The sequence below is a fragment of the Actinomyces glycerinitolerans genome, assembly GCF_900098745.1.
Taxonomy (GTDB): Bacteria; Actinomycetota; Actinomycetes; order Actinomycetales; family Actinomycetaceae; genus Actinomyces; species Actinomyces glycerinitolerans.
This window is the reverse complement of record NZ_FQTT01000015.1, coordinates 1-222,557: the sequence shown is the minus strand read 5'-3', so window position 1 is coordinate 222,557 and position 222,557 is coordinate 1. Positions and strand designations below refer to the sequence as shown.

At 67.6% G+C, this 222,557-nt stretch carries 185 protein-coding genes, 3 tRNA genes, 2 pseudogenes and 1 CRISPR repeat array; of the genes and pseudogenes, 106 read left to right on the top strand and 84 right to left on the bottom strand.

From position 1 onward, the window contains the following. Positions 1–329 (top strand): histidine kinase (locus ACGLYG10_RS16435; RefSeq protein WP_244542704.1); only part of this gene is annotated, 329 nt, incomplete at its 5' end. Continuing rightward, complete coding sequence (locus tag ACGLYG10_RS16430) at positions 326–994, top strand: response regulator transcription factor (RefSeq protein WP_073333773.1); 669 nt, start codon at positions 326–328, stop codon at positions 992–994. The genes ACGLYG10_RS16435 and ACGLYG10_RS16430, both read left to right, overlap by 4 nt. Before the next feature lie 621 nt (positions 995–1,615). On the opposite strand, the gene ACGLYG10_RS14810 is transcribed toward ACGLYG10_RS16430, so the two are convergent. The 5 genes from ACGLYG10_RS14810 to ACGLYG10_RS14790 all read right to left on the bottom strand — a co-directional run bounded on the left by ACGLYG10_RS14810 (position 1,616) and on the right by ACGLYG10_RS14790 (position 6,776). Beyond that, a complete protein-coding gene (locus tag ACGLYG10_RS14810) occupies positions 1,616–3,352 on the bottom strand; it encodes a hypothetical protein (RefSeq protein ID WP_073333667.1) in 1,737 nt (578 codons plus the stop codon). Between the two features lie 5 nt (positions 3,353–3,357). After that, positions 3,358–4,059, bottom strand: coding sequence for an ABC transporter ATP-binding protein (locus ACGLYG10_RS14805; RefSeq protein WP_073333665.1), 702 nt, complete (start codon positions 4,057–4,059; stop codon positions 3,358–3,360). Positions 4,060–4,830: 771 nt separating this feature from the next. After that, a complete protein-coding gene (locus ACGLYG10_RS16275; protein WP_170866538.1) occupies positions 4,831–4,995 on the bottom strand; it encodes a hypothetical protein in 165 nt (54 codons plus the stop codon). A gap of 48 nt (positions 4,996–5,043) precedes the next feature. Further along, the gene (locus tag ACGLYG10_RS14795) at positions 5,044–5,826 is read right to left on the bottom strand and encodes an ABC transporter permease (RefSeq protein WP_073333660.1); all 783 of its coding nucleotides are present in this window, start codon (positions 5,824–5,826) and stop codon (positions 5,044–5,046) included. A gap of 2 nt (positions 5,827–5,828) precedes the next feature. Next, on the bottom strand, positions 5,829–6,776 hold the full coding sequence (locus ACGLYG10_RS14790; protein WP_073333657.1) for an ABC transporter ATP-binding protein: 948 nt from the start codon (positions 6,774–6,776) through the stop codon (positions 5,829–5,831). Between the two features lie 380 nt (positions 6,777–7,156). Here ACGLYG10_RS14790 and ACGLYG10_RS14785 point away from each other — a divergent pair, with 380 nt between their 5' ends. Further along, complete coding sequence (locus ACGLYG10_RS14785) at positions 7,157–8,317, top strand: Gfo/Idh/MocA family protein (RefSeq protein ID WP_073333655.1); 1,161 nt, start codon at positions 7,157–7,159, stop codon at positions 8,315–8,317. 98 nt (positions 8,318–8,415) lie between these two features. On the opposite strand, the gene ACGLYG10_RS14780 is transcribed toward ACGLYG10_RS14785, so the two are convergent. Both ACGLYG10_RS14780 and ACGLYG10_RS14775 read right to left on the bottom strand, forming a co-directional pair. Further along, positions 8,416–10,440 (bottom strand): FAD-binding protein, encoded by a 2,025-nt coding sequence (locus ACGLYG10_RS14780; RefSeq protein ID WP_073333652.1) that lies wholly within the window; start codon positions 10,438–10,440, stop codon positions 8,416–8,418. A gap of 21 nt (positions 10,441–10,461) precedes the next feature. After that, positions 10,462–11,310 carry a 3-ketoacyl-ACP reductase gene (locus tag ACGLYG10_RS14775; protein WP_073333649.1) on the bottom strand — a complete coding sequence of 283 codons (849 nt, stop codon included), beginning with the start codon at positions 11,308–11,310 and terminating at the stop codon, positions 10,462–10,464. A 158-nt stretch (positions 11,311–11,468) separates the two neighbouring features. On the opposite strand from ACGLYG10_RS14775, the gene ACGLYG10_RS14770 reads away from it, so the two are divergent. After that, a complete protein-coding gene (locus ACGLYG10_RS14770; RefSeq protein WP_073333648.1) occupies positions 11,469–12,368 on the top strand; it encodes a sugar phosphate isomerase/epimerase family protein in 900 nt (299 codons plus the stop codon). A 75-nt stretch (positions 12,369–12,443) separates the two neighbouring features. Here the strand turns inward: ACGLYG10_RS14770 and ACGLYG10_RS14765 are convergent, their stop codons facing one another. After that, positions 12,444–13,046, bottom strand: a complete 603-nt coding sequence (locus ACGLYG10_RS14765; protein ID WP_244542703.1) for a ThuA domain-containing protein — start codon at positions 13,044–13,046, stop codon at positions 12,444–12,446. A 276-nt stretch (positions 13,047–13,322) separates the two neighbouring features. On the opposite strand from ACGLYG10_RS14765, the gene ACGLYG10_RS14760 reads away from it, so the two are divergent. Then, on the top strand, positions 13,323–14,330 hold the full coding sequence (locus ACGLYG10_RS14760; protein WP_073333643.1) for a hydroxyacid dehydrogenase: 1,008 nt from the start codon (positions 13,323–13,325) through the stop codon (positions 14,328–14,330). Positions 14,331–14,358: 28 nt separating this feature from the next. Here ACGLYG10_RS14760 and ACGLYG10_RS14755 read toward each other — a convergent pair whose 3' ends face one another. The 5 genes from ACGLYG10_RS14755 to ACGLYG10_RS14735 form a co-directional block, all read right to left on the bottom strand. Then, positions 14,359–15,129: a hypothetical protein gene (locus ACGLYG10_RS14755; protein ID WP_139241017.1), complete on the bottom strand. Its 771-nt coding sequence runs from the start codon at positions 15,127–15,129 to the stop codon at positions 14,359–14,361. Positions 15,130–15,170: 41 nt separating this feature from the next. Then, a complete protein-coding gene (locus tag ACGLYG10_RS14750) occupies positions 15,171–16,079 on the bottom strand; it encodes a carbohydrate ABC transporter permease (RefSeq protein WP_073333638.1) in 909 nt (302 codons plus the stop codon). Positions 16,080–16,082: 3 nt separating this feature from the next. Next, positions 16,083–17,018, bottom strand: a complete 936-nt coding sequence (locus ACGLYG10_RS14745; protein ID WP_073333635.1) for a carbohydrate ABC transporter permease — start codon at positions 17,016–17,018, stop codon at positions 16,083–16,085. 95 nt (positions 17,019–17,113) lie between these two features. Then, positions 17,114–18,430 carry an ABC transporter substrate-binding protein gene (locus tag ACGLYG10_RS14740; RefSeq protein WP_073333633.1) on the bottom strand — a complete coding sequence of 439 codons (1,317 nt, stop codon included), beginning with the start codon at positions 18,428–18,430 and terminating at the stop codon, positions 17,114–17,116. A gap of 328 nt (positions 18,431–18,758) precedes the next feature. After that, entirely contained in the window at positions 18,759–20,750 is a 1,992-nt protein-coding gene (locus ACGLYG10_RS14735; protein ID WP_211483031.1) for a DUF2264 domain-containing protein, read from the bottom strand. Between the two features lie 157 nt (positions 20,751–20,907). Here ACGLYG10_RS14735 and ACGLYG10_RS14730 point away from each other — a divergent pair, with 157 nt between their 5' ends. From ACGLYG10_RS14730 to ACGLYG10_RS14660, 15 genes are all read left to right on the top strand, one after another. Next, complete coding sequence (locus ACGLYG10_RS14730; protein WP_139241016.1) at positions 20,908–22,920, top strand: heparinase II/III domain-containing protein; 2,013 nt, start codon at positions 20,908–20,910, stop codon at positions 22,918–22,920. Next, entirely contained in the window at positions 22,917–24,005 is a 1,089-nt protein-coding gene (locus tag ACGLYG10_RS14725) for a substrate-binding domain-containing protein (protein ID WP_073333629.1), read from the top strand. The genes ACGLYG10_RS14730 and ACGLYG10_RS14725 overlap by 4 nt, the downstream gene beginning before the upstream one ends. A gap of 1,318 nt (positions 24,006–25,323) precedes the next feature. Then, positions 25,324–28,095 carry a lysylphosphatidylglycerol synthase transmembrane domain-containing protein gene (locus tag ACGLYG10_RS14720; RefSeq protein WP_073333626.1) on the top strand — a complete coding sequence of 924 codons (2,772 nt, stop codon included), beginning with the start codon at positions 25,324–25,326 and terminating at the stop codon, positions 28,093–28,095. Positions 28,096–28,201: 106 nt separating this feature from the next. Beyond that, positions 28,202–28,600, top strand: a complete 399-nt coding sequence (locus ACGLYG10_RS14715; protein ID WP_073333623.1) for a hypothetical protein — start codon at positions 28,202–28,204, stop codon at positions 28,598–28,600. Positions 28,601–28,737: 137 nt separating this feature from the next. Next, a complete protein-coding gene (locus ACGLYG10_RS14710) occupies positions 28,738–28,926 on the top strand; it encodes a hypothetical protein (protein WP_073333621.1) in 189 nt (62 codons plus the stop codon). Positions 28,927–29,113: 187 nt separating this feature from the next. Then, complete coding sequence (locus ACGLYG10_RS14705; RefSeq protein WP_244542702.1) at positions 29,114–30,355, top strand: sensor histidine kinase; 1,242 nt, start codon at positions 29,114–29,116, stop codon at positions 30,353–30,355. Continuing rightward, a complete protein-coding gene (locus tag ACGLYG10_RS14700) occupies positions 30,352–31,053 on the top strand; it encodes a response regulator transcription factor (RefSeq protein WP_073333618.1) in 702 nt (233 codons plus the stop codon). Before ACGLYG10_RS14705 ends, ACGLYG10_RS14700 begins: the two co-directional genes overlap by 4 nt. A gap of 589 nt (positions 31,054–31,642) precedes the next feature. After that, positions 31,643–32,383: a class I SAM-dependent methyltransferase gene (locus ACGLYG10_RS14695; RefSeq protein ID WP_139241015.1), complete on the top strand. Its 741-nt coding sequence runs from the start codon at positions 31,643–31,645 to the stop codon at positions 32,381–32,383. 61 nt (positions 32,384–32,444) lie between these two features. After that, a complete protein-coding gene (locus ACGLYG10_RS14690; protein WP_170866537.1) occupies positions 32,445–33,986 on the top strand; it encodes a DUF2079 domain-containing protein in 1,542 nt (513 codons plus the stop codon). A 150-nt stretch (positions 33,987–34,136) separates the two neighbouring features. Next, positions 34,137–34,673 carry a nodulation protein NfeD gene (locus ACGLYG10_RS14685; RefSeq protein WP_073333613.1) on the top strand — a complete coding sequence of 179 codons (537 nt, stop codon included), beginning with the start codon at positions 34,137–34,139 and terminating at the stop codon, positions 34,671–34,673. A 66-nt stretch (positions 34,674–34,739) separates the two neighbouring features. After that, the gene (locus tag ACGLYG10_RS14680) at positions 34,740–36,125 is read left to right on the top strand and encodes a flotillin family protein (RefSeq protein WP_073333610.1); all 1,386 of its coding nucleotides are present in this window, start codon (positions 34,740–34,742) and stop codon (positions 36,123–36,125) included. Between the two features lie 236 nt (positions 36,126–36,361). Continuing rightward, entirely contained in the window at positions 36,362–37,183 is an 822-nt protein-coding gene (locus ACGLYG10_RS14675) for a DsbA family protein (protein ID WP_083565988.1), read from the top strand. A 220-nt stretch (positions 37,184–37,403) separates the two neighbouring features. Then, complete coding sequence (locus tag ACGLYG10_RS14670; RefSeq protein WP_073333608.1) at positions 37,404–38,348, top strand: ROK family glucokinase; 945 nt, start codon at positions 37,404–37,406, stop codon at positions 38,346–38,348. Positions 38,349–39,461: 1,113 nt separating this feature from the next. Beyond that, positions 39,462–39,695, top strand: a complete 234-nt coding sequence (locus ACGLYG10_RS14665) for an antitoxin VbhA family protein (RefSeq protein WP_073333605.1) — start codon at positions 39,462–39,464, stop codon at positions 39,693–39,695. 11 nt (positions 39,696–39,706) lie between these two features. Continuing rightward, positions 39,707–40,504, top strand: a complete 798-nt coding sequence (locus tag ACGLYG10_RS14660) for a Fic/DOC family protein (protein WP_073333761.1) — start codon at positions 39,707–39,709, stop codon at positions 40,502–40,504. Positions 40,505–40,597: 93 nt separating this feature from the next. On the opposite strand, the gene ACGLYG10_RS14650 is transcribed toward ACGLYG10_RS14660, so the two are convergent. Further along, positions 40,598–41,296: a sugar O-acetyltransferase gene (locus tag ACGLYG10_RS14650; RefSeq protein WP_073333600.1), complete on the bottom strand. Its 699-nt coding sequence runs from the start codon at positions 41,294–41,296 to the stop codon at positions 40,598–40,600. Positions 41,297–42,221: 925 nt separating this feature from the next. Then, positions 42,222–43,793, bottom strand: coding sequence for an IS1634 family transposase (locus ACGLYG10_RS14645; RefSeq protein WP_073333597.1), 1,572 nt, complete (start codon positions 43,791–43,793; stop codon positions 42,222–42,224). Positions 43,794–44,072: 279 nt separating this feature from the next. Here ACGLYG10_RS14645 and ACGLYG10_RS14640 point away from each other — a divergent pair, with 279 nt between their 5' ends. From ACGLYG10_RS14640 to ACGLYG10_RS14595, 10 genes are all read left to right on the top strand, one after another. Further along, positions 44,073–45,140 (top strand): iron-siderophore ABC transporter substrate-binding protein, encoded by a 1,068-nt coding sequence (locus ACGLYG10_RS14640; RefSeq protein WP_073333595.1) that lies wholly within the window; start codon positions 44,073–44,075, stop codon positions 45,138–45,140. 16 nt (positions 45,141–45,156) lie between these two features. Then, the gene (locus ACGLYG10_RS14635; protein WP_244542701.1) at positions 45,157–46,254 is read left to right on the top strand and encodes a FecCD family ABC transporter permease; all 1,098 of its coding nucleotides are present in this window, start codon (positions 45,157–45,159) and stop codon (positions 46,252–46,254) included. Beyond that, positions 46,251–47,300, top strand: a complete 1,050-nt coding sequence (locus ACGLYG10_RS14630; RefSeq protein WP_083565986.1) for a FecCD family ABC transporter permease — start codon at positions 46,251–46,253, stop codon at positions 47,298–47,300. Before ACGLYG10_RS14635 ends, ACGLYG10_RS14630 begins: the two co-directional genes overlap by 4 nt. Beyond that, the gene (locus tag ACGLYG10_RS14625; RefSeq protein ID WP_083565983.1) at positions 47,297–48,232 is read left to right on the top strand and encodes an ABC transporter ATP-binding protein; all 936 of its coding nucleotides are present in this window, start codon (positions 47,297–47,299) and stop codon (positions 48,230–48,232) included. Before ACGLYG10_RS14630 ends, ACGLYG10_RS14625 begins: the two co-directional genes overlap by 4 nt. A gap of 56 nt (positions 48,233–48,288) precedes the next feature. Next, a complete protein-coding gene (locus ACGLYG10_RS14620) occupies positions 48,289–49,233 on the top strand; it encodes a siderophore-interacting protein (RefSeq protein WP_244542700.1) in 945 nt (314 codons plus the stop codon). 213 nt (positions 49,234–49,446) lie between these two features. Further along, positions 49,447–49,917, top strand: a complete 471-nt coding sequence (locus ACGLYG10_RS14615; protein WP_073333590.1) for a hypothetical protein — start codon at positions 49,447–49,449, stop codon at positions 49,915–49,917. Then, the gene (locus ACGLYG10_RS14610) at positions 49,914–51,089 is read left to right on the top strand and encodes a DEAD/DEAH box helicase family protein (RefSeq protein WP_139241014.1); all 1,176 of its coding nucleotides are present in this window, start codon (positions 49,914–49,916) and stop codon (positions 51,087–51,089) included. The genes ACGLYG10_RS14615 and ACGLYG10_RS14610 overlap by 4 nt, the downstream gene beginning before the upstream one ends. 52 nt (positions 51,090–51,141) lie before the next feature. Continuing rightward, the gene (locus tag ACGLYG10_RS14605) at positions 51,142–51,975 is read left to right on the top strand and encodes a GAD-like domain-containing protein (protein ID WP_073333586.1); all 834 of its coding nucleotides are present in this window, start codon (positions 51,142–51,144) and stop codon (positions 51,973–51,975) included. Beyond that, on the top strand, positions 51,972–52,871 hold the full coding sequence (locus ACGLYG10_RS14600) for a polymorphic toxin type 15 domain-containing protein (RefSeq protein ID WP_083565981.1): 900 nt from the start codon (positions 51,972–51,974) through the stop codon (positions 52,869–52,871). The genes ACGLYG10_RS14605 and ACGLYG10_RS14600 overlap by 4 nt, the downstream gene beginning before the upstream one ends. Before the next feature lie 77 nt (positions 52,872–52,948). Beyond that, on the top strand, positions 52,949–53,539 hold the full coding sequence (locus tag ACGLYG10_RS14595) for a hypothetical protein (protein ID WP_073333581.1): 591 nt from the start codon (positions 52,949–52,951) through the stop codon (positions 53,537–53,539). Here the strand turns inward: ACGLYG10_RS14595 and ACGLYG10_RS14590 are convergent. The 9 genes from ACGLYG10_RS14590 to ACGLYG10_RS14550 all read right to left on the bottom strand — a co-directional run bounded on the left by ACGLYG10_RS14590 (position 53,529) and on the right by ACGLYG10_RS14550 (position 63,092). Next, positions 53,529–53,978 (bottom strand): DUF4913 domain-containing protein, encoded by a 450-nt coding sequence (locus tag ACGLYG10_RS14590; RefSeq protein WP_083565979.1) that lies wholly within the window; start codon positions 53,976–53,978, stop codon positions 53,529–53,531. The genes ACGLYG10_RS14595 and ACGLYG10_RS14590 overlap by 11 nt on opposite strands. Beyond that, the gene (locus tag ACGLYG10_RS14585; RefSeq protein ID WP_073333578.1) at positions 53,975–55,774 is read right to left on the bottom strand and encodes a type IV secretory system conjugative DNA transfer family protein; all 1,800 of its coding nucleotides are present in this window, start codon (positions 55,772–55,774) and stop codon (positions 53,975–53,977) included. The genes ACGLYG10_RS14590 and ACGLYG10_RS14585 overlap by 4 nt, the downstream gene beginning before the upstream one ends. After that, the gene (locus ACGLYG10_RS14580; protein ID WP_073333576.1) at positions 55,771–57,360 is read right to left on the bottom strand and encodes a P-loop NTPase family protein; all 1,590 of its coding nucleotides are present in this window, start codon (positions 57,358–57,360) and stop codon (positions 55,771–55,773) included. The genes ACGLYG10_RS14585 and ACGLYG10_RS14580 overlap by 4 nt, the downstream gene beginning before the upstream one ends. Next, positions 57,357–58,865, bottom strand: a complete 1,509-nt coding sequence (locus ACGLYG10_RS14575) for an SCO6880 family protein (protein WP_170866536.1) — start codon at positions 58,863–58,865, stop codon at positions 57,357–57,359. Before ACGLYG10_RS14575 ends, ACGLYG10_RS14580 begins: the two co-directional genes overlap by 4 nt. Next, complete coding sequence (locus ACGLYG10_RS14570; RefSeq protein ID WP_139241013.1) at positions 58,852–60,513, bottom strand: TrbL/VirB6 family protein; 1,662 nt, start codon at positions 60,511–60,513, stop codon at positions 58,852–58,854. Before ACGLYG10_RS14570 ends, ACGLYG10_RS14575 begins: the two co-directional genes overlap by 14 nt. Before the next feature lie 38 nt (positions 60,514–60,551). Continuing rightward, positions 60,552–61,349, bottom strand: a complete 798-nt coding sequence (locus tag ACGLYG10_RS16090; protein WP_139241012.1) for a DUF8175 domain-containg protein — start codon at positions 61,347–61,349, stop codon at positions 60,552–60,554. Positions 61,350–61,443: 94 nt separating this feature from the next. Continuing rightward, positions 61,444–62,142, bottom strand: a complete 699-nt coding sequence (locus tag ACGLYG10_RS14560) for a DUF8175 domain-containg protein (RefSeq protein ID WP_139241011.1) — start codon at positions 62,140–62,142, stop codon at positions 61,444–61,446. Positions 62,143–62,235: 93 nt separating this feature from the next. Further along, on the bottom strand, positions 62,236–62,535 hold the full coding sequence (locus ACGLYG10_RS14555) for a hypothetical protein (RefSeq protein ID WP_073333569.1): 300 nt from the start codon (positions 62,533–62,535) through the stop codon (positions 62,236–62,238). After that, positions 62,535–63,092: a DUF6668 family protein gene (locus tag ACGLYG10_RS14550; protein ID WP_211483030.1), complete on the bottom strand. Its 558-nt coding sequence runs from the start codon at positions 63,090–63,092 to the stop codon at positions 62,535–62,537. The genes ACGLYG10_RS14555 and ACGLYG10_RS14550 overlap by 1 nt, the downstream gene beginning before the upstream one ends. Positions 63,093–63,389: 297 nt before the next feature. On the opposite strand from ACGLYG10_RS14550, the gene ACGLYG10_RS14545 reads away from it, so the two are divergent. From ACGLYG10_RS14545 to ACGLYG10_RS14495, 11 genes are all read left to right on the top strand, one after another. Further along, positions 63,390–63,977, top strand: coding sequence for a hypothetical protein (locus tag ACGLYG10_RS14545; protein ID WP_073333564.1), 588 nt, complete (start codon positions 63,390–63,392; stop codon positions 63,975–63,977). Then, positions 63,977–65,443 carry a VldE C-terminal domain-containing protein gene (locus ACGLYG10_RS16425; protein ID WP_073333561.1) on the top strand — a complete coding sequence of 489 codons (1,467 nt, stop codon included), beginning with the start codon at positions 63,977–63,979 and terminating at the stop codon, positions 65,441–65,443. The genes ACGLYG10_RS14545 and ACGLYG10_RS16425 overlap by 1 nt, the downstream gene beginning before the upstream one ends. A 680-nt stretch (positions 65,444–66,123) precedes the next feature. Further along, positions 66,124–66,951 (top strand): AAA family ATPase, encoded by an 828-nt coding sequence (locus tag ACGLYG10_RS16740; protein ID WP_244542699.1) that lies wholly within the window; start codon positions 66,124–66,126, stop codon positions 66,949–66,951. A 56-nt stretch (positions 66,952–67,007) separates the two neighbouring features. Next, entirely contained in the window at positions 67,008–67,811 is an 804-nt protein-coding gene (locus ACGLYG10_RS14530; protein ID WP_139241010.1) for a GAD-like domain-containing protein, read from the top strand. A 128-nt stretch (positions 67,812–67,939) separates the two neighbouring features. Further along, positions 67,940–68,956: a polymorphic toxin type 15 domain-containing protein gene (locus tag ACGLYG10_RS14525; protein ID WP_170866535.1), complete on the top strand. Its 1,017-nt coding sequence runs from the start codon at positions 67,940–67,942 to the stop codon at positions 68,954–68,956. Between the two features lie 186 nt (positions 68,957–69,142). After that, on the top strand, positions 69,143–70,516 hold the full coding sequence (locus tag ACGLYG10_RS14520) for an MFS transporter (protein WP_211483029.1): 1,374 nt from the start codon (positions 69,143–69,145) through the stop codon (positions 70,514–70,516). 16 nt (positions 70,517–70,532) lie between these two features. After that, on the top strand, positions 70,533–71,681 hold the full coding sequence (locus ACGLYG10_RS14515; RefSeq protein ID WP_073333550.1) for a beta-galactosidase BglB: 1,149 nt from the start codon (positions 70,533–70,535) through the stop codon (positions 71,679–71,681). A gap of 112 nt (positions 71,682–71,793) precedes the next feature. Further along, the gene (gene kduI, locus ACGLYG10_RS14510; RefSeq protein ID WP_073333548.1) at positions 71,794–72,630 is read left to right on the top strand and encodes a 5-dehydro-4-deoxy-D-glucuronate isomerase; all 837 of its coding nucleotides are present in this window, start codon (positions 71,794–71,796) and stop codon (positions 72,628–72,630) included. Positions 72,631–72,668: 38 nt separating this feature from the next. Then, the gene (locus ACGLYG10_RS14505) at positions 72,669–73,466 is read left to right on the top strand and encodes a gluconate 5-dehydrogenase (RefSeq protein ID WP_073333540.1); all 798 of its coding nucleotides are present in this window, start codon (positions 72,669–72,671) and stop codon (positions 73,464–73,466) included. 102 nt (positions 73,467–73,568) lie between these two features. After that, the gene (locus ACGLYG10_RS14500; RefSeq protein ID WP_073333538.1) at positions 73,569–74,372 is read left to right on the top strand and encodes an IclR family transcriptional regulator; all 804 of its coding nucleotides are present in this window, start codon (positions 73,569–73,571) and stop codon (positions 74,370–74,372) included. A 38-nt stretch (positions 74,373–74,410) separates the two neighbouring features. Next, a complete protein-coding gene (locus ACGLYG10_RS14495) occupies positions 74,411–74,992 on the top strand; it encodes a class I SAM-dependent methyltransferase (RefSeq protein ID WP_083565968.1) in 582 nt (193 codons plus the stop codon). A gap of 438 nt (positions 74,993–75,430) precedes the next feature. Here ACGLYG10_RS14495 and ACGLYG10_RS14490 read toward each other — a convergent pair whose 3' ends face one another. The 5 genes from ACGLYG10_RS14490 to ACGLYG10_RS14470 form a co-directional block, all read right to left on the bottom strand. Then, positions 75,431–76,615 (bottom strand): AI-2E family transporter, encoded by a 1,185-nt coding sequence (locus ACGLYG10_RS14490; protein WP_073333533.1) that lies wholly within the window; start codon positions 76,613–76,615, stop codon positions 75,431–75,433. 99 nt (positions 76,616–76,714) lie between these two features. Continuing rightward, complete coding sequence (locus ACGLYG10_RS14485; protein WP_073333530.1) at positions 76,715–77,185, bottom strand: response regulator; 471 nt, start codon at positions 77,183–77,185, stop codon at positions 76,715–76,717. Further along, the gene (locus tag ACGLYG10_RS14480) at positions 77,182–79,380 is read right to left on the bottom strand and encodes a sensor histidine kinase (protein ID WP_073333528.1); all 2,199 of its coding nucleotides are present in this window, start codon (positions 79,378–79,380) and stop codon (positions 77,182–77,184) included. The genes ACGLYG10_RS14485 and ACGLYG10_RS14480 overlap by 4 nt, the downstream gene beginning before the upstream one ends. Continuing rightward, positions 79,377–80,816, bottom strand: coding sequence for an SLC13 family permease (locus tag ACGLYG10_RS14475; protein WP_073333525.1), 1,440 nt, complete (start codon positions 80,814–80,816; stop codon positions 79,377–79,379). Before ACGLYG10_RS14475 ends, ACGLYG10_RS14480 begins: the two co-directional genes overlap by 4 nt. Before the next feature lie 290 nt (positions 80,817–81,106). Next, entirely contained in the window at positions 81,107–82,018 is a 912-nt protein-coding gene (locus ACGLYG10_RS14470) for an alpha/beta fold hydrolase (RefSeq protein ID WP_073333523.1), read from the bottom strand. A gap of 38 nt (positions 82,019–82,056) precedes the next feature. Here ACGLYG10_RS14470 and ACGLYG10_RS14465 point away from each other — a divergent pair, with 38 nt between their 5' ends. The 3 genes from ACGLYG10_RS14465 (at position 82,057) to mtnN (ending at position 84,510) form a co-directional block, all read left to right on the top strand. Beyond that, positions 82,057–82,524, top strand: a complete 468-nt coding sequence (locus ACGLYG10_RS14465; protein ID WP_073333520.1) for an S-ribosylhomocysteine lyase — start codon at positions 82,057–82,059, stop codon at positions 82,522–82,524. A gap of 348 nt (positions 82,525–82,872) precedes the next feature. Beyond that, positions 82,873–83,736: a PDDEXK family nuclease gene (locus ACGLYG10_RS14460; protein ID WP_073333517.1), complete on the top strand. Its 864-nt coding sequence runs from the start codon at positions 82,873–82,875 to the stop codon at positions 83,734–83,736. 9 nt (positions 83,737–83,745) lie between these two features. Further along, positions 83,746–84,510 carry a 5'-methylthioadenosine/S-adenosylhomocysteine nucleosidase gene (gene mtnN / locus ACGLYG10_RS14455; protein ID WP_170866534.1) on the top strand — a complete coding sequence of 255 codons (765 nt, stop codon included), beginning with the start codon at positions 83,746–83,748 and terminating at the stop codon, positions 84,508–84,510. 116 nt (positions 84,511–84,626) lie between these two features. On the opposite strand, the gene ACGLYG10_RS14450 is transcribed toward mtnN, so the two are convergent. Further along, entirely contained in the window at positions 84,627–86,213 is a 1,587-nt protein-coding gene (locus ACGLYG10_RS14450) for an aspartate:alanine exchanger family transporter (protein ID WP_073333515.1), read from the bottom strand. 173 nt (positions 86,214–86,386) lie between these two features. On the opposite strand from ACGLYG10_RS14450, the gene ACGLYG10_RS14445 reads away from it, so the two are divergent. Together ACGLYG10_RS14445 and ACGLYG10_RS14440 are read left to right on the top strand one after the other, a co-directional pair. Continuing rightward, complete coding sequence (locus ACGLYG10_RS14445) at positions 86,387–88,771, top strand: carbon starvation CstA family protein (RefSeq protein WP_073333512.1); 2,385 nt, start codon at positions 86,387–86,389, stop codon at positions 88,769–88,771. A 1-nt stretch (position 88,772) separates the two neighbouring features. After that, positions 88,773–89,048, top strand: a complete 276-nt coding sequence (locus ACGLYG10_RS14440; protein ID WP_083565966.1) for a YbdD/YjiX family protein — start codon at positions 88,773–88,775, stop codon at positions 89,046–89,048. A 10-nt stretch (positions 89,049–89,058) separates the two neighbouring features. On the opposite strand, the gene ACGLYG10_RS14435 is transcribed toward ACGLYG10_RS14440, so the two are convergent. Beyond that, positions 89,059–90,096 (bottom strand): LacI family DNA-binding transcriptional regulator, encoded by a 1,038-nt coding sequence (locus ACGLYG10_RS14435; protein WP_073333510.1) that lies wholly within the window; start codon positions 90,094–90,096, stop codon positions 89,059–89,061. A 176-nt stretch (positions 90,097–90,272) separates the two neighbouring features. Here ACGLYG10_RS14435 and ACGLYG10_RS14430 point away from each other — a divergent pair, with 176 nt between their 5' ends. From ACGLYG10_RS14430 to ACGLYG10_RS14415, 4 genes are all read left to right on the top strand, one after another. Continuing rightward, entirely contained in the window at positions 90,273–92,168 is a 1,896-nt protein-coding gene (locus ACGLYG10_RS14430) for a glycogen debranching N-terminal domain-containing protein (protein WP_211483028.1), read from the top strand. 73 nt (positions 92,169–92,241) lie between these two features. Continuing rightward, positions 92,242–93,483: a sugar ABC transporter substrate-binding protein gene (locus ACGLYG10_RS14425; protein WP_073333505.1), complete on the top strand. Its 1,242-nt coding sequence runs from the start codon at positions 92,242–92,244 to the stop codon at positions 93,481–93,483. Further along, positions 93,480–94,631, top strand: a complete 1,152-nt coding sequence (locus tag ACGLYG10_RS14420; protein ID WP_073333502.1) for a carbohydrate ABC transporter permease — start codon at positions 93,480–93,482, stop codon at positions 94,629–94,631. The genes ACGLYG10_RS14425 and ACGLYG10_RS14420 overlap by 4 nt, the downstream gene beginning before the upstream one ends. Continuing rightward, complete coding sequence (locus tag ACGLYG10_RS14415) at positions 94,628–95,521, top strand: carbohydrate ABC transporter permease (RefSeq protein WP_073333499.1); 894 nt, start codon at positions 94,628–94,630, stop codon at positions 95,519–95,521. Before ACGLYG10_RS14420 ends, ACGLYG10_RS14415 begins: the two co-directional genes overlap by 4 nt. 536 nt (positions 95,522–96,057) lie before the next feature. Further along, a CRISPR array of direct repeats spans positions 96,058–96,533; the repeat unit is 37 nt; unit sequence GTCAGGAAGCACCTCGCACCTCAAGGTGCATTAAGAC. A gap of 1,568 nt (positions 96,534–98,101) precedes the next feature. Here the strand turns inward: ACGLYG10_RS14415 and ACGLYG10_RS14410 are convergent. Both ACGLYG10_RS14410 and ACGLYG10_RS14405 read right to left on the bottom strand, forming a co-directional pair. Further along, the gene (locus ACGLYG10_RS14410) at positions 98,102–98,971 is read right to left on the bottom strand and encodes an alpha/beta hydrolase (RefSeq protein ID WP_073333497.1); all 870 of its coding nucleotides are present in this window, start codon (positions 98,969–98,971) and stop codon (positions 98,102–98,104) included. Between the two features lies 1 nt (position 98,972). Next, on the bottom strand, positions 98,973–100,124 hold the full coding sequence (locus tag ACGLYG10_RS14405; protein ID WP_211483027.1) for an NADH-dependent flavin oxidoreductase: 1,152 nt from the start codon (positions 100,122–100,124) through the stop codon (positions 98,973–98,975). Positions 100,125–100,300: 176 nt separating this feature from the next. On the opposite strand from ACGLYG10_RS14405, the gene ACGLYG10_RS14400 reads away from it, so the two are divergent. Continuing rightward, positions 100,301–100,915 (top strand): phosphoribosyltransferase, encoded by a 615-nt coding sequence (locus ACGLYG10_RS14400; RefSeq protein WP_073333492.1) that lies wholly within the window; start codon positions 100,301–100,303, stop codon positions 100,913–100,915. Positions 100,916–100,926: 11 nt separating this feature from the next. Then, entirely contained in the window at positions 100,927–101,340 is a 414-nt protein-coding gene (locus ACGLYG10_RS14395) for a VanZ family protein (protein WP_073333489.1), read from the top strand. 328 nt (positions 101,341–101,668) lie between these two features. Here ACGLYG10_RS14395 and ACGLYG10_RS14390 read toward each other — a convergent pair. Further along, positions 101,669–101,755 (bottom strand) — tRNA-Leu (locus tag ACGLYG10_RS14390). Between the two features lie 478 nt (positions 101,756–102,233). Between ACGLYG10_RS14390 and ACGLYG10_RS14385 the strand changes: the two genes are divergently transcribed. Genes ACGLYG10_RS14385 through pknB form a run of 7 tightly spaced genes read left to right on the top strand, consistent with a single transcriptional unit; the run spans position 102,234 to position 110,966 of the window. After that, on the top strand, positions 102,234–102,941 hold the full coding sequence (locus ACGLYG10_RS14385) for an FhaA domain-containing protein (protein ID WP_073333487.1): 708 nt from the start codon (positions 102,234–102,236) through the stop codon (positions 102,939–102,941). Beyond that, positions 102,938–103,399 carry an FHA domain-containing protein FhaB/FipA gene (locus tag ACGLYG10_RS14380; RefSeq protein WP_073333484.1) on the top strand — a complete coding sequence of 154 codons (462 nt, stop codon included), beginning with the start codon at positions 102,938–102,940 and terminating at the stop codon, positions 103,397–103,399. The genes ACGLYG10_RS14385 and ACGLYG10_RS14380 overlap by 4 nt, the downstream gene beginning before the upstream one ends. Continuing rightward, positions 103,396–104,844 (top strand): PP2C family protein-serine/threonine phosphatase, encoded by a 1,449-nt coding sequence (locus ACGLYG10_RS14375; protein WP_083565963.1) that lies wholly within the window; start codon positions 103,396–103,398, stop codon positions 104,842–104,844. The genes ACGLYG10_RS14380 and ACGLYG10_RS14375 overlap by 4 nt, the downstream gene beginning before the upstream one ends. Further along, a complete protein-coding gene (locus ACGLYG10_RS14370; RefSeq protein WP_073333482.1) occupies positions 104,841–106,370 on the top strand; it encodes an FtsW/RodA/SpoVE family cell cycle protein in 1,530 nt (509 codons plus the stop codon). Before ACGLYG10_RS14375 ends, ACGLYG10_RS14370 begins: the two co-directional genes overlap by 4 nt. Beyond that, complete coding sequence (locus ACGLYG10_RS14365) at positions 106,367–107,860, top strand: peptidoglycan D,D-transpeptidase FtsI family protein (RefSeq protein WP_073333479.1); 1,494 nt, start codon at positions 106,367–106,369, stop codon at positions 107,858–107,860. Before ACGLYG10_RS14370 ends, ACGLYG10_RS14365 begins: the two co-directional genes overlap by 4 nt. Next, the gene (locus ACGLYG10_RS14360) at positions 107,857–109,143 is read left to right on the top strand and encodes a serine/threonine-protein kinase (RefSeq protein ID WP_073333477.1); all 1,287 of its coding nucleotides are present in this window, start codon (positions 107,857–107,859) and stop codon (positions 109,141–109,143) included. Before ACGLYG10_RS14365 ends, ACGLYG10_RS14360 begins: the two co-directional genes overlap by 4 nt. Further along, positions 109,140–110,966 (top strand): Stk1 family PASTA domain-containing Ser/Thr kinase, encoded by a 1,827-nt coding sequence (pknB, locus tag ACGLYG10_RS14355; RefSeq protein WP_083565961.1) that lies wholly within the window; start codon positions 109,140–109,142, stop codon positions 110,964–110,966. Before ACGLYG10_RS14360 ends, pknB begins: the two co-directional genes overlap by 4 nt. Positions 110,967–111,022: 56 nt before the next feature. Here pknB and ACGLYG10_RS16270 read toward each other — a convergent pair whose 3' ends face one another. The 5 genes from ACGLYG10_RS16270 to ACGLYG10_RS14335 all read right to left on the bottom strand — a co-directional run bounded on the left by ACGLYG10_RS16270 (position 111,023) and on the right by ACGLYG10_RS14335 (position 114,224). Continuing rightward, a complete protein-coding gene (locus tag ACGLYG10_RS16270; RefSeq protein WP_170866533.1) occupies positions 111,023–111,178 on the bottom strand; it encodes a hypothetical protein in 156 nt (51 codons plus the stop codon). Then, the gene (locus ACGLYG10_RS14350; protein WP_073333474.1) at positions 111,178–111,936 is read right to left on the bottom strand and encodes a class E sortase; all 759 of its coding nucleotides are present in this window, start codon (positions 111,934–111,936) and stop codon (positions 111,178–111,180) included. Before ACGLYG10_RS14350 ends, ACGLYG10_RS16270 begins: the two co-directional genes overlap by 1 nt. 9 nt (positions 111,937–111,945) lie before the next feature. Then, complete coding sequence (locus ACGLYG10_RS15655) at positions 111,946–112,404, bottom strand: cell division protein CrgA (protein WP_083565959.1); 459 nt, start codon at positions 112,402–112,404, stop codon at positions 111,946–111,948. A gap of 128 nt (positions 112,405–112,532) precedes the next feature. Further along, on the bottom strand, positions 112,533–113,393 hold the full coding sequence (locus ACGLYG10_RS14340) for an aldo/keto reductase (RefSeq protein ID WP_073333472.1): 861 nt from the start codon (positions 113,391–113,393) through the stop codon (positions 112,533–112,535). A 222-nt stretch (positions 113,394–113,615) separates the two neighbouring features. Then, the gene (locus ACGLYG10_RS14335; RefSeq protein WP_170866532.1) at positions 113,616–114,224 is read right to left on the bottom strand and encodes a hypothetical protein; all 609 of its coding nucleotides are present in this window, start codon (positions 114,222–114,224) and stop codon (positions 113,616–113,618) included. Positions 114,225–114,371: 147 nt separating this feature from the next. Between ACGLYG10_RS14335 and ACGLYG10_RS14330 the strand changes: the two genes are divergently transcribed. After that, positions 114,372–114,905 carry a peptidylprolyl isomerase gene (locus ACGLYG10_RS14330; RefSeq protein WP_170866531.1) on the top strand — a complete coding sequence of 178 codons (534 nt, stop codon included), beginning with the start codon at positions 114,372–114,374 and terminating at the stop codon, positions 114,903–114,905. A 34-nt stretch (positions 114,906–114,939) separates the two neighbouring features. Continuing rightward, entirely contained in the window at positions 114,940–115,776 is an 837-nt protein-coding gene (locus tag ACGLYG10_RS14325; protein WP_073333469.1) for a rhomboid family intramembrane serine protease, read from the top strand. A gap of 468 nt (positions 115,777–116,244) precedes the next feature. Here ACGLYG10_RS14325 and ACGLYG10_RS14320 read toward each other — a convergent pair whose 3' ends face one another. From ACGLYG10_RS14320 to dnaA, 16 genes are all read right to left on the bottom strand, one after another. Further along, the gene (locus tag ACGLYG10_RS14320) at positions 116,245–117,267 is read right to left on the bottom strand and encodes a zinc-dependent alcohol dehydrogenase family protein (protein ID WP_073333467.1); all 1,023 of its coding nucleotides are present in this window, start codon (positions 117,265–117,267) and stop codon (positions 116,245–116,247) included. A gap of 244 nt (positions 117,268–117,511) precedes the next feature. Further along, positions 117,512–118,159 (bottom strand): helix-turn-helix transcriptional regulator, encoded by a 648-nt coding sequence (locus ACGLYG10_RS14315; RefSeq protein WP_073333464.1) that lies wholly within the window; start codon positions 118,157–118,159, stop codon positions 117,512–117,514. A 19-nt stretch (positions 118,160–118,178) separates the two neighbouring features. Continuing rightward, positions 118,179–118,331 carry a hypothetical protein gene (locus tag ACGLYG10_RS16420; protein WP_211483026.1) on the bottom strand — a complete coding sequence of 51 codons (153 nt, stop codon included), beginning with the start codon at positions 118,329–118,331 and terminating at the stop codon, positions 118,179–118,181. A 45-nt stretch (positions 118,332–118,376) separates the two neighbouring features. Continuing rightward, positions 118,377–118,721 carry a HepT-like ribonuclease domain-containing protein gene (locus ACGLYG10_RS14310; protein ID WP_073333461.1) on the bottom strand — a complete coding sequence of 115 codons (345 nt, stop codon included), beginning with the start codon at positions 118,719–118,721 and terminating at the stop codon, positions 118,377–118,379. Then, positions 118,718–119,047: a nucleotidyltransferase family protein gene (locus ACGLYG10_RS14305; RefSeq protein ID WP_073333459.1), complete on the bottom strand. Its 330-nt coding sequence runs from the start codon at positions 119,045–119,047 to the stop codon at positions 118,718–118,720. Before ACGLYG10_RS14305 ends, ACGLYG10_RS14310 begins: the two co-directional genes overlap by 4 nt. 34 nt (positions 119,048–119,081) lie before the next feature. Further along, entirely contained in the window at positions 119,082–119,447 is a 366-nt protein-coding gene (locus ACGLYG10_RS14300) for a DUF4342 domain-containing protein (RefSeq protein ID WP_073333456.1), read from the bottom strand. Between the two features lie 222 nt (positions 119,448–119,669). Beyond that, a tRNA-Ala gene (locus ACGLYG10_RS14295) sits at positions 119,670–119,742 on the bottom strand. A gap of 3 nt (positions 119,743–119,745) precedes the next feature. Further along, positions 119,746–119,880 (bottom strand): DLW-39 family protein, encoded by a 135-nt coding sequence (locus ACGLYG10_RS16415; RefSeq protein ID WP_211483025.1) that lies wholly within the window; start codon positions 119,878–119,880, stop codon positions 119,746–119,748. Between the two features lie 29 nt (positions 119,881–119,909). After that, a tRNA-Ile gene (locus ACGLYG10_RS14290) sits at positions 119,910–119,983 on the bottom strand. A gap of 50 nt (positions 119,984–120,033) precedes the next feature. Next, positions 120,034–120,537: a DUF3566 domain-containing protein gene (locus tag ACGLYG10_RS14285; protein ID WP_073333453.1), complete on the bottom strand. Its 504-nt coding sequence runs from the start codon at positions 120,535–120,537 to the stop codon at positions 120,034–120,036. After that, complete coding sequence (gene gyrA, locus ACGLYG10_RS14280) at positions 120,534–123,173, bottom strand: DNA gyrase subunit A (RefSeq protein ID WP_073333450.1); 2,640 nt, start codon at positions 123,171–123,173, stop codon at positions 120,534–120,536. The genes ACGLYG10_RS14285 and gyrA overlap by 4 nt, the downstream gene beginning before the upstream one ends. A gap of 48 nt (positions 123,174–123,221) precedes the next feature. Further along, a complete protein-coding gene (gene gyrB / locus ACGLYG10_RS14275; protein ID WP_073333728.1) occupies positions 123,222–125,249 on the bottom strand; it encodes a DNA topoisomerase (ATP-hydrolyzing) subunit B in 2,028 nt (675 codons plus the stop codon). A 296-nt stretch (positions 125,250–125,545) separates the two neighbouring features. Further along, positions 125,546–126,184 carry a DciA family protein gene (locus ACGLYG10_RS14270; RefSeq protein WP_244542698.1) on the bottom strand — a complete coding sequence of 213 codons (639 nt, stop codon included), beginning with the start codon at positions 126,182–126,184 and terminating at the stop codon, positions 125,546–125,548. Beyond that, positions 126,181–127,398 carry a DNA replication/repair protein RecF gene (gene recF, locus ACGLYG10_RS14265; protein ID WP_073333448.1) on the bottom strand — a complete coding sequence of 406 codons (1,218 nt, stop codon included), beginning with the start codon at positions 127,396–127,398 and terminating at the stop codon, positions 126,181–126,183. Before recF ends, ACGLYG10_RS14270 begins: the two co-directional genes overlap by 4 nt. Before the next feature lie 123 nt (positions 127,399–127,521). Further along, a complete protein-coding gene (gene dnaN / locus ACGLYG10_RS14260; protein ID WP_073333445.1) occupies positions 127,522–128,655 on the bottom strand; it encodes a DNA polymerase III subunit beta in 1,134 nt (377 codons plus the stop codon). A 574-nt stretch (positions 128,656–129,229) separates the two neighbouring features. Beyond that, complete coding sequence (gene dnaA / locus ACGLYG10_RS14255; protein ID WP_073333443.1) at positions 129,230–130,717, bottom strand: chromosomal replication initiator protein DnaA; 1,488 nt, start codon at positions 130,715–130,717, stop codon at positions 129,230–129,232. A 677-nt stretch (positions 130,718–131,394) separates the two neighbouring features. On the opposite strand from dnaA, the gene rpmH reads away from it, so the two are divergent. From rpmH to ACGLYG10_RS14215, 8 genes and pseudogenes are all read left to right on the top strand, one after another. Further along, entirely contained in the window at positions 131,395–131,532 is a 138-nt protein-coding gene (rpmH, locus tag ACGLYG10_RS14250; RefSeq protein WP_073333441.1) for a 50S ribosomal protein L34, read from the top strand. Positions 131,533–131,554: 22 nt separating this feature from the next. Continuing rightward, on the top strand, positions 131,555–131,947 hold the full coding sequence (gene rnpA, locus ACGLYG10_RS14245) for a ribonuclease P protein component (protein ID WP_234415965.1): 393 nt from the start codon (positions 131,555–131,557) through the stop codon (positions 131,945–131,947). After that, positions 131,944–132,234, top strand: a pseudogene (yidD, locus tag ACGLYG10_RS14240) (membrane protein insertion efficiency factor YidD); the annotation flags it as partial. The gene rnpA and the pseudogene yidD, both read left to right, overlap by 4 nt. 233 nt (positions 132,235–132,467) lie before the next feature. Continuing rightward, a complete protein-coding gene (yidC, locus tag ACGLYG10_RS14235) occupies positions 132,468–133,655 on the top strand; it encodes a membrane protein insertase YidC (RefSeq protein WP_073333436.1) in 1,188 nt (395 codons plus the stop codon). Between the two features lie 51 nt (positions 133,656–133,706). Then, positions 133,707–134,327, top strand: a complete 621-nt coding sequence (locus tag ACGLYG10_RS14230; protein WP_073333433.1) for a Jag family protein — start codon at positions 133,707–133,709, stop codon at positions 134,325–134,327. A 4-nt stretch (positions 134,328–134,331) separates the two neighbouring features. Beyond that, positions 134,332–135,000, top strand: a complete 669-nt coding sequence (gene rsmG / locus ACGLYG10_RS14225) for a 16S rRNA (guanine(527)-N(7))-methyltransferase RsmG (protein WP_073333431.1) — start codon at positions 134,332–134,334, stop codon at positions 134,998–135,000. Positions 135,001–135,076: 76 nt separating this feature from the next. Continuing rightward, positions 135,077–135,988, top strand: a complete 912-nt coding sequence (locus ACGLYG10_RS14220) for a ParA family protein (protein WP_073333428.1) — start codon at positions 135,077–135,079, stop codon at positions 135,986–135,988. A 2-nt stretch (positions 135,989–135,990) separates the two neighbouring features. Further along, positions 135,991–137,286, top strand: coding sequence for a ParB/RepB/Spo0J family partition protein (locus ACGLYG10_RS14215; protein WP_073333425.1), 1,296 nt, complete (start codon positions 135,991–135,993; stop codon positions 137,284–137,286). Between the two features lie 225 nt (positions 137,287–137,511). Here ACGLYG10_RS14215 and ACGLYG10_RS14210 read toward each other — a convergent pair whose 3' ends face one another. The 3 genes from ACGLYG10_RS14210 to thrC all read right to left on the bottom strand — a co-directional run bounded on the left by ACGLYG10_RS14210 (position 137,512) and on the right by thrC (position 141,676). After that, positions 137,512–138,480, bottom strand: coding sequence for a D-alanine--D-alanine ligase family protein (locus tag ACGLYG10_RS14210; protein ID WP_073333423.1), 969 nt, complete (start codon positions 138,478–138,480; stop codon positions 137,512–137,514). A 65-nt stretch (positions 138,481–138,545) separates the two neighbouring features. Next, positions 138,546–139,853, bottom strand: a complete 1,308-nt coding sequence (locus ACGLYG10_RS14205; RefSeq protein ID WP_073333420.1) for an aminotransferase-like domain-containing protein — start codon at positions 139,851–139,853, stop codon at positions 138,546–138,548. A gap of 332 nt (positions 139,854–140,185) precedes the next feature. Then, positions 140,186–141,676, bottom strand: coding sequence for a threonine synthase (gene thrC / locus ACGLYG10_RS14200; protein WP_073333417.1), 1,491 nt, complete (start codon positions 141,674–141,676; stop codon positions 140,186–140,188). Positions 141,677–142,009: 333 nt separating this feature from the next. On the opposite strand from thrC, the gene ACGLYG10_RS14195 reads away from it, so the two are divergent. From ACGLYG10_RS14195 to ACGLYG10_RS14165, 7 genes are all read left to right on the top strand, one after another. Beyond that, positions 142,010–142,321 carry a type VII secretion target gene (locus ACGLYG10_RS14195; RefSeq protein WP_073333415.1) on the top strand — a complete coding sequence of 104 codons (312 nt, stop codon included), beginning with the start codon at positions 142,010–142,012 and terminating at the stop codon, positions 142,319–142,321. A gap of 267 nt (positions 142,322–142,588) precedes the next feature. Beyond that, a complete protein-coding gene (locus ACGLYG10_RS16085) occupies positions 142,589–145,279 on the top strand; it encodes a hypothetical protein (protein ID WP_170866530.1) in 2,691 nt (896 codons plus the stop codon). A gap of 155 nt (positions 145,280–145,434) precedes the next feature. Further along, positions 145,435–146,070 carry a DUF6301 family protein gene (locus tag ACGLYG10_RS14185; protein WP_244542697.1) on the top strand — a complete coding sequence of 212 codons (636 nt, stop codon included), beginning with the start codon at positions 145,435–145,437 and terminating at the stop codon, positions 146,068–146,070. 801 nt (positions 146,071–146,871) lie between these two features. After that, positions 146,872–147,423: a hypothetical protein gene (locus ACGLYG10_RS16080; protein WP_139241008.1), complete on the top strand. Its 552-nt coding sequence runs from the start codon at positions 146,872–146,874 to the stop codon at positions 147,421–147,423. Positions 147,424–147,668: 245 nt separating this feature from the next. Continuing rightward, positions 147,669–148,073 (top strand): hypothetical protein, encoded by a 405-nt coding sequence (locus ACGLYG10_RS16075; protein WP_139241007.1) that lies wholly within the window; start codon positions 147,669–147,671, stop codon positions 148,071–148,073. Positions 148,074–148,540: 467 nt separating this feature from the next. Then, positions 148,541–149,113, top strand: coding sequence for an SMI1/KNR4 family protein (locus tag ACGLYG10_RS14170; protein WP_083565950.1), 573 nt, complete (start codon positions 148,541–148,543; stop codon positions 149,111–149,113). Positions 149,114–149,148: 35 nt separating this feature from the next. Next, entirely contained in the window at positions 149,149–149,802 is a 654-nt protein-coding gene (locus tag ACGLYG10_RS14165) for a DUF6301 family protein (protein WP_244542696.1), read from the top strand. Between the two features lie 597 nt (positions 149,803–150,399). Here the strand turns inward: ACGLYG10_RS14165 and trxA are convergent. The 5 genes from trxA to ACGLYG10_RS14140 form a co-directional block, all read right to left on the bottom strand. Then, positions 150,400–150,726 (bottom strand): thioredoxin, encoded by a 327-nt coding sequence (trxA, locus tag ACGLYG10_RS14160; RefSeq protein ID WP_073333402.1) that lies wholly within the window; start codon positions 150,724–150,726, stop codon positions 150,400–150,402. A gap of 76 nt (positions 150,727–150,802) precedes the next feature. Beyond that, entirely contained in the window at positions 150,803–151,729 is a 927-nt protein-coding gene (gene trxB / locus ACGLYG10_RS14155) for a thioredoxin-disulfide reductase (protein ID WP_073333400.1), read from the bottom strand. A gap of 116 nt (positions 151,730–151,845) precedes the next feature. Then, complete coding sequence (locus ACGLYG10_RS14150; protein ID WP_073333397.1) at positions 151,846–155,562, bottom strand: murein biosynthesis integral membrane protein MurJ; 3,717 nt, start codon at positions 155,560–155,562, stop codon at positions 151,846–151,848. Further along, a complete protein-coding gene (locus ACGLYG10_RS14145) occupies positions 155,559–157,832 on the bottom strand; it encodes a DUF6049 family protein (protein WP_083565948.1) in 2,274 nt (757 codons plus the stop codon). The genes ACGLYG10_RS14150 and ACGLYG10_RS14145 overlap by 4 nt, the downstream gene beginning before the upstream one ends. Beyond that, positions 157,829–158,338 (bottom strand): NUDIX hydrolase, encoded by a 510-nt coding sequence (locus tag ACGLYG10_RS14140; protein ID WP_073333394.1) that lies wholly within the window; start codon positions 158,336–158,338, stop codon positions 157,829–157,831. The genes ACGLYG10_RS14145 and ACGLYG10_RS14140 overlap by 4 nt, the downstream gene beginning before the upstream one ends. Positions 158,339–158,404: 66 nt before the next feature. Between ACGLYG10_RS14140 and ACGLYG10_RS14135 the strand changes: the two genes are divergently transcribed. Together ACGLYG10_RS14135 and ACGLYG10_RS14130 are read left to right on the top strand one after the other, a co-directional pair. Beyond that, positions 158,405–159,931, top strand: coding sequence for a CCA tRNA nucleotidyltransferase (locus ACGLYG10_RS14135; RefSeq protein ID WP_073333392.1), 1,527 nt, complete (start codon positions 158,405–158,407; stop codon positions 159,929–159,931). A 398-nt stretch (positions 159,932–160,329) separates the two neighbouring features. Then, a complete protein-coding gene (locus tag ACGLYG10_RS14130) occupies positions 160,330–161,361 on the top strand; it encodes a hypothetical protein (RefSeq protein WP_083565946.1) in 1,032 nt (343 codons plus the stop codon). A gap of 67 nt (positions 161,362–161,428) precedes the next feature. On the opposite strand, the gene ACGLYG10_RS14125 is transcribed toward ACGLYG10_RS14130, so the two are convergent. Both ACGLYG10_RS14125 and ACGLYG10_RS14120 read right to left on the bottom strand, forming a co-directional pair. After that, entirely contained in the window at positions 161,429–161,719 is a 291-nt protein-coding gene (locus ACGLYG10_RS14125; RefSeq protein WP_073333390.1) for a hypothetical protein, read from the bottom strand. 273 nt (positions 161,720–161,992) lie between these two features. Then, positions 161,993–162,205, bottom strand: a complete 213-nt coding sequence (locus ACGLYG10_RS14120; protein WP_073333387.1) for a hypothetical protein — start codon at positions 162,203–162,205, stop codon at positions 161,993–161,995. A gap of 150 nt (positions 162,206–162,355) precedes the next feature. On the opposite strand from ACGLYG10_RS14120, the gene ACGLYG10_RS16735 reads away from it, so the two are divergent. Then, positions 162,356–162,547 carry a hypothetical protein gene (locus ACGLYG10_RS16735; RefSeq protein WP_244542695.1) on the top strand — a complete coding sequence of 64 codons (192 nt, stop codon included), beginning with the start codon at positions 162,356–162,358 and terminating at the stop codon, positions 162,545–162,547. Between the two features lie 75 nt (positions 162,548–162,622). Further along, a complete protein-coding gene (locus ACGLYG10_RS16730; protein ID WP_244542694.1) occupies positions 162,623–162,997 on the top strand; it encodes a hypothetical protein in 375 nt (124 codons plus the stop codon). Positions 162,998–163,122: 125 nt separating this feature from the next. Here ACGLYG10_RS16730 and ACGLYG10_RS15640 read toward each other — a convergent pair whose 3' ends face one another. Beyond that, positions 163,123–165,018, bottom strand: a complete 1,896-nt coding sequence (locus ACGLYG10_RS15640; protein ID WP_083565945.1) for a DUF726 domain-containing protein — start codon at positions 165,016–165,018, stop codon at positions 163,123–163,125. Positions 165,019–165,361: 343 nt separating this feature from the next. Here ACGLYG10_RS15640 and ACGLYG10_RS14105 point away from each other — a divergent pair, with 343 nt between their 5' ends. After that, a complete protein-coding gene (locus ACGLYG10_RS14105) occupies positions 165,362–170,449 on the top strand; it encodes a DEAD/DEAH box helicase (protein ID WP_244542693.1) in 5,088 nt (1,695 codons plus the stop codon). Positions 170,450–170,494: 45 nt separating this feature from the next. Here the strand turns inward: ACGLYG10_RS14105 and ACGLYG10_RS14100 are convergent, their stop codons facing one another. After that, complete coding sequence (locus ACGLYG10_RS14100; RefSeq protein WP_073333379.1) at positions 170,495–170,836, bottom strand: type II toxin-antitoxin system RelE/ParE family toxin; 342 nt, start codon at positions 170,834–170,836, stop codon at positions 170,495–170,497. Further along, on the bottom strand, positions 170,811–171,083 hold the full coding sequence (locus ACGLYG10_RS14095) for a ribbon-helix-helix domain-containing protein (RefSeq protein WP_073333378.1): 273 nt from the start codon (positions 171,081–171,083) through the stop codon (positions 170,811–170,813). Before ACGLYG10_RS14095 ends, ACGLYG10_RS14100 begins: the two co-directional genes overlap by 26 nt. Positions 171,084–171,451: 368 nt before the next feature. Here ACGLYG10_RS14095 and serC point away from each other — a divergent pair, with 368 nt between their 5' ends. From serC to ACGLYG10_RS14075, 4 genes are all read left to right on the top strand, one after another. Next, positions 171,452–172,534 (top strand): 3-phosphoserine/phosphohydroxythreonine transaminase, encoded by a 1,083-nt coding sequence (gene serC / locus ACGLYG10_RS14090; protein WP_073333375.1) that lies wholly within the window; start codon positions 171,452–171,454, stop codon positions 172,532–172,534. A 45-nt stretch (positions 172,535–172,579) separates the two neighbouring features. Next, on the top strand, positions 172,580–173,767 hold the full coding sequence (locus ACGLYG10_RS14085) for a phosphoglycerate dehydrogenase (RefSeq protein ID WP_073333373.1): 1,188 nt from the start codon (positions 172,580–172,582) through the stop codon (positions 173,765–173,767). Positions 173,768–174,040: 273 nt separating this feature from the next. Beyond that, entirely contained in the window at positions 174,041–176,185 is a 2,145-nt protein-coding gene (locus ACGLYG10_RS14080; RefSeq protein WP_073333370.1) for a beta-galactosidase, read from the top strand. 75 nt (positions 176,186–176,260) lie between these two features. Continuing rightward, positions 176,261–177,712: a glycoside hydrolase family 30 protein gene (locus ACGLYG10_RS14075; RefSeq protein ID WP_073333367.1), complete on the top strand. Its 1,452-nt coding sequence runs from the start codon at positions 176,261–176,263 to the stop codon at positions 177,710–177,712. 4 nt (positions 177,713–177,716) lie between these two features. Here the strand turns inward: ACGLYG10_RS14075 and ACGLYG10_RS14070 are convergent, their stop codons facing one another. After that, on the bottom strand, positions 177,717–178,358 hold the full coding sequence (locus tag ACGLYG10_RS14070; RefSeq protein ID WP_073333365.1) for a TetR/AcrR family transcriptional regulator: 642 nt from the start codon (positions 178,356–178,358) through the stop codon (positions 177,717–177,719). Between the two features lie 206 nt (positions 178,359–178,564). Beyond that, positions 178,565–179,872 (bottom strand): MFS transporter, encoded by a 1,308-nt coding sequence (locus ACGLYG10_RS14065; RefSeq protein ID WP_073333363.1) that lies wholly within the window; start codon positions 179,870–179,872, stop codon positions 178,565–178,567. A 339-nt stretch (positions 179,873–180,211) separates the two neighbouring features. Between ACGLYG10_RS14065 and ACGLYG10_RS14060 the strand changes: the two genes are divergently transcribed. Together ACGLYG10_RS14060 and ACGLYG10_RS14055 are read left to right on the top strand one after the other, a co-directional pair. Next, on the top strand, positions 180,212–181,525 hold the full coding sequence (locus ACGLYG10_RS14060; protein ID WP_073333715.1) for an MFS transporter: 1,314 nt from the start codon (positions 180,212–180,214) through the stop codon (positions 181,523–181,525). A gap of 71 nt (positions 181,526–181,596) precedes the next feature. Continuing rightward, on the top strand, positions 181,597–182,583 hold the full coding sequence (locus ACGLYG10_RS14055) for an NAD-dependent epimerase/dehydratase family protein (RefSeq protein WP_073333360.1): 987 nt from the start codon (positions 181,597–181,599) through the stop codon (positions 182,581–182,583). Between the two features lie 232 nt (positions 182,584–182,815). On the opposite strand, the gene ACGLYG10_RS14050 is transcribed toward ACGLYG10_RS14055, so the two are convergent. After that, a complete protein-coding gene (locus tag ACGLYG10_RS14050) occupies positions 182,816–183,232 on the bottom strand; it encodes a VOC family protein (protein WP_073333358.1) in 417 nt (138 codons plus the stop codon). Positions 183,233–183,359: 127 nt separating this feature from the next. Between ACGLYG10_RS14050 and ACGLYG10_RS14045 the strand changes: the two genes are divergently transcribed. Next, positions 183,360–184,490, top strand: a complete 1,131-nt coding sequence (locus tag ACGLYG10_RS14045) for a helix-turn-helix transcriptional regulator (RefSeq protein ID WP_073333355.1) — start codon at positions 183,360–183,362, stop codon at positions 184,488–184,490. 98 nt (positions 184,491–184,588) lie between these two features. Continuing rightward, complete coding sequence (locus ACGLYG10_RS14040) at positions 184,589–185,017, top strand: nuclear transport factor 2 family protein (RefSeq protein ID WP_073333353.1); 429 nt, start codon at positions 184,589–184,591, stop codon at positions 185,015–185,017. A gap of 32 nt (positions 185,018–185,049) precedes the next feature. Here ACGLYG10_RS14040 and ACGLYG10_RS14035 read toward each other — a convergent pair whose 3' ends face one another. Continuing rightward, complete coding sequence (locus ACGLYG10_RS14035; protein WP_073333350.1) at positions 185,050–187,905, bottom strand: cation-translocating P-type ATPase; 2,856 nt, start codon at positions 187,903–187,905, stop codon at positions 185,050–185,052. Between the two features lie 279 nt (positions 187,906–188,184). On the opposite strand from ACGLYG10_RS14035, the gene ACGLYG10_RS14030 reads away from it, so the two are divergent. The 5 genes from ACGLYG10_RS14030 (at position 188,185) to rplI (ending at position 192,640) form a co-directional block, all read left to right on the top strand. Next, complete coding sequence (locus tag ACGLYG10_RS14030; RefSeq protein WP_083565940.1) at positions 188,185–190,650, top strand: transglycosylase domain-containing protein; 2,466 nt, start codon at positions 188,185–188,187, stop codon at positions 190,648–190,650. Between the two features lie 214 nt (positions 190,651–190,864). Then, positions 190,865–191,152, top strand: coding sequence for a 30S ribosomal protein S6 (rpsF, locus tag ACGLYG10_RS14025; RefSeq protein WP_073333348.1), 288 nt, complete (start codon positions 190,865–190,867; stop codon positions 191,150–191,152). A 25-nt stretch (positions 191,153–191,177) separates the two neighbouring features. Further along, positions 191,178–191,792 carry a single-stranded DNA-binding protein gene (locus ACGLYG10_RS14020; protein ID WP_073333346.1) on the top strand — a complete coding sequence of 205 codons (615 nt, stop codon included), beginning with the start codon at positions 191,178–191,180 and terminating at the stop codon, positions 191,790–191,792. A gap of 139 nt (positions 191,793–191,931) precedes the next feature. Continuing rightward, positions 191,932–192,168: a 30S ribosomal protein S18 gene (gene rpsR / locus ACGLYG10_RS14015; protein WP_073333345.1), complete on the top strand. Its 237-nt coding sequence runs from the start codon at positions 191,932–191,934 to the stop codon at positions 192,166–192,168. Between the two features lie 16 nt (positions 192,169–192,184). Then, positions 192,185–192,640, top strand: a complete 456-nt coding sequence (gene rplI / locus ACGLYG10_RS14010; protein ID WP_073333341.1) for a 50S ribosomal protein L9 — start codon at positions 192,185–192,187, stop codon at positions 192,638–192,640. A 454-nt stretch (positions 192,641–193,094) separates the two neighbouring features. Here rplI and ACGLYG10_RS14005 read toward each other — a convergent pair whose 3' ends face one another. After that, positions 193,095–194,537: an MATE family efflux transporter gene (locus ACGLYG10_RS14005; RefSeq protein WP_244542706.1), complete on the bottom strand. Its 1,443-nt coding sequence runs from the start codon at positions 194,535–194,537 to the stop codon at positions 193,095–193,097. Positions 194,538–195,061: 524 nt separating this feature from the next. Between ACGLYG10_RS14005 and dnaB the strand changes: the two genes are divergently transcribed. After that, complete coding sequence (dnaB, locus tag ACGLYG10_RS14000) at positions 195,062–196,504, top strand: replicative DNA helicase (RefSeq protein ID WP_073333335.1); 1,443 nt, start codon at positions 195,062–195,064, stop codon at positions 196,502–196,504. Positions 196,505–196,649: 145 nt separating this feature from the next. Continuing rightward, positions 196,650–197,906 carry an ATP-binding protein gene (locus tag ACGLYG10_RS13995; protein WP_073333332.1) on the top strand — a complete coding sequence of 419 codons (1,257 nt, stop codon included), beginning with the start codon at positions 196,650–196,652 and terminating at the stop codon, positions 197,904–197,906. 343 nt (positions 197,907–198,249) lie between these two features. On the opposite strand, the gene ACGLYG10_RS13990 is transcribed toward ACGLYG10_RS13995, so the two are convergent. After that, positions 198,250–199,089, bottom strand: a complete 840-nt coding sequence (locus tag ACGLYG10_RS13990) for a hydroxymethylpyrimidine/phosphomethylpyrimidine kinase (protein WP_073333331.1) — start codon at positions 199,087–199,089, stop codon at positions 198,250–198,252. A 134-nt stretch (positions 199,090–199,223) separates the two neighbouring features. Then, complete coding sequence (locus ACGLYG10_RS13985; protein ID WP_073333328.1) at positions 199,224–199,838, bottom strand: NAD(P)-dependent oxidoreductase; 615 nt, start codon at positions 199,836–199,838, stop codon at positions 199,224–199,226. Between the two features lie 161 nt (positions 199,839–199,999). Between ACGLYG10_RS13985 and ACGLYG10_RS13980 the strand changes: the two genes are divergently transcribed. Together ACGLYG10_RS13980 and ACGLYG10_RS13975 are read left to right on the top strand one after the other, a co-directional pair. Beyond that, positions 200,000–200,446, top strand: a complete 447-nt coding sequence (locus ACGLYG10_RS13980) for a winged helix-turn-helix transcriptional regulator (RefSeq protein WP_083565938.1) — start codon at positions 200,000–200,002, stop codon at positions 200,444–200,446. Between the two features lie 281 nt (positions 200,447–200,727). Further along, on the top strand, positions 200,728–202,794 hold the full coding sequence (locus ACGLYG10_RS13975; protein WP_073333326.1) for an alpha-amylase family protein: 2,067 nt from the start codon (positions 200,728–200,730) through the stop codon (positions 202,792–202,794). Between the two features lie 38 nt (positions 202,795–202,832). On the opposite strand, the gene ACGLYG10_RS13970 is transcribed toward ACGLYG10_RS13975, so the two are convergent. The 4 genes from ACGLYG10_RS13970 to ACGLYG10_RS13955 form a co-directional block, all read right to left on the bottom strand. After that, complete coding sequence (locus ACGLYG10_RS13970; RefSeq protein WP_139241004.1) at positions 202,833–203,300, bottom strand: HipA domain-containing protein; 468 nt, start codon at positions 203,298–203,300, stop codon at positions 202,833–202,835. Between the two features lie 144 nt (positions 203,301–203,444). After that, entirely contained in the window at positions 203,445–204,350 is a 906-nt protein-coding gene (locus ACGLYG10_RS13965; RefSeq protein ID WP_073333321.1) for an alpha/beta fold hydrolase, read from the bottom strand. Positions 204,351–204,574: 224 nt separating this feature from the next. Then, positions 204,575–205,237, bottom strand: a complete 663-nt coding sequence (locus ACGLYG10_RS13960; RefSeq protein WP_234415963.1) for a DUF4276 family protein — start codon at positions 205,235–205,237, stop codon at positions 204,575–204,577. Beyond that, positions 205,234–206,424 carry an AAA family ATPase gene (locus ACGLYG10_RS13955; RefSeq protein ID WP_234415962.1) on the bottom strand — a complete coding sequence of 397 codons (1,191 nt, stop codon included), beginning with the start codon at positions 206,422–206,424 and terminating at the stop codon, positions 205,234–205,236. The genes ACGLYG10_RS13960 and ACGLYG10_RS13955 overlap by 4 nt, the downstream gene beginning before the upstream one ends. 284 nt (positions 206,425–206,708) lie before the next feature. On the opposite strand from ACGLYG10_RS13955, the gene ACGLYG10_RS13950 reads away from it, so the two are divergent. Then, positions 206,709–207,671: an alpha/beta hydrolase gene (locus ACGLYG10_RS13950; protein WP_073333318.1), complete on the top strand. Its 963-nt coding sequence runs from the start codon at positions 206,709–206,711 to the stop codon at positions 207,669–207,671. A 173-nt stretch (positions 207,672–207,844) separates the two neighbouring features. Here the strand turns inward: ACGLYG10_RS13950 and ACGLYG10_RS13945 are convergent, their stop codons facing one another. The 3 genes from ACGLYG10_RS13945 to ACGLYG10_RS13935 form a co-directional block, all read right to left on the bottom strand. Then, positions 207,845–209,695: a carbohydrate-binding domain-containing protein gene (locus ACGLYG10_RS13945; protein WP_073333316.1), complete on the bottom strand. Its 1,851-nt coding sequence runs from the start codon at positions 209,693–209,695 to the stop codon at positions 207,845–207,847. A 67-nt stretch (positions 209,696–209,762) separates the two neighbouring features. After that, positions 209,763–210,593 (bottom strand): polyphosphate polymerase domain-containing protein, encoded by an 831-nt coding sequence (locus tag ACGLYG10_RS13940; protein ID WP_073333313.1) that lies wholly within the window; start codon positions 210,591–210,593, stop codon positions 209,763–209,765. 61 nt (positions 210,594–210,654) lie between these two features. Beyond that, the gene (locus ACGLYG10_RS13935) at positions 210,655–211,398 is read right to left on the bottom strand and encodes a DUF4956 domain-containing protein (RefSeq protein WP_083565937.1); all 744 of its coding nucleotides are present in this window, start codon (positions 211,396–211,398) and stop codon (positions 210,655–210,657) included. Between the two features lie 315 nt (positions 211,399–211,713). Here ACGLYG10_RS13935 and ACGLYG10_RS13930 point away from each other — a divergent pair, with 315 nt between their 5' ends. Next, complete coding sequence (locus ACGLYG10_RS13930; RefSeq protein WP_073333310.1) at positions 211,714–213,117, top strand: uracil-xanthine permease family protein; 1,404 nt, start codon at positions 211,714–211,716, stop codon at positions 213,115–213,117. A gap of 234 nt (positions 213,118–213,351) precedes the next feature. Here ACGLYG10_RS13930 and ACGLYG10_RS13925 read toward each other — a convergent pair whose 3' ends face one another. Together ACGLYG10_RS13925 and ACGLYG10_RS13920 are read right to left on the bottom strand one after the other, a co-directional pair. Continuing rightward, the gene (locus ACGLYG10_RS13925) at positions 213,352–213,621 is read right to left on the bottom strand and encodes a helix-turn-helix transcriptional regulator (protein WP_244542691.1); all 270 of its coding nucleotides are present in this window, start codon (positions 213,619–213,621) and stop codon (positions 213,352–213,354) included. Between the two features lie 28 nt (positions 213,622–213,649). Then, positions 213,650–213,832 (bottom strand): type II toxin-antitoxin system YoeB family toxin, encoded by a 183-nt coding sequence (locus tag ACGLYG10_RS13920; protein ID WP_139241003.1) that lies wholly within the window; start codon positions 213,830–213,832, stop codon positions 213,650–213,652. A gap of 113 nt (positions 213,833–213,945) precedes the next feature. On the opposite strand from ACGLYG10_RS13920, the gene cas7g reads away from it, so the two are divergent. The 6 genes and pseudogenes from cas7g to ACGLYG10_RS16410 form a co-directional block, all read left to right on the top strand. Next, positions 213,946–215,139, top strand: a complete 1,194-nt coding sequence (cas7g, locus tag ACGLYG10_RS13915; protein ID WP_073333308.1) for a type I-G CRISPR-associated RAMP protein Csb1/Cas7g — start codon at positions 213,946–213,948, stop codon at positions 215,137–215,139. Continuing rightward, the gene (gene csb2, locus ACGLYG10_RS13910) at positions 215,136–216,725 is read left to right on the top strand and encodes a type I-G CRISPR-associated protein Csb2 (protein ID WP_083565936.1); all 1,590 of its coding nucleotides are present in this window, start codon (positions 215,136–215,138) and stop codon (positions 216,723–216,725) included. The genes cas7g and csb2 overlap by 4 nt, the downstream gene beginning before the upstream one ends. Continuing rightward, positions 216,712–219,435: a type I-G CRISPR-associated helicase/endonuclease Cas3g gene (gene cas3g, locus ACGLYG10_RS13905; protein WP_073333306.1), complete on the top strand. Its 2,724-nt coding sequence runs from the start codon at positions 216,712–216,714 to the stop codon at positions 219,433–219,435. Before csb2 ends, cas3g begins: the two co-directional genes overlap by 14 nt. 5 nt (positions 219,436–219,440) lie before the next feature. Next, complete coding sequence (locus ACGLYG10_RS13900; protein ID WP_139241002.1) at positions 219,441–220,493, top strand: hypothetical protein; 1,053 nt, start codon at positions 219,441–219,443, stop codon at positions 220,491–220,493. 167 nt (positions 220,494–220,660) lie between these two features. Then, on the top strand, positions 220,661–222,277 hold the full coding sequence (locus tag ACGLYG10_RS13895) for a CRISPR-associated endonuclease Cas4/Cas1 (protein ID WP_073333301.1): 1,617 nt from the start codon (positions 220,661–220,663) through the stop codon (positions 222,275–222,277). A 79-nt stretch (positions 222,278–222,356) separates the two neighbouring features. After that, positions 222,357–222,557, top strand: a pseudogene (locus ACGLYG10_RS16410) (hypothetical protein); the annotation flags it as partial.

The window sequence follows — 222,557 nt, the reverse complement described above, 5'->3', positions numbered from 1 at the left end:
GGGCCCGGGCCGCTCACGCCCAAGCCCTGCGCGAGCAGCGCGCCCTCATCGCCCGCGAACTCCACGACACCCTCGCCCGCGCCAACACCCAAATCGTCCTGCGCGCCCAACAAGCACAAGCCCACCTCCACAACCCCAACCACACCGACCAGATCAACACCGCCCTAGACGACATCATCACCACCGGCCACCAATCAGTCCTCGACCTGCGCACCATGCTGCGCCTCCTGAGACAAGACACCAACACCCCACTAGACCCCGCACCCCCCACACCCGACCTAACCACCACCCTCACCCTCACACCGACCAACGAAAAGGGCAAACCGTGAGCCAAAACACCCAGCCCAGTCCGATCCGCGTTGTCATCGTGGATGACGACGCCATCGTGCTCGACTCGCTATCCATGCTCCTCGGTCGGGAAAACGGTATCGAAATAGTGGCCACCGCCACCAACGGCGCCGAGGCGGTTGATCTTGTCCACGACCACATGGTGGACGTCGTACTCATGGACATCCAGATGCCGGTTCTGGATGGCATTGGAGCAACCTCGCGGATCCTCGCCACCGGCGGTCATACCCGGGTACTCCTATTGACCACCTTCGATGACGATACCTTCCTCGATGGCGGAATCGCCGCCGGCGCTTCGGGCTTCCTTCTCAAGACCACGCCTGCCGCCGAGATCGCGGCGGCGATTCGGACCGTCCACGGGGGCGGTAAGGTCCTCTCGCCCGGACCCACCAGCCGCGTCTTGGACCGCTACGTGCGTGGCCAGCGCCCCAGTACCGGTTCCACCGCGGAACTCGATCTATCGGGGCGAGAGCGGGAAGTGCTTCGGCTTCTGTGTCAGGCACGCACCAACCGCCAGATTGCACGCCAGATGAACGTTGCGGAGACCACCGTCAAAACTCACGTTTCCTCGCTTATGCGCAAGATGGGGGTGGGTAGCCGACTGGAGATCGTCACCGAGGCGTACAAGCGGGGCATCGGCGGCTAGTCGTCCCTCCTCGTTACGTCTCGTCGGGTTCTCTCGAAAGGCGGAATCGAGTGGGGACTCAATGATGAACAGACCACGCAGCTGTGTGGAACAAGATGCGGCTACCCCACCGGATCCACAACCGATAGGAAGTCACCGCACATACGTTCCCTTCGCACCCCTCTGCCATCGCCATGTCCGTATCGCTCCCGGGGCTGGCAAGTCCCGCCACAGCAGCACCTGCCGAACCCCCATCTCCCATCCGTGTCACCGCCTCACCGAGCGAGTCATCACTGCCCATTTCGCCTGCATCATTCACATACCCGAAGTGGGGATGCCGCATCGTTTCATATCGCAACTGACCGGTCCTTTTAATTTTGGATAGTTTGGGGCCTGGGAACGGTTTCCATTCCCAGGCCCGGTGCTCTTGCCTCGAACCCCTCTACCTAAGCGCGTTGTACCGCTGCTGGTTGTCAGGCCAGCAGCGATCAAGAACCTGGATCCCTTCCGCATGGGCGCGGGGGGCGGTCTCGCCGCCTGCTGCTGGAGCCAGCCGTGCGGACAGAGGGGTGGCCCTGGCCGGTGAGGCTGTCGCCGGCCAGGGCCACCCTGAAAGGGTGCGCGGATGGTGCTCCGTCCAGGTCAGTTCCCGACGACTCCTGGGCGCCGTCGCTCGACGACGACAGCCGTGGTGACGAGGACGGCAGCAAGCGCGATGAGCCACATGACGGCCGAGGGGGTGCTCAGGGTCTCGTCGGCGAAGGAGCTGGGACTGACGAGGTTGTCAACCAGAGCGCTGATGGTGTGCCTGCCGACTACTCGCTCCAAGACCGGGCTGCTGCTCTGGAGGAGGGGCTCAGCCAGCAGGAGCCAGCCGGCCACGCCCGCCAGGGCGGGGATCGGCCGGCGGATGAGGACGGCGGCTCCGATGACGCTGAGCTGGGCGAGGACGGCGCCCAGCGGGGCGGCGACCAACATCCGGGTAAGACCGGCAGTGGCCAGGACGGCGCTGACGCTGGTGGCAGTGCTCAGGACCGCAAGACCCGCGGCGATGGACACCAGGGTGACCACCGCCGCCTGGAGGCCGGCGTGGACCGCGCAGGCGGTGATGACGGCGCTTCGACGCGGAAGAGCCGTGTAGACCAGGGCCAGCTCGCGGGTTTGGATGAGACGCAGGTAGGTCCACGAGCCGGTCAGGACGGTCAACGGCAGGCAGAGCATGCCCCACCCGCTGCTGACGGCCACGAACGCGGACTCGGCGTCACTGAGGGCACCGGAGGAGGTCAGGGAGATCTCGAAGATGACCACCACGCCGGCAGTGATGGCGGCGTTCGCGACGGCGGTGAACAGGGTCAGGAGCAGCGTGCGCCGCAACGCTCCGTGGGCGCTCATACTGGCCCAAAGCCAGGCCAGGACATCAGCCAACACACCCCTGCGGGACCTGGCCCCGGTAGTGGGGGCAGGCGCTCCCACCAGGTGAGGGCGAGCGGCGTCGCCGTCGGCCGCCTGACGCGTCGGGGTTGCTGCGGCCGTGGCGGTATGCGCGGAGGCGGTCGTCGTCGGGGTGGCGCTCATGACGGGTGCGGCCTCGGCGGTCAGAGCGACGGTGTGCAGGCCCCAGGGCCGTCCGGCCGGGTCGGCGGTACGCATGAGGAGGAAGGCGGCGGCCGCACAGGTGAGGGCGGCCAGGCCCGCCAGCGGCAGGAAGCCCCAGGTGTCAAAGGCAGGCAGGCCCATCTCGCCCCAGCCGCCGTACAACCACATGACAGCGGCGGAATACGGGGCCAGGGCCGCTCCGACGGACGGAGGCACGAGGTTGCCCACGACGGTGAAGAGGAGCTTCTCGATCACCTGGCTCCAGAGGACCAGTCCCGTCGCCACCCACGGCAGTGACCTCAAGTTGGCCAGGACGGCCACGCCAAAACCGAAGCACACTGCCAGCGGCGGCAGCACCAGCAAGCGAGCGGCCATCGGGGCGGCGGCGGCCAGGGCGGTGGCGGCGTCGGGCCAGCCTCCCAGCGGCATGAAGGCCGCGATGAGGACCAGGGACCCCAGGGCGCTGACCTGGGCGGCGACAAGGGAGGAGACGAGCTTGGCGGCCAGGATCGCGCGCGGACGCGGACGGACCAGGACGACACTGGCCAGCATGCCATCACGCGCGTCACCGGCCAAGACCAGGACGGGCAGGGTGAACCACGCCAGGCGGCAGACGAGCTCGTTGAAGCTCAGTGCCGTGCTCACATAGGAGCCGGCGGAGGAGGAGTACGCCAGGGCGAGGTAGATGTCCAGGAGAGCGCAAGCGACCAGTGCCCCGGCCAGCAGCAGAGCGGGCCACCGATAGACGTAGAGCTTGTAGAGCTCGCTGATGAGCAGTCGCATCGCTATCACCGCTCCTTGGGGGCGAGGTGCTTGAAGAAGGCGTCTTCCAGGCTGCCTTCCGCCTCGAAGTCGCTCAGGCTGCCACTGCCGGTGACGCGTCCGTTGGAGATCATGACGACGCGGTCGGCTACGGCGGAGACCTCGGTCAGGATGTGGGAGGACAACAGGATGCCCCGGCCCTGGTCTCGTAGCTGTCGTAGCAGGTCACGGAACCAGCGGATGCCCTCGGGGTCCAGTCCGTTGAGCGGCTCGTCCAGAACGAGGTAGCGCGGGTCGCCCAGCAGCGCTCCGGCCAGGCCCAGGCGCTGGCGCATGCCCAGGGACAGGCGCGAGACACGTCGTTTGGCGGCGTAGGCCAGGTCGACCTGCTCTAGCAGCAGGGGGATGCGGGAGCGGTCCAGGCCCCCGGCGATGGCCAGCCAGTTCAGGTACTGCGTCACCGTCTGGCCCCCAGCGATCCACTGGGCGTCGAGGATGGAGCCGATGGTGCGCATCGGCTGAGCCATCCTCGCGTAAGGGGTCCCCTCAATAAGAGCCGTGCCCCGAGCCGGGCGCTCCAGGCCCAGCAGGATGCGCAACGTGGTGGACTTTCCCGCGCCGTTGGGCCCCAGGAAACCGACGATCTCGCCGGTGGAGACCTCGAAGGACACGTCGCGCAGCTCGAAGCCCGAATAGGCCTGGCACACGCCAGTCAGGACAATGGACATGGTGATACTCCCATGGTTGAGAACGGTTTGGAGTGCTGGGTGTTTTTTGGACAGTCAGTTGTTGCGTGTTTGTCAGGCCGCTTTCGGGGTGACGGCCGACATTGGGCTTACGGGTCATCCCAGATGTATTCCTCCTCGGTGATCTCGTCGAGGAGGTCGCTCCTGGCGGCGGCGGTGGAGGTGAACCTGGCGTCCATTCGGGTGTTGCTTATCGGGTGTGAGTGGTGCGGATGCTGTGAGCTCCGTACCCGTCGTAGTTGCTGACAGGGATAAGTGTGCTGACCGGCCGTGGTGCTGCCATCGTCAGAACGGCCGAGACTTATGAGACTTAAGGAGGAGATACTCCAGGGCCGACCACCGTCTGGCTGGAATGCTGAGCCCGACCCCGTTCCACCGCACGGTGACAGCGCTGAAGGGGCGTGATGCGGACGGCGCGTCCCGTGCGGATGATCCTCGTCGGTCGGTCAGGGTCACAGGAACTTGGGCAGGAGCGCACAGGGATGGCCCCGGATCTTTGGGCTGGGGGGCGGTTTATGGACTTAGGGGATGGTTCTGGGGCTTGGGAATGGCCATTCCCAAGCCCCAAAACACCGTGGCACGCCAGGCATTGGCCACCACGGGCGCACGCCGCACGCCCGCTACAGAAAGTGCTGCTCTAGCCCTGAGGCCCTCTGCCTACGCGCATCGTGCCGCCGCAAAGGTGGGTGTCGACGAGTTCGATGGTCTCGACCTCCAGGACAAACACCTTCTTCTCCCAGTAGGCAATGCACGCTACTTGGGGCCGAGGGGAGCCTGCTCCTCATCCGTGCACGGCGTAAGCCGGGGCTCCTGTGCGCCCACGGCGCCCAGGACGCACATATTGTGCTCGTCGAGGATCGCGGTCACGCGCCTCATAATCGTGCTCACCTCCAAGGATGAGTCGGTATTCCATTCCATAGCGTCATCCCCTCCCATCGGAATCCATCCATTCAACAGATGACCCACTCAGTTCTTCGCGGCCTCCCAGTGGAAGGTCTTCACTGCCAGGGGGACGGCCACAATCGCCACACCGATGAGAACCGCGAAGTCCAGCGTCGTCTCGTACCTCTGCACGCCTCCGGTGACCCAGAACAACAGGTCCCCGAAGTAGGAGGTGGGGAGGAAGTCGAGGACGCGCTTGGCGGAGTCGGACAGCAGCTCCAGAGGGAGCACCACTCCCGAAGTGAACATGAAGAACAAGCCGGTGAATGTGGCGATATTTGTGGCGGCCTGCCCCGAGCCGACGATCGAACCGATGAAGTAGCCCAGGGCTAGGAACAGCACGGAGGAGGGCAGGGCGATGACAAACGCACGCCATACGGCGACGGTCTCGCTGATGCCGAGGAGGACGCCCAGAACTCCGACCAGAACACTGAGCGCGATCGCAAGGAGCACTCTAACGGCCAGGTGGGTCAGGATGAATTGTCCCCGCGACACCGGGGTGGTGCCCAGAATACGCAGGGTGCCGTACTGCCGGTACTCGGCGATCGGGCCGGCGGTCAGGGTCATGCACGTCCCGGTGAGAAGCATGCACAGCGCGATGGGTACCACAAGCGCTGAGAAGTCGGGTCCCGGTCCTCCCATAGTCGAGTGGAGGATCTTGTCCATGCCCAGGAACACTCCGGCCATGAAGAACGGAAGGAGGATAGCGACGCCGAAGTTCGTCCGATTGCGGGACATCTCCCGCCAGTGGGTGATGGTAAGGGGACGGGCACTGCGGAGCGCACCGCCGTCGGTCGTGGTGCTCATGGTCAGTCTTCCTCGGGTGTCGTAGTAGCGGTGAGTTCGGTGCCGGTGGCGGCCAGGTAGGCGTCGCCCAGCGTGGGCTGATGGATGCCGAGGTCGTAGCATCCGGGGGTCTGGGACAGGAGGACGAGCGCCTCATCGGTTCGCGCCGTCTTGAGAGCGGCGAAGCGGTCCGGGTTGACCGTGAGGTCCCCGAGGGACCGCAGCCGGGAGGCGTTCTCCTCTGACAGGTCCCCTGACAGGCGGAAGACGACTGCCGGTCCTCCGGCGAAGGAGGCGATCAGCTCCTCAGGGGTCCCGGAGCTGACGCACCTGCCGCGGTCCACAATGAACACGGAGTCCGCCAATGCGGTGGCCTCCTCCATGGAGTGTGTGGACAGGACGATCGTCGTGCCGCGGTCCCTCCAGCCGCCGAGGACCGACCACAGTCGTTCCCGTGCCCGCGGGTCCAAGCCGGTGGAGGGCTCGTCAAGAATGAGCAGTTCGGGGTCGGAGACCATCGCCAGGGCGACGTTGAGACGTTGGAGCGTGCCCCCCGATAGCTTGGTCACCTGGCGCTCGACGTACTTCGCCAGCTCGAGGGAGTCGAGGATCTCGTCGGCGGGCCGGGGATGGTCGTAGAAGGAGGACCACAGGTCCAGCAGTTCGCCGACGCGCAGGTATTGGAAGACCTTGGCCTCCTGCGGCTGGATGGCGACGCGGCGACTGAGTTCGTCCCGTGCCTTGCGCGGGTCGAGACCCAGGGTGCGCACGGTGCCCGAGTCGGGGGTGCGCAGGCCGACCGTCATCTCCAGGGAGGTGCTCTTCCCGGCGCCGTTGGGACCCAAGAAGGCGTGGATCTTGTGCTGCTCGGCGGTCAGCGTCATACCCGCGAGGGCGTCTATGGTTCCCCCGGGGGTGTTGTAGATCTTGCGAACATCCCGCAGCTCAAGCGCAGGGCTCTGGGCGGTCATGGTGGGTGTCTCCTTAGGTGGTGGGCGATGTTTCACATGGGCCTGAGATTTCGATCATGGCCACTCCTGTGTGACTAGGACGGAGCCGAACGCGGCACCATCCTCAGGTGTTATCGATGACAGGAAGAAGCATCGCGAACGAGCGGGACACCACGGCACCTACTATTTGGTCGTATCGCCTCCTCCTTTCCGAGGACTTCTTGCTCACAATCATGTACGGAGGGAGGAGTGCCGCCATGCAGGCGGCGGCTGAGTGCGCCACAACCGACCACACCGACCTCTGATTGATCCTGTTCGCTTAGTTCGCTATCGTTCACTTTAGGACAGGATCGTTCAGCAGGTGTCCTGCCCGCAACCGTCACCAGGCAGGAGCGACAACGATGTCTCGAACTCTCACCATCGCCATGAACGGCATCACCGGCCGCATGGGATACCGGCAGCATCTGGTCCGGTCGATCCTGCCGATTCGTGCCGATGGGGGACTGCTCCTCGAAGACGGTTCCCGCCTGCAGGTGGAACCGATTCTCGTCGGTCGCAATGCGAACAAGCTCAAGGAGATCGCCGCCCGTCACGGCCTCAGCCGCTGGACCACCGATCAGGACGCGATCATCTCCGACTCGGACGTCGACATCTACTTCGACGCCCAGACCACTTCGCGCCGTTATGCCGCTCTGACCGCCGCAATCGAGGCGGGCAAGCACATCTACACCGAGAAGCCAACCGCCGAGACCCTTGAGCAGGCGGTCGACCTCGCCCACCGCGCCGCCGACACCGGTCTCACCATTGGCGTGGTACACGACAAGCTCTACCTGCCCGGCCTGATCAAGCTGCGGCGCCTGGTGGATGAGGGATTCTTCGGCCGCATCCTGTCTCTGCGCGGAGAATTCGGCTACTGGGTGTTCGAGGGCGACGTCCGTCCCAGTCAGCGTCCCTCCTGGAACTACCGCAAGCAGGACGGCGGCGGAATGATGGTGGACATGTTCTGCCACTGGAACTACGTCCTGGAGGGCATCCTCGGCTCCGTTAAAAGCGTCTACTCCCAGGCGGCGACTCACATCCCCACCCGCTGGGACGAGAACAGCCAGGCATATCCGGCCACCGCCGACGACGCCGCCTACGCGATCTTCGAGGTCGAGGCACCTACCGGCGAGACCGTGATCGCCCAGCTCAACTCCTCCTGGGCCGTGCGCGTGCACCGTCGGGAGCTGGTGGAGTTCCAGGTGGATGGAACCCACGGCTCGGCCGTCGCCGGGCTGTTCCACTGCGAGTCCCAGCAGCGGGCCAACACGCCGCGCGCGAGCTGGGATCCCGACGTCCCCACCGACATCGACTTCCTGAGCCAGTGGGCCGAGGTTCCCGACGACGGCGCTCCGGCGAACGGATTCCGCGCCCAATGGGAGGAGTTCCTGCGGGACGTCGCCGCCGGCAGGCCGCACCGCTACGGGCTCGCCTCGGCGGCACGCGGAGTACAGCTGGCGGCCCTGGGGCAGGAGTCGACCGACACCGGCCGCAAGCTATCGGTCCCGCAGCTCGTCTTCTGAATCGGCCGCCCGGACGCCCCGGCTGCATGGCGACGCCCTGCTGGCGCGCCGCCCCATCGCCGCCGTGTCGGCCTCCGCCGCTGCGGACCGTCGGCCGATCAGCGCACCCCGCCGTCCTCGCGGAAGTCGCGCCAGACGTTCTCGAAGAAATCGCCGCCCGTGTCCGGAAGCGGACGGCGCGGACGCCAGTTGGTTTCCACCGCCGGGACGCCGTCGGCACCGCAGCGCAGCGCGACCTCCTGCACCTGCGCGTCCAGCGCCCCGTCGTCGGGCATGAAGCGCATCGAATCCGGCAGTCCCTCCTCCGGCAGCAGGCCGGCGGCATCGGTGTAGAGCACCGAGCCGCGCGAGTGCCCACCGCGCCGCAAGTAGTCCGCCATGGCCGAGAGGTAGACGAACTGGCTGGTCAGAATGTCCCGCAGCAGGAAAAGCCGCTCCACGCTGCGGCGGGAGGCCGTATCCACCACCGTCCGGTCGGAGAGGCCGACCAGCATCTCGCGCACTTGTCCCAGGGCCCCGCTCACACCCTGTGCCGAGCGGACCAGACCGGCATGTTCGCTCATGAGCACCTGGGCGCGCGTGAGCAGCTCACCGGTGTTGTCGGGCGCTCCGGCCGCCACCCGCGCCCCGGCGTCGGCCAGCAGCCCGCGCGCATGCTCCACGGCCGGGGCTGAAATCGCAGCGAAGGCCGTCATATCCAAGGGCTCACCTCGACGGCGGGCGGCGATCCACTGGGCGGCGCGCGTGGCTCCTACCTGGGTGGAGTTCAGTGCCGCCCCGCCGGGTCGGTACACGCCGTGCGCGCCAGCCGCCTCGCCGACGGGGAAGAATCCGTCCAGCACCGTCGACTGCCACCAGCAGTCGACGGCGAGGCCGCCGTTGTTGTGCTGCACGCACACGTCGATCTCCAGGCGATCCCGCGCCAAATCGATGGCCGGATTCTTCTCCCGGTACAGCTCGTAGGCGGGGCGGTTCATGGCGATCAGCCGCTGGACCGGGGTGCCGAACAGGGCGCCCGCACTACCCAGGTATTCGCGCGCCTCCGGATCCAGCGCATCGGGGTCGAGCCGGAGGCCGCCGGGATTGCGGGTGAAATCGAGGAATACGCGGCGTCCCCGCTCCGCGGTCTCGCGGTACACAAGCAGATCGATGAGCGAGGAACCACCGCGGGCCTTGCGGATGTCGAAGGGCCACTGGTAGCCCTTGAGGAAGGTCAGTGACAACAGACGGCCGTAGTCGGGGATCGCCTCGGGGAGGAACTCGCGCGCATCACCGCCGTCGAGGTCGGTCGATATGAATGTGGGCAGTACCTGCATGTAGCTGCCGGAGACGTTCCAACGCGGCGCGATCGAGGCCAGGCCGTACTGCCACTCGGTGAGGTTCCTGCCGGCGGCACCGGAGCGGAAGGCGGCACCCGCAGCACCCCACTGTCCGTGCGGAAAGACGCTGCGCGCGTACATGCCGGCCGGGCCACCGGTGGCATAGACGATTGAGCGGGCGCGCACCAGCAGGAAGCGGGAGGCGCCCGCGGATGCCTCCGCCTGCGTGACTCGGCGGCGCAGGCACAGCAGTCCGACCGCCTGGCCGTCCGAGACGAGCACGTCGATCACGCGCAGATTCTCGACGACGCGCGTACCGTCGCGACCGACCTTGGCCTCCAGACGCTCGACCATGGTCCGCGAGGTGTACGGGCCCACACTGGTGGCGCGCTGGCGCGGGTCGTGGTCGGTCTTGTAGCCGACGAACTCGCCGTAGCGGTTGCGCGGGAACGCGACGCCCAGATCGACCAGGTGCAAAAAAGCCTGGGAGGAGAGGGCGGCCTCCACCAGCGCATGGTCGCCGTCCATGGCGCCGCCGTCGAAGAGGGTCTGCGCCATCTCGGCAACCGAGTCACCGGCCCCGCCGCCCAAGGTGAGCTTGTAGTAGGTCTGCTTGTCGGAGCCGGCATTGCGGGAGGAGCCGGTGACGATCCGATCAGAGATGATCAGCACGTCCTCCTGCCCGTACTGCACCAGCCGGTCCGCGGCGCAGTAACCGGCGGCCCCGGTGCCGACGACGACCGTATTCGCGGACAGGACGGGCACGTCGACGCCGTCGATGCGGATGGATGATTGAACGGGCATGGTCGCTTCCTAATTGACAACTCACAAGCGCGGGATGTGCATGCCGCCATCGACGTGGATGACGTCGCCGGTGGAATATGGGGCGCTGCCGGATGCGAGCATGGCGACGGTGCGGCCGACGTCGTCGGGACGGCCCCAGCGGGGCATTGGCGCGATACCCGCGGCGAAGAGGGCGTCATAGCGGTCTTTGACGCCGGCGGTCATGTCGGTGGCGATCACGCCGGGACGCACCTCGTAAACAACGATGCCCTCACCGGCGAGACGGGCCGCATACAGAAGGGTGGCCATGTGGACGCCGGCCTTGGATACGCAGTATTCGCCGCGGTTGGTCGAAACCGTATCCGCCGAGATGGACGAGACATTGATGATGGTGGCGGCCGGGCGATCCAGCGCGGGCAGTCCATTGGACAGGTCGATGCCGGCAGACGAGAGGTCTCGGTCGCGCTGTGCGATCATCTCGCGGGCTACCACCTGGGTGAGGAAGTACGGTCCGCGCAGGTTGACGCCCAGGACGCGGTCGAAGGAGGCGGGATCGGCCTGGAGCAGGTCTGCACGCACCTTCGGGGCCACGCCCGCGTTGTTGACCAGCAAGTCGATGCGGCCGAAGGCCTCGAGCGTGGCGGCGAGGTAGCGAGGACCGACGTCGAGGTCGTCGATGCTGCCACGGGTGTAGGCGACTTGACCGGAGCCGTCCGGAAGCGAACGCAACTCCTGCAGAGTTTCGGCGGGCTCCGGGCGTGTGGCCAGAAGCGAGACCGCATAGCCGTGGCGCAGCAGCTCCTCGGTAATGCCTCGACCGATGCCGCGGTTGCCGCCGGTCACCATGGCGACGGGGGTCTGGGGCCGGGGGTAGGCGACGGCATCCTGCATGGGATCTCCTGTGATCGTGCGGATCTTATGAACGCGCAGGCGGTGTAGACCGGTTCCGAGGCACGTTTGGACCTGAGTCCGGAGCAGCCGCCCATATGTTCTAAGAGTTACTATACTGATCGTTAACGATCCTTCCAAGGGGAGATGAGGTTATCGACGTGGCAACTTCAAACAACTTCGATCTTTCCCGGTGCTCCCTCAACACCGCCACCATCAAGCACGCAACCCTCGAGGAGGCTGCGATGGCCGCAGCGGCGGCGGGTTACGGAGCCGTCGGGCTATGGCGGGATCGGGTGCAGGAGGTCGGTGCCGAGAAGGCGGGCCGCATTGTGCGTGCGGCCGGGCTTGAAGTCTCCTCGTTGTGCCGCGGAGGCTTCTTCACCGCGCTCGACGCCGGGCGTGCACGGGTCGCCGTCGACGACAACCGCCGTGCCGTCGATGAGGCCGCCGCGGTTGGCGCCGGGGAGCTCATCCTGGTGGTCGGTGGACTGCCCGCCAACCCGGAGCCGGGCATGGGTGCCTCCCCCGACGCCGGGCGGCCGGAGCGTGATCTCGGCGCCGCTCGGGAGCGCGTCAGCCTGCGCCTCGCCGAGCTCGTCCCCTATGCCCGGGAGGGCGGCGTGCGCCTGGTGTTGGAACCAATGCATCCGCTCTTCTGCGCCGATCGCGGTGTCGTCTCCACGCTCGGGCAGGCGCTGGACATTGCGGCCCCCTTCGCCGCCACGGAGGTGGGCGTGGTCGTGGACACCTACCATGTGTGGTGGGATCCGCAACTCGCCGCGTCGATCGCGCGCGCAGGCGCCGAGGGCCGGCTGGCCGCGTTCCAGGTGTGCGACTGGGTGCTCCCCCTGAAACAGGACACCCTCAACTCCCGGGGCTATGTGGGCGACGGCTACATCGACTTCGCGACCATCACCGGCTGGGTCCGCGACGCCGGCTACACCGGCGCGGTCGAGACGGAGATCTTCAATACCGACATTTGGGCACGTCCCTTCACCGAGGTAGTCGAACACGTAGCCGCCGACTATGCGAAGTACGTGCTGCCGTACCTCGATTGAAGCGGACCCGTATGATCAGCCGCCCACAAACCACGCCATCAAACCGGAATCGTCTGTTCCACGCCCGTTGTGCGATCACTCCTCAAGCAGCCAGCTGATCTCGCGACACATGAGCTCGCGACGATCCGGGTTCAGCATGGATCGCAAGTCATGACCAAGCGAGTCGTAGACGACGCGCATGCCACCCACCGTGTTCACCCATGCGGCCGGTTGGTCTGCCCCGGCCTCGTGCTGCGTTAATATCACTGTTGAGTCGGGCTCCACGTCAAGCAGCGTATAACGCTCATCGTGGACGTGAAGCTCACCAAGCCCGTCAACGATTGGGTGAGAACCCGCCACCGGCGACCAGACACCCTCCGAGTTCTCCGGGTGGTAGGTAGTGCCGCGGATCCACCGTCCGCCGACGACGTAGCGCCAGCGTGGGTTATCCAGAAATGCATTGATACCCTGGTGATGGACGAAGAGCGGACCGCCCGAGCTCGCGTAGGCATTCATGGCCGCATGTACCGGGGCCCATGACTCGTCATCACCATCGAAGTCCGGATCTATCCGACCGGTGCCGCCGTTGACGACCAACAAATCGAAGGCGTCCAGGTCGGAGAACGAATCGCGAAACGTCGACCGAACCTCTGTACGCAAACCCAACTCACCCAACAACACAGCGATCTCATGGCTCATCGCCGCATGATCGTGCCAGGGGTCTTCGTAGCGACCGCGCCCTGCGAGAACGAGCGCCCTGCGCCCACGCAGCACACTTCCGGCCGACGTGTTCCGCACCATGATCTGTTCAAGCTCCTCCGGTGGCGTCCAGCGCCACCCATTCTAGTACGATCGAATTTAAACACAAGCGTACTTAATGGCTCAGAGGCGTCCGTTTCCGGACTATGCTTTAAACAGTGGTCGCCTACCAGCAGCTACGGACTTGAGTACTTCAACACCGCCGGAGGGTTCCCCGTGACAACGCCCAACATCGTGTTATCCGTCGTGGATGAGCACCGCACCAACTTCTTCAATCCGGAGGCCATCGCACGCCTACATTCGCTCGGTAGCCTGAACCTCGATCCCGATCCACGGAATCATGCCACGCCGGAGTCACGTACCACGCTCGCCGACGCAGAAGTTCTCATCACCGGTTGGGAGACCGGAAGGCTAGACGAGCTGCTGCACACCATGCCGGCGCTGAAGCTGCTGGTCCACTCAGGCGGGTCCGTGCGTGACGTCGTCGGGCCGCAACTTTTCGAGCGCGGCGTACGTATGTCGTCGCAGACTCAGCTGAACGCCGAACCGGTCGCAGAGTACACGCTCGCCATGATCATATTGGCGGCCAAGGACATCTTTGCCAGTCGCCGAGCTTATTTGGAGCTTCGGGACAAGCCGGAGGACTTTTGGGACGCGTTCCCCACCATCGGCCTGTATGGCTCCACTGTCGGACTCATTGGCCTATCCCGCATCTCACGGCTTGTTATCAAGTACCTTCGCCCGTTCCACTGCACCATCAAAGTCCAGTCCGGCCACCTGAGTCCCGCCGAAGCCGCATCTCTCGGAGTTGAATGCACAAGTCTGGATGACCTACTGCGAACCAGCGACGTCATCTCGCTTCACTCCGCCTCGACGCCGCGCACCTACCACATGCTCGGAGCCGAACAGTTCGCGACGATCAAGGACGGGGCCACGTTCATCAACACGGCACGCGGCGCCATCTGCGACCAGGAGGCACTAATTACGGAACTCCAGAAGGACCGCATCCGCGCCATAATCGACGTAACCGATCCAGAGGTGAACGCCCCGGACTCACCGCTGTGGACACTACCGAACGTATTTCTCACACCGCATGCCGCGGGGTCCATGGGCAGGGAACTGTACAGGCTCGGTGATGGTGCCGTCGATGACGTCGCCAACTACCTCAATGGAGCTCCTATAGCCGGCGAATTCACCGCCGCGCAGTACTCCACCAGAGCCTGAGTACAACCGTCACACGCCAGCGTCTGTATCAACGGCCGTAGCAAAGACGGCCGACCGCTGGCGAGCGCACTGCGTCGGCTGCCTCAGGGGTGATCGACGGCAAAACCATCCAGCGGGCATTCGCCCACAGCAGGTGGAGCAGAAATCCGTTACCCACCGCCGCCATCAGGAACGGCTGTGCAACCAATCCGAAGAAGATGCCCAGCATCACCAGCAAGTTCAACAGCGAAAAGTACCAACGCCTTACGACGAGCGTCAGCGCAAGACGCAGCACGGCCGCAGTACGCACACCGGGGCGCTCCGTGACGACCACAATCGCGACGGGCCATGCCAAAAGAACCAGCAAAACCGTCGTGGCGAGCGCCGGCGCGACGTATGCACCCGCCCCAGTGCCCGCCAGCCAAACAATGTCGACGCAAAGAACCAGCGCGGCACCGGCAAATGGCGCCGCCGCCAGCAGGGCCCGCCACCACAGCCCGCGTAACGCCCGCACGCATGGCCTTACCATCGCGTAGTCCTCGTCAAGACGCCAGTAAGAGTCCGCCGCGGAGTCCATCGCTGAACCTGCAGGTGCCTGACGACGCAGTAGCGAACGCCCGAACGCGGGAGAATCTCGGAACGCCGCAAACGCGACCGCCAGACCAGGCGACGTCAGCCATAGAACGGCTATAAGAGTCGGAAAACTACGCCACGGAGCGACCACTCCCAGGCACAGTGCGATCAGCGGCGCCATCAGCACCACTAGGACCACATTCAGCCGCAGCGTGCCGAATAGGAAGTCCCCGATGTCGCGCCACACGTTCGTCGACTCCTCCCCGGAGCCAAGACGCGCCCGCATGCTCATCCCTTCATGCCCGTCGTCGCTATGCCTTGCACAAAGTACCGCTGACCGAACACGAACACGATGGCAATCGGCAGAACCGAGAGCACCGAGCCTGTCATGATGGCCGCGTAATCCGCGTTGTACTGACCGATGAACGTCTTCAGCCCCAGCTGGATCGTCCACAAGTCTGGACTGCGCAAGTAGATCAGCGGGCCCATATAGTCGTTCCACGTGTTGGTGAAGGTGATGATCGCGAGTGAGGCAATCGAAGGTACGGACAGCGGCAGCATTATCTTGTAATAGATCTTGTATTCACTCAGGCCGTCGATGCGAGCCGCTTCGCTCAACTCCTCCGGAATGGAGTCGTAGAACTGCTTCATGAGGAACACGCCGAAGGCCCCGAACGCCTGCAGCAGAATGATGGACAGCCTCGTGTCACTCAATCCTACAGAGGACAGCATCTTGAACTGCGGGATCATGTACGCTTGCCAGGGTACCGAAATGGTTCCGATGTACACGATGAATAGGAAGTCCCTCCCGGGGAACCGTATTCGGGAGAATCCGTATGCAGCGAAGGAGCCCGTGAACACCTGAAGGAACGTGACAACGACCGCGAGCAATACCGTGTTTCCCAACCAGGTTGTCATATCCGACTTCGCCCAGATATCGACATAGTTGTGCCACTGCCATTCTTCCGGGAACCAGGTGATCGGGCTTGTGAAGATCTCGTTGTTCTTCTTGAAGGAGGACAACAGCATCCACACGAAGGGCAGTAGCACGAAGGCCGACAATGCAAGCAGGAAAACGTATTGAATACATCTTCCCGCGAAGTGCCTCGCCGAACGTTGAGAACTGCGCGACTTCGCCCTGACCGGAGGGGCTCCGCGTTCCGGTACTCCTGCGCGAACCGTCTGCTCGGTTGACATGACTCAGGCCTCCTGCCGACGGTTGTGAACGAACTGTATTACTGTAACCAGCAGACAGATGAGGAACAGCACGAGCGAAATTGCGGACGCGTACCCGAAGTCGTTGCGTTCGAAGCCCATCCGGTAGATGTATTGCGAAAGGACCAGCGTACTAGTCCCAGGCCCACCGTTCGTCATCACAAGAATCAGGTCCAATACCTTGAACGAACCGATTGTCAGCATGACTGTCACGAAGAATGTCGTCGGCCTAAGGCAGGGCAGCGTCACGTTTGTGAACCGCTGCCACGCATTCGCGCCGTCCACGCGTGCCGCCTCATAGAGTTCTTGGGGCACCGCCTGTAAGCCCGCCAGAAACAACAACATGTAGTAACCCATTTCGCGCCACGTTCCAACGATTATAACCGCCGGCATCGCCCATACGGCGGATGACGTCCATCCTGGCGCATCGCTTATGCCGATGAAATTCAGGAACTGGTTTATCGGACCGTTCTCCGGCGCGAGGAGCATGTTCCACACCTGCGCCACCGCGACAATGGACGTGAAGTAGGGAAAGAACGCGGCCGAGCGGAAGAAGGCCAGCCCCCGGAGCTTCTGGTTGAGCAACATGGCAAGCCCTAGCGACAGCGCCAAGGTGAGCGGAATATGCACGACGGCGTAATACAGCGTGTTCCAGAAGGCCGTCCAGAACGTCGGATCGTTCACAAGTCTTACAAAGTTGTCCAGACCGGTGAACTCAGGACTGCCGAACGCACTCCACTTGGTGAACGCGATGTAGAACAACGCGATCACAGGTATGAGGGTCAACAAGCCGAATCCTAGAAAATTCGGTAGTATGAACGACCAGCCTGCGATCGTGTTGCGTCGGCGTAGCGCCTTGGACGATACGCTGCTTTGCCGGCGGGATGTCGATGGTCGATTCGTAGCTGCGGCACCATTCATTTGCATCTCCTTCCGCCGAGCCATCAAGACTTGCAGAGCGGATCGTCGGCACGACGGTCTGGAGGAGACCCCCACACCGACGACCCCGACTCGGCTCAGGCGGTCAATCCCTGCCCCTTTATGTCCTCACCGGCCTTTGAAAGCGCCTCATCTACTGGGGTGGTCGCGGTCATGATCTCCGAGTGGGTATCGTTGAGAATTGTCTGTATGTCGTTGACAGTCTCAGACACAGGGTTCTCCGGGCGGGTGTCGTGCGTGGAGAATGCGAGCTTCGAGAGGTCGTCCTGCGGCATCCCATCGAGGTCGAAGAATGTCGATTCGATTGTCTCGGAGAAGTATGCCGGCGTAATACCGATGGCGGCCATCGCCCGCGCCCCCTCTTCGCCGGTCGCGAAGGCGACGAAGGCCTTAGCCGCAGACGCCTTGTCCCCCTCAAGCGCGGCGTTGACCGCCAACGAGGTGGGATCACCGAACGTAATCGGGGCATCCTCATGCCCGCTTTCGTACTGAGGAATCGGCGCCAGCCCCCACTCGAACTCGTCTGCATCACCCGTAGACTGCTGCTCGAGCAGAGTTGCGATGAACCATGAGCCCATGGGCATCATCGCGGCTTTCTGGGTACCGAACTGCGCCTGGTATGTCAGCGACTGAGCCTGTGCGGTGGCAAAGGTCTCAACGTCCCCCGAGTCCTGCATCTCCAGCGCCGTCTCATAGAACGGCTTGAGGTAGCTGTAGTCGCCCGATGTCAGATCAGCGTCCGGGTATTGCGCAAGAGCGAAACCTTGCACCACCGACTGCCAGGTGTGGTGGTACGCGCCCTTCATCTCCCCAGCCGCAGTGATCTTGGAAGCCGCCTGCTTGTAGTCCTCCCAGGTCCACGACCCGTCGGGTTCTTCAACGCCGGCCTGCGCGAACGCGTCCTTGTTATAGAACAGGAGCCACGAGTCCTGCCGGTACGGCAAGGCGAAGTACTTTGAGTCGTATTCAAGGTATGTCAGGTCAATGGCTTCGTCTCCGTCGAATCCGGCCGCCATGTCGGACAAGTCCATCAGCTGCCCGTTAGACATGTAGTAGTAATAGCGCAGCAGGTTCTTGATCGGGAATACGTCGGGCGCAGACCCCGCCGACAAGTCTGTAGTGAGCTGGGTGTCGTAGTCTTGCGCCGAGTACTCCTTCACCGTAATGGTTATGTTCGGGTTCGCTGCCGTGAACGCGTCCGCCAACGCCTGGAACTCCGGTGTCGTGTCTAGGCTCCACCCCGCAAAGGTGAGCTCCACTTCAGCGTCGGTCCCGACGGTCGCTTGACTTCCGGAGGAACCATTGGACTTCGAGCTCCCACAGGCGGCTAACGTCGCCAATATGGCCGCGGAGCCGACTCCGAGAGCCGTGCGTCGTGTGATGAGATGGGACATCGGATTCTCCTTATGTATGAACGGCGCCGTGTTGGACGGCAGTAAGGACCCGGACAGTTCTCGCGCACCTCAGCGACCGGACGCGACCGGACGTCCCACGGCCGACCGCGTCCGCGACGCTGTTCGAACGGCGCATGTGCGGCCACTTCGGAACACACGGATGCGCGGGTCCACACCTGACCAATGAGCCCGACGGCGGTCGATTCTCAGCGTCATTGCCCATGTCTTCCTCGTTGAAGGTACGCCACCGACCGGTGACATGAGTAAGTCAAGCCGATCGCGGTTGTTCTGTCAAGACCTTTCCTGCTCAGTCATGATCGATAATGCATCATCCGGCCGTGAGCTGGGGCACAACGACGGGACACCGCGTGACCACCTTCCCCAGACTCGGCCACGTCACAACGGCCACCAAGTCCTCGCCGTCCTCTACCAGGGAGTCGACCACGGGAACTCGTCCGGCGTCCGCCGCGGCCTCTCCCGCAAGGCAGATGGCAAATGCGCGCCATGTACCGGGCACAACGGCAGCGGATATGACAGGCACGGTCGTCACTCCGGGCAGCGGAGAAGCGTCGGTACGCTCGTAGATCATCGGATCGCAGGCAATGCCGTCTGCTGCCACCACCCGGCAGCTCAGTCCCGACAGACTGACGGAGGCCTCACGCGCACTGGCACGGCTCTCGGGACCGTCACCTGTGAGCGCCCAACCCCCCACCCGCATTGCGACTACCCGCTCGGACGGCCGATCTACACGAACCAAACGTAGTTCCCACTCGGCGTGCACGAGTGACACGACAGTCATCATCCCGGCGTAGGTCATACGCCCTACGGCACCGGAGCCGTGTCCCTGCTGATGCGAATCTGGTTTCACCCAGTGGCTTTGCGCGCGAGATGCCGCGTATCCGACGCCGTCAGTGACGCCGATGGCGAGGCGCACCATCCCGGCACGATGGCTCGCGTCCCCCGATGCATCGAGAAGCGCCGCCGACATCTCCAATGGATTCGTTTCCGCCTCCACATCCAGACAGGGAGTTGTCACAGTGGAGTAGCCGATCCGGGCATATAGCGGGGAATCCGCAACCGAGTCGCCCTCACGGGCGTGATCCGTACCGTGGTTGATGACACGAACGATGCCATCGTTACTCGTTGCAGAGACGATCCACCCCGGCGCATCGACAGCGCGCAGCACGTTCCCGACCTCCACAGGCAATGGACACTCTTGTGAGGTCCACACCGGATGATCCCCTGGCAGGGCGAGACCGAGGGCCCCTTTGGACGCCCAATATGGAGAGCCGGCCCCGGAGTACGATTGGCGCATCGGCTCCCAGGGGGCGAACCAGCCGAGCGTCAACAGACCCTGCTCATCTGGCACGCCGTGTCGGCGGAAGTAGTCAACGATCGCACTCGCGCCGTGTCGTAGGAGCCCCATCTCTAGGTTCTCGACGCCGGCAATGGCGCCCACCCACAGCGGCGCCGCAGCGGCGAAGCGATAGATAAGGCTGCGTCCCTGGAACAAGGGCGCGCCGTCGCCGCCGATGAGTGTGACGAAGTCTTCCAAGTAGCGTTCGAGCCGTTTCACGTCGGTCTGTCCTCGTTCCGCAGCAAAGTCGGACGCACCCGACATCCGTGCCCACAGGATCGGGTACAAGTGCATGGCCCAGCCGACGTAGTAGTCAAAACTGCGCTCGGGCCCATCGGAGAACCAACCGTGCCCTCGGTAGTAGGAGTCGTGCTCAGCGAGATCCGCACGAATGTCCGTTTCCGACCACGGCCCGCCGACCGATCGCAAGAAGGTTTCGACGATCACCCGGAACCACAGCCAGTTGCATCGCGGATAGCTGTCATCTCCCACTGCCGGAGCCAGCCAGGCGATTACGTTCCGCTTCTCGGTCGGCGCCAACCGCTCCCAAATGAGCGGGCGGGTCATGTCTAGTATGAGCGCGATCGATGCGGCCTCAACCTTGGCCTGCGCACAATCAGACAATGTGGGCCAAGCTTCCTGCCCACCCGGAGTCGTCCCAGACACCAGGCCGACCCGATACCAGTCCGCCATGGCGTACGGGTCCTGGACATCGACATCTGTGGCTCGGCTCGCCCCGGCCAGGCGAAACCCTGCCAGCAGGAACGTACGTGCGAATCCTTCCAGGCCGTCCGAGTCTGAACCGTATGAGCTTGTTGGGCCGGGGAGCTCGAGGCGGGCGTGCCCGGGGGTGAAGTAGGGCCGCACGGCGAGCAGCAGCGCATCGGCCCATCGTTCCCACTGTCCTCGCGTCATGTCAGCAACATTGCCGTTGCTCGTCGTCGCGCCCATGATCGCCTCCATGCGAATCGCGTACCACCCGCCTGAGTCACCGTGACCCGCGGCACCACCAACCCGACCATACCCGTTCGATCCTGATCATTTTTGATATCTTTGTCCCGTTCATTTGACAAGACTGTGCCCAAACGACCGCGAAGTTGCGAGATTGCAAGGTGACCCCGTGCCCAGGCAGGCTGCCCCACCCAGCGTCGTCGGACCACTACGCGCGGCCTGGGGCTCACGCATCAGTCCCGAGGCACTCAGAACCAGCCTGTTGCCGCCGTCCGAAGCACTCAACCTAGGACTGGATGTCGGCGCACTGAGGACAGAACAGCAACAAGCCCTGTCTGGAATCGCGACCTCGGCTCTCGCTGCAAGCGAGCAGCCATGGCCCTGGCCGCGCCCGAGTGACTATGCGCGTTACTTCATCGACGGCAACCGGACAGCCTATGAGGACGCGGTCGCTGCGCGCCAACGACGCCTATCCCGCGCTGTGCTCGCCCTGCTCGCGCTGTCCTCGGCCCATACTGGTCGCAAGCACGAGACCCCAGGACCAGATACCGCCGCAAAACGGCTCACCGCCGAGGTGGCCAACGGCGTCCTGGCACTGTGCGAGCAGTCAACCTGGTGCTGGGCCGCGCACGACGACACCTACACCCGCCACGGCACGGTCCTGCCGACCGTTACGGAGCCCTTCCTCGACCTCGGAGCGGGAGAGGTCGCCGCGCAACTCGCCTGGATCGACGCACTACTGGGCGAGCACCTTGAACACGTCTACCCCGGACTCGGCGCGCGAGTCCGGCACGAGGTACAGGTTCGCGTCATGAGGCCCTTTCTTGAACGCCGCGATTGGCATTGGCTGGGTCTGGACGGCAACGTACACAACTGGAGCCCCTGGATTCAGGGCAATGTCGTCGTCGCTGCGCTACGCCTCATGGAGGATGCGTATCTACGTGCCGAGGTGATCTCACTTGCCATAGAAGGTCTCGATCGCTATGTCGCGTCGCTTCCAGCCGACGGCGCTATCGACGAAGGTAGCGCATATTGGTGGAACGGGGCGGCGAGGCTCTTGGAAGTGCTCGAAAGACTTCGCATGGCAACCGGAGGCGTGCTGGATCCCAGTCACGTCGAACCACTTGACGCGCTTGTCGACTTCCCCGTAGCGATGAGCTTCAGCTCGGGCTGGAACGTCTCCTTCGCGGATGCGCGCGCCCGTCACGCGGCCGACAAGTCATGGCGAACCTTGTTTCACTGGGGGCACGTCGTCGGAAACTCCAGAGCTGTTGCCCTGGCCGTGGCCCATCGGGATTCTTGTGCCCTGCCCTGTCCCATAGAAGCAGGACTCGGCCGAGTGCTTGTTGCACTCGCCGATGAGGATTGGTGCACGCTTGACTCTGAACCGACAGCCAGCACGGGCACTTCCGATGGCTCCTTCCTCCCCGCACAGGTTTGGCTGCCAAGTATCCAAGTGAGCGTGGACCGTCCCCGTGCGGGCGACCTGCGAGGGCTTGCTCTAGCAGCCAAAGCCGGAACCAACGGCGAACACCATAACCACAACGACGTCGGCTCGTTCCTGGTTGCGCTGGACGGTATCCCCGTGGTCATCGACCTGGGCCAGCCTACCTACACCGCACTGTCATTCTCACCCAGGCGCTACGAAATATGGACAAACCGGTCCGGTTGGCACTCGGTTCCGGTCATCGCAGGCCGTGAGCAGAGCGAGGGGGCAAGGTTCAGGGCACGCGACGTCAAGCGCATCTCCGGCACGGACCAGATCCACCCCGGCGGAGCGCGTGGTCTGGACATGGACCTCGCCGGCGCGTACGCACTTCCCGCGGACGCGGTTTGGCGCCGCAGTTTGCGCCTACAGCCCGACGGCGACGGCGTAGTCACCCTCGAAGATGCATGGGCCCTGCCGACTACTCCCGAGTTCCAGCTACGAAGCCTCGAGCGCCTTCTCGTGGTCGGGGACATCACGCAACGCCCTGACGCGCTGCTGCTGACGCCCTCCGGCGGTGGCAGGCGCGCTTTACTCACGTGGAGTGGCGCTCGAACTCCGCACATCGAGAGACGTGACATCGAAGACCCGCTCTTGCGTGAAGCGTGGGGAGATCACATCAACCGCATATCCTGGACGCTGCCCAAAGCTACCGTGCAAGGGGTGTTCTGCCTATCGATCGGAGTCGCGTCATGAGTCCCAACCGTACCCTCCCTGCTAGCCGACGGGAGTACATCGTTTCAACCGTCAACGCCAAAGGCTCAGTCAGAGTCGCGGAGTTGGCGGCTGGCCTCGGGCTGTCTCCCATCACCATCCGGCGCGACATCGCGCTTTTGGACGAGGAAGGGCTGCTTGAGCAGGTACGCGGCGGAGCCCGCCGTATCTCCGCCCCGGGGAACCAGGCCTTAGCACTGCAATCCGACATCACCGTCGGTCTGATCACCCCTTCACTCGACTTCTTCTGGCCCACCATCATCGAAGGGGCCAACATCGTTGCCGATCGCGTGGGCGCACATCTCCAGTTGCAGGGATCCACCTTCGCGGCCAAGGACAACCTGGTCGAAATCCGCCGAATGGCGGAAGACGAGTCGATCGGCGGCCTGCTCCTGGTCCCCGATCTTGAAGGGCCCGGGAGCGACGAGCTCGTTGAGTTTCTCCAGACAGTCACCAAGCCGACCGTACTGATCGAACGCACGTTGAAGCCTCACGGGCCACACTCCCGATTGTTCGAGTCCGTCATCACCGACCACTCAAACGGAGCCTCGCTCGCCGTCCGCCACCTGGCTGCTCTAGGACACTCGCATATCGCATTGCTCACCGACAAGCGGATCCCTTCACGTCATCTGATTGCCCAGGGCTGGGCGGACGCTCTTTCCGATCTGCGTCTAGATACTGAGTCCCCGCGCGGAGACACCACCGAGCTAATCGGTGACGCTCGAACAGAAGGCATCAAGTCGTTCGTAGATAACTGCATATCCGAAGAGACAACAGCGATCATCGCTCATTCCGACGAGGCGGCCCTCGTCGTCGTCGAACTGCTAGCTCAGCGCGGACTGACCGTGCCGGAGGACATCTCCGTCATTGCCTACGACGACGAGATCGCCAAACTCGCACGCCCAGCACTTACTGCGGTTTGCCCGCCCAAGGCGGAGCTCGGCGAGGTCGCCATGCAACTATTGCTCGAACGGCTGAGCAATCCAGGACGAGCCATTCGTCAGACCATGCTCGCTCCGACCCTCGTCATCCGTGACTCCACCGGACCCGCACCTTCGCGTAATTAGCGCCGGTCTCGGTGCCAGGCTGGCGCACGTCCACCGGAAACCCGGCGCTGCTGGGTTGGACCGCGCCCTCCAACTGGCCCCCGAGTCTCTACTTGGACCCCGTTCCTCCAGTTGGACCACCCGCGAGCACGTCAAGGATCGCCCAAACAGGGCTCTTCGTGTTTTGGGGTGTGGTGGTGGGTGTTGGTGTGACTGTCGGTGCGTGGGTGTGTGTGGGGTGGCGGTGTCGGGGTTCGTCTACTACTCCGGTTGGTGCTCTGCTACGCCGGTTAGGTGCTTGCTCAAGGGTCCTGAGCCCTTCAACAGACACCCAAGAGGCGTAGCAGACGCCGAAGGGGCGTACCCAACGGACACGGGAAACAGAACCCACCCCGCCCCACAAACCCGACGAGCCACATAACCACCGAGATCGGTCGAAGTGACAGGCGATGGGAGTACGGGAGTATGGGGAGCACTGCCCATGCCGCCGCATTGAGCCGGTTCAGGCCCCGCCCATAATCTGCGGCGGTGACTTCTCAGAAACTCCGCCTCCCGCGGATTCCACCCCCGTCGAGGACGCCATCGCCCTGATCCAGTCCGCCTACACCGACCTGGCCGCAAATGTCGAGGGACTGGCTCACGCCACCCTTCTCATCCACTGGAACGGCACCGGGCCGGCCGGCGAAGAGCTGTACACGGCCATCGACGTCGACCTCGTGCGCCCGCGCTCAGAACTCGACTTCCAGTGCGAACGGCTGGGCGTCGCCACCGGACTCCGAGATGCGATTCCTGCTAACAGACGGCACCCTCACCCAAGACCCCTCCTGGCACACGGCGGAGGAGGAGATGGCGGACCTGCTCGGTCGCCTGTGACTCATCCCGCCGGTCAGATCACGCACTGCTCCAAGACGCGGTTCGGGCTCGGACCCCATTGCTGGGGTCCGAGCCCGAACGAGCCAGGGATTTGCTTTCAGGGACCGGCGTTCCCTGCCGACACCCGTAACTCTGCCATTGGCAGCAGCGCGGAACATCGGCTGATCGGGTAGGCAATTCGGGTACCCAATTCAGCCGGTCAATCCGCCTCCTCAGTGCGGCCGTCGGGCCGAGGGGCCTCCGCCTCAGCCCCGTCGGTCGATCGGCGCTCCGCATACCTTCAACCCCGCCCTCGTCCGTCAGGGTTCACGTCCGCCCCTGTGCCGGCGCCCGAGGCCGACCCTCCGTCAGCCGCTCCTGGCCCGTTTCCATGAGGTATTCCGCGGCATCCCAGGGTTCGCCTGGTACGCTCATGGCGCCCCGATCGGGGCAGTTCGCAACAGCAGGCCTACAGGTTGACACCGACATGACTGATGTCCCGCCCCCGGAGAACCCGGAACGCGCCCAGGCGACGTCACCGGTCGGCATTCCGCGCATTGGCGTCGCTCCAGTCGCCGACAAGTCCGAACAGACCACCCCCGACACCACCGCGCCGGCCCTCCATTCCAAGACGCTGCTGGTCGACGCCCCCGAACGCCGCCTGCGCCGCGCCGAAGACCTGCTCGACCTGGTGTTGGTCGCGCTCGGTCTGGTCTTCATGATCATCCTGGCGGCCTACGCGCACGCCACCACCACTGGAGTCACCCAAGACGTGCAGAACGCGCTCGCCGTCATACTGCGACGTGTCCTGGTCTTCCCCCTGCAGGCCATTGAGGGTCTGATCACCTTCACCGTGCCGGTGGCCGTGATCATGCACAACCTGCTACGCCGTTCCTGGCACGCCGCGGGCCAGGCCCTGCTGGCCGGGACCGGCGGCTTCGTCCTGGCGTGGTTGAGCCTGCACGCGTTGGACGCATGGGGCCCGGCCGTTCTCGCCTCGGGCCTGACCGTCACCGCCTCCGGCACCGCCCGGATCGGCATCTCCACCGTCTTCGCCACCCTCGCGGGCCTGCTCACCGGAGCCGGCGAGCGGCGGTCCTCCTCGGTAATCCGCTATGCCTGGACCGCCGTATGGATTGTGGTGGGACTGGCTGTCCTGCGCAGCGCCATTACGCTGCCGGGCGCCGTCATCTCCATTCTGCTGGGCCGCCTGCCGGGACTGGCCGTGCGCTATGCCTTCGGCGTCGACGACACCCGCGCCCACGGCGTCGCCCTGGTGCGTGCGCTGCGCCGCGCCGGCATCGACGCCGTCCGCGTGGTGCGCATGGACCGCGCCCCGGACGCTCGCGCCTGGATGGTCGAGACCGAGACGCCTCTGGGCTACACCGAGCGCGTCCGCGAGACCCCACTGACCACCCCCACCGCCCTGGACGAGGCCAACCCCGCCCCCGCCGACGACGCTCCCGCCGCGGATGAGGCGCCCACGCCGGCACCCGCCTCCGAGCCGCCGTCCCCGGTCCCGCCGGAGGACACCTCCACCATCACGCCCGCCGACGACGTCGACTTGGCGGCCGTATTGGATGAGGCCTCCTCCGCCGCACTCACCGAGGGGCGCCTGTCCGCTCACCGCCTGTACGCCGTCTGGGACGCTGCGGGCGTGCGCCGCGACGTCACCGTCCTGGACGCCGACCGCCAGGTGGCGGGTTTCCTGACCACCCTCTGGGATCGGGTGCGGGTGAAGGGCCTGTCACCCGAACGGGACCTGTCGGTGCGCTCGGCCGCCGAGCACGCCGCCCTGATGACCCTGGAGGCGGGCCGTGCGGGCGTGCGCACACCCGCTCTGGTGGGCATGGCCGAGGCGGACGAGTCCGTGCTGCTGGTCACCGATCACATCTCCGGCGCCCGCGCCCTGGCCGACCTGGAGGAGGTCGACGACGACGTGCTGGCCGACCTGTGGGACCAGATCAGCCGCGCCCACATGGCCGGGTTGGCGCACCGGGAGATCGACTCGGCCACCGTCGTCGTCGACGACGCCGGTGCCGTGTGGCTGCTCGGCTGGGAATCGGGGGAGACAATCTCCTCGGAACTGTCCCGACGGGTTGATCTGGCCCAATTGCTGGCGCTGACCGCCTCACTGACCGACGTCGACCGCGCCATCGCCGCCGCCTCCGGCTCGCTGAGCACCCAGCAGCTGGCCTCCATCGCCCCCATGCTGCAGCGCGTGGTGCTGCCGGCCGCCACCCGGGAGGCCATGGGACGACGCGGCAAGGTGCTGCAGGAACTGCGCGACGCATTGGTGGACCTGACCCCCACGGCGCATGCGGAGCCGGCCAAGCTGAACCGCTTCTCCCCGCGCACGGTCATCATGGCGATCGTGGGCCTGGTGGCCCTCTGGACGCTGCTGGCCCGCATGAACATCGAGCAGATCACCGACGCCGTGACGGGGGCGAACGTCTGGTGGATCCTCGGGGCCCTGGTGTTCTCGCTGGCCACCTACGTGGGTGCGGGGCTGGCACTGGTGGCGTTCAGCCCGGTGAAGCTGCCGCTGTGGAAGTCCACCGAGGTGCACCTGGCCTCCTCCGTGGTCTCCCTGGTGGCGCCCGCGGGCGTGGGCGGAGCCGCCATCAACCTGCGCTTCCTGGCCCGCAAGGGGGTGCCGACGGCAGTCGGCGTGGCCACCGTGGCCCTGGTGCAGGTGGTCCAATTCGTCGTCACCGTGGTCCTGCTCATCATCGTGGCCGCGACCACCGGCCAGTCCACGAGCCTGACCCTGCCCAGCGGCTGGGTGCTGGTGATCGCCGTCAGCCTGGTCGCCATCGTCGCCATCGCCCTGTTCATCCCCAAGGTGCGCACTTGGTTGTGGGAGAAGATCGAGCCGACCTATCGGCAGGTGTGGCCGCGGCTGGTGTGGGTCATGTCCAACCCTGGGCGGCTGGCGCTGGGCGTGGGCGGCACGCTGCTGCTGAGTTTGAGCTACATCCTGTCCTTCGGGGCGAGCCTGTGGGCCTTCGGGCACACCTTGTCCTTCTCGACGCTGGCGATCACCTACCTGGCGGCCAACACGGTCGGCTCGGTGGTCCCCTCCCCCGGTGGCATCGGACCGGTGGAGCTGGCACTGACCGCCGGCCTGGTCACGGCGGGCGTGCCCAGCGGAGTGGCGCTGTCGACGGCGATCGTCTACCGACTGGTCACCTTCTGGATCCCGATCCCCGTCGGCTGGCTGAGCCTGCAGCGCCTGCAGCGGCACGGCGACCTGTAACCGGCGACGAATTGCGGTATCCCCCGATTGGATCCACCCTTCGGGGGATGCCCCCGCACTAAGACGCGACAATGCTTGCGTCAATGGCATGCCGAAGGAGCCCCTGATGACCATAGAGATTCTCACTGCCATAGCCGGCAGCCTCGTCACCGGCGTCATCGCGTTCCTCGTGTCACGCCGTCGCTACCGGAACTTCCTGATGGCCCGAGCCGCGGTGGGCGGCACCATTACGGACGCCAGGTTGCTGAGCACGCTCCGGACGATCATTCAAGCCATCACCGCCGCCGGCGCCAGCGCAGTGTTGGGAGCCTCGCTGCTGATTGTTGCGCGCCGACTCCTGGACCCCCTGCAAGTCGCCAGTACCTGCGGGGTCATCGCCGTGCTGGCCGTCGCGCTCGCATGGGTCTACGGCCGGTACGCGGTGCTGGCCGAACTGGCCCGCATCCGCCATCTGGAGCTCCCCTACGGCCCGTGGGGGGTACTCCTGGCCAACGGCCACCTCTGACCCAACGCTTCGGTCCGTTCGCCCGGCCGACCGCGGCAGGCTATTGTCGTTGTCCCAACTGCCCGCGCATGCGGGCGGTCACCGGCCCTCCCCCTGGCCGTTCCTCCCCAAATCCCCGTGTTTCCCCAGGAGCCCATATGCCCACACCCCGCGCTGCCGGCTGGTCCCTTCTGCTCGTGGGCGTCGCGTTAAGTGCGCTCGCCGCCTGCACGCACCTGGCCTGGCTGTGGATCATTGCCATCGTGGTTCTGGTGGCCTCCATCGGTACGCTGGCCGTCGCCTTTGTCAGCGACGCCGACGGCCCCGGGGACGGCCGCCGCCGCTGAGCGCATTCGGCTTCCCTGCGCGCCCCAACCTGCTTGCGTCCCACCTGATCCCACGGCAATCTCACTTCTGAATCACTAGCAATACGCACGCTAGCGGCAGCCATCGGAGCCGCCATTCGATTCCTGATGAGTCGCCCCAAGCATTGCTAAAGTGAGCGAATAACGGTGGGCATGCCGAAGGGGGTGCGTGACGGTGCGGAGTGACGCCCTCGACTCGCTGGCGGCACGCGCGCGCGAGGCCCTCCTGCGCCCAGCCGAGCCCTTGCCCAACCGCCGCATCTACGTGATCATCGGCGCGGTCGTCGGACTTGGAAACCTCGTCGGCAATGTGGCAACAAACCCGAACTCACTGGGGCCGATCGACATCGTCTTCATGCTTGCGGCCCTGGCGCTGATCACCCTCATCCCGCTGCGACCACTGCCCGGCATCGTCGCCTACCTCGTGTGCTGGTGCAGCCTGCTGATTCTTCCCGGCCCGTACGCCACCGACATGAGCATCAGCCATCTGGCGTTCCTGTTCTTCCTGGGCAGGTTCCTGCGGCCGGGACCATCACTCCTGTTGCTCCTTGTGACGGTCCTCACTAACGCGATCGTATTAATTGGCCCGGGCGCCACCACCGATGACCCGGCGGCTAACCTGGGGACGCTGTGGTACACCATGCTCATGGGCGCCCTGCTGGTCCCGCTTGGCGTCCTGGTCCGCTTCATCGAGGCCTCGCGTCTGGCCGACGCCAGGCAGGCGGACGCGAACCTGGAGGAGATGCGGCTGGAGATCGCCCGGGAGATGCACGACCTCGTGGCCTACTCCATGTCGCAGACCGCCCTGCGCGCCCAGCGGGCGGCCGCCGACACCTCCTATCCGGAGCGGGCGCGCGACGAATTCGCCGCGCTCGAGGCCACCGCCTCCGACGCCCTCCACGAGCTGCGCCTGCTCCTGCGCACCCTGCGCCAGCCGTCCTCCACCCGGGAGCAGCCCATTTCTACGGCCACGGGCCTGGGCAGCGTCGTCACCGATCTGCGCACCGCCGTGAGTGCCGTCAGTGCCGACGTGTCCGCCGCCGGCTTCGAGGTCACCTACCGTCATTTGGGCGACGCCGCGCCCTCCCGGATTCAGGCCAGCACCCTGTCCCGAGTGGCTCGGGAGATGGGCGCAAATGTCATTCGCCACGCCGACCCCGGCGCCCCGGTCACCATCACGCTCTCGCTGGGCCCGGAGGTGATCCGTCTCGTGTCCACCAACCGCGTACGCGACGCCGGGGCGCACCTGCCCCGCTCGGGCACCGGTATCCTGGGCATGCGCGAGCGACTCGCCGCCATCGGCGGAACGCTGACCACCCTGTCCGATGACGGCTCCTGGATGGTCACCGCGACCGTTCCGGTCGCCGGACACCGCAGCGGTATTCTCCTGCCCCCGGAGGAGCAACCATGATTCACGTCGGTATCGTCGACGACGACGCACTCGTGCGTCGCACGCTCACTGACCTGCTCACCAACGAGAGCATTGACGACATACAGGTGGACTGGGCCGCCCGCGACGGACAGGAGGCCCTCGACATCCTGCGCTCCGACAGGCCGGACGCCGACGTGCAGGTGCTGCTGCTGGACGTGCAGATGCCGCGCCTGGACGGCATCGCCCTGGCCAAGGTGCTGCAGCGTGAGCGCCCCGAGATCGCCACCCTCGTGCTCACCACCTTCGTGGCCGACTCGGTGGTCGATCGGGCCCTCGCCGCCGGGGTGCGTGGATTCATCGCCAAGGAAGATCCCGTGGAGACGCTGGCCGCCACCATCCGGCATGTTGCCGCCGGCAACATGGTGCTCTCACCCACCTCCTCCGCCATTGTCACCGGCATGCCCACGCGGGAGAGCGCCGCCCCGCCGCCGCCCAAGCCATCACCACAGAACACACAGAGCACCGCGCAGGCGCTGCCCCCGGGGGTCACGCTCTCGCCCCGGGAACTCGAGGTACTCGCCCTCATGGCCGAGGCGAAGACCAACAGGCAGATTGCGCGCACCCTGGGCATAAGCGACGCGACCGTAAAAACGCACGTGTCCACCCTGATCGCGAAACTCGGCGTACAGGACCGCGTCGGCGCGGTCGTCTACGCCCTGCGCGCCGGCCTCATCTGAGACATCGGCCGATCGGCCTAGCCGGTCGGCCGATACCGTCACCCAAAAATCACGCGAAGATAAGTCCATGTGTTGCGAGACTCGCAACAGTCCGGCTAGCAGAAAGATACGGCCATGGTCTTCTTTATCGGTAGCGGTTCCCGCTGTCTGTATAACCCTCTCGCCTACTTCCTGGGATGGGGACGCTGGGGGTGACCCCAGACCCACACTCGGCGGCGGCGCGGCCCGGAATCTGATCCGGCGCCGCGCCGTCGTGGTTTCTCGCCAGGGCGAGTCGACGCCGGTCGGCCGGCCCCGCCCCCAATCGCCCAATCGGCTCCCCACTCGGCCGATTGTTCATACCTGCAACGAGAGTGGAATGCGCAATGCAGTTGCGAGCACCGGAAGCTGTAGCGCACGGACGCAATACCCGGCGCAACACGCACCGGCACCGCACCGACCCCTTGGGAGCAAACAGGAGCTAACACATGACTGACCCCATTTCGCGGCCACCGCGACCCCGGCAGGCATCGCGGGTCGTAGGTGACTCCCCCTCCGGGACCCGCATCGGCATCCTCCGCAATCGATCCGGCAAAACGCGGTGACCAACGTGCCTCGTTCCCTAATCTCTGCCCACCGCAACCCCGCCGAGACCCGAGCCCGGTTGCTATCCCTGTGCGATGAGTCGGAGATCCAGTCCGTACTCGATCTGCTCTCCTTCATTCAGAACCCGCGGCTGGCCGACATGCGCGTGCTGGAGCTGGCCTGCGGCGTCGGCCCAGTCACCCTGCCCATGGCCGCCGCCGGTCACCGCGTCCTGGCCACCGACAACAGGGAAGACGTCCTAGGCCTGTTCAGCGGCCGCATGGACGGGCTGCGCCACACACAGCCAGACGTGGCGGCCCGTATTGAAGTGTGCCGGGCCGACATGACTGACTTCCTCTTCCATGAGCATTTCAAGGCCGTATGTATCCCGGCGGGTGCGATCACCGCTCTCGACCCCGAGCAACGTCGCAACACCATTCGCCTGGCCACCGCACATCTTGCCCTCGGCGGCCGACTGATCCTGTCGGCCGAGCATGTCCGCCCGGAGGCGCCGGCCAGCACCACCTTCACCACGCGCCCCGGCATCACCCTGACCGAGCGGATAGACCATGCCCGGCATCGGCGTCGGATCACGCTTGCGCAGGGCGATCAGACCCGCATCTCCGAACGCTTCCTGGTGGCGCCGCACGACCTGATGCGCGACTTCGAAGACGCCGGCGTCACGCTCGACTATCGCCACTTCATTCCGGACACGCGCCGCCCGCACCACACCAACATCGTCTTCGGCACCGTCAAATTGCACTGAACCTGCAGGGGCCCGGCGTCGGCCGCACATGACGGGCGGGCGCCTCGGTAGGCTCACGTCGATGACCTCCGCCGACTCCCGCCCTGACCGCACCTTGGCACAAAGGTCCCCGCGTTCCTCCCGGTGGCTATTCGACCGGCTGCCGGCGGCGCTGGCCGTGATCGTCGGGGCCGCCGCCATGATCATCTACTCGGTGGGCCAGTGGCGCTCCATGCAGGTACCCAGCTGGGACCTGGCGATCTTCTCCGAGCTGGCCAAGGCGTACTCGCATCTGCAGGCACCGATCGTCCCCATCAAGGGCGAGGGCTACAACCTGCTGGGGGACCACTTTCATCCGCTCCTAGTGCTGCTGGGCCCAGTGTGGCGACTGTTCCCCACCCCGCTGGCCCTGCTGGTGGTGCAGGATCTGCTACTCGCCGTCTCCGCCTGGCCGCTGACCCGGCTGGCCACCCGCCTGCTGAACCGTCCGGTGGCCGCCCTGCTCGGACTGTTCTATGTGCTCTCCTGGGGTTTTCAGGGAGCGGTGGCCGCCCAGTTCCACGAGATCGCCTTTGCGGTGCCGCTGCTGGCGTGGGCGTCGGTGGCCTTCGTCGAGCGACGCTGGCGCAGCTGCGCGTGGTGGCTGGCGCCGCTCGTGCTGGTCAAGGAGGACCTGGGCCTGACCGTGTTCATGGCGGGCTTGGCCATCGCGCTGCGAGGTCTGCAGGGCGCACCGCAGCAGCCAACCCCGCGCGGCCCGAACTGGTGGCGCCGCCTGGGCACCACTCGCCTGGGTTTCGCCGTCGCCCTGTTCGGCCTGCTTGCGTTCCTACTCACCGTCCTGGTGTTCCTGCCGCTGCTGAGTCCCTCGAACACCTGGGAGTACGGCCTGTCCGACGACGGCGCCTCCGCAGGCCTGCTGAGCCGCCTGTTCTCACCCGAGGTCAAGCTCGCCACCCTGGGTATGCTGATGTACACCGCCGGGGGGATCGGCCTGGCCTCCCCCTGGATGGCCCTGGTGCTGCCCACACTCGCCTGGCGTTTCCTGTCCGGCAACGAGTTCTACTGGGGTTGGCAGAACTGGCACTACAACGCGATTTTGATGCCGATTGCGCTGGGGGCGCTGCTCGACGTCGTCGCCCGGCTCAAGGCGCGCGGCACCGAGGCGAACCCGGCCACGGCTCCCCAGACCCCGGCGTCGGGCCGACGGGCGGCGCCGGTGTGGGCACGCCTGACGGTGGCGCTCGGCGTCGTCGTGCCCCTGGCCGCCGGAGTGGGCACGGCCCGCGACCTGCCGCTGTGGAGCCTGACCCAACCCGGCTTCGGCGCCGCCTCGTGGCGCGCGCAGGCCGCCGCCGAAGTCAGCGACGTGATCCCAGACGGGGCCAGCGTCGAAACCGACCTGGGGCTGCTGGCCTACCTGGTCCCGGACCACACGGTCTACTGGGTGGGTACCTCCACCGTGGACACCGACTACGTGGTGGTCGACTCTTCCTCCTCCGCCTGGGGCGGCAACCCACCGGCGGACGCCGCCGCCTGGGCAAGCGAACGGTCCGCCACGGGCGCCACCTATGAGCTGGTGCTGGACACCGGCGGCTATCAGGTGGCGCGACGCGTGAGTTGACCGCCGTGGCCGACGACGCGATGGGCACATGTCCCCATCACCGGAGTGCCCGGCTCGTGGGACGGGCATACCGTCAGTCCGCCGGACATGTAACAATCCGGGTGTAAACAACCTGAGCCCGATGGCTCGCAGCGGCACAGAAAGGCGTACATGTCCCCGTTCATGTGGTGCGCCCTCATCGGCTGCGGCGCCCTGGCACTCTCCCTCCTGCTCGACGGTCTGTTCGATGGCCTGGACGATCTGTTGTTCGACGGATCCCTACCAGTGCTGGCCTGCGCCCTGGGCGTGTTCGGTGCCGTCGGCATGGGGGTGCAGGCGCTGGCCGGCGAACGGCTGTCCACGCAGGTGCTGATCGGGGTGCCGCTGGGCTTCGCCGTCGCCGCCGGAGCGGGCACGCGCGCCGTGTGGGTGCGGCTGCGCCGCTCCATGCCCCGCAACGCCATCCCCCTCACGGTCGGCGAGTTGGTCGGCAGCGAGGTGCGGGTGCTGTGGTGGAAGGACGGCCGCGGCGAGGTCATCGCCACCTCCCGCGGCCACCAGGCCACCCTGCCGGCCCGCTCCGACGACGCCCTGCGCGCCGGCGCCATCGCCTGGGTGGTGGACGCAACCGCAGACGACACGCTCGTCGTCGGCCGCGTCGATCCGCCCGACCGGGCGGCCGATCGACATTCGGCACCCACCGAGTAGCCGGGTGGGCGTCTCCGCCGGCCGCTCCAACAGTCCCCCTTAACCCCGCAAACCCAAGGAAAGCGAATGTTTTACGCCATCATCGCCGTCGTCGTCCTGGTGCTCCTGCTGGGCGCCTACATGTTGTCTCGGGTCGTCGTCGTGCCCTCCAACCTGACCGGCCTGGTATCCGGCTCCACCCGCAACGGGGAGGTCAAGATCATCCGACCCGGCGGGCGTGACTTCGTGCTGCCGATCATCCAGTCGATCCAGTACCTGCCCTTCACCCAGAACACCATCGGCTTCCAGGTGACCGCCGAGGACGAGAACAAGATCAACGTCTCCGTCTCCGCCGTCGCCGCCGTGAAGGTCGGTGACTCCGACCAGCAGGTGCGGGCCGCCGCCAAGCGCTTCCTGGGCAAGCCGAACACGGACCAGGCGATCGCCGACTCCTCCCGCGACGCCCTGATCGGCTCGCTGCGCTCCATCATCGGCCACATGACCGTCACCGACCTGATCTCCGACCGCGACGCCCTCCAGCAGAACGTGTTCGACGACGCCAAGTCGGTCATGGCCAACATGGGGCTGGAGATCGACGTACTGCAGATCTCCGAGATCACCGACGCCTCCGGCTACATCGACTCCCTGGGCGTGCCCGAGCAGCAGCGCGTCGCCAAGGACGCCCGCGTGGCCCGCGCCAATGCCGAGCGGGAGGCCAAGGACGCCGAGGTGTCCTCGCGCCAGCAGATCGCGGAGCGCGAGCGCGACCTGTCCCTGCGGCAGGCCGAGCTCAAGGCCGAGACCGATAAGGCCCAGGCGGAGGCAGACTCCGCCGGGCCCCTGGCGCGCGCCGCCAAGAAGCGCGAGATCGCCGTCATCGAGCAGGAGGCCGCCGAGGCGCAGGCCGCCCTGACCGAGCGCGAACTGGACTCCACCGTCCGCAAGCCCGCCGACGCCGCCCGCTACCAGCGCGAGCAGGAGGCCGAGGCCGCCAAGGCCGAGTCGATCCGCAAGGCCGAGGCCGAGGCCGAGCGCACCCGCCTGGACGCCGAGGCGCAGGCGCAGGCCACCGTCGCCCGAGCCGAGGCCCAGGCCCGCGCCACCGCCGCGCAGGCCCAGGCCGAGGCGGAGGCGATCGCCGCCCGCGGCCGCGCCGAGGCCGAGGCCGTGCGCGCCGCCGGTGAGGCCGAGGCGAAGGCCATGAGCGACAAGGCCGACGCCCTGGCAAAGTACGGGCGGGCCGCGACCCAGCAGATGATCCTGGACAAGGCGCCGGAGATCGCCCGCGCTCTGGCCGAGCCGCTGGGCAGCGTCAAGGACATGTCGATCATCTCCACCGAGGGCGCCTCCGCGCTGCCCAAGGCCGTGGCCGGCAACGTCGAGCAGCTCGACGCCGTCATGCGCTCGCTGACCGGCACCAGCCTGACGGACATGATGCGGCGCTTCGGCGGCGACGACTCCGATAACGCCTAGTCTCTGCCATCACTTGGGCATCGGTGCTTGGGCTCTTCCGGTGCGCTGCGTCCTACTACGAGCCTTTGCGCCCTGCCACGAGCTTTTGCACCCTGGTGTGCGGGAATTTGCCGTACACCAGGGTGCAAAAGCTCGTACCAGAGGTGATCGCTCTTTATCGAGATGCCACTTAACGTTGCCGATCTGCGGGCCATGTCGCGGGCGAGCGTCGACGGCGACTCTGAAAGACTGCCGCCATGACGTCACCGAACCACGACACCGCGACCGGGCCGCGTCCAGCATCCCGCAGCAATCCGATCGTCGTCACCCTGCTCATCGTGATTGCGATCTTGCTCGCGGTAATTGCGATCATCTTGGCGATCCGCCCCGACCGGTCCAGCGCCGAGGTTCCCGCCACCGCCGAGGCTCCGGCGACCGCTTCGGCGCAGGCAAGTGGAGCGCAGACGGCTGCACCCTCACAGACCGACCCCGACCTGCTGGCGATCTTGCACGGGGAAGTCAAGCGTGACCCCGCCGATGCCCAGGCCAAGGGCGACGTCGACGCCCCGGTGGTCATGGTCATTTACTCCGACTTCGCCTGCCCCTACTGCACCCTGTTCGCCCAGGAGGTCGATCCGGCACTGGAGGACCTGGTTGAGGACGGCACCCTGCGCGTGGAGTGGCGCGACCTCGCCCAGATCACCGAGACCTCCCCACTGGCGGCGCAGGCCGGCATCGCCGCTGGGAATCAGGGCAAGTTCTGGGAGTTCCACGACGCCGTCTACGCCGCCACCGATCCGAGCGAGCACCCCGAGTACACCGAGGACTCCCTGGTGGCGCTCGCCGAGCAGGCGGGCGTGCCCGACCTGGATCAGTTCCGTACCGACATGACCGCTGCCGAAACCGTGCAGGCGGTTGCGGACGCCAAGCAGCACGCCTATGACCTCGGCATCAAAGGCACGCCCTTCTTCATCGTCAACGACGCCTATGTCTCCGGCTACGCACCCGAGGACTACATGCGGGCCACCATCCTCGAGCAGGCCGTGGCAGCGGGAGGAGGCGCCACTCCCGCCCCGTAGCCGGGCGCCCCGTCAGTTCAACCGACCTCGGTGAGGGGCTTGCGCCCGGGATGTACCGATCTGCGCGCGGACCGAGGTTGGCCTGGCTCATGGCGACTGTCACAATAGGTTCATATCCCCGCGCGACCGACGCGAGCCGGCCGACCAGGGGCACCGACGCCCCGTGCGGCAGGTGTAATGACAAGACATACGGCAACTTGAATCAATCAGGAGAACAACTATGGCACTGAGCATCGGCGTCGATGTGGGCGGCACCAAGATCGCCGCGGGCGTCGTCGACGAGGACGGCACCGTTCTGGCCACCGCCCGCCGCGACTCCCCCGCCACCAGCCGTGAAGCCATCTTCACCACCATTGCGGACGTCGCCAATGAGCTCGCCGCGCAGTACGACGTCGAAACCATCGGTGTGGGTGCGGCGGGCTTCACCTCCTCGGACCGCAACACCATGGTTTACGGCACCAACCTGGACTGGACCGGCGCCCGCATCGCCGACGAGATCGCCTCCCGCACCGGCAAGAAGGTCGTGGTGGAGAACGACGCCAATGCGGCCGGTTGGGCCGAGGCCCGCTTCGGTGGTGGTAAGGGCGCCAAGAACGTCCTCGTCGTGACTCTCGGAACCGGAGTCGGAGGAGCAGTGATCATCGACGGCCGCCTGGTGCGCGGCGCCGCCGGTTTCGCCGCCGAAATCGGCCACATCAACGTGGTCCCGGACGGGCGCCCCTGCGGCTGTGGCCAGCGCGGCTGCCTGGAGCGCTACGGCTCCGGCACGGCGCTGGGCGTCAACGGGTGGGAGCTGGCCAAGTTCCGTCCCGACTACGCCGCCCGCATCATTGAGCTCTCCGGCGGGGACCAGAACAAGATCTCCGGCAAGGCCGTCACCGCCGCCGCCCGCGAGGGGGACCCGGCGGCGCTCGAGTGCTACGCCCGCCTGGGCGGCGCCCTCGGATTGGGGCTGGCCGACCTGTGCGCCGTGCTAGACCCTGAGGTCATCGTGCTGACCGGCGGTCTTACCGAGGCCGGCGACATCCTGCTGGACCCGGTGCGCAAGAGCTTCAACGAGCACCTGACGGCGCACGCCCACCGCCCCGAGATCCCGGTCGTCATCTCCTCCTCGGGCCAGGAGGCCGGGCTCATCGGCGCCGCCGATCTCGCCCGCCAGGACTGATCCGCCTCTCACGTATGCGTACGTGAGAGCAGAACGTCAGACGGGAATTCGTACGCCGAGCACCGGCCAACGATGGCGGTGATGCCGACTATGCGGTGTTGTGGATGCCGTGGCAACTCGTCGCGTTACCTGCTGGGTCGGTCGTCGTCGACGTCGCGGGTGTTGCCTGGCGGGTCGGCCCGCAGCGCTCATGGCATGCGCCTGATTACAGTGAGCCCGTTGGCTCCCTGGCACTGGTGGAAGATTGTGGGCCGGTTCGGTTGGTGTAGGTGCCTAGGGTGTCGTAAACGGGCTCTTCCGGTTTGGGGGTGTGGTGGTTGTGTCGGGGCTGAGGTAGAACTGTTGCCGATGTCCTGAGACCTAACACGGGGTGGGGTGTCTGGTGCGCCGGTTGGGCGTTAACAACGCTACTTAACGTTCTGCTGTATACGTCGGGGGCCTTCAGCAGACGGTTAACTGGCGTTGTTAACCCCGAAGTGGCGTTGCAGACCGGGAAGCGGCGTTGTAGACGGTCCTGCTTCCGGGTGCCGGGGCTGTCGGCAGCCAGGTGCAGTCGGGTCCGGCGTGGTGAGCCGGCGCGGTTGAACCGGCACGGCTCACGACGGCACGGCTCGCCACGTCCTTCACCCCGCAAGACGCCGGCCACCACAGCCGCCAGTACGAGGAGCTGGTTTGGGTGGGTTGGTGGGGGTTGTTCGAGGACGTGGATTAGCCGTCGACGACGTGGGTTTGCCCTTAAGGACGCCGCTCGGGAGGGCGTCCTCGGCGGCTAACCGGCGTCGTGGAGGTTTATCCCGCGTTCTCGGCGACCCGGCACCTACCGAGCACGACCCCGTCAGCCCGAACACGACCCCGCCGGCCCGACATCGACCTCATCCGCCCCGAGAACGACCCCCGCACCGCAGCCCCGGCCGGAAGCCACCACGCCCTCAAACCGGAAGAGCCCGTAAACGACCGTTTCCGGAGTAGCTCCGTAGAGCTTGGTCAGCGAGGCTGTTTCCCTGTGCACAAGCGGTCCGAAACTATGACCTGTAAGTTATTTGGACCGAAGCAACCCGTAGACAGTTTTCGGGACGCCGATAGAATAGTTGACCCACTGGAGAGGAGAGCCCTATGGAGAAGTTCGACATCGAGGAACGTTGGCCCGAGCTGTTCACCCAGCTCGACGAGGCCCAGCGTCACGCAGTGCGGCAGTCTCTCGCTGCAGGCTGGCACGAGGGATTCGAACCGACCCGTGAGGACGTGGAGAACCTGACCGACTATGCGCGAGGTGCGATCGACATCATCGAATACCGCCGCCGCGCTCACGCCGCGGCACGGCGGATCGCCCAGGTCACGCCTGCCTGAGTGTGACGCCCTTGCGCTACAAGACGTGGGAGTCCTACTTCTACCCAGAGACCTACAACCCCGCCACGGGGCAGGGCACACTACGCAACCTCTATGGCGAACGCGATGCCAAGGCATTGGCTCGGATGGAGTACGGGGACACCAGCGCTCGCGCCTACGACCTTGTTCATGGACAAGTTCGCCTTCCTCGCACCTACGACGCGGCGCACATTCGCGCAATCCATGGCTACCTGTTCCAGGACGTCTACGAGTGGGCCGGCCAGTACCGTGGTGTGAACATCTCCAAGAACGTCTCCACCTTCGCCGATGTCCACGCTGGCCAAGTGGACCGCTACCTGAATGACGTGCACCGGCTGGTCACCGGTACCGAATGGGCGAGTCTTGACCACGAGGAATTCTCGCGAGCCAGCGCTGAGGTCTTCGCCTACTTGAACCAGGCGCACCCCTTTCGAGAGGGTAACGGTCGCACCTCCAAGGTCTTCATGGAGCATGTGGCTGAGCTGTCGCGCTTTACTCTTGACTTCAGTCGGGTGAGTCCCGAGGTGTGGAACCAAGCCAGCATGTTGTCCGGGCCTGACCTGGGACGCTACGAGCCCGTGCCCGACTCGCTTGTGCCGGTTTTCCGTGTTATCGCTCAGCCACGCGCCACCGGCCCGTCAAATCGGTCAACGGGCATGGGAAGATCAGCGGTCCGAGCGTCCTACCCACAGGTGACGACTGAAGTGACGAGGCGGTCTTCCGGTGCTACCCAGCAGCGGCCTAGTCGCCGGCCTTGCCGTGGCCAAGGATCCCGGGGAGTGGAGCGGTGAGCGGCAGCATCGGTTACGCGCGCGTGAGCACGCGCGAGCGGAACCCCGAGGCCCGGGAGGCCGAGGTGCGCGCCGCCGGAGCGACGCGAGCACTCAGGCGCCGTCATCCCCCGCCCGCCTGCCGGGCACGGGCAGCGTGCGCGGAGCCCGGTAGGACCAGTCGCGGTCGGCGTCGGTGATTTCGCGCAGCACCCGTACCGGCACGCCGCCCGCCACCACCATGGGCGGCACATTGGCGTTCACAACGGCGCCGGCGGCGATCACCGAGCCGCGACCGATGGTCACGCCCGGCAGAATCGTCACGTTCCCGCCGATCCACACGTCATCCTCGATCACCACCGGAGCAGAGAACTGCTGACCGCGGTCGCGCATCTCCGGGTGGACGGGGTGCCCGGCGGTGGTGATCATGACGCGCGGTCCGAACATGACCCGGTTGCCGATGATCACCGGGGAGTCGTCGATGAGCTGCAGTCCGGCATTGGCGTATACGGGTGAGCCCACGCGGGTGTGGATGCCGTAGGCGACGTGCAGCGGCGGCTCCACCCACACGTGCTCACCGACCTCGCCGAAGATCTCCTCCAGCAGGCGCCGACGCCCGGCGGCGTCACGCGGGGAGGTGGCGTTGTACTCGGCGGCGAGCTCCTTGCCGCGGATACGCTGCTCGGTCAGTGCCTCCAGGCCGGGCCCCTCGTCCAGGTACAGCTCTTGAGCGGCCATGCGGCGACGCACCTCCACCTCGCGGGGGTCGATCTCGGCCTCCGCGCCGAGGCCGTTTCGGTCTTGCTCGCTCATATGCGCTCCTTCGCGTCTCGGGTGGGGTGTTGGCGGTCGAGGAGCCTCCCCTAACAAACCTAAGCGATTCGTCCCCGGCGAGCAGAGGATCGGGGACGCGTGGCGGCGGGGTGTTGGTGGTTCTGCGGCTCCGTTCGTGCGGGGAGGCGGTGCGGCTGTGGGCGGTGCGGGGCCGGTCGGTGGGCGGTGCCGTGCCATTTGCAGATGCCGGCGCACGCTTACGCGTCCCGACAGTTTTGCGGGTGGGTGGGTTTTGCCCGGTATTTCAACATTTTTTGTTTCGGCATGAATGACGGTGGTCGGCTCCTGTGTGCGTCGCGGGCTCCGGCGCACGCTAGAGCGATTTCACCAACCGTGCCGTGAGTTGTTTTCCGCGTGATTCAGCGGAATCGCTGCTAAGGCATCGACAATGAGCGTGCGCCGCCCGCGGGCGGCCGGGCCGCGGGCGGCGCTGGGGCGTCTTCGGCCGTGCGCCGGTGGTCAAGCGAGTCCTGGGCGGCTTGGCCGCGGGCGGCGCTCTGGCACTGCGGTACCCAGCCCACCCCACCGCAACAGCCCGTTGCCCGTGGCCCGTCCTCCGGACAAGCCTGAATATTGGTTTGGTGCTGGGGATTGCCCGTTCGCGAATTCTCGCGACGGCGGCTGACTGCCATGTCGTACTTGGACCGCTCACGCCCCGTTGGACCGCCGTAGACGTCGGCTACGGCGGTCCAACTGGAGGCAAGGGGTCCAACCAGGGACAAGCGGTCCAACCGCGCATGGGTGGTTCGCACTCACGGCGGAGGCGGGTCGCGTGCTCGGACCGCCGGGACCCGAAGTGCGCCATTGCACTCACACGCCTATATGAGGACAGCCTCACCTCTACTAATGTCTTAGTCGTTCACTCACCTGCGACCGAGAGCGAGACCTCCTGAGTCGTCTCACTTTAGTGCCCTGGGTTTAGGCTCTCGAGGATTTGCTGTGCGGTCTGGGTGGTCTGGGGTTGGGCGGTGATGTGGTGGCCGTTGATGGTGATGGTGACTTCCTGGAGGGGCCGCAGTTCGCGGACGAGTTGTTTGATGCTGATGCCGGTGGCGGCTTGTAGGTGGCGGGCGACCGCCAAGGCGGCCATGACGACTGTGAGATGGGCCTGGATGGCGTCGTGGGTGTGGTGGAAGACGGGCCTGGCCCGCAGGTCGTGCTTGGACATGCGGAAGGACTGCTCCACGTGCCACAGCTCGTGGTAGGAGGCGATCACCTCACTGGCGGGCATCACCGTGGCGGGGATGTTGCTGACGTAGCCCTTGAGCCCCGCCAGCCGCTTAGCGCGGGCTAGAGCCTTGTCATCCAGGACCTGGTCGCCCTTGCGGGTGGTGACGAAGCGGGTGCCCTTGGGGCGCCTGTGGCCGGCGACCACCGCCCGCGCCCGGTTCTCCTGCGCGGTCAGGGTCTTGTTGTCCCTGGCGAACCGCCTGGCGCTGTAAGCCCAGATCGCCCGCCACGAGCCCGGAAACTCCACTGGGCTCCAGACGGGCTCATCGCGGACGTTCCGGTCGCGTTCCCTGCTGGTGGCACCTTTACGTGGGGTGATGGTGTCGATCACCTGCCCGTCGGTGAACGCGTCCCCGCGCCAGGCGAAGTGCGCCGCCAGGTCCGCCGGCGCCTTGGTCATACGGGACCCGACGATGAACCCCATACCCGCATCATGAAGGGCCTGAAGGTTGCCGGCCGATAGCATGCCGGCGTCTGCGACCACGACCAGGTGCTCAATCCCGGATGCCTTCCGGAACTCCTCGACCATGGGGATCAGCGTGCTGGTTTCGGCCTTGCTGCCCTCCCAGCAGCCGACACGTAGTGGGAAGCCCGCCCGATCCACCAGCAGCCCGACGATCACCTGCGGGCCCACCCTGCGTTCCTTGGAGTAACCCACCCGCCGCAGGTCGTCCTCCTTCTCCGCCTCGAAGTACAGGGTCGTAACGTCATACAAACACAAAGACAGGTCGCCGCGGCCGGTGACGTGGGACAGGCAAGCGGCCGCTATCCGGTCTCGCCACTGGCGGCCCGCGCAGCGGGACAGCGAGCGGAACAAGGACGCCCGCGACACGCTGCCCACCCCCAACTCACTGATTACACGGGGTACCTGCTCCTTACTGGTGGGCTCGACCAGACGGGCCAGCACCATCTGCATAAACCCCTCATCCCCACCAGTAGCCTCACCCAGGCCCAGCATCTCGTAGGCGCCCGTAAGCACGTCCCACAGCAGGACCGACCGCTTGGAGTCCACCACCGCCGGAGCCACAGCTTGGCGGGCAGCCCGAGGGGCCAGGCCGGCCAGGTCCAGCACCCCCTGGCCGCCCCGGATCTTCTCCCTGCCGGCCTGAATCAGGGCGGCCAGCTCCGCCTCATCGTGGGCCGAGCCCAGGTGCTCCACAATCCGGCGCACACCGTGCTCCTTAGCCACGATCTGCACCGCCGTAGCCCCCGACGCGGTACGCACCTTACGAACATACGGGCTCACACACCATCACTCTACCGCCACCGGATTAGTGCCCCACAACCACCAACACAACCACACCACACCAACGAAAAACCCTGATCATGACACAGAGTCACCAAAAATGAGACGAGTCAGGTCCAACCGCGCATGGGTGGTTCGCACTCACGGCGGAGGCGGGTCGCGTGCTCGGACCGCCGGGACCCGAAGTGCGCCATTGCACTCACACGCCTATATGAGGACAGCCTCACCTCTACTAATGTCTTAGTCGTTCACTCACCTGCGACCGAGAGCGAGACCTCTGTGACCGTCTCCCGTAAGTCCTTCCTGCTGGGCGGCCTGGCCGTCCCCGCCGCCGCGATCCTGGCCGCCTGCGGCTCTGATTCATCCGGCGGCACCTCCGCCTCCACCGCGAGCGCCGGCGTCGCCGCACAGACCACCGCCGAGGAGATCACCGTCGAGCACGCCTTCGGCACCACCACCATCCCCGCCGGCGCCTCCCGCTTCACCGCCGTCGCCTGGGGCAATCACGACGTCGCGCTCGCCCTGGACGTCATGCCGACCGGCCTGTCCGCCCAGACCTGGGGGGTTGAGGATGACTCCGGGATGCTGGAGTGGACCAAGCAGAAGGTCGACGAGCTGGTGGCCGCCGGCGCCGCGCAGCCGGTCCTGTTCGACGACACCGACGGCTATGACTACGAGGCCATCGCCGCAACCGCCCCCGACGTCATCCTGGCGGCCTACTCCGGCCTCAGTCAGGAGGACTACGACACCCTCAGCCAGATCGCCCCCACCGTCGCCTACCCGGGTGTGCCCTGGGGAACCAAGTGGCGGGAGATGATCCGCCTGGACTCCCAGGCCATGGGCCTGGGCGAGCAGGGCGACGCCCTCATCACCGACCTGGAGCAGCAGATCGCCGACGCCGTCGGCCAGTACCCGCAGATCGCCGGCAAGTCGGCGGCCTTCTTCTACATGAGCGAGTCCGATACCTCCACGATCGGCTTCTACACCACCGCCGATCCACGCACCGCCTTCATGACCGACCTGGGCATGACCATCCCCGCCTCCGTGCAGACCGTTTCCGACGCCGACCCGGAGACCTTCTACAGCGACGTCTCCAGCGAGAACGCCGACCAGGTCGCCGACGTCGACGTGATGATCATGTACGGGGAGGAGTCCGACCTGGCCACGCTCCAGGCCGACGCCCTGGTCGGCACCATACCGGCGATCAAGAACGGTGCGGTGGCCTTCGTCGGCAACGGGACGCCGCTGTCGGCCTCCACCAACCCCGGTCCGCTGTCCATCCCGTGGGGCATCGAGGAGTACGTCGCCCTGATCGCCGCTGCCGCCGACAAGGCGGACGCCGCCTGAGCCTGAGCGAGCACCAGTGACTGCCCGCAGCGCGCTCGCCCGGCCGCGCCCCAATCCACTGCCGGATACCGCGCCCGACTCTTCTCCCGGGTCGGCGGAGGCCCGGTCGTCCCGACGCGGTCGCTCCCGTCGGCCGCTGGTTGCCTGTGGGCTGCTGCTCGCCCTGCTCGCGCTCGCCGTCGTCTGCTCGATCGCCTTCGGCGCGCGCGTGGTCGACATCGGAGAGATCCTGGACGGACTGGCCGGAAGAGGCGAGGCACTCGGCGCGCTGGCGGTGGCCGAGCGGGTGCCGCGCACCGCCACCGCCGTGACCGCGGGGGCGGCGCTGGGGGTCTCCGGTGCCCTCATGCAGGCGGTCACCCGCAACCCGATCGCCGACCCGGGCATTCTCGGCATCAACACCGGGGCGTCGCTGGCGATCGTCGCCGCCATCGCGTTCGTACACATCTCCTCCCTGTGGGAATACCTGTGGGTGGCACTGGCCGGGGCGGCCCTCACCGCCGTCTTCGTGTACGCCGTCGGCTCGCTCGGCCCCGGCGGCACCACGCCGGTCAAGCTCGCCCTGGCGGGCGTGGCCACGAGCGCGGCCCTGTCCTCACTGATCAGCGCCATCATGCTGCCGCGCGCGGAGGGACTGACCGACTTCCGCTTCTGGCAGGTGGGTTCGCTCGGGCGGGGTACCTGGGCGTCGCTGGCCACCGTCGCACCGTTCCTGCTGGTCGCGGTCGTACTGGCCGCCGCGGTGGCGCGGCCGCTGAACTCCCTGGCGCTGGGCGAGGAAATGGCCGTGGGCCTGGGCGTCAGGGTCGGCCGCACCCGCCTGCTGGCGGCGGCCGCGGGCGTGATCGCCTGCGCGACGACGACGGCGCTGGCCGGTCCGATCGGCTTCGTCGGGCTGATGGTGCCGCACGCCGTGCGCATGCTGGTGGGTCCGGACAACCGGTGGCTGCTGCCGCTGTCGGCGCTGGGCGGGGCGGCGCTGCTGACCTTCGCGGATGTGCTGGGGCGGGTGATCGCCCGTCCCGGCGAGGTGAGCGTGGGCGTGGTGACCGCCTTCGTGGGGGCTCCGGTTCTCATCGCGATCGCCCGCGGCGCGAAGGTGCGTGAGCTGTGAGCGCCGCCGCGGCCGCGGTGGAGCCGGGCTTCACCGAGGCGGGACGACGACGTCGCCAACGCCGCTACCTCGCCGTCACGGCGGCACTGGCGGCCCTGGTGGCCTGCCTGTGGTGGCTGATGCTGCTGTCCGGCACCACCTGGTACTCCCCCGCGGAGGTGGTCGCCGTGATTGCGGGACGTGACGTGCCGGGCGCCGTCTTCGCCGTCGGGCAGTTGCGGCTCCCACGCGCACTGCTGGGCCTGCTGGCGGGCGCCGCCTTCGGCATGGCCGGCCGCACGTCGCAGACGATGCTCCGCAATCAGCTGGCCAGCCCCGACGTCATCGGCATCACCTCCGGGGCCTCCATGGCGGCGGTGTTCGCGATCCTGGTGCTGGGCTGGTCCGGGATGCGGGTGAACCTGCTGGCGCTGGTGTGCGGGCTGGGCACGGCGCTGGTCATCTACCTGCTCTCCGGCACCGGCAGCACCCAGGGCGGGCGCCTGATCCTGATCGGCATCGGCATCTCGGCCATGTTCTCCTCCGTGATCTCCTATTTGCAGTTGCGGGCCTCGATCTATTCCGTCACCGACGCCATGCGCTGGTTGTCGGGCTCACTGGGGGATGCGAGTTGGGGACAGGTGCCGCTGCTGGCGGGCGCCGTCGTCCTCCTGGGTGGGGCACTGCTGGCCCTGGGCCGAAATCTGACCACGTTGTCGCTGGGAGAGGAGTCCGCCACCGGGCTGGGGGTGCACGTGGATCGCACCCGCCTGGTGCTGCTGCTGTCCACGGTGGCGCTGGCGGCCTTCGCGACGGCGGCCACTGGGCCGATCGCCTTCGTCGCCTTCCTCGCCGGCCCGCTCACCGCCCGGCTGGTGGGGCGCACCGATCGGGCCCTGCTGGCGCCGTCGGCACTGATGGGGGCGGCGATCGTGCTCGGCGCGGACCTGGCCGGCCAGCATCTGTTCCCCACCGCGCTACCGGTCGGCGTGGTCACCGGCATCGTCGGCGCCCCCTACCTGCTGCTTCAGCTGGTCCGCCTCAACCGGGAGGGAGCCTCCGCATGAGTTCCACCAAAACTCGGGCCGACGCAGCCGCCGGCGGGTTGTCCGCGGCTCCGGTCACGTCGATCGAGTCCGCCCAGTCGCGCGCCGACGCACATGATTCCGGGCGCGCGGTCCCCCGCAGCCTCACCACCCGCGGGCTGCGGTCCGGCTACGGGCGCCGCACCGTCGTCGACGACGTCGATATCACCGTTCCCGTGGGCGCCATCACCGTGATCGTGGGCGCGAACGCCTGCGGCAAGTCGACGCTGCTGAAGACCATGGCGCGGATACTGGCGCCGACGTCCGGGTCGGTGCTGCTGGACGGCCGGGACGTAACCACCATTCCGACAAAGCGCCTGGCCACCCGGCTCGGGCTGCTGCCGCAGCAGCCGATTGCGCCCGAGGGGATCGTCGTCGCCGACCTGGTGGGCCGCGCCCGACACCCGCACCAGGGCCTGTTCCACTCCACCTCCGCCGCGGACCGGCGCATCGTGGAGGAGGCGCTGCGGGCCACGCGCACGGCGCAGTTGGCCGACCGGAGCGTGGATGAGCTGTCGGGCGGGCAGCGGCAGCGGGTGTGGATCGCCATGGCGCTCGCCCAGCGCACCGACGTGCTCCTGCTGGACGAGCCCACCACCTTCCTGGACCTGACCCACCAGGTGGAAGTGCTGGACCTGCTCACCGACCTGAACCGGGAGCGCGGCACCACGATCGTGATGGTGCTGCACGACATCAACCTGGCCGCCCGCTACGCCGACCACGTCATCGCCATGCGTCGGGGGCGAGTAGTGGCCGCGGGGGCGCCGGGCCAGGTGGTCAGTCCGGCGCTGATGCGCGAGGTGTTCGATCTGGAGGCCGAGGTCATCACCGACCCGGTTTCGGCTACACCGCTGGTGCTACCCAAGGGCCGCCACCACGTGGTCGGCGCGGCGGATACGGGGGCGACGTCGTGAGCGCCGCGGCGGGGGCGTCTGCGTTCCGATTCTTCCCGGTGCGGGTGGAACGGATCGTGGATGTCACCCCAAGCCTGCGGCGGGTGACCTTCACCGGAGACGAACTGGAGGACTTCGCCGATCCGGGCTGGGATCAGCGGATCAAGCTGGTACTGCCCGCCGTCGAGGGCGGTTACGCGCATCTGCCGACGGGCGCGGACTGGTACGGCGGCTGGCGCACCCTGCCCACCGACCGGCGCCCACCGATACGCACCTACACCACGCGCGCCGTCCGTCCCGGGGCCGGGCAGGACTTGGACGACGCGGCCGAGGAGCCAAAACAAAGGCGAACGGGAACCGCCGGGGCCTCCACCGGTGGGGAGGTCGACGTTGACATGGTGGTGCATGCGCCGCTGGGTCCGGCCGCCCGCTGGCTGGAGAGCGCCCGTCCGGGCACGTCGGCGATGCTGCTGGGGCCCTCGCGCGCCTGGCTGAGGACGCAACCGACCGGTGCGCGTCCCGGCGGCGTGGACTTCGTGCCGCCGACCGTCACCGGACGCTTCCTGCTCGGCGGGGATGAGACGGCGGCCCCGGCGATCGCCAGGATTCTGGAGCAGTTGCCCGCATCCGCACGGGGTATTGCGGTGGTCGAGCTGCCCGTGGCGGCCGACGCCGACTACCTGCCCGCGCACCCGGGCATTGAGGTGCGCGCACTCGCCCGTGACGCGCGGCCGCACGGCGAACGCCTCGTGGCGGGCGTGAAACGGGCGGCGGCCGAGTTGCTGCCGGAGGGCGCTCCGCAACAGGTTGAGGAAATCGACGTGGATCGCGAATTGCTGTGGGAGGTGCCGCGCACCGCGCGAGGCGGCGCGGCGCTCAAGCGGGCCGACGTGTACGCGTGGCTGGCCGGCGAGGCGGGCGCCGTGTGCGCCCTGCGTCGCCACCTGGTGTCCGAGCGGGGCCTGGACCGGCGGGCCGTGGCCTTCATGGGCTACTGGCGCCTGGGCCGAGCGGAGGGTTGAGGTCGATTACCCTCCGGAGCCCCCGAGAACAACCGCCGCGAGATGGGAGTCCCCTGCGTTGACGTGCCCGGGTAGTGTCGATAGGGTCACAGCGTCGTTTCATGGTGCATCTGGGCTGGGAGGCCGGTTATGAGCAACCCGGAGTCAACGGGGCATTCTGCGGATCTGGAGAGTTCGCCCGCATCGGGTTCTGAATCCGAGGACCTTTCCTGGGTGAAGAACTCCCGATTCACCATCGAGGAGATGCGGGAGACCGCGGCCGAGGTCCTAGCGCGTTTTGATCGTGATCGGGAGATTCAGCACCTGCTGCGACAGGGACTGACCCCCCAGCAGGTGGCTGAGCGCACCGGCTCCGAACCCAGGTTCGTGGCCCATGTGGGCCAGCAGATGCAGCGCGGCGAGCTGGTGCGCCCCGAGACCCCGGAGGAGCTTATCTTCCGGCGGTTTTTGGGGCAGATCAGCAGCCAGGAGATGATGGACCGACTGCGCACCTGGCCCTACACCTTCGGCCGCCTGCGCGGCTACGACGGCTACGAGCGCGGCTCCTGGGACGACGTCGACGGTCTGCACGGATTGGGATACTTATCCGACCAGGAGTACACCGAACTAAGGGCGATCACCGATCCGATGCCCAAACCGCCCGATGATCCCATGCCCTGGGAGAAGGGCTGGCAGCCCCAGTGACACCCCCAACCACCAGGGGCACCGGGAGCACCCCGGCGAGTGAGGTTGTGGAGGCCACCGCCGCCCAGGTCCAGGAGATCATTGACCGCCTGGCGCCCGGCCACACCCTGCCACGCAAGCCTGCTCCCGGCAGCATGTGGCATCAGTTGCGTGAGGAGATCAGGGGCGCCTATCTGGCCCGGGCCAGGGAGCGCGGTTCACGTGGGGGTAGGGCGATCATTATGGCGGGGTCCCCGGGAGCAGGCAAGTCCCAGGCGGTCCGCGCCGCCCGCAAGATCCTGGGGGATGAGCGCTCGGCCGAGCTGGGGGTGGACGAGGCCGGTTACACCACCATCGACGCCGACGACATCAAGCAGCTCCTGCTCGGCAGCCCCGTGCCCGGCCTGGACGTGAACCCCGAACTGCTGGCCCAGGCCCGCACCCACTGGGACAACCTAATCGCCGCGCAAGCACCCGGCCCCCTGGCCGACGGACGCCCCGTCAGCCGCGGCGAGCTGGCCACCCTCGTCCACCCCCTGTCCACCAGCACCGCAGACCTCGCCCGCAACGACCTCCTGCGCAGAAAGTCTGACGTCAAAATCGAAGGCACCCTGCAATGGATGGAGTCCCCGACCGTCGGTCAGGGTCCCCGCCTGATTCATGAGCTCGAAGCCGCCGACTACACGCAGGTAGCCATCGTCGCCGTGGACACCCCCGAGGACATGTGCCTCGAGGGTGCCCGGGACCGCTGGGCCGGGCCCCGCTCCCAGGGCGACCCCACCGCCCGCTACACCCCACCCACAGCCATCACCGCCACCTTCACCACCGGCCCGGACCGCACCCGCACCAGCCGGTGCATTGAGAACGCCCGCTCCACCCACCAACTCGCCACCACCAGCGCCACCCTGAAGGCCGCGGACCTGCTAGTCACCCACCGCACCGAGCACGGCCCCACCATCATCGACCACACCGACCGCGACGGCATCACACGCTCCTACTCCACCCCCTACCCCCTACTCGCCGCCATCAGACCACCACGCACCCAACAGGCAGCCACCGCTCGCATTTGTGACCCCGCCGCCTCCGCCCCGCCAAGGCAGCCGTTCACCCGTCAAGACGTACTACGCAACATCAGCGCCCCACGCCCTTACACCCCCAAACCACCCAGACAAGACCACGGCACCGGCCTCTGATGGTAGTGTCACCAAGGTCACGGTTTGGTGGTCGTCCGGGAGGAGAACCGGCATGAATGACAACGGTGAAGAACTCTCGGCGGGTCTGTGGGACTTTACTCCGGTGCCCGAGCCGACCGACCCAGTGGAGCAGGACGCACTGACCGATGAGGTCATTGACCGGGACCTGATTGATCCGGACACGGGGACTGGGCTGGCGCCCATGGACGTAGCCACCCCGGTGCCGGAGGAGTACTTCACCCATTTCGAAGACATCCTGCCGCGCTCGGTTCTGCATATATGGAGGCGGTTCGGGTTCGAAGGTTTTGGTGATGGCCTGTTCTGGATCACCGACCCCATCGCCTGGGCACCAGTGGTTCGCGAGTGGCTGGACCCGGTGAGAGAGCGCCTGCCGTTCACCGACACCTTCCACTGCCTGGCCCGCTCCGCCATGGGCAACCTATTCCTGTGGGGGGAGAACAGCGGTCACAGCGTCGAGATCGACCCCACCTATGGTGAGGTTATTATCGACCAGCTCGCCATACAGTCCGTCCAAAACCCAGAAGTACACCAGCGACAAGGACGAACAGCTTTCTCTGGTGCTGCGGATCGTAGTGTTGAGGGTCCTGAGGATAATGCCGAGCGGGCGTTGCCGCCGCAGGCGTTGGAGCGCCTAGGGCCGATCAACTCCCACCAGGTGTACGGGTTTGTGCTCCCACCCGCACTGGGCGGGCCGATCAGCGTGGACAATCTGCGCATCACCGACGCCCACACCTACCTGACCCTGCAAGCACAGCAGAACGACATCACCGTCAGTGACCCGGTGGGCGCCAACTGGGGCCAGGTAGCCCCGATTATCGGCACCGATCCCGGCACCTCCCCGCTCGGCCAGGCAAGCGAGTCATGACGGGGACGGCCAAGACAAATCCTGCTCCTGCAGCTCTGCCGGATTCACACGGCTTCCGGCACGCCCTGGGCGCCGAGGACCCCGGAGCGGTCGCCAAGCAGTACCCACCCTCACCAGCCCGCGACGACCGAGCCATGGTGCGCACCGTCTACCACAACGGCCGTAACCCCGACCTGCAGGCCAAGGGAGCGGAGTTCGAGTTCCAACTCGACGGCCAATACCAGATCCTGGCGCAAATGCCAACCAAGGACTACCTGGCCGCCCGCGACCTATTCAAACAACAAGGCAGACAAGGCAACGAAGCCACACGACGCGCACGCGAACAACTCAGAAACAGACTTGCTGAGTACGGTAGGGACCTTCTTGGCATGCCTAGTGCCGCGTCCCGTGCTTGGGCGCGTGAGGCTATGCGGCAGGTGGCGATTCTGCACAACCCCGACCAGGTCCTGGGCGGTGACCTGAGTCCCTCCCGGGACGCGGGCGGCACGCCGATCCCTGGAGACAGAGGCGTCAATTCCTCCCTGGGGGCGCAGAACCTCAGCAATGCCGACGTGATCGATGCTGCCACCGAGCGCCAGGTCGCCGCCGGGATGGGCCATCTGCCGCTGCGCTTCCAGGTGGTGCTGACCAACCGGCGTCGTAACGTCCAGCAGCTGCGCGCCCGCCAGCCGCCCCCGCCACTGCAACTCGCTCAGCCGTGCACGGAGCCTGGCTCCCGGGCGCCCGCACAAACCCTGAGCAGGGCGGTGCTGGCCGCCCGCCCACCCCCAGGCGCACGCACAAACCCCACCACCGCCGCCCGCATCCGCCAAACCCTGGGCATACACAACCCAACCTACACACCCCCACACCGAAACCGCCCCGGCATCAACCGCACAAACGGGCCGGAGCGCTGATCCCACTCACCGGAACACCCGGACGGACCAACCTGCACTAACCCACCACACCGAACCAGGGTCATTGGGAGAACGCCATGAGTGAAGCAGACGATGGCATCGAGCAAGCAATCGAGATCCGCCTACGGGAGCTGCTCGCAGCTGCCCGCAGCTGGTCGCGGGACGACTCCGAGGCGCTGCGCAAACGCATACTCGCGGAACTCGACCGCGGCATGTACGACCGCCGGAGCGCAGACATCGAACAGTTCAAGTCCGAAGACGATCGTGCCGATTCTCGGCAGCTGTTCGCCAAGGCAGACCGGGAGGACCGGCGTGCCGACGAGGCGCATGCCGCAGCGAAGCACGAGGCCGATCCTGCCGAGCGCATGCGCGCCCAGGCCGCGTCTGAACAGCGCCGCACCGTCGCCGACGCTGCCCGCGAGGACGGCCGGATGCGCTACGACACCGCCGAGCGCCGTGCCGAAACCGCCCGCGCATTGGAGTCCCGGGGCCTGGATCGGGAACTGGTGGCGATTCGAATGCGTGCCGACATCAGTCAGGCCCGACCGGCCGTCGACGCTGTGAGGGCGGGCAGGCCGGGCATGACCGCTGTGCACGGCAGGAGCTACCAGAGCCGTCGAATGCGACAATTCGCAGTCCAAGGCAGGCGCACTGCCCTCAGTCGTTGAGGCCGCCTGGATTGACGCGCTCGTCGTCGAACATGCCCGCTGGCGGAGCCACGTACGGAAGCGGATCGCCCTTCTTGGACAGATTCTCCTCCCCCTGCGCGGCAGCTGCGAACGGACCGTCCGGATCCATCAGTACGGCCATGTGGTAGTCCGCGTGATCGCGCCACCAGGTGCTCATGCCCGTCGCCGGATCGAGCCGCAGGTACTCCCAGGCCCGCCACAGCGCCTCCAGCCGGGCCACGGCCTCCTCATACTCCCACCACCTCGCGGCCCAGCAGCGGTGTCTGCCGTCGATCCGCCGCCGGTACATGTTGCGTAGGAAGTCGCGCACGAACTCGTCGACATTAGCGAAGTAGAGCTGAGGCTCGTCGGTGCTTCCGCCCGGTCCGCCATTGTCGGCGGGCACCGTCTGGTCCAGCGGCCACTGACCTTCACTCATAGCGTCTCCTTCTCGTCAACAGTGGCTTCGACGACGGCCAACTCGGTGTCCGCCTCCTGAATGGTTCGCTCGGCCTGGGGATCGTGGGCGGCGATTGATGCCCTTACCGCGTCGGCGTGGGGGCCGGACATCCAGGGGATGGTGCGGATGAGCGTGGGTCGCGCTCCGGAGGCGAATACGACTGCGCGACCCTTGGGCAGGGCGGCGAGATCGGCGACGTCGAGGATGCGCTCGCGCTGCAGCTGGCGGGAGACGGTGCGTTGTGCGCCGCGAGCGTAGGAGGTCGAAGAGGACATGCGGTCGTAGTCACCGACCATCCGGGAGAGATCTTCCAGGAAGGCCGCCTCGCTGACGCCGCCGCCGTACACCTTGACATTAGAGGCGCTCCACAGCTTCTTCATCCCGGCCTCTCCCCATACCTCCACGCCCTGTGACCAGGACTGGAGGATCGTCATCAGGACGATTCCGCGCGAGCCGTAGTGGCTGTACAGGTTGGGCAGTTCGCGCCAGCGGCACACGTTGGCGGCCTCGTCGAGTACGCCGAGCAGCGGCGTGGTCAGGCGCCCGCCGGGGGATCTGGCCGCCAACTCCTCCGCTGCCTCGACGACGGCGACGGTCAGGGCCGTAACCAGGGGGCCGGCGGTGCCACGCCCCTCCTTCGATAACGAGTAAAGCGTGCCCTCGCCGTCGCGCACGAAGTCCTCGGGACGGAACTGGGGGCGAGGGTCCGCCATACCCCGCGGAGTTACCCAGCGCGCGACTTGCCGGTTAGTCAGGCATGAGGCCATCTGCTGCGCAGTCCCGAACACGCCTCCGCGCTGCTTGTCGGGTGCGGTGATGACCCCGGCCACCTGGTCCGCGGTCAGGTCGAATCCGTGGTCGCGCAGAATGTCGACAGCGGTCTCATCAGTGGGGCGGGTGAGCCAGGTGTAGACGTCCGTGATCGCGCGGTGGTCGAGTGCGGCGGCGAGCAGTAACCCTGCGAGGAGGTCCTGCCCGGCCGGATCGAAGTAGGCGTCGGTACGAGCGCCCGGGTCGCGTGAACCGGAGGCGAAGTGCTCGGCCAACTTCGCCGCGCGCACTTCGTCGGTGACGTAGCTGAGCGGGTTCCACCACCAGTCGGGTTCCTCCAGGGCGATTCCCTGCGGGTCGAACACCCATACCGCACCGACGCCCCCGCGTACGTCCCGGGTGGCGTCAACGATGTCGCGCTTGTTGGAGGTCACCAGCACGGCCCCGGGCGTGTCCAGGATCGCGGGGATGGCCCGTGAGGTGGTCTTGCCGGTGCGCGGGCCCCAGATGTCGATATGCATATCCTCCCATGAACCGTAGAGGGTGTTGCCGTCCGTAATGGCACGCCCTATCGGCACACCGGGGGAGGCGGTGACGCCTAGGCGCCTCGCAGTCGCCTGGGCGCTCTTGCGACTCAGCGAGTCGACGTCACGCCCCCTACCCATGTAGTTGGCGGCGCGGTCCACCCGTGAGCGACGGCGTCGCAGGCAGTGCACGGCCAGTCCCACAAGGGCGCCGAGCACGATGACGATGACGCCGGTGCCGCCTAGCGCCCACCACCCGGCGGCTCCGGGCCAGGGCAGGTCGCCGCCGAGCAGTCCGAAGACGACGGCGAAGGGATTTCCCGGAACCTCGACTCCGGATCCCGCCAGGCGGTGCCCCAGGTGCATGGCGGCATACACGAAGCCCACCACTACCACCACGAGGACGATGCCGATCCACAGCAGGATGACCTCACCGGATATGCTCCCGGGGTCACGACGGCGATTGTTGGGGGTGCTCATGCGTCTGCGCCCACTTTCTCCTGGACCGGGTCTGCGGGGGCGGTTCGTCTGCCCACGCGCGACTGCTCGTGCCAGAGCCTGTTGGTGTCGTTGATGCTCAGCTCGGTGCTGGTGAGCTGGACGTTTACGGGGATGCCGGGACGGCCTCCGACCTTTACTAAGAACTTGCCGCGGCCGGGAGGCTCCGCCTCCCGGCCGGTGGACGGATCCCATGCGGGCGGATCCTGCCAGCCGATGAGCATTTCCTGCTCTGCCTGCGAGAACGGCACCGCCGCAGTCAGCTGGGGCATCTCCGCCGATGGCAGTCCGCCACAGATCACCATCCCCGAGCGCTCTACGAATCCGCGGGCCTTCATCCGGTCCTCCTCGTTGGCCAGGGCCAGCAGATCGCTCATGGTGTGGGAGATCATGGCCATGCCGACCCCGCGCTGGCGGTTGAGGCGGGTGAGCGCGTCGACGCGGTCGACCATGCCGCGGCCGGCGCGCAGTGCCCGCCACAGCTCGTCCAGGATGACGAAGTAGTGACGGCGCGGCTCCAGACCGGCGTCGGCCAGGGCGTTGGCGACGTTTACCGTGCCGAAGCCGGCCGACCAGCAGGCCAGGAGGGTGGCCGCCTGAAGGTCCATCTCCGAGTCGTCGATCGCGGAGACGTCGTATACGACCGGTGCGTCGCGTCGCATGGGGTTGGTGGTGGGCCGGGCGAAGGTCTCGCCCAGGCGGCCGCCGCCCACCAGGCCGATCAGGGATGCCTCCAGGTTCTCGGTGATCGCCTGATAGCGGACATCGTCGCCACGGTCGAGCGCAACCGCGCGGACCTCCGCCGGCCCGTCCTGGATGACACGCAGCAGGTCTCCCAGGACGGGTACGCCGTCGTGGTGGGCATCCAGGTATTTCAGCGCCCGGTCAATGATCGTCTCCTCGCGATCGGTGGGCGGAGAGGAACGCAGAATGGTGAGTAGGGCGGAGACCATGGTGTGCCGGCGGCCGTGAGCGTCGGCAAGTACCTGTGCGGCCTCCCGACTGTATCCGGCCTGGCGCAGCCGAGCGGCCGCCTCGCCGGCCTCACCCGGGTCGAGGATGTTCAGATAGCCGCGGCCGCGCCCGAGGGTGATCACCTGCCCTCCCAGCGCCTCAATGAGGTCCACGTAGTCCGGCTTGAGGTCACCCAGCACCAGTGGCATGACGCCGTAGCCGGCCAGGCCGGTGGCCATACGGCGCACGATGGTGGACTTGCCCAGTCCAGGCTTGCCCAACACGAATGCGCTCGGGTTGGAGATGAGCTTGGCGCGCTGGAACCAGGAGATCGGATCGCAGCACAGGGTGGCGCCGGTGTGGATGTGGCGTCCGAGAGGCACCCCGACCATGGGGGTACCGGTGCCGATCGCGTAGGGCCACAGCCCGCACACCTGCACGGTGGTGCCCCGCCACTCGTCGGCCGCCTGCACGTAGCTGGAAGACCCACGGCCGCGTCCCAGCCAGCCGCGCATGGGCGGCCGCTGCGGGCGCACTTCGCGCTTGCTCTCCGTCTGCTCCCGCTTTCCCTTGCTGAGTTTCTTGCGCTGCTTGCGTGGTAATCGCTTGCTCATAGCTTGTCTCTCAATTCGGCCGGGACCTTAATGTGCTTGGGCAGCACCAGCCCCAGGGGCAGGGCCGCCGCGAACGCGGAGTCCTGCGAGCCGTACACGGGTCGCAACCGCAGCCGGGCGGTGGCCGCCAGGTTGTCGATAGCAGCTCGCGCGTCGGCCTCCCGGTCCCGGTCGGCGACGGTTGCCGTCACCAGCATGCCGAACTGCGTCAGGCCCGCACCGGAGGCCTCCTCCTGGGCGGTCGCCGCAGCCGCCCGCACGGCGAGGCTGTCGCGGGCCGCCGGCTTGTCCGTGGACGTCATCCGAAACTCGGCCGCACGCAGATCCGCCTCCACGATCGCGGCAGCTCTCGCGGCGTCAATGGGCCGGTACAGCAACGTGACGCGCTTGCGGTCGATGTCCCGGTGCGGGGCCAGCAGCCGCGCAAGGATGCCCGACTGCACGTTGCCCCGCGGGGCCTGGGTCATCGCCCAGGTGCACGAGTAGGCGCTGTCATGCCGATAGCCGTCCCATGAGGCCTGGGTGGCGGTGGGGCCGACGTCGGGCCAGGAGAGCTCCGGTACCTCCCCCGCCGCATGCGCCTCATCAATGAGCACCGCCGCGGCCGGGTCATAGGCGATCCGGATGACCTCGCACAGCTCCTGGGCGGACAGCGGGTGGGCGGCGCCCGCGCCGGTGGCCTGCAGTCCGGCCGTCAGCCCGGGCAGACGCGCCGCCAATTCGCGGCCCATTTCCTCCGCCTTCCGCTTACGCCCGCCAGATCGTGGTGCCGCACTGAAGGTGACGGCGACGAAGGCCCGCACGGTGGAGGAGCCCGCGGGATAGCGGTCGACGACCTCCCGGAGCATCTCTCGGGCGAATGCGGGCGCCTCCGAATCAACGTTGGTGCTCACTTCCCGGCGCAGCCTGGTGCCCGAATCGGGTGCGGTCTCAATCGTCACCGAGGCGGCCTCGATTCCGGGCTCGTCTCCCAGATTCGCCAGCCAGTGCCCCCAATCCGCGACCCAGATGTCGATCTGTTCCTGGTCCACCAGCGCCGCGCCGTCGGGCTCGGCACCGATGACCACCGAGTACGAGCCGGTCGCCGGTGTGTACAGCAGCGCGAACTTGCGTCCGTAGGAATCCATGTGCTCGCTCAGCCGGGTGGGAGCAGCAAGACCGGGCAGCTGGTAAGTGCCCCACAGCGTGCGCCCCAGCGGGCCCGAGCGGTAGATGGTCAGGCCGCGCGAGCGCGCCGACCACCAGGCGATGCGCGCCCCGCTCCGGGAGACCAGGCTCTTGCCGTGGGCGTCTTTGGTCAGCACCGCCAGCATCAGCACGCCCAGCAGCGCGGCAACTCCCAGGGCGTGCAGCAGGTCCGAGACCATCACGGTGATCACCACAATGATCAATCCGGCCAGCAGCAGCCCGGTACCCACCGAACCGAGACCGAGGATTCCAGGGGATGCGGGCCGCTGCCAGTTCCCGTAGGTTCGCGGTCCGGTACGCGTCTCAACGGCTGCCATCCGGCCCGCCTCCTTCACCGGTTGCTGCATCACCGAGCGACTGCGCCGCACCCACCGCGGTGTCCATGGCCTTCTTGCCCGCATCGATAGCCACGCCCGCGGCGATGCCGATTGGGCCGGCGGCGGTTCCTGCTGCGGCCGCCCCGCCACCGGCAGCGGCTCCACCGGCGGCAGCACCGCCTCCGGCCGCCGCTCCACCACCGGCGGCACCGGCGCTTCCGCCTCCCGCGCCCGCCGTACCTGCTCCCTTGCCTCCGGCGGCGCCGGTACTGCCGCTCTGTTTGCCGCCGGACGTCCCGGTCTGCTGTGCTCCGGCAGCTTGTTGCTGCCGGTTGCCGTCTCCCTGACCGCCACCGGTTGGCGCCTGCGTAGAGGTACCGGACTTGCCGTCTGTACCGCTTCTGCCATTCGCTCCCGAGGCGCCGTCGGACCCCGAGGAGCTGCCGGAGGCCAGGCGACCCAGCTGGGCAGCGCCGGTGGGCAGCGCAACCATGGCACCGGCGGCCAGTGCACCACCACCGGCACCCGCGGACAGTGATCCGACCATGGGCGTGACGAAGCGCATGAGCGCAGGCATGGCGAACAGGGCGAGGATCATGAGCATGAGACCCGTAAGCACAGCCAAGAGCCCGGTACCGTCATCTTTGAACACGTCCGTACCGGCCAGCTGGAAGGCGGCGGCGTAGATGATCGCAGCTGCGGGCTTGTACAGGATGAAGGCCACCAGCCAGGACACGCACTTCTTGAACCAGCCCTTGCCCATCTCCGTGTTGGTGAAGGATGCCGCCAGCGGCAGAATGCCGGTGAGAATGACGAGCATTCCGCCGCGGGCAACCATGAGCACCACCTGAAATGCGGCGGCTAGTACGGCTACCAGACCGAGAATAATGATGAGCATAGGTCCCAGGGAGCCGGTTGCCGGATTCGCGGTAAGCGCGAGTAGCGTGATCATGTTCTCGCCGAAGCATGTCGACCCCTCCTCCGAGACCGTGCAGTCCAGGGAGCTGTCGATAATCCACGTCGAGAACATATCGCCCGACCGGATCAGTATGCTGACCACAGTCACCCCGGCACCCGCGACCACCACGAGCGTCATCAGACTCTTGACGACCTCGCGGCCAGGCTCCGCACGCTGCTCCCACGCCATACGCGCACCGCCGACGATCACAGACAGGATCGCCGCCGCACCCATGTACCACCACAAGGCAGACTGCAAGAACAGCGCAGCTCCGCCGACGCGGCTGGGCCTGGTCGGCATAAAACCGCTTACCAGGGCGCTCGCGCCGGATATCAACACGACCGCGCCCAGGATGAGACCGACCCTACCGACGGCCATCACACCATCGCCGGCCCGCATACGCGCGGCGATCATGGCGCCCAGTATCAGCAACGAGAGTATTGCGACCGCAAGACTGACCCACACCACATAGTCCATCACCCTCTCGAGCCTAAGACTGTTCGGGGGAATCTCGTCTGCGGAGATGGCGGAGTCAACACCACCGGAGTCCGTCAAGTTCGGCGTTCCAATATTGACCCAGATCGTTCCCACGGAGGCAATCGCCTTACCGAACGCCTCCATGACGGCGTTGGCCATGTTCTCGATCGCATCACCGACGACAGCTTCGACGCCCTGGCTGACATGGCACATTGGGTTGAAGAATCTCCAACCACTGCATCCGTCAGCCATTACGCCCCCCAGGTGATGTATCCGGCCAGGTCTGGAATCGTGGTCACGTCGATCGGTGCGCTGGCATCGGTGACGTTGAGCTTCCAGTCCCCGTCCTCCCACACTAGCGGGTAGACCATCGAGAGATTGATGGTCTTGCCCGAAGCAGAGCCGCGCACGGCGACGTCGATCCGAGCGGAGTCGCCGTCGTAGGCCAGGACCCGGAAGCCCGCGATTTCCACGCGGGTGCCAGAGCCGGTCGAGGAGCCGGCCCCGGCTGAGAGCACCTGGTCACGGGCGGGGCCCGTCACGAAGTAATCGAGCCACGCTTTCACCGTGGACTCGTCGCTGCCCTGCACGACGGCGTTAGCTGTCGCAAACACCGCTCCCTCAGGCGATCGTTGGAAGCAATAGCGATAGCCGGAATCAGCAGTCGCACCGGGACCATATTGCTCAGAGACGGGATAGGCGACGGTTCCTTGGTAATCCCAGTAGTCGACATCGGGCGCCTTCGCAAGGCGAGCCTGCTCCGTCACTTCACCACTCAGACCACACACGCTCGTGCTGGTCGATCCCTCGGAACCCCCCGTAGATTCATCCGCTGCTGCGGATGACGTTGAAGGTGATGCCGTCGCCGGGACCGCGACGGAAGCCGTCGACGCGCTCTCCGGCGCGGAGTCGTCACGCAGCACATTGGTCACACCCACCACGATTCCGAGCACCGCAATCAGCACAACGATCAGCGCTGCCGCAATGAAGCCAGGCCGACCAAACGGGCCGCGCTCGTCGTTCTCAATGCCGCTACTTTCGTTTGTCACTGTACTTGACTCCTCACTGATCGTTTTATCTCAAGTGGACAGGGATTATGAGTTTCTTCGATTCACCAGACTCAACTCCAGGGTAATGATGACATCACGCCCCCCAGGCGATATACCCCGAGGCGTCGGGAATCGTTGCGAAGTCAAACGGTGCACTCACACTGGCGTCGATCTTCCAATCTCCGTCCTCCCAAATAAGAGAATAGGTGATCGATGCAGTGATGCTTGACCCTTGGGCGGAACCTGACGCAGAAAGATCAACCCTTGCACTACGGCCGTCGTAAGCGAGCAAGCGGAATCCCGTGATCTCGAGCCGAACGCCCGTGGAATCTGACGGGGTATCAACTTCAGCCATCAGTTGGTCATGAAACTCACCCTGACTAAGGGCGTAGTAAGCCCATGCGGAGGAGGTCTCAGGGTCGCTAGCTGCGGCAAGTGCATTCGCCGCAGCGAACACCGCTCCCTCAGGCGATCGTTGGAAGCAATAGCGATAGCCGGAATCAGCGGTCGCACCGGGACCATATTGCTCAGAGACGGGATAGGCGACGGTTCCTTGGTAATCCCAGTAGTCGACATCGGGCGCCTTCGCAAGGCGAGCCTGCTCCGTCACTTCACCACTCAGACCACACACGCTCGTGCTGGCGGCACCGGCAGTATCGGTATCCTCAGAGCCGGCCTGCTCCTCCGCCGCCGTCACGTCGGCTGACGCGACGGCGGGTGTGTCCGTCACCGGGGCGGCGGACGCCGACTCATCCTGCGTACTGCTTCCGCAGCCGGCGACGAGCCCCAGCATTATCACCATGGCGACTGCCGGCGCCGCAACGCGTCCCAACCGAGCCCGCCGGTGCACCGATCCGCTTCCCTCGGCTACCACTTGCCCGGTCTCTCAGCCGACGAGGAAGCCGACGAGCGACGCGGCCGCGGAGATCACGATGGTGCCTCCGAGCGCCATCCCGATCTTGCCTACGTGCTCGCCGCCCTCGCCCCGACGGGACTGGATCGCCATCAGCGCCCCGGCGGCGAACAGGCCGAGGATGCACACCGCCAAAGCGATCCACTTGGCCCATCCCATGATCGAGGTGAAACCCTCGGTGCCCGGCGGCTGCACCGGGTCCGGATCGGGCAGATCGAACGGCAGCGACAGCACGACCTCGGTCACGGCCTGTGTTGCATGCGCGAAAACCATCAGTGTTCCTTTCGTTCGTTGGCGCCATCGGCGTCCACATCGGTTCCGTCAATGAGAAGGTTCAGGTCTTTGACGAGGCGGCGCACCGCCCGTGGAGACTCCGCCGGCGCAGGCAGCTCTCCTAGCCGCCAGGGTTCCACCCAGGGCAACTGCCAGACGCGGGGCGCTCCCCCACCGACCACCTGCGCAAGCTCACGCAGCGGTCGCGGCAGACGCCCGGGGGCGTCGGCAATGATCACCAGCCCGAGGAGGTCGACATGAGGAACTGCCCCCGCCGCCCACTGGGTCACCGCACTCTGCGCCGCCTGCAGTCCGTAGGCGCTTGATCTCGCCACGAGCACCGCTCGCGCACGCTCATCGATCGGCGGACGGGGCCAACAGTGCCCGGCACTCCGCCATTCGGGTACGAGCGCCGACAACGTCGACTCACCGGCTCCTCCATGCGCGCCCACCCACCACAGCTCAGCGTTTCCCGGGCGGTCACGGACCGGCAGCAGATCCCGCTCGGGCGCGGACACGTTGTCCTGCGGGGCCGCAGGGCCGGTAAGCGGCGGCATCTCAACCGAGACCGGAGTGTACGGCACCGGTTCCGGCTCTGGCGATGAGAGCCACGGGTTGGCGGTTTCTGGCACAGGGACGTATCTCCTCGGTAATGGTTCGACCCCCGCGGATCGGCTGTTACGCAAAGAGTGTAGATGCACACCACGATAACAACAACATTGACAGATCAAGCTCGTTGTTGTTACCTATAGTTAGGTTTTACCCGAGTAATATAGCGTCGTCGCGCGCCGACCAGCATACGGACGGCTCCGACGCGGCCAGGATCATTCATGTGATTATGAGAGGTTGTCGGCATGGGACGACTGACAAGAGCGGCTTCACGCTGGGCGCTAGCCGCCGCCGTCCTTGCAGTCGGGGCCTCCGGCTGCAGTACCGAGACTCAACCGGAGGGAACGGCCGGCTCCGCACCGGCCACAACGGCGACGGCGACTCCCTCGGGGGCCGCGACCGACTTCGCGCGCCCCGATCCGAGCCAGTTCACGCTCGCCCCCGAGGGCTCGGTGAATGAGGACACGGGTCAGACCATCTCCCCCGATCCCGCCGTGTGGGATGAGGAATCACGCGCTGCCGCCATAGCAGCGGCCGAGGCCGCTCTGGAGGCATTCGCGCACCCGGAACTGGACTACGACACCTGGTGGGCGGGCTTGGACCCGCACCTGACTCAGGAGGCCGCCGAAGCCTACGTCTATGTCGATCCGGCGAACATCCCCGTGCACGAGCTGACCGGTTCCGGAACCATCATCGAGGACGCCAGCGCCTATGTGGCGACTGTGAAAATCCCCACCGACGCCGGCCGCTACGATGTCTTGGTAATCCGCACTAGCGGGAGCGCCCCGTGGCTGGCGAGCCGCATAGTTCCGGTCGAAGAGGCCGAGCAGTAGTGGACCAGAAGTCAACGACCACTCTCATCATCGTCGGTCTGGTGCCGGCGATGGTTCTGTCCCTGATCGTCAGTATTGTGCTGCTGGGCGGAGACGATGACGCAGAAGCCTGCACGCCGGTAAGTTCGCAGGCGGGAGGCACCGCCAACGTTGACTCGGTGCCGGAGGGACCGATTGCCGGATACGGCCACGAACAGCTCGTCAACGCCGCCTACATCATCCAGGCCGGACACGACCTCGGGTTGACCACACGAGACCAGACCATCGGCGTGATGACCGCCATGGCCGAATCCGGATTAATTGTCCTCGACCATGGCGACGCGGCAGGCCCAGACTCCCGCGGCCTGTTCCAGCAGCGCGGCAACGGCTCCTGGGGCAGTGAGGCCGACAGAATGGATCCCTACATCTCAGCAACCAACTTCTTCAAGGCCCTTCTACGCATTGAGGATCGTGAGTCCCTCGAACCGACCCTTGTTGCTCACCGCGTCCAAGCCAACGCCAATCCTTATGTCTACGAGGAACACTGGCCAGCCGCCGTAGCCGTCGTCGAGGGTCTCAGTGGCGCGCAGGGCGTCATGGTCGGCGAGGCATCACCGGGCTCCGCCCAGTACGCCCTCGGCGACGTGCAGCCGCAGACGGCAGTCGTCGCCAACAAAGTAGGGCCCATGTTCGGTATCAAGACCATAGGCGGCTATCGTGACGCAACGAGCCCGTACGACGACATGACCTACGGCCATCCCGCCGGCCGTGCCCTGGACTTCATGATCAATGACATCGACGACGGTAAGGCCGTAGGGGACAGACTGGCCGCCTACCTGCAGGAGAACGCCGACAGCCTCACCGTGCACTACATCATCTGGCAACAAAGGATCTGGATGGCCGGCGACCCGCCCGACGCATGGGAGATGATGGAGGACCGCGGCAGCGACACACAGAACCACATGGACCACGTGCACCTGTCCCTCGACGTATCCGGCGAGGTGAGCGTACCCGCAGCGGACGACTCTTGCAGCACCGAAGGCGGCACCACTACCAGCACCACGGTGAGTCAGGGCGGCTGGGCCTCGCCCGGTGCCGGCCCGATCACCAGCTCATACGGCATGCGAGTCAACCCCGTTACCGGAGTGAACAAGCTTCATGCCGGCACCGACCTGGGAGGCGGCGGATGCGACGGCCCGATCTGGGCCGCCCAGTCCGGCACCGTCACGATGGCGAGGATGGAGTCGGGCACCGGCACCATCGTGATCGACCACGGCGGCGGGGTGGAGACTGTATACCTGCACATGTACGAGGGCGGAATCCTGGTCAGCGCAGGAGACAAGGTGACCGCGGGCCAGCAAATCGGACTGGTGGGCTCCTCCGGGAACTCCACCGGGTGCCACCTGCACTTCGAGGTCCACCTGGACGGCTCCCCCACCGACCCGGTGCCCTACATGGCCCAGGTCGGGATCACTCTCGGTGAATAGATAGTGAATGGAACGGAGACACGACGATGACTGAACAACCGCAACCCGCCGACTGGCCGCGTGTGGAAGCCCGTATCCACGCCGACGGCACTGCGGACGTGCTCATCGGTGGGAAGACGCACCAGATCGCCGCCGGCAGTATCGACGCCGCCCGTCCGCAAGTCATCGCGCTCGTTGCGCGCCATGCGGCACAGCTCGGTCGTCCGCTACGAGCCGTAACCAACGATCCTGACGGCCAGTGGCCCCTAATTATCCACGCCGACGGCACCGTCGAGAACGACCCAACCGCGCCTTCCCGTCCGAACCCGCCGAACCAGAACCCGCCGGAACCCGCGCCTCGGGAGCCGTCGGCCGACCGCACTGAGCCCATACCGCAGCTGGAAACGGAGCCTCAGCCACAGGCATTCCAGCAGACCGGCCCGTACGCATCCCCGTCCGCACCTTCTGTGGACAGCCCTATCCAACTCGCCTCCACGTCTCCACAACCACAGGCGCCGGTCATGCCCGCGAAACCACAGTCCGAAGTGCTCGGCACTGTTCCCCCACCGGCGATAGCGACGACCGCGGCTCCCGTCCACCAACCGGCACCCGAGCCCCGGCAGTCGTTTCTTGTGCAGGAGCAGACCGAGGAGCCCGCGACACAGGGATGGCGGGGAGTTGTCGCACGGCTAGGACTCCGCGTGGGCCCCAACGAAACCGAGCGCGCCGAACGAGCCGACGTGCAGGCCGTGAGCCAGCATTGGCCGGGTCCGCGCACGATTGCGATCGTCAACGCCAAGGGAGGGGCCGGCAAGACGCCGACCACCGTGCTGCTCGCCGCAGTGTTCGCCCGCTACGGCGGCGCCGGTGTGCTGACCTGGGACAACAACCAGACCCGGGGAACCCTGGGATGGCGCACCGAGCAAGGCCCGCACGACGCCACCGTCCTGGAACTGCTACCCCAGGTCGAACGGCTCCTGGGCACCGGCGCCCAGTCTGCTGACCTCGCCCACTTCGTGCATCACCAGACCCGCGACCGCTTCGACGTGCTGCGCTCCAAGCCCACCGCCCTATCGGCGGACCAGCGCGTGGACGCCTCGGATGTCGATGCAATCCACCAGGTCGCCTCCAAGTACTACCGGCTGATCTTCGTCGACTCGGGCAACGACGAGTCCGACCCCATGTGGCTGCGGATGATCGACCACACCGACCAACTGGTGGTGGCCACCACCACCCGCGACGACCACGCCGAGGCCGGAGCCCTACTGCTTGAGGCCCTCACCAGCCGGGACCAGCACGGCGCCGACCTAGCGAGCCAGGCGGTGGTTGTAGTCACCCAGGCCGATCCCCGTGCCAGCCGCAGCGATATTGAACGGGTCGTAAACGGCTACCGCGACCTGGCGCGCGAGGCACGAACCATCCCCTACGACCCCGCCATGGTCGACGGCGTACTCCGCTACGGATCGCTCCGACCGGCCACGCGGCGGGCCTGGCTGGCGGCCGCAGCGGCGGTGGCACGGGGCCTGTGAAATCAGGGCACTGAAGCAGACGCGTTATCGTTCCGGTATCGATTAGGGTCGTGGTCATGAGGATGGATAAGGCCGCCCGTCACGAGGCGTGGCTGCACGCCACCCCACAGTGGGTGGACATGAGGATGGACGAAGAGCTTGAGTACAACGGCTGGTCGCCGATGGGGGTGGGCCAGCCGGCCAGCGAGCAGCACCTGGACCGGTTCAAGGACGTGTTTCCGGCCTCGGTTTTGCAGTTGTGGCGGCGTTTCGGGTTTGACGGCTTCGGCCAGGGCCGCTGGTGGTTCACCGACCCCCTAGAGTGGCAGGCGGTGGTGGACGCCTGGCTGGAGGACACGCCCATCCCGTTTCCGGAGCAGCAGTGGTGGTGCCTGTCCCGCTCCGCCATGGGCGACATGGAACTGTGGGGCGAGGTCTCCGGCCCCGCACTTACCATCACCCCCACCCTGGGCTGGATACGACCCGACGCCAGCAACGCCCAGGCGATATCCGACCCGGTGATGCGCGAACGCAAGGGCTGCACCATACTGGTGTCTGCACGGGAGGATACGTTCGAGGATGATGACACCGGACAGCTGCTGGTGGACTGGGCCATCGCACACCTGGGGGTGCTGGGCCCAGGCCAGGTCTACGGCCTGACCCCCGCCTACTGCTTCACCGGCAAGGCCAGCACCAGCCAAGTGGGCATCGAAGACGCCACCGCCCACCTGATCTTCCTCGCCCAGGCCCAAGAACACCAACTAGTGGAGGACTTCTCCGCCGCGGCCGCCGGCGTAGTCACAGATATCGCCAGCACCACCGACACTGGCGACGGTGGTGTGTTCGGACCTGAGTCTGATGACTCAGGGGATGAGTCCTGATGCCCTCCCATCCTGATATCCCTGGCCCCGCAGACACCCCCGCCGATCACACTGCCAGGAGGGGTGGGGCGCGTGAGCGCGCCGCGGCCCCACGTGCGTCGGCGCCTGCGTCCTTGCCGGCTGCGGATATGTTCACCCCGGGGCGTGCCGGCGGCAGGCGGGTGCTGGTGTGGGAGGGCAGTGCTGCTGCGCCGGCGAGCCCGCTGCCGTGGCACTCACGGACTCCGGTGGAGGTCTTCTTCCACACCGGGCGGGGACCGCATACAAAGGCGCTGGCGCAGGAGTTCACCCGCCAGCTGGACCGCCAACTGAGCGCCTTGTCCCTGCTGTCGGCCGAGCGCCTGCTGGAGGGCATCCGCACCTACCGCACCCAGGGCCGCCAACCCATGTCCGAGGCCACCAGGAAAGCCCGCAAGGAGTTCATGAACAAGGTCATGCGCGAACTGGTGGATAAGTATGACTTCTCCAAGCAGGATGCTGCGGACAAGCGCGATGAGATCAATGATGCCCTGGTGGTGCTGCACGAGTCCGACCAGATCACCTTCGGCCCCTCCCAACCCGGGATGAGCGCCGGCGGCTACCCGTCCATGGGGCACGGCCCGGTCAACTCCTCCATCGGCTCCCAGGGCAAGCCCATGGCCACCGCCCTCGAACAAGCCGCCCAGGCCATCCCCGCCGACCAGCGCCCCAACGTACGCATCCTGGTGCGGGCGGTACTGACCGACTCCCCCAAGCTCACCAAGCAGCTGCGCAATGGCCAGGTATCGTTGAAGGCTCGTTCTCAGGCACAGCAGACCGCAACCAGCCCCAGGGCACCACCCTGGACCCCAGGCAAAGTCGCCGCCGACATCGCCAACAACACCACCCCCTGGCAGCCGCCCACCTCGCCGCAAACCGGGACACCGCCCTCACAACCACCTGACACCCAGCCCCGCCAGCAACCCGACCCGGCCGCGCCAACCCCACGGCCCTCGCCGTCGGCGCCCAGTCTCGGCTGGGACCCCGACAAGTCCGCGGCCCTACGCCGCGCATCCTTCCCGCACCCAGCCTCAGCCGCCCTCCGCAAACCACCACCCCACAACCACACCCCCGCCGCCAGACCCCACACCAACCCCCAACAACCCCACCCAGAACTAGACCGCTGACACAGCACACCCGGACCACCGAACAGCCACAGCGCTGCCCTTCATGGGCTACTGGCGCCTGGGCCGGGCCGAGGGCTGAGGTCGAAACTGATGATTGACCCGGACGGGACCCGTTAGTAAGGTTGAAGTGGTGATACGCACGATTCACCATATGAAACAATGGAATGATTGACGGAAGGGCGAGCAATGGCGCTTGCACCAGGGTCCCATGACACCCACAAAACCGCGGCGGACACCGCCGCGCACGACGAGGAAGTCCGCGTCAACACCCGTCGGGCCGCGATGAGCGGCTGGATCGGGAGCGCACTGGAGTACTACGACTTCGCCCTCTACTCTCAGGCCGCGGCGCTGGTGTTCCCCGCGGTCTTCTTCCCCGAGGGGAATGCGAGCGCCGCACTCATCGCCTCGCTGGCCACCTATGCGGTCGGCTACGTGGCCCGCCCCGTGGGAGCAATCGTGCTCGGCGCCCTGGGCGACCGCCACGGGCGTAAGCGGGTGCTGGTGTGGGCGATGCTGCTCATGGGCTTCTCCACCCTGGCGGTGGGACTGCTGCCCACCTACCAGCAGGTCGGTCTGCTGTCACCACTGCTGCTGGTGTGCCTGCGTCTGGTGCAGGGATTCGCCGTCGCCGGCGAGTTGGGCGGGGCCAGCGCGATGATCGTCGAGCACGCCCCGGACGAGAAGCGCGGCTTCTTCGCATCCTTCAGCCTCCAGGGCACCCAGTTCGGCTCCATCCTTGCTACTGGTGTGATGCTGCCCCTGGCGGCGCTCCTGGGCGATGAGACCTTCGCCGCCTGGGGCTGGCGAATCCCATTCCTGCTGAGCGCGGGTGTGATCCTCGCCGGCTACCTGATCCGCCGCCACGTCCAGGAGCCGCCCGCCTACCTACAAAGCCGCGACGCGAAGCGCTCGGTGCGTGAGCGCTTCCCCGTCGTCGAGCTGATCACTCGCTACCCGCTGCTGACACTGCGCTGCATTCTGATCATCTTCACCAATGTCATCGGCATGACGACCCTCGTATTCGGCGTCTCCTACGGCACGAACGACGCCTACGGCATCGGCTTCACCAGCTCGGACATGCTGTGGGTGACCCTGATCGCGAACATTGTGGCCGTTTGCACCATCCCGGTCTTCGGCGCGCTGTCGGACCGGATCGGCCGCAAGATCTTCATGATTGTCGGCACGTTGGCCGGAGGAGCCCTGTCCGGCCTATACCTTGTGGCAGTTCAGTCGCACCACCTGGCGATGGTATTCGTCATGGTAATCATTGTCCAGGGAATCTGCTTCCAGATGTGGAACGCCACCTTCGCCACCTTCTTCCAAGAGCAGTTCCCCATGCGCATACGCGTAACCGGATTTGCCGTCACCCAGAACATCGGACTCATGCTGGCGTCATTCTTCCCCACTCTATTCACCTCGATTGCCCCTCCGGGCACCGCCAACGTCCCCCTGGTGATCGGCGCCACCACCTTCGTCATCTGTCTGATCTCGGCCGTGGCCACGGCGCTGACCGCCGAGACCCGCGGACGCACACTCGCCGAACTCGAAACCACGAACTGAAGGAGGCGCAGCACCCATGGCACCGAAGATCTGGCCGGTCAAGCACTCCAAACTGCTGCGGGCCCCGGACCGATTCATTTCCCGCCCCGAGCTCCACGAACTCATCGCTCGCCTTACCGACAACCTCATCAGCATTGAGGACCCCACCGGTGAGTTCCTGCTGCGGCTCGACGACGGCCGCGTGATCGACACCAAGGGCTGGGCGACCGGCTGGGAGTGGACCCACGGCATCGGCCTGTACGGCATGTGGCAGTACTACGAACAGACGGGCGAGACCCGCATGCTCGACATCATCACCCAGTGGTTCGAGCGCCGGCTCGCCGAGGGCACCACCAAGAACGTCAACACCATGGCGCCCTTCCTCACCCTGGCCAACCTCTACGAGTCGACGGGGCGCCGCTCCTACCTACCGTGGCTGGAGTCGTGGGCCGAGTGGGCCATGCGCGAGATGCCGCGCACCCCGCGCGGCGGCATGCAGCACATGACCCTGGCCGAGGAGAACCACCACCAGATGTGGGACGACACCCTCATGATGACGGTGCTGCCCCTGACCCGCATCGGCCTGCTCCTGGACCGCCCGCAGTACGTCCGGGAAGCGACCTTCCAGTTCCTCACCCACATCAACTACCTCACAGACCGGCGCACCGGACTGTGGTTCCACGGCTGGACCTTCGACGGCGCCAATAACTTCGCCGAAGCCCGCTGGGCAAGAGGCAACTCCTGGATCACCATGGTGATCCCGGACTTCCTGCAGCTGGTCGACTGGCCCGCCGACGACCCCGTGCGCAGGTTCCTCCTCGAGACGCTGCGGGCGCAGGCGGACGCATTGGCCCCGCTACAGGACGCGTCGGGCCTGTGGCACACGCTGCTGGACGATCCCGACTCCTACCTGGAGGCATCCGCGACGGCCGGCTTCGCCTACGGCATCCTCAAGGCGGTGCGGCTCGGCTACATCGACAAATCTACCTACGCGCCGATCGCCGAGCGCGCCGTCCGCGCAATCGTGGACAACATCAACGACGACGGCGAGCTCATGCAGGTCTCCTTCGGCACCGGGATGGGCGACTCCCTCCAGTTCTACCGGGACATCCCGCGCACATCGATGCCCTATGGTCAGGCCATGGCAATCCTGTGCCTGGCCGAGTACCTGCGCACCTACTACTGACCGAATTCAGACCCACCTCCGATCTAACTCCGATCCAACTCAGACCGCACCGCAAGCGCACAACCATCATCCACCGAACCAGCCCGTTATCGCACTGAAGGAGCCAGACGCCATGGAACAGCGCTACGCCACCAACCCCGAGCAGATCCCCGGATTCGACACCCAGGATCTACGCGACCGCTACCTGATCGAGCAGGTCTTCGTTCCCGGTCAGGTCACTGCCGTCTACACTCACCAGGATCGGATCGTCCTGGGCGGCGCCGAGCCTGCAGGCCACGAACTGTCCTTGCCGACTTTCGACGAACTGCGTTCGGACTTCTTCCTTCAGCGGCGCGAGATGGGGGTGCTCAACGTCGGTGGCGACGGCGTGATCACCGTCGACGGGACCGTCTATGAGATGCCATCTACCGCCTGCCTGTACATCGGACGCGGCGCCCGCGACGTCGTCTTCACCGATGCGCGCCCCGATCAGGAGCGCGGCGCGCAGTTCTACCTGTTCTCCGCCCCCGCCCACGCGGACCACCCGACCACACTGGCGCTCCCCGGCGACGGCACGGTGCGCGAGCTCGGCGACCAGAAGACCTCTAATCGCCGCACACTCACCCAGTACATCCACGAGGGCGGCATTCGCTCCTGCCAGGTGGTCATGGGGTTCACCCGGCTGCACGAGGGATCAATGTGGAACACCATGCCGGCCCACACTCACGACCGCCGCACCGAGTGCTACCTGTACTTCGACGTTCCCCAAGATGCACGTGTCTTCCACATCATGGGCGAGCCCGAACGGACCCGTCATCTGGTCGTCGCCGACCGGCAGGCCGTCATCTCGCCGTCCTGGTCGTTGCACTGCGGGGTCGGCACCGCCGCCTACACCTTCGTGTGGGCGATGGCTGGGGAGAACCAGTTCTTCGACGACATGGACGCGCACCCTGTCACCGAGATCCGCTGACAGCCGCATACAAGAAGGACGGGAAGGACGGGATTGTTATGCCTGATTCGATATTCAGTCTCGAGGGGCGCACGGCGCTGGTTACCGGCGCGGTCTATGGCATCGGCTTTGCCATCGCCAAGGCGCTCGCCGACGCCGGCGCAACCATCGTCTTCAACGCCCGCTCCCAAGCGTCGGTGGACCGGGGCCTGGCGGCCTATGCCGCGGAGGGGATCGACGCACACGGTTACGTGTTCGACGTCACCAATGAGGAGGCAGTAGACGAAGCCGTCTCGACGATCTCCAATGCCGTAGCCCCCATCGACGTCCTGGTCAACAACGCCGGCATTATCAAGCGCATCCCGATGACGCAGATGAGTGCCGCGGAGTTCCGGGAGGTGGTGGACATCGATCTCACCGGTCCGTTCATCATGGCCAAGGCGGTCCTCCCGGCGATGATCGAGCGGGGCGGGGGCAAGATCATCAACGTCTGCTCCATGATGTCCGAGCTCGGCCGCGAAACCGTATCCGCCTACGCCGCCGCCAAGGGCGGGTTGAAGATGCTGACCCGCAACATCGCCTCCGAGTACGGCCAGTACAACATTCAGTGCAACGGTATCGGTCCGGGCTATATCGCTACGCCGCAGACGGCCCCGCTGCGCGAGCGCCAGGCAGACGGATCACGGCACCCCTTCGACCAGTTCATCGTCGCCCGCACCCCGGCCGCTCGCTGGGGCGACCCGGCGGACCTGGCCGGCCCGGCCGTCTTCCTGGCCTCTCGCGCCTCCGACTTCGTCAACGGGCACGTCCTGTACGTCGACGGCGGCATCCTCGCCTACATCGGCAAGCAGCCCTGATCGGGGCGTCTCGGCGGCGTCAGCTCCGCACGGACGGTAGACTGAGTGTGTTTCATTGCATCAAACAGACCGTTCAGCTCGCAGAATTATTGGAGAAGCGCCATGCCCGCACCAAATCCGAAGCCCATCCGGACCGGGCGGAAGCCGGTGACGATCGCCTCGGTAGACAAGGCGCTCGCGGTGGTAGAGCACCTGCTCGCCGTCGATGCTGAGGGCGTTTCCCTGAGCAGGCTCGCCGTTGACACCGGTATCAACAAGTCGAGCCTGCACCACATCCTGGCCACGCTCAGGCAGCGCCGCTGGGTGGAGCAAGACGAATCCGGAAGGTACCGGTTGGGTCCCATGACCGGCCGCATGGCCACTTGGTGGACGAGCGCGAACCAGGCCGCATCCATGCTGCACCCGGTGCTACTGGCGATCTGCGAGCGTACTCATGAGCTGGTGCACCTCGGGCGACTGTACGAGCGCGATGTCGTGTATCTGGACAAGGTGGAGCCGGATCGTCCGGTGCGGGTCTGGTCGCGCATCGGGCAGAGCGCCCCGGTGGCGACAACGGCCATGGGACGCGCCATTCTCGGCGCCCGCCAGCCGTCGGCCGCGGAGGTGGAGACGTGGGTGAGCCTGGTCCCCGAAGCGTCCGCGGAGTTGCACGGGCGGCTGACCGAGGAGATGCAACGGGTGCAATCCCACGGCTACGCCATTGAGATCGGCGAAGACCGCCCAAGCCTGGCCTGCGTGGGTGTCCCGCTCGCCGTTGCCGGGGTGCCGGTACTGGCCATCTCGGCAACCATGCCAGTTGAACGCGCGGATCTGCCACACCTGCGGCAGATCGCAGACGTCATCCACGAGTGCATCGCCGCCGCCGACGTCGAGGGCATAAGCGTGCCCGTGACCCTGGCGGACTGACCGGGGCCACGCACTGCCAGTAACGGTAGGGTGGCGACATGAGCGTTGTGGGACCGTCATCGTCGGCCATGCTCGGGCGGGAGCAATGGCAGCGGCGGGTCCTGCCCGCTCTGAGCGGCACGATCCTTGACATGGGCGCGGGCAACGGAACGGCCGCATCAATGCTGCATCCCGCGGTCCACTGGCTGGCACTAGAACCTGCGCCGGGGCGTAGGTTAGCGGCCGCAGTGAACTCCAGACCCCGCTCTCAGTTGCTGACGGCACCCGCAGTGCGGATACCCGTGGAGGACGCCAGCGTCGACGCGGTCATCTGTTCCACCGTTCTGTGCTCGGTGTCCGACCCGGAGCTCGCCCTGACCGAGACCGTCAGGGTGCTGCGCCCCGGGGGCGTGCTGGTGTTCTACGAGCACGTGGCCGCCGCGCCCGGGTCGACTGCTCGCCGCATCCAGAGGTTCGCAAGCCCGATCACCCGCCTGCTTGATCACGGATGCGACCCGTGCCGGGACACGGCCGACACAATCAACCACGCGGGCTTCTCCCACGTGCACTTGGAGGCGCCGCATGTTGACGGGGTGCTGGGCCGACTCACGCCGTTCATTCACGGTCACGCCGAGCGGTGAGAGGCGCCTGCGGCAGTTTGGACCGCCCTAAACGCACTCCCAGACGGTCCAAGCGCCGGAACGCGGCCCAGCTGAAGGAACCCGGTCCAAACCGGGGAGGTTTACGCCAGGCCCCCGCGACACGCCGGCCAAAAGCACCACGCCAGAACCACACACATTCGCTCCGATACCCCGAAGATGGCGAGGCCCTCGGACCGGGGTGGACCCGGCCCGAGGGCCTTCGTCAGTGAGGGGCTCCGCGCCCGGGTTCCCACATCCGGGGGAGCGCCCTCCTTCGCCGGAGCGTCCGACCCGAGCTCCCTAGTACCCGGGGCGGCCTCGAACCGGACCGGTCATCGGGTTCCCCAACCCTCGCGGCCCGCCTCGTCCGGCGGCACAGCCCATATAACCCCCCACGTCTGAAAGCCCACCGCGGTGAACCTGTGAAAACCATGGGAATCAGGAGCCGGCGGCACCCTCGGCCGCTGCCGGCCGGGCACCGCCCTCCGGCTCCGAGTCGCCGTCGGCAGGCCCGGCGTCACCGCCAGCAGGCTCCTCACCGACTTCCGCACGCGCCGCACCGTCGTCGATATCCGCGTCGCCGGCCGCCAAGAACACGTTGATCCACCGCGAGCGCGGGTCCGAGTCCACCAGCAGCGCCTTTACGAACAAGGTCAGCGGCACCGCCAGGATCGTGCCGAGCGCCCCGATGACCTGGCTCCAGAACAGCAGGGACAGGAACGTCGTCGTCGTGTTCAGGCCGACCGCGTCGCCGGTGAACTTCGGCTGGATCAGCGACTGGATGACGAAGTTAAGCACGCAGTAGGCCACCACCACCCACAGGGCCGTCCACGGCCCGGAGGCGACCAGCGCGATCAGTGCCGGCGGAATCACGCCCAGGAGGAAGCCGATGTTGGGGATGTAGTTGGTGATGAAGGAGACCACGCCCCAGGTCACGGCCATCGGCACGTTCAGGATCCACAGCGCGATGACGTCGAGCACCGCCACGATCAGGCCGAAGATGGTGGACACCAGCCAGTAGGAGCGCACCGAGCCCGCGAAGCCATTGAGCGCATCGGCGATGCCGGGGCGCAGGCGGCTCAGGGCGCGGGAGCGCACCTCGATGCGGGAGGTGTCGAACATCAGGAAGACGACCGTCAGCCCCATGACGCTGAGCACGGAACCGGCGCTGGTGACCTGTCCGAGCAGGCTCTGGGCCAACGAGACGATTCGGCTGGTGTCCATGGACTCCGACACCTGGTCAATCAGGGCCGTCTCGTCCACGCCCACACGCTCCAGCAGGGCGCGTATGTTGTCCCAGATCGCGGCGAACTGCGCCGAGTACTCGGGCAAGGTGTCGATCAGCTGCAGGATGGCGACGGCCAGGGCCGCGAACAGACCGATGACGAAGGCGAAGATGATCAGGATGGCGATCAGGGCCGACACCGGGCGTGGCACGCGGTGGCGCGTGGCCCAGGTGACCAGGGGGCGCACGGTGATGACCAGGGTCAGCGCAAAGAAGGCGGGCCCGAAAAGCGACCCGATGTAGTACATGCCGGCACAGACGACGACGAGCACGGCGATGACAACGGCTATGGACTCGCCCTGGGTGCGGCCCGATGCGGCTCGGCTTACCTCACTCATGTGCCAATCCTGACACGGCGCCCTCCCCCGGCGCCCCCGACGCGGCGGCCGCCCAGGCGACCCCCAGTCACGGAGCCATCACAGCCTCACCGGGCTGCGTCAGCGCAACGCCTCCAGGGCCCGCACCCGGTCGAGGGCGCGCAGGTGCGGCAGTGGGTCGATGCCGGTCTCCAGCACGAAGTCGGTGAGTTGGTCGCGCACCACCTGCTGCAGCCGGGCCGGGTCCCAGGGCTTGGCGATGTAGTGGTCCAGCCCGGCGTCGTTGACGGCACGGATGGTGTCGGCCTGGTCGGCCTGCCCGGTGACCAGCACCTTGCGGGCGGCGGCGGTGCGCGCATCGGTGTTCATCTCCACCAGCATGTCGACGCCGCTGCGGCCGGGCATGCGATGGTCGGCCAGGACCAGGGCGAGCAGGTCGCCGTCGTCGTCGATGTCGCCGACCGCCTCCCAGGCGTCGGCGACGTCCTCGGCCGGCTCGATGCGCACCGTGGCGGCAAAAGGGGCCAGATCCCCGACGACGGCGTCCCGGACCTCCGGCTCGTCCTCAACGACCAGGATGGCGAGTTTCATGGCTTCTCCTTCGGGGAGCGTGAATGCTTGCGCGCCGGTTTACGCGGCTTCTTCCGGTCCGGGCGTCTGTCGGCCTGGTGCGGTCGCGGCGGCGGTCCCGGTGGACTCTCGGGCAGGAGACCCGCGGCCGTCACGGTCGGGTGGGCGGGCAGCACCACGGTGACCCGGGTACGGCCGGGCTCGGAGTCGACCTTGATCGAACCGCGGTGGGCGTCCACCACGCTCTTGGCCAGTCCCATGCCCAGCCCCAGCCCGAAGCGCACCTGGCCGTGCTTGGTGGTGAAGCGGGGTTCGAAGATGCGCGGCAGGACGTCCGGGTCGATGCCCGGCCCGTTGTCCTGCACCTTCACCCGCACCCCGCCTGCCGTCGGCGCGATGCGTACCTTCACGCGGCCCGGGCGCGTCTTCCGGCCGGCCGCGGCGTCCGCCTTCGCCTGGGCGGCCAGGGCGTCGGCGGCGTTGGCGAGAATATTGGTCCACACCTGTACCAGTTCGCCGGCGTGGCCGGGCACCGCCGGCAGCGCGCCCGGGTCGGCCGGGTAATCGCGCTCGATCTCCACCCCCTCCAGCCGGTGCGCGGTCAGCCGCAGGGCGTCCTCAACCACTTCCCGCAGGTCCACATCGACCATGTCCTCCCCGTCGGGGCGCACATAGGTGGACAGGCTGGCAACGAGGCCGCTGATGCGGTCGGTGGCCAGGCGCATGTTTCGTTCGGCGCGGCCGATGGCGGCGGCCGCCTCGACGGTGGCCAGGCGAGCGGGGTCGGCGGCCAGCGCGCGGGCGGTGTGGGGATCGCCGTCGGCGTCGATGCCGGCCGCCACCAGCCGGCGGGCCAGTTCCCGATCCCCGACCACCTGCTCCAGTCGTTTGCGGGCGGCGCGCTCGGTGCGCGTGGAGGCGGCCGGTCGGGTGCGCGCGTCGGCGGCCACGGTCGCGATGAGTTCGCCGTCGGGGTGGGTGGCCAGCACGGCGGCCAGGTCCGCGCTCAGGTGGTCGCCGGCGCGCTCGAGCGCGGCCACGGGGTTGTTCAACTCGTGGGCGACCCCGGCCGCCAACTCCCCCAGGGTGGCGAAGCGCTCCTGTGCCAACAGCTCCAGGCGGGCCTGTTCCAGCGCGGTGAGGGTCTCCTGCACCTGTATCCGCTCGGCGTCCAGCGCCGCCGCCAGCTCGATCTTCTCCACCTGCAAGACCTCCGAGCGCTCCAGCCGCTTCGTCAGGGAGCGGATAATCAGCGCCGCGAGCACCTGCTCGGTGACCGGGTTCTCCCGCAGCGCCCGGTCCAGCTGCTCGATGGACAGCAGGATGAGTTCGACGTCGGTGGTGGTCGTGGCGGTGACGAAGGCGCGCCCGTGGCTGGCCAGCGACACCAGGCCGATGATGCGGCCGGTGGTGGCGTGATGAAGGGTGACCTCGCCGACCCGGGTGTGCCGGGTCAGCGCCACCGATCCGCGGACCACCACGTAGACGCCGTCGACGGCCTGCCCCTGGTGGGTCAGCCGCACCCCGGCCGGCAGCTGCAGGCGCGGGCGGGGACCGAGGACCTGCTCGCAGGCGGCGATGAGCTCGGCGGTCAGGGCGTCGGAGTGGTGGGTGAGTGCCTCCAGCAGCGGGGAGTGGTCCAACCCGTCGCCGTCGCGCAGACGACGGGGGTCGTCGTCGGGCAGGCGGTCGCGCATCCAGCGGCGGATCTGCGCCCGGGCGCGCTCGCCGATGGCACCCGGCGTCCAGGGCACGGCGATGACCTCGCGCACCAGGTCCTCGTCGATGGCGCGGCCCAGGTCGTGCAGTTCGGCCCGCTCGGTCAGCAGCACCAGCCGGGCGGCGGCCAGGGCGGGGTAGTGGGCGACGGCGGCGGCGACGTCGTCGAGGCTGCCGACCTCGTCGGTGGCGATGATCAGGGCCACCGGCGCCGGCGCTACAGCCGGGGCCGCGAACGCGGAGGAGTCGGGCGCGGCGAGCGCGGCAGCGCTCGCGGTGGGGGGCGAGGCCTGGGCGGCGTCGGAGCGGCCGGTACTCGCCCATCGGAACAGCTCCGCCAGGGTCCGCACGCGCACGACGTCGGCCAGCGCCCGCACCGCCGGCGTGACCTCATGGGCGGCCTGGGTGCCCAGCGACGTCGGGGAGACCACGGCCACGACCAGCCGATCGTCGGCGTCGACGGCGGGCGTGGCGTCGGACGGGGGCGCGATGCTCATAGCATCCCCATCGCCGACCACAGCGTCGGCATCAGCAGCACCAGCACCGCCGTGCCGGCGATGCCGACGATCAGGCCGATCTTGGCCATGTCGCCGGTGGCGATCTCCCCGGTGGCGTAGGCGATCGCGTTGGGCGGGGTGGAGATCGGCAGGCTCATGCCCAGCGAGCAGGCCAGCGCCAGCACCACGGCGATGGTGACCGGCTCCAGGCCGCCGACGCTCGTGGCCAGGCCCATGGCCAGCGGCACCAGCAGGTTGCAGGCCGCGGAGTTGGAGATGACGTTGGACAGGGCCAGGCCCAGCGCGCCCATGAGCACCACCACCGCGAGGGCCGGCATGGAGGTCCAGTTGAACAGGTTGAGGATCCACACGTCCAGGCCGGTGGCGCCCACGCCGTCACCCAGCGCGATGCCGCCGGCCACCAGCCACAACACATCCCAGGACAGCCCGGCCAGGTCCTTGCCGGTCATCACCCGGGTCACCAGCATGGCCACGATCGCCATGAAGCCGATCACGTTGGCGCTCAGGCCGTGTAGGGACTCGGTCATCCAGGCCAGGATGGTCACGGCGGCGATCACGTAGAACATGACCGCGCGGCGGTCGGTGTACCACTCGGCCCGCATGTCCAGCTTTACGGCGAGCCCGCCGGGCAGGAACACGGCGCAGATCAGCAGCCAGGCGCCCAGCAGGATGACCAGCATCAGCGGGATCGACATCATCATCCAGTCCAGGAAGCTGACCGCGTGGCCGGCCTCCGCCAGGGCGCCCAGGGCGATGGCGTTTGGGGGTGTACCCACGGGCGTGCCCATGCCGCCCACATTCGCCGCCACCGGGATGGACAGCGCCAGGCCGGTGCGGGGGCGGCCCTCGGGGAGGGCGCCGAGCACCGGGATGACCACGGCGAACATGGTGGCGGTGGTGGCCGTGTTCGACATGAACATGCTCAGCACCGCGGTAATGATCATGAGCCCCAGCACGGTGCGGCGCGCGGAACCGGTGAAGGGCTTGATCAACACGGCGGCGAGGTTCTTGTCCAGGTGGAACTTCTCGGCGCCGTCGGCGATGAGGAAACCGCCCAGGAACAGCACAATCACGGGGTTGGCCAGGGCCGCGAAGAAGGAGGAGTAGGCGGTGGCGTCCGCGGGGACGGGCAGGACGGCCTGGTCCGAGATCAGCAGCACCTCCAGTCCGATCACCAGGACGGCGGTGGCCACCAGCGGGATCGCCTCGCTGACCCAGAAGACGATGGCAAGCAGGAAGATTGACAGCATCCGCTCGCCCAGGGGGTCCAGGTCTGGGACGTCGACGAGGAACGGCGCCACGAATACGGTGATGCCGATGAGTATGCCGATGATCTGCCTGCGGTTGAGCGGCTCGAGGCGATCGGGGGCGCCGGGGCGCGGACGATTGGCGGCGGGACGCGTGCGCGCGGGCATAGCTCCTCCTCGTGGCACCCGGTGCCGGTGTCCGGGGGTGTCCCCGACGTCTTTGCCGGGTAGGGAAAGCCTATGTGATGCGCGGCGCAAATGCCCGAAGCGGCTACCGCCCACGGCATTGGTAACCGGACCGCAAACCTCCCGACCGCGCGAGGCGAGCGCGCGACCAACCTCCCCCGTGAGCTCGGCCACCGCAAACCTCCCGACCGCGCGAGGCGAACACCTCGCCTGCTTGTCTGCGCACGGCGTGTCCACACATCGTCGGGGGAGGAATGCCGCCGCTCCGGGGTTCAGCGCAGCAGCCGCTCCAGCCAGGGGTCCACGGCCGCCCAGAAGCCATCGGGGCGGGTGCGGCGCACGTCATGGCCCGCGCCGGGTACGAGCGCGGTCTCGACGTGTGGGTTGGCGATGCGGTCGAGAAGGTCCAGGCCCGCGGGACCCACGCGGGCCGAGCCGGGGCGGTCGCCGGTGACCAGGAGTGTGGGCACCGTCAGTGCCGCCATTGCCTCCTCCCATGGCACCGGTGGCGCGACCACGCCGGTGTCCAGCAGCGCCGGGTCGACCCGCTGGCTCGCCCACACGCCGGCGACGGCCTCGGCGACGGGCATCTCCGGGTCGGCCAGGGCGCGAGTGACGGTGCCGGGCAGGTCGGCCAGCTCGGCCGCGCGGGCGCGCTTGCGGGCGGCGCCCCGCTCCAGCAGCTCCTGCGGCGTGCGACTGCCATACCGCGCGGGATCCAACAGCACGGCCCCGGAGACCAACTCCGGGTGCCGGAGGGCCACCACCATGGCGGTGGCCGCCCCCATGGAATGACCGATCAGGACCGGCCGGCGACCTGGGTCGGCGGGCACTGATCCGGCCCGACCGCCGGCGAGGCTCCCGGCTCCGGCCCCGGGGGGAAGCGACGGACTCGGCTCCCTACCTACCTCGCCCGAGGCGGCGGAGGGAGTCGGACACAGTTCCTCCAGGAGGTCGATCACGTCATCGACGAGCACGTCCCCGGCCCGGGCCAGCTGCGCCGACGTCCACCGCGGGGACAGGCCGTGGCCGCGGGCGTCGGCAGCAACCACCCGGTAGCCCCGGGCCACCCAGTGGTCGATGGCGTCCGCCTGGGAGATGGCGGAGCCGGTGATGCCGTGGAGGAGGATGAGGGTTGGGGCGTCGGCGGGGCCGACCACGATGCGGGCGAGGGGCAGGCTCATGTCGCCATTCTTGCCCGGAATGCGGCTAGCCTGAAGCCATGGCCAAGCACCGTATGAACGTGGAGTCCTTCAACCTCGACCACACCAAGGTGGCGGCGCCGTTCGTGCGCATCGCGGACCGCAAGCGGCTCCCTGGCGGTGACGAGCTGGTCAAATACGATGTGCGCTTCTGCCAGCCCAACCGGGAGCACCTGGAGATGCGGGCCGTGCACTCGATCGAACACCTGACCGCCGAACTCATGCGCAACCACACCGACCGGCTGATCGACTGGGGGCCGATGGGATGCCAGACCGGTTTCTACGCGCTGACCCTGGGCTTGGAGCCGGAGGAGTTCCTGCCACTGCTCGAGGCGACGTTCCGCGACATCCTTGAGGCGACGGAAGTGCCGGCCGCCAATGAGGTCCAGTGCGGTTGGGGCGCCCACCACTCGCTGGAGGCCGCCCAGGAGGCGGTCCGCGGCTTCCTGGACAAGCGCGATCAGTGGGAGACCGTGTTCGCCAGTTAGCGTGCGGCGGAAAGTGTCCATCGGTGACCACTTTGACGTTGACCGGCATGCCGGCGCAACCGGAACCGGCGTAGTTGCAAGGGTTTGAGCTGGTCTCTGTTGGAGAGTACTGGATCGTTTCTGCCAAAGTGGTCACCGATGGACATTTCTGAGCTCACGAACACCCGCTGACATCCAAGCCAGCACCCGGCGGGGCCCATGCAACCGACGTGTGTGCGACAGGCCTTAATTGGGGTGTCTATAGCGTGAGCCGGCCCGCCTTATGGATAAGTCACTTTCCGCAACAGGTTATCCACAGGCTGGGTATTCGGCATTGTCGGCAGCGCCTGCCCAGTCGATGCTCACTCCATGGGGTATGCGAACAGGCAGGACCAGATCCTGCGGGTGCTGGCGGCGGCGCACGGCGCTGCCCGGGCGCGCTACCTCTCCGCCGACCGCACCGCTCGGCGCACACTCGCGCGCATGGTGGAGCAGGGCGTGGTCCAGGAGCATCCGGGGCGAGTCATCGCCCTTCCCGGGACGAAGCGGGAAGTCATTGTCGCCCGGCAGATGGGCGGACTAATTGGCTGTGCCCATGGTGTCGTCGCCTGTGGGCTCCCCACTCAGGACACCCCCGGCCCCAACGTACATGTGCTGGTGTCCACCACGCCGCGGGCGGCTCCGCTGCGCACCACCTGTCATCACATCCCCGACCTTTACGTTGACCCGCTCGGCTCGCCCTACGCCGATGCGGAAACCATGCTGATCACCTTCATGCGGTGCGCGGGGCCGCTGGACGCGCTGATCGCCCTGGATGCGGCTCTACGGGGCGGCCTGGTCACCAAGGATCAGCTTCGCGCCAGATTGCACGGCAACCGCAATGGCCCACTGCGCCGGCTGCTGGACCGGGCCAACCCCAAGGCACGCTCGCTGCTGGAGACCATTGCGCGCTACGAACTTGAGGAGGCGGGCGCCACACCAGAGGTGGGGGTAGAGGTGCCCATAGGAGAGTTGGATTTGCTGCTGGGGCGGATAGACATCGAGACCGACGGGCACGAGTTCCATAGCCAGCGGGCCGACTGGGAGCACGACCGCCATCGCGACCAATGGCTCGTCGCGCACGGCTACACGCCGCTGCGGTTGACCTCACGCCAAGTACTCACGCATCAGACCGTCGAACTGGTGCGACCCGTAGCGCAACGCCTGGGCTACTGGCCCGATCGGGAGGCCTAAGCTCGGGGTATGAGCGCGATTCCTAGTCATGTGCCGCAGTCGATCCGCCGTCGAGTGGCCGCCGTGGTCGTGGTGGCGATGCCGGAGGAGGCCCAGCCCTTCCTGGATCGTCTGCCGCAGCTTGTTGACGCGACCGCCCCGCGTCTTCCGGGCGGTGCCGAGGCCTGGCCGCTGGACCTGGGGGGAGCGCGCGAGTTGCTCCTGGTGCGCTCGGGCATCGGACTGGTGGCATCCGCGAGCGCCCTGGCGACGGTGCTCACGCAGGTGGCCCCGGAGCTCATCGTCTCCGCCGGCACTACCGGCGGCCTGGGTCGGGAGGTCGAGGTTGGGGACGTGTGCGTGTCTACCGAGCTGGCCTACACGGATGTGGATGCCACCGCCTTCGGCTATGCACCGGGCCAAACCCCGGGGCAGCCGGCCACCTTCACCGGCGATCCGGGTCTGGTGGCACGCGCCGGAGCGGCCGCAGACGCCCTGCACGCCGCCACGCCGGCCGCCGGATCCGCCCACATCCACGTGGGGCAGATGCTCGCGGGCGGCTCCTTCGTCACCGCCGCGAACGTGAAGGACACCCGCGAGCGCTTCCCGCAGGCAGTCAGCACCGATATGGAATCGACCGCCCTGGCCCAGGTGGCACACGCCGCGGCCATCCCCTTCGCCTCAATCCGCGGCGTCTCGGACCTGTGCGGCCCGGAGGCCGGCCAGGACTTCCACATCGGCGCCGATGAGGCCGCTGCCCGCTCGGCCGCCGTGGTGTTGGCGGCGCTGGGCTGAGCGGTGCGAGCCGTGCCCGGGGCCAAGACGCCCGCGGCATGAGCCGGCGATTGTACGGAAGCCACCACGTACGTTTATGCGGGAAGTTCCACGTACTTCCCGGCCCCCGGCCGCCCCTACACCGCCACAAGCACCTGCACCATGACGATCTTCACCACGATCGCCAGGGCGAACAGAGTGGCGTAGCCGGCCTCCACCCGCTCGTCGTCACGCTTGGACAGGGCGAAGGCGAGGATGGCGGGCTGGCCCACGAGCCCCGCCAGGCCGCCGGCCGCGCGCGGTGCGCTCAACCCCACCCGGCGGGCGCCCGCCAACAGCACCACCGCGCCCACCCCCACGACGAGCGCGGCCAGGCCACCTACCGCCAGCCCCGTCATCGAGAAGGCGGAGGCGGCGAAGTCCTGGCCGGAGGCCAGGCCGATGGCGGCCAGGAAGAACAGCAGCCCGAGCTGACGGATGGTGGCGTTGGCGGCGTGCGGCAGCTGCCAGATGAAGGGACCGGTGCGGCCCAGACGACCCAGCACCATGCCGACCACGAGCGGCCCCGCGGCCACACCCAGCCGCAGGGTGATGCCGCCGGGCAGCGGGATGGCGACCAGCCCCGCGAGTACGCCCAGCGCCATGCCCACCCCGACGGAGAAGGCGTCGATCTGGGCGATGGACTTCTCGGAGTCGCCGAAGTAGTCGGCGGCCCGCTCCAGATCCCCGGAGGGCACCACGGCCAGCACCCGGTCGCCGAGCTCGAGCACCAGGTCGTCGTTGGCGAGCAGGTCCAGGTCGCCACGGCGCACGCGGGTGATGACGCCCTGGAAGCGGCCGTGCATGTCGAGTTCGCCGATGGTGCGTCCCGCCACGCGGGTGGAGGAGACGGTCAGGCGCCGGTAGTCGACCACGGTGCGGTCCTTGGCCAGGCAACGGTCGTAGCCGGTGCCGAGCTCATGAATGGCGTCCTCCAGGGCGGTCGGGGCGCCGACGATCACCACCTTGTCGCCCGGCAGCAGCTCCTCGTCGGGGGAGACGACGCGGGTGGCGCCGTCGCGTTCCAGGTAGGAGATGCGGATGCGGTTGCGCTGGAAGGCCTCCAGCTCGCTCAGGGCGACGCGGCGCAGCAGGAACACGCTGGTGGCCTCCAGGCCGTCGGCCGAGGCGGGGCGGGGGTCGCGGCGCCCGGGCCAGTCGCGGCCGATGACCATCGCGACAATGAGGATGGCGACGGCGACGCCGACCGGGTAGGCCAGGGCGTAACCGACGGCGGGCTCCTGGGTGCCGGCGGCCTCGATCGCGGAGTCCAGGACCGGGCTGGTCAGGGCCCCCGCGTAAGCGCCCGCATCCATGGCGGGGCTGATGCCGGTCAGGCGGGCGTACACCGCCCCGGCGCCGCCGGCGAGCACGAGCGCCAGCACGCACAGGGCCATGAGCGGCAGCTGGCGCCGCAGGTTGCGGAAGAAGGTGTTGCCGGCCCCGATGCCGACGGTGTAGCAGAACAGTCCCAGGCCCAGGCTGCGCAGCAGGGTAAGGTTCTCCCCCAGGCTCGGATCCAGGGCGCCGACGGCGAGGCCGACGAACAGTGCTCCGGCGGCCCCGAAGCGGATCGGCCCGAAGGGGATCTGCCCGACGGCGGTGCCCACCCCGATCACCAGGAAGACGGTCAGGATCGGCGCGGAGGCGAGCACGTCGACGACGGAGGCGAGTAGGTCTGGCACGGGGTCAGGCTAGCCGGAGACCCATGAAGATTCCCGACACGTCGGCGGCAACGGATATCGTGACAGCACGTGACGGTAATTGTCCGGTCACTTATGTGAGAACTAAGCTGCCCGAGTACGGGCCCTCCCCGGCCCGACGTTCGTTTATCCCCTCCTCGATGATGAGAGACTGCATGGAAACCGACATAGCTCCCGCCCGTCCCTCCTACTCCCCCGACGAAGAGCGCCTGATCATCCGCAACCGTCAGGGCGTACCCGTAGGCATAAAGCCGCATACCAAGTGGACCCCGAAGAAGATCGCCCTGTGGGTCGCCATCACGGCCCTGGGCGTGCTGGGCTGGTGGATGCTCGCCGTCGCACGCGGCGAGAACGTCAACACCATCTGGTTCGTGGTCACCGCGATCTGCACCTACGCCATCGGCTACCGCTTCTACGCCCTGTACATCCAGCGCACCATCATGCGGCCCGACGACACCAACGCCACCCCGGCCGAGCGCATCAACAACGGCCGCGACTTCGATCCGACCCACCGCGTGGTCCTCTACGGCCACCACTTCGCCGCCATCGCCGGCGCGGGCCCGCTGGTGGGCCCCGTCCTGGCCGCCCAGATGGGCTACCTGCCGGGCACGCTGTGGATCATCCTCGGCGTCGTCGTCGCCGGCGCGGTTCAGGACATGCTGGTGCTGTTCTTCTCCATGCGCCGCGGCGGCCGCTCCCTGGGGCAGATGGCGACCGACGAGATCGGTCGGGTCGGCGGCACCGTGGCCACTGTCATCGTCCTGGTCATGCTGATGATCGTGCTGGCGGTGCTGGCCATGGTGTGCGTCAACGCGCTCGCCGAGTCCCCCTGGGGCGTCTTCTCTGTCGGCTGCACCATCCCGATCGCCATCTGCATGGGCCTGTGGCTGCGCTTCGTCCAGCCCGGCCGCATCACCCAGGTCTCGCTCGTCGGCTTCGCCGTACTCATCGGCGTCATCATCTCCGGGCGCTGGGTCGCGGAGTCCTCCTTCGGCCAGTACCTGCACCTGTCGCCCACCACCCTGGTGTGGTGCATGATCGTCTACGGCTTCCTCGCCGCCGTCCTACCCGTGTGGGTACTGCTCACCCCGCGCGACTACCTGTCCACCTTCATGAAGGTCGGCACCATCGCGGTCCTGGCCGCCGGCATCATCATCGTGCGGCCCGTGGTCGAGATGGCCGCCGTCTCCGAGTTCGCCCTGAACACCGACGGCCCCGTATTCGCCGGCAAGCTCTTCCCCTTCCTGTTCATCACCATCGCCTGCGGCGCCCTGTCCGGCATGCACGCCACCGTGTCCTCCGGCACCAGCCCGAAGATGATTCAGAAGGAGAGCCAGGTCCGCATGATCGGTTACGGCGGCATGCTCATGGAGTCCTTCGTCGCGATCATGGCCCTGGCGGCCGCGGTCTCTCTGAGCCCGGGCATCTACTTCTCCATGAACACCTCCGCCGCCACCATGAACGCACTCGCGGGCGACGACGTCGTCGCCACCGCCTCCAACCGCGAGGAGGTGGCGGCAGCGGCCGTCGCCAACCTCGGGGTGACCGACGCCCACGGGGACTCGCTGGTTCCGGTGTGGGACTCCTGGGACGAGGACGGAAATCCGAAGACGTACACGGGGGCCGAGGCGCTGGAGCAGGTTGCCTCCGACGTCGGCGAGCCGAGCATCATCTCCCGCACCGGCGGCGCCCCCACGCTGAGCGTGGGCATGTCGCACATCCTCCACCAGATCGGCGGCGGCCGGACGATGATGGGCTTCTGGTACCACTTCGCCATCATGTTCGAGGCGCTGTTCATCCTCTCCGCCGTCGACGCCGTCACTCGCGTGGCGCGCTTCCAGCTCGGTGACGCCCTGGGCAACATCTGGCCGAAGTTCCGCGACCCGTCCTGGCACGTGGGGGCGTGGGCGACCACCGGCGTCGTCGTGGCGGCCTGGGGTTCGCTGCTGCTCATGGGCGTGACCGACCCGCGCGGCGGCATTCAGACGCTCTACCCGCTGTTCGGCATCGCCAATCAGCTCATCGCGGCCATCGCCCTGCTGCTGTGCCTGGTGATGACGGTGCGCAAGGGGCGGCTGAAGTACGCGTGGATTCCCGCGATCCCGCTGGTCTTCGACACGGCCGTCACCTTCACGGCGTCGTGGCAGAAGATCTTCTCCACCGATCCGCAGGTGGGCTACTTCCAGCAATGGCGTGATGCGCGGGCGCTGCTGCCCACGCTCACCGACGCGGAGGCGATCAGCGTGCAGCGAGCCATTATTCGCAACACCATGATCCAGGGGACGCTGTCGGTCGTGTTCCTCGTGCTCGTCGCCTTCGTCATGCTGTGTGCGGCCATCACCATGGTGCGGGCCGTGCGCGCGGGCGACACCACCACCTCCGAGGATCCGTATCAGGAGTCGAACTTCTACGCCCCCGAGCACCTGATCGCCAGCCCGCTGGAGAAGAAGCTCGTCAACGAGTACGCGCTCGTCGGCGACCCGGCGCTGATTCCGGGCCGCTCCGCCAAGGCGGACGACGCGGACACCCAGGACCGCTGAGATGGCCGAAGTGACCGCCGAGGCGGCCGAGGCCGTCTGCACGACGGCGTCCGCCGCGCCGCGGATGCGTTCCGCGGCGCGGCGGGCGCGTCGGATTCGCGCGGGCCTGGCCCGGGCGCGCGGGTTGTGGCGCGACTTCACGGGCGAATCGGCCTACGACCGCTACGTCGAACGGCATCGGCGCGAGCACCCCGACCACGCGCCGATGAGTGCGCGCCAGTGGTGGCGGGCCCGGGCCGACTTCGACGAGAGCAACGTCTCCGCCGGCTGCTGCTGACCTGCCGCGCTCAGGCATCGCTCCCGAGCACGCTCGGGTCCTGGATGACGGCGCTGCGCACTCGCAGCTCGGGGGTGATGACCCGACTGCCGGCTGCCTGCGCGACGACCCGGCCGTCCTTGACCAGCAGGTCGAGAACGGCCTGCGCGACGAGGTCGATGCGTTGATCCACGCTGGATAGGCCGACGGCACGCGCCACGGGGGTGTTGTCGAAGCCGATCACGCGCACTTTCGGCCCGACGGCGAGGAGCGCCCCGAAGGCCAACGAATCCGAGGCGCAGACCAGTCCATCGATGTCGGTATGGCGTGTAAGTAGTTGCGTCGCGGCACGCATGGCATCCGCGACGTTGTCGGGGCAGGTGGTCACGAGCTCGTCGGCGTCGCTGGCGTTCATCAACCCGCCCTCCAGGACGGCGTCGCGCCACCCGGCGCATCGAGACACGCCCTGACCCGCCGAGTCCGGCCAGCCGAGAAAACCAATCCTCGTCGCACCGGTGTCGATGAGGTATTCGGCGGCGGCGCGAGTACCGGCAGCGCCGTCCACGTCGACCCACGGGTGCTCGGCCGCCTCCTCTTCACCCCACGGCCTGCCGAAGGACACACATGGCACGCCCCTGTCGCGCAGCCAGGCGGGGCGCGGATCACCCGCCTGCGTGTCGGTGAGGATGACACCGTCGATGTCCCCGGAGGCGACCAGCTCGCGCAGTCTGGTGATCTCGTCGTCGCGATCGGCGGCGGTGTACAGCAGGATGCGTAGCCCCAGTTGGGCGGCGCGCATCGTGATCTCGTGGAGGAAGACATCGAGGATGGCGCCGGATATCCCCGCCGGCAGGGGGGCGAGGCGCAGCCCAATGGTGTCGGAGCGACGAGTGCGCAGACGGCGGGCGGCGGCATCGGCGCGGTAGCCGAGCTCGTCGACCGCGGCATGCACCTTGCGGGCGGTGGCCGGACGGACGCGCTCGGGATTGTTCAGGACGTTGGACACGGTCTGCGGTGAGACGCCGGCGCGGCGCGCCACCTCCTGAATGGTCACGGCCCTGGCCGCCATGCCTCTCCACCCCCATGATGTTGCGGGCGTCTCGCCCCGCCACAGCTTACTTCATACCGGAGAACAAGTCCTGTCTTATAACGATCAAATGTAGTGCTACCAAGGACTTGATCGTTAAAATAATCTTGCTTATGCTGGCGACGTTCGCGTCAGCGCCGATGAAGTCGAGGACCGTCATGACCCAGCTCCAACCTCTCCTCCATGAGCAGGTCGTGATCGTCAACGCCCCGGCACAGGCGATCGCCGCGCCCGACGGTTCCATGGGCGATGCGCCCGTACAGGGGGTCTACCAGTCGGATGTGCGCGCACTGCGCCTGCGCGCGCTGTCCGTAACGGGCTCCGCGCTGGAACACCTGAGCGTCGAGCGGTGCGGAGCCGCGGCCTCACGCCATCGCGCCCTCGCCCGCGGCCTCGACCGCGGCGGGGCCGATCCCCGCAGCATCATCACCACCGATCGCACGCTCGTCCCCGCCGACGACGGCACCGTCCTCACCGAGACACTGACTGTGCGGATCGCCCAGGACCGACCCGTGTCCACGACCCTCACTCTCGAGCTGGCCACCGACCTGTCCCCCCTCGCCATGATCAAGGGCGGTGAGCGTCTGAGCGACCTTCCCTGGACCGTCGCCGCCGGGGACACCGCCTCGGTCCGCCGCGGCCAGGTGCGCGCCGTCGTCAACGCCCCCGAGGCACGTCTGGAAACCGTAGGCACGCGCCTGCGTCTGCACTGGGACGTCTCGGTCGCCGCCGATATCCCCTTCACCGCGTCCTGGTCCCTGACCGCATCCGACGACGACGCCGTCGTCCAGCCCGCCCCCGCCCTGCCGGCCCGCAAGCGCCGTGGAACACCCGATGCGCGTGCAGCCGCCTGGCTGGAGGTCGCCCTGGATGACCTGGACCACCTGCTGCTGGCCCGTCGCGCCACACCGACCCAGCCCTTCGCCGCCGCGGGCGCACCCTGGTTCCTGACCCTGTTCGGCCGGGACTCGCTGTGGACCTCACGCTTGCTGCTGGAAGCCGCCGACCCCTGGTCCCTGGCCCTGGCGGAGGGCACGCTGCGCACCCTCGCCGACCTGCAGGGGCGCAGGTACGACGTCGACACCGCCGAACAGCCCGGGAAGATCATGCATGAGCTGCGCCGGGAGGCGAACGCGGTCGATGCCGACACGGTCCTGCCGCCGCTCTACTACGGGACGATCGACGCCACCGAGCTGTGGATCCTCACGCTGACCGACGCCCGCCGCGCGGGTTTGGCCGAGCCCGTCGTGCGCGAACTACTGGACCCCCTGCGCCGGGCACTGTCCTGGTTGACCACCTGCGCCGACACCGACGGCGACGGCTTCATCGAGTATGTGGACGGCACCGGAAGGGGCCTGGCCAACCAGGGTTGGAAGGACTCCGGCGACTCCATTCAGTTCGCCGACGGCCGCATCGCGCAGGGGCCGATCGCGCTCGTGGAGGTGCAGGCCTACGCCCATGCCGCGGCGCTGGCCGGGGCGGAGCTGCTGCGTGACTTCGGCAACGGCGACGACGCGGTCCTGGCGGCGACGGCAACCACCTGGGCCGCCGCGCTGCGGGAGCGCTTCGCGGAGGCCTTCTGGCGCGGGGACACCGCCGACGGCTACCCCGTCATCGCCCTGGATGCACGCAAGCAGCAGGTCGACTCTCTCGCAAGCAACATCGGCCACCTGTTGGGAACCGGCATCCTGGACCGGGCACAGTCGCGTCGGGTGGCCGAGCTGCTGGTCTCCCCGGGACTCAACTCCGGCTATGGCGTGCGCACCCTGGCCTCCACCATGGCCGGCTACTGGCCGTTGAGCTACCACGGCGGATCGGTGTGGACCCATGACACCGCCATCGCCATCGACGGCCTGCTGCGCGACGGCTTCACCTCCCAGGCGCGCACGCTCGCCGAGGCCCTACTGACGGCGGCGCCCTGCTTCGGGTTCCGCATGCCCGAGCTGTTCTCCGGGACGCCGGCCGACGACGGCGCCCCGGTCCCCTACCCGGCCTCCTGTCGGCCACAGGCGTGGGCGGCGGCCGCCGGCGCCGTGGTCGCCCGCGCACTCTGAGTCCACCGCCCCATACCTACCAAGCCCACATCAACCCACCATCCCCCGCCCGGGACACCTCAAAGGAGAGAACATGAAGATCACTCGCCGTACCTTCGGCACCTACACCATCGCCGCCGCAATCACCGCAGCGCTGGCAGCCTGCGGATCCAACTCGATGGACGACTCCGGGAACGCCGCCGCCTCCGGATCCGGAGGCGGCCTCACGCTCCTGATCGCCTCGTCCGGCGACGCCGAAACCGCGGCCTACACGACCGCCGTCGAGGCCTTCACCGCCGATACCGGCATCGCGGTGGAGCTGCAACTCGCGACCGACCTCCAGCAGGAACTCGCCCAGGGATTCGCCGCAGACTCCCCCGCGGACGTCTTCTACCTGGCCCCCGACTATCTCGCCTCCTACGCGGACAACGGATCGCTCTACGCCTACGGCGACCAGCTGAGCAATGTCGACGACTTCTATCCGTCTTTGGTCTCCAGCCTCACTCGCGACGGCGTTCTGTACGGCGCCCCGAAGGACTTCTCAACGCTGGCCCTGTTCATCAATACGGCCATGTGGCAGGCCGCCGGGCTTACCGAGGCCGACTACCCGACCGACTGGGACTCCCTGGAGTCGGTCGCGGCGAAGCTCGCCGCCTCCGGCACCACGCCGCTGACATGCAGTCCCGAATACGCCCGCGTCGGGGCCTTCATGGCGCAGGCAGGGGGCGGACTGACCAACGCGGACGGCACCGAGGCCACCGCGGACTCCGAAGGCTCGATCACGGGCCTGACCAAGGTGAAGACCCTGCTCGAATCCGGCGCGCTCGTGTTCTCCTCCGATCTCGGTGCCGGTTGGGGCGGGGAGGCCTTCGGTTCCGGTCTTGCAGCCATGGCGATTGAGGGAAACTGGCTGGTCGGCTCCCTGTCCGCCGACTACCCCGACATCGAGTATGTAGCCGTCGAGCTTCCCGCGGGCCCCGCCGGGAAGGGCACCATGCAGTTCACCAACGGCTACGGCATCGCCGAGGCGTCGGTGCACAAGGAGGACGCCGTCAAGTTGGTGGAGTACCTGACCTCCACGGAGCAGCAACTCGCCTTCGCCCAGGCCTTCGGCGTCATGCCCTCGGTCTCCTCCGCCCGCGAGCAGTGGGAGGCGGAGAACCCGACCATGACCGCCTTCATCGCCGGCGCCGACTACGCCATCAACGTGCCCACCGCCGCCGGGGCGGCCGACGTCGTCGCCGACTTCAACTCCCAGATCGCAACCCTGTCCAGCGCGGACCCGAAGACGATCCTGGAGTCCGTCCAGACCAATCTTGAGGCCGTGATCGCGTGAGCTCCCGCCGATCCCGCTCCAGGGCGGACAGTACTGGCACACGGCGTCGCCACGGGGGAGGCGGCCTGGTCGGTTGGCTGTTCGTTGCGCCGGCCGTGATCGTCCTGGCGGTGTTTCTGCTACTCCCGGTACTCATGGCGGCGTGGGTCAGCGTCTCCGACTGGAGCGGGGTCGGCAGCCCGCTGTCCGGCTCCGTGCACTTCGTCGGCGCCGCTAATTACGCCGAACTCGTCGACGGCGGACTGGCTACCCGCGACTTCGGTATCGCCCTGCGCAACAACCTGTGGTACGTGCTGCTGGTGGTGCCGACACAGACATTTCTGTCCCTGTTCCTCGCCGTGCTCGTCAACCAGCGGATCATGGCCCGCGGCGTATTCCGCACCGCCTTCTACTTCCCCTCGGTGACGAGTTCGGTGGCCATCACGGTGCTGTGGCTCTTCCTGTTCTCAGCCTCCGGCGCCGTCAACAAGATTCTGTCCCATCTGGGCATCACCGGTCCCAACTGGTTCCACGATCCCACCGGCGTCGTCGCCGCCCTCCTCGGACTGCTCGGCATCGACGGGTCGCGGACGCTGACCGGCAGGTTCCTCGGCGTCACGGCGTGGGAGTGGCTGTCCGGCCCGTCCTTCGCAATGACCGCCTTCATCGTCATGGCGGTTTTCACGACGTCGGGCACCTTCATGCTCATCTTTCTGTCCGCCCTCCAATCGCTGAGCCCGTCGGTGGACGAGGCCGCCATGATCGACGGCGCCGGTACGTGGACGCGCTTCTGGAGGGTGACGGTCCCCCAGCTCAAGCCGACCTTCTTCACGGTCATCACGCTCGGCCTAATCGGCTGCTGGCAGGTCTTCGACCAGATCTACACGGGCACGCAGGGCGACCCCGGCAAGACCACGCTGACGCCCGCGTACCTGTCCTACCAGGCCGCCTTCTCCAACCAGAAGTGGGGCCGCGGCTCCGCCATAGCCTTCGTGCTGTTCGCGATCATCATCGCGCTGACGCTGCTACAGCGCTGGGTGCTGCGCGACAAGGATGACGTGCGGGCGAGGCGGGCCGAGCGGCGTCGGTGGCGACAGTCCCGACGGCGACAGCGAAGCTCCGCGCAGGCGGTCACCGCCGAGGGCATCATGGAGGGGGCGGGCCGATGAAAACCAGCGGGTCATTCGGGCGTCATATGGACCGCGTCCGTGGCCGTGCCACCCGATGGCGTTCTCGGCTGCGTGCGGGCAGGGCGGCGCTGTACCTGGTCCTCGTGGTTCTGGCGCTGGCCTACGTCTTCCCATTCCTGATCAACGTCGCGACCTCCTTCAAGACGGAGTCGGAGGCGACTTCCGACCCCCTGGGCCTGGTTCCGCGCACGTTCTCCACCGCCGCCTACGTGAAGCTGTTCGGGGCATCCGACTTCCCCCTGTGGATGCGCAATTCGCTCATCGTCACGCTGGTGGTGACCGCGGGGCGTGTGCTGTTCGACTCCATGGCCGGATATGCGCTCGCCCGCATCCCGTTCAAAGGCCGTGGAATCGTCTATGCGCTGCTGGTGGCGATCATGTCCGTGCCGGGTGTGGTATTGCTGATTCCGAAGTTCCTCGTCATCAATCAGCTGTCGATGTACGACTCCTGGTCGGGGCTGATCGTTCCCCTGCTTTGTGACGCCGCGGGGGTGTTCATCATGAAGGGCTTCTTCGAGTCGATTCCCGCCTCGGTGGAGGAGCAGGCCCGCGTGGACGGGGCGGGCACCTGGAGGATCTTCTTCTCGATCGTGCTGCCCATGAGCGTGCCCAGCCTTGTCACCATCACCATTCTGTCCTTCCAGGGATCGTGGAACGAGCTGAGCCATTTCATCGTGGCGTCGCGTTCTTCCGGACTGGTCACCCTGACCAAGGGCGTGGCGCAGCTGAGCGCCGGCAGCCTGGGGCAGGGCAATCAGTACCCGCTGAAATTAGGCGCCGCCCTAATTATGACGGTGCCGGTAGCGGTACTATTCTTCGTGTTCCAGCGCCGGATCATGGACACGACCTCGGGCGCGGTCAAGGAATGAATGTCCTGGGGCCGGAGGCCGCCTTACGGGATTCGGGTGCATTTTGTTACGCCGGTTTGCGGTCTGCTGCGCCGCTCAGTCGTCTGCTGTATGCCTCGGAGGCCTTCAGCGGCGCGTTAACTGGCGTTGTTAACGGCGAAGTGGCGTGGTAGACGCCCGGCGGGGTGATGGGTGCTCGCGGTCGCCTGCTGCGGTAGCGTCGGTGCTGCGGGGACGCCTGGAGGTGGCGAGAGCGGCGGTGGCGGGTGTGGTGTGTGGAGTTGTTGAGGTGTGTGGGGCTGGTGTGGCGCTCGCCGGATGGTCACAATTCGGTCTACGGTACAAAGATTGGTGCGTTTTGACCCCGACTTTTCCGCATGACTTCGTTGAAAGTTGGTGGCTGGAGGGGCTTGGAGGGGTGTCGGTGGCGCTTGGCGTGTTTTCAACGAAAGGTGGTAGTTTTGGCCTGGTGCCAGTCGGTCCCGTGGGGTGCTTGCGGGGTCGGTGGCGATCTCACCTCTGGAAGTGGCGGTATGACGCGGTTTCCAGGGGTAGGGGTCAGGAAGCACCTCGCACCTCAAGGTGCATTAAGACCTAGTATCCGTTGCTGGTAGGGGTATGGGTGCATACCGTCAGGAAGCACCTCGCACCTCAAGGTGCATTAAGACAGAATCTGCAACGATGCCTCGAGGTCAGTCCATTCGGGTCAGGAAGCACCTCGCACCTCAAGGTGCATTAAGACCAGGTTGTGGTTTTCGTCGAAGTGGACGTAGCCGCGTCAGGAAGCACCTCGCACCTCAAGGTGCATTAAGACGACCTGCACGGTTGGGTCAGGGGTAATGGTGACGGCGTCAGGAAGCACCTCGCACCTTCAGGTGCATTAAGACCGGGGCAGCGGACCCCACGGGTTCGTGGGGTCGGGGGTCAGGAAGCACCTCGCACCTTCAGGTGCATTAAGACCCCCAGTCGGGGCCTTCAAACTCGCCCAGCTCGCGCGTCAGGAAGCACCTCGCACCCAAAGGTGCATTAAGACTTTGTCAGGCATGGTCTCGGCATCGAGGTTGTAGGGCGCTTCGCGTTTGAGGGTGTGGATGAAGCCGGGAGTCGGCTCGCCCGCGTGCTTAGCGCTGACGTCGTCTACTACGCCGGTTAGGTGTTTGCTGAAGGGTTCTGGGCTCTTCAGCGGAGGTCAAACTGGCGTAGTAGAGGCCTAAGGGGCGTACCCAATGATCGGACTCTGGCCTCAATCCCACTCGCTCTACGTCCGCGACGCCGCCCCACCTCAGATGCTCGCACCGCCAACCTCCATGCCCCCACAAAGAGGCGGTTCATCGTCGGGCATACGGGCTCTTCGTGTTCGGGGGTGTGGTGGGCTGGGGCTGGTGGTTCGCCGGGTGGTGGTGAGCACGCGTACCCCGGCTGCGCGGTACGCGGTGCGATTGACGGGAGTTGGGCCGGGGTGTCCGCTGAACCACGGCGGGCCAGGCACGATAGCTCCTGCGTTCGGGTCAACGTTCGCGTGTCCAGCCTGACGGTTCGTGCGTTGCGGTCGACGATTCAGCACATCCGACGACGATTCGTGGGTGTTATGTCTCAGGACATCGGTGACAGTTCGGGGGTTGTTGGGGGTGACAGTTCTGGTGTGCTTTTGGGCGCATGAGCTCAGTCAGGAAGTCCAACAGTAGTGGTGTTGATCCGCGTGTGCGTCTGGCGATCGTCCGGTGGCCTGATGACGCCCCGTACGGGGGGCGGTGGCCGCCTCTTGCGACCAGCGCGCCATCGGCTGGTGGCTCCTGGCGCCTGGCCGGGTCGGCGTGCTACGACCGTAAAGCGGGACCTCACCCGACGACGAAGCCCTGGATCGCCGACGCTGTTGGAGAGGCCCCCGGGCTGTCCCCGGCCGAATCTAGCCGTGGGTTACAGCGGCCGCCACCACGACCCCCAGCCCACGCTCCAACCGCGCCGGCCCCGCGAACCACCACAACTGTCACCGATGTCCTGACACACCAAGTGTCACCGATGTCCTGACACACCAAGTGTCACCGATGTCCTGACACACCAAGTGCCACCGATGTCCTGACACAAAACTGTCACCGATGTCCTGAGACATCACACACGACGGTTCGTGGGGTAGACGCACGAACCGTCGTCGTTCATGCCGAACCGTTGCTGCTACCTGACGAACCGTCACCGGAACACACGAACCGTCCGTACCCACAACAGCGCCGACGACGTCCTGATCCGCCCGAACACGACCTCATACGCCCGACGACGACCTCCCAAACACAACCTCATCAGCCCGCACACGTCCTCGCTTACCCGAGAACGACCTCGCCATCCCGACGTCGACCTCCCGCACCCAAACACGACCACCACACCGCGACCGCCGGCCCGAACCACCACCCCCACAAACGCGGAGAGCCTGGGATGTCCGGATCCGGGACAAACGCGCCGGCAGCTGCCGTGACAACATTGAAGATCGTTGAAATCATGCGGACTCTCAAGCGGACCACGTCGCTCCGAACGCCGTTTGTCCCGAATCCGGACACTTCAGCCGACTTCAGTGCGAAGCACCCGTACCTACGCACCGGGTCGCACCGCTCAGGCCCAGGCACGCACCAGACGCACGATGGCGTCCGCGACCTCCTGGTCCTTGCCCTGGTAGGTGTGGCCGGTGCCCTGGATCAGCACCAGTTCGTTCGCCTCCGGGTCGGCGGTGTGCTCGTTGATCGTCGCCAGGAACCCCGCCGGGTCGCCATAGGTGAACCGGTCATAGGTGCCGATGAGCATGGCGCCGGTGTGCCGCATGGCGGCAACCTGACTGAAGTCGGCGTCGGCCTCCACGTGCACGTTGTCCAGGATGTTGTCGTACAGCCACTGGCGGGCGGTCTCCGCGCGGCAGGGCACCCATCCCATCAAGGGGAACGGCAGCCGCTGCTCCCCCAGGCCGCGGTCGACGTAGTCGCGCACCACGGCCCGCTCCTGCGCCGTGACCTGGTTGGTCAGGTGGCGCAGGTTCGCGGGGCTGAGCAGGAGGAAGTGCTCCACCCGCTCATCGTGGTGGCGCGCCAGGTAGTAGATGACCTTGTTGGCGCCCAGGGAGTGCCCGGCCAGGACGATTCGCCGATAGCCGGCGGCCTCCGCGTAGTCCAGCCAAGCCCCCAGATCCTCGTCGCTGAAGGCGAAGTCCTCGTTCCACGAGCCGATGACCTCCTCCTGCCCCGTCACCGCGTTGGTGCCGGGGATCTCGTTTAAGGCGTCGTTCGTCTGCGCGTACACGAAGTCGATGCCGGCCAGGTTGAGCGTCCGCCCGAAGGTGATGTAGAAGGGGTTGGAGTAGAAGTTGCCGTGGATGCCGGTGATGGCGATCACCACCGTGTCCGCGGCCTGAGCCGGGAACAGTGCCCCGTCCAGCACGCTGCCCCGCCGGGTGGTCACCGTCAGGGCGCGCGGGCGGCGCAGCCCCGGCATCTCAGTAGTCCTCGCTGCGGTAGCGGGGGCTGAACTGCTTGGAGCGCGGATAGAAGTCGGTCCCCATCCGGGTACCCTCCAGCATGGCCTGCGTGTAGCGGTAGGTGTCGGCCTTGTCCCAGTCGAAGGTCGTCTCGATCTCGTCCTCGCGGCCGGTACGGATCAGCTCGATCAGGTGCGGGTTGAGCAGGACGCTCTTGCCGATGGCCAACAGCTCAGCCCAGCCGGTGTCCCAGGCGCGAATCATGTCGTCGGCCGTGTACAGGTTGCCGACGCCGATCAACGGCAGCCGCCCACCGATGCGCTCGTGCAGCAACTGCATGCGGGTCAGGGAGGTGTCCGCGCCCCGACGCGCCTTCTTGTAGAAGTCCCACAGGGACACGTGCAGGTACTGCAACGGCTTGTCCAGCAGGGCGTCGACCAGGGCGAAGGTGTCCGCCATGGTCAGGCCGCGCTCGCCGGGCTCCTCCGGGGAGAAGCGGTAACCCACGATGAAGTCGGGCCGGTCGTGCCGACGGCGCACGGCGTCGACGGCGTCCACGACCGCCAGCGGCAGCGCCATCCGCTTCTCGCGCGATCCGCCCCAGTCGTCGGTGCGCAGGTTGGTGTTGCCGGAGAAGAACTGCTGCACCAGCCAGCCGTTCGCGCCGTGAATCTCCACGCCGTCCAGGCCGGCCTCAAGGCTCAGCTCGGTGGCGCGGGCGTAGGCGTCTACCAGGCCGCGCACCTCGTCGTCGGTCATGGCCCGCGAGCCGGCGAAGGGAGCCGTTGTGGGGGAGACGACGTCGTGCCCCTGGGTCATCTCCCTGCGGGCGTGCAGCCCGGAATGGGCCAGCTGGACGACGGCGAGCGCCCCCTGGGCGTGAGCGATGTCCGCGTACTCCTTGAGCGTGGCCAGGTGCCGGGAGTCGAAGGCGTTGGGGGACTCGAAGCCGATGCCGCCCGGCGCCACATTCGTGAACGGCACGATGAACAGGGAGAAGCCCTCAAAGCGGTCGTTCCAGAAGCTGCGGGCGGCGTCGGTCAGCTCGCCGTCGGCGCCCGAGTCGTAGATCGTCAGCGGCGCCACGACGAGCCGATTCTTGAGCGTCACGCCGTTGTTGAGTTCCAGGGGTTCGAACAGCGGCGCGTACTTCGGGTTCATCTCACTCATCGTGGATGCCTCTCTATGGGATGGGTCCCGGCCGGCGCCGACCGGGCTTGCCTCCCACAACCCGTGGGACGCCGCGTCATATCCCGTCAGCGACCGTCTACCCGGTCACGTCGTCGTCACCGGTCGCCTCGCGACACTCGCGATCCGCGCCGCTGCGGGCCGCTACGATTCGCAGAGTGACCGACGCTACTAAGCCCGCCTCGACCACCCTTCCCTTCGACGACGGCGCCACCTCGGACGCCGCCCCCGACCGCGAAGAGCTCACCTGGGAGCTGTTCGGCCGCGCCGAACGCGAACTGTCCGCGCAGATCGTGGCCTCCGGCTGGGTGCCGGACCTGATCATCGCCATCGCCCGCGGCGGCCTGATCCCCGCCGGCGCCATCGGCTACGCGATCGGCATCAAGGCCATGGGCGCCATCAACGTGGAGTTCTACACCGGGGTGGGCCAGACGCTGGAGGAGCCGGTGGTACTGCCACCGCTCATGGACGCCTCGGACCTGCCGGGCAAGAAGGTGCTGGTGGTCGACGACGTGGCTGACTCCGGCAAGACACTGAAGATGGTCATGGAGCTGCTGCAGCACCGGGGTCTCGACCTGGGCGGTGAGACCGTGGCCGTGGACGCCCGCAGCGCGGTGATCTACCGCAAGCCGCGCAGCATCTTCGCGCCGGACTACTGCTGGCGGGTGACCGATAAGTGGATCAACTTCCCCTGGTCGGTCCTGCCGGTCATCACGCCCTCGTCGCTGGATCAGGAGGGCACCGACCAGCTGGACGAGCGTGTAGGGCGTTGAGGGCTCGCGATATGCGGTCCGGGTACCGCACGGCCCGCGTACTGGCCGCCGGTTATCTGCTCGTGGTCCTATTCGCGGTGCTGTGGCCATCGGGAGGGGACGTCGCCGCCGTCAAGGCCGGGTTGGGTCCCTGGTTTCTCACGCCGGCGGGGAAAGACATCGCTTTGAACCTCGCGATGCTGGTGCCGCTGACCTTCCTGGCTTGCCTGGGCTGGCCACGCGTGCCCTGGTGGACGTGGGTGCTCGCGGGCTGTGCCCTCAGCCTGGGCGCGGAACTGATGCAGTGGGCCCTGCCGGCGCTCGACCGTCGGCCATCACTGTTCAACGTCGTCCAGAACGGCGTCGGCGCCTGGTTGGGCGTTGCGCTGGCCGGGCTGCTGTCGCGCCGCCGCCGGGCTAGCGGAACAGATACCCGCCGTGTCTAGGGTCGGCCGCCGCGGGGGTAGGTCTGCCCTCGGTTGCCGGGCCGCTGGGTGGGCCTGATCGGTTCCGACGCCGGTGCGAGCGGTCTGCTCTCGGGCGTCGGGCCGCCGGGCCTCGTCTCGTACACGAGTTCCTCGCGAATACACGAGTTTTAGAGCTTTGCGGGCGCCGAACACGTGCAAACCTCTAAAACTCGTGTATCTGACGCGAAGGCGTGTTCATGTCGGCACCTTCGACCGGGATAGGCCGGGTCCGGCGAACACGAAACCGGCATCGGTCTCGCCGAACACGACAAAGGCCCGGGCTGGTGAACCAGCTCCGGGCCTTCCCTGGTGCGCGGGGGGGGACTCGAACCCCCATGATCGCAAGATCACACGGACCTGAACCGTGCGCGTCTACCAATTCCGCCACTCGCGCGTCGACGTGTGTTGATGCTAGCGGCTCGCAGGCGCCCGCGTCCAATCCAGACCGCCGCCGCCGACCGTGAAACCGCTCACCCACATGGCGGACCGCTTGCACGGCACACGGTCCGGCCGGGCGAGCAGCGCTCCCCACCCGCCCAGACTCCTCGAGCCAGGTTCCCGGTGACAGGGGGCGGCACCGAGTCCTCCCCGGCCGAGCCCCACACCTGCTCCGAGACACCAGCCCGGCCCCGCCCAGCCGCCACTCCGGGTAACGTCCCGATCGCAACACGGCCATCGCGCCCACCTTCCCGGTGTAAGCGCCTCACCCGTTACGATTGGGGCAGGTCACCCCTGGATTCCGTCCAGGCGTACACACGCCACGGGCAGTCCCAGTATCGTGGCCGAATCAGGCCGCGTGCCGGGCGCCCGCCCGCCTCGCGGACGGAAGCGGCGGCGCCGCAGCCGCTGTGAAACACACGGGGAGGTAGTCCATGGGTCTCCTGGACAAGTTCGAGAAGGGCGTCGGCAGCGTCGCCAATCGGGCCATGTCCCGGTTCTCCGATGACGTCGAGCCCATCGAGATCGCCTCGAAGCTGCGCGAGACGATGGACAAGCGCGCCGCCTCCTTCGCGCGCGACCGCTCCGTGGTGCCCAACGTCTTCCGCATCCACCTGGCCCCCAGCGACATCGAGCGCCTGAACACCTGGGGCATGGATGAGATGGTGCGGCAGATGGAGGAGACCGCCACCACCCACGCAGGCGAGCAGGGCTACTCCTTCGTCGGACCGGTTGACGTCTCCTTCATCCCCGACGTGGGCCTGACGCCCCCCAACATCGAGATCGACTCCTCCACCCGCCGTGGCGCCGCCGCACCCGCGGCCGCCGCCACCGCCTCCCCCACCCATCCCATCCTGGACATCGACGGGCAGCGCTACCTGCTCACCGGCCCGGTCACCGTGATCGGCCGCGGCAGCGAGGCGGACATCATCGTCGATGACTCCGGCGTCTCCCGCCGCCACCTGGAGATCCGCCTCACCCAGGGGCATGCGATCGCCACCGACCTCGGCTCCACCAACGGCACCTTCGTGGAGGGCCACCGGGTCGACGCCGCCACCCTCCTGGACGGCAACACGCTCACCATCGGCCGCACCCGGATCATGTTCTGGGACGGTACCCAAGGCACAGGAGCCAACGGGTGAGTGAGCTCGCGTTCACCATCGCCCGGCTGGGTTACCTAGTCCTGCTGTGGGTGTTCGTGTACTTCGTCGTACGCGTGCTGCGCCGCGACGTGGCCGACGTGTCTGCCACCCCGACCCGACGGCGAGGTCTGCGCCGGGACGCCGGCGCCGCGGCCGGCCGCAACCGCGGCCCCACCCGCCTGGTGATCACCGAGGGGCCCCTGGCGGGCTCCATGGTGCCCCTGACCCCCACCTCCATCACCATTGGACGCGACCAGAACTGCACGCTGGTGCTCAATGACTCCTACGCGTCCTCCCGACACGCCCGCGTATTCCCCAAGGACGGCGCCTGGTGGCTGGAGGACCTGTCCTCCACCAACGGCACCACGCTTGCGGGGCGGCCCGTGTACGGTGCCGTTGAACTGCCCGTCGGAGTGCCGGTGCGAATCGGCCAGACCACCTTGGAGCTGCGGCCATGACCATCTCCCTGCGCTATGCGGCCAGGAGTGACGTCGGGCTGGTCCGCGCCTCCAACCAGGACTCCGGCTACGCCGGCCCGCACCTGATGCTCCTGTGCGACGGCATGGGCGGCCCCGCCGGCGGAGACATCGCCTCCGCCGTCGCGGTGGAGCACCTGGTGCCGCTGGACGCCGACTCCCACCAGGCCGGCGAGTTGCTGGACCTGCTGCGAAGCGCCGTCCAGGAGGCGCACGCCGACCTGGTCTCGCTGTCCGCCGACAACCCCGACCTCGCGGGCCTGGGCACCACCTGCATCGCGATCATGCGCTCGGGCAACAAACTCGCCATGGTGCATGTGGGTGACTCGCGCGCCTACCTGCTGCGCGGCGGCGAACTCACCCAGGTCACCACCGACCACACCTTCGTGGAGTACCTGGTGGAAACCGGCCGTCTGACGCGCGAGCAGGCACGCCGACACCCGCAGCGCTCCGTGTTGCTGCGTGTGCTCGGCGACGCCGAGGGCGACGTCCAGCTGGACGAGTCCATCCGTGAGGCGGTGCCCGGCGACCGCTGGCTGCTGTGTTCCGACGGGCTGAGCGGTCCGGTCTCCGCCGACACCATCGGCGAGGTGCTGGCCACGGTCGATGACCCCGGCCAGGCGGGCGACCAGCTCATCGACCTGGCGCTGCGCGCCGGCGGTCCCGACAACGTCACCGTGGTGGTGTTCGACGTCGTCGAGAACGACCCCCAGCCGCAGACCGACACGCAGATCGTCGGCTCCGCAGCCAACCGCCGCGCCCGCCTGCGGCAGGCCGCCACGGGGGAGCAGCCCCCCGTCTCCGCGGATCCGCCGGACACGACCCCGGCGACGACGCCGGCCGCGAAGGCCGCCGCCCTGGTGGCGGGCCTGGACTCCGAACCGGCCCCCAGCGACACCACCGAGGAGGAGGCGATCGCCGCCCAGGCGCGAAGCCAGCTCGCCCGGCGCCGCAAACGTCGGCTGCGCTCGATCATCGCCACCCTGATCCTGGTGCTGGCCCTGCTCGGTGCGGGTGTCCTCGGCTACCAGTGGACCCAGTCCCAGTACTACGTGACCACGCTGAACGACCGCGTCGTCATCTATCAGGGCATCCCGCAGGAGATCGGTCCGATCTCCCTCAGCCACGTGGTCCAGACCTATGACGAGCCCACCGTTGATGCGCTGAATTCACAGATTCTGGCCACCCTTGAGCGGACCGTGCAGCAGCCCTCCCTGGACGCCGCCCGTCAGTACGTGCGCACCACGGTGATGGATAACCTGGTTCAGGAGCCGGCGGCCACCCCCACCCCAGTACCGACCGCGACCGCTACGCCGACGCCGACGGCCACCCAGGCCCCCACGTCCGCATCCAGCCGGGGCGCCGGCTCCTCCTCCACCCGCGCCCTGGGCCCCGCCGCGCCGGGGCAGCGGGAGTCGAGCACATGACCTCCCCCGCCCGTCCCGCATCGGTTCCGGCCTCGGCGTCGTCGCGCCACACGGGCCGCTGGGCCGAGGCCGGCCTGCTGCTGATCGCCCTGGTCATCGGCCTGACCGCCTTCATGCTGACGACCCTCAACCGCACCGGCGCATCCCCCGCCCAGTCGCTGCGGCTGGCGGCGGCCCTGACCGCGGTGTGCCTGGTGGTTCACCTGTGGGTGCGCCGCACCGCCCCGTGGGCGGACCCGGTACTCCTGCCGACGGCGGTCGCCCTCAACGGCATCGGCCTGGCCATGATCCACCGACTGGACCTGTCCTACGAGCGCACCGGGCAGGTTCACGACTACGGCACCAAGCAGGCGATATGGACCGCCCTGGGGGTGATCCTGTTCTGCCTGGTGCTGTTGATGCGCGACCACCGGTTGCTGCGCCGTTGGGACAGTTGGGCCATGTGGGGCGGCCTGGGCTTCCTGGTGCTGCCGTTCGTGCCCGGGCTGGGCACGGAGGTCAACGGCGCCCGCATCTGGATTCACCTGGGACCGATGTCCTTCCAGCCGGCGGAGCTGACCAAGGTGCTGCTGGCGATCTTCTTCGCCTCCTACCTGGTCTCCAACCGGGACAACCTGGCCCTGGCGGGTCGGCGGCTGCTGGGAATGAACCTGCCGCGCGCCCGGCACCTGGCGCCCCTGCTGGTGGTGTGGGGCGTAAGCATCCTGGTGCTGGTGCTGCAGCGGGACCTGGGCTCCTCGGTGCTGCTGTTCGGCCTGTTCGTGGTCACCCTGTACGTGGCCACCGACCGGCCCAGCTGGCTGGTGATCGGCGCCGCCCTGTTCCTGCCCGCCGCCTGGTTCGCCGCCACCCACCTGGCCCACGTGCAGCAGCGCATCACCGCCTGGCTGCACGCCATGGACCCGTCCGTCTACGAGATGCCGGGCGGTTCCTGGCAGCTGGTGACCGGCCTGTTCGGCATGGCCTACGGCGGGTTGATGGGCACCGGCTGGGGTGAGGGCTATCCGAACCTGACCACCTTCGCCAACTCCGACTTCATCGTCGCCTCCCTGGGTGAAGAACTGGGACTGACGGGCACACTCGCCATCCTCATGCTCTACCTGATCCTGGTGCAGCGGGGTCTGCGCACCGCCCTGGCCCTGCGGGACGGCTTCGGCAAGCTGCTGGCCACCGCCCTGTCCTTCACCATCGCCCTGCAGGTGTTCGTGGTGGTCGGCGGAGTCACCCGGCTGATCCCGCTGACCGGCCTGACCACCCCATTCCTCGCCTACGGCGGCTCCTCGCTGATCGCCAACTGGATCATTCTGGCGCTGCTGGTGCGCCTGTCCGACGCCGCCCGTCGCCCCGCCGCGGCCGCCCCCCGCATCATCGACACCGCCGACCTGCCCGCCTCCCTGCGCAAGCAGGTGCAGGACGCCGACGACGCGCCCACCCCGGCCCGACCCGAGGCGGCCCCCGAGCGGGCCGACGCCGAACCGCCCGCCTTTGCTCCCCACCGTCCCGCGGATGAGGAGGGTGACACATGAACCGGCAGATCCGCCAGGTCACCGTGCTGGTGCTGGTCATGGTGCTGGCCCTGGCAGCCTCCCTGACCAGCGTGCAGGGACTGAACCGGCCGGCCCTGTGGGAGTCCTCCTCCCAGCAGGGCACACTAACCACGGACTCGCGCAACGCCCGCATGGTCTACGCCCAGTTCGGCACCGACCGGGGCCAAATCCTGGCCGGCGACACCGTGATCGCCGACTCCGAACCCTCCGACGACGCCTACACCTACCAGCGCACGTACCCGGGCGGGCAGTTGTACGCCCCGCTGACCGGCTACTTCTCCACCTCCTTCTCCTCCATGACCGGGCTGGAGCTGACCGCGAACTCGGTGCTCAACGGGGAGGACCCCTCCCTGTTCTCCAGCCGCATCAAGTCCCTGGTGACCGGGGAGACCCAACAGGGCGGCGCCATCAAGCTGACCATCGACCCGCAAGTGCAGCAGGCCGCCTGGGATGCGCTGGGCGGCAGGCGGGGCGCCGTGGTGGCCCTGGACCCGTCCACCGGCGCGATCCTGGCCCTGGTCTCCTCCCCCTCCTACGATCCCAACCTGCTGGCCGCCCACGACTCCGACACCGTCCAGTCGGCCTGGGAGTCCCTGAACGATGACCCCGCCAAACCGTTGGTCAACCGGGCCATCGGTGGGGACCTGTACCCGCCGGGATCCACCTTCAAGATCCTGACCACCGCCGCCGCGCTGCGCACCGGGGAGGCGAGCGCGGATACGGAGATGGACGCGCCGGACACCCTCACCCTGCCGGGCACCAACCACGCCCTGTCCAACTACGCCGGCGAGTCCTGTGGCAACGGCACCGTCACCCTGGCCGAGGCATTCGCCCAGTCCTGCAACACTCCCTTCGCCCAGTTGGCCATGGATGTGGGCGACGACGAGCTCGCCACGGAGGCCGCCAACTGGGGCTTCGGCGAGGACCTGGACATACCGCTGACGGTCACCCCGTCCACCTACCCGGCCAACGACTCGCAGGCACAGACCGCCATGGCCGGCATCGGGCAGGCCTCCGTGCGGGTCACGCCGCTGATGATGGCGACGGTGGCCGCCACCATCGCCAACGGCGGCGACCAGATGACCCCCTACCTGATCGCTCAAACGCTCGACTCCGACCTGTCGGTCGTGTCTACCGCCACGCCGAAGGTGGCCCGCACACCGATCGACTCCTCCACGGCGCAGACCCTGTCGGAGCTGATGCAGCAGGCGGTCACCGACGGCACCGGCACCACCGCGCAGGTTGCCGGCGTGACGGTGGCCGGAAAGACCGGCACCGCCGAGACGGGATCGGCCGAGGGCGGCCCGGTCACCTGGTTCGTCGGCTTCGCCGGCACGGACATCGCCGATCCCACCGTCGCCGTCGCCGTCGTGCTCGACGGCGGTGAGCAGACCGCCACCACCGGCACCGGCGGTTCGGTCGCCGGCCCGATCGCCGCCTCCGTGATCGACGCGGCGGTGGACCAGTGAAACCCGAACCCGGCCTAGAGCTGCAGGGCCGCTACCAGTTGGTTGAGCGCATCGCCCTGGGCGGCATGGGCGAGGTGTGGCGCGCCACCGACCTGCGTTCCGGTCGGGCGGTGGCCGCGAAGATCCTGCGCCCGGAACTGGCCGGGGATGAGATCTTCCTGTCCCGCCTGCGCGCCGAGGCCGCCAACTCTCGCGGCCTACGCCACCCGAACCTGGCGGTGGTGCTGGACTCCGGGGAGCGGCACGGCTCCGGCTGGATCGTCATGGAGCTGGTGCAGGGACGCGCCCTGTCGGATATCCTGGCCGAACGGGGCGCCATGCCGCCGGAGGAAATCCTGCCGATCCTGGCGCAGGTCGCCCGCGCCCTGCAGGTGGTGCACGACTCCGGCGTGGTGCACCGCGACGTCAAGCCCTCCAACATCCTGATCAACCGGGAGGGACTGGCCAAGCTCACCGACTTCGGCATCTCCATGGGCGTCAATCAGCGCCCCATGACCGCCACCGGCATGGTCATGGGCACCGCCCAGTACCTGGCCCCAGAGCAGGCCATGGGCAACATGGCCACCCCCTCCGGGGACCTGTACGCGCTGGGGGTCATCGCCTACGAGGCCCTGGCCGGGCACCGCCCCTTCACCGGCTCCACGCAGGTGGACATAGCCTTCGCCCACGTCAACCAGCCGGTGCCGCCGCTGCCCGACCACCTGCCGGCAGAGGTGCGCGAGGTGGTGATGGAGCTGCTGGCCAAGAAGCCGGCAGACCGCCCCCGTTCGGCCCGCGAACTGGCCCGCCGCCTGGACCGGATCGTGATCAACCTTCCCGCGGAGTCCTGGGACCCGCGCGAGGCGCCCACCTGGACCGCGACCGGCCGCATCGCCGCCGCGGTTTCAGCGGTTGCGACGGACGTCGACTCCCGGGCGGTGGACGCCGCCGGGGCCACATCCGCGCAGCCGGCCGACGCGGCACCCGCCCGCACCGCGGCGCCGGCGGCTGCGACCGCCCTCGCCGCCTCCCCCCAGTCATCCACCCCCACCACCCGCACCATCCCGGCCGCAGACCGCACCCGCACCGCCGTCGCCAACGCCTCAAGCCCGGCGACGGCGTCGACCCGGCATGCCTCGGGCCGCGAGCGCTTCGGCCTGCCGGCCGGCACCATCCGCATCGTGGTCACCATCCTGATCCTGCTCATGCTGCTGGTGGCGGCAGGTACCCTTGCTTCAGCGCACTCGGGCGCCTCCCGTGATCATGCGGTCGTGTCCACCACCTCTTCAAAGGAGGCACTGTGACGATTCAGTCCCCTCAGCAGATGCTTGCCGGACGTTATGAGCTCCGCGAGCTCATCGGCCGCGGCGGCATGGCCGAGGTCCACCTCGGCTACGACACCCGCCTGAGCCGAATCGTCGCCATCAAGCTGCTGCGCTCGGACATCGCCGGTGACCCGACCTTCCAGGCGCGCTTCCGCCGGGAGGCGACGTCGGCGGCCGCGCTGAACCACCCGGCGATCGTGGCCGTGTACGACTCCGGTGAGGAGGAACTGACCCAGCCCGACGGCACCCGCCGCGCGGTCCCCTTCATCGTCATGGAGTACGTGGAGGGGCACACGGTGCGCGAACTGCTGGGCGAGGGCGAGGCCGTACCCATCTCCGAGGCCGTGGAGATCACCACCGGCGTGCTGGATGCCCTGGAGTACTCCCACCGGGCCGGCATCGTGCACCGCGACATCAAGCCCGGCAACATCATGCTGACCCAGGCCGGCGCCGTGAAGGTCATGGACTTCGGCATCGCCCGCGCAGTGGAGGACTCCGCCGCCACCGTCACCCAGACGCACGCCGTGGTCGGCACCGCCCAGTACCTGTCCCCCGAGCAGGCCCGCGGCGAGGTGGTTGACGCCCGCAGCGACCTGTACTCCACCGGCTGCCTGCTGTACGAGCTGCTGACCGGCCAGCCGCCGTTCACCGGCGACTCCGCGGTGGCGATCGCCTACCAGCACGTGCGGGAGATCCCCAAGCCGCCGTCGTCGATCGCGGCCGACATCCCCGAGTCCCTGGACCGGGTGGTGCTCAAGGCCCTGGCCAAGAATCGGGATGACCGCTACCAGGATGCCGCCCATATGCGGGCGGACCTGCTGGCGGCCGCGCGCGGCCTGGATGTGGCCGCACCCGCCACCGACTCCTGGGCGGCCACCACCGTGCTCCCGCAGGAGGCCGAGGCCGCCGCGGCCGCCCCCTCCCCGCAGGAGCAGACGCCCGCGGAGGAGGAGGAGCAGACGCGCCGTCGCTGGTGGGTGTGGGCGCTCGTGCTGGTGGCCCTGATCGCCCTGGGCACGCTGCTGGGCCTGTACGCCTCCGGGGTTCTGGGCCGCGGTCCCGAACCGACGCCGACGCCGTCCGCCACGGCCGTGGCCGTGCCGAGTGTGTCCGGCATGAGCGAGTCCGATGCCCAGTCGGCCATCGAGAACCTGGGCCTGGTTTACGAGAAGGGCGACGACGTCAACTCCGACACGATCGACGCGGGCCTGGCGGTCTCCAGCGACCCGGGCGAGGGCACCTCGGTGCTGCTGGGGTCGACGGTCACCGTGCACTTCTCCTCCGGCTCGGCCATGGTGAGCGTGCCCGACGTGTCCGGCCAATCCCAGGCCGACGCGCGCACGGCGATCACCAACGCGGGCCTGAGCGTGGGCGACGTGACCACCGAGGACTCCACCGAGGTCGCCTCCGGCGCGGTCATCCGCACCGACCCGGTGGCAGGCACCTCGGTTGAGCGCGGCTCGTCGGTATCCCTGGTGGTGTCCTCCGGTAAGACCACGGTGCCGAACGTTATCGGCATGACCCAGGACGAGGCGCAGTCCGCGATCACGGCGGCGGGACTGACCTACAACAGCTCCACGGTGGAGGGAACCACCGACGACGAGAGCAAGGACGATCAGTACATTGTCACCGCAGTGGACCCGAGCGAGGGCAACAGCGTGGACGCGAACAGCTCGGTGACACTCACCATTACTCACTACACGTACAAGGCTCCGGCCACGGCCACTCCCGAGCCGACTTCGGACACCGTGACACCGGCCGCCGAACCGACCACCAACGACACTGCCGGCGACAACGGCTAGAGCCCAGGCCCGAGCCGCCGGCGAGCGCGGTCGCCGTCGCAGCCGTAGACGTTCGGTTAGACGGTCGCCTCGCCGGACAGGTTCCAGACCTCGTTGGCCCAGGGGAAGACGACCTCGAACAGGAACAGCACCACGGCCGCCGCGAGGATGAGCGCCTCGAGGGCGCGCAGCCATGTCGGCCCGGGCAGGTGGCGCCAGATCCACCCGTACATCAGTTGACCCCCTCGTCGTTCAGCACTGAGGCCGGACGGCCCTCGGAGCGTTCCATCCAATACTCGAACTTGGCGTGGGTGACCCAGCGGTGGTCGTTGCCCCACTCGCCGACGGTCAGGGAGTGGCAGGTGGTCATGGTCAGCATGCGCTCGGTGGGAGCCTCGCCGGGCTGGCCGGGCACCGGCGCGATGACGTCCACGTCGGTCGGCTCGACGATCTCATGACTGGTGACCGTGTACACGTACCAGGTGTCCCTGGTGGCGACGATGATCTCGTCGCCCTCCTCCAGCAGGTCGATGCGACGGAACGAATTGCCGTTGGTGCGGCGGTGGCCGGCGATGGCGAAGTTGCCGACGGCGCCCAGCTGCTGGGTGTCGGGATAGTGACCGGCGGCGGCCTGGTCGAGCACGTCGGCGCCGATGCCCTCCAGGATCGGCATGTTGTTGTTCGTGATGCCGTACCACTTGGGGACAACCAGCATGCCGATCACCTCCCCGTAGCCGACGGGTGCCACCTCGGGTGGGTCGTCGTAGTGGCGGGTGCCCTCCACGTTCGGCGACTCGACCTGGGTCTGGGTGAAGTCGGCGGCGACGGCGTCGGCCTTCGCGGTGGCATCCAGGCCGGTCCACCACAGCTGCCACACCAGGAACAGCGCGACCACCAAACCGGCGGTGATCAGCAGTTCCCCGAGCCCGAGTAGGAGCGAGTTGACTACGCTCCGTCGCCGCCGGGCGTGCCGCCTGTGCCTCGCCGTCATGATGCTCCGTTACTTCCAGCGCAGCAGGCCGAGGAAGCCGACCAGCATGATGGCGAAGCCGAGGTACAGGTTGCCGTTCACCAGCCAGTCGCTGGCGTGGTTCTCCACGAAGTACGGCAGCGGATAGGCACCCTTGAACAGGTAGGTGATCACCACCCACAGCAGACCGACCACCAGGAACGTGACCATCATCGGCGCGTACCAGCGGGGCGAGCCCGTCTCCTTGACCTTCCGGGGCACGCGGGAGACCCGGTTGGCGGCGGCCCGGGACTCCTCCATGCGGGCCCGCTCCGCGGCGGCGCGCTTGGCCGGGTTGCCGGAACGCTCCGGGCGGGGGTGCTTGGCGTCGCCGGCCCTACCCCGCGGCTTGAGCTTCGACCCGGCCTTGGTTTTGGCCTTGACGTCGCCCTTGTCGGCGGCTTTCCCGGAGCCCTGGTCCGTCTGGTTCTGCGTCCGCGCCACGCGCATCTCCTCACTGGTCACCGGGCCACGACGGCGGCCCGCGACTTCAAGCTTGCTGGACCCTAGCCTAAGCGATTGCCGATCACACGCCGGCTGATCTGCGCGGCGGGTGGAACCGCGGCCGACTCAACGGGTCAGATCTGCACCCGGTCCGGGTGGGAGCCGGTACGCAGGCCACGGTCCAGGGCGTCGACGGCGGCCATCTGTGCGTCGGTGAGCTCAAAGCCGAATACGTCGGCGTTGGCGCGCATGCGCTCGGGATGCGTGGTCTTGGGGATGACCACCAGTCCGTGCTGCAGGTGCCAGCGGATGATGACCTGGGCGGGGGTGACGTCCATTTCGGCGGCGAGGCGCGCCAGCTCGGGGTCATCCAGTACCCGACCGCGGCCCAACGGTGACCAGGATTCGGTGATGATGCCGAGTTCGTCGTCGACGGCGCGCAACTCGGTCTGGTTCAGGTAGGGGTGCAGTTCGATCTGGTTGACGGCGGGAGTGACTCCGGTGGCGTCGATGATGGTGTGCAGGTGCTCGGGCTGGTAGTTGGATACGCCGATGGCGCGCACACGCCCGGAGTTGAGGATCTCAATCATGGTGCGCCAGGTGTCCACCAGGTCGATGCCGGGTGAGGCGGCCAGCGGCCAGTGCACCAGGAACAGGTCCAACACGTCCAGGCCCAGGTCCGCCATGGTGGCGTCAAAGCTGCGCAGGGCGTCGTCACGCCGGTGGTTGGGGTTGTTGAGCTTTGAGGTGATCCACAGCTGTTCGCGCGGAATGCCGGAGGCCGCCAGGGCCCGGCCGACGCCGGCCTCGTTGCCGTACATCTGGGCGGTGTCGATATGCCGGTAGCCGACCGCGAGGGCGGCGGTGACGGCACGCTCGGCGTCGGGACCGGTGACCTTGTAGGTGCCGAATCCGAGCTGCGGGATGGCGACGGGTTCGGTTCCAGACGTGCCCTGGCGGAGCGTCAGAGCCTTTGCGGGAAGGGCGGTGCTCATGCTGTCAGCCTAGCGACGCCGGCGTGAGCACGGCTACACCCCCGGTGGCGGACCTGCAGGACCGAGGCCACGGCGTAGGAGGGCGGGTCGATCCGGACGCACGACGGCGCCCACCCGCCAGGACGTGGCGGGGGGACGCCGTCGTGAGGCTGCGGACGGCGCCGATGCACGGCGATGGCGCGCGGATCGGGGACTCAATTCCGCCGACCCGGGGCCGACGCGCTACTCGGCCGCGGGCGGCTCGGGCGCCTCGGACGGCTTCTCCTCGGCCGCGGGGGTCGACTCGTCGGTGGAATCGGCCCAGTACTCCTCGGCCCAGGGGTCTTCCACGGGCTGACTGCGGCGCCAGACCACGTAGGCGGCGCCGGCGGCGCAGCCGGCGACGGCGAGCCAGCAGAACGTCTTGAGAACGGGGTGCTTCTTCTTCACTGGTACCTCCGGTGTCAGCGCCGCTTCCTTGGCGGCGACGGCGATGCGCTGGGCACGCTCGGTCAGCGTGCCCTCGGTGTTGGCGGCCTCCTGGGCGGCTAGGGCGGCACGCTGGGCGGCGGGAACGTACTCCTCGATCACCCGCACGCGAGCGCCCTCGGCGGCGCGCTGGGCGGCGGGAACATATTCCTCCACCACCCGGGTGCGCGCCTCCTCGACGACCGGCTGCGCGCGCAACTGTGCCTCCTTGGCGGCCTTGGCGAACTCCTCCCGGGCGCGGTTGACGCGAGGCGCCGCCCAGCCTGCGGCACGGCCGGCCTGAGCCGCCAGGCTGTCCGCGAGCGTGGTCGCCTCCTGGCGGGCCCGATCGAGGTCGATCTTCTTGTCGAGGATGTAAGCCATTTCGGTCTCCCTGCTCGGAACGATGAGGTGGTTCACCTCAATGGTGGCACTGTAACGCAGGTCGCACCCATGAAGCTGGGTGCCGTTCTGCCTGGGGTGAACACCGGGTCCCGGGATCCTCCCGCTCTCCCGTGCGACGATGCGGGCATGGAAGCGACCATCGAAGCGACACTCCACACCAACCTCGGCGACATCCGACTCGAGCTGTACCCCGAGCAGGCGCCGCAAACCGTCTCCAACTTTGTTGGCCTGGCCACCGGTGAGAAGACCTGGACCGACCCGCGCACCGGCGCGCAGTCCAACGCCCCCCTGTACGAGGGCGTCGTCTTCCACCGGGTGATCCCCGGTTTCATGATCCAGGGCGGCGACCCGCTGGGCACCGGCACGGGCGGCCCCGGCTACGTCTTCGATGACGAGATCGACCCCTCGCTGACCTTCGCCGCCCCCTACGTCCTGGCCATGGCCAACGCCGGCCGGCGCCTGGGCAAGGGCACCAACGGCTCCCAGTTCTTCATCACCACTGCCCCCACCGAGTGGCTGCAGGGCAAGCACACGATCTTCGGAGCCGTGGCCGACGACGCCTCCCGCAGGGTCGTGGACGCCATCTCGGCGGTAGCCACCGACCCGCGGGATCGTCCCCTGGATGACGTCGTCATCACCTCCGTCACTATTCAGCGGTGAGGCGGGTCCAGCGTCGTCGAGACGGGAGCGATTCATGACCGATTCGAACCCGCAGGTCGGCGCCCCGCCCGTCTGCCCGCGGCACCCGGATCGGGTGGCCTATGTGCGCTGTCAGCGCTGCGGCCGCCCGGCGTGCCCGGAGTGTCAAGTACCCAGCGCCGTCGGCATCCACTGCGTGGACTGCGCCCGCCGGTCCAGTTCCGGCCGTCGCGGCGTACGCACCGCCCTGGGCGGCCGCCCGGTGGCCGACGCGTTGGTGGCCAAACTCCTGGTGGGTGCCTGTGTGATCGTGTACGTGGGGCAGCTGGTCTACCCGGCAATCACCGGCTGGTTCGACTTCGTGCCCGCACTCGCGGCGACTCAACCGTGGCGCTTCCTATCCACGGCCCTGCTGCACGGTTCGCTGGCACACCTTGGCCTGAACATGTGGGCACTGTGGGTGCTCGGCAATACCCTCGAGCCGCTGCTGGGGCGCTGGAGATTCATCTGTCTGACTGCTCTGAGTGCGCTCGGCGGCTCGACGGCGATCTACTGGCTGGCATCGCCGAGCTCGACATCGTGGATCTCCGGGACAGTGGGTGCGTCCGGCGCCATCTTCGGGCTGTTCGCGGCCGTATTCGTCATCCAGCGGCGCTTCGGGCGCGACACCTCGACCATCGTCGGCCTGCTCGTGATCAATGTGTTGATCTCGGTGCTGGGAACCAACATCTCCTGGCAGGGACACCTGGGCGGTTTTCTCACCGGCCTGCTCCTGGCCGCGATCTACGCCTGGGCGCCGCGGGAGCGCCGCACCGCCGTGGGCGTATGGGGGACCGTGGGCGTGGCGGTGCTCCTGGTGGCCCTGGCCGCCGCCCGCATTCTCCTGGTGTAGTCGCAAGACCAGTCACCGACCCGCGCCCCTGGGGACACCTGGCAACCCAGACCCGGATGCCGCTCCGGCTGGCGGAGGCTCTCGGGCACCTGGTCGTTGCTCGGCACCACCTCGGCACCTCCGCGGCGTCATCACACGTACGAGTTCCCGCCTACTTCGCCGTATCCACACACGAACCCACGGCTGTGGATTCTGGGGAAGCACATCCCTGTCATTCCTCCACACCTGTGGACACTCCTGGGGAAACACACCGATGTGGTTCTCCACAGGGTTGCGCACAGCTGGGGACGAATCGGCAAGATGCGCATATTCACGCCGAAAAACGGTTAACCCACAGCACGGGGATACGTCTGCCTCCCGCCTGTGCACACGCGCAGACAGCATCTGTGGATGCTCTGCCGGCTCGGAAGCATTCGGGGTGGGCCGCGGTCGATCAGCGCCGCGGCCCACCCCCGCCCTGCTTGCCGCTCAGAGAGTCAGCAAGACCTTGGTGGCGCGGCGCTCATCCATCGCCCGGTATCCCTCGGCCGCCTGCTCCAGCGGCAGCGTAAGGTCGAACACCTTGCCCGGGTCGATCTTGCGCTCCCAGATGAGCCCGATCAGCTCGGGCAGGAAACGACGCACCGGCGCCGGACCCCCGTGCAGGTGAATCTCATCGAAGAACAGCTCATCGCCCGGAATCTGTACATCATGGGCAATGCCGACGAAGCCGACGTGTCCGCCCGGACGCACCGACTTGCGCGCCTGTGCGAAGGACTCGGCGGTGCCCACGGCCTCGATCACGCTGTGGGCTCCGAAACCATTGGTGAGTTCCTTTACCTTGGCGACGAAATCGTCTCCACGCTCCGCAAGCACGTCGGTGGCGCCGAACTCACGGGCCAAAGCCTGCCGATCGGCGTGACGACTGGAGACGATGATCCGCTCGGCCCCCAGCTCCTTGGCGGCCAGCACCCCCATCAGACCGACCGCGCCGTCCCCGACGACGGCCACGGTCTTGCCCGGGCCGACTTCTGCGGCCACGGCGGCGAACCATCCGGTGCCCAGCACGTCGGAGGCCGCCAGCAAGGAAGGCACGATCTCCGGGTCAGGCTCGCCGGGGGTCTTCACCAGCGTGCCATCAGCGAAGGGGATCCGGGCGTACTCGGCCTGGGTGCCGACGGTGTAGGCGACGAACTCCGCGTGCACGCACTTGGACTGGTAGCCGGCCTGGCAGATCTCACAGGTGTTATCGGAAATCACGAAAGATCCCACCACCGGGTCTCCGACCTTCAAGGTTGTCACCTCCGCACCGATCTCGGTGACAACGCCTACATACTCATGACCCATGACTTGGTGGCGACTGTCGTCTTCGCCGCGGTACGGCCACAAGTCCGAGCCACAGATGCAGGTGGCGGTGATGCGGATGATGGCGTCGGTCGGGTCAATGATCCGCGGGTCCTCGCGATCAATGACCTGGATATCACGAGGGCCTTCAAGAACTACTCCACGCATGATGTCCTCCGTATGTCTACTGGTGCTTCAAGGACCCGGGTCCCGAACCCGGAGCCCGCCGGGCCGTCCCGGCAGCCCTCAAGTTAAAACCCGCATCCGAGCGCTGGGAGACCCTGACAGGTCCCCCAGCGGTTCAGCGCCAGGTGGCGGCCTGCTCGCCGCGAGCCCACGTGGGCAGTTTTCCCAGACGCTCTGCATCCACAGAGCCGGGTTCAGCGCTGTAAGTAACGATAGACAGGCCCTTCTACCCGGGCATCTCGAAACCATCGAAGGTGACAGCGATCGGTCCCAGGTGGGGGTGAAGAAAGGTCTTGTGGCCGGAACGGTGTTCGTATACCTCCTGCCGAGCCCAGTCCTGTCGAAACAGCGCACTGCGGTCGGACAGCTCCTCGATGACGGCGGTTATCGCCTGGTTCAGTGGGTCGCGGCCGACATACAGCCGGAGCATGGCGGCTGTCATCCGACGCGCCTGGCCCCAGTCGCCGTAGTAGCTGCGCGCGCGGCTATCCAGGAAGATAAACCGGGCGATGTTGGGGCGATCAGCTGTGTCGAAATGCGGGTAGTACAGAGCTCTTCCACCCTCATTCGCCGCAACGATGTCATGTGCGGGGTTGTAGACGATGGCCGGCACTGACAGGTTGTTAAGCACACGCTGTACCGAGGGGCGCACGCCTTCCGCCGGGCTCTCCTCCAACCGTTGGGATGCCGGGACGAAGCCGCGGGCCAGATTGAACAGGTGGGACCGCTCGATGTCGTTCATCCGCAGCACCCGGGCGATGGACTCGAGCACGGCGTCAGACGCGCCCCGTATGCGGCCCCGTTCCAAACGGGTGTAATAACCGGCACTCACCCCCGCCAACTGGGCTACTTCTTCGCGGCGCAGTCCCTTCACGCGGCGCCCGGGCGGCTACTCATTCCCCGGGGTTAGGGCTCGACGGCGGCGGCGTGCCGTTCTCGGATTCATCCACACCGTCGACGTCGGTGCGCTCCACCTCCAGGGTGACCTCGGCTACCATGGCGGCAACGACACCGATTGCGGCCAGCACCGTGATACCACCGACCACCGCGCGCTGGCGGTCAACGACACACTCAGAAAACCACGGCGACGATCAACCCTCATCCGTCACGACGTGCCGACGTAGAACATCCGCGAGTGGCGGCAGGTAGTTCTCAACAACCTCGCGGACTACAGCAACGTCGACACCAAAGTACTGGTGTACCAGTATGTTGCGGAAACCTCGTATCTGTTGCCATGCGATCTCGGGATGCTGATCGGTAACCTCGGCAGGCAGGTGATTCACTGCCTCGCCGATTATCTGGAGGTTACGCTCAATCGCATCCTCCGCCATATCTGCTACATCGACATCCTCACTTCCGAGAGCGTCCGCATACCGTCGGCATCTATCGATCGCTTGCAACGCATCGGTCACGCGCCGGGCTGAACTGCGACTCATAGCGGCACCGCCTCGACAAGCGCCGCTGCGGAGACCGGCCGTTTGAGCAACTGCACTGGGAACACGTCGACATCGTCTCGTCCGAAGAGGGCCCGCGTCTCCTCCATGAGTCCTGACGCGCGCATGAGCAGGTTGCCATCTGCAGGGTCCATCTCGACCAGAATGTCGATGTCGCTGTCAGCATCCGCCGTGCCGCGCGCAACGGAACCAAAAAGCCTGGGATTGGTCGCCCCGTACCGCGCGAGAAGGGCGAGAAAATCGTCCCGATGCGCCAAAACAAGCCGACGCAAGGCGACCGTCTCCGGCGTGGCAGTGGTCGCAGGCATGCTCCAACCATACCGACACTCACCCTGCGGGTGTCTACACCTCCGGGTCAGGGTTCGGCGACGGGGCCGTTACGTCCTCGGAGCCGCCGTCGACGTCGGTGCGCTCCACCTCCAGGGTGACCTCGGCGACCATTGCGGCGATGACGCCGATGGCGGCGAGAACCGGCGCCGCCAGCACCGTGATACCGCCGACCACCGCGCTGGCCGTCAGGGGCACGCTGAGGAACTCTCTGCCGGAGGAGTCGCGCAGGATGACGCGGCGGACGTTCCCGTCGGCCACGAGCTGCTTGATGGTGGCGATCAACTGGTCACCGGCCACGGTAATCCAGTCGACGACGGTGCGCGGTGCGCCGCCCGCCGAATCCGGACCGGAGGAGAACCCATGAAAATCTGTGCTCATGGCTCAAGTCTGACGCGACCGAAGCGCCGGGCACCATGGGGAAGCGCCCTGATTCATCCCCGAGCCACACCCGCGCCGCTACGGCCTCGCCGCGAGTTCCCAGTCCCCGAGCCGACCTCTTCCAACGAGCACCCGCAGCACATTGGGGTTCGCCGCCGGACACACCGTTAGCGGTGTCTCGAGGCATCGCCGGTCCCGGCGGACTCGGCCGGGAGGAATGAGTGGAGCCAACGGGACTCGAACCCGTAACCCCCTGCTTGCAAAGCAGGTGCGCTACCAATTGCGCCATGGCCCCCGGTCATGCGATGGGGTCGGTGACCTCCGCCCATGCAGCCCGCTCCGCGCGGTTGGCCGCCAGCTTCAGCCAGGCGGCGTAGCCGGCCACCCCGAGGCATGAAAAAACCGCGGCCAGTACGAGCGTTCGGCTCTGCATGAAGCCTCCTCACGTTCCACCGCGGGCGGTGGGCCTAGCTGGACTTGAACCAGCGACCTCATCCTTATCAGGGATGCGCTCTAACCAACTGAGCTATAGGCCCTTGCGACGCGGAAGAGACTAACCTACCGAGTCGCCGGCAACCAAATGCGATCACTCATCTGCGAGTGTGAGATGAACCCCACCGACGAGCGCGGCCGTGATGTTGTACAGGAACGCACCGATGGTGGCCAGCGCGGTCGTCAGGATGATGTTGACGACGGCGATAACGGTGGCCATGGAGATGGCCCGGGAGAACTTCATGTACTCCAGCAGCGCCGAGTAGGCGTTGTAGTTGGAGTCCATGATGGTGCTCAGCAGGTCTTGGATGGTGGAGAACACGTGCATGGCGTCCAACATGAACCACACGAAGGCGGCGGCCACCACCAGCATGATGCCGGCCGCAACACTCAGCAGGAAGGACGCCTTCATCACCGACCACGGGTCGATGCGGGTCAGGGCGAGCCGCACACGGCGCGGCCCCGCAATGGTCTTGGCGGCCGGCTTGGGCTGATTGGGGCTCTGCTGGCTCGCGGCGGGGGCGGCCGGCTCGGGCGCGGCCGCGGGGGGCTGTGTCGGTCCGCCCGTGGCGGGCGGGAAGGACTCCGGCTGACTCATGCCTGGACCTCACTCTCGTCGTCCTCAGACGATACCGCGTCGGCACCCTCGCTCGCAGCGTCCACTCCGGATTCGGCCACCGCCTGCTCCGCCGAGTCGGCCGACGGCGCCGAGGCCGATTCCTCGTCGTCGCCATCGAGCTCATCCTCGGCGTTGCGGGCGACGGCGATGATGCGGTCGCCCGGGTCGGGCTTGGCGAAGGTGACGCCGCGAGTGTTGCGGCCGGTACGGGAGACCTCGGCGACGGCGCTGCGCACCACCTTCCCGGAGGCCATGATGCACATGACCTCATCGGTGGGGGCGGTGGTCAGGGCACCCACGAGGTCGCCCCGCTCCTCCACCAGGTCGGCGACCTTCACGCCCAGGCCGCCGCGGCCCTTGACCGGGTAGTCGGTGGCCAGGGTGCGCTTGGCGTAGCCGCCCTCGGTGACGACGAACAGGTCGGCGTCCTCCCAGGCGGGGTCCACCACGTCCATGGCCAGCAACGAGTCACCATCGCGGAAGCGCATGCCGGTCACGCCGCTGGTGGCGCGGCCGGTGGGGCGCAGGGTGGCGTCGTCGGCGGTGAAGCGCAGGGCCTGGCCGTGCCGGGAGACCAGCAGCAGGTCCTGCCCGGCGGACAGCAGCGCGGCGGAGACCAGTTCGTCCGGGTTGCCGTCGGCATCCTCACGCAGGTTGATAGCGATCAGCCCGGCCGACCGGTTGGAGTCGTACTCGGTCAGGCGGGTCTTCTTCACCAGGCCGCGGCGGGTGGCCAGCACCAGGTAGTCGGCCTGCTGGTAGTCGCCCAGTTCCATCACCTGGGCGATCTCCTCGCCCGGCTGGAAGGCCAGCAGGTTGGCCACGTGCTGCCCCTTGGCGTCGCGGCCGCCCTCGGGCAGCTCGTAGGCCTTGGCGCGGTAGACGCGGCCCAGGTTGGTGAAGAACAGCAGCCAGTTGTGGGTGGAGGTGACGAAGAAGTGGTCCACCACGTCGTCCTCCCGCAGGGCGGCGCCGCGCACGCCCTTGCCGCCGCGGTGCTGGGAGCGGTAGGCGTCGGTGCGGGTCCGCTTGGCGTAGCCGGAGCGGGTGATGGTGACGACGACCTCCTCCTCGGGGATCAGGTCCTCGGCGCTCATCTCCCCGTCGAAGGGCAGGATCTTGGTGCGGCGATCGTCGCCGTACTTGTCGACGATCTCGGCCAGCTCCTCGGAGACGATGCGGCGCTGGCGGGCCGGGTCGGCGATGATGTCCTTCAGGTCGGCCACGCGGGCGGTCAACTCGTCGGACTCCTGCTGGATCTTGAGACGCTCCAGGGCGGCCAGGCGGCGCAGCTGCAGGGAGAGGATGGCCTCGGCCTGAGCCTCGTCGACGCCGAGCAGCTCCATCAGGCCGGTGCGCGCCTCATCGGTGGTGGGCGAGTGACGGATCAGGTCGATGACGGCGTCGAGGGCGTCGATCGCCTTAAGCAGGCCCCGCAGGATGTGCAGCCGCTCCTCGGCCTTGCGCAGCCGGTACTGGGAGCGGCGCACAATCACGTCGATCTGGTGGTTCACCCAGTGGCGCACGAAGCCGTCCAGGGACAGGGTGCGGGGCACGCCGTCGACCAGGGCCAGCATGTTGGCGGGGAAGTTGTCCTGCAGCTGGGTGCGCTTGTAGAGGTTGTTCAACACCACCTTGGCGACCGCGTCGCGCTTGAGCACGATCACCAGGCGCTGACCGGTGCGGCCGGAGGTCTCGTCGCGGATGTCGGCGATGCCGCCGATCTGCCCGTCGCGCACCAACTGGGCGATCTTGTCGGCCAGGTTGTCGGGGTTGACCTGGTAGGGCAGCTCGGTGACCACCAGGCACTGGCGGCCCTGGATCTCCTCGACATTCACCACCGCCCGCTGCGTGATCGAGCCGCGGCCGGTGCGGTAGGCGTCCTCGATGCCGCGTCGGCCCAGGATGGTGGCGCCGGTCGGGAAGTCGGGGCCGGGGATGCGCTGAATCAGCGCCTCCAGCAGCTCCTCGCGGGAGGCCTCGGGGTGGTCCAGGAACCACTGCACGCCGGCCGCGACCTCGCGCAGGTTGTGCGGGGGGATGCGGGTGGCCATACCCACCGCGATGCCCTCGGAGCCGTTGACCAGCAGGTTGGGGAAGCGCGAGGGCAGGATGACGGGTTCCTGGTTGCGGCCGTCGTAGTTGTCCTGGAAGTCGACGCTCTCCTCGTCGATGTCGCGGACCATCTCCATGGCCAGGGGCGCCATCTTGCACTCGGTGTAACGGGGTGCGGCCGGCCCCAGGTTGCCGGGGGTGCCGAAGTTGCCCTGCCCGGCCACCAGCGGGTAGCGCAGTGACCACCATTGCACCAGGCGGGCGAGCGCGTCGTAGATGGCGGCGTCACCGTGCGGGTGGTAGTTACCCATGACCTCGCCCACCACGCGGGAGGACTTGGAGAAGGAGGCGGTGGGGCGGTAGCCGCCGTCGTACATGGCGTACAGGACGCGGCGGTGAACCGGCTTGAGTCCGTCGCGCACGTCGGGCAGGGCGCGCCCGACGATCACGCTCATGGCGTAGTCGAGGTAGGAGCGCTGCATCTCCATCTGCAGGTCGACCGGGTGGATGCGGTCTCCGGTCGGCTCCAGGGCGGGGAGCTCGGTGGTCTCGTCGCTCACGAATTTCCTTTGCTTCTGCGTTAGTTGCGGTACGTGGGGGCGGCCGGATCAGATGTCCAGGAAGCGGACGTCGGCGGCGTTGCGCTGGATGAAGGAGCGGCGCTGCTCGACGTCGTCCCCCATGAGGATGGAGAAGGTTTCGTCGGCGTCGGCGGCCTCGTCCAGGGTGACCTGCTTGAGGATCCGGTTGGCCGGGTCCATGGTGGTCTCCCACAGCTCGTGGTCGTTCATCTCGCCCAGGCCCTTGTAGCGCTGGATCCCGCCCTCCTTGGGCAGGCGGCGGCCCGCCTCGGCGCCGGCCTTGAGCAGCTGGTCGCGTTCGGCGTCGGAGTAGGCGAACTCGTGCTCGGTGCCGACCCACTTGAGCCGGTACAGGGGCGGCATGGCGATGTAGGTGTGGCCCTGCTCGATCAGGGGGCGCATGTAGCGGAACAGCAGGGTCAGCAGCAGGGTGGCGATGTGCTGACCGTCGACGTCGGCGTCCGCCATGATGACGATCTTGCCGTAGCGCAGCTTGGAGATGTCGAAGTCCTCGCCGATGCCGGTGCCGAAGGCGGTGATCAGGGAGCGAATGGTGTCCGAGGACAGGGCCCTGTCCAGGCGAGCCTTCTCCACGTTCAGGATCTTGCCGCGGATCGGCATGATGGCCTGGTGCTCGGGGTCGCGCCCGCCGACGGCGGAGCCGCCGGCCGAGTCGCCCTCGACGATGAAGATCTCGCACTCCTCGGCGTTGCGGGAGGAGCAGTCGCGCAGCTTGCCCGGCATGGAGGCGGACTCCAGCACGCCCTTGCGGCGGGTGGCCTCGCGGGCCTTGCGGGCGGCCATGCGGGCGGCGGCCGCCTGGGAGGCCTTGGTCAGCACCGCCTTGGCGTCGGCAGGGTGGGAGTCCAACCAGTCGCCGAGCCGGGCGTAGACGGTCTGCTGCACGAAGGTGCGGGCCTCGGTGTTGCCGAGCTTGGTCTTCGTCTGGCCCTCGAACTGCGGGTCGGTGAGCTTGACGGAGATGACGGCCGTCAGGCCCTCACGGATGTCTTCACCGGTGAGGTTGTCGTCCTTGTCCTTGATCAGGCCCTTCTCGCGCCCGTACTTGTTGACCAGGGTGGTCAGTGCGGTGCGGAAGCCCTCCTCGTGGGTGCCGCCCTCGGTGGTGTTGATGGTATTGGCGTAGGTGTGGACGGACTCGGAGTAGGCGGCAGTCCACTGCATGGCGATCTCCAGGCTGATGGCACGCCCGTCGCCGAGGTCCTGCTCGGCCTCGAAGTCGATGATCTCGGGGTGGATCAGCTCGACCTTCTTGGAGCGGTTCAGGAAGGCCACGTAGTCGCGCAGACCGTGCTCGTAGCAGTAGGTGACGGACCGGTGCCCCTTGACCGGGTCGTCGGCGGTGCCCAGTTCGTCGCCGGTGATCTCATCCCCGGAGTCGGTCACGCCCTCGCGCTCGTCGGTCAGGGTGATGCGCAGGCCCTTGTTCAGGAAGGCCATCTGCTGGAAGCGACGGCGCAGGGTCTCGTAGTCGAAGACGGTGGTCTCGAAGATGGCCGGGTCCGGGTAGAAGGTCTGGGTGGTGCCGGTGACGTCGGTGGCCTCGCCGCGCTCCAACGGGGTCAGTGGACGGCCGCCGTCGCCGAAGCTCATGCGCCACACGTAGCCCTGGCGGCGCACCTCGGTGTCCACGCGGGTGGACAGGGCGTTGACCACGGAGATGCCCACCCCGTGCAGGCCACCGGAGACGGCGTAGCCGCCGCCGCCGAACTTGCCGCCGGCGTGCAGGATGGTCATGACCACCTCGACGGTGGGCTTGTGCTCGGTGGGGTGCTCGTCGACGGGGATGCCGCGGCCGTTGTCGACCACGCGCAGACCACCGTCCGCCTGGATGGTGACCTCGATGTGGTCGCAGTAGCCGGCCAGCGCCTCATCCACGGCGTTGTCCACCACCTCGTAGACCAGGTGGTGCAGGCCGCGCTCACCGGTGGAGCCGATGTACATGCCGGGGCGCTTGCGTACCGCCTCCAGGCCCTCCAGGACGGTGATGTCGCCGGCGTCGTAGCCGTGCTCGGTGCGGCTCGTCGCTGCGATATCCGCCTCCGGGGCGGGCGCGGCGGTAGGCTCGACGCTGCCGGTATTGCTGCTTGTGGTCACAGGCTGATCCAGGTCAGACACGTATCAGTTGCTCCTCGTCATGTGCGCCGGGCTGATTCCCATGCGGGCACCCAGGCGCCGGAATTCGGGCTTGGGACCCGGCGCGTGTAGGTGGGTACCTGGTGCATGGCCTTGGGCGCACCATGGGCATTTCCGCGCCGATTCTACCGTGTTCGACTCCGGTTTCGGGCGTCATGACGCCAATCGCGACGTGGGCAACGTCACCCGTTAGGTCACCCGTAGGTATCGCGTGGGCCGCGTCCGCCGCGGGCGGCACCGAAGCGACCGTGCCGCCAGGTGGGGCCGGCCGGGCCCAGGATGCGGATTTCGACGGCGCCGCCGTCCCGGCCCAGGGCCTGCTCCACCTGGCGTTCGATGCCGGGCAGCAGTAGCCGCAGCTGCTGCGCCCAGGCGCTGGAGGAGGCGCGCAGCGTCAGGCGGCCGGGCTCGAAACGCTCGATGACGGCGTGCTCGGCGATCTGTTCGCCGACGATCTCCCGCCAGCGCACCGCCACCGACGCCATGGCCAGTTTGGAGGCCCAACCGTGTCGCTCGGCGTAGCGGCGCAGGTCTTGTTTGCCGGTGCGCGGGTCGAAGCGGGTGGGACCGGGCCGGTCGCGGCCGGGCGGCAGTCCGGGGCCACGGTCCATATCGGCACTGTCGGCGCCGCCCGCCCCGGCGTCCCGCCCCGGGCTCCGACGGCGCTGGTCCCAGGCGGCCACGCCGTCGACGTCCGCCGCCTGCCGGGACAGCCGGCTGCGGGTCTGGCCGGCCTCCCAGGCGCGACCGCGCTCACGGGCCAAGGCGCGGGCGGCGAGTGCGTCGGCCGGATCGGCGTCGTCCGGGGATACCGGGGTGCGGGGATCGATCATGGTTGCACCTGCGAGCCGGATTCGGTGCGGGTGACGTGGAAGCGCCTTCCCGCCAGGGCCGCGGGCACGTCGTCGTCGACGGCGGCCGTGAGCAGCACCTGCTGGGCGTCGGCGGCGATCCCGGCCAGGGCGTGACGGCGGGCGTCGTCCAGGGAGGCGAAGACGTCGTCGAGGATGAGCACGGGCTCGCCGTCGCCGGCGTAGGCGTCCACGTCGTGGCGCAGCATCTCGTAGGAGGCCAGGCGCAGCGCCAGGGCCAGCGACCACTGCTCGCCGTGGGAGGCGAAGCCCTTGGCCGGCAGAGCGTCAAGGAACAGTTCCAATTCGTCGCGGTGGGCGCCCACCAGGTTGGCACCCCGGTCGATCTCGCGGGCATGCAGCTCGCCCATGGCCGTCTCCAGCCGGGCGGCGGTTGCCGGCACGTCGCGCAACGGTTCTTCGGCGGCCAGGACGGCGGCCGCATCGGCCGGGTCCGGCTCGTCGGCGCCCTCGTGGGCCAGCAGGCTGGCGCGGTAGGCGATGCGGGCGTCGGTGCGGCCCTCGCTGACCCGGCCGTAACAGTCGGCCACCCAGGGGCGCAGCCGCTGCACGACGTCGATGCGAGCGGCGATCAGGCGGGCGGCCGCCGCGGCCAGTTGGGCGTCCCAGACCTCCAGGGTGGAGAGCATGGAGGCGGTTGAGGCGCGGGCGGCCCGGGCCGACTTCAGCAGGCTGGCGCGCTGGGCGAGGATCTTGTCGTGCTCGGCACGCACGCCCGCGAGCGTGGGTCGCAGGGTGACGGCGAGGTCGTCCAGGAAGCGGCGGCGCACGCTCGGCTGCTCACGCACCAGGGCCAGGTCCTCCGGGGCGAAGACGACGGTGCGCAGGATCCCCAGCAGGTCGCGGGGGCGGGCGTTGGCGCGGTTAAGCCGGGCCCGGTTGGCGCGCCCGGCGATCAGTTCCAGCTCCAGGACGCTGGGCCGTTCACCGTGGACCACCTTGGCGCGGATGACGGCGCCGGCGGGTTGGGGAGTACCGGATGCGGCGCGGCGTACCAGGGCCGCGTCGGTGCCGGCGCGGTGACTGGACAGGGTGGACAGGTAGGCGATCGCCTCCACCAGGTTGGTCTTGCCCTGTCCGTTGGGTCCAATGAACGCCGTCGGCCCGGGCTCGAGGGTGAGGACGAGCTGGTGGAAGGAGCGGAAGTCGTCCAGGGCCAGGTCAGAGACGTACATTCCGCCTCACCTCCCGTGGACGAGTCACGCTTAGGGGCGTGTAAGCACCGATTCCTCGCACCGTCACCCCGCACAGGCGGATGGTGCGGCTGAGAGCCGGAAGCATTTGGGCCGGGGCCGTCCTCAGGCACCGAAGCGGATCGGCATGATCAGGTAGCGGAAGGAGGTGTCCTCCTCGCCGTCGATGGCGCTCATGCCGGTCAGTACCGCGGGCTTGGACGGGTGGGTGAAGTCGAAGCGCACGTACGGCTGGGTGATGGCCCCCAGACCGTCGAGCAGGTAGGCGGGGTTGAAGGCGGTGGCGATGTCCTCGCCGTCCAGGTGGGCGACCAGCTGCTCGGAGGCCTGCGCGTCGTCACCCTGCCCGGCGTCGAGGGCCAGGTTCCCGGCGGTGAAGGACATGTGGATCGGGGCGGCCCGGTCCGCCACCAGGCTGACGCGGCGCACGGCGCTCATGAGTTCTTCGCGGCCGACGGTGGCGTGAATCGTGGTGGTCTCGGGGAACAGGCGCAGTACCGGCGGGTAGTCGCCGTCGGTCAGCAGGCTGGTGGTGCGACGGCCGCCGGCCTCGAAGCCGATCAGGCTGGAGCCGACCGAGTCGGCTTCGGTCAGCGCGATGGTCACGTCGCCGGTCGAGGTCAGGGACTTGGCGACGTCGGACAGGGTGCGGGCCTTGAGCAGCGCCTGCGTGGCCATCTGCGGGTCCTGCGGCTGCCAGGTCATTTCGCGCACGGCCAGGCGGTAGCGATCGGTGGCCATGAGGGTCAGGGAGGGGCCATCGACCTCCATCTGCACGCTGGTCAGCAGCGGCAGGGTCTCGTCGCGGGAGGCGGCGACGGACACCTGGGAGACGGCCTGGGCCAGGTCGTGGGCGTCGACCGTGCCGGCCACGCCGGGCATCTGCGGCAGCGCCGGATAATCGTCGGCGGCCATGGCCGCAAGTGCGAAGTGGGAGGCGCCGCAAGTGACGGTGACCTTGGTGCCCTCCACCTCCAGGTCGACGGGCTTGGCGGGCAGAGACTTGGCGATGTCCGCCAGCAGTCGCCCGGAGACCAGGACAACGCCCTCTTCCTCGACGTCGGCGGGAATCTCGCAGTGCGCGGAGACCTCGTAGTCGAAGGAGGCCAGGATCAGGGAGGTGGTGGTGGCCTCGAGGCGGACGCCGGCCAGCACGGGCACCGGGGGACGCGCCGGCACGGAGCGGGCGGTCCAGGTGACGGCGTCGGCGAGGACGTCGCGGTCGACCCTGAGCTTCATTTAGTGCCTCCTCGGCGGCCGGGCGCTCCCGGCATAAACGTGGTGTGTGCGGTTTTTCGCTGAGTGTAGACGCATCAGCCCCGTTGACGCACCGTGGGCCCGGAGCCCGCGGTCGGCGCCGGTTCACGCGGCGTGTGGGCATGGGCGGCTCGGCAGGGACTTGCGGTGCAGGTGCGGGCCGGAGTTGATGCGCGGTGAATGACAAGTCTGGTAGGGGTTGTAGGTGGTGTGGATGATGGGGATAACTGGTGTTTGCGGCGGCGTTGCGCGGGGCGCGGATGTGGAATTACAAATTCGTGGTTCCGTGGACGCGCGACCGCGGTGGTGGATTGTGTAGTTCGCCCGCGTCGGCGTCCCCAGACGCGGTCCAGGCAGTCCACACGCCGGACCCGCGTTGTCCACCGCCGTTCCGCAGCGCCGTCCACACCCCGTCATCCCTTCTAATGCGAGCTCTTGCACCCTGCTGCGCACGCCGTAGCCGCGTACCAGGGTGCAAAAGCTCGCAACAGGGCACAAACTCGTGCGTCAGACCGCCCCGCGGCTGAAAGGCCTGCGTTAAGGAGACGTCGGCGCGTCAGCCGGCGGAGGACTGGGCGGCCTGCTTGATACGGGCGGTCAACTCGGCGACGTGGTTGTAGGTCTCGCGGCGCTCGGCCATCTGGGTGCGGATCTTCTTGTCCGCGCTCATCACCGTGGTGTGGTCGCGACCGCCGAACTCGCGGCCGATCTGCGGCAGGGACATGTCGGTCAGCTCCCGGCACAGGTACATGCCGATGTGGCGGGCGTGGACGATGGTGCGCGCCCGGTTGGCCGAGCACAGGTCGTCGATGCTGATGCCGAAGTAGTCGGCGGTCTGCGCCATGATCAGCGCGGAGGTGATCTCCTCGCTGGCCGGGTCGGTGATGATGTCCTTGAGCACCAGTTCCGCCAGCGTGCGGTCCACCGGCTGCTTGGTCAACGACGCGAAGGCGGTCACCCGGATGAGGGCGCCCTCGAGCTCACGGATGTTGGTGGTGACCCGGCTGGCGATGTACTCCAGCACGTCCGCCGGCAGGTCCAGCCCCTCGGCACTGGCCTTGCGGGACAGGATCGCGGTGCGGGTCTCGAAGTCCGGCGGCTGCACGTCGGCCAGCAGCCCCCACTCGAAGCGCGAGCGCAGTCGCTCCTCGAAGCCGCCCAGGGCCTTGGGCGGCTGGTCGGAGGTGAGCACCACCTGCTTGTTGGCGGTGTGCAGGGCGTTGAAGGTGTGGAAGAACTCCTCCAGTGTCTGCTCCTTGCCCTGGAGGAACTGGATGTCGTCAACCAGGAGGATGTCCACCTCCCGGTAGCGGCGCTTGAAGGCGTCCATGCGGCCGTCGGCCACCGAGGCGATGAAGTCGGAGACGAACTCCTCGCTGGAGACGTACTTGACCCGGATGGAGGGGTAGAGCCGGCGGGCGTAGTGGCCGATGGCGTGCAGCAGGTGGGTCTTGCCCAAACCGGAACCGCCGTAGATGAACAGGGGGTTGTAAGCCTTGGCGGGTGCCTCGGCGACCGCAATGGCGGAGGCGTGGGGCAGCCGGTTGGACGAGCCGGTGACGTAGGTGTCGAAGGTGTACTTCGGGTTCAAGTCCGAGTCGGCGTTAGGCGGCTCCGCCGTCGGGGAGGGCGGACCGCTCATGTAGCCGGGGACGGTTGCCGGTGCGGCTGCGGGTGGGGTTGAGGAGGTCACGGCCGGGGTGGGCGCCTCGGGCAGGGGATCGACGGCGGGGCCGGCCAGGCGAGTGGTGGGCGCCTCGGGCCGATTGGCGAGCACGGGCGCGGAGGACTCCAGCGAGGTGTCTACGATCACTTCGAACGGGACGTCGTAGCCGGCGGCCCGGCGCAACGCCTGGGTGATCAACTCCCGGGAGCCGTCGACGATGCCCCGGGCGAACCCGGAACCGACGATGAGTACGAGCGTGCCGTCGACGTCGACTGCACGGGTCGTGCGAATGATGGATAACTTGCCCTGGCCGAGCTCGGCCGAGGAGGCAAGGATTTCGAGGGCCGAGCGCCATTGTGCTGTCGCTTCGTCGGCCACGGCTGACTCCTGACTGACTGTTTGGAAACTGGTCGATGGTTGAGGATGGGTGTTTCGATGATCGCCCGGTCGGCTGGAAGCCGACTGGGCGGATGCGCTAGTGGAACCGTAGTCGATCCCGGACGCATGTCGGTCGGCCGTGCGTCGCACACGCCCGGACGCGCCGCCCGCCGGACAGGCAGTTGCACACAGGTTTGTCCACAGTTGGGGATGAGTATGGCACCCCCGCGCGGGTGCCGTCGGGTTCTAAGGCATGCCCCGCGACGTTGGGGACGGGTGGGGTTGTGCTGCATCGGATCTCGGCCGGCACCGGCGTCGAATGTGCACAGGCGCGGGTCCCGGTAGTTCACAGGCTTGGGAAAAGCTGCCGACGGCTAGACATCAGATGTATATCCGCGCCGGCGGGCGGTTCGGTACTCGCGGGTGGGCGGGGCCGGGTGGTCGGTAGGTAGGGGTTCGGCTGCTCGCCCTGTGTGCGCCCAGGGTGAGCGTGGGCCGGGCGTGTTCGGGTTCTCATCACATTGCGGCCGTAATCGTTTGACCGCGGGGAAAGCCTGCCCCTATGGTGGTGCGGACGTTCGTGTGGAGTCACGTCCCGGACCATGGGGCAGCCAACACGAGCGACCGTGCCGCGATTGGCGATGCACGGTTCCGATCATCGCACCAGGAGAACACCCGTGAGCAAGCGGACCTTCCAGCCCAACAACCGTCACCGCGCCAAGGTGCACGGCTTCCGTAAGCGCATGCGCACCCGCGCCGGCCGCGCCGTTCTGGCCTCGCGCCGCCGCAAGGGCCGCGCCCGTCTCGCGGCCTGAGGTGCTTCCGGCGGCGCACCGGATGCTGCGGTCGGAGGACTTCTCCGCCGCAGTGAGGTCCGGTGCGCGCAGCGGCAGTCGCCGACTGGTGGTGCACTACTGCGCCGGACCGAATTACGGCCCCGACTCTCGTCCCGAAGCGGACGCGGCCGGGGCCGTAGACGCGCTGCCGCAGGCCCGCGTCGGCATCGTCGTCTCTAAGAAGCAGGTCGCCCGCGCCACCCACCGCAACCGGATCAAGCGGCGTGTGCGTGCACTGATGCGCGCGCGCCTGGACACGTTGGAGCCGGGTGCGCGTGTGGTCGTGCGTGGCCTGGCCGGTGCCGACGGCGCGACCAGCGAACAGCTGGCCGCGGATCTGGACCGGTTGCTAGCCCGCAGCCGCCACCTCGCACACACCGGACGGCGTCGATGACCTGCTCACCACAAGCTCCTCGCCCCTCCGCCGCGGCCCGCGCGGCTCTGGCCCTGGTGGGCCTGTATCAGCGCTGGATCTCTCCGGCTCTGCCGCGCCGCTGCCGCTACTACCCCACCTGCTCCGCTTACGCCGTTGAGGCGATCAAGATGCACGGTGCGCTCAAGGGCACAGTGTTGGCCGCCTGGCGGCTACTGCGGTGCAACCCGCTCACGCGCGGGGGCGTCGACCATGTCCCCGACCCGGGTCGGTGGCGCTACCACCTGCCCCCCGACGTGCCGCGCTTTGCCGCTAATAACCCGCACTGCCCGGATGAGCGCCCCCGTTCGGGTGCCCCGCCCGACGCCGATGGACGCGTGTTGCCAGCGAGTGTCACCGCCTAGTAGTCCCCCGTCCCCACCGATTCGTCAGTCACCGCAAGTCCGCCGACCCGCCCCGTTCCGATAGCGCCCGGGCGGTCGGCAGCCCATCAGGCGCCGTCGGCGTCGTTAGCGTCGTAAGTTCGTAAACAAGGAGTGCAATGGACACGATCCTGTGGCCCCTCAAGGTCGCGGTCGCCTGGGTCATGGTCACCATCCACCGATTCCTGGTCTTCATCGGATTCTCCGATGGGCCCGGCGTCGCCTGGGTCATCTCGATCGTCGGCCTGACCATGTTCGTGCGGCTGCTGATCATGCCGCTGTTCGTCCGGCAGATTCGCGCATCCCGCGGCATGCAGCTCATGCAGCCCGAGCTGCAGGCACTGCAGGAGAAGTACAAGGGCAAGAAGGACCCCGCCTCACAGCAGCGCCAGCAGGAGGAGATGATGGCGCTGTACCGCAAGCACAACACCAACCCCTTCGCCTCCTGCCTGCCCATCCTGATCCAGATGCCGGTGTTCTTCGCGCTGTTCCGCGTGCTGGCCAACCTGGAGGCGGTCGCCACCGGCACCTACCCGGACCATGACTCCATCGGTCCGCTCACCGCCGCCCTGGCCGAGCAGGTGCAGGCCTCAACGCTGTTCGGGGCGCCGCTGTCGGCCTCCTTCATGAACTCCAGCGATGTCACGGTCAAGATCGTGACCGTGGTGATGATCATCCTGATGAGCGTCACCCAGTGGTACACGATGGCGCAGCTGAGCATGAAGAACATGCCGGAGGCGACCAAGAACTCCGACAACCCGGCCATGCGCTCCCAGCGCATGATGATGACGATCATGCCGATCTTCTTCGCCTTCACCGGCGTGCAGTTTCAGATCGGCGTGCTGGTGTACTGGGTGACTACGAACCTGTGGACCATGGGGCAGCAGTTCTTCACCATCCGCAAGATGCCCGCACCCGGCTCCGAGGCCGAGAAGAAGATGCGGGCTCGCGAGAACGCCCGCCGCGCCCGCAAGGGACTGCCCTCGCTGGAGGAGGAGGAACGCGCCAAGGCCGAGGCCGAGGGCACCATCCGCACCGGGCAGCGGGCCCAGCCCGTCCGCAAGGACCGGCAGAAGAAGCGCCCGCAGAACGCGTCGACCGCCGCGAACCTGGACAAGACCGCGCCCGAGCACACCGAGTCGGACACCAACGACGCCGATCAGCGCACCAACGCCGTCGGCCTCACCCAGGAGGAGATCGCCCGGCGCCGCTACGAGCGGCGTGCTCGGGCCCGCAAGCAGGCGGCCGCCAAACGCAAGGGTCAGGCCGGTAAGAACAAGAAGAACAACAAGCGCAAGCCCCGCTGAGTCCGGATCACCGGAGGCAGGGCACCCACGAGAGGCGAAGCAGACAGTCCCATGAGCGAGCACGCACAGCACCCCAAGCACCAGGCCAGCAGCGTCAAGGACCTCGAGGAGGAAGGCGAGATCGGCGCCGACTACCTGGAGGAGTTCCTCGACATCGTCGATCTCGGTGGCGACATCGACATCGACGTCGACCACGGTCGGGCCTCGGTGGCGATCATCGCCTCCGAGGCGGGCGACGAGCGCGAGTTGGCCGACCTGGTCGGCCGCGACGGCGAGGTCCTGGAGGCGATCCAGGAGCTCACCCGCCTGGCCGTCCAGGCGCGCACCGGCAATCGTTCCCGGCTGATGTTGGACATCAACGGCTACCGTGCGGCGCGCCGCGCCGAGCTGACCAAGGTTGCCGCCGAGGCGGTCAACAAGGTCAAGGCGACCGGCGAACCGGTGGCGCTGGAGCCCATGAACCCCTTCGAGCGGAAGGTCTGCCACGACGTCGTCGCCGCGGCCGGCCTGTTCTCCGAGTCCGAGGGCACCGAGCCGCACCGGCACGTGGTGGTCATGCTCCCCGACGACGAGCCGGAGGACGTCGACGAGGTCGACGGCTCGGATGAGGTGGAACAAGGCGCGCCGGATGCGGGCGCCGCCGACGAGGCGACCGACGACGAGCAGGCCTGAGCCGATGGCGACGCTCGACCCCGCCGCCCCGCAGCCCGGCGAGCCAGTGGTGGTGGAGGAGCCGACCGCGGAGATGCGGGCGATGTTCGGCCCCGCCTTCAGCGCGGCCGAACACTTCGCCCACATGCTCGCCGAGGAGGGTGAGCTGCGCGGGCTGGTGGGGCCGCGCGAGCTGCCGCGCCTGTGGACCAGGCACATCGTCAACTCCGCCGCCGTGGTCCCGTTCCTGCCCGACCATGGCAGGGTGGCGGACATCGGTTCCGGCGCCGGCTTTCCCGGCATCGTCGTCGCCCTGCTGCGGCCGGACCTCGATGTGGTGCTGGTGGAGTCCATGGAGCGGCGCACTCAGTGGCTCGACGACGTCGTCGCGCAGCTCGACCTGGACAATGTCACCGTCCGGCGCGCGCGGGCGGAGGAGTTGCGCGCCAAGTATGACGCCGTCACCGCGCGAGCAGTGGCGAACCTCTCAAAGTTGGTAAGGCTGACCTCACCTCTGCTGCGGCCGGGTGCCAGTCTGCTTGCGCTCAAGGGCGCGCGGGCGGAGGCCGAGGTGGCGGACGCCAAGTATGTGATCAAGCGGGCGCGTCTTGAGCCGGCCGTCATCCACGAGGTGGTTACCCCCGGTGAAGAGGTCACCAAGGTCGTTGAGGTTCGACGGCCCGCCTCGCGCTGACCGATCGGCGGCGGCCGCTCACGTAGACTGAAGCGCCGAAAGGCGTACGCCAACCGGACGCCGTAGGAGAAGCAGATTGTCAGGATCGTCTATCTTCGATCAGCTCCGCGCTGACCGCTCAGCCCTGGATCAAGTCGCCGAGGGCGGATTCCCCCGGCCCGAGCACACTCGCATCATCGCCGTCGCCAACCAGAAGGGCGGCGTGGGCAAGACCTCCACCGTGGTCAATGTCGCGGCCGCACTGGCCGAGGCAGGGCTGCAGGTGCTGGTGGTGGACGCGGACTCGCAGGGCAACGCCTCGACGGCGCTCGGGGTCGAGCACGACGAGGATCAGGCCTCCATCTACGACGTGTTGGTTGAGGGCGCCCGCATCCAGGACGTGGCGGTGCGCACGCGTTTCGCCGAGACCCTGTGGTGCGTGCCCTCAACGCTCGACGTCGCCGCCGTGGAGATCGAGTTGATCAACTCTTCGCAGCGTGAGTCGCGCATGCGGCTCGCGCTGGAGGAGTTCCTGCGGGACCGCGAGGCGCAGGGGCTGCCTCGCATGGATTACGTACTCATCGACTGCCCGCCCAGCCTCGGCATTATGACGATTAACGCCTTCGTGGCCGCCGGGGAGGTACTCATTCCCATGCAGGCCGAGTACTACGCACTCGAGGGTTTGGCGCTGCTGACGCGCTCGGTGGATCGCATCGCCCAGATTCACAATCCTGACCTGAGCGTCTCCATGATCGCCCTGACCATGTTTGACGCGCGCACCACGTTGGCCAAGGAGGTGGAGGCGGAAGTACGTACCTACTTCCCGGCGGCCACGCTCACAACTCGCATACCCCGTTCTGTACGCGTGGCGGAGGCGCCGTCCTTCGGGTCCCCGGTCGTATTCTGGGACCCCCGCTCGAGCGGCGCCGTCGCCTACAAGAAGCTCGCGATGGAGATCGCCGCGCGCGGTGTTGAGCAGGCTCGGCAGGACGAACCCACGGAGGCATGACGATGGCTCAGAAGAAGCGCGGCCTGGGACGCGGGCTGCAGGCACTCATCCCCGACGCGCAGGTGGAGAATCCCAGCCGCCGCCCCTCCGACGTCTTCTTCCCCGAGGGCCCGGGCGCCGACGCCGCCGCGGGGACCGAGCCCGAAACGGCGCGCCACGCGGATGACATCGCCGCCACCCTGCTGGCCCCCTCCAAGCGCTCCCGGCGGGGCGGGCGCAGTGCTGGAACGCGTCCGCGGACGCCGGTTGACCCGAACGCTGTGGGCGACGCGAAGAAGACCGACGTGGACGCCGCGGGCTCCCCGGGGATCGCGCAGGGCCCGGCGGAATCGGCCGGTATGACCGAGGCGGCCGCGGCGAGCACCGGAAATGTTTCACGTGAAACATCCGCTGCCGGCGCTGACGCAGAGGCCGACATCGAGTTGGTGCCGGTGCCGGGAGCGACCTTCGCCGAGCTGCCGGTCGCAGCGATCGTGCCGAACCGGCGTCAGCCGCGTCAGGTTTTCGACGAGGACGACATTGCGGAGCTCGCCGACTCCATCAGGGAGGTCGGCCTGCTCCAGCCGATCGTGGTGCGCCGCATGGACGCGCCGGTGGATGGCTCCGCGGGCTCCGAGAACGCGGACGCGCCCGAGGACGCCGCTTACGAGCTGGTGATGGGCGAACGGCGCCTGCGCGCCGCGAAGGCGGCCGGGATGGAGACGATTCCGGCGGTGGTGCGCTACACCGCGGACGAAGAACTGCTGCGCGACGCGCTGTTGGAGAACCTGCACCGGGTGCAGTTGAACCCGCTTGAGGAGGCGGCCGCCTACCAGCAGCTGCTGGAGGACTTCGACTGCACCCAGGCGGAACTGTCCGAGAAGATCGCTCGGTCCCGCTCCCAGATCTCCAACACCCTGCGGCTGATGAAGCTGCCGCCGCTGGTGCAGCGGCGGGTGGCTGCGGAGGTGCTGTCCGCCGGCCATGCGCGCGCGCTGCTGGGCCTGCCCGACGCCGCCGCCATGGAGCGCGTGGCGCAGCGCGTGGTGGCCGAGGGACTGTCGGTGCGCGCCACCGAGGAGATCGTGGCCGTGTACGGAGAGCCGGCCGAGGCGCATGCCGCTGCGAAGACGGTGGGGCACTCGCGCAACACCCCCCTGCCTGCCCTGTCCACGCGCCTTTCCGACGCCTTCGACACTCGCGTCAAGGTCACCCGGGGCGCCAAGAAGGGCCGTATCACCATCGAGTTCGCTGGGGATGAGGATCTGGCGCGGATCGTGGAGGCGCTGGCGCCGGGAACCTCGCTGGACGAAGGCTGACACGGTCGCTCGTCTGGCGATGGGCCTCTGGCCTTGAGACGACCGTGCGCGTGGTTCGAACTGGACCGAGTCGGCTGCGCCATGGAGACGCGCGTGGGCGTGATTGAGTAGTCGATGGCGTGCGGCGCCCGGCCCGGACCGCAAGCAGTTATCAGATGAAGGCGAGAGGGCCGCGATGTTTCACGTGAAACATCGCGGCCCTCTCGGCTCGAGGACGCCGGTCGTTCAGGGGCACACCGCTGGATGGCGCACGATGTCGTCATACAGCTTCGGCAGGCCGCCGGCGGCCTGCGCGGCCATCGGGAACAGGGAGACCTCGGTCATGCCGGGGATGACGTTGGCGTCGATGAACCAGGGCTGGCCCTCGGCGTCGACGATCAGATCGGTGCGCGAGAGGTTGCCGAGTCCGAGCGCGCGGTGCACGGTTACGGCCATCTCCTGGGCGCGCGCCTGCACCGAATCGTCGACGCGGGCCGGGACGAAGTACTCCGAGCGGCCGGGGTTGTAGCGGGCGTCGAAGTCGTAGCGGCCCTGGGAGACCACCTCGACCGCGGGCAGTGCGTGCGGGCCATCGCCCGTGTCCACGACCGACACCGCGAGCTCGGTGCCTTCCACGTACCTCTCGATCAGCGCCCGCTCGTCGTAGGCGAAGCAGGAGACCATCGCGGTGCGCAGCTCGTCGGCGTTCTCCGCGTAGGAGACGCCGAGTCCGGAGCCGCCCTGGTTGGGCTTGACCACCACGGGCAGGCCGAGGTGACCGGCGACGACGCCGAGCACCTCCTGCGCTCCGAGCTGGCTGAAGTACGCCTTGGGCAGCGTCACCGAGTCCGGCGTGAGGACGCCGGCGGCGCGCACGGATGCCTTGGCCGTCGGCTTGAAGGATGCGCGCTGGCAGCCGTCGGAGTGCGTGCCCACATAAGGCAGGTCGAGGGCGATCAGCACGTTCTGCAACCCGCCATCCTCGCCGTGACCTCCATGCACCAGCGGCCACACCACGTCGGGGCTGAACGCCTTCAGGGAGGCGATGGTGCGCGCGTCCACGTCCATGACCAACACGTTGTGGCCCAGGTGCTTCAGGACGCTGGCGACGCGGTGTCCGGAGCGCAGCGACACGTCGCGTTCGTGGCTGAGACCGCCCGCAAGTACGGCTATGCGCAGCGGCGCGTCGGGGTTGGATTCGGCGGTGTCGGACATGGACGACTCCTCGTTGTTCAAGGTCGATTCGGTGTGTATGCGTCGGTGCGGGTGATGATGGGGTCTCAGACCTGGTCCGGCGAGGGTGCGGAGACGCCGCCCGAAGGCCGCTGGCAGGCGGGTCCGAACAGGTTGACCAGTTCCAGGTCGTGGGTGACGACCTCGGAGAGGCGCCGCACTCCCTCGCGGATATCGACTGGTTCCGGATAGCAGAAGGACAGACGCATGTGGTCGCGGCCGGCGCGGCCGCCCGCGTAGAAGGCGGTGCCGGAGACGTAGGCGACGAGGTTGGTGACGGCCCGCGGCAGCATCTCCTTGGCGTCGAGGCCCTCGGGCAGTCCGACCCAGACATAGAAGCCGCCTTCGGGCACGTTCCACGTGCACATGGGCATGAACTCGGAAAGAGCGTCCACCATGGCGTCGCGGCGCCTGCGGTACATGGTGCGGAAGTCTTGGATCTGACCGCGCCAGTCGAAGTTGTCCAGGTAGTTGGAGATCGAGAACTGGCCCACCGAGCTCGGACACAGGATGGCGGCCTCGGAGGCCAGCTTCATCTTCTCCCGCACCGCCGGCGGCGCCACGGCCCACCCGACGCGGTATCCGGGCGCGAAGATCTTTGAGAAGGATCCGAGGTAGACGACGTCGTCGGGCGCCAGGGTCTTCAGCGCGGTGTGCGTGCGGCCCTCGAAGTCGAGCAGTCCGTAGGGGTTATCCTCGATGATGAGGATGTGGTGGCGGCGGCAGATCTCGATGACCTGCGGGCGCCGCTCCTCCGAGAGGCTGACGCCGGCCGGGTTGTGGAAGTTGGGTAGGCAGTAGAAGAACTTGACGTGCCGGCCCTGCCGCTCAAGGTCGGTTATGGTTTGCTCGAGCGCTTCGGGAATGACGCCGTCGGCGTCGATAGGCGCCTGTTGGACGTCGGCCTGGTAGGTGGAGAAGATGGACAACGAGCCCACGTAGGTGGGCGCCTCGGTGAGGATCACGTCGCCGGGATCGATGAACAGCTCGGTGACGATGTCCACCGCCTGCTGGGAGCCGGTGGTGATGACGACGTCCTCGGGGTCGGCGTCGATCCCCTCCAGCGCCATGACTTCGGGGATCTGCTCGCGCAGTCGCGGCAGTCCCTGTCCGTTGCCGTACTGGAGCGCGCGACCGCCGTCCTTGCGGATCATGCGGGCCGTCGCCTCGGCCAACTCGTCGAGCGGCAGGTCCTTCAGGTTGGGCATGCCGCCGGCGAGGGAGACTACTTCGGGCCGGGAGGCGACGGCGAACAGGGAGCGAGTCTCGGACTCGCGCAGGCCGTACGCCCGCGTGGCGTAGGAGTCGAGCCAGGGGTCCAGCCGGTTGCCTCGTTGTGGGTTCGTCTCGTTCACGTGGTAATCCCTCCCGGCGGGTGGTGCTTCGTCAGAGAACAGTCTGCCACGCTTGGGCTTGACGGTGATGTTTCACGTGAAACATCACCAGACGGGAGTGCTCGGGCGATGACAGTGAGCGAGTTCTTCGCTGGCGTGGCCCGCCGTGCCTCGATTACGAGGGCCGCCTGAACCCGCTACGGTCGGTGCATGCCGCACATGGAGTATGTGCAGCGATGTTTCACGTGAAACATGGACCGTCGACACGAGTGTTTCACGTGAAACACTTCGGGCCCGGCCCGGATGTTTCACGTGAAACATGCTCACCCGGTTGTGGCGGCGGTTCTCGGCATTCAGGATCGCAGCGCGTCGGCGGCAATGAGCGCCCGCAGCCGCGACTCGTCGCAGGGGATGCTCACCACGTGCTGCTCGGCGTCGAGAAGACACTGAATCGCCTCGGGCACGGGCTGCGGGGCGCCGAGCGCCTCGGCAACGGTCTCCGGGAACTTCTCCGGCCGGGCGGTCTCCAGCACGAGGGTCGGAACTTCCGGTTCCATCAACCGCAGGGCCACGGTCACGCCGTCGGCGGTGTGCGGGTCGATGGGTGCAGCGGTGGCCTCGTGTACGCGCCGGATCGCGGCGAGCCGGTCGGCATGAGTCGAGGTGCCGGAGACGAAGCCGAACTCATCGCGCATCCGTGCCAGCTGATCGGAGAGGTCCAGCACCCCGGTACGCTCCAGCTCGGGCCAGCGGGAGTGGAACTCCTCGGCACCGAGCAGAGTCCAGATGAAGCGCTCGAGGTTGGAGGCCTTGGAGATGTCCATGGACGGACTGGAGGTGGCCAGGGTCTGTGCACTCGAGCGGGGCCGATAGACGCCGGTGGAGAAGAACTCATCCAGCACGTTGTTCTCATTCGTGGCCAGGATCAACCGGCGGATCGGCACCCCCATGGTGCGGGCGAGATGACCGGCGTAGATGTTGCCGAAGTTGCCGCTGGGCACCGCGACGTCCACGCCGAAGATGCGCTCGCCGGTCGGCTCGCCAACCCCGGCGCCCGCTGCCGCCCCGGCGAGGCCCTCCGCGACGCCGTCGGAGGCGCGCAGCCAGGCCCACACGTAGTAGACGACCTGGGCGGCGATGCGCCCGAAGTTGATGGAGTTGACCGCGCCTATGGCGTATTCGACCTTGAAGGCGGCGTCGCCGTTGATCGCCTTGACCAGGTTCTGGCAGTCGTCAAAGACCCCATCGACGGCGATGTTGTGAATGTTCGCGTCGGCGAGCGAGTACATCTGCGCGCGCTGCACATCGCTCATGCGCCCCTGCGGGGACAGCATGAAGACACTGACGCCGTCGCGGCCACGGAATGCGTGCTCGGCGGCCGAGCCGGTGTCCCCACTGGTGGCACCGAGGATGTTGAGCACGCGTCCCTCGCGGGCCAGCTGGTACGGGATCGCCTGCCCGAGGAACTGCATGGCCAGGTCCTTGAACGCCATGGTCGGCCCCTCGGACAGTCCCACGAGGGCGAGCCCGGGAGCGACGGCGTCGAGCGGGCGCAGCGGCACCACCGGATCCGGAAAATGCTCCGGACCGTAGGCGGCCGCGGTCAGCGCCCGCAGATCGGCGGCCGGGATGTCGGTGGCGTACAGGCCGATGACCTCCGCAGCTAGCTCTGGGTAGCTCAGCGAACGCCAGGCCTCCAGAGTGGCGGCGGATACCCGCGGGACCTCTGCGGGGACGGCGAGGCCGCCGTCGGGAGCCAATCCGGACAGGAGCACGTCAAGGAATCCGGTGGGCGCCATGCCGCCCCGGGTGGAGATGAAACTCGTGTCCTGCGTGCGGTGCATGTGCCGCCCTCCCGTGCGCCGTGCTGAAGCGGCCCCATCCTATGCGACGAGTGCCTTTGGGTCGCTAGGCAATGCGGCATATCCCGAAGCGGGGAGGACATGGTGAAGATCCCATCCGTATGCCTGGTAAGTGGCGTTGCGGGTTTGGTATGTTCCATTTCGGTAACACGCATGATGAGGAGCTTCGGTGGACGACGAGATCAATGACGCTGCGGCGCAGTCGGGCCGGCGGCCTGGGACCGCCCCGCGGGGTGCGGGCCTGATCGACCCGACCGGTTCGTTAGGAAGCTTCCGGCAGGGCGATGACGGGCGTGGCTTCAGGGGTGGTTGGTGATGGCTGACCTGGAGATCTCCCCGGAGGTGTGGCGCACCCACGCCGGGCACGTCGCCTCGGTAGGCGACGGACTGGACACGGTGGAGTCTGCATCTGACGCGGCGTTGGCGGGTGAGCCGTTCGGGATGTTGTGTACGCCGTTGTTCGCGTCGTCGTATGAGAGCGCGAAGACTCAGTTCGATTCGAGTCTGTCTGATATCGGGGATCTGCTCGAGCAGGACGTGCAGGACTTGAAGGACACAGCCACCGACTTCGAGGAGACCGACTCCCAGGCGGCTACCGGCGCCAACAACACCTACCCGTCTTACTGAGGGCTGGGTGCGGCTGGTTGTGGTGTGTGTTCGGCGGGTGGGTGTCTGCCGCGGGACTGACGGGTTATAGGCCTGTCCGCCGCGATTCTGTTAACTGTTGCTTATGATTTGTTTCCCTGGAGGTTCCTGGTGACTACCGCTAATCCGCTGGTGGCTGAGCGGCAGGATTCGACGTCGTTTTGGGCGGGTACGGGTATTGGTGAGGATCTGTCAGATCTGAGTGAGGCGATCGGTAATGGGTCGTGGGTGTACGGCTCCCTGGCGGGTGTGGCCTTGGCCGGGGATGTGGTGTTCACGGTATTTAACCCGATTGCGGCTGCGGTCAGTGCAGGTCTGGGGTGGTTGATCGAGCATATTCATCCATTGGATGAGATGCTGGAGCAGCTGACCGGTGATGCCGATGCGGTGATGGCGGGGGCGCAGACCTGGACGAACATCTCCGAGGCGCTTGCTACTCATGCGCAGGATGTGCGCAACTATGTGACCGCGGACATGGCGGGTCAGGCCGGGTTGGCGGCCGCTGCGTGGCGGTCGCGGGCCAAGGAGTTGTCCGATGGCCTGGACGGTGCCTCTGGGGCGGCGTCGGGGATTGCCAAGGGTCTTCAGATCGCCGCCGCGATCGTGCAGTTCGTCCATGACATGGTGCGTGACACGATCACCGAGGCCTTCGGCATGCTGATTCAGGCGGCGGCGGAGGAGTTCTTCTCGCTGGGGCTGCTGACCCCGCTGGTTGCCTATCAGACCTACTCGTGGATTGCTACACGGGTGACCAGGCTGTCCGGGAAGATCAAGGACCTGGTCACCTCCATCTCAGCCCTGTCGCGGCTGCTGAACCGGGTGCCGCCGGGTCTTACCGGCATGGTGGGCAAGCTCAAGAAGCTGAAGAAGCTGGCCCCCTCCAACCTGGCTGAGGCCACGGGCCGGGGAATCGGCCGTGGCATCAAGAACCACCTGCCCGGCTCCCCCAAGGCCCCCGCCCACGCGGGCGCCGCACGCGCCGCGCGCAGCGCCAACAACCTCGACAGCCTAGGCGGCAGCACCACCAGTACGCCTGCGCCTGCTGGTGACACCGCCGGGTCTGTGGGCGGTCCCGGTGGTGCGGACGCCGCTGGTGGCCGGTCATCGGCTTCCAGCGGTACCGGATCGACCACAGCGGGTGGCGGCGCCCACGCGGGCTCCGGTTCCGGCGGTACCGCCGGTGGTGTTGGCGCGGCGGGCGGTACTGCCAGCGGCGGCTCGTCCGCTGGTGGTGGTTCCGATGCTCTGTTCCATGGCATTCACCCCACTCGTGGGGACATGAGCGCCGAAGCTCCCCCGGCCCACGGCGCCGCGAGTTCGTCGGGCGGTACGGGTCAGGCGTCGGCTCCGTCCTCGCCCGATGGTGCTGCCGGAGGCGGTGGTGTTGGTGCTGGTGGGTCCTCGTCGGGCTCCCCCGGCAGTGCTGGCGGGGCCGGGACTCCAAGCACTTACAGCGATGCTGCATCCTCTGCCGGGAACAACAGCTACCACGGCATTAACCCGATACATGGCGACACCAGTACCTCTCCATCGGCCCACGGCACCGCGCACGCCGATGTCGGTTCAGGCGCTGACACCCAGCGTGCGGGCAGCAGTGGCTCGGAGGGCGCTCACACCAGCACCCCCGACGCGACCACCGGCCGAGCCGGTGGCGGCGGCTCTGGTGCCGGGGGCAGCCGGGCCGACGCTGGCGAGCCTGAGCCCGCCAGTCGCAACGGCTCTGACGCTGATGCCAAGCCCCGCGGCCGGTCCGGTGCTGACGGCGACCCGGGCAGCAACCGGCCTGCCGACCACAACTCGGAGCAGCATCAACCCGATGAGCACGGCAAACAGGCTCCCGACGAGCGACCCCGGGACACCGACTCGCCGGGCTCCTCCGAGCGCCCCAGTGGCCATGAGGCCGAGCCCGAGTCCGTGTCTGCTCACATGGACCCAGAAGGCAACAGCTCTCATTCGAGTACCGCGGCAGCTGACAGTACAGCCCCACACGGCAAGGCCGACGACGCACCCGACCCGGCCAGCGGCGGTCACAAGGACGCGCCCAGCAGCGACACCGACACTACCCATAAGAGCAACGACGGGGACACCAGCAACGACCACGCAAAGGACAACACCGCCGATCACGACAGCCAACACGAGGGCGATGACGACCACAACGTTGACGATCACGCCGATGTAGACGGGGCAGACGGTGCTGACGGCGACGTTGATGACAGGTATCAGAAGAGTGTTCCTGAGTTGTTCGAGGACCGTGAAGGATTCGTTAGTCAGCGCGACGAGTTGCTGGGGCAATTGGACGATTCAATGCCCGACGGCCTGGAACGAAAGGCTTTCAACATCAAAAACCGAGACGATACTGTTGATAGTCTTTTGGCCGACGGATACGACCCGGAAGAGATCAAGAAGCTGCAAAAGATCTCAACCGACTTGACCGCCGCCAGGCAGAATGTCTCTGAGACTTCCGCGGCGATTGGTGAGGTCGGTGGGCAGCACTACTCGGATACGCATGGCGCTCCGGTGCTGGATGCGTGGCGTAACGAGAACAATGGCCACACGCCACCGGGGGGCTACTCCGATGGCGCCGCGTTGAGCGGTGACGGCAAGACCTTCTACGAGCTGGAGTACAAGGGCGTTACCGCCAGGTTGAGCAAGACGCCTGTGCACACCACGTTCGAAGGAGACTTTCCTCAGGGCACACCAGAGTACGCGCGCGATCACCTTATCACCGACCCGCGCTACGCCCAGTACTTCCATGACCATAAAGACGTGTGGGAAGCGATCAAGAGCGGGAAGACCAGTCTATGCTTCCGAACTATTTCCACTCGCACAGCACACGGGGAGCCGCACGTGCAGGACGTCCTCTTCGACCTGGTCGGAGACGGGCCAAACGGCCACAAGGTTCGCGACACTCTACAGGAGATGATCGACGCGCTCGACTGAATGACGGTCCTAGCCGCGAGCATTGAGCGTTACGCAAAGTCTTCAACGGCCGATACAGTAGACATTGCGGACAGCGCAGCCTAAAATACTTAGTAGTCTAAAGGGTCACAGCCTTGCCGACTGGGCAGTCCGAGTGATTCAGGGAGGAAGCAGGTATGAGCAGTGCCAGCGGCGGACAGGCCGGGACCGGCGGCCCTGCTGGGGCGGTTCCGGTGTTTGAGTTGTCTTTGCCTGGTGGTGGGGTGTTTCGGGTGGTTCCGCCTGAGGTGGGTGTGCCGGTGATCCGGCTGTGGTTGGAGCATAAGTGGCCCATGAGTGTCCGGGAGGGTTTGGAGTTGCGTGACCGTCTTGGCTGGCAGTCGTCACCAACAGACGAGATGATGTTTACTACCGGTCATGACTTGGGCGGGAAAGATGCATACTTCATCGATCTTAAGGGTCAGGTGAATTCCTTTCACATGGGGTTGGCTTCGCGTATTCCTAAGGCCAGTGCGCCGCCGGAGGCGGCTGTGCTGGTGCGCCGGGCGTACGCCCAGTACGTCGAAGTGCTGACCGGCTTGTACGGTACCGGCACTACTAAGCACTTTCAGGGGCGTAACGGCCCCCAGGAGTCCACCACCTGGACCCTACCAAGTGGAGCATCGCTGCGACTCGGTACCGTCGGGCGAGTCCTCAGCGCCACCGTCAATTCGCCTGCTGCTAATCGTGCGGCCGAGGCCGAACGACGCTACCTCGAGGAAGAGGCTGAGTTCCCCACCGAGCCCCCGCCACGGCCCCGCACCAACAAGTGACGCGATACAACCACCTGGCGTTCGCGTCCTCCGGTATGCCACCGGTTCCCCGCGTGCAGGCAGCGGCTCTGGCGCCGGGGGCAGCCGGGCCGACAGTGCTGGTGCCGTGGACGAGGCCCGCGATGCTGGCTCCACGACCGGCACCCATGCCGGTGACGGCGCCGGTGCGGACGTCTCCCGACCGGCGCACGAGACCACCGAGGCCCCGGACGCTAAGCCCGCCCGGGCGATGCTGATCGTCCTGACGGCAGTGCTCGCGACGGGTCCAGTCCGGAGGCCGACCAGGACGCCGGTGGACGTGGTGGCCGGGCCGATGCCGACCAGCAAACCACCAACGACGCCGGCAGCCGTGATGGCTCCGGCCGGCCCTCCGAATCTGGCCAGGACACCGCCCGGCCCGGACGTTCGGAGCAGTCCACCCCCACGGGTGACGGCGCCGGCCCGCACTCCTCGCGCACCAGCAGTCCCGCCGCAGACGCCCCGGACGCCAACAACCCGCGCTCCGACCCCGCCCCCGAGATTGACCAGCCCGACGCCCAACGCACCAGCGACACCGGTGACGGCAAGACCAGCTATGACGGCGACCCTGAGCCCACCAACCCCAACGACTCCGACACCGATGCAGAGCCCCGCGGCCAGGCCGATGCCGACGGCGACCCGGGCAGCAACCGGCCTGCCGACCACAACCCACATCAGCATCAACCAGATGAGCACGGCAAACAGACTCCCGACGAGCACCCCCGGGATCCGGAGTCGCCGGACCCCAAGCAATCCAGGGGCCGGGAGCTCGAGCCTGAGTCCGTGCTTGCTCGCAGGGACTCAGAAGACCACTCGCGCTCGGCTACCACAGCAGTTGACAGCACAGCCCCACACCGCAAGGCCGACGACGCACCCGATCCGGACGCCAGCGGCCACGAGGATGCGCCCGGCGGCGACGCCGACGCCACCCACAAGAGCAACGACGGGGACACCGGCAACGAGCGCGCGAAGGATGACGCTGCCGACAAGGACGGTCAACACGAACCCGGTCACGACCACGACGCGAACAAAGGCGTGGACGGCTCCGATGATGCTCCAGACTGGTCCGACCAAGATACACGCGACAAATGGTTCGATGATTGCGACACCCTACAACGACCACCTAACACAGACGCTGTCACATACCAGCATCGCGTTCTGGGTACCGATGTTGAACGCGTACTCGTAGCCGACCACGGGGACACAGTAGTTGCGGACGCCGTGAAACCCGATGGAACCGCATACACCGCATACGATGCCAAGCACACAGCGGGAGGCTCAAATTCCATGTACGAAGGGGGTCGCCCACCCTTCATCCAGGAAAAAATCACATGAGACAGTTCGATGACGAGATCAGGCGGTACGGCGAGGTAATTCAATCCCAATGCAATCCCGTCGATAGACTTGTAGTTGTAACCAAGACGCGGAAGGCTCAGGAATGCTTGACTCAGCGCATTCAAGTAATCCTTGGAGACGGCGTTCCGTTTGAAGTTCAATTCATCTCATGATATGCTGAGCCAAAATACGCAGAGTTCAACAGCGCATCCAACTAGGAGCGTCAAATGGGAGGGAATCACTTGGTGACAACCGTCACCTCGACCCAGTATATGTTTGACGCAGAAGACTTCCTGAGTCACGCCCAAGAAAAATGGCCCAACTGTCGCGTATTTCGGTTCGATTCTGAAGACAGGACGTCGGATGCCTCAGTGAACGTACGTCCAGCCGGCGGCGTTCCGTTTAACGTGATTCACTATCCTGACAATCAGACATTGTCTACGGACGCAGAGGACGGCGTGGCCGCAGATATTGCCGCGTGGATACGATCGCTGCACCCAAACCCAGAGTTAGTCCTATGGTATATCGATGATTCTTTTGCCGGACACGTTGTTCTTGTTCCCGGAATCACCGCCGAAGAGATTCTCTCCAATTGGGTAGACCACAAGGAACATGACCCATACGCAGAGTATCCCGACTACTTCAAGTGACACACAAACCACACAGTCCAGGCACGAATCCGAGCCACCCGCGTCGATGCCCCAAATAACGACTATTTCTGGCTCTTCCGATGTAAGGGTGTAGTAGCTGTTGTTTGAAGCCGCCGGATTGTACGAAACGGGACGCGTGTCAACTGAAGGTAGCCTGAGCCGCTCCGAGGTTAAGGCTGCCAGGGCGGAGCGAGCGCTCCATCCCTAACTGTGTACAGGTAAGGTCGTGGGCATGTTCCGGACACCACGTGGACTGCCGATCCGGTCCCTCACAAGTGGCAAGCAATGATAAAACGCGTAAACGGCAGTCTGGGCGGTCATTCGAGATGGTATCCTATTGGGTATGAGCTCACTGAGTTCAGATTCGGTGAGGGGAATAATTCGTGTCTGAATCAAGCGTCGCTGGCAAGCCGCAAGTCGGTTGGCCTGAGTACATTGGTTTGGGGTGGCTTATTAATCAGGAGTGTATGGAGGCCGACGTGAAGCACCTGTGGGAGTATTCCCTGCCGAAGGTGCGGGCCAGCGAGGATGAGGTCGTCCAGGCCGAGAGGCAGCTCGGGTTCCGGCTGCCCGAGTCCTACCGCAGCTTCCTGCTTGCGGCCGACGGCTGGCCCAACTTCACCCAGAACGTTACAATATTCTCCACCCAGGACCTTGTCGGAGGCCCCTTGTACGACAGTGCCCGTATACCTTTGAATCTTCCGGAGTGTGTGGCGGCGATGGCCATGGACGGTGTGATAGCCGAAGAGCACTTCCTGGTCGCCGCATCTGAACTCGAAGACACTGTTTTTCTCATGGGTAAGCCCGGCACCACCAGCGAGGGTAAAGTCGTCTGGTACGCCGACGGTCAGGTGATTGACCGGTACGATAACTTCCATGACTTCTACATGGCCATGCTAGAATACAACAAGAGTGATGCGCGCGAACTCCGTCAGGAGAACGGTCTGCCACCAAGACTAATGCCCGGCGAGAAGGGATATCGGCCGCCGCGCTTCGAGGATGATGAGCCACATGCCAACGCCCAAGCGCCAGAGGCGTGAGTCGACGTGGCGAGCGACTCGGGGAGGAAGCGGGCATGAGCAGTACTAGCGGCGGGCAGGACGGTACCGGTGCACCCCCGGGGACCGGCGCTCCGGCCGGGGCGGTTCCGGTGTTTGAGTTGTCTTTGCCTGGTGGTGGGGTGTTTCGGGTGGTTCCGCCTGAGGTGGGTGTGCCGGTGATCCGGCTGTGGTTGGAGCACGAGTGGCCCATGAGTGTCCGGGAGGGTTTGGAGTTGCGTGACCGTCTTGGCTGGCAGTCTTCCCCGACCATGGAGACCATGTTTACTACCGGTCATGACCTGGGCGGGAAAGATGCGTCTTTCATCATTGGCGAAGGTCAGATGGACTCCTTCCGCATGGGGTTGGCTTCGCGTATTCCTAAGGCCAGTGCGCCGCCGGAGGCGGCTGTGCTGGTGCGCCGGGCGTACGCCCAGTACGTCGAAGTGCTGACCGGCTTGTACGGTACCGGCACTACTAAGCACTTTCAGGGGCGTAACGGCCCCCAGGAGTCCACCACCTGGACCCTACCAAGTGGAGCATCGCTGCGACTCGGTACCGTCGGGCGAGTCCTCAGCGCCACCGTCAATTCGCCTGCTGCTAATCGTGCGGCCGAGGCCGAACGACGCTATCTCGCGCAGGAGGCTGAGTTCCCCACCGAGCCCCCGCCACGGCCCCGCACCAACAAGTGATCAGAGACAGCCGTCCGGCGTCGGTGTTCTCCGGTATGGGGCTGGAACCAATGTCGGGGAGGATGTCTCTGACTTGACCCGGGTCATTGGTGGCCGTGGAGACAGTGGTCTCGGCAGGGGAAGCGTCGTCTGCAAAAGTAGGTGCCGTCCATGAACCTGCGCTGCTCAATTGGAGCCGCACGGAGCTGAGCTGCCTCGCCCAGACGAGAGAGGCGATCTCCTCCGAACTGAAGAGCCCGGCGCGGTCGTTGCGGGCTGAGGGTTGTTGGTACTGTTTCATTAGCCTGAGTTGCGGGAGGCTTGTGCGGGCATGACGCCGACGAGCTGATTCTGCTGGAGGACGTCCCCATCAGCTGAGTTCAAGCCTCGTGCGTCGGAGGCTCGTGTCGGCGAGCGTGGATGTCCACCCGGTGCTGAGGAATGTCCGGGATCGGCACAAACGCGTCGGCGGGCCCAAAGGGCCCGCCGACGATCGTTGGAATCACGCGGCTGTGCCGTAAGGTCTGGCGATTGATCCCGGCGTTTGTGCCGATCTGCGACATTCTTGCGCGGCGCCCCACAGCCCGCTAACCGGGCACGGCGCGCCAAGTCCCCCGGTCAGGCGATGACCTTCTCCAACTGCGCCTTGAAGGAGGCCTTCGGGCGGGAGCCGGCGAACTGGTGGACCACCTCGCCGCCCGAGACGACGGCGAAGGTCGGGATGGAGCGCACGCCGAAGGATCGGGTGGTGGCCGGGTTGGCGTCCACGTCCAGCTTGACGAACTTGGCCCGCTCGCCCAGCTCGGCCGCGACCTCATCCACCACCGGGGCCATCTGCCGGCAGGGACCGCACCACTCGGCCCAGAAGTCGATTACGACCGGGACATCGGACTGCATGACCTCTGCCTCGAAGGTGGCGTCGGTGACGGCGTGGGTGTCAGACATGGGTCACTCCTAGTTAACAATGAGTCTGAACAAGTATGAGTTTGTATGGATGAAGTTGCGTGGATGCGTCGCCGGCTCAGGAATCCAGGTCGGCCAGGTAGGCCTCCGCGTCCAGGGCCGCCCGGCACCCAGAACCGGCGGCGGTTACCGCCTGCTGGTACTCCGGGTCGGCGACGTCGCCGCAGGCGAACACGCCGGGGATGTTGGTGCGCTGGGAGGGAGAGTCGACCTTGATGTAGCCGGCGTCATCCAGCTCCAGCACGCCCTTGACCAACTCCGAGCGCGGGATCTGCCCGATGGCCACGAACAGGCCCGCGGCCGGGAGGTCGCGGCGCTCGCCGGTGACGGTGTCCTCCAGGGTCACCGACTCCAGGCCGTCGGCACCGTTCAGGCCGACCACCCGGGAGTTCCAGGCGAAGTCGATCTTCTCGTTCTCGCGGGCGCGCTGAGCCATGACCGCACTCGCGCGCAGCTGGTCGCGCCGGTGCACCACGGTCACCGAGGAGCCGAAGCGGGTCAGGAACAGCGCCTCCTCCATGGCGGAGTCGCCGCCGCCGACCACCACGATCGGCCGGTCCTTGAAGAAGAAGCCGTCGCAGGTGGCGCAGTAGGACACCCCGTGCCCGGACAGGCGCTCCTCGTCGGCCAGACCCAGCTTGCGGTACTCCGAGCCGGTGGACAGGATCACGGTGCGCGCCTCGTAGACGGCGTCGTCGGTGGTGATGCGCTTGATGTCGCCGGTCAGGTCGAGAGCGATCACGTCCTCGTAGCGGATATCGGCGCCAAAGCGCTCGGCCTGCTCCTGCATCTGCGTCATGAGGTCCGGGCCCATGACGCCGTCACGGAACCCGGGGTAGTTCTCCACCTCGGTGGTGTCCATCAGGGCGCCGCCGGCGGTGACGGAGCCGGCGAGGACGATCGGGTGCAGCTGGGCGCGGGCGGCGTAGATCGCCGCGGTGTAACCTCCGGGGCCGGAGCCGACAATGACGACGTCGTGGACCATGACTCTCCTGATTCTGCGTCTTTCTCGTATGTGCCGGGCGCCGCCGCGTTTGCGGGAAGCGCCCGCCCGATGCCCGATGAACCGGGGCGCGGGGCGCTTTGTTCCGGCGGGGCCGGCTACTTGAGGGTGATCTCCGAGATGGTGAGTTTGAACTGCCCGTCCGCGGCGGTGGGCAGGTTGGTCACCCAGAGCACCACGGACCCGGTGGTGGTGGGATCGAACTCGAAGGAGGTCGTGCCCTCGGTGAACGCACCCTCGGCCAGCAGCGTCCCCCCGGTGGGGTCATCGGCGCTGGTGGCGCGCACCTGCACATTCCCGCCGCTGCCGGTGCCCTGCACGTCAATGCCGGAGATCTCGGCCTCCTGCTCCAGTGTCACCGCCATGCCGATGCCCGGCTTGCCGGCTGGAGTCGATTCCAGGTAGAAGCGTGAGGACCAGGCCTGGTCGGTGTTGCCGTCTATGACCAGGTAGGCGTTCTCCGGGTGCTCGTTGTTGTTCCCGAAGGGGTCAAGGGACTGAGCGGAGGCGGGTGTGATTGGCGCACTGGGCTCGGCCTGCTCCTCCTCCGGCTCCGGCGCCGGCTCGGGTACGGCGGACTCCGAGGCGGTGGGCACGGTCTTGGCGGCCGGGATGTTGTCGTCCTGGAACTTCACGCCGGCCAGTCCGAGCAGGTTGTTCACGGCTAGGGCCACGCCAACCAGCACCGCCAGTACGACGGCGACTAGCACGGCGGTGGTGGTCCGGTTGACCGCCCGCTCCTGCGCGTCCTCCTTGTACTCCGCTTCCGGCTCCTGCGCGGCGAAGTCCAGGGCCTCCAAGTACTCCTCCTGACGCGGTGGCGCCGCGGTCTCGGAGGACGGTGCCGGCGCTGGGTCTACCCGCACGGCCGGCCGACGCTCCGGCGGGGTGGTGGCCTGCTCGCTTGCGGTTGGGGCCGGCGTGGGTTCATCCATGGGAGCCGCCGGGCGGGCACTGGACCGACGCCGTAGCCGCGCCAGCACCCCGCCGGCCATACCGGTCAGTGCGCCGGCCGACCCCGACGCCGCCGACTCCGTTTCTGCTGGCGGTTCGGGAGCCGGACCGGGTGCGGCCGGGGCGGCGAGCTCAGCAAGCGAGCCGGGGTCCCAGGGGGCCAGGGCACCCGCGACCTCGGCGGCTGAGGTGGGTGCACTGTCCGCGTCGCGCCAGGTGCGGGCCACCAGCCGGTCCAGGGCGGCATCGACGTCGTCGGGCGTGCGCGCGATCTGGGAGGGGGGTACGGGAGCGCCGCCGGCCATGGGGGCGGCGGGCAGGCCGGCGCGTTTGCCCGGCCAGCGCCGGGTCAGTCCGAAGTACAGCAATTCGACCAGGGCGCGGGCGTCGGCGCGGTCGCCCGCGAGCGGGTCGGCCTGCGTGCCCGCCTCCAGCCCCAGCACCGCCGCTTCCACGCCGATGCCGGAAACCTGCACGGTGCCGTCGGGCCGCACCCGCACCGACTCCGGCGACAGGTTCAGGTGGTGCAGGCCGCGGCGCGAGCAGGCGTCCAGGGCCTGGGCGGCCTCACCCACGATGGCGCGCACCTGGTCGGCCCGCAACCCGGAGTTGACCAGCGCGGAGAAGGTCCGGCCCGTCATCGGCTCGGTGACAATAAACGACGGGGTGGCCGCCTCGACGTCGTAGACGCGCTGAATCCGGGTGTCATCGACCAGCACGGCGCGGGTGGCCACTTCCAGCACCTCCCGGCGGTGCGGGGTGGCGTCGGTGAGCATGAGTACCGTGACCGGGCGGTCCAGGATCGTGTCCCGGCCCAGGTGCCGCACAATGCGCGGCAGCGTGGCCGGCATGGTGGACAGCAGCTCATACCGGCCGGAGCCGATCGGCGTTGCGTCCGCCATGAGGTCGCCTCCCACGACTGGTAGTGCCTGCGTGTTAAAGGCGAGTCTAGCCGGATCTGCGGGCCACACCGCGGCCGGGGCGAAACCGATATGTGAGGCCGCCGGTGCCGGCCTGGGTGCGGGCGGGAACGACGGCGGCAGGACCGGGGTCGGTTCCACCGGCGCGTGCGCGGCCAGTGGCGGCGGTGGCGCCAGGGCGCGGCCCATGCGCACCACCGCCCGGCCCACCGGCCCGGGCAGCATCCGGCCGATCTTCGCCACGATCCGCGAGAGCGGGCCGAAGAACACGTCCAGTTCCTGCACCCGCAGCAGCTTGGCCACGGCCAGGTACACCAGGGTCATGACGGCGGCGACTATCAGCACGGTCACCAGGGCATCCACCTGCCGGGTTCCGGTCAGGGAGCCGTCGGCCGAGCCCAGCAGGCGGCGCACCCCCAGTCCGACGAGGATCGCGGGCAGTGCCGCCACGATCAGTCGCACGTAGGTCCCCACCACTCGCGGCCCGTCCAGGTCCGGCAGGTGGCGGCGGATCAGTGGCACCAGCACCAGGAATCCGGCGATCTGGCAGGTGGCCGAGCCCACCGCCGCCCACACCATCCAGTGGTTGGCGGGGGCCAGCAGGTAGGCCATCAGGCAGATCAGGACCGGGATCAAGCCCACCACCGTGTCGGCGATCAGCAGCCGCTTGGTGTCCGCGTAGGCGAGCATGACCCGCTGCATGGTGAACCACACGCCCTGCCCCACGATGCCGGCGGCCAGCACCGTCAGGATCGGGGCGGAGGCGTGGGCCTGCTCCGTTGAGAGGGAGGGGACGAACACCTGCAGCGCCGGGGCGGCCAAGGTGCCGATACCCGCGGCGAACAGCACCGTGAACACCGCGATCGAGCGCAGCCCCAGGGACAGGTCGTCGCGCACGCCTGCGCGGTCCCCGGCGGCGGCCTTCTCACTCATGCGGGTGAACAGGGCGGTGATGATCGAGGTGGTGATCAGGGACTGCGGCAGCATGTACACCAGCTGGGCGTTGGCGTACATGGTCGTCGACGGGACGATCACGTCCGCGTAGGCGGACGACTCGGCGGCCGTGACCGCCCGTGAACCCAGGTTGGTGGCGGCCAGGTCACCCAAGGAGACGATGGCCGTGCCCAGCAGCGCCCACAGCGCCACCTTGGACATGTTGCCCAGGCCCATGCCGCGCACGCCGAAGATGAGCTTGGGGTGGAAGCCGGAGCGGACCAGCGGGATGTACAGGATCAGTGCCTGCGCGGCGATGCCCAGCGTCGTCGTCGCCCCGATCAGGGCGATACGGCCCGCGTCCCAGATGCCCGGGTCCTGCCCGGAGGTGTAGCCGCCGTAGATATGCAGGTAGGCCAGGATCGAGGCGATGGAGATGACGTTGTTCAGCACCGGTGACCACATGTACGGCCCGAAGCTGGAGCGGGCGTTGAGCACCTGCCCCCACAGGGCGTACAGGCCGTAGAAGAAGATCTGCGGCATGCACCAGAAGGCGAAGGCGAAGGCGAGCGGCTGCCAGCGCCCCAGGCCGGATGCGTACAGCATGATCACCAGTGGTGCGGCGACCGTCAGCAGCGCGGAGACGGCCGCGATCACCATGGAGGCGGCCGTCAGCAGCCGGTTGACCAGCTCCTCGCCGTTGCGCTGGCGCAGCGCCCGCACGATCTGCGGCACCAGGATTGCGTTGAGGATCCCGCCGATCAGCAGGTTGTACAACTGGGTCGGCACGGTGTTGGCGGTGTTGAAGGCGTCGGCCGCACCCGAGGCGGTGGCACCCAGGGCGGTGACCAGCAGGGCGTTGCGCACCAGGCCGAGGATGCGGGAGGTGAGCGTACCCGCCGCCATCACGGCGCTGGAGCGGGCGATGGACGGCGCCGGCTTACCCGTCCGGGAGGGCTGCTTCGTGGCCGGGCCGGCGGTCTGGGACTGGGCCCCGTCCTGCTTCATCTACGCTCCCTGGGTGTGGCGGTGCGGCGCCCCCGGCGCACGGTACGGATAATCCCGGCGACCAACAGGATCACCAGGATCCCGCCGAGTACGCGCGTGCCCACATTCTCCCAGTCGGCACGCACGCGCAGGTGCACCGTGGAGGGCGTGCCGACATTCGTGCCGTCCTGCGCGCGCAGCTGGATGGTCAGGTCGACGTCGCCGGAGCCGACGGCGGTCACCGGTACGCTCGCCGTCACCTGCCCGCCCGCCGGCACGGTGACGGTGACGTCCTCATCGGTCTGCAGGCGGGTGGAACTGGACTCCAGGTGCACCTCGACGGTCACGTCTTGGTCCAGGGTGGACACGATGCGCACCGGCAGGTCCGCGGAGGAGGAGATCAGGTTGATGGTGCTCGACGGCGCTGCCGCCAGGGCGTCGGAGACCGCCTCCCCGCGGGCACGGGACTGGGCGATCATGGTCGTGCAGGCGGACTCGTCGGCCCGCCAGGACGCCGACGCGGCCAGGGCGACCACGTCGGTGGACATGCCCAGGGCCCGTTCGGGGTCGTCCAGGATCGAGGCGACCGAATCCAGGTGGTCCTCCGCCGCCCGTGCCGCCGACAGGGTCATCGCGGTCACCTCGCCCTGTCCGCTGGCCGAATCCGGCAGCGGCACGCGGGCCACCTCCGCCCCGGACTGAGCGGAGTCGGCAGCCGATTCCAGCAGCGCGTGCAGGCCCTGCGGTTGCGTCCAGGTGGAATTGGTCAGGGCGGTAAGGCGCTGGGCCAGCACCTGCGGGTCCAGCTCGGCGGCCGCCTCACGGGGGACAACCACCACCATGTCGCGGCTGACGGCCGGCGCCTGCCGGGTGACGATGGCGGTCTGGCCGCGCAGCAGCTGGACGGCGTCGAGGTCGGACAGCTGCGCGTCCCCCTCGTCGGTGAGCAGGCTGCCGCCGATCGCCGCCGACATTCCCGCATCCGGGATGAGCACCGTGCGCCCATCCAGGGTCATGGTGCCCGACGGCGTGTAGGTCAGGTTCACGGCCACGGGCGCGTCACCGGGGGCGGCGACGACAGTGGTCACCGAGTCGGGCAGAGCCGCGAGCGTGGTCGCATCCAGTGCGCCGGCCGCCCAGGCGACGGAAGTGTCGGCACCGGCCTGCGCCGCCGCACTGTCGGCGCTGCGTTGCAGGGCCGAGGCGAGCAGATCCGTCTCGCCCAGGTGTGCCAGGGCGGTCAGGTCGGCGTCGCCCCAGGGCAGGGCGACCACGTCGCCGGCAGCGACCGCGTCGGCGAGCGCCTGCTTGAGGTCGGTGGCGTCGGCCGTCTCGGATGGGCCGCCGTCGCCGGCGGCCGACGGGGTGGGTGAGCCGGTGGCGGCGGCGCTGGTGGGCGCGGTCGATTCCACGCCGAGGACGGCGAGCAGGGCCGGGTCCACGGCGAGCACCACGCCGTCGTCGGCGAGCTCCAGCAGGCCCAGCACCCGCTCATGCAGCGCCGCGAGTGTCTCGGCATAGTCGGCGCCGGAGTCGGTGGCGGAAGCGGTAGCGCTCGCGGTCGGCGTCGGGGGGCCGGCGTGGTCGGGGAGCGAGCCCGGGGCGGGGGAGGTCAGTGCCAGCAGTTCGGCCGGCGAGGCCGTGACCGGGACGAAGGCGGTCACCCGCGTGGGGCTTACCTGTACGCCCGGGTTCCACAGGACGATGGTGCGGTCCTGCGTGAGCGTGGTGTAACCCTGGGTCAGTGCCACCTGTATGCCGCGCGGGCCCCACTGCTCGGTGTTGCGCAGCGGCAGGTTGTCGGCGCTGATGGTGAGCCGGAAGTCCACCGCCGCGCCGGGTGCCACGTCATCCGTGAGGGCCTCCAGGGCGATGGTCGCCAGCGGCGTGTCCTGCTCGTCGGCGAGCCAGGAGGCCAGGCCGTTCGTAGTCATTTCGGTGCGCGACTGCATCTGCGCCACCAGCGTGGCGCCGGAAAGCGTCTGGTCGGTGCCGTTGGTAATCGTGCCCGTCAGCGTGACGTCCTCGCCGGTGCCCAACACCTGCGGCGCCAGGCTGGTGACGGCCAGGGTTACCCGTCCGGCGGACTCGTCGTCGGTGTCGGCTGGGAGCACGGTGGTGGCAACCGCCCCGGGCAGGACGTCGCGGGCGGCCGGGCCGGCGGTGCCTGCGTTGGCGCGCGCCGGGGATAGGGGCAGCGCGCCCACCAGCACGAGCACCGCGGCCAGCACCGTCAGCGCTCGCCGGGCGGCGCGGGCGACCCCCGAGCGGCGCGGCATGGCGGAGCTCACCCGTCACCCACCAGGATCTCCCTGGCGGCGGCGACGATCCGACGCTCATTGGGGTAGGCCAGGCGGCGGGCGACGTCGTCCAGGGTCACCCACTCGACGTCCTCCGCCTCATGGTCGGGATCGTTCTCGGTGGTGAGGCTGCCGCCGAGCGCCTCCAGCAGGAAATGGTGGACGACCTTGTGCACACGGTGATCCTCACCGGCGAACCAGTAGTCAACGGTGGCCAAGTGCCGCAACACCCGGCCGGTGATGCCGGTCTCCTCCGCGATCTCCCGCACGGCCGCCTGCTCGGCGGTCTCGTTGCCCTCCAGATGCCCCTTGGGTAGGCACCATTCCAACCGGCCGCCCCGGTTGCGCCGCGCAATCACAGCGGTCACGGCCCGACCGTCCTGCACGTCGATGATCAGTCCGCCGGCGCTTGTCTCGTCGACCACCGGCAGCGAGCGTGCGGCCGTGCGCCGCGGCCGGGTACCGGCGCGGGGCATACGAGAGCGGTGGGAGGACATGGGGACACTCTAGGCGGTTCACCGCCCGATCGGCTCCCTTGGGTTCCGCGTGGCAGGCTTAGGCCGATGACCGACCGCCCGACCGCCCCCGCCCACACCCCCGCCTCCCGCCCCGGACGCGGCCCCCGCAGCGCCGTCGTCCCCGACGAGCGCCCCGACGCCGACGGCCTGACCCCCACCGCCCGGCGGGCCCTGCGCGCCCTACCGGACTCCCTGCATGAGTTGGGTCGCCGCTTCGCCGACGCCGGGTATGAACTCTCCCTGGTCGGCGGCCCCGTGCGCGACGCCTTCCTCGGCGTGGTCCCGCACGACCTGGACTGCGCCACCTCCGCCCGCCCGGAGGCGACCGAGGCGATCATGAAGGCCTGGGGCGACGCCTGCTGGGACGTCGGCAAGGCCTTCGGCACCATCGGGGCCCGCAAGGGTGACGACGTCGTCGAGGTCACCACCTACCGCACCGAGGAGTACGAGGCCGGCTCCCGTAAGCCGGCTGTCGCCTACGGTGACAGCCTCACCGGCGACCTCACACGCCGCGACTTCACCGTCAACGCCATGGCGCTGCGTCTGCCCGAGCTGGAGCTCGTGGATCCCCACGGCGGCTTCGACGACCTGTGTGCGGGCGTGCTGCGCACCCCGGTGTCCGCCGAGCAGTCCTTTGACGACGACCCCCTGCGCATCATGCGGGCCGCTCGCTTCGCCGCCCAGCTCGGCTTCGACGTCGAGCCCGACGTGCTGGCCGCCATGACCGATATGGCGCCACGCCTGAAGATCGTGTCCGCCGAGCGGGTGCGCGCCGAGTTCGAGCGGCTGCTGCTGGCGCCCTGGCCGCGGCGCGGACTGGAACTCATGGTGCACACCGGGGTGGCCGACGTGGTGCTGCCCGAGCTGTCCGCCCTGCAGGAGACCGTCGACGAGCACAAGCGCCACAAGGACGTCTACGAGCACACCCTGACGGTGCTGGAGCAGGCGATCGATCTGGAGACCGGGCCGGACGGGCCCGTGCCCGGCCCGGACCTCGTGCTGCGGCTGGCAGCGATCTTCCACGACATCGGCAAGCCTGCCACCCGGCGCTTCCTGCGCGACGGCACCGTCACCTTCCACGGGCATGACCACGTCGGCGCCCGCATGACCGCCAAGCGCATGCGCGCCCTGCGCTTCGACAAGCAGACCATCAAGGACGTCTCCCGCCTGGTGGAGCTGCACCTGCGCTTCCACGGTTACGCCGACGCCGCCTGGTCCGACTCCGCCGTGCGCCGCTATGTGGCCGACGCCGGGCCCCTGCTGGAGCGTCTGCACCGGCTGACCCGCGCGGACGTGACCACCCGCAACAAGCGCAAGGCGCACATGCTGGACGCGGCCTACGACGACTTGGAGGACCGCATCGCGCAGCTGCGCGAGGAGGAGGAGCTGGCCGCCATCCGCCCGGACCTGGACGGCAAGCAGATCATGGCCGAGCTCGGCGTCGGGCCCGGGCCGGTGGTCGGCGAGGCCTACCGCTTCCTCATGGACCTGCGCATGGAGAAGGGGCCCATGGGCGAGGACCTGGCGCGCGAGGCGCTGCACTCCTGGTGGGCGGCGCGCGGCGGGAAGTAGCTGGCGGGCGCGCGGCGAGCCGACACTGCGGGTTCGCCGTCGGCAATCGCCCTGGTCAACTAGCCGGAGGGTGCGCTCTCTTCGTCTGCAACGCCTCTTCCCCGTTAACAACGCTACTTAACGTTCTGCTGAAGGCCTCGGAGGTATACAGCAGACGGTTAACTGGCGTTGTTAACCCCGAACCGGCGTAGTAGACGCGTCCGCGGGTGGGCGGGTGCCGGCATCCGCAAAGGAGCTGGCCTTCGGTGGTGCGCGTGCGCCGCTGAACCAGGTCATCGCCGGGCCGCCTCCGTCACCGGCCTCTCACCGGCGTCCACAGGCTGCGTTCGCGACACCCCAATCCACAGAGATCGCGGGGCGCGGTGGCGCCGCCGTCGGGCCGCGGCGATTCTGCTGACATGCAGCGCTACCCGACGCCGCCCGAACGCCCCCGCATGTTGTTCACCGCCGACCGCTCCAACGGAGACCTGGCCGGTCGGCGCGATCTCATACGGGTGGCGCATGGCAGCTACATGTTCATTCCCGACCGGGATACGCCGACCTGGCGCCTGAAGGAACTCGTCACCCTGGCGCGCTGCGAGGCGGCGCTGCGAGCCTCGCCGTCGGCAATCGCCCTGACCCACGAGGCGGCTGCGGTGGTGCTGGGACTGCCTGTCTTAGAGTCCGAGCCCTGCATCCGCCTGGCGGTGCCCGGGAACCGATCGCGCAGCACCATCGTTTTCCCAACGGTCAGGTACGGGCCGCCGGAGGGCCGACGTCATGGTCGGTCGGTGACGCTGCTGCGTTCGACGACCGCGCCGGCGCCGGAGGAGGTCGTCAACGTGGGCGGGTTGCGGGTGACGACGCCGCTGCGCACCGCCATGGACTGCGCCTTCGACCTGCCGGTGCGCGAGTCGTTGCCGGTGGTGGACGCCGCGCTGCGGGCGGTGTGCCGTCCCGACCGCTTCAACCGACGCTGCTACGGGGAGATGGAGATCGACGCGGCGCGCGAGCGGTTGATGCGCATGGTGGAGAGCCAGGGGCGCCGTCACGGCAAGCGTCGTGCCAGGGTGGCGGTGGCGCTGGCGGATCCCTTCGCGGAGTCGCCGGGCGAGAGCGTGCTGCGCTGGGCGGTCGGTGTTGCCGGGGTGGCCGAACCGGTGACGCAGCGGCGCTGGATCGGCGACGATGCGCACGAGTACTTCCTCGACGTCGCCGTGGACAGTGCCATGGTGGACCTGGAGTTCGACGGCTACGGCAAGCTGGCGACGTCGGCGGACGTGCGCGCGGAGAAGCAGCGGGAGATGGTGCTGCGGCGTGGCGGGTGGGCGGTGCACCGCTTCGAGTGGCGGGAGTTGGCCGATCCCGAGCGGTTGGTGCGGCGGTTGGAGAGCCTGTTCCCGCCGCAGGCCATGCGCGGGGTACGGCGTCGCCGCGACCTGTGGCTGTAGGGGGCGCGGGGCGGTGGACAAGGTTGCCCGGACGGGTGCCCAAGGTGCGTGTCGGGGAGGTTCTGCGTCAGGGGCCGATGACGCTTAGCGGGCAGGTCACGGTGCCGTCCGGCAGGGTCGCAGTCGGGCCGGTGCCGGTGACCACAAGCTTGAGTACCGGCTCCCCGACCGCGGAGGTGTCAATCTGCTGCACGGTGCGGGCCAGTGAACGGGCGCCCTTCTCGATCTGGGAGGTGCCCGATATCACCTCGACCGCGGCCCACCGGCCGCCGGGGAAGGTAAGTGTGGCGTAAAGCGTCGTGGACGCGCTTGCGGTGAGGTGGTCGGTAGCAATGAAGGCGCCGAGGCTCGCCCGCACCCGTAGAGGTTCCGCGTTTGGACCACGTCATGGTGCGTTTGAGCACGCGCAGGAAGCGTCCGGGTGGGTGGTGTCGGCGACCAACCTGATCTACGAGCTGACAGGGGCATTCGCTCTTCTCGTCTGCAACGCCTCTTCCCCGTTAACAACGCTACTTAACGTTCTGCTGAAGGCCTCGGAGGTATACAGCAGACGGTTAACTGGCGTTGTTAACCCCGAACCGGCGTAGTAGATGTCAGACACCGAGGGAGGCCGGGGCGTGGAAGCAGCAGGCTACTGCCCGGGACGCCCGCGGCGATCGCGAACAAGCAGGATGACTTCTACGCATAGGCCGGCAAGCAGGATCCAGCGCACGATGCTCCACACGGCTGCGGGCAGGAAGCTGAAGCACACGGCGGTGACCAATGCCCAGACCAGGAGTGTGCGCAGGTGGCGCGGGGAGTTCAGGTACAGGCTGTCGGTGGAGCCGGTGCGAGCAGAATCCATGGCTACTTCTCCAGGGATAGCGGTCAGCGGTGTAGCTCACTGTAGTTGTTGCAGATCCCCGAGTCCGCGCAGGGTACGGCGATTCGGAGGACGGAGGGCGACGGCCCTGGGGCCGACGGTTCATACAGTCGGCATTTGTATGCTCTCTGCATGTCAACGACGATCGACGTCTACTCCACGACGGACGTCTTCCCGCTGGTGCATCAGACCCGGGCGCGAACCGAGATGCTGTTCCGCGAGCTCCTGGCCAGGCACGGCATCGACTCGACCCTTGACGTGACTGCCTTCTACCCGCGGGAGCGGGGCGAGGAACTGCGCATGGTCCCGCCCGACGTGCGCTAGACGCCGGGTTTGGAGATTGGATTCGGATACTGGCTCAACGGTGTGTGGGATAGCGACTCGTGGCCGGAGTGCCTTGTGCGCGACGATGACGACCTCATCAATGATGACGATCCCGATGCCCTCGCCTACCCCGCGTTCATCGGACGCTGGGGATTGCTTCCCGAGCTTGCCCACCGGCTCGCCCCGGAGACGCTTGACCTGATCGACGCACGTCGGCATTACTGGAGCGAGTACCGCAACGCCGCTGGGCCAGCCGTTGCATCGACCGGTTACGGCCTGGCCGCGGCGGCGCTCGCGGAGGCCACCGACGGCGTTATTGCATCCTTCGATAGTGCCTTCGAATTAGAGCACAACGGTGAGACCGCAGAGGAGTTCCTCTCCTGGTGGGGCGACCATCAGATCAACTTCTACGGGAAGAAGCAGTTCCTCCGGTCCCACATAATTAATTAGCCTTGACCACCCAGTCGATCAGGCAATTGCCGACTACAGGCAGGGTGTGGCGCTGATCTGTGAACAAGGTATCTGCGGTAAAGGAGTACTCGTGAGATACAGGTCGCTGTCCAGGCGCACATTAATTAAGCGTCCGCGCATAATGACACCTCGTGTATGTAGTCAGAATGCTTCTTCACGATATCGCTGACGTCTACGTTGACCACGCCTCCACAGGGGTCAATTAAACCGGTTGACCCGGCCGCCTTGCCCCCTAGCTTGGCAGCGCGATAGAGGTGCGCGAGGACTTTGTCATTGGTGGAGAAGTAGTTATAGATCTTGCCGGTGGCGCCTGCGGAAAGCTTGTTGCAGTCGGCGGTTGCGGGGAATGCGGCGCCGAGTAGGTGGGCGGTGACCACGGGAGAGAGCTCGTTATCGGCGGCCAGTCCGATCATTGCCGTCGCCATTACCGCTGCGCCAAGGCTGTGCCCGATGAGCACGAACCCCTGCCTGTTCTCGGTGCGCCGGAGGATGGCTGCGAGAGTTGTGCCTGCCGCCGAGGAGTTCCGTAGTGCCACGGACCAGGGATTGAGCGCCATTTCCGCGGCTCCAGTTATCATCTGGAAAGGGCCAAGTCTTTTGACTGCCGAGCGGGTCGCCCTGAGGCCCGCTTTGCCCACCTTGGTGATGCCGCGCCGAAGCCCGGCTCCCTCACCGGTAATGGTCGCAATGTCCCGCTTCTGCTTTGCACCCCAGCGGACCCGATACACGGCATTGTTCGGATAGCCGGTGTCAATAAGCCTTTTCCAGTTCGCCCAGGAGTCGTCATTGTCGGTGAGGAAGCCGGAAGAATACACAACCGCGGGTCCGTCGCCATCACGCAAGCACTCGATGTTGAAGGAGGAGTCATCGCCGAGGTATGCGCTGCCGACCCGCAAACCGTAGGCGCTGCCCGCAGCGCCGCCCGCGGCGGAGACAACCAGGGTTCCGCCGGCCATGCCGAGCCCTCCGGTGGCTATTGAGCCTCCGCCGAGTAGTGCGAGGCCATAGCTTGACGCGGCAGCACCTGACAGTGCTGTTCCTGTGCCCATGGAGGCGGCTGCGCCTACCATGCCGCCGATCGCCGGTGCGGCGAAATAAGCCGCAGGAACAGCCAGGACGGTTATCCCCGCGGCGACCGCCCCTCGCTTGGTGAGACTGGTGACGTTACGGCGCTTGTACTCGAACAGATCGGGCCAGTGTTCGAGATCCTCGATGGTTGCGTCCTTAGTCTCAAAATCCGGGACCTCGTGGGAGTGCTCTGCGCAAACCGGCAGTGACAGGCCACGGGTGCCGGTTACGCCCATTCCGCGTATCGCCATGTTCGGGCAACCGGGGATCGCGCACCTGGTGGTGATCACTCCACAGTTTCGACAGCACCATGCGTCATACCAGTTTGCCGGTACGTCGAGTGCTCTGTGGACCCCTTTTGCCAGGCACGCGGAACACCAGGCGTTACGATCGTGCTGAGTGGACTCACGCTCACCGAATCCATGAATCTGCGCCAGCTTCAGGAGTAGTTTCTCCGCGTCGTCTGTTTGTGCGCGCAAGCGCCCTTGAATGACGTCGAGCGGGTCGGGCTGCTGCTTTCTCCATAGACGGCTGATCCTGACAAATCGCTCTGCTTCCTCCTCCGCAGAGGTGGAATTGTCCGTGGCATCGGCCGCGGCATCCGGCTCGGCGCCGTCGTCGGTGGGAGTATCGGCGACTGAATCTGCCTGGTCTGCGTGCATGTCCGTGGTTGCGGTTGTTCCGTTCTCCACGTCGGCCTGTGCCACATTATTAACGGCAGTACGCTGCGCCTTCTTGGCGACGACGAACGCGTGCAGCGCGGCGGTGAGCGCCGGGTTCATGGTCAGACGGTCTACGCCAATGAACTCGGGGGTACCGTCTGCGCCGGGCCAAGTCTCTGTGAGAGTCTCTCCGCTGGTGAGAGTAAGCACCGCCTTGGCTCCCTCTCTGCCTTTAGGCGTATAACGAACCTTCGCGGAGGATGAGCTCATGGGGTCTCCTGTGCTCTCGTGGCATATGTGAACCGCCGTGGTTCACGCCGACGAGCATACCTGCGACGGTGTCACGGTAAAGACTTGGATGAGGTAACACTGCAAAGACGAATCGCCGCGCTCGCATGCACGACTAGGCGACGGGAGCCCGGGCTGCAAGGGGGCGGGTGAACTCATGGCATGCGCTTGGCGGTGGGCGGCGCCGGTTCACCCGGAGCCTGGGATCGCTGGTGTGCGCCTCGGGCATCGTGCCCGGCGGCACCCGGGCCCGAGGGCGGTTGCGATTGATTCCAGATTTCGGTATTGCGCCCGCCGGAGGGTCGGCACACCTATGCTGCCCTGCGTGAGCCAGTCACCCCAGAACCAGTCCCGCGTCGGCGCCCTCCTCGATGAGCTTTACTTCAACGCTCAGACGCAGCGGGGCAAGGGAACGAGCTTCGAGCGCCTGGTGCGGCAGTTCCTCCTGACCGACCCCCGTTACGCCGAGCGCTTCGACGAGGTCTGGATGTGGAGGGACTGGCCGGATCGCGGCACCCGCCCGGATCGCGGCGTCGACCTGGTGGCTCGCGAGCGTGACACCGGCGAGCTGTGCGCGGTGCAGTGCAAGTTCTACGACCCGGAGTCCCAGGTCACCAAGGCCGACGTCGACTCCTTCCTGGCCGAGTCGGGCACGGGTGAGTTCACTTCGCGCCTGTTCGTGTCCACCACCGACAAGTGGAACTCCGCGGCCGCATCCACGGTGGAGAACCAGGCTATCCCGGTCTCCCGCATCGGCCTGAAGGACCTGTTCAACTCCACCATCGACTGGGACAAGTTCAACCTGGCCACTCCGGAGGTCATGGAGCGTGCCGGGCGTAAGACGCTGCGCGAGCACCAGCGGCGTGCGCTGGATGCGGTGACCCAGGGGCTCGCGACAGCCGACCGCGGTAAGCTCATCATGGCCTGCGGCACCGGTAAGACCTTCACTTCGCTGCGCATTGCCGAGGCCATGGCTGGAAGTGGCGGGGGGGGGGTAGCGCTATTCCTGGTCCCCTCCATTGCACTGCTGTCGCAGACACTGCTTGAGTGGAGCGCAGAGGCCCAGGTTCCGCTGCGCTCATTCGCGGTCTGCTCTGACAACAAGGTCGGTAAGGGCCGCGGCAAGACGGACCTGAGCGAGGACATCTCGGTGGTTGACCTGGCGATCCCCGCCACCACCGACGCCGAAGCCCTCGCCCGCAGGCTCACCCGGCGCGCCGCTCCCGTCGACGGCGTGACCCCCATGACGGTGGTCTTCTCCACCTACCAGTCCATCGACGCCGTCGCCCGGGCACAGGGGCTCGGAGCACCGGACTTCGACCTGATCATCTGCGACGAGGCCCATCGCACCACCGGCGCCACGCTCGCCGGAGCGGACGAGTCCGCCTTCGTCCGCGTGCACGACAACACCTACCTGCGCGGCCGCAAGCGCCTGTACATGACGGCGACTCCCCGCATCTACGACGACTCCACCAAGGCGCGCGCCGGCCAGAAGAACGCGGTGCTCGCATCCATGGACGACGCCGACACCTACGGCGAGGAGCTCTTCCGCCTAGGCTTCGGCGAGGCGGTCTCCCGTAACCTGCTCACCGACTACAAGGTGCTGGTCCTGACCGTGTCCGAGGACGCCGTCGCCTCCCGCATGCAGTCCTCCCTTGCGCGCAACGGCGAACTCACCCTGGATGACGCGGCTCGCATCGTCGGCTGCTGGAACGCGCTGGCCAAGCGCTCCGTGAACCTGTCCGAGTACGGCACCGACATTCAGCCCATGCGCACCGCCGTCGCCTTCGCCCGGGACATCAGGAGCTCTAAGCGCTTCGCCGCGTCCTTCAACGACGTCGCCGAGGACTACCGCACCGGCCTGCCCGAGGGGGACGACGCCGTCGCTCCGGCGGGCGGCGATGGTGCCGGGCCGCAGCGGCGGCTGGGGTCGGTCGAGGTCAGGCACGTGGATGGCTCCATGAACATCATGGAACGCAACCGCCTGCTGGGTTGGCTCTCGGGTGAGGGCGCGGACGGTCCGGGAGCGTCGTCGTCGGGCGCCGGGAGTAGCGAGGACGGCGACGACGGGGCAGTGTCGTGCCGGGTGCTGTCCAATGCCCGCTGCCTGAGCGAGGGCGTGGACGTGCCCGCCCTGGACGCGGTAATGTTCCTCTCCCCGCGCAAGTCCCAGGTGGACATTGTGCAGTCCGTGGGGCGGGTCATGCGGCTGGCTCCGGGCAAGCGCTACGGCTACATCATCCTGCCGGTGGCCATTCCCACGGGCATGGCTCCGGAGGACGTGCTGGCCGACAATGACACCTTCCGCGTGGTGTGGGAGGTGCTGCAGGCGCTGCGCGCGCACGACGAGCGCTTCGATGCCATGGTCAACAAGATCGACCTCAACCGCTCCAAGCCGGACAAGGTCGCCATCATCGATCCCTTCGGCCCGTCCGCCTACGACCCCGACGACGACGCGGTTGACCTGGGTGAGCAGGCGGCCTTCGACCTGGCTTCGCTGGGCAAGTGGAAGGAGGCGATCTACGCGCGCCTGGTCCAGAAGGTCGGCAGCCGCCGCTACTGGGAGCAGTGGGCCAAGGACGTCGCCCAGATCGCCGCCCGCCACCGCACCCGCCTGGAGCAGCGGGTGGCGGACCCGGCGGTCGCCCCGGAGTTCGCGCACTTCCTCGACGCCCTGCGGGCCAACCTCAACGACTCGATCACCCCGGCCTCCGCGATCGACATGCTCTCCCAGCACCTGGTTACCAAGCCGGTGTTCGACGCCGTATTCGACGGCTACGACTTCTCCGCCACCAACCCGGTGGCTCAGGTTATGGGGCGGATGCTGCGCGTGCTCGACGGCGCCAACCTGGAGGCGGAGACCGAGGCGCTGGAGGGCTTCTACACCTCGGTGCGCGAGCGCTGTGCCGGCATCGACAACGCCGAGGGCAAGCAGCGCATCATCACCGAACTGTATGAGAAGTTCTTCTCCCAGGCCTTCACTAAGACGGCGAAGTCCCTCGGGATCGTGTACACGCCGGTGGAGATCGTCGACTTCATCCTGCGCAGCGTGGACCACCTGTCCCATGAGCACTTCGGGCGGGGCGTCACCGACGCGGGCGTGCACGTGCTGGACCCCTTCACCGGTACCGGCACCTTCATTGTGCGCCTGCTGCAGTCCGGGCTGATCGCCCCTGCCGACCTGGCCCGCAAGTACGCCGGCGAGCTGCACGCCAATGAGATCCTGCTGCTGGCCTACTACATTGCGACGGCGAACATTGAGGTCGCCTACCGCGACCTGCTCGCTCAGGCGCAGCAGTCCGGAAACGACGCCGGTGCCGGGGCGCAGGGTGCGGACGACGGCGGCTATGTGCCCTTCGACGGGATCGTGCTGGCCGACACCTTCCAGATGAGCGAGGGCGAGGGCACCTTGGACACGAGCTTCTTCGTGGCCAACAACGACCGCGCCGCCGCCCAGCGCAAGCTGGATATCCGGCTGATCGTCGCCAACCCGCCGTACTCTGTGGGGCAGGAGTCCGCCAACGACAACAACGCCAACCAGCGCTATCCGGACCTGGACCGGCGGATCGCCGAAACCTACGCGGCCCGCTCGACGGGCACCAACAAGAACTCCCTGTACGACTCCTACCTGCGGGCCATCCGCTGGGCCAGTGACCGGCTCGGGGACGCCGGGGTGATTGGCTTCGTCACCAATGGCGGCTTCATCGATGCCAACACCGCCGACGGCGTGCGGCTCAGCCTGGCGGAGGAGTTCGCGCATGTCTACGTGTTCAACCTGCGGGGCAATCAGCGCACCGCCGGGGAGCTCTCGCGCCGTGAGGGAGGGAAGGTATTCGGAGGCGGCTCGCGCGCGACCGTCGCGATTACCTTCTTGGTGAAGGACCCCGCTCACAGCGGGCCGGCGGTGCTGCACTACCGGGACATCGGCGACTACCTGAGCCGCGAGGACAAGCTGCGCATCGTGGACGACTCGCGCATCGAGACCATGGACTGGGAGACGATCACCCCCAACGCCGCCGGCGACTGGATCAACCAGCGCGACCCGCGCTACGGAAGCTGGCAGCCAATCGGCGAAGAGCAGGCACCGGTTTTCGAGTCCTACTCGCGTGGAGTAGAAACCGGACGCGACGCATGGGTCTACAACTTCTCCGCGGCGACTCTGCGGGAATCCTGCCAGCGCCTCATCGGTACTTATGACGCCGAGCGCGGGCGCGTCCACCGTGACCACGCCGCCGAGCTGGCCGCGGGTGTTGCGGCGAAGGACCTGGTCACCACGGACGAGACCCAGATCAAGTGGACTCGTGACCTATATCGGTCTGCGGAAAAGGACCGCGCTATTCGCTACAACGCGCACGCCACCTACACGGGCCTCTACAGGCCCTTCTGCAAGCAGTGGCTGAACGCCTCCGACGGGATCATCTACCTCCCGGCGGTGCTGCACCGCTACTTCCCCACGCCGGCGCACGACAATCTGGGGTTTTACATAGTTGGTAAGGGATCTGACAAGCCATTCTCGGCTCTGGCGATGACGAGCGTTCCAGACCTGGCATTCTGGGGCTCGAGTAATGGGCAGTTCTTTCCGCGTTGGACCTGGGAGCCGGTCGACCAGCCCGCCCGGGACGCGGGCATGCTCGACCTGGGAGCGGGAGCGAGCGGCGTCGTCGGCAATGATGGTGGGAGCCCGGATGGTGAGAGTGCGGGCGAGGTGATTGGCGGCTACCGCCGGGTCGACAACATCACCAACGCCACCCTGCGTGCCTACCGGGAGGCCTACGGGCCGACGGTCGGCAAGGATGACATCTTCTACTACGTCTACGGGCTGCTGCACTCGCCCGACTACCGAGCCCGCTACGGCGCGGACCTGAAGAAGTCCCTGCCGCGCATCCCGCTGGTGGCCTCCCGCGCGGACTTCGTCGCCATCGCCACCGCCGGGCGCGGGCTGGCGGACCTTCACCTGGACTACGAGAACGTGGAGCCATGCGAGCTGACCCTGACCGTCGACGGGAAGGAGGTGCCATGGGCGGAGCGCGACACGATTGACCCGGCTTTGCTGCACGTGACCAAGCTGCGCTACGCCAAGACCCGGGTGGACGGAAAGCCGGTCGCCGACAAGACCAGCATTGTCTACAACGAGCACGTGACCGTGTCTGGCATCCCGGAGACGACGCAGGACTACCTGCTGGGCTCGCGCAGCGGCCTGGACTGGATCATCGACCGCTACCAGGTCAAGCCCGACAAGGCCTCCGGCATCGTCAACGACCCCAACGAGTGGATGGCCGAAGGCGCGGGCCAGGGCGAAATGGCGGGGCCCCAGCCCCGCTACCTCCTCGACCTCATCGCCCGCGTCACCACCGTCTCCGTGCGCACCCAGCAGATCGTAAAGTCCCTGCCCCCGTTGGACGTGCGCGACTAGTCTCTGTCGGCGCCGTCCCGTTGGGTTTCCGCGGCGAACACTGGGTTAATGCTTATCGGTGCGCAGAAGTGTTTCGTGATCACGGCCACCGTAGTAGACACCGAGGATCTCAACAGCCTCATCGGTCACGGCGAAGGCGATGGCGGCTCGGCGTCGAAAGCCGACGGTACGTAAGCCAGGCCTAATGTCATCGCGAGCGTGCCCCAGCATCGGGAAGTCGCCCAAAGCCTCGCATCGGTCCATAAGTGCTACATATAGCAGTGCCCGGTTGGGGAATCCTGACTCGTCCGCGATCCAACGATACAGATCAGCCAGGTGGCCTTGCGCCCGCTGGGAGTAGACGACGTGGCGCGACGGCGCTTCAGGCTCCGGACGCTGATTGGGCATGGATGCCGGCGATGTGTGCGCGCACTGTTTCGGGGGACAAGGCGCGGGTGGGATCCTCGCGTAGCTCGTCATAGGCCGGGCCCACTTCGTCGCGCAGCCATGAATCGAGAGCTTCTTCGCGACTGAACAACTCGCGGAGCCCGTCTACGACGGCTGTACTCCGGCTGGCGTACGCGCCTGATGCCACACGCTGATCCAGCTCAGCGGCCAGGCTGTCCGGCACGGTGATGGTCAGCGTCCTGCTCACCGGGGCTCCTTCCGTCGTCGTTCCGACTCTATGCGTCCGTTGCGAAGCGCAAAAGGATGCTTGTGGGGCGGCCCGGCCGGCAGGTCGTGGGTTCTGGTCGGAGTAGCTGGCTGCGGAGGAGGTCGTTTGCAACGCCTCTTCCCCGTTAACAACGCTACTTAACGTTCTGCTGAAGGCCTCAGAGGTATACAGCAGACGGTTAACTGGCGTTGTTAACCCCGAACCGGCGTAGTAGACGGCCGGTGCCCGCCGCGGCGGGGTCGCCCAGGCAACCCTGCTGCCGCCGCCGCCCGCCGCGCACCCCGCACGCCGCCCCGTCCCATGAGACGCTTTACGGCTGCACCGCGCACCCCGGCTATCGTGGAGCCATGCGCGTGTACAACTTCTCCGCAGGCCCCGCACAACTGCCGCTGCCGGTGCTCGAGCAGGCCGCCGCCGAGCTCACCGACTGGCAGGGTTCCGGCATGAGCGTGCTGGAGGTCTCCCACCGCGGGAAGGACTTCGTCGCCTGCGCCGCCGACGCCGAGTCCGCCTTCCGCCGCGTCGCGAACGTTCCGAGCAACTACCGCATCCTCTTCCTTGCCGGCGGCGCCACCGGCCAGTTCTCCGCCATCCCTATGAACCTGGCCGCCCGCGGCGCCACCGCCGCCTACCTCAACACCGGCCAGTGGTCCAAGAAGGCCATCAAGGAGGCTGGCCGTCAGGGCGTGGACGTGCGCGTCGTCGCCGACGAGTCCGCCTCCGCCTACACCACCACCCCCGAGCCCGGCTCCTTCACCGTCCCCGTCGACGCCGCCTACCTGCACTACACGCCCAACGAGACCATCGGCGGCGTCGAGTTCCCCTACATCCCCGACGCCGGCGACGTCCCGCTCGTGGCCGACTTCTCCTCCACCTACCTCTCCCGCCCGATCGACGTCGAGCGCTTCGGCGTCATCTACGGCGGCGCCCAGAAGAACCTCGGACCCGCCGGCCTGGCGATCGTTGTGGTGCGTGAGGACCTTCTCGGCCGCGCCCGCGAGGACGTGCCCGCCATCTGGGACTGGAAGGTCATGGCGGAGGCCGACTCCATGCTAAACACCCCGCCCACCTTCTCCATCTACCTGCTCGGGCTGATCCTGCACTGGATCGAGTCCACCGGCGGCCTGGAGGCCATGGGCGAGCGTAACTGCGCCAAGGCGGAGCGCCTGTACGCCGCCATCGACGCCTCGGACTTCTACAACAACCCCGTTCAGGCGCGCTCCCGCTCCTGGATGAACATCCCCTTCACCCTGGCCGACCCCGCCCTCGACGCCGACTTCCTCGCCGGCGCCGACGCCGTCGGCCTGACCAACCTCAAGGGTCACCGCAGCGTCGGCGGCATGCGCGCCTCCATCTACAACGCCATGCCCGCCGACGGCGTCACCGCCCTGATCGACTACATGACCGAGTTCGAGCGCACCCGCGCCTGACGGTCTGTCCGGAAGCCCAGTAGCACCGCAGGAGAAGCCACAGCCATGACGAAGCAGTTCCGCATCCAGACCCTCAACGCCATCTCCGGCGCCGGCCTGTCCCGCTTCCCGGACGACCGCTACGACGTCGGCGGCAACGTCACCGACCCCGACGCGCTGCTGGTGCGTTCGGCCAAGCTGCACGACGCCCCGATTCCGGACTCGGTGCTGGCGATCGCCCGCGCCGGCGCCGGTACCAACAACATCCCCGTCGACGCCATGACCCAGCGCGGCATCCCGGTGTTCAACACCCCCGGCGCCAACGCCAACGCCGTCAAGGAGCTGGTGCTGGCGGGCCTGTTCATCGCCTCCCGTAACCTCATCCCCGCCGCCCGCTTCGCCCACGAGCTCACCGGCGACGACGCCGAGATCGCTCGCGCCGTCGAGGCCGGCAAGAAGCAGTTCGTCGGCTTCGAGCTGCCCGGCCGCACCCTGGGCGTGATCGGTCTGGGCGCGATCGGCGTGCAGGTGGCCAACGCCGCGCTCGGGCTGGGCCTGAACGTGGTGGGCTTCGACCCCGGCATCAGCGTGGAGCACGCCTGGCACCTGAGTGCCGAGGTGGAGCGCGCCGAATCCATGGAGGAGGTGTTCCGCCGCGCCGACATCCTCACCGTGCACGTGCCGCTGATCGAGTCCACCCGCGGCCTGGTCTCCACCCAGCGCATCGCGTTGATGAAGGAGACGGCGGTGCTGCTGAACTTCGCCCGCGCCGAGATCGTGGACGAGGCCGCCGTCGTCGCCGCCCTGGACGAGGGCACCCTGGGCGGCTACGTGTGCGACTTCCCCTCCACCGCCGTGCACAAGCACCCCAAGTGCATCTCCCTGCCGCACCTGGGCGCCTCCACCAAGGAGGCCGAGCGCAACTGCGCGGTGATGGCCGTGGACGAGCTGCGCGGCTTCCTCGAGGACGGCCAGGTCCACAACGCGGTCAACTTTCCCGAGGCGGTGCTGCCGCGCGAGCCCGGCACCCGCCGCCTGGTGATCGTCAACCAGAACGTGCCCAACATGGTCGGCCAGGTCTCCACCCTGGTGGCCGAGCGGGGCCAGAACATCGCCAACCTGCTCAACCGCTCCCGCGGCGACCTCGCCGTCACGCTCGTCGACGTCGAGGGCGAGCTCGGCGAGGACGTGCTCGAGCAGCTGCGTGCCATCGACGGCGTCCTGTCCGCCCGCGCCCTTGAGCCCGCCGCCTGAACCTGGGCGCTGACGCACGATCCTGCCCGCGCCAACGCGCAAGCCACGACCTTCGGGCTAATCCACGACCCCGGGGAGGTCGTGGAACGTACCCCAAGGTCGTGTTTTGCGTGCGAGGCGGGTGGCGCGCGGGTCGTCGCTGCCTGCGGCGTGAGCGTCAAGGCCGCCTCGGCGGACCTATTGCCTTCTATTGCCTCTTCCCTTCCGCGCCCAACTGATCTACTATCTAGTAACTACTAGATAAGCGGCGAGGGCGCCGCACAGGAGGGCACAATGACGCAGCACCCGGATCGGCTCATCTTTGGAGCCGCCTACTACGACGAGTACACCCCCGCCGCCGCGGGCCCCGACCGGCTTGAGCGCGACATGCAGATGATGGTGGACGCCGGCTTCACCACCATCCGCATCGCCGAGTTCACCTGGGGCACCTGGAACCCCGCCCCCGGCGTCTTCGACTTCACCCACATCGACCGCGCCCTCGACGCCGCCGCCGCGCACGGCCTGGACGTCATCATCGGCACCCCCACCGCCGCCATCCCCACCTGGCTGGCCTCCCGCCACCCCGAGGTCCTCGGCGTCACCGCCGCCGGCCCCAACAAGTACGGGCCGCGCCAGAACATGAACATCCTCGCCCCCGCCTACCGCCACTACGCCGAGGCCGCCATCCGCGCCCTGGCCGAGCACACGGCGCCGCGCGCGCACGTCGTCGGCTTCCAGCTGGACAACGAGACCAAGTACTACGACGCCGCGAACGCCGACATCCAGCGCGCCTTCGTCGACCACCTCAAGGCCCGTTTCGGCGACGGGCAGGAGGGCCTCAACGCTCTGAACTCGGCGTTCGGCCTGAACTACTGGTCCAACCGGGTGGGCGCCTGGGAGGACTTCCCCGACGTCACCGGCACCATCAACGGTTCCCTGGCCGCCGCCTTCGACGCCTTCCGCCGCCGCCTGGTCACCGACTTCCTCGCCTGGCAGCGCGCCATCGTCGACGAGTACCGGCGCGAGGACCAGTTCGTCACCCAGAACTTCGACTATGAGTGGCGCGGCTACTCCTTCGGCGTCCAGCCCGCCGTCGACCACTTCCAGGCCGCTGACGCCGTCACCCTGGCCGGCGTCGACATCTACCACCCCGGCGAGGACCACCTCACCGGCCGCGAGATCGGCTTCGGCGGCGACATCTCCCGCTCCCTGAAGGACGGCGACCCCTACCTGGTCATCGAGACGCAGGCGCAGGGGCAGATGGGCTGGCTGCCCTACCCCGGCCAGCTGCGCCTGCAGGCCTACTCCCACCTGGCCTCCGGCGCCTGCGGCGTCATGTACTGGCACTGGGGCTCCCTGCACAACTCCTTCGAGACCTACTGGAAGGGCCTACTCAGCCAGGACTACACGCCCAACCCCACCTACCGGGAGGCCGCCACGATCGGCCGCGAACTGGCCACCCACGCCGACTCGCTCGCCGGCCTGCGCAAGCACAACCGTATCGCCATCATGATCTCCAACGAGGCCTACACTGCCCTGGAGTGGTTCAGCCTAGAGGCCGGCTTCCCGCGCCAGTATGCCGGCGGCGGCGCCAACTACAACGACGTCTTCCGCTGGGTCTACGACGCCCTGTTCGACCTCAACCTTGAGGCCGATGTCGTCCCCGCCGACGCCCCCGTCGAGCGCCTGGGCCGCTACGCCGTGCTGATCGCCCCCGCCCTGTACGTCACCCCGCAGGCCACCACCGACGCCCTGCGCGCCTACGTGGCCGGCGGCGGCCACCTGGTCACCACCTTCCGCACCGGCGTCGCCGACGAGAACGTGCAGGTCTTCACCGACCGCCAGCCCCACGGCCTGTCCGCCCTGCTCGGCTTGGGCACCGACCAGTTCACCCGCCCCGACGGCGTCGCCCTGCGCCCCGTGGGCGCGCTCGCCGCGGCCCTGGGCGATGACGGCATTGCAGCCGGCCCGGCAGTGGCGGCAGAACTGGCCGCCTCCACCTTCATGGAGCTGCTCACCCCCGTCGACGCCGCCGCCCGTGAGGGCGACGCCGAGGTGGAGGTGCTGGCCACCTACGACCACCACGCCTGGTCCGGGCCGGCGGTGGCCACTCGCGCCGTCGGCGCCGGCTCGATCACCCACCTGGCCACCATGACCGCCCCGGCGCTGACCCGCGCCGTCCTGCGGCTGGTGGCCGAGCGGGCGGGCGTGACCGACTGGGCCCAGGACCTGGCCGGCACCGTCACCGTGCGCCGCGGCACCAACGGCCGTGGCCGCCAGCTGAGCTACTTCCTGAACTACTCCCACGACGCCGTCGAGATCGCCCTGCCGGTGAGCGGGGACGACGTGCTCGGCACCGCCGCCGCCCCGGGGGCCCGCCTGGAGGCCGGCACCACCGTCACCCTCCCCGCCTGGGGCGTCCTCGCCGTCGAGGCCTGAGCAGACCGCCGACGTCGGCAAACCGCCGCCAACCAACCGCAACGAAGCACAAAACCCGCACCATTAGGAGAACCCATGACCGACACCAGCCCAGCTGGCACCTCCGCCGCCAAAGCCGCCGGCTTCCAGTTCTACGCCACCACCGAGGCCGACCCCTGGTTCACCCCGGAAACCCCCGTCACCATCGAGCCGATGCAGACTTTCCCCGGCGCCTTCCTGCGCCTGGACGCACCCGCCCAGGAGATCGACGGCTTCGGCGTCTGTTTCAACGAGCTCGGCTGGGTGGCGCTGTCCCGCCTGTCCGAGGCCGAGCGCACCGAGGTGCTGCGGCAGATCTTCGCCCCCGGCGTCGGCACCAACCTGTCCACCTGTCGCATGCCGGTGGGCGCCAACGACTTCGCCACCGACTGGTACTCCTACGACGAGGTCGACGGCGACTTCGCCCTGGAGCACTTCAGCGTCGAGCACGACGACGCCACTCTGGTGCCCTACATTCAGGCCGCCAAGGCCCAGCGGCCCGACCTGACCCTGTGGGCCTCCCCCTGGGGGCCGCCGTCGTGGTTCAAGCGCAACCACCACTACGCCTGCGCCGCCCCCAACCCCATGAGCGAGCAGACCAACTTCGACAACGGCCTGTCCCCGGACAACCAGATCGAGGAGGGCACCGACGGGCTGATCCTGAGTGAGGAGGTGCTGGACGCCTACGCGCGCTACTTCGGCAAGTTCATCGACGCCTACGCCGAGCGCGGCATCGACATCTCCATGGTCATGCCGCAGAACGAGTTCAACTCCGCCCAGATCTACCCTGCCTGCACCTGGACGCCGGAGGGCCTGATCGCCTTCCTGAAGCACCTGATCCCGCAGATGGAGCGGCGCGGCGTGAAGGTCTTCTTCGGCACCATGGAGCGCCCGGACGACACGATGGTGGAGAAGGTGCTGGCCGACCCGGAGGTGGGCCCGCACATCGCCGGCGTCGGCTTCCAGTGGGACGGCAAGCGGGCCGTGCCCTTCGTCCACCACAACCATCCGGAGCTGAAGATCTACCAGTCCGAGCAGGAGTGCGGCGACGGCAAGAACGACTGGCGCTACGCCCGCTACGCCTGGACCATGATGCGCCACTACTTCAACAACGGCGCCTCCGTCTACGACTACTGGAACCTGGCCCTGGATGAGGGCGGGGTCTCCCGCTGGGGGTGGAGCCAGAACTCCCTGGTGACCGTGGACCCCGAAACCGGCAGGAGCCGCTTCACCTACGAGTACTACGTGCTGCGGCACCTGTCCGGCTTCGTGCAGCCGGGCGCCCGGTTCGTGCCGGCGCTGTCCTACACGGGGTATGAGAACCTGCTGGCCTTCCACAACCCGGACGGCTCGGTGGTGGTGGCCGCACAGAACGACATGACCACCCCGCAGGAGTTCGTGGTGGGCGTGGGCAGCAAGAATGTGTCCTTCACCGCCCCCGCCGACTCCCTGGTGACCGTGGTGGTGCCCGCCGAGCACGTGGAGGTGGCCCCCAAGCCGCTGGCCTGAGCGGCTAGCGGTAGTCGTCCCAGACCGGGGAGGGGAACAGCACCGCCTCCCAGCGCGCCCACTCCTCGACCAGGGAGATGGGCGGGTGGCGGAAGAAGCGGAGTTGTGCGCCGTCCATCGCCTCGATCGCCATCTCCACCAGCGGCCGCATCGATTCCCAGCCGCCCGCCGCCATGACCTCGGGGGGCAGCCGCCAGGTGAAGGAGGAGTAGTAGTCCCACACCTGGTCGGGGCGGTCGATAAAGCGTTCGTAGGCGGGATGACGCGGGTCGGTTGCCTCCACGCCCAGCGTCATGTACAGCTCCATCAGTTCCGGGCGGGCCTCGTTGAAGGCCACCAGGTAGCGGAAGTAGGCCGGCAGGCTGATGCCCTCGGGGTGGGTGGCGGCCGGGTCGCCGGAGTCGATGAAGTCCTGCGGGGTGCCCTGGCGGTCGTAGCGATCGTTCAGCAGCAGCTCCAGCAGGCCGTCCTTGGTGCCGATGTAGTGCAGCAGCCCGGCCTGGGTGATGCCGACGGCGTCCGCCACCTCCTGCAGCGACAGCCCGTTGAATCCGTGCTTGGCCACCAGCTCGGTGGCGACCTCAACGATCTGCTCGCGCCGCTGGGCGGCGGTCATGCGGTGGCGTTTGGTGGACGACGGCGGCATGCGCCGATCCTATGGCCCGGGCTCGTTAACTGTCCGAATCCGGGACAAACGCGCCCGCAGCGGCGACGGCGCGATTACGGATCGTTGAGATCGCGCGGTTGTACGAGTGGCTGCGAGGCGGTCGGCCGCCGTTTGCCCCGGATAGCGACAATAAGGCGCGCCCGGCCGGGGCATGCTGCCTCGGCCGGGCGCGCGGGCGCACGCGTTCAGCGCACCTTGCGGATCGCCAGGATGGAGATGCAGCCGATGAGGGCGCAGGCGATGGATACCGGGAACACCAGCGTGTAGGCGCCGGTGGCGGTGACGATCGCGGAGGTGATCACCGGCCCGGACATTTGGCCGAGCGTGGTGGACATGTTGAGGATGCCCAGGTCCTTGCCGGCGGTCTCGGGGTTGGGCAGCACGTCTACATTGAGGGCCTGGTCCACCGAGCTGTACACGGAGTAGCCGAAACCGGCGATGAAGGCGAACAGATAGATGCCGGTCGTCGTCGGCATGATCCAGGGCATGAGCACGCCCAGGGCGAAGCACATGGAGGCCATAACCACCGGCACCTTGCGGCGGCGCAGCAGGTCGGACAGCGGGCCGCCGATGAAGCCGCCGATCAGGCCGACCACCAGCGTGATGGTGGACATCAGTGTCACGGTGGCGGCGGACTCCTTGGTGGACAGGCCCAGGTAGTCCTGGATGATGTAGAGCTGATAGGCGTTGATCATCTGGTACGAGATCAGCATGGTGAAGCGGCCGAAGAAGGCCTTCCAGAAGTCGGCCGCGCCGTGGATCGGCGGGATGAAGGAGCGCAGGAGGTCGAGCAGGCCGCCCGCGTCGGTGACCTCGTTCGCGGAGGAGCGCTCCCGCGGCCACACCGCTACGGCGAAAATGCCGGCGATGCCCATGAGGATGCCGCCCAGGGTGAAGCCGGAGACAGCGGCGCCGGAGTCGGAGATGAAGCGTGCCCCGACGATCGCGCCGATTGGGTAACCGATGGAGACGCCGACGCCCCAGAAGGTGGACATGGTGCCGCGAATGGACTCGGGTACGCGGTCGGACAGCACCGCGACGGCCGGGGCCAGCATCATGTTCAGGCCGACCATGCACACGCAGTAGATGAAGGTGATGGCTCCGGCGTTGGTCAGGATGCCGATCGCGAACAGGCACAGGCCGCCGAGGACGCCGCCGCTGACCACCCAGGGGCTGCGTTTGCCGAAGCGGGAGCGGGTGCGGTCGGAGAGGTTGCCGAAGATGAGGTTGGAGAAGAGTGAGACCAGGGCGGTGACCGCGGAGATGGAGCCGAGGAGTGCGGTGGGGTTATCGACGCCGATGTCCTTCAGCCGCTGGGGCAGGAGCACGGCGGCGATCGTGTTCAGGCCGATCGCCCACAGGAGAGAGATGCAGAAGAAGCCGATGCCGAAGCGCACCATGATGGTGCGCTGGAGCGGCAGGCCGGTGTCGGGGGCGAGGTTGGAGGGAGCCGAGGTGTCTTCCTCGGCGGGGGACGCGGGCTGCTGTGCCATGTGCGTGGACCCTTTCGTCGAACGGCTGTGTTCGCCAGCTGAGTTACTTACTATTTAGTAAGTACGTCGGGAAGACTAATCGCCGTTCGCGGTTGTTGTCAAGGGTTGCCAAAGCGTTTGCTAGCTCGATTCAGGCCTTCGTGCGTCGCACCCACACTTGCCGAGGCGATTGCGGTATCAGCGCTTCGCACCGACGTCGGCCCGGGTGGCCCGCGCGGCCGAAGCCCACCGCGGCCGAGGCTCCCGGAGTCGACTCACGCCGTCGTACCGCGCCCTCCCGGCCGGATCTCACAGCGGACGCTGACCGCCGTCGGTGCGCCCATGCGGAAAGCTATGCCCATGCGCCTGACCGACGACCTCAAGGACCTCGCCTCCGTCCCGGCCTTCCGGAGCCTGCTGGGCGTCCGCCTGGTGTCCCAGACCGGCGACGGCATGGTGCAGGCGGGCCTGGCCACCCTGTTCTTCTTCCAGCCGCAAAACATGACCACCGCCTCCGGCGTGGCCGCGGCCCTGGTGGTCATGCTGCTGCCATTCAGCATCGTCGGCCCCTTCACCGGGCCGTTCATCGACCGCTGGCGCCGTCGGCAGACCCTCCTGTACGGCAACCTGGCGCGCGCCGGCGTCATCGCGCTGACCACGCTGGCGCTGCGCGCCACCGGCATCGGTCCGGCCGTGTACGTGCTCGTGCTGGTGGCGCTGGGCATCAACCGCTTCCTGCTGTCCGTGCTGTCCGCCGGACTGCCGCAGATCATCGACCACCGACGCCTGCTGACCGCCAACTCGATCGTGCCCACCCTGGGCGGTGCCGCCACCGCGATCGGCGCCGTCATCGGCTTCGTGCTGCGCCTGGCGCTGCCGGCCGGGACCGCCCAGGACACCGCCAGCCTGCTGACCGCCATGGTGCTGTACGTGCTGGCCGCCGGGGTGGTCACCCGGCTCGGCGCCAACCAGCTCGGCCCGGACAAACCCGCCGACGACGGCCTGGGCGCCGCGCTCGCGGCCACCGCCGGTGACCTGGCAAACGCGGTGCGCTACCTGGTGCGCCGGGGCACGCCCGGCCTGGCGCTGACCACCATGGCGCTGCACCGCTTCGTGTACGGCATGCAGGTGATCACCATGATCCTGACCGCCCGCAACCTGCTCGCCGCCCCCGAGGACGCCGACACGGGGCTCGCCATCTTCGCCACCCTGATGGGTGCCATGGTCGCCGGCCACGGCCTGGCGGTGGTGCTCACCCCGCTGGCCCACGAGCGCGTGGCGCCGTCGACCTGGATCGTCATGTGCCTGCTCGGCGGCTCGGTTGGCCAGCTGATCCTCGTGGGCACGTACCAGCAGGCGCTCATGACCGCGGGGATCTTCATCTTCGGCGTGGGCGTGCAGGGCGCCAAGATCGCCGTCGACACCATCGTCCAGGCCGACACCGCCGACGCCTACCGCGGCCGCGCCTTCTCCATCTATGACGTGCTGTTCAACACCGCCGAGTGCGTGGCGGCCGGAGTGGCCGTGCTGGTCATGCCCGACGTCGGCTGGTCGCGCCCGGTGCAGGTGGCGCTGGTGGGCTTCGTGTGGTGCGTAGCCCTCACCTACCGGGCGTGTGTGTGCGCTCTGCACGACCGACCGCGGGAGGTCAGCGGGCTGCCCGGGCTGGGCTGACGGGCCCTCGCGCCGCAATGAGATTGCGCGCGACGGGGGTGCAGATGTTGCTTCTGCGTAATAATTGGGGGATGAAGCGCGTCCTCGTGACTGGTGGCGGCGGGTACCTCGGGTCGAATCTGCTGCCGCGGCTCGCGGCGGCGGACTGGAAGGTGCGGGCCATGGGCCCGTACCCGCCGGGTCCTGACGCCGCCCCGCCCGTGGACGTTGAATGGGTGACTGGTTCCGTCCTGGATGAGACGTCCCTGGCCGAAGCGATGGCGGACTGCGACGCCGTGGTCCACCTGGCCGCGCGAATCACCCTGTGGCGACGCGACCCCGCGGCCTGGCGACTGAATACCCGTGGTCCGGCGCTGGTGGCGGCCGAGGCCCGGCGCCGTGGCATCCGCATGGTGCACTGCTCCTCAATCCATGCCCTGGATTGCTCCGCTGACGGAACTATCACCGAGGCGACGCCATTGGCGGGTGTGGAGCGCCCGCTTTACGATCGCTCCAAGGCCGTCGGGCAGCGGGCGGTGTTGGCGGAGGTGGCCAAGGGCCTGGATGCGGTGATCTGTCTGCCCACCGGAATCATCGGCCCGATCGACCGCGGTTCGCGTGTGAACGGGCTCATTCTCGCCGCCGCGCGGGGTCGTAAGGTGACGGTAGCGGGCGGCTTCGACTGGGTGGATGTGCGAGACGTTGCCGCGGGCATCACGGTGGCACTCGACTGGGGCAGGGCGGGGCGCTCCTACCTATTGAGCGGCGCACGTGCGCAGATCTCCACCCTGATGTCACTCGGCGCGATCCTGGCCGGACGGCCGCCACTGCGCCTGGCATTCCCTTTGGAATGGGTGCGGCCGTTGGCGCCCTTAGGGGAAGTGGTGGGTAGTCGGCTCGGCACAGACGTCTTCACGCCGGCCGCGCTCGGTGCCCTGGCCGACAGTCCGACGGTCTCCAATCGGCGGGCCCGCGAGGAACTCGGCTTCCTGCCCCGGCCCCTGGCGATGACCGTGCGGGACCTACTGGTCTCCGCGGAGATCGACGTGTCCGCTGGGGTGGGCGTCGGCGGGCGCTGAGAGCCCGGCAGTCGGCCCGTTGCACGCAAAGAATCCGAGCGCGGAACGCGAAACCGCATGATGGCGCGGAAAACGGAAATGAGCTGGGTGCGCTTAAGGTGCTCCGGTGTGCAACGAGGGGCTCATTGCACACCGGAGCGGGAACACGTTTTTCGGCCCAGGAAGCAGATCGTTGTAATTCCGCGGATAAGTCAGGGTGGGCGGTGCCGGGGTCTGCGCTATTGCGTGCAACTCACTGCGAGGTGCCGATGTTGAAGATCCAGCGGATGCCGAAGGGGTCCACGAGCACGCCGTTGAGGTCACCCCAGGGCGTCTCCAACAGCGGCTCGATGATCTGCGCGCCCCGGGCCAGGCCCTTCCAACAGTCGGTCAGACGCTCGCGCTCCTCTCCGTTCAGACATAGGGCGACGGCGGAGCCGACTGCCACCGGTTCCTCGGACAGCGGCCGGTCGGTTGCGCGCAGCACGAAGCCGTCCGGTGTGCGCAGCACGCCGTAGAGCACGTCCTGCTCGTGGCCCGGATCGGCGGGAACCTCCCAGGCGGCGAAGGTCTCAATGTCAAGCTCTCCGCCCAGGGCATCACGGTAGTAGGTGAGTGCCTGGCGAGCCTGCCCGGCGAAGCTGATGTAGGCGCTGAGGTCGGCTTTCATGCGTATCTCCTTGTGTGGCTTGTCGACGATTCCGGTGGCGGCACGAACCACGGCGGCCCTCGCCACCGGTTAGGCTCAAGCTTGGGGAAGAAAACCGGACGTCTTCTGTCATGGATGGGGAGAACAGATGCGGGCGGATCGGCTGCTGCGCATGATCTGGATGCTGAGCGGACGCTCCGCACCGACGCCGGCGACGGAGCTCGCTGATCGGCTCGATGTCAGCGTTCGCACCGTGCTGCGCGACGTCGAGGCCCTTTCCACCGCGGGTGTCCCGGTCTACACGCAGCAGGGGCGCGGTGGCGGCGTGAGCCTGCTGCCACACTGGCGCCCGGACCTGCTGGGACTAGAAGAGGAGGAAGCCCGGGCCCTGACCGCCGCTGCTTCGCTTGCCGGAGCCGCGGCCCTCGGCGTAGAGGACTCTCTGCGCCGGGCACTCGACAAGGCGGCAGCGTCCGCAGCCACACGAGGAGCACCCGAGAAGTCGGGGGTCGCGGTTCGCCTGGGGACCCGAGTGGTCATAGATCCTGAGGGGTGGCTGCCCGGCATCGGCGGGCGGTCGTGGCTGAAGGAGGCTCTGGCGGCTGTCGAGGGCGGATGTAGCGTTCGCTTCCGCTACACGCCGGGTCAGTCGGGCGCGACTCGGGAGGTGGCCAGCCCGGCCCTGGGCCTGTTGTGCGCGGGCTCCGACTGGTACCTGGTGGGACGCGCGGAGCACGGGACTCGTTTCTTCCGACTGGACCGCATTGACGAGTTGGAGACGTGCGAGGCCGACGGCGCGGGGTCGGCCTCGACGTCGGCGACCATGGAAGGTGGGTCCGGCAACCCGACCGGCCCCGGGAAGGTCGCGGCCGATGGACCCGTAGACACGCGGTTTGATCTGCTGGCCGAGTGGCATACCGCCCGCGAACGCTTCCGCTCTCGGTTCCACTCGCTGCCCGCGGTGTTGGAGGTGCGGCCAGATGCTCTCGGCCGGCTGCGCAGCCTGGTGCGAGTGGAGGCGATCGATGCCTGCGGGGAGCAGCCCGACATTGCCCTCGTCGATGGTGAGACTCCCGTGTCCTCGGCAGACAACTGCCCACCCTTGCGGGTGCGAGTGGTCTTTGCCGACGTCTCCCACGCCCTGGAGGTACTGCCGCGGCTGGCCGGGCAGGCGCGCGTACTTGAGCCACTCGAGCTGCGTGCACGCATGCGCGAGCTGGCCGAGCAGCTTATGGCTGACTACACCGACGAAGACGAGTCTAAGAAACATGACAGTTGATGTCGTGAATCGGGTGAGAGCCTGTGACGGCGAGGTGGGCAGTCCTGCGCCTCCTCATGGAACTACGTGCCGGTCAACGGCGAATGAAGGAGCAAACGATGACATCGACCACCAACAGCAAGCCGGCCGACGCCGACCCGGAGGTAGTGGTAAACGCGTATTTCACTGCCTGGACCAAGGGGGACGTTGCGGGGGCATTGGCGTGCATGACGGACGACATGACTCTCACCGCTCCCAATGGTGAATACCGTGGGGAGGCCGGTTACCGGGACTTCCTGGAGGGGTTCCTGCGCCTGCTCGATGCTGTGGAGGACAAGACCATTCTGGTCTCCGGGGACACAGCCGTCATCTGGTACCGCTACACGACTCACCTGCCCGGCCTGGAGCCGCAGATTGCCGCCGAGCACATCAAGCTGCGGGATGGGAGAATCGCCCGCATCGAGTACCTCTTCGATCAAGTCCCCTTCGCCAGGGCGCTTGGCTCGAACAGCGGTGCTGACCTTCACCAGGCGGTCAACGCCCGCTGAAGGCTCAGTGTCGAAGGCCCCGTGGGCCTCAGCTACACCCTGCCACCCAGCCGCGCCCGGCGCACCAGTTTGCGCAGTTCATCCACCCAGAGCACCAGTGAGGCCATGGCCACGGCGACCGCCCAGTGCGCCAGGTCCAGGCTCGCCGTGGAGAAGGCCGCCTGCAGGAAGGGCACTTCCACCACCGCCACCTGCAGCACGACGCCCAGCGCGATCGCGCCCCACAGCCACTTGTTGACCAGCAGATGCCGGAAGGCGGAGACAGTCTCCGAGCGCGAGTTCACGGTGTTGAACAGCTGCGCCAGCACCAGGGTGGTGAAGGCCGCCGTGCGCGCCGTCGCCAGATCGTCCACGCTCAAGGAGGTCTCAATCAGCCCGCCGGGCAGGAAGATGTCGAGGGTGCCCAGGGTCGCCGCCGCCATCACGGCGCCGATCAGCAGCACGCCGCGCCACATGGCGGCGTCGATGACCCGCTCGTCGGGGCGGCGCGGCGGGCGTGCCATGACGTCCTCCACGCTCGGGTCCACGCCCATCGCCAGGGCGGGGCCGGAGTCCGTGATCAGGTTGATCCACAGGATCTGCGTGGCCACCAGCGGCAGCACCACCCCGGAGTCACTGTGCCCGGCGAGCCCGATCACCCCGGCCAGCACCACGCCGCCGAAGACGGTGAGCACCTCGCCCATGTTGGAGGAGAGCAGGTAGCGCAGGAATTTCTTGATGTTGTCGAAGATCCGCCTCCCCTCGCGCACGGCGGCCACGATGGTGGCGAAGTTGTCGTCGGCCAGCACCATGGTGGCGGCCTCCTTGGTGACCTGTGTGCCGGTCACGCCCATGGCCACGCCGATGTCGGCGGCGCGCAGGGCGGGGGCGTCGTTCACGCCGTCGCCGGTCATCGCCACCGTCTGCCCCTGCGCCTTCAGGGCCCCCACGATCCGCAGCTTGTGCTCCGGAGCCACCCGCGCATACACGTTCACCCTGCCGACGGCGTCGGTCAGGGCGGCGTCGTCCATGTCGGACAGCTCCCGGCCGGTAAGCACGCGGGCGCCGGGCGCGGCGATACCCAGGTCGGCGGCGATGCGTCCGGCGGTGGCGGGGTGGTCTCCGGTGATCATGAGCACGCGCACGCCGGCCCGGTGCGCCTCGGCGACGGCGGCGGCGGCCTCCGGGCGGGCGGGGTCAATGATTCCGACGACGCCGGCTAGCGTCAGCCCCTGCTCCAGGTGGTCGAAGACGCCGTCCGTGCCGGCCGCGGCGACGGCGGCAGCCTCGTCGGCGTCCAGGTCCCGGTAGGCCACCGCCAGGGTGCGCAGGGCTCGGCCGGACATGTCCGCGATATGCGCGCTGAACTCCGCGCGCGCCGCCGCGTCCAGCGGCTGGTCGACCTCGCCCACGCGCACACGGGTGCAGCGCTCCATGAGCACGTCGGGGGCGCCCTTGGACATCAGGATGGTGGTGCCGTGCTTGGCGTCCGTGTACAGCACACTCATGAGCTTGCGCTCGGAGGTGAAGGGCACCATGCCCACGCGAGTGAAGCGACCCTCGCGGCTGCCCTGCGTGCCGAGCTTCAACTCCGCCACCAGGAAGGAGCCCTCGGTGGGGTCGCCGACGACGCTCCAGACGCCGTCGTCCTCGGCCAGCTCGGTGTCGGAGGCCATGGCCCCGCCGGACAGCACCACGGTGACCTCCTCGCGCAGCGCGCCCGTCAGCGGCTCGCCGTCGGGGTGGCCGTCGCCGTCGGCGTCGGGGGCGACGTGCCCATTGGGCTCGTAGCCGATGCCGGTGACCACGGTGGACCCGGAGGCGGTGACCACCTCCTGGATGGTCATCTCCGAGCGGGTCAGGGTGCCGGTCTTGTCCGAGCAGATGACCGAGGCCGAGCCCAGGGTCTCCACGCTGCTGAGCTTCTTGACCACCGCCCGGTGCAGCGCCATCCGCTGCACGCCCAGCGCCAGCACCACCGACAGGATCGCCGGCAGCCCCTCCGGCACGGCCGCCACCGCCAGTGAGACGCCCAGCAGCAGGGCGTCGATGAAGGAGTCCGCGGTCCGCTCCGGCGTGAGCGCCAGCAGGGTGGCCACCACGACGACGGCGATGGCCACCACGATCCCGCCGAGCATCTTGGACACTCGGGTGATCTCGCGCTCCAGGGGCGTGTCCTCGTCCTCGACGGCGTCGAGCATGCGGGCGATCGCGCCCATCTCGGTGGCCCCGCCCGTGGCGGTGACCACGGCCTGGCCGGAGCCCTGGGCCACGGAGGTGCCCCGGTAGACCATGGCGGTGCGGTCTGCCAGGTCGGCGTCCGCGGCGACGGCGTCGGCGCGCTTGGAAACGGCGTCGGCCTCCCCGGTCAGGGAGGATTCGATCACGCGCAGGGAGGCGGCGGACAGCAGGCGGGCGTCGGCGCCCACCTGGTCGCCCTCGCCCAGGATCAGCACGTCGCCGACCACCAATTGGGCCGAGGGGATGGACACGCGCGCCCCGTCCCGCAGCACCGTGCTGGAGGCCTGGGTCATGGCGGACAGGGCGGCGACGGCGTCGGCGGCCTTGTTCTCTTGCACGAAGCCGAGCACGGCGTTGAGGGTGATGACCGCGAGGATCACCAGGGCGTCCACGGGCACGCCGTGCGCGCCCTCCAACACCCAGGCGATCACGGAGATGACGATGGCGAGGATGAGCAGGTAGACCAGGGGGTCGGCGAACTGGGCGAGGAAGCGGCGCCAGGCCGGCACCGGCGGCTTGCGCGGCAGTTCATTCGGGCCGTCCGCCGCCAGGCGCGCCGCGGCGTCGGCCGAACTCAAGCCGGTGCGTGCATCAGTTCCCAGCGCTGCGGCGACCTCCTCGCCCGGGAGCGACCAGGGCGCGGCAGGAGGCGCGGCGGGGGCAGTCATCCGTGCAGTCACACACGTATCTCACCAGTGTCGACCCCCGGCGTCGAGTCCCGTTCGCCACTAGCGCCGCGTCCTCGACTTTCGGGTGGAGTCCACCGCCGTCCCAGCGTTCTTCGAGGCCGGAGCGGGAATGTGAGCCCCGTATGTGACCCATCCGGCTCCGACGCAGAGAGAATTGTGGGGAGAATAGACGCATCTGACAGCCCAGGCGGTAGCCCAAGGCCGCCCCGGCGTGATGTGATGAACCTGGACCAAGCTGCGGACAGGAATGAGGAGCGCATGGCAGACTCCGCGAATCAGGGCGGCGCCCGCCCCACGGGGCGCAAGCTTGCCCAGGCGGCCAGCGCCGGGCATGTGACCAAGGCGCGCAAGGGTAGGAACTCGAGGACCGTCAAAGACGGTAAGCGACCCGCGGGCCGCGAGAGCAAGCAGGCAGACGCCGCGGCGTCGGGACGGCGTCGGCGGATCAACTACCCGCGCGCCGGCAAGGGGCCGATCCACCGCTGGCTGCCCAGCTGGCGGTTCGTGCTGGGTACCTTTCTGTTCCTGATCGTGCTGGCCGTGGCGGGCTTCACCGCCGCCTACGCCTTGATCAAGGTGCCCGAGCCCAGCGAGTTCGCGCAGGCGCAGACCACCACGGTCTACTACGCCGACGGCACCACCGTGATGGGTGAGTTCGCGGAGATGGACCGCACCATCATCGACACCAGTGAGCTTCCCGACTATGTGGGCAACGCCGTGGTGGCTTCCGAGGACCGCAGCTTCTACTCGAACAACGGCATCGACCCCAAGGGCATTGTCCGCGCCTTCGTCAACAACATGCGCGGCGGCGCCCGCCAGGGGGCCTCCACCCTGACCCAGCAGTACATCAAGAACTACTACGTAGACACCACCAGTTCCTACTCCGGCAAGTTCAAACAGGCGATCATGGCCATCAAGATCGACCGGGAGATGAGCAAGCAGGAGATCCTGGACTCCTACCTCAACACCGTCTACTTCGGCCGCGGCGCCTACGGCATCGAGGCGGCATCCGAGGCGTTCTTCGATCACCCCGCCTCCGAGCTGACGGTATCGGAGGCCGCGCTGCTGGCGGGCGTCCTGCCCTCGCCGAGCAGCCTGGACCCGGCCCTGAACCCGGATCAGGCCGCCGTGCGCTGGCAGCGCGCACTGGACTTCATGCTTGAGGACGGCTACATCACCCAGGAGGAGTACGACGCCGCCGAGTTCCCCGAAACCGTCGCCACGCAGACGAAGGAGACCTACGGCGGCTCCACCGGCTACCTGCTGCAGATGGTGCGCGCCGAGCTGGAGTCCGACGCCGGCATGGAGGCCGAGGACATCGACACCGGCGGCTACAAGATCGTCACCACGATCGACAAGGAGGATCAGGACGCCGCCGTCGCCGCGGTCGAGAACCTGCCCGAGGGGGCCTCGCCGAATCTGCATGTGGGGCTGGTATCCATCGACTCCTCCACCGGGGGGATCCTCGCCCTGTACGGCGGCGAGGACTACCTGACCAACCAGGTGAACTCCTCCACCGACGCCGTCGCCCAGGCCGGCTCCACCTTCAAGCCCTTCGCGATGGTGGCCGCCCTGGAGAACGGGGACACGCTCGCCAACGGTTACAACGGCGACTCGCCCATGGTCATCGATGGCGCGACCTTCCAGAACTACCAGAACGTCTCCTACGGCTGGTCGGATTTGGTGAAGGCGACCGCCAACTCGATCAACACCGTCTACCTGCAGCTCAACCGGGATGTCCGCCCGGACGTGACCAACGAGGTGGCGGTGCGCGCCGGCTACCCGGAGGACACCCTGGGCCTGGACGCCTACGTCCAGAACGTCCTCGGTTCGGCATCGCCGCACACGGTTGACATCGCCACGGCCTACGCGACCTTTTCCGCGCAGGGCACCAGGCACGACACCCACATCGTCGACACGGTCACCAACTCCGCCGGGTCGGTCGCCTACACCGGTCCCACGGACGGGGAGAAGGTCTTCTCCGACGACGTGATGGCCGACGCCACCTACGCGATGCAGCAGGTGGTCAACTCCGGTTCCGGGACGACGGCGCTCGCGCTCGGACGCCCGGTGGCCGCGAAGACGGGTTCCTCCTCGGACAACAAGTCCGCCCAGTTCGCCGGGTACACCCCGCAGATCGCCACTGCCGTCACCCTCTATCAGACCGGGGAGGACGGCTCGGAGGAGTCGATCACGCCGTGGGGGTACTACGGCGAGATCACGGGTTCCACCTACCCGGCGGACATCTTCACCGAGTACATGACCACGGCGCTCGCGGACCTGCCGGTCGAGTACTTCCCCGAGCGGACCGCCGCCTCCTACTACGCCGGCGGCCTGTACGGCACCCCGGCCCCGGTCGCGCCGGCCGACACCTCCACCGGTGGCGACATCACGACCGAGGAAGACGCCGAGGAGCCGCTCGAGGAGGAGACCGACGCCGAGGAAGAGTCGGACACCGAGGAGGACGAGCAGCAGCAGAACCCCGATGACCAAAGCACCGGTGGCGTTGGCCAGAATGACGACTCCGGTGGCACCGGCGGTAGCTTCGACCCGGGCACCGGCGGCGCCGGGAACACTGGCGGCGGCACCGTTCCAGAAGATGGCTCGGACCAGAATGACGACTCCGGCAACGGGTACGGATACGGCCCGGGCGGTCAGGGTCAAGGCAGGCAGCAAGGCCAAGGGCAGGGTTGGAACCAGCAAGGCGGAAACAGCGGTGGCTAGTAGCCGGGCAGGCCTCCGCCACCCGGCGCGTGGCGCACCGCACGGCGGGTAGCGCCGTCGTCGCCTTTCGGCCTACCGGCGCCCTCGGGTATGGTGACCGACGGACTGCCTGCCCGTGCACGCACCCGCGTACACGGCGGTGCGGTCGAACGCATCACCCTCCTGTCACGGAGAGACCGTGACCGCTTCAGACCAGAGGAGGTGGGTACAAAGTATGCGTCATTACGAGATCATGATCATCCTCGCACCCGAGACGGACGAGCGCACCATCGCTCCCACGCTCGAGAAGATGCTGCAGGTCGTCCCCAACAACGGGGGCACCGTGGACAAGACAGACATCTGGGGCAAGCGTCGCCTCGCGTATGACATCAAGAAGAAGTCCGAGGGCATCTACGTGGTCGTCGACATGACCACCACGCCGGAGATCGCCCAGGAGCTCGACCGTCAGCTCGGCCTGAACGAGTCGGTGCTGCGCACCAAGCTGCTGCGCCCCGAGGCCTGAGCGCGAACCGGAACGGAGACAAGCAATGGCCGGCGATACCGTCATCACGATTATCGGGAATCTGACTGCGGACCCCGAGATGCGTTTCACGCCCTCGGGGGCGGCGGTCGCCTCCTTCACCATCGCCTCCACTCCGCGCAGCTTCAACCGGCAGACGAGCCAGTGGGAGGACGGGGAGACCCTGTTCATGCGCTGCTCGATCTGGCGCGACGCCGCGGAGAACGTGGCCGAGTCGCTGACCAAGGGCACGCGCGTGATCGCGCAGGGTCGCCTGCAGCAGCGCTCCTACACCACCCGTGAGGGCGAGAACCGCACGGTGGTGGAGATGCAGGTCGATGAGATCGGCCCGTCGCTGCGCTACGCCAAGGCGCAGGTCACCCGCCAACCCCGCGGGGGTGGTCAGGGCGGCTTCAACCAGGGCGGTCAGGGCGGCGGCTACAACGCCGGCCAGCAGCAGGGCGGTTACCAGGGCTCCCAGGGTGGCGGCCAGCAGGGCGGCTACAACCAGGGCCAGGGATCCCAGGGCGGTTACAGCCAAGGCGGCCAGCAGGGCAGCTACAACGCCCCGCAGGGCGGCGCCGCGGACGACCCCTGGGCCACCGGCGGCACCACCAGCTTCGGCGATGAGCCTCCGTTCTAAGCCAACCTCGCTAAACGCGGTACGCGCCGCGTCGTCATACGCCCGGCTCGACCGGGTGCACAGGCGCCTCCGGGCGCCCACCACAATCTCGCAATAGACCCACGGGCCCTACCCGGCGCCCGAACCAAGGAGTACCACCATGGCGAAGCCTCAGCTTCGTAAGCCCAAGAAGAAGATCGCCCCGGTGAAGGCCATCAAGGTCGGCACCATCGACTACAAGGACACCGCCACGCTGCGGAAGTTCATCTCCGACCGTGGCAAGATCCGCGCCCGCCGCGTCACCGGCGTCTCCGTGCAGGACCAGCGCAAGATCGCCAAGGCCATTAAGAACGCCCGCGAGATGGCCCTGCTGCCCTACACGAGCTCTGCCCGCTGATAGGAGGCGCAACAACATGACCACCAAGCTCATTCTCACGCACGACGTGACCAACCTCGGTGCCGCCGGGGAGGTCGTTGAGGTCAAGGACGGCTACGCCCGCAACTACCTCGTGCCCCGTAAGCTCGCCACCCCGTGGACCAAGGGCGCCCAGCGTCAGATCGACCAGATGGCCGAGGCCCGCCGCAAGCGCGCCATCAACTCCCTGGAGCAGGCCCAGGAGGCCCGCGCCTGGCTATCGAGCAACGTCATCACCGTGACCGCCTCCGCCGGCGACAACGGCCGCCTGTTCGGTGCCGTCACCACGGCGCAGCTGGCCGACGGCGTCAAGGAGGCCGGTGGCCCCGCCATCGACCGCCGCAAGATCCAGGTCGTCCCCCCGATCAAGTCCACCGGGCGCCACAGCGCCACGGTGCGCCTGCACCCCGACGTCGTCGCCCCCCTCGAGGTCAACGTCGTCGCCGCCCGCTGAGCCGGGCAGCAGCCGATACGAACAAGCACGTCGTAGCCGACGCGCCGCCCGGCGCGTCGGCTACGACTTTTGTGTGGGCGGCGCGTCGGATGGAGCATCGGCCACGCGCCCATGTACGGCGCTTCCGATTTGAGTGCGTGGGGCTGTCGAGGTCGGTTCTCGGGTGAGGGCGTTATGGTGTGCGCGGCCTCGGGGCTGACGCTTCGGCACTTGGCTACGACGGTTCGTACTTTCTGGTGACGGTTCGTACCTCGGGGTGCCGAATCGTCAGGCCACGGTACGAAGCGTCGTCCTGAAGGTACGAACCGTCAGGTCCCGCCAGCCTCCTGCCCCGACCGGGGTGGGCAATGTGTGCTGTCGGTGGCCGTGTGCTCGCTGCGGAAGTCGTTGCGCCCTACTACGGCGGCTGTATGCGAGTGGTTGTGGCAAAACCGATGGCTCCGTGCCGAGCCGCTCAGTGCCGCCAGGCGTCGCCACGGGCACGCAGGCCGGTCACCAGGGCGCGCGCCCCCATGAACACCCAGGCGAAGGCCACCCACAGCCACACCAGCCCGGTGGTTCCGGCCGCGGGCCAGCCATGGGCGACGACGACGGCGAGCGGCAGGTAAGGAAGTAGCGTCGCCATCTGAGCGCCGGCCAGGTAGCGGCCGTCGCCCGCCCCCATCAGCACCCCGTCGAACAGGAAGACCGCACCCGCAAGCGGCATCGCCGTGGCGGCCACCAGCAGGGCCGGCCGCGCGGCTGCGACCACCGCGGCTTCGGAGGTGAACAGGTACGGCAGCCAGGGGCTGGCACCCGCCAACACGACGCCGATCACCGCCCCCGCGGCCACCCCCCACGCCAGACACCGGCGCAGCACGGCGTCGACCGTCGGGCCGTCATGCGGTGTCGGCACGGTGGATGCCGGCGGCGACGCCGAGGAGGGCGCCTGGCGCGCGGCCGGACCCGCAGCGGCACGGGAGGGGCCCGGGTTCGCCGACGCCGGGGCTTGCTCCGCAGATACCTGTGCCGCCCGCTCGGCCTCGGCGCGGCCCAGTGCCGTCCCCACCAGCGCCTGCGCGGCGATGGCGAGCGCATCCAGGGCGAAGGCGGTGAAGTTCCACAACGAGTTGACCACCTGGTGCGCGGCGAGCGCCGTCGTCCCCAGGGCGGTGGCCGCCCACACGGTGGCCAGGATCGCCGCCCGCAGCGACACCGTGCGCACCAGCAGTGGCGCCCCGGAGCCCAGGGAGGCGCGCATTCCCGCCGCCCGCGGAGACAGCGGTACGCCGGCCGCGCGGGCCGCCCTCACAACGGGCCACAGCAGCGCCACTGCCATGGCGGTCTGCGCGATCGCCGTGCCCAGGCCGGAGCCGGCGATCCCCATGTGCACCCCGTACAGCAGGGTCGCATTCACGGCCACATTGCCGACCGCCCCCGCGCTGGCCACCACGAAGGGGGTGCGCGTGTCCAGCAGGCCCCGCAGCGTGCCGGTGGCGGCGTAAACCACCAGCATGCCCGGCAGGCCGGGCGCAGAGGCGCGCAGGTAGGTGATGGCCGCCGCGGCGACGGTGCCGTCGGCCCCCATGACGTCCACCGCCCACGGTGCGCCGACGCCGAGCAGGACCGCCGCCACCAGCCCCAGCAGTGCCGCCAGCCAGGCGCCGTCGACGCCCGCCTGCAGGCCGCCGACCCGGTCGCCGGCGCCGAAACGGCGGGCGGTGGTTGCGGTGGTCGCGTAGGCCAGGAAGACGAACAGACCGACGATCGTGGTCAGCAGGCTCGACGCGAGCGAGAGGCCCGCCAGGCTGTCGGGGCCCAGGTGGCCGACCATCGCCGAGTCGATCAGCACGAACAGCGGCTCGGCCACCAGCGCCCCCAGGGCGGGGACCGCCAGGGACAGGATCTGCCGGTTCAAGGACGGGGCGGGCGGGTCAACGCTTGCGGGTGCGGCATCGGGAGTTGAAGTCGGGGTTGAAGAATTGGGCACGAGACACTCCGGGGGTTGGGCGGGTCAGTGTCTCACGCCCGGGTGGAAGCGGGCCAGGTGCAGCCGGAATGCGTGCAGCGGGGACGCTGTGGGGTGGCAGTGAGGCCGTCCCTCAGGTCGAGGTTGAGGTTCATCCACAGGAATACCCACTTATCCACAGATTTTGATTTCGGTTTGGTGCACGCGTGTTGTGGCTTGTTATCTTCCCCGCTTAGAGGCAAGATTCCGGCGAGTTTCGGGGGTTTCGACGAGGTTGGCAGCGCGGCGGTCCGGCGGCGCTCCACATCCGCGGCGGCGCGTCGCCCACAGGATGGGAGGGGTTATCCACACCCCGCAGGGGGTTGCCCACAGCCTGCAAGGGCCTGGCGTTTGCGACCGCCCCTTTTGGCCGCTAGTGTCGCCGCGCGACCCGTCTGGGCGGGGCGTTGCAGGGGGAGGGTAGTGACCGACAGATGACCGACGTCGACACCATCGGCGCTCGCACCCGCGGTGAGGAGCGACCGGTTGACGCCCGCTACGACGGCGCCTTCGACCGGGTACCGCCCCAGGACCTGGAGGCGGAGATGTCCACGCTCGGCGGCATGCTGCTGAGCAAGGAGGCCATCACCGACGTCATCGAGGTGCTGCGCGGCCCCGAGTTCTACAAGCCCGCCCACGAGTCGATCTTCGACGCGATCGTCGAGGTCTACAACCGCTCCGAGCCGGCCGACCCGCTGATCGTGGCCGACGAGCTGTCCAAGCGCGGGGAGCTTGAGCGTGTGGGCGGGGCTCCGTACCTGGCCTCTCTGATGGCCACCGTGCCGACGGCCGCCAACGCCGCCTACTACGCGCGCATCGTCAAGGAGAAGTCGCTTCTGCGCGGCCTGGTGCAGGCCGGCACCCGTATCGCTCAGCTCGGCTACTCCACCAACGCCGGTGACATCGATGAGCTGGTTACCCTGGCCGAGTCCGAGGTGTACGCCGTCGCCCACAAGGAGGGTGAGCGGGAGGACTACGTACCGGTCGGGGAGCTGCTCAATGAGGCCAACCTCGAGATCGAGGCCGGGCAGGCCCGTGAGGACGGGCAGATGCGGGGCGTGCCCACGGGGTTCGTGGAGCTAGATGAGTTGCTCGGCGGCCTGCATGGTGGGCAGATGATCATCGTGGCCGCGCGCCCCGCCATGGGCAAGTCCACGCTCGCCGTCGATTTCTGCCGCTCGGCATCCATCCACGCCCGCGGCGCCGACGGCAACCCCATCCCCTCGTGCTACTTCTCCCTGGAGATGGGGCGCATGGAACTGATGATGCGTATCCTGGCCGCTGAATCCGGGGTGGCCCTGAACAAGCTGCGCGGCGGCAGCCAGATGGATGAGCGCGACTGGGAGGACGTTGCCCTCGCCTACAACCCCGTGTCCGAGGCGCCGCTGTTCATCGACGACTCCCCGAACCTGACCATGCCGGAAATCCGCTCCAAGGCGCTACGGCTCAAGCAGCAGCACGGGCTGGGGCTGATGGTGGTGGACTACCTGCAGCTGATGAGCTCCGGCAAGCAGGTCGAGTCCCGCCAGCAGGAGGTCTCCGAGTTCTCCCGCTCGCTGAAGCTGTTGGCCAAGGAGTTGGACATCCCGGTGATCGCCGTCGCCCAGCTGAACCGCGGCCCCGAGCAGCGCACCGGCAACCGGCCGCAGATGAGCGACCTGCGCGAGTCGGGATCGCTGGAGCAGGACGCCGACGTCATCATGCTGCTGCACCGGCCCGAGTACTACCAGGAGGAGGAGCGGCCGGGCGAGGCCGACATCATCGTCGCCAAGCACCGCAACGGCCAGACCCGCACCATTCCGGTGGCCTTCCAGGGGCACCTGTCGCGTTTCGCCAACATGGCCCGCGATATCACGCCCGAGCCGGCCTACGAATAAGTGCCTGTGAGCGAACGCTGCCACCGTTTCACCGCAAGACCTGCCACCGAATCACGGCCGACTCGGCCACCGTTTTTCGACGAACCATGACACCGTTTTACGAAGAGGCTTGCCACCATTTTTCGGCCTATCGTACGCTGGGGGCATGAGCGATCTGCTTAAGCGGCATGCGCAGCCACGGGTAGAAGAGCTCCTGGAAGTCTTCCCCGCGGTTGAGTTGGTTGGTGCGCGTCAGGTTGGGAAGTCCACGCTCGCATCCATGATCGCGACGGCATCTGAGCGGCCGACGCGTATCGTGACTCTGGACGATGCTGAGACCCGCGCTGCGGCGACCGCGGATCCGCGCGGTTTCCTTCGTCTGGAACCTGAAGGGTTGCTGGTCATCGATGAGTTCCAGCGCGTTCCCGAACTGGCACTGGCGCTCAAGGTGGAGATTGATTCCGATCGGTCCGCCGGACGCTACCTGCTAACCGGCTCAGTGACCACGAGTCCTTTCCAACCGGCGACAGACAGCCTGGCCGGTCGCGTCATCGGCACCCGCGTGTTCGGATTCAGTCAGGGTGAGATTGCCGGGCGAGAGGAAGACTTCGTGGCCGCAGTGCTCCATGGGGCGCTGGATGGCGACTACCGTTCCGGAATGGAGCGTGGCGACTATGTCGATCTGTTGGCCGCCGGCTCCATGCCCGAGGCGTACCGTCTGCCTCAGCGCTTCCGTGCCGACTGGCTGGATAGCTACATCTCCCGGCTGCTCGGGCACGATCTGCGTGAACTCTCCCGCCTGTCCGATCCGCATCGCTTACGCTCGCTGCTGGTCGGTTTGGCGGCCACGCAAGGGTCGGAGACCGTGATCGCGCGGATGGGGAGTGAGATCAACCTGAGCGCATCAACCACCGCCTCCTACCTAGAGCTTCTGCGAGCGCTCTACCTGGTTGATCGACTGCCGCCTTGGACGCCGAACCTGCTCAAGCGTGAGGTTGGTCGATCGAAGTATCTGCTGACCGACTCTGCGCTGGCTATGTGGCTGACTCGGACTGGGTCCGACACCCTCAAGGATCTGATACGCGGAGGAGCCCTGGGAGGTCAGCTTGAGGCCTTCGTCGCTGCCGAACTAATGCGGCAACGCACATGGTCCGCGGAGCGTTTCACTCTCAGCCACTACCGTTCCCCAGAGGGACGCGAGATCGACCTGATCCTTGAGTTGGACGATGGCGGAGTCATTGCCATTGAGGTGAAGGCGGCGGCTTCGGTGGCAGTTGCGGATACCAAGCATCTGCGTTGGCTGCATGATCGGATCGGGGATCGACTGAAGGCAGGTGTCGTACTGACCACCGATGATCGGGCGCGCAGTCTGGGTGGACCGCTGTGGGCGCTGCCGGTGTCCGCCCTGTGGGAACTCGGTTGAAGGCGGGCGTCACTGTTGGCCGCCGGAACCCCGATTCATCCCCGGAATCATGGGTATTGTTGATACGGGGCGCCTCTAAATCAACCAGGTTTCGGCGCTCAGGCAGAACCTGGTTGATTTCGGTGTCGGTGCTGCTGCTCACGGCGAGGTGGTGCGGGCTTGATCCGTTGGCGTGGCTCGCCCAACGCGCCGACTCGCGGACGCCACATCGCACTGCACGACCTCGGTGTGCACAGCACGACCCCGGGGTGGTCGTGGAACGTACCCCAAGGTCGTGGATTGCAGGAGGGCGTGCCTCCGTGCGTGCGCGGCGTTCCGGTCGGCCCGGCGCCCTCCAGTGCCGTCAGCCGCGGTAGAAGCCCTGGTAGACGTAGGTGAAGGGGATATTGCCGTGCATGCCCGGGTTCACCGACGCGGAGACCACGTTCTTCGCGGTGATGCAGGCGTCCAGCGGGGCGGCACCCTTGGCCAGCTCGGCGGTGACGGCCGCGGCCAACGTGCAGCCCGCGCCGTGCATGCGCTCGGTACCGACCGCCGGCACCTCCAGCACCTCCAGGGTCTCGCCGTCGTAGAAGACGTCCAGGGCGGTGCCGGTGCCTAGCGTGGGCCCGGCCTTGGCCAGGACGTTGGGCACACCCAGGTCGTAGATGCGCTTGGCGGCGTCCTTGAGTTGCTCGACGCTGGTGATCTCGTCGACGCCGGCCAGGGTGGCGGCCTCGAACAGGTTCGGCGTGGTGACCCTGGCGCGGGGGAGGATCTTGGCGCGCAGGGCGTTGTCGACGTCGAGCGCGGCACCGGGCTCCTGACCCTTGCAGATCAGGACCGGGTCCACCACCAGGTTCGGGAACTGGTACTGCTCCAGGGCGGCGTCCACCGCGTCGATGGTGGCGGCGGTGCCGAGCATGCCGATCTTGACGGCGTCGATCCGGGTGTGGACGGTGGCGCAGGCCTCGATCTGGTCGGTGATCACCTGCGGGTCGACCGGCACGAACCGGTGGTCCCAGTTGTGCTCGGGGTCCATGGAGACGATGCAGGTCAGGGCCGTGCAGCCGAACACGCCCAACTGGTGGAAGGTCTTCAGGTCGGTCTGGGCGCCGGCGCCGCCGGAGGCCTCCGAGCCGGCGATGGCCAGGGCGATGGGAGGGGCGGCGGGGACGGTGCTGTTTGCCGTGGTGCTTGCCATGCGGTCAGCATGCCCCGGAGCCCGGGAGGTGTCCACACGGCGGGCCGCATGCTGGAACTCGCCTCGGCCGCCTGGCACCCACCGCACGGCCGACGACGGCGGCCGCACAGTCGCCGTCGTCGGCCGGTGTGGGATCAGGCGCCGGCGACCGCGAAGCGCTCACCGCGGTGAGCGTCGCGCTCGGCCTCGTCGACCAGTGCAATGGCGAAGTCGGCGGGGGAGAGGTTCGTGCCGACCGGGTTGTCCTTGCCTACGACGTAGGCGCCGGTGGACTGTTCCGAGGGGTAGGCCGGAGCGGGGGAAACCAGGGTCCAGGCCAGGTCGTCCCCGGCGGCGCGGAAGGCGTCCAGTACTTCGCTGAAGGCCAGGGCCTCGGGCTTGGAGTCGGCGGGGAAGTCGGGGGAGTCGACCAGCCGCTTGCCGTCGGCGTCGAGCAGCGAGCCGGCGCCGCCGACGATCACGAGCCGACCGGTGGGGCGGGCGGCGATCACTGCCTTGAAGGCGTCAACGGTCGGCTGTACGGGGCCACCGGTGCGGTCGGGGGAGACGGCGACGATGGTGGCGTCGGCGGCGTTGACCAGGTCGACGACGGCGGCGGTGTCGGCGAACTCGACTGCCACGTCGGTGGCGGCGCCCTCGGCGTGACGGCCGGAGCGGGAGGCGGAGGTGACGGTGTGGCCGCGGCGGGCGGCCTCGGCGACGACGGCGGCGCCGGTGTTGCCGGTTCCGCCGATGACGGTGATGTTCATGGGGGCTCCTTGTGCTTGTGGTCTTGCGGTCGTGCGCCGTCCGCGCTCGCGGTGCGGCGGCAACGCTGTTACAGTATTTATTTGAAACCAAGTACCTCAAGGTAACTATGGAGTCGCTCGTGTCACATTCAATTGATGCTGCCGCGCCCGCTGCGGCGGGCATGGGTGCTGCGCCCGCGGCCGAGACTGCGCAGGCCGTTCCCACCACCACGGGCACCACCGCGGGCCGGCCGCTCGCCGCCTACGACGTGCTGTCGCCCGACTGCCCGTCGCGCACGGTGCTGCGCCACGTCGTCGACCGCTGGACGCCGCTGATCGTCGCCGTGCTGGCGCAGGGACCGCGGCGCTTCGGTGAACTGCGCGAGGCCGTGGGCGGCGTGACCCCCAAGGTGCTGGCGCAGACCCTGCGCTCAATGGAGCGGGACGGGCTGGTGCTGCGCGAGCAGACCCCGGGTGTGCCGCCGCGCGTGGACTACACGCTCACCCCCCTCGGTGCGAGCCTCGCAGAGCCGATCGCGGCACTGCGTGCATGGGTGGAGGGCAATGCCGCGCAGGTGCTGGTCAATCGTGAGAGCTACGACCGCGCGCACCTCCACCCCGAGGAGTAGGTGACCGCTATCCGACCCGTGTTGTGCCGGATCATGTCTGAGGGAAGTCTGAGGGATATCTGCGGGCACCGGATGGGGCTACGAGTGTCAAAGAATGCACCACTTTCCGGGCGCGTCCTCGGTGCCCGGTCGACTCTGCCGCGGAATCGCGCGGCTCACGGAGACGCCCCAACGGCGCGGCGGTTCAAAGTGGTGCGTTTTGTGACACCTGCGCGTACCTGCGGCGGCATCGCGGCTCGAAAGTGCTCCCGCTCGGGCGTCGAATCGGGGACCATAGAGGTATGAGCGCTCCCACACCCGCCGACCCCGCCGGCGCCCCCGCATCGTCCACCTGGTCCACCGGAGCCGCGGCCGCGGTGGTGCCCCAGCCGGTTCGCGACGCCGTCGACGCCGCGCTCGCGGGCCTGCCTCGCGCCGAGCGTGAGATCTTCACGACCCGCGTTGAGCGCTGGTACCCGGATGTCATGGATGGTCTGCTGACCCTGTATGGCGAGCCCGCCGCCGGGCGCACCGCCGTAACCCTGCTGGCGGAGACGGCCCGCGCCTACGCCGCCCGCAGCCCCGAACTGCGCCACCTGGATCTGGCTCGCACCCTGGACCCCGCCTGGGTGCAGGATCCCTCCCGCATCGGCTACTCCGGCTACACCGAGCGCTTCGCCGGCGACCTGCGCGGCGTGGAGCAGCGCATCGGCTACCTGCGCGAGCTGGGCGTCAGCTACCTCCACCTGATGCCGCTGCTCACCCCCCGCCCCGGCGACTCCGACGGCGGCTACGCCGTGGCCGACTACCGCTCCGTGCGGCCCGACCTGGGCGACATGGACGACCTGGAGCATTTGACCGGTGAGCTGCGCAAGGAGGGCATGAGCCTGGTCATCGACCTGGTGCTCAACCACGTGGCCCGCGAGCACGAGTGGGCGCGTCGGGCCCGCGCCGGCGAGCAGCGCTACCGCGACTACTTCCTCATCTATCCCGACCGCACCGAGCCCGACGAGTACGAACGCACCCTGCCGGAGATCTTCCCCGACTTCGCCCCCGGCAACTTCACCTGGGAGGAGGGGCTCGACGGCTGGGTCTGGACCACCTTCAACTCCTTCCAGTGGGACCTGAACTGGCGCAACCCGCAGGTGATGGAGGAGTTCGTCGAGATCGTGATGGAGCTGGCGAACCGCGGCGTGGAGGTGCTGCGCCTGGACGCGATCGCCTTCACCATCAAGCGCAAGGGCACCGACTGCCAGGGCCAGCCCGAGGTCCACTCCATCACCGAGGTGCTGCGGGCGCTGACCCGCATCGCCTGCCCCGCCATCGCTCTGAAGGCGGAGGCAATCGTGGCCCCCACCGAGCTGCTGCAGTACTTGGGGCAGGGCCGTTACACCGGCAAGGTCTCCGACCTGGCCTACCACAACTCCCTCATGGTGCAGGTCTGGTCCATGTTGGCCAGCCGCAGCGTGAGTCTGGCCGTGCAGACGCTTTCCTCGCTGCCGATCGAGCCGTCCACCGCCACCTGGATCACCTACATCCGCTGCCACGATGACATCGGCTGGGCGATCGACGACGCCGACGCCGAGGCGGTGGGTCTGAACGGCTATCTGCACCGGGTCTTCCTGGCGGACTGGTACACCGGCCAGTACCCGATGAGCGATGCCCGCGGCCTGACCTTCCAGTACAACCCGGTCACCAACGACCGGCGCACGGCCGGGACCGCGGCCTCCTTGATCGGGATCGAAGCCGCCGCCGAGGCGGTGGCCGGTATCGATGAACGCACCCCTGCCTGGCGCGAGGAGGAACTGCGCACGTGGCTGGAGGAGCGCTTCAACGCCATGCGCCTGGCCTACGCCATCATCTACGGTTGGGGCGGCATCCCGGTGCTGTGGAGCGGGGATGAGTTGGCGCAGTTCAACGACCCGAACTGGGACACCGAGCCCGGCCACGAATCCGACTCCCGCTGGGCGGGGCGCCCCCGGCTGAGCGAGGCCGCCGTCGCCGAGCGCCACGACCGCTCCACGGTGCCCGGCCGGGTGTTCACCGACCTGGCGCATATCGGCAAGGTGCGGGCCTCCCTGCCGCAGCTGAGCGCGGACGTGCGCACCGTCGTCGCCCCCGTCGACGACGACGGCGTGCTGGTCACCTTCCGCGACCACCCGCGCGGCAGCTTCGTAGGCGTGTACAACGTGACTCCGGACTGGCGCTCCGTGCCCGCGGCGCGCCTGGCCGAGTACGGGGTGCTCGGGGCGGTGGACGTGCTCACGGACACGGTGCCCTCGGGTTCCACCAGCCTGGAGGGCGCCGGCGACGGCCAGGTGCCGGTGCCGCCCTACGCCGCCTGGTGGCTGGTGCGCTCCACCGACTGACGCGGTTCGGTGAGCCATGCCTTGGTAGGCGCCCGGTTTCAGCTGGCGTAGCGGGCCTCACGGCCGTCGAGCAGCGTGTCGAAGTCGCAGGTCGACTCGATGATGCGCTGGCACATCCGGGCGTCCTGCGGGTCCAGGCCGAAGTCCTTCCGGGCCCGCTCCCAGGCCCCGCGAGCGACCTGCGCCACTCGCGTGGTCAGGTCGAGGACTTCGCTGCGCGGCAGTCCCCAGTCCAGGTCCAATAGTTGTTCTAGGCTCCGCTCCGACGTCGTCCCCTCCAGTGGCGTTCCGTCCCGTTCGTCCGGGCAGGGGACGACGTCGAAGACCGGTGCCGCCCGCCAGCCATCCGCGTCCCGGAGGAACCCCATGTTCCAGGGGTGATCGTTGACGTCGTGAAGGCAGATCGACAGGGCGGCACGGGCCACCATGGCGCGCGCCACCTGCAGTGCCACGGCCTCGCAGGTGAGCAGGTCGTAGGTGTCGGCCACTGCGGGATACTTCGCCATGACGATCCCACCGCTGCGGTCGTCCCGCAATGCCAGCTTGGGGCGGGCTCCGCCCTGCCCCACAGGCCCGGGCAGGCGTCGTCGAAGACACCGAAGGTGGGGGGCACTGTAGGCGGGGCCCCGCCCCGAAGGTCCGCGCCGCTCTTATGCCGCCTGGTGACTGGTGGGGTGCAGCTGCCGACGTGTGTTGGCCTCGAGGCGCCTGGCGAGCCAGGGGTCGGTGATGGCGTGGAAGCGGTTGGGGAAGGTGCGGCGCACGCAGTGAGGCGCGCCCTCGATGACTGCGGTCTCGATGGTTGGATTCGCGCGACGGGTGATGTTGGTGAGATTGTCACCGCGCAGCACCACGCGCTCGGTGCCGGTGACGATCAAAGTCGGCACCGCCAGGGAGTCGATGACCTCCTCCCAGGGGGTCGGCGGGGAGACACAGCCCTGCGCGATGAACCCCAGGTCGACGCCGCAGGCGGCCTCCACGCTGGCGCGGGTCTCCCGGGGCGACCAGGTGGGGTTGTTGCGCATCTCCAACTCGAAGCGCGCCTGCGGGTCGGCGGCGATCTGCCGCATCTCCCGCACCTGGCGGTAGGCGTTAATGGCCAGCAGCCGGCGCCAGATCGGTGTGACGAAGGCCGGGTCCTCGGCGACGGCGGCGTCCACCAGGTCGGGGCGGTGCGCGGCCACGTCCAGGCTGGTCACCCCGCCCATGGAGTGCCCGACGACGGCGAGCGGCGCGCGCAGTGGACCCTCACCGCGCAGGCCGTGCGCGCGCAGGTCCTCCAGCACGTCCACCAGGTCGGCGGCCAGGCGCTCGCCGGTCGTCCTCTGGTTGGCCAGGTCCGGCTGATCCCAGCGCGGGGAGTCGCCATGGCCGCGGGCGTCCAGGGCGACGATCCGGTAGCCGAACGCCGACCAGCGGTCCACGGCCTCGATCCAGCAGGCCGCGGAGTCGGTGATGCCGTGGGATAGGACGAGCACCGGCGCGGCATCGTCGTCCAGCGGCCCGGCCAGGTGACGGGCGAGCGGGGCGACGGCGGATGCCTCAACGATGGTCATACCCGGAGCTTATGCCGCCGCCGCTGGTGGTCCCGAACTCGTCTGCTACGCCCGTTCACCGGCTTCTGGCGTTTACGGGTGCGGTGGTGGGGTGGGGTGAGGTGTCTGCTGCGCCGGTTGGACGTTAACAACGCTACTTAACGGTCTGCTGTATACCTCGGAGCCCTTCAGCAGACGGTTAACTGGCGTTGTTAACGCCGAAGTGGCGAAGCGGACGGGGTGCCTCAGGCGAGCAGTTCCCGCCACCAGGCGGAGAAGACCGGGCAGCGTTCAAGGATGGCCGTCAGACCAACCTGTTGGATCAGGGTTATGCCGTCCACGGTTTTGCTGTAGCGGGGGAATGCGCGTTTGAGCCGCTTGGATGGGCTTGTGCTCGCGCCGTTGTTCACATCCTCCGGAGTGCCCGCAAGCTTTATGGCGGCGCGGAGGGAACGCAGCGCCTGGCTGGGAATGATCTCATCGCCTGCTCCGCCGTCGATGGCTGCGAGTACCAGGGACTCGAACTCATGCTTGATGATCAGCGGACAGAACCGATCGGCCGCAGCAGGATCGACGTAGTGCGAAGTGAGCGCCTCGGTGAGTTGGTGGCGGTCATTGGCGTCAGACCGGCGGCCATTCTGTCCGGGGGCTCCCGGTGGGTAACCGTAGTAGTCGATCATCAACCCCACGCGGCGCCAATGCGGTTGCCGTAACAGATTACGAAGCATGCGGTCGTATCCCTGCCAGCCACCGCCTCCTTTATGTGAGCCAGTGGGCGTGGCCGAGGTTTTCACAACCATGGGGGTCAGGGACACTCCCTGAGACTCGGCGGTTGGAGCCAACACTGTATTAGCGAAGGCCTCTTCGGTCTGTCCTTCAACTAGGAGCGCTACCCAACGGATACTCATCGCTCCGCCTCCCCGGACAGAGTCTCGGGTGCGGGGCGTCCGCGCAGCAGGTTCATCTCCCACAGGCTGCCCACCGAATACTCCTCGAGGAAACCGGTGAGTTCATCGGGATTCGGACGGCTGATGGTGGTGTTGCCGCCCACCCGGTTCAGCACGGCTACTTCTTCCAGGGAGAACTGTGACAGCAACGGCACCGACTGCGTTGCCAACAGGATTCGGTGTCCGTCGTCGGCGGCCGCGTGCACCATCTCGGCAAGTAGGCCTATCGCTGCCGGGTGCAGCCCCAACTCCGGCTCATCGAGCACGATCGTCGCCGGCAGATCCGGGCCGAGCAGCAGAGTCGCCAGACAGATGAAACGCAGGGTGCCGTCGCTCAGGGAGCGTGGCTGGAACACCCGGTCCAGGCCCCGCTGACGCCAGCGCAGGCGTAGCTGGTCGTTTCGGTTGGGTTGGAGCACGAAGTCCTCGAAGAACGGTGCTGCCAGACGTATGGTTGCCACGATTCGCTGATAGTGCTGCGGATGGTCGTCCCGAATGCGCAGCAGGTAGGCGGCGATGTTCTCGGCGTTGGCGCGCAAGGCGATGTCGTCGCCAACCTCGGAGAAGGAACGTGGCGGTGCCTCGGGGGAGACGTCGTCGAAGTGAAAGACCCGGCACCCGGAGACCAGCGGAGCCACATAGCGTGCGAAGCGTTGCAGCTTGCCGTCCTCAGGGTCATCGGCGGTGAGGAAGGAGGCGGCCCGACTGCGTGCCACCCGCCATGACACGTGCTCGTTGTAGGGCTCTGGGTACTTGGTGCGGTCGTGGAACAGGAAGTCCTCGGTGACGAGTGCGGCCTGCTCCTCGCTGTTGCGGTCCACCCGCAGGCGTACGCGGTAGCCGGTGGAATGGTTCTGCGCATCGGGCAGACCGCGTATTTCAAAGGTGGCTTCATCGAATGATGCCGCCGCATCCGTGTGCAGCAGCGCCGGCAGGCCGCCGTGGCGCACCAGGTAGTCCTGGAAGGTGTTATCCCAAACGCGGGAGATGACCTCGAGTGCGCTGACGAGGTTCGACTTGCCCGCCCCGTTGGCGCCGATGAGCACGGTGACTGCGCTGGTGAGTTCCAAGTTCACTCTACTGATCGACGCGTAGCCCTCCACACTCAGTCCGCCGAGCGGTGCGGTGGCGTCGTCCATGGAGACCATGCCAAGACTCTACTGCGACTCCACTGCCCGTCGTCGCGGCCGCAGTGGGAACGTGCCACCGTTCCGGCGCACGTCGGACGTCTGTCATGCTCAGCATGCTCATGACGCCAGTACGTATAAAAAGCGCTGGAACGTACTTACCAGTTGTTGTGCGGTGTTGAGCCGGTCGCGACGGCACGAGGCGGCGAGCACTGTCCTTCCTGCAACGATGGTGTGCGGCATCCCCGGGGAGGCATGATGGCTTGTGCCGCGGCCGACGCCGTCCTACTGACATGGAGCACGCCATGACCGACTTCCTATTCACCCCGCCCCGGCTCGTCGAGCCCGCCGACTTCCCCGCCTCCGAGCTGGCCGTGCCCGGCATGCGTACGCTGCCCGCGGTGGACGAACCCCGCTACGGGGAGGTCCACCTGAACGTGCCCTACGCCGAGAAGTCCGGCCGCACGCTCCACCTGCAGATCATCATGCCGCCGCGTCGGGCCGCCTTCCCCGACACCGCGACCGACTTCTACCCCACCATCCTGTATGTGCAGGGCTCGGCCTTCCACACTCAGCAGCTCGGCCATGAACTGGGCAACCTGGTGGCCTTCGCCGCCCGCGGGTACGTGATCGCCATCGTCGAGTACCGCGGCAGCGAGGTCGCGCCCTTCCCCGCCCAGGCCAAGGACGCCAAGACGGCGGTGCGCTGGCTGCGCGCACACGCCGCCGAGTACCACGTCGACGTCAATCGCATGGCCATGTGGGGCGACTCCTCCGGCGGGCACACCACCCTGATGACCTGGGCCACCGGTACGGGCGGCGCCGACGACGATCCCGCCTTCTCCGACGAGCTCGTCACCGAGGGGCTGGGCCTGAGGGCCTTCGTTGACTACTACGGCCCCACCCACATCGGGCGGATGAACGAGTACCTGTCCATTCAGGACCATTTGGAGGCCGATTCTCCCGAGGGCTGGCTCATTGGCCGGGTGCGGGTGGACGAGCATCCCGAACTCGTCGCCCCTACCGTCATCATGGATCACGTGCCGCATGCCTCGCGGCGCGCTCTGCCGCCGCTGCTGGTGATCCATGGGGACAAGGACCGCATCGTCAACTTCTCCCAGTCCGTCTGGCTGGTGCAGGACCTGCAGGCCAAAGGCCAGGACGTCACCTTCTACCGGCTGGCCGGCGCCGACCACGGCGGCGCCCCCTTCTGGCAGGACGGCGTGCTCGACGTCGTCGACGCCTTCCTCAAGGAGCACCTGACCTAGGTCGTGGCCCGCTGCCGTAGCTCGCGGTTTCTCCGACACTCCGAAGCCGTCTGCTACGCCGGTTCAGCGTCTACAACGCCGGTTAGGGGTCTGCTGAATGGCTGACAGGCCTTCAACGGACACCTAACCGGCGTACCCAACACCGAAGTGGCGTAGTAGACGGGGGCCGTGCGTCAGCCTTGGCCGCCCGCCCTGCCCCGGCCGCCGACGTCGTCGGACGGCGCCTGGCCTCCCATGCCGCCACCCATTCCTCCGCCCATGTCCGAGCTGAGCGCCGCGGCGGTGCCGGTGGCCGAGCCGCCCGAGGTGGTGGCCACGGTGTACTCCGCGCCCTCGGTCAGGCCCAGCACGGTGAGGTACTGCGAGGTGAAGACGCTGGTCATCTCCCAGGAGCTGCCGTCCGCGCCGGTCACGGTGATGGTGTCGCCCGCCGACACGCTCGGGGAGCCGGTGATGCCAACGACCTGGCTCTCGCCGTTGACGTCCACCGCCCCGTCCACGGAGCCCGCCTGGCCGGAGACGACCACCTGCCCGCCGGTGATGTACGCCGACCCGTTGGAGTCGATGCCGTCGGAATAGGTGAAGGACACCTGCACCTGCCCGCCGGAGATCGTCAGCACCGCACCGTCGTCGCCCTCGGAGTCGACGTTCTCATGCCCCTCGATCACATAGTCGCCGTTGGTGGCGTTGATGCCGTCGTCGCCGGAGGTGATCGTCAGGGCCCCGCCGGCGATGTTGATGAAGGCCCCCTGGAGGCCCTCGTCCGCGGCGTCCAGGGTTACGGTGCCGTCCTCCTGCGTGTAGCTGACGCCGGCGTTGATGCCCTTGGGCTTGGTGGCCTCGTCGACGCCGGACTCGTCCTCGTCATCATCCGTGGCGGCATCCGTGGCGACGGCGGTGGCGGCGTCGCCCGCTGGTTCAGTCGCGTCGCCCGCCTGCTGGTCCTGCGGCTGTGCCTGCTGCTCGGGCTGCGCGCCGGCCTCACCCTGCTGGCCGGGCATGCCGCCCATGCCGCCGAAGCCCTCCTCCTGGACGGCGTTCGCCTGCCCGCCGCCCGCGGTTACGGCCAACGTAGTGCCATCCACGGTGACGTCGGTGGTCGCGGACACGCCGTCGTCGCCGGAGGTGATGGTGATGTCGGCCGCCCCCAGGGCTATGAAGCCCTTGGTCTCGTCGTCGTCCTCGGTGGACTTCAGCCCGTCCCCACCGGCGGTGACGGTGATGGTGCCGCCGGAGACGACCAGGTAGTCCTTGCCGCGGATGCCGTCGTCGACGGCGTCCACCGTGAGCGCGGGCGCGCCCTGGATGACCAGGCCGTTCTTGGAGGAGATGGCGTCGTTGTGGTTGCCGGTCACGGTCAGCGAGCCGGTGCCGGTGATCACCACGGTGTCGGAGGAGAACAGGGCCGCGGTGGGGGCGTCCTCGCTGGTGTCGGCGTAGGTCTCCCCGTCGGTGAGCGTGTTCTCCGACCCCTCGGCCAGCACGACGACGGCGCTGCCCGCATCCTGAATGTCAATGGCCGGACCGTCGGCGTTGGTGATTGCTGCGCCGTCGAGCACCAGGCGCACCTCGGCGTCGTCGGCGTTCACGATCACCTGGCCGTCCGTGAGCTCGCCGGACAGCACATAGGTGCCGGAGGCGGTGATGGTGATGTCGCCGCCGTCGACACTCACGCCGGCTGTCCCGTCGCCGTCGACGCTCGCCGAGTCGCCGGACAGGGTGATCGTGGTGGCGGAGGCGGCGTCATAGGTGCCGGCGTCGTCGTCCGTGGTGACGGCGGCGACCGCCTCGGAGGTGTCGGCGTTCGCGGCCAGGATCTCGGCGACGCCGGCGCCGGTGGACGCCGTGGCCACCTCGCTGGTGATCGTGGTCCAGGCGGTTCCGGAGGCGAGGCCGGTGGAGGCGCTGGAGGTAGCGGTGCCGGTGGAGCAGCCGGCTACCAGCGCCACGGCGGCGAGGGCGGCCAGCGCCCGGATGGCGCCGGTGCGCGTGATGCGGTGCAGGTGTTTGAGCGGGTTCTTCATGTGGTGGAGTCCTCGTGAGTGGTGGTGTGCCTGGTGGTCCGGGAACGCCGGTGCGCGGCGGGCGCCGTCAGGCGGCGAAGGCCAGACGGCCGAGTTGAGAGTCCTGGGCGTCGGCCAACTCGCGCCCCAGCACTCGGTGCCACTTGTTGGAGGGCAGCTCCGGGTGGAGCAGCGCCATGCCGGTGGCGAACTTGGAGATCTTGGCCGGGCGGTGCCCCTGCGCCCACAGCAGCCGGTCGGCGGGCGACGGCGTGGCCGGGTTCTTGGTCTCGACGATCACCAACCCGTCGGCCGACGCCTCCCGCACGGGCGCGCCGTCGGCGCTCAGATCGGTCCACGTCAGACCCGTGTCCACCGTGACCCGGGCGCGGGCCTGCGGCAGGTGCAGGGTGGTGCGTTCGTAGGAGGTCGCCAGCACCGGCACCAGCGAGTCGGCGAGCGCCGCGGCGTGTCCCGGCGAGTAGACCTGTGCCCGCTCCAGGCAGCCCGCCACGAAGGCGCGCCCCTCGGCGGTGAGCCGGTCGGCGTCGTCGAGCGCGTAGGGCATGCGCTGCTTGACCGTCGCGCCGCGCGCGCCGCGGGTCTTGACCTCCAGGAAGCAGGTTCCGGAGTCCAGGTAGGAGCGGGTGCGCACCTTGAAGCGACGACGGCGCTTGCGGGCGGCCAGCAGGTAGGCGTCCAGGCCGGGGGTGTCGAAGTAGGCGGAGGCGTAGGCGAAGCGGCGCTGGCCGTCGATGGCCAGTGCGCGTGCCTGCCCCTCCAGCGCGTCGACGACCGCCTGGGCCGTGGTCAGGGGTAGCAGGTACTTGCGGTCCACGCGGGTGAGCAGGCCGGCGGCGGCGTTGAGCTCGTCCAGTGTGGTTGTTGCCAGTTGGCCGGTGTGCAGGTGCTGATTCATGAGGGGTGACTCCTGTGGCTGCGCGGTCCGTGGCGTGGCTTGTCCGTCCTCTGGTCCGGGTTCAGCGGCCGGCGGGCTGGGCCACGGGCTGCACCACGGGCGGGAAGACGTAGTCGGCGGTGTCCGTCGGAGCGGCCGCGGCGGCGTGCTGGGGACGGGAGGCATGAGACGAAGGTGCGGATGGGGGCGCCGGCGCCGGGGCGGGCGCGCTCGCGGCGGGCTGAGCCGACGCCGTCGTCGCCCGCGAGTGTCCCGTTGGGTGCAGGCGGAAGCGGGCGTCGACGAGCGTGGTGTCGTCGACCAGGTCGAGGCGCTGCACCTCCACCGAGCGCACCTGCGCGTCCAGCAGCTGCTCCAGGTGGGTGATGAGCGCGTCCTCGTCGGTGATGGCGCGGTCCAGCATGATGATCTGGTGGCGGCTCCGGCGCATGAGTGCCGGGTGGTCGCCGATCCACAGGGAGGCGACGACGAGCGCCATCAGCAGGGCCGTCAGCGCCAGCGGTGCGGCGGTGATGCCGCCGAGCAGGCCCAGGGCCAGGGCGGCGAAGAAGTAGGCGACCTCGTGCTGGGCCAGCTCGGTGGAGCGCAGGCGGATGATCGACAGCACGCCGAACAGGCCCAGTCCCAGGCCGGCGCCGACCGACGCCGTCGACAGCAGGAGCGTGACCGCCAGGACGCCGACGTTGACGCCGGCGTAGGCGGCCACCAGGTCCTTGCGGGCATGACGGCGGGTGTACAGGGCGCCGACGAGGACGACCAGGGCGACCAGGTCGACGGCGATGTAGGCAAGAGTGCTGGGAGACATTGGCTGCTTCCGGTTGTGGGGGAGGACGGCGTGGGCCGTCCCGGACCGCGTTCCACGCTAAGAGGCGAGGCTATGCGCGCCCTGTGAAAGTCGTGTCGTGGAGGTATGTGACCGGATGCGCGCCGGGAGGAGCGGGCCGGCGTCGCCGTCGGCGGGTGCCGACGACGTCGGTGGCGGGCGTGGACAGTTCATATGGGCGTCGGCGGCGGCTTCTAGACTGTGGCCCCGGCAGGACTCTGCCGGGCCCTGCCGCTCCGGCGTGCGGGGTCGCTTCTCCGCGTGCCGGTCCCCTTCCCCCACGCGACAGGAGCCGACGTGCCCTCCAAGCAGCCACCCAAGCAGAATCGCCGCTTCCACGGCTGGACCCTCCACGGCGATGGCCGCTCTATCGCCCCCGGCGAGGTCGTCACCCCCGCCGAGCGGCTGAGCTGGCCCCGCACCGTCGGCATCGGCGTGCAGCACGTCGTCGCCATGTTCGGCGCCACCTTCCTGGTGCCGCTGCTGACGGGCTTCAACCCGTCCACCACCCTGTTCTTCACCGGGCTGGGCACGCTGCTGTTCATCCTCATCACCGCGGGCCGCCTGCCCAGCTACCTCGGCTCCTCCTTCGCCCTGATCGCGCCGATCGGCGCCGTGACCGGGTATGCGGCGGACGCGGGCGCGCCGCTGGACGAGGCGAAGGCGTCCCTCGCGCAGGGCGGGATCATCTCCGTCGGCGCGTTGCTGGCGGTCATCGGCGTGATCGTCCACGTGGCCGGAACCGGATGGATCGACCGGCTCATGCCGCCGATCGTCACCGGCGCCATCGTCTCCCTGATCGGCTTCAACCTCGCTCCGAGCGCCTGGAACAACGTCAAGACCGCCCCGGTGACCGCCCTGGTGACGATCGTGTCGATCCTGGTGATCACGGTGCTGTTCAAGGGCATCATCGGGCGGCTGTCGATCCTCATCGGCGTGCTGATCGGCTATGCCACCGCCTGTGTGCGGGGAGAGGTCGACTTCTCCCAGATCGCCCAGACCGGCTGGCTCGGCGTGCCCGAGTTCCGGGCGCCCGCCTTCGACGTCAGCCTCCTGGGCCTGTTCATCCCGGTGGTGCTGGTGCTGGTCGCGGAGAACATCGGGCACGTGAAGTCCGTGGCCGCCATGACCGGGGAGAACCTCGACGACGTCACCGGCCGCGCGCTGTTCGCGGACGGGCTGTCGACCATGTTCGCGGGCGTGGGCGGCGGCTCGGGCACGACCACCTACGCGGAGAACATCGGCGTCATGGCCGCCACCCGCGTCTACTCCACGGCCGCCTACATCGTGGCGGCCGTGACGGCTCTGGGCCTGTCCCTGCTGCCGAAGTTCGGCGTCATCATCGCCACCATTCCCGCCGGCGTCCTGGGCGGGGCGGCGACGGTCCTGTACGGCATGATCGGCATGCTCGGGGTGCGCATCTGGGTGCAGAACCGCGTGGACTTCTCCGACCCGGTCAACCTCAACACCGCGGCGGTCGCCATGGTGGTGGCCATCGCCGACTACACCTTCAGCTGGGGCGACATGACCTTCGCGGGAATCGCGCTGGGCTCGCTGGCCGCGATCGTCGTCTACCACGCCATGCGCGCCATCTCCCGGGCCCGGGGCACGAACCTGGAGGAGGCCTCACCGGCGTCGGCGCCCGCGGGCACCGAACTCGAGGGCCCGGCCTACGCCAAACGGGCCCGTCGGCAGGGCTGAAAGCGGTGCGGGCGGGCAGAGGCGTCGGGCTCCGTGTGCTGGCTTCTTGGAGAGGGTGGTGCACGATGCGAGTTCGCACCTGTCCCTCCGGCTGGACGTTCCACGACCTTGGGGCACGTTTTACGACCTTGGGGTGTGTTCCACGACCACCCCGGGGTCGTGGAACACACCCCAAGGTCGTGCAATGCATCAGCACGTCCCCTAGCTTGGGAAAGGATCGCTGCGAGCGTCGGCTCAGGCCGCCGGAGTGCTGTTCAGTCGTGCCAGGGCCCGGCGGTAACCGGCCTCATGCAGGTTCCAGATTCGGGACGGGACGCCGGTTACGCTCTCAAGCCGACGGGCCATACTTGGCGACAGTGGAGCTTCGCCGCGCAGGAGCTCATTGACACACTCAGGTGCGACCTCGAGCCTACGGGCGAGTTCGACCGTGTTGATCCCCTCGTCATCCATCCATTCCTGGATGAAATCCCCGGTAGGGACGATGTAGTTCGGCAAGCGACTCATCTTGCCTCCTTTCCGGTGCGGAAGCAGGCTAGTGGTAGTCGACGATGTCGGTGACGCGCGCAACGACTGGGCTGCCACCCTCATCAATGACGATGAGACGCCAGTTCTTGTCCAGACGTGCAGACCATTGCCCAGAACGGTCAGCCCTCAGACGCTCCCAGCGGCCGGTACCGGCCAACAGGTCATCGAAGGAGTCGGGGTGGTGTGCCATGGTCGCTCGCGGATGCACGCAGTCAACGACCGCGGATTCGTGTCGGAGGCTCGCGGCAGACTTGGTGGCACGTCCTGACCGTACGACTACGAGAGCTGTGAAGGAGACAACTCATGCCTACGATCACTCTGCAACACCTGCTGGACGCCTGCAGCCGGGGAGGCGCCAGCGTCCTGACCTCCGTCACGCCGCTGGAACCCGCGGCCGGGCCACATGCGTCGGTAGCACCGGCCAAGTTCTCCGAGCGCAGCAACAGCGTGTTCGCATACGAGAGGCGATTCTGGGGAGGCAAGGCGGTCGACGCGGTAGTCATTGACTCCAAGCAGTCCCAGAACAACCGGCTCGAGGACGCAGTAGCAACGGCCATCGCGGACGGCGACGCGGTCCTGTCGCGTCTTCCCCGGATTGAGCTGCGATTCTCCGACGGACAGGTCTTCAGCGATCTCGAGCTACCTCATCGCGCCTTCGATGGGCAGATTCGCGCCGGGACGATCAATGGCCGTCCTGCAACGGATGCTGACGAGTACCGCGCTCTGCGCGACGCAACCATCACGCATGCGCGCCCACTCCTGGAGCGCAGCCCCATGACGCTCCTGCTTGGCGGATGGGACGCAAGCAGGAAGAGCCACCAGGGGCGTTACCGGAGCATTCTCGTGGGAGAGATCATCGGTATCCTCGCTGACCAAGACGGCAACCCGAAGTCCCACCAGTCCAAGCGCGGAGGCGCCCGCATCGACCCGTTGGGCGCCAAGATCGAGCTCGACAAGGCCGGGCGGAAGGCGATTGCCGATGCGCAGAAGGACGAGTTGTCGAAGAAGACCTATGAGAAGTCGGTGGGCAAGGATGAGACCGAGGGGCTGGCGCGTCTGGGTATCGGCGGGATTCCCCCGAGCCTGGAACAGCTGGGAGGGGTCGCCTGCCAGGCGATCATCCGCTCCCACGTTTTGAGCTTCGCCGCGCTGCGGGCCCTGCGCTTCGACAGCGATTCCCCCGCAGGGGATGTTGCTTGCAGGGCGGTCCTGGCCGCCTTGGCTCTGGACGGGTTGGCGCGTGCCGATGCGGAGCTGCTTCTACGGGCGAACTGCGACCTCAGAGAGGCGGGCGCGCCGGTGGTCAAGCTCGACAAGCGCTACGGTCAGGAGGAGACCTTCGACCCGCTCACCATCGAGCAAGCACAGGAGCTGCTGGCTGAGGCGATCGCCCACGCGGAGCAGACAGCCGGACTGAAGTGGGACGGTTCGGTGCTGGCGGTGGACGGCAACCCCGCGATCCTGGCGGCCGCCAGCGATGATTCACGGGACGAATGATGACGCCGATCGCCATTACCGCCCGGTTCCCCCTGGGCGTCTACCACGGTCACGCCCCCGACGGCGGAGTGGACTTCTATCCCTCGCCGGCACGCCTGTTCACGGCACTGGTTAGCGCTGCCTACACGGGTCCCGAAATGGGCTCCGACGGTGCGCTGATCCCCGACGTCATTCATTGCCTGAACTGGCTCGAGGAGCATCCGCCAACGGGACTGAAGTTGCCCGAGGCGATGGAGGTCGACTCGGAGGCACGCGGTCGTGTTGCCTACCGGGATACCGGTGTCATTGAAAAGAATGCGCCGAAGCGGTCCTCCAAGAGAGTCTCCGACGGCGTCGCCGTCCGTGGCCCGATGCAATGGATCTGGGATGACATGCCTGCGGAAGTCCGCACTGTCTTGGATCGGTTGTGTGCGGATGTGCCCTGCCTGGGGGAGACCGACAGCCCGGTAGTCATGGAAGTGGGGGAAGCTGTAGACGCAAAAGCGCCCAACTGGCGCCTGAACCCGGACGCCACGCCCTTCACCCGTGGTGGAAGGCAATTCGTCGGGGCAGCCCCGGGAAGAGCGGATGCTCTGGCGCGACTGTACGCCGAGGCCCGGCCTCAGAAGCCCCCCACCAAGAGCGCGGACCGCTTCAAACCAAGTGCAGACGAGGTCCGGCTGCAGCCTGTCTCGACCGAATGCCTGCGCATGCTTCAGTACGTGGAGGCGGAGCCCGAACGGGCAACTGTGAGTGGGCCGCCTTGGAATGAAGTGGTTGTCCTGCTGGCCGACGACGGTTCTGGAGGGGAGATCGAACCGTCGCGTCGTCTGGACTGGTGCGTCGCGTTCCACCGTGCGCTGATCTCCCGGATCGGTGACGGCGCCCCCGCCGTCGTGACCGGCCGCTACCTTGACGGCGCGCCACCGGCCAACCGCCTGGCGATCCAGTACGCGCCGGCCTCGGTGCTGGCCCTGTCCACGTTGGAGGGCAGCACAACGTCGGCGCCCGGCGTCTTCCTGGTCTTGCTTCCCAGGGGAATCAAGGCCGATGAGACCGCAGTCGTGCTTGCGGCCTTGACCGGCATGACGCGGCTCAAGTCCCGCTGGGGCGTGGCAAAGCTGCGCCCGCTGGATGAGGTGGTCTCCGCAGGAGACTTCTGGAAGGCACCCGGGCCGGGGACCTCGCGTATGTGGTCGCCTGCGCCGGTGGCGGTCCCCGAGGTTGTTAGGCAACGCCGTGATTGGCGGTTCGAGGACGCGATCCTGCTGTCACTCGGTTTCGTTCGGCGGGAGGCGTTGAAGAGTGTGCCGAAGGGTGAACGGGGATACCGGTCCCTGGTCTCGCAGGTGCGCGATCACCATGCCGGGGTCCTTGGATATCAGCGGATCACCGACAGGCCTGCTGCCTATGCCCACAAGATGCCGCAGGGCATGATGGCTCAGCCATACCGTGCGGTGATCGACGTCGGAGACCTGCTGGCCGATAGGACGTTGGCCGCCATCGGGCAGAGCCGCCACCTCGGCGGTGGGCTGCTCGTGCCCGTGGACCTTCCCCTCGAGTTGGCACAGGCGGCCGTCAGGAGAGGGAGCCATGCTGGAGATTGAGGATTTCGACGACTTCTTCGAGTTGGTTCACGGTTCAGGGGTTCGTCCATTTATCTGGCAGAAGGAACTGCTCGAGTACTTGGTGTCCCATGGGACCTGGCCCGAGCAGATTGCCGCCCCAACAGGTGCCGGCAAGTCCAGCGTCATTGAAGTACACGTGTTCGCCAACGCCCTGGCGGCCATAGGTCGAGGTGCGCGTGTTCCGCGGCGACTCGCTGTTGTTGTCAATCGCAGGGCCTTGACCGATGCGCATGCGGAGAAGGCCGAGCGCGTTAAGGCCTTGCTTGATCAACCCGGTCTTGGAAACGCGAATGTATTGACGCGCGTCCGTGATGCTCTGGCGAGTATGCGCCCGGACGCCGCTGAAGACCGTTCGCCACTGGTGGTGACCACTATGCGCGGCGCCGCTGCAACGGATCGTACCTGGCTCAATGCCCCGGAGGCTTGTGCAGTGTTGTGCATGACGGCGGCCATGTGGGCGTCCTCCCTTCTGTTCCGGTCATACGGCGCACCGAGATACGCGCGTCCAAGGTTGGCGGGGATGCTCGCCGTGGATGCAGCGGTAGTCGTTGACGAGGCGCATCTGAATCGCCAGATCATGGTCACCGCCAGGCGCGTATCAGAGTTCTGCGGGCACACCGCCGAGAAACTCGGACTACCCGTACTACAAGCGGTGGAAATGACGGCGACGCCGTCTCGGCGAACCGGCCAGACCATCGGAGTCACTCGGGAGTCGCTGGATCATGACGAGCCCCTGGCTCGCCGGGTCCAGGCCGCCAAGGTAGCCGAGTACATTCCTACGGCCACATGGCCCGAGAACGGGAGGATGACTACCGCATACCGTGACGACGTCGTCGACCAGGTCGTCAAAGCGGTGCAGGAGGCGAAGTCTCTGGTCCCAGATCACTCAGACGGGGATCATGCCCCTCGAACCGTGGGTTGCGTTCTCAACCGTGTAGACAGCGCCGTGCGGGTCTGTAAGGCGCTGGAGTCCCAAGGCCTCAGCTGTGCGCTCAGGGTGGGGCGCATGCGTCCCTGGGACCTGCGCCGGCTCCAGGTAACGGAACCCGGTTTGTTCAGCCCACGTGGTTCCAAGCGGATCGACGTACTGGTGGCGACCCAGACCGTAGAAGTGGGAGTGGACCTGGACCTGGTCTCCATGGTCACCGAACTGGCCTCTGGGAGTGCTCTGGCGCAGAGGGCCGGTCGTGTCAACCGGTTGGGCCGGCGCGAGCAGGGCCGATTCGTCGTCGTCGGGCCGTATCCGGAAACCGACTTGGACAAAGACGTGCTGCCCTATCGCAGCGCCGATCTGGCTCGGGGCAGACAGTGGATTCTGGCGCGCGAGGCACAGGGGAGCCTTTCGCCGCTCGCTGTCAGTGAGAATCCGCCCGAGCCGGAGACGCCACGACGACTCCTGTGGCAGCGTCCTGAGCCATGGGACGTGGCTCTGTGGTCTAAAACGTCCATGGATTTGGTGGTCGAACCCGAGCTGGATCTCTGGCTTCGTGACGAGCTGGAACCCGAGACGGAGGAGGTTGGGGTAGTTGTGCGGAAACTGTCCGAGCTGCCCGACGCCGATTCCTGCGAAGCACTGGTACGGGCAGTGCCGCCGCAAGCGTGTGAGGTGTTCCCGGCGTTGATCGGTACCGTGCGTAATGCCGTGGAGCAGCTGTTGCAGAACCAGTCAGCGGCGAATAGTGAACACACGGCTGAGCTTCTGCGCCACTCTGTGCTGTGGAGAGATGACAATGCCGTCCCTGACTGGCAGGTGCAGCTTGCCGCGGCAATGGAGGGAGAGCGGCCGGCGGCCCCCGATCTGCATCCGGGTGACTTGCTAGTCGTTGATGAGGAGGCGCGATTCTTCACCAGCGGGGTGATTACCGCGGACGGCGACGAAACGTGCCAAGCTGTACCAGCGTCCGACCTCGAGGGCATCTTCCGGATCGTCACCGACCCAGAAGAACTCCTTGAGTTTGCGGTACCTGGTCAACAGGTGCTTGAGGAAGCCGACCAGGAGCAAAACGTCGAGTGGCCGCCGGGCTGGGAACCCGGAAGTGGAGCAGCGCCGGACTGGGCGGTGTTCCGAAGCAGTGTCATCGTGGACGATGAGTCAGGCATGCGGTCGGCGTTTTCTCGCAACCCGGGGTGGGTGCTGCTCGAGCAGCACAACGCCGATGTCGCCGCACGCGCACGGCAGCTGGCCACCGGCGTCGACTTGGACGCCGAACTGGTGGAGGCACTGGTCGAGGCCGGTCGATGGCACGACGTCGGCAAGGCGGATGAACGATTCCAGCGTTTCTTGAAGCGCCGGGCTGGATTTCCCGATCGTGTTGCCAAGAGCCGAGGCGGCTCCAGACGGACGATCCTGCGGGCATGGGCCGATGCGGGGCTGCCACCGGGATGGCGGCACGAGCTGGCTTCGGCAGCCGCCTACTGGGCACAGGACGAAGCCTGCACGGATGGCGAGCGGCGCGAACTGGTGGCGCGGCTCATCGGCACCAGCCATGGTAGAGGCAGACCCCTGTTCAATCACGATCCCGAGACCGCGGGACCTGAACATCTGGATGCTCTCGAAGAGCTCGTGGGCGAAGGCGAGTGGGAATCACTCATTGCCCGCACCGGCGGCGCCTGGGGCGAATGGGCGATCGCCTACCTCGAGGCGATGCTACGAGCTGCGGATTGCTCCGTCTCAGCGGAAGGGAAGTGAACGGCATGGAACTCGCCGGAGAGTACACGAGTGCGCTGACCACCTTCGCAGGGTTGGGCGCGGCGCTCATACTGGAACGAAGTGGCGCACGGCGCGTTCGTCTTGGATGGACGAATACGACTTCCCCGCGCCTGAAGCTCACTGCGGAGGGGGAAGACGATGCCACGATCGCTGCCATGATTCAACAGCACGCGAAGGATCGTGCGATGCACGCGAGTTGGCTCCATGCCGATCTCGAAGGTGACCCCTGGGCCGGCGCCAATGCGGTGTTCAGCCCGAGGATCAAATCGGCAGCAGCGAAAAGCGGGAAGGGCGCGCCCACGCCTTCGTCTGCGGAAATCGCTGCACGGTGGCAGACGCTCCAGAAGGCGAGATACGAGGGTATCGACCAGGAGCTTGCATCGCCCGGCCATGATGCTGATCTTGAACTCATCGGCGCCTTAGGTGAACCCGCGTACTGGCGGATTGCCTCCAATGGCCCCAGGCCCGACGAAGGCGCTAGTCGCTGGGAGATGAAGACGCGGAACCGCGGCGAGGACTTCGTGGGCAACCGTCTGCGGGGCTTGGCACGCATCGTGGCCAAGCGGGAACCCGCAACTGTGTTAGGCGGACTGACCGGGCGAACATTGGTGGATGAGGCCTACGCCAAGAATCGTTCGGACGAATCGCGGACTGCCACCGGGCTCACGGTGCCCCGGTTCACTGACAGTGCCCTTGCCTGGTGCGGGCTGTGGGGGATCGCCTCATTCCCGGTCATTCATCGCTTTGACAGGCCGTCTGTGACCGCTGGGGCGTTCCCGGTAGGACGCTTCATGCCCGCTAAGTTGGTGCTTCCGGTGCTCACGGGGGCGTACTCGCTGGGGCGGTGGCGTGCGATGCTTCTTTCCGAACAGCTCGCGCGGTGTGCTGAGGCGGGTGTGGGAGAGGAAACTACGGCGCGGGCGTGGTTGGTATCGCATGGCGCGGAGGCGCTCATCGCCTTCCAGGTCAATGTCAGTGATAATCCGAACGCTCCTGAGCGATATCTGGGAGAGGGCACTGCCATGCCCCTGCGCTGAGCGGCTTCGATGCCGAAGCAACGACGGCAACTCAGGAAAATCTGGGGAGGGACCCTGAGGAGGGTTCCTCCCCAGATTCATGTCGTACATCGGTCGTAGCGTCGCGGCGGTGCCAGGAAGTCCCTGATGCCGCGATCCGGCCCTTGAGGCCGTCAAAGGAGACACTTATGAACCGTGCGGAGAGCCAAGAAGCGATCCCGATCAGTCTCGTCATTCATACCGTCTACTGTCCACGGCGAACGTGGTTGGAGTCGGTCGGGGAGAAGACGGATACGGCGCAAATGCAGGCGGGCACTGACGCTCATCGGCGTGCGGACCAGGCGGGGGAGAGTCGTGCGAAGGAGCACCGTGCCGTCAGCGTCCGCAGCGACCGACTGGGCCTGACTGGCAGATGCGATGTTCTGGAGGGTGATCCCGGAGCCCCGTTGACGATAGTGGAGTATAAGGCGACTCCTGTGCGACGGCGCCCGGAGGTAACAGCTGCCAACAGAATCCAATTGGCATTACAGGTCCTGTGCCTGGAAGAGATGGGGGAGCAGGTTGCGGAGACTCAAATCTACTTCACGAATCATCGCCGCAGGGTGGAGGTCCATCTGAACGAAGAGGACTTTGCAGAGGCCGAGCGAGCCGTAGAGCAGACTCGACACATCATTTCTTCGCCGACGGCTCCACCCCCGGTGGAGGATGACTCTCGATGCCGCTGGTGTTCACACGTGTCTGTGTGCCTGCCTTCCGAACATCGATATGAGGCTGCTAGACGGAGGATCGTGGCAACATTGCCTGATGCTCAGGTTCTCCACCTCGCTACGCCGGGTGCAAGGGCGTCTCTCCGGAGTGGCAGAGTTGAGGTTATCAAAGCGGGGGACACGCTAATGACGATCCCTTTAGAGAGGGTGTTCGGTATAGTAGTCCACGGGAACGTCGATGTGTCATCTGCGCTGCTGCGTGAGATGTGTTGGAGGGACCGTTGTGTGGTCTGGTGCTCTTGGTCTGGAAGGGTAATCGGATGGTCGCAAGGAGCGGATTCTCCCAACGGTCTACAACGCGTTCAACAGCATGTCGCCAGCGCCCGTGGGAGGCTGGATATTGCCCAACAGATGGTGGCCGCGAAGATTGCGAATCAAGCCACTCTGCTTAGGCGGAATGGTGATGCGCCCAGGGCTGTGGACCGAATGCGAGTGCTGCAGCGCGATGCTCTAGTGGCGTCGTCTTTGAATGACTTGATGGGAACTGAGGGTGAGGCTGCGGGGTTGTATTTTGATTCGTTCGACACCATGCTCGAGGGTAAGACGGCCGCATTCGCGGCGAACCGTTGGGGTGGCCGTCACCGCAGGCCGGCGCCCGACCCCGTTAACGCGGCACTTGACTACGCGTACGCTCTGCTTTTGGGGGAGTGTATTCGTGGGTTGGTTGCCTGCGGTCTTGACCCGCATGCGGGATTTCTCCACTCCAGTTCTCGCAATAAGCCCGCGTTGGCCCTTGATCTCATGGAAGAGTTTCGGGCGCCAGTGGCTGATTCCGTGGTTGTGCGTGCCTTCCGCAACGGTGAGGTCGGTTCGGGTGACTTCACCGAGATCATGGGTGCGTGCCGCCTGAGTGATCACGGGAGAAAGCAGCTAATCAGTGGTTTTGAACGTCGTATCGAGACTTCGTTCAAGCACCCTGTGTTCGGTTATGACGTGACCTGGCGGCGTGCGATCGAAGTCCAGGCTCGTCTCGTGCTTGGAACGATTGACGGTACGCAGCGCTCCTATAACCTGACTCCTGACAGGTCGCTGGGGTGATCGGGGTTTTTCGTTGGTGTGGTGCGGTTGGGTTGGTGGTTGTGGGGCACTAATCCGGTGGGCGGTAGAGTGATGGTGTGTGAGCCCGTATGTTCGTAAGGTGCGTACCGCTTCTGGTGCTACGGCGGTGCAGATCGTGGCTAAGGAGCACGGGGTGCGCCGGGTTGTGGAGCACCTGGGCTCGGCGCACGATGAGGCGGAGCTGGCGGCCCTGATTCAGGCTGGGCGGGAGAAGATCCGGGGAGGCCAGGGGGGTGCTGGACCTGGCCGGCCTGACACC

Bases quoted from the DNA above. Each gene is read 5' to 3' on its own strand.
- ACGLYG10_RS14810 (WP_073333667.1), bottom strand. From the start codon at position 3,352: ATGCGACTGCTCATCAGCGAGCTCTACAAGCTCTACGTCTATCGGTGG.
- ACGLYG10_RS14805 (WP_073333665.1), bottom strand. From the start codon at position 4,059: ATGTCCATTGTCCTGACTGGCGTGTGCCAGGCCTATTCGGGCTTCGAG.
- ACGLYG10_RS16275 (WP_170866538.1), bottom strand. From the start codon at position 4,995: ATGGAATGGAATACCGACTCATCCTTGGAGGTGAGCACGATTATGAGG.
- ACGLYG10_RS14795 (WP_073333660.1), bottom strand. From the start codon at position 5,826: ATGAGCACCACGACCGACGGCGGTGCGCTCCGCAGTGCCCGTCCCCTT.
- ACGLYG10_RS14790 (WP_073333657.1), bottom strand. From the start codon at position 6,776: ATGACCGCCCAGAGCCCTGCGCTTGAGCTGCGGGATGTTCGCAAGATC.
- ACGLYG10_RS14785 (WP_073333655.1), top strand. From the start codon at position 7,157: ATGTCTCGAACTCTCACCATCGCCATGAACGGCATCACCGGCCGCATG.
- ACGLYG10_RS14780 (WP_073333652.1), bottom strand. From the start codon at position 10,440: ATGCCCGTTCAATCATCCATCCGCATCGACGGCGTCGACGTGCCCGTC.
- ACGLYG10_RS14775 (WP_073333649.1), bottom strand. From the start codon at position 11,310: ATGCAGGATGCCGTCGCCTACCCCCGGCCCCAGACCCCCGTCGCCATG.
- ACGLYG10_RS14765 (WP_244542703.1), bottom strand. From the start codon at position 13,046: ATGAGCCATGAGATCGCTGTGTTGTTGGGTGAGTTGGGTTTGCGTACA.
- ACGLYG10_RS14750 (WP_073333638.1), bottom strand. From the start codon at position 16,079: ATGTCAACCGAGCAGACGGTTCGCGCAGGAGTACCGGAACGCGGAGCC.
- ACGLYG10_RS14745 (WP_073333635.1), bottom strand. From the start codon at position 17,018: ATGAATGGTGCCGCAGCTACGAATCGACCATCGACATCCCGCCGGCAA.
- ACGLYG10_RS14740 (WP_073333633.1), bottom strand. From the start codon at position 18,430: ATGTCCCATCTCATCACACGACGCACGGCTCTCGGAGTCGGCTCCGCG.
- ACGLYG10_RS14735 (WP_211483031.1), bottom strand. From the start codon at position 20,750: ATGGAGGCGATCATGGGCGCGACGACGAGCAACGGCAATGTTGCTGAC.
- ACGLYG10_RS14725 (WP_073333629.1), top strand. From the start codon at position 22,917: ATGAGTCCCAACCGTACCCTCCCTGCTAGCCGACGGGAGTACATCGTT.
- ACGLYG10_RS14720 (WP_073333626.1), top strand. From the start codon at position 25,324: ATGACTGATGTCCCGCCCCCGGAGAACCCGGAACGCGCCCAGGCGACG.
- ACGLYG10_RS14715 (WP_073333623.1), top strand. From the start codon at position 28,202: ATGACCATAGAGATTCTCACTGCCATAGCCGGCAGCCTCGTCACCGGC.
- ACGLYG10_RS14710 (WP_073333621.1), top strand. From the start codon at position 28,738: ATGCCCACACCCCGCGCTGCCGGCTGGTCCCTTCTGCTCGTGGGCGTC.
- ACGLYG10_RS14700 (WP_073333618.1), top strand. From the start codon at position 30,352: ATGATTCACGTCGGTATCGTCGACGACGACGCACTCGTGCGTCGCACG.
- ACGLYG10_RS14690 (WP_170866537.1), top strand. From the start codon at position 32,445: ATGACCTCCGCCGACTCCCGCCCTGACCGCACCTTGGCACAAAGGTCC.
- ACGLYG10_RS14685 (WP_073333613.1), top strand. From the start codon at position 34,137: ATGTCCCCGTTCATGTGGTGCGCCCTCATCGGCTGCGGCGCCCTGGCA.
- ACGLYG10_RS14680 (WP_073333610.1), top strand. From the start codon at position 34,740: ATGTTTTACGCCATCATCGCCGTCGTCGTCCTGGTGCTCCTGCTGGGC.
- ACGLYG10_RS14675 (WP_083565988.1), top strand. From the start codon at position 36,362: ATGACGTCACCGAACCACGACACCGCGACCGGGCCGCGTCCAGCATCC.
- ACGLYG10_RS14670 (WP_073333608.1), top strand. From the start codon at position 37,404: ATGGCACTGAGCATCGGCGTCGATGTGGGCGGCACCAAGATCGCCGCG.
- ACGLYG10_RS14665 (WP_073333605.1), top strand. From the start codon at position 39,462: ATGGAGAAGTTCGACATCGAGGAACGTTGGCCCGAGCTGTTCACCCAG.
- ACGLYG10_RS14650 (WP_073333600.1), bottom strand. From the start codon at position 41,296: ATGAGCGAGCAAGACCGAAACGGCCTCGGCGCGGAGGCCGAGATCGAC.
- ACGLYG10_RS14625 (WP_083565983.1), top strand. From the start codon at position 47,297: ATGAGTTCCACCAAAACTCGGGCCGACGCAGCCGCCGGCGGGTTGTCC.
- ACGLYG10_RS14605 (WP_073333586.1), top strand. From the start codon at position 51,142: ATGAATGACAACGGTGAAGAACTCTCGGCGGGTCTGTGGGACTTTACT.
- ACGLYG10_RS14600 (WP_083565981.1), top strand. From the start codon at position 51,972: ATGACGGGGACGGCCAAGACAAATCCTGCTCCTGCAGCTCTGCCGGAT.
- ACGLYG10_RS14595 (WP_073333581.1), top strand. From the start codon at position 52,949: ATGAGTGAAGCAGACGATGGCATCGAGCAAGCAATCGAGATCCGCCTA.
- ACGLYG10_RS14590 (WP_083565979.1), bottom strand. From the start codon at position 53,978: ATGAGTGAAGGTCAGTGGCCGCTGGACCAGACGGTGCCCGCCGACAAT.
- ACGLYG10_RS14585 (WP_073333578.1), bottom strand. From the start codon at position 55,774: ATGAGCACCCCCAACAATCGCCGTCGTGACCCCGGGAGCATATCCGGT.
- ACGLYG10_RS14580 (WP_073333576.1), bottom strand. From the start codon at position 57,360: ATGAGCAAGCGATTACCACGCAAGCAGCGCAAGAAACTCAGCAAGGGA.
- ACGLYG10_RS14575 (WP_170866536.1), bottom strand. From the start codon at position 58,865: ATGGCAGCCGTTGAGACGCGTACCGGACCGCGAACCTACGGGAACTGG.
- ACGLYG10_RS14570 (WP_139241013.1), bottom strand. From the start codon at position 60,513: ATGTGCCATGTCAGCCAGGGCGTCGAAGCTGTCGTCGGTGATGCGATC.
- ACGLYG10_RS14560 (WP_139241011.1), bottom strand. From the start codon at position 62,142: ATGCTGGGGCTCGTCGCCGGCTGCGGAAGCAGTACGCAGGATGAGTCG.
- ACGLYG10_RS14555 (WP_073333569.1), bottom strand. From the start codon at position 62,535: ATGGTTTTCGCGCATGCAACACAGGCCGTGACCGAGGTCGTGCTGTCG.
- ACGLYG10_RS14550 (WP_211483030.1), bottom strand. From the start codon at position 63,092: ATGCCGCCGCTTACCGGCCCTGCGGCCCCGCAGGACAACGTGTCCGCG.
- ACGLYG10_RS14545 (WP_073333564.1), top strand. From the start codon at position 63,390: ATGGGACGACTGACAAGAGCGGCTTCACGCTGGGCGCTAGCCGCCGCC.
- ACGLYG10_RS14530 (WP_139241010.1), top strand. From the start codon at position 67,008: ATGAGGATGGATAAGGCCGCCCGTCACGAGGCGTGGCTGCACGCCACC.
- ACGLYG10_RS14525 (WP_170866535.1), top strand. From the start codon at position 67,940: ATGTTCACCCCGGGGCGTGCCGGCGGCAGGCGGGTGCTGGTGTGGGAG.
- ACGLYG10_RS14520 (WP_211483029.1), top strand. From the start codon at position 69,143: ATGGCGCTTGCACCAGGGTCCCATGACACCCACAAAACCGCGGCGGAC.
- ACGLYG10_RS14515 (WP_073333550.1), top strand. From the start codon at position 70,533: ATGGCACCGAAGATCTGGCCGGTCAAGCACTCCAAACTGCTGCGGGCC.
- kduI (WP_073333548.1), top strand. From the start codon at position 71,794: ATGGAACAGCGCTACGCCACCAACCCCGAGCAGATCCCCGGATTCGAC.
- ACGLYG10_RS14505 (WP_073333540.1), top strand. From the start codon at position 72,669: ATGCCTGATTCGATATTCAGTCTCGAGGGGCGCACGGCGCTGGTTACC.
- ACGLYG10_RS14500 (WP_073333538.1), top strand. From the start codon at position 73,569: ATGCCCGCACCAAATCCGAAGCCCATCCGGACCGGGCGGAAGCCGGTG.
- ACGLYG10_RS14495 (WP_083565968.1), top strand. From the start codon at position 74,411: ATGAGCGTTGTGGGACCGTCATCGTCGGCCATGCTCGGGCGGGAGCAA.
- ACGLYG10_RS14490 (WP_073333533.1), bottom strand. From the start codon at position 76,615: ATGAGTGAGGTAAGCCGAGCCGCATCGGGCCGCACCCAGGGCGAGTCC.
- ACGLYG10_RS14485 (WP_073333530.1), bottom strand. From the start codon at position 77,185: ATGAAACTCGCCATCCTGGTCGTTGAGGACGAGCCGGAGGTCCGGGAC.
- ACGLYG10_RS14480 (WP_073333528.1), bottom strand. From the start codon at position 79,380: ATGAGCATCGCGCCCCCGTCCGACGCCACGCCCGCCGTCGACGCCGAC.
- ACGLYG10_RS14475 (WP_073333525.1), bottom strand. From the start codon at position 80,816: ATGCCCGCGCGCACGCGTCCCGCCGCCAATCGTCCGCGCCCCGGCGCC.
- ACGLYG10_RS14470 (WP_073333523.1), bottom strand. From the start codon at position 82,018: ATGAGCCTGCCCCTCGCCCGCATCGTGGTCGGCCCCGCCGACGCCCCA.
- ACGLYG10_RS14465 (WP_073333520.1), top strand. From the start codon at position 82,057: ATGGCCAAGCACCGTATGAACGTGGAGTCCTTCAACCTCGACCACACC.
- ACGLYG10_RS14460 (WP_073333517.1), top strand. From the start codon at position 82,873: ATGGGGTATGCGAACAGGCAGGACCAGATCCTGCGGGTGCTGGCGGCG.
- mtnN (WP_170866534.1), top strand. From the start codon at position 83,746: ATGAGCGCGATTCCTAGTCATGTGCCGCAGTCGATCCGCCGTCGAGTG.
- ACGLYG10_RS14445 (WP_073333512.1), top strand. From the start codon at position 86,387: ATGGAAACCGACATAGCTCCCGCCCGTCCCTCCTACTCCCCCGACGAA.
- ACGLYG10_RS14440 (WP_083565966.1), top strand. From the start codon at position 88,773: ATGGCCGAAGTGACCGCCGAGGCGGCCGAGGCCGTCTGCACGACGGCG.
- ACGLYG10_RS14435 (WP_073333510.1), bottom strand. From the start codon at position 90,096: ATGGCGGCCAGGGCCGTGACCATTCAGGAGGTGGCGCGCCGCGCCGGC.
- ACGLYG10_RS14430 (WP_211483028.1), top strand. From the start codon at position 90,273: ATGACCCAGCTCCAACCTCTCCTCCATGAGCAGGTCGTGATCGTCAAC.
- ACGLYG10_RS14425 (WP_073333505.1), top strand. From the start codon at position 92,242: ATGAAGATCACTCGCCGTACCTTCGGCACCTACACCATCGCCGCCGCA.
- ACGLYG10_RS14415 (WP_073333499.1), top strand. From the start codon at position 94,628: ATGAAAACCAGCGGGTCATTCGGGCGTCATATGGACCGCGTCCGTGGC.
- ACGLYG10_RS14410 (WP_073333497.1), bottom strand. From the start codon at position 98,971: ATGCCGGGGCTGCGCCGCCCGCGCGCCCTGACGGTGACCACCCGGCGG.
- ACGLYG10_RS14405 (WP_211483027.1), bottom strand. From the start codon at position 100,124: ATGAGTGAGATGAACCCGAAGTACGCGCCGCTGTTCGAACCCCTGGAA.
- ACGLYG10_RS14395 (WP_073333489.1), top strand. From the start codon at position 100,927: ATGCGGTCCGGGTACCGCACGGCCCGCGTACTGGCCGCCGGTTATCTG.
- ACGLYG10_RS14385 (WP_073333487.1), top strand. From the start codon at position 102,234: ATGGGTCTCCTGGACAAGTTCGAGAAGGGCGTCGGCAGCGTCGCCAAT.
- ACGLYG10_RS14375 (WP_083565963.1), top strand. From the start codon at position 103,396: ATGACCATCTCCCTGCGCTATGCGGCCAGGAGTGACGTCGGGCTGGTC.
- ACGLYG10_RS14370 (WP_073333482.1), top strand. From the start codon at position 104,841: ATGACCTCCCCCGCCCGTCCCGCATCGGTTCCGGCCTCGGCGTCGTCG.
- ACGLYG10_RS14365 (WP_073333479.1), top strand. From the start codon at position 106,367: ATGAACCGGCAGATCCGCCAGGTCACCGTGCTGGTGCTGGTCATGGTG.
- ACGLYG10_RS16270 (WP_170866533.1), bottom strand. From the start codon at position 111,178: ATGTACGGGTGGATCTGGCGCCACCTGCCCGGGCCGACATGGCTGCGC.
- ACGLYG10_RS14350 (WP_073333474.1), bottom strand. From the start codon at position 111,936: ATGACGGCGAGGCACAGGCGGCACGCCCGGCGGCGACGGAGCGTAGTC.
- ACGLYG10_RS15655 (WP_083565959.1), bottom strand. From the start codon at position 112,404: ATGCGCGTGGCGCGGACGCAGAACCAGACGGACCAGGGCTCCGGGAAA.
- ACGLYG10_RS14340 (WP_073333472.1), bottom strand. From the start codon at position 113,393: ATGAGCACCGCCCTTCCCGCAAAGGCTCTGACGCTCCGCCAGGGCACG.
- ACGLYG10_RS14335 (WP_170866532.1), bottom strand. From the start codon at position 114,224: ATGGCTTACATCCTCGACAAGAAGATCGACCTCGATCGGGCCCGCCAG.
- ACGLYG10_RS14330 (WP_170866531.1), top strand. From the start codon at position 114,372: ATGGAAGCGACCATCGAAGCGACACTCCACACCAACCTCGGCGACATC.
- ACGLYG10_RS14325 (WP_073333469.1), top strand. From the start codon at position 114,940: ATGACCGATTCGAACCCGCAGGTCGGCGCCCCGCCCGTCTGCCCGCGG.
- ACGLYG10_RS14320 (WP_073333467.1), bottom strand. From the start codon at position 117,267: ATGCGTGGAGTAGTTCTTGAAGGCCCTCGTGATATCCAGGTCATTGAT.
- ACGLYG10_RS14310 (WP_073333461.1), bottom strand. From the start codon at position 118,721: ATGAGTCGCAGTTCAGCCCGGCGCGTGACCGATGCGTTGCAAGCGATC.
- ACGLYG10_RS14305 (WP_073333459.1), bottom strand. From the start codon at position 119,047: ATGCCTGCGACCACTGCCACGCCGGAGACGGTCGCCTTGCGTCGGCTT.
- ACGLYG10_RS14300 (WP_073333456.1), bottom strand. From the start codon at position 119,447: ATGAGCACAGATTTTCATGGGTTCTCCTCCGGTCCGGATTCGGCGGGC.
- ACGLYG10_RS16415 (WP_211483025.1), bottom strand. From the start codon at position 119,880: ATGCAGAGCCGAACGCTCGTACTGGCCGCGGTTTTTTCATGCCTCGGG.
- ACGLYG10_RS14285 (WP_073333453.1), bottom strand. From the start codon at position 120,537: ATGAGTCAGCCGGAGTCCTTCCCGCCCGCCACGGGCGGACCGACACAG.
- ACGLYG10_RS14270 (WP_244542698.1), bottom strand. From the start codon at position 126,184: ATGATCGATCCCCGCACCCCGGTATCCCCGGACGACGCCGATCCGGCC.
- recF (WP_073333448.1), bottom strand. From the start codon at position 127,398: ATGTACGTCTCTGACCTGGCCCTGGACGACTTCCGCTCCTTCCACCAG.
- dnaN (WP_073333445.1), bottom strand. From the start codon at position 128,655: ATGAAGCTCAGGGTCGACCGCGACGTCCTCGCCGACGCCGTCACCTGG.
- rnpA (WP_234415965.1), top strand. From the start codon at position 131,555: ATGCTGCGGTCGGAGGACTTCTCCGCCGCAGTGAGGTCCGGTGCGCGC.
- yidC (WP_073333436.1), top strand. From the start codon at position 132,468: ATGGACACGATCCTGTGGCCCCTCAAGGTCGCGGTCGCCTGGGTCATG.
- ACGLYG10_RS14230 (WP_073333433.1), top strand. From the start codon at position 133,707: ATGAGCGAGCACGCACAGCACCCCAAGCACCAGGCCAGCAGCGTCAAG.
- rsmG (WP_073333431.1), top strand. From the start codon at position 134,332: ATGGCGACGCTCGACCCCGCCGCCCCGCAGCCCGGCGAGCCAGTGGTG.
- ACGLYG10_RS14215 (WP_073333425.1), top strand. From the start codon at position 135,991: ATGGCTCAGAAGAAGCGCGGCCTGGGACGCGGGCTGCAGGCACTCATC.
- ACGLYG10_RS14210 (WP_073333423.1), bottom strand. From the start codon at position 138,480: ATGTCCGACACCGCCGAATCCAACCCCGACGCGCCGCTGCGCATAGCC.
- thrC (WP_073333417.1), bottom strand. From the start codon at position 141,676: ATGCACCGCACGCAGGACACGAGTTTCATCTCCACCCGGGGCGGCATG.
- ACGLYG10_RS14195 (WP_073333415.1), top strand. From the start codon at position 142,010: ATGGCTGACCTGGAGATCTCCCCGGAGGTGTGGCGCACCCACGCCGGG.
- ACGLYG10_RS14185 (WP_244542697.1), top strand. From the start codon at position 145,435: ATGAGCAGTGCCAGCGGCGGACAGGCCGGGACCGGCGGCCCTGCTGGG.
- ACGLYG10_RS14170 (WP_083565950.1), top strand. From the start codon at position 148,541: ATGGAGGCCGACGTGAAGCACCTGTGGGAGTATTCCCTGCCGAAGGTG.
- ACGLYG10_RS14165 (WP_244542696.1), top strand. From the start codon at position 149,149: ATGAGCAGTACTAGCGGCGGGCAGGACGGTACCGGTGCACCCCCGGGG.
- trxA (WP_073333402.1), bottom strand. From the start codon at position 150,726: ATGTCTGACACCCACGCCGTCACCGACGCCACCTTCGAGGCAGAGGTC.
- trxB (WP_073333400.1), bottom strand. From the start codon at position 151,729: ATGGTCCACGACGTCGTCATTGTCGGCTCCGGCCCCGGAGGTTACACC.
- ACGLYG10_RS14150 (WP_073333397.1), bottom strand. From the start codon at position 155,562: ATGAAGCAGGACGGGGCCCAGTCCCAGACCGCCGGCCCGGCCACGAAG.
- ACGLYG10_RS14140 (WP_073333394.1), bottom strand. From the start codon at position 158,338: ATGTCCTCCCACCGCTCTCGTATGCCCCGCGCCGGTACCCGGCCGCGG.
- ACGLYG10_RS14135 (WP_073333392.1), top strand. From the start codon at position 158,405: ATGACCGACCGCCCGACCGCCCCCGCCCACACCCCCGCCTCCCGCCCC.
- ACGLYG10_RS14130 (WP_083565946.1), top strand. From the start codon at position 160,330: ATGCAGCGCTACCCGACGCCGCCCGAACGCCCCCGCATGTTGTTCACC.
- ACGLYG10_RS14120 (WP_073333387.1), bottom strand. From the start codon at position 162,205: ATGGATTCTGCTCGCACCGGCTCCACCGACAGCCTGTACCTGAACTCC.
- ACGLYG10_RS16735 (WP_244542695.1), top strand. From the start codon at position 162,356: ATGTCAACGACGATCGACGTCTACTCCACGACGGACGTCTTCCCGCTG.
- ACGLYG10_RS15640 (WP_083565945.1), bottom strand. From the start codon at position 165,018: ATGAGCTCATCCTCCGCGAAGGTTCGTTATACGCCTAAAGGCAGAGAG.
- ACGLYG10_RS14100 (WP_073333379.1), bottom strand. From the start codon at position 170,836: ATGCCCAATCAGCGTCCGGAGCCTGAAGCGCCGTCGCGCCACGTCGTC.
- serC (WP_073333375.1), top strand. From the start codon at position 171,452: ATGCGCGTGTACAACTTCTCCGCAGGCCCCGCACAACTGCCGCTGCCG.
- ACGLYG10_RS14085 (WP_073333373.1), top strand. From the start codon at position 172,580: ATGACGAAGCAGTTCCGCATCCAGACCCTCAACGCCATCTCCGGCGCC.
- ACGLYG10_RS14080 (WP_073333370.1), top strand. From the start codon at position 174,041: ATGACGCAGCACCCGGATCGGCTCATCTTTGGAGCCGCCTACTACGAC.
- ACGLYG10_RS14075 (WP_073333367.1), top strand. From the start codon at position 176,261: ATGACCGACACCAGCCCAGCTGGCACCTCCGCCGCCAAAGCCGCCGGC.
- ACGLYG10_RS14070 (WP_073333365.1), bottom strand. From the start codon at position 178,358: ATGCCGCCGTCGTCCACCAAACGCCACCGCATGACCGCCGCCCAGCGG.
- ACGLYG10_RS14065 (WP_073333363.1), bottom strand. From the start codon at position 179,872: ATGGCACAGCAGCCCGCGTCCCCCGCCGAGGAAGACACCTCGGCTCCC.
- ACGLYG10_RS14060 (WP_073333715.1), top strand. From the start codon at position 180,212: ATGCGCCTGACCGACGACCTCAAGGACCTCGCCTCCGTCCCGGCCTTC.
- ACGLYG10_RS14055 (WP_073333360.1), top strand. From the start codon at position 181,597: ATGAAGCGCGTCCTCGTGACTGGTGGCGGCGGGTACCTCGGGTCGAAT.
- ACGLYG10_RS14050 (WP_073333358.1), bottom strand. From the start codon at position 183,232: ATGAAAGCCGACCTCAGCGCCTACATCAGCTTCGCCGGGCAGGCTCGC.
- ACGLYG10_RS14045 (WP_073333355.1), top strand. From the start codon at position 183,360: ATGCGGGCGGATCGGCTGCTGCGCATGATCTGGATGCTGAGCGGACGC.
- ACGLYG10_RS14040 (WP_073333353.1), top strand. From the start codon at position 184,589: ATGACATCGACCACCAACAGCAAGCCGGCCGACGCCGACCCGGAGGTA.
- ACGLYG10_RS14035 (WP_073333350.1), bottom strand. From the start codon at position 187,905: ATGACTGCCCCCGCCGCGCCTCCTGCCGCGCCCTGGTCGCTCCCGGGC.
- ACGLYG10_RS14030 (WP_083565940.1), top strand. From the start codon at position 188,185: ATGGCAGACTCCGCGAATCAGGGCGGCGCCCGCCCCACGGGGCGCAAG.
- rpsF (WP_073333348.1), top strand. From the start codon at position 190,865: ATGCGTCATTACGAGATCATGATCATCCTCGCACCCGAGACGGACGAG.
- ACGLYG10_RS14020 (WP_073333346.1), top strand. From the start codon at position 191,178: ATGGCCGGCGATACCGTCATCACGATTATCGGGAATCTGACTGCGGAC.
- rpsR (WP_073333345.1), top strand. From the start codon at position 191,932: ATGGCGAAGCCTCAGCTTCGTAAGCCCAAGAAGAAGATCGCCCCGGTG.
- rplI (WP_073333341.1), top strand. From the start codon at position 192,185: ATGACCACCAAGCTCATTCTCACGCACGACGTGACCAACCTCGGTGCC.
- dnaB (WP_073333335.1), top strand. From the start codon at position 195,062: ATGACCGACGTCGACACCATCGGCGCTCGCACCCGCGGTGAGGAGCGA.
- ACGLYG10_RS13995 (WP_073333332.1), top strand. From the start codon at position 196,650: ATGAGCGATCTGCTTAAGCGGCATGCGCAGCCACGGGTAGAAGAGCTC.
- ACGLYG10_RS13990 (WP_073333331.1), bottom strand. From the start codon at position 199,089: ATGGCAAGCACCACGGCAAACAGCACCGTCCCCGCCGCCCCTCCCATC.
- ACGLYG10_RS13985 (WP_073333328.1), bottom strand. From the start codon at position 199,838: ATGAACATCACCGTCATCGGCGGAACCGGCAACACCGGCGCCGCCGTC.
- ACGLYG10_RS13980 (WP_083565938.1), top strand. From the start codon at position 200,000: ATGGGTGCTGCGCCCGCGGCCGAGACTGCGCAGGCCGTTCCCACCACC.
- ACGLYG10_RS13975 (WP_073333326.1), top strand. From the start codon at position 200,728: ATGAGCGCTCCCACACCCGCCGACCCCGCCGGCGCCCCCGCATCGTCC.
- ACGLYG10_RS13970 (WP_139241004.1), bottom strand. From the start codon at position 203,300: ATGGCGAAGTATCCCGCAGTGGCCGACACCTACGACCTGCTCACCTGC.
- ACGLYG10_RS13965 (WP_073333321.1), bottom strand. From the start codon at position 204,350: ATGACCATCGTTGAGGCATCCGCCGTCGCCCCGCTCGCCCGTCACCTG.
- ACGLYG10_RS13960 (WP_234415963.1), bottom strand. From the start codon at position 205,237: ATGAGTATCCGTTGGGTAGCGCTCCTAGTTGAAGGACAGACCGAAGAG.
- ACGLYG10_RS13955 (WP_234415962.1), bottom strand. From the start codon at position 206,424: ATGGTCTCCATGGACGACGCCACCGCACCGCTCGGCGGACTGAGTGTG.
- ACGLYG10_RS13950 (WP_073333318.1), top strand. From the start codon at position 206,709: ATGACCGACTTCCTATTCACCCCGCCCCGGCTCGTCGAGCCCGCCGAC.
- ACGLYG10_RS13945 (WP_073333316.1), bottom strand. From the start codon at position 209,695: ATGAAGAACCCGCTCAAACACCTGCACCGCATCACGCGCACCGGCGCC.
- ACGLYG10_RS13940 (WP_073333313.1), bottom strand. From the start codon at position 210,593: ATGAATCAGCACCTGCACACCGGCCAACTGGCAACAACCACACTGGAC.
- ACGLYG10_RS13935 (WP_083565937.1), bottom strand. From the start codon at position 211,398: ATGTCTCCCAGCACTCTTGCCTACATCGCCGTCGACCTGGTCGCCCTG.
- ACGLYG10_RS13925 (WP_244542691.1), bottom strand. From the start codon at position 213,621: ATGAGTCGCTTGCCGAACTACATCGTCCCTACCGGGGATTTCATCCAG.
- ACGLYG10_RS13920 (WP_139241003.1), bottom strand. From the start codon at position 213,832: ATGGCACACCACCCCGACTCCTTCGATGACCTGTTGGCCGGTACCGGC.
- cas7g (WP_073333308.1), top strand. From the start codon at position 213,946: ATGCCTACGATCACTCTGCAACACCTGCTGGACGCCTGCAGCCGGGGA.
- csb2 (WP_083565936.1), top strand. From the start codon at position 215,136: ATGATGACGCCGATCGCCATTACCGCCCGGTTCCCCCTGGGCGTCTAC.
- cas3g (WP_073333306.1), top strand. From the start codon at position 216,712: ATGCTGGAGATTGAGGATTTCGACGACTTCTTCGAGTTGGTTCACGGT.
- ACGLYG10_RS13900 (WP_139241002.1), top strand. From the start codon at position 219,441: ATGGAACTCGCCGGAGAGTACACGAGTGCGCTGACCACCTTCGCAGGG.
- ACGLYG10_RS13895 (WP_073333301.1), top strand. From the start codon at position 220,661: ATGAACCGTGCGGAGAGCCAAGAAGCGATCCCGATCAGTCTCGTCATT.